Below are 221257 nucleotides of genomic sequence, written 5' to 3'. Positions count from 1 at the left end.
GGAATATGCAATATTCTGCAGGGATTTGTATCAACGACCGCGGCGGTGCTGCCATTTGTTAATCCGCAGCGCCAATGCTGTCAAGGACCGGGCTGCATATTTAATTTCCGCTATCAATAACTTTCCTATATGGAGCACACAGCCGCGTCCACCTCCCGCATGCGGCCCCATGGCGCAAATTTCGCGTCCCCATGCCTGGAGTGTGCAAATTTGAGGATTTGGAAAACCTAGGTGAGATTTGTCCGCGGCATGGTTCCTAGCATCGCCTTCATCCAAACCACATGGGGCGCGGCGGGGGCCGCGACGATCGACATGCTCCTTTCTCTGCTCTCTCTTTCCTGCCACCGCATCGGCCACGGAGCGCAGGCGCTCACCCAGTTGCTCCAGAACCTGCAGGTCAAGGAGGCCGCCGCGATGGGCCGTCGGCGGCTGGAACGCGGCCAGTCCCGCGACGCGAGCCCCGTAGAAGAAGGTGCCCTGCTCGGGCGGACCCTGCTGTTGATCGGGCAGGAAGAACTCGCAAGCGACGTCTTCCACCAGCAGCTCAAGGCCTACGACGCCGTCTCGCGCAGCATGGTGCGCTGGCATTCCGCACTGGACCAGGCATGGATGTTCCAGCACCTGCGCAAGCCCGCCCGGGCAGCCGCCTGCTGGGCCTTGGTGGCCAATGACCACGACGTTCCCGCCCCGCTGCGCGTGGAAGCCTGCTGCGGGCTCGCCCTGTCGCTGCAGGCCCAGGGGCAGCACGCCTCGGCACTGGTGGCGGCCCAGCGTGCGCAGTCGCTGTGCGAATCGGAGGAGGCAGCGGCCCCCCTCGCGCTCCACGCCGCAGCCATCCGGCTCGAAATCCTTTCTCGCGTGGAACTGCTGCACAGCGAAGAACTGTCGGACCATGCCTTCGCCGAGGCCGCCCAGGAGCTGGGCCGCGAACGCCTGGCCGGCGAGACCCTCGCCTCCGAACTGCGCACCCTGGAATCCACCCCCGGCACGCCCGCGCTGCTGCGCGCCCGCCTCGGATACCTGGCCGGCATGCATGGCGGCGATCCGTCAGGCCGCCAGGAAGCCGTTGCCGGCTTCGGGCGCTGGCTGCGCCAGCACGGCATCTCGGGCATCGACGCGGAAGCCCGGGTCGAGGGCTGCCTCGCCCTGCTGGCGGATCGCGCCATCCCTGCGGCCCGCGAAGCGATCATGCCGCTGGCCGGCGGCGAGCGCGAGATCGAACACCACCCACTGGCCTCGGACATCCAGTACTGCCTGTCGAAAATCCACATGAGCGAAGGCCGTCTCGGCGAGTCGCTGCGGCAGTACAAGCGCCATGTGGCGCAGGCCATGCGCGTGGTGCACCACGCGGCCCTGCAGCGGATGGACACGCCCGCCAGCAACGCCCCGCAGGACACCGTGGGCCTGCGCCTGCCTCCGCGCTACCGCGCCGCCTACCGCTACATCATCGAAAACCTGCACGACCCCAACCTCTCGGTGCGCGAGATCGCCGGCCGACTGGGCGTCACCGAGCGCGCGCTGCAGCTGGCGTTCCGCAACCATTTGGGCATGACCCCCGCGGAACTGATCCGGCGCGAACGCGTGCGGCGCATCGAGGGGGAGATGGAAGAGGCCAGCGCCACGGGCGGCCGCGTCCACATGCTGGACGTCGCCTCCCGCTGGGGCATCAGCAACCGCTCCACCCTGGCGAATGCTTTCAAGCTGTCGTCGATGCGGCACTGAGCGCCGCGCGCCCGGCCCGGGCGTGCCGGCGGGAAGAAGGCGCGCTCAGGCCGGCCTGCCGTCCGCCGCGTTGCCCGCCTTCTCGCCCGCGGCGACCATCCGGTCGAACTCGCGGTGCTCGTAGGCGATGTAGGCTTCCATCATGCTGCGGTAGATCGCCTCGATCACGTCGGGCTCCCCGCCCTCGGCCAGCGCGCGCTCGCGCACCCGCCGCACGATGAACTCGATGCGCCCTTCGTCGCGCACCTGGGATGCCTCGCGCTTGTTGCGCGCCGCCTGGGTCATGTAGCCGCCCCGCTCCACCAGCAGCGGCACGAGGATGTCGTCGAGCGCGTCGATGCGCTCGCGCACCTCCGCCATGCTGCTGCAACTGCGGGTCTTTTCGATGGCGCGGGTCATTCCAGTCCTTCTTCGACGAGTTCGGCCGCGCGCAGCAGGGCGCGGGCCTTGTGCTCCGTTTCCTTCCATTCCAGCTCGGGGACCGAGTCCGCCACCACGCCGGCCGCGGCCTGCACGTAGAGCGTGCCGTCCTTCACGATGCCGGTGCGGATGGCGATGGCCACGTCCATGTCGCCCGCGTAGCTGAGGTAGCCGCAGGCGCCGCCGTACAGTCCCCGCTTGGTGGGCTCGAGCCGGTCGATGAGCTCCATCGCATGCACCTTGGGCGCGCCGGTGAGCGTGCCGGCGGGGAAGGTCGCCTTGAGCACGTCCATGCTGGTCATGCCTTCGTTCAGCAGGCCTTCCACATTGCTCACGATGTGCATCACGTGGCTGTAGCGCTCCACGGCGAAGGCCTCCGTCACCTTCACCGTGCCGGTGCGGGCGATGCGCCCGATGTCGTTGCGCGCCAGGTCGATGAGCATCACGTGCTCGGCACGCTCCTTGGGGTCGTTCACCAGTTCGACCTCGGCCGCCTTGTCCTTCTCGGGCGTGGCGCCGCGCGGGCGCGTGCCGGCCAGAGGCCGGATGGTGATCTTCTGGCCCTCGTCGGTGCGCTCCTGGCGCACCAGGATCTCCGGGCTCGCCCCCACGACGTGGCAGTCGCCGAAGTGGTAGTAGTACATGTAGGGCGACGGGTTGAGCGAGCGTAGCGCGCGGTAGAGCGACAGGGGCGACTCCGTATAGCGCTTGTGGATGCGCTGGCCCACCTGCACCTGCATGAAGTCGCCCGCGGCGATGAGTTCCTTGGCCCGCTCCACGGCCGCCAGGTAGTCGGCCTTGGCGAAGTCGCGCTGCGGCGGGTGGCTCTCGGTCGGCTTGACCAGGGGGGCGGCCACCGAGTACTTGAGCTGGTCCTTCAGCTCGCGCAGGCGCTTCTTGCCGCGCGCATAGGCCTCGGGCTGCGCCGGGTCCGCATAGACGATCAGGTAGAGCTTGCCCGAGAGGTTGTCGATGACGGCCACTTCCTCGCACTGCAGCAGCAGGATGTCCGGCATGCCCAGCGTGTCGGGCGGACAGGTCGATTCCAGCTTCTTCTCGATGTAGCGCACCGCGTCGTAGCCGAAATACCCCGCCAGGCCACCGCAGAAGCGGGGCAGGCCGGGCCGCAGCGCCACCTTGAAGCGCTTCTGGTAGGCAGCGATGAAGTCCAGCGGATTGCCCTGGTCGGTTTCCACCACCTGCCCGTCGGTCACCACCTCGGTGCGCGCCTGGTCGCCGAAGCCGCTGGCGCGCAGCAGCGTGCGCGCCGGCAGGCCGATGAAGCTGTAGCGTCCGAAGCGCTCGCCACCCACCACGGATTCCAGCAGGAAGCTGTAGCGGCCGCCGTCGCGGGCATGGGCCAGCTTGAGGTAGAGGGACAGTGGGGTTTCCAGGTCCGCGAAAGCCTCCGCGATGAGCGGAATGCGGTTGTAGCCTTCGCCGGCCAGGCTTTTGAATTCGAGTTCGGTGATCACGGGAGATCGCTCCAGATCGGCCGGCCCGCCACGGGCGGTCGTTGCGCCCGCGGCCAGTGCCGCGCCAGGTTCATTGCGTTCGGCCCCGCAGGGGCCACGGAGGACACGCCGGGATCGCGGGGCCCGGGTGCGGTCAGCGGTTCGGTGCGGCAGGCTTGCGCCAGGGCCAGGCTCCCCGGCCGCTGCGACCTGTGATGACCACGTGGTGAATGAACATGGGCGCAAAGTGTAGCAAAGCGGCCTGCGCGAAAACCCTGTTGCGCAGCCCGCGGAAGGGCATCGAGAATAAAAAGAACGATCGTGCTTTTTTAGGAAGTCGCCATGACACTTCGGCAACGCAGCCTCGCCTGGGCGCTCGCCGGGCTCATCGCCTGCGGGGCCGTGCCCGCGGGCGCACAGACCGCCACCACCGTGGCCGGCGTGGCGTTCGAGCCGCGTGTCACGCTGGCGGACGTCCCGCTGGCACTCAACGGCGCGGGCGTGCGCTACAAGGCCGTCTTCAAGGTCTATGCCGCCGGCCTGTACCTGGAGCGCCATGCCGGCACGCTGCAGGACGTGGTGGCGCTGCCCGGCCCCAAGCGGCTGTCCATCACCATGCTGCGCGACATCGACTCGACGGAGCTGGGCAAGCTGTTCGCGCGCGGCATCGAGGACAACCTGGACAAGGCGGCGTTCTCCCGCCTCGCGCCGGGCGTGCTGCGCATGGGCGAGATCTTCGCCGCGCACCGCCGGCTGGCGGCAGGGGACCGCTTCACCGTGGACTGGCTGCCCGGCACGGGCACGGTCATCACCGTGAAAGGCGTCCCGCAGGGCGAGCCCTTCCGCGAGCCCGAATTCTTCGACGCGCTGATGGGCATCTGGCTCGGGCCGCAGCCCGCGGACTGGAAGCTCAAGGACGCCCTGCTGGGCAAGGCCGGCTGATCGCCGGCCCGCCGCGGCGCGGCATCAGCCCGCGCACAGCGCCTGCAGGCTGTCCACGTGCGCGTCCGCGTCCACCTCGCGGGCGGGTTGGCCGTGGTTGTAGCCATAGGTCACCAGCACCACCGGGCAGCCGGCGGCGCGGGCCGCGCGCGCATCGTTGACGGAATCCCCGATAGCCAGCGTCCGGGCAGGCGCCGTTCCCAGGGCTTCGCAGGCCTTGAGCAGCGGCAGCGGATCGGGTTTCTTGCGCTCGAACGCGTCCCCGCCGAAGACATGGTCGAAGAATCCGTCCAGCCCCTTGGTCCGCAGCAGGGGCATGGCGAAGGCTGCGGGCTTGTTGGTGACGCAGGCCAGCCGCAGCCCCGCGGCGCGCAGGGCCTGCAGCCCCTCGGCCACGCCCTCATAAACGCGGGAATGGCTGCCGTTGATCGCCAGGTAATGGCGCCCGTAGGCCTCCCATGCCTGCGGGTAGTGCGCCTCCACCGCCGCGGCGCGGCGCTGGGGCTCCATCGGCTGCAGCACGTGGTCCAGCACCGAGCGCAGCAGGTGCTCGGTGCCCTTGCCCACCATGCGCTCGATCTGCGCCGCGTCAATGCCCGGCAGGGACAGCTCGCCCAGCATGCGCCGCAGCGCCTCCGCGAAATCGCCCAGGGTGTCCACCATGGTGCCGTCCAGGTCCACGATTGCCGCATCGGCGCGCGCCACCAGCGCCGCCGGGGAACATTCCAGCATGCCCCATCCTCCAAAGTGCCGCCAAGCCCGCCGGGGCGGTGCGTGAAAAAGGTTCCTGCCGGCGATCAGCAGCCGGCGGAGCTGCCGGGAGTGTAGGCCGTGCGCCAACGGCCACAGCGATTGTCTGGTCCGTCCGACACGGCACGCGCACCGCAGCGGCTACTCTGGCTCGACCGTTTTCGCCCTACGGCGCGGAAACTGTGACCCCACGCCGTCCGTCCGCGGCCGGCACCACCGACACATGGAGGTTCTTGATATGCCGAATCGCTTTGCCATCGCACCCCGCATCCTGTCCGCAGCCTGTCTGATCGCGGCCTGCGCCGCCGCCCAGGCCGCCCCCGCGGACGCCGCCGGCGCCCGTGAGCGCTACCAGCAGGACCGCCAGGCCTGCATGAGCGGCGCCACCGCCCAGAGCCGCGACACCTGCCTGAAGGAAGCCGGCGCCGCGCTGCAGGCCGCCCGCTCCGGCCAACTAGACTCCCAGGACGCCGCCGCGAATGGCTACAGCCGCAACGCGCTCCAGCGCTGCGAAGTGTTCAAGACCCCCGTGGACCGCGACGCCTGCGTGGCGCGCGTGCGCTCCGGCACCCAGGATGGCTCCGTGGCCGGCGGCGGCATCCTGATGGAGGCCACCACCCAGGTGCCCGCGACCCTGCAACCCGGCGCAGGCGCCATGCCCCCGCCCCCGGGCGGCGCTGCCGGCGCCATGCCCCCTCCGGGCCGCCCCCACCCGCATGGCAAGCCCCATCCGCACCCGATGCCGGCTCCCATGCCCCAGCCGATGACGCAACCTGCGCCCCAGCCGATGCCGCAGCAATAATCGGTCGCACGCCGGGCCGGCCCTCGGCCCGGGTGCCCGCGCGCTTCAGCCCAGCTGGGCGCGCATCGCGTCGATCACGGCGCGGTAGTCGGGCTTGCCGAAGATCGCGCTGCCCGCGACGAACGTGTCGGCACCGGCATCCGCCACGCGGCGGATGTTGTCCACCTTCACGCCCCCATCCACCTCCAGGCGGATGTCCTTGCCGCAGGCATCGATGCGGCGGCGCAGGGCCTCGATCTTGCGCAGCGCCGAATCGATGAAGCTCTGCCCGCCGAAACCCGGGTTCACGCTCATCACGAGGATCAGGTCGATGTCGTCGATCACCCAGTCCAGCACGTCCAGCGGCGCCGCGGGGTTGAACACGAGGCCCGCCTTGATGCCCTTGGAAGTGATCGCCTGGATGCTGCGGTGCACGTGCGCGGAGGCGTCCGGATGGAAGCTGATGTAGTCCGCTCCCGCCTCCGCGAAGGCCGCGGCCAGGGCGTCCACGGGCTGAACCATCAGGTGCACGTCGATCGGCGCAGGCCGGCCGTCGGGCGTGACGGCATGGGGCTTGAGCGCCTGGCACACCATCGGGCCGAAAGTGAGGTTGGGCACGTAATGGTTGTCCATCACGTCGAAGTGCACCCAGTCGGCGCCGGAGGCGATGACGTTCTTCACTTCCTCGCCCAGGCGGGCGAAATCGGCGGACAGGATCGAGGGGGCGATGCGGAATTGGCGGGTCATGCCCGGATTGTCGCAGCAGGCGCGGCCTCCCGCTTCCCGCCGGCCTCCTGCACCGCACCACGGCCCCGCCGACGGAACGGCCGAGCCGCCCGGCCCCGGGAGCCCTAATAATCGCGTCCATGCCGAAGTACCAGTTCCGGGCCGAAGTCCAGCCCGAATACCTTCCCGACCAGTCCGCGCCCGAAGACGGCGTCTACAGCTTCGCCTATACGGTCACCGTGACCAACACCGGCGACGTGCCCGCGCAGCTCATCGCGCGGCACTGGACGATCAGCGACGCCCGGGGCCACACCGAGGAGGTCAAGGGCCTGGGCGTGGTCGGCCAGCAGCCGCTGCTGCGCCCGGGCGAGGCGTTCCAGTACACCAGCGGATGCCGGCTGCGCACGCCCAGCGGCAGCATGCACGGCAGCTACTTCTGCGTGGCGGAGGATGGTGAGCGCTTCGATTGCGCCATCCCCCTGTTCGTGCTGGAAGCCCTTTCCGGCGGCCCTGCCGGAAGCACGCCCCTGTCCGGCCGGGTGCTGCATTGAGCCGGCGGCCGCCCGCGCCGCAGCCCGGGACGCTGCTGGCCGACCTGGACCCGTCCGCCCCGCTGGCGCGGCGGCACCTCTGGCTCATCGAATGCCTGGCCTGGGTGCGCGGCGACTGCCGCTCCCCCGAGGAGGCCGTCGCCCGCCTGGCGCGCCTCGTGGAAGCCGCGGAAAGCGACGCCGGCGTGCGGGCCCGGCTGCAGGCCTGGTGGAGCGCACTGGTCGGGACGGTGGACATCACCACCCTGCTGGCCGATTTCGGGTTCGCGCCGCGCACCGCGCTCGCGAGCGAGGTGGCGGAGCGGCTGCGCTACAAGCTGCTGCCCGGCAGCCCGGAGACGATCGACGCCTCCGAGCTGTTCATGCTGGCGTTGCCCCACGAGTTCGATGCCCAGTGGCTGGCCCTGCTGGACGAGGCGCTGCTCGCGCGGCTGCTGGCCGTGCTGGCACCGGCCGGGGATGGTGGCGGCGCGACGCGCTGGCAGCATTCGCTGCTGGATGCCATCACCTATTGCGCAGGCCAGATCCTGTCCACCGGGTTCGCGCCCGAGCTGCGGCTGCGCATGAGCGACTCCGCCCGCGACGCGCAGCCGTTCCATGCATTGATCCGCGACGTGGAGAGCCTGCGGGTCGAGGTCCTGCACCAGTTGCGCACCACCGACCGGCTGGACGAGGCGGTGCTGCGCCTGCGCGAGCGCCTGGAAGCCTGCCGCGCCGCCGCGGCCACGGTGTATTCGCATTTCGAGGACAACGGCATTTCGGTGGGCCTGGTCTTCCGCCTGCGGCAACTGCGCGAACGCATCCTGCGGGTGCGCGACCTGCTCGATTGCCTGCTGTCGCCGGAGCCGGCCGCCAGTGCCGCACGCCTCATGGCGCGGCTCGTCACCGTGGGCCGGGAGCGGCGCAGCCTGCGCGCGCTGATCGCCTCCAACTCCTCGCTGCTCGCGGCCAAGGTGGCCGAGCGCAGCGCGGAGACCGGCGAGCACTACATCACCCGCACCGGCGCCGAATACCGCGCCATGGTGGCGAAGGCGGCCGGCGGCGGATTCGTCATGGCGTTCACCACGCTCATGAAGTTCGGCATCGTCGCGCTGGCCCTGTCGTCCTTCTGGAGCGGCTTCTGGGCCGGCATGAACTATGCGGTGAGCTTCGTGCTCGTCATGCTGCTGCACTGCACGGTCGCCACCAAGCAGCCGGCGATGACCGCGCCGGCCATGGCCGCGAAGCTCAAGGAACTGCAGACGACCGAGGCCGTGGAGTCCTTCGTGGACGAGGTCACCCACCTGGTGCGCTCGCAGGTGGCCGCCATCCTGGGCAACGTGCTGGTGGTCTTTCCCACCGTCGCGGGCCTGACGCTCGCCATCGCCTGGGCGACCGGCAGCCCGGCCATCGACCAGGCGCAAGCGCGGCACGTGCTGCAGTCGCTGCAGCTGGCGGGACCTTCGCTGCTGTACGCGGCCTTCACGGGGGTGCTGCTGTTCGCCTCCAGCATCATCGCGGGCTGGGCCGAGAACTGGTTCGTGCTGCACCGGCTCGATTCGGCCCTGCGCTACAACCCGCGCATCACCGGCCTGCTGGGCCGCGAGCGCGCCGTGCGCTGGGCGCGGTTCTGGCGCGAGAACCTCTCGGGCTTCGCGGCCAACGTCTCCCTGGGGTTCATGCTCGGGCTCGTGCCGGCGTTCTCCGCGTTCTTCGGCCTGGGCCTGGACGTGCGCCATGTCACGCTCTCGACCGGGCAGCTGGGTGCCGCGCTGACCTCACTGGGCACCGCCGCCCTGCACCAGCCTGCCTTCTGGTGGGCGGCCGCGACGCTGCCCTTCATCGGCGCGCTCAACGTAACGGTGAGCTTCTACCTCGCCTTCCGGCTCGCGCTGCGCGCCCACAACGTCACCCGCGTGGACCGCGCCCGGCTCACCGCCGCGCTGCGCGGGCGCCTGCGGCACGCCCCGCTGCAGTTCTTCGTGCCGCGGCGCATGGCGACACAGGCCTGAGAACGGGCCGCCCGGGGTACCCCTTTTCCGGGAGTGCCCGTCCTACAGCGCCCTCCCGGATCAGCAGGTACATTCGGTCGGCCCCGGCCGGGGGACGCGCGGCCTCCCCGCGCGGTTCGGGCGGGAATGCGAGGACTAGAACAAATGGATGAAATCATGGGCTTCTGGGCGCAATGGCTGCGCCCATCGGCCGGGCTCCCGACGGTGCAGTGGTCGCTGCTGCTGGCCGTCGCGGCGGTCTCCGGCTATCTCTTCCAGCGCCACATCGGCCTGCCCAAGGTGGTGGGCTACACGCTCGTCGGCACCATCGCCGGGCTGCTGGGCTTCAGCGGCGCCGTCTGGCCCCTGCAGGGCATCAGCCTGTTCCTGCTGGAGCTGGGCATCGCCATCGTGCTGTTCGAGGCCGGCGGGCGCATCCCGCTGCGGTGGTTCCGGCACAACCCGATGGTGCTCGTGCAGAGCATCATCGAATCGGCGCTGACCTATTTCGCGGTGTACTACGCCATGCTCTGGCTGGACGTGCCCCAGCGCGCCGCCGGGCCGCTGGCACTGGTGGCACTGGCGGCGTCGCCCGCCGTGCTCACGCGCGTGGTGGCGGACACCCGCGCGGCCGGCCCGGTGACGGACCGGGCCATCGTGCTGGCCACGCTCTCCACCCTCTACGCGCTCACCCTGGGCAGCGCCACCGCGGAGCTGATCAACCGGCCCGCCGCCCGCATCATGGACACCGTGTACCCGGTCATGGTGGTGCTGGGTGTCTCCGTGATCGTCGGCGCGGTGCTGGCCCTCGTCCTGCGCATGGCCCTGCGCTTCATGAGCCCGACGAGCGAGAACACCGCCTTCCTGCTGCTCACGCTGATCGCCGCCGGCACCGCCGTGGCCGCGCACATGGGCGGCTCCGCGCCGCTCGCCGCGCTGCTGGCGGGCATGCTGCTCAAGCAGCTCAACCCGCGCCCCTGGGCCTGGCCCCGACAGCTCGGCACCGCCGCCTCGCTGCTCACCATGCTGATGTTCGTGCTGGTGTCCACCGTCGCCGCGCAGGCCGACTGGAGCGGCCCCGTGGCCGGCCTGGTGCTGGCCCTCATCGTCGCGCGCCTCGTGGCCAAGGCCCTGGGCGTGGCCCTGGGCAACGTGGGCAGCGGCGCGAGCTGGCGCCAGGCCCTGTGGGTGGGCTGCGCGATGACGCCGATGTCGTCGATCGCGCTGCTGATCGCCTCGCAGTTCGTGGTGGCATCCGCCTCCACGGGGCAGCTCATCGCGCGCGTCGCCCTGCCCACCATCCTGCTCATGGAAGTGCTCGGCGCCGTGATCGCCACGGTGGCCATCTACCGCGCCGGAGAGAGTTCGAAACCCTGGGCGCCGCAGACACGCGCCGCCAATGCAGAGCGGGAGCAGCAGCCATGAGCCTCGAAGCCTTCCACCATTCCGAGCCGCTGACGCTCGGCGTCGAGCTCGAGCTGCAGCTCGTCAACACGCACAACTACGACCTCGCGCCCTACGCCGAGGACATGCTGCGCCTCATGGCGAAGCAGCCGCTGCCCGGCAGCGTGGTACCGGAGATGACCAACAGCATGATCGAGGTCTCGACGGGCATCTGCCATTCGGGCAGCGAAGTGCTGGGCCAGCTCTCGCAGATCCGCGACGCGCTGGTCAGGAGCGCCGACAAGCTCAACATCGCCGTGGCCGGCGGAGGCACGCACCCCTTCCAGCAGTGGCACGAGCGCCGCATCTACGACAAGCCGCGATTCCAGGAGCTGTCGCAGCTCTACGGCTACCTCTCCAAGCAGTTCACGATCTTCGGCCAGCACGTGCACATCGGCTGCCCCAGCGCCGACGAAGCGCTGCTCATGCTGCACCGCATGTCGCGCTACATCCCGCACTTCATCGCGATGTCGGCCTCCAGCCCCTACGTGCAGGGGCAGGACACGGCCTTCGATTCTGCCCGTCTCAATTCGGTGTTCGCGTTCCCGCTGTCGGGCCGCGCCCCCATGGTGCTGACCTGGAAGGACTTCGAGGCCTACTTCGACAAGATGACGCGCACCGGCGTGGTCAAGAGCATGAAGGACTTCTACTGGGACATCCGGCCCAAGCCCGAGTTCGGCACGATCGAGATCCGCGTGTTCGACACGCCGCTCACCATCGAACGCGCCGCCGCGCTGTCGGCCTTCGTGCAGTCTCTGGGGGCCTGGTTCCTGGCAGAGCAGCCCTTCACGCCCAGCGAGGACGACTACCTCGTCTATACCTACAACCGCTTCCAGGCGTGCCGCTTCGGCATGCAGGCGGTGTACGTCGATCCGGCCACCGGCGAACACATGCCGCTGCGCGACCACATCCTGCAGACCATCGACCACATCGCGCGCCACGCCACGGTCACCGGGGCTTCCGGCGCGCTGCACCTGCTGCGCAGCGAGGCCGCGGCCGGCCAGAACGACGCACGCTGGCTGCGCGACCGCCAGCGCGACGAACAGTTGCTGGGCGAGGTGAGCCGCCAGGCCGCGCTGCGGTTCCGGGGCGAGCCCGCCTGACGGGGCATCTGCCTGCGCGGCCCCCCGCGGGCCGTGGATTCGTCCGGGCGGATCATCAGGGGGGCATCCCGGCGAATCCCGGGGCGAGGGAGAAATCCACGCACTGCCGCACCAGCGCGTGCATCGTCCCGATGAGTGCCCGCGTGTCGCCCCGCTTCCACTGGAAAGCGTAGTGCAAGGGTGCCAGAGGGACGCGCGCGCGGGCCGTGCGCAGGCCCATGGCGGCCACCCATGGGCCGGGCAGGATACCCGTGCCCACACCCAGGCGAAGCATGCCCGCCACTGCGCCCCAGCTGTTGCAGGCGATGCGTCCATGCACCGAGGCGCCGTTGGCGAGCAGCCAGTCGTCCAGCAAACGGGTCGTGCCCGCACCCTCTGGCAACGTGACCAGCGGATGGGACTGCAAAAGGGCTGCAACATCGGTGGCGCCCCCCGATACCAGGGAAGACGCCACGCTCCACTGGAAATGCACGGCGCCCACGGGCTGGGACAGCAGTTCGCTGCGCGAGGAGCGGCCGGCGATCACGGCGAAGTCCAGGTCGCCCTCGGACAGGCGGCGCTCCAGCACGCCGCCGACATCCACGACGGGTTCAAGGTGCAATTGCGGGTGGGCCGCCCGCACCGCCGCCACGAAACCCGGCATCCAGGTCAGCGCAGAGAGATCCCCCACGCCGAAACGGCACGAGCCGGCGAGTGCCGCGCCGTCATCCTTCGCCTCGTGCAGCGCGGCCATCGCATTGAGCACGTCCAGCGCCCGGGGAAGCGTCCGCCGCCCCGCATCGGTCAGCACCGCGCGGTGGCCGCTACGGTCGAAGAGGGGATGTCCCAGCGCCGCCTCGAGCTCGGCAATGCGCTTGGACAGCGACGAGACGGACAGGTGGACACGTTCAGCCGCCGTGGCGAAGTTGGCGCAGGTCGCTGCCCACCAGAAGGCCTCGAGTTGCTTGACGGTGGGTGATGGCACGGCGATTTATTTCCAAAAAACGAACAAATACATTCTAAATAAGTCACTTTTATTCAACATGCCACCGCCGTAGATTCGCGCCATCACCGGCCCGCAAGCGCGTTTCACCATGGCATCCTACGCAGAGCCCTCCTCCTCCCCCAAGCTCCACGCCGCCTTGCGCGGCCTCCTGGCACTGCACGATTTCGAGGCGGCCGCGCGCCGGAGATTGCCGCGGCCCATCTTCGGCTACATCGCCGGCGCCGCCGAAGACAATGCCTCGCTGCGCGACAACCGCTCGGTCTTCGAGGAATACGCTTTCTCCACCCGCGTCCTGCGCGACGTTTCGCAGCGCTCCCAGGCGGTGGAACTGTTCGGGCAACGCTACAGCAGCCCTTTCGGCATCGCCCCCATGGGCATTGCCGCCCTGTCGTGCTACCGGGGCGACCTGGCGCTTGCCCGTGCCGCGCGCCAGGCCGGCATCGTGTCGATCATGAGCGGCACCTCGCTGGTCCGGATGGAAGAAGTCGCCCAGGAGAGTCCCGGCACCTGGTTCCAGGCATACATTCCCGGAGACCAGGCCCGCATCGACGCACTCGTGGACCGTGTTTCCAGGGCCGGGTTCGGCACGCTGGTGGTGACGGTGGACATCCCCGTTTCCGCCAACAGGGAGAACAACCTCCGCACCGGATTTTCCACACCGCTTCGCCCCGGCCTGCGCCTGGCGTGGGACGGCCTGGTACGCCCACGCTGGGTAGCGGGCACCTTCCTGCGGACCCTGCTGCGCCACGGCATGCCGCATTTCGAGAACTCCTTCGCGACCCGCGGCTCCCCCATCCTGTCATCCACCGTGCTGCGCGACTTCTCCGCGCGCGACCACCTCAGCTGGGCGCACATCGAGGCGATCCGCCAGCGCTGGAAAGGCCGGCTGGTCATCAAGGGGCTGCTCAGCGTGGAGGATGCGCTGCAAGCGCGGGGCATCGGCGCCGACGGCATCGTGCTGTCCAACCACGGCGGCCGCCAGCTCGATGGCGCCGCCTCGCCGATGCGTGTGCTCGAAGCCGTCGTGGCTGCCGTGGGACCCGGCTACCCGGTGCTCATCGACAGCGGCTTCCGCCGTGGATCCGACGTGTTGAAGGCCCTGGCCCTGGGTGCCCGCATGGTGCTGGTGGGGCGGCCCTTCAACTATGCCGCGGCGGTGGCAGGCGAGGCGGGCATCGCCCACGCGATCGGCCTGCTGCGCGATGAAGTCGATCGCAACCTGGCGATGCTGGGAGTCACGTCCTGCGCGGAACTCGGCCCCCGGCACATCGTTCGCCGCCGCCTCTGAGCGGAATGAGCGCCCCCGCTTCTCCATCGATGAAAGGACCTTTCCCATGCCCACCGATTTCCTGCGGCGCATAGCGCTCGCATCGCTGTGCTGCACGGCGCTCGCCGCCGGTGCCTCCGCGTCGGCCCAGGCCGCCTACCCAGCCAGGCCCATCCGGCTGATCGTTCCCTTCGCGCCCGGGGGGACGACCGACATCATCGCCCGCGTGGTCGCCGACCCGCTGGGGCGTGCACTGGGCCAGCCGGTGGTCGTGGACAACAAGAGCGGCGCAGGCGGCACCATCGGGGCGAGCGAAGCCGCACGCGCCAAGCCGGATGGCTACACGCTGAGCATCGCCACCGTTTCCACGATGGCCACCAATCCGGCCATCATGCCGAACCTTACGTACGACCCGTTGACGGACTTCGTGCCCATCACCAACATCGCCGCGACCCCGAACGTCATCGCGGTCCACCCCCGGTTCCCGCGGCACGACTATCGCGGCTTCGTCGATGAATTGAAGAAGCACCCCGGCCAGTACGCCTACGCCTCCACCGGCACGGGCAGCATCACCCACATGCTCATGGAGCTGTACAAGAGCATTGCGGGCGTGCAGATGACGCATATCCCCTACCGAGGCGCAGGGCCCGCGCTGAACGACGTGGTGGCAGGCCAGGTGAGCATGAACCTCGACAACCTGCCATCGTCCCTGCCGTTCATCAGGGAGGGAAGGCTGGTGCCCATCGTGGTGGCGGCGCCACGGCGCCTGTCCGTGCTGCCGGATGTTCCCACCTTCAGGGAAGTGGGGCTGGAGTCCGTGAACAGGATGGCCTACTACGGCATGGTCGCGCCCAGGGGCACCCCGCGCGACATCGTGGACACGGTCGGCACCGCCCTCCGGAAGGTGCTGGCGGACCCCGCGGTCAGGAAACGGATCGAGGACACCGGCTCGCTCGTGATTGCCGGCACGCCCGAGCAATTCGCGGAGCAGATCAGAAGCGAGCTCGGCATCTACAGAGACGTGGTGCGCACCCAGAAGCTGACGCTGGAATGAGGCGGCGCGGGCTTCAGGGCTGCCTGACCAGTTCCACCCGCCGGTTCTTCGCCTTGCCCTCGTCCGTCGCGTTGTCCGCCACCGGGTCCGCGGCGCCGAATCCGGCGGAAGACAGGCGGGACGCATCGATGCCCTGGGCTGCGACGGCGGCGGCGACGGCCTTGGCCCGCCCCTCCGACAACGTCTTGTTGTGGGCCGCGTCGCCCGTGTTGTCGGTGTAGCCGTTGACGGCGAGCTTCAGCGACGCATCCTGCCTGAGCAGTTGCACCACCTGTTCGATCTGCGGCTGCGAATCCGGCAGGATGTCGGTCTTGTCGGTGGCGAAGTTGACGTGCAGCGCCACCTTGCCGGTCTTGTCGATCTGCGCCTTCAGTTCGCTGGCGGGCAGCAGGCCGGCGGTGACCTGCAGGGGCTTGGTCTCGGCGATGAGCAGGCCGCCGCCGAACTCGTAGTTGCACAGGTGGATCCAGATGTCCCGGTCCGCGCGGTGGACGACGAAGACCTGCACCGTGTTGTTCCAGATGTCGCCCAGGCCGCTGTTGTAGCGCGTGACCATGTCGCGCGGCCACTCCTTCATCTTGTCCGTCACGGCTTTTGGCAGCTTGCCCTCGAAGATCTTCCGGCCGCCCAGCGAGGTGACGACGGACTCGATGTTGCGCGACAACTCCAGGTCCGAGAACGTCTTGCCCTGGGCGGCAGCGATGTGCGCGGACCAGACACGGCCCTCCACGGGCTGCAGGCGGTCGCCCGTCCAGAACGGCACCTGGTCGAAGTCGACGATGTCGGGCTTGGTTCCGGTGACGTAGCCGGTCGGCAGCGCGATGTAGGGAAAGGCCCCCAGGGGCGCGGTGGACACCGGCAGGCTGGCCGCGTCGAAGCCCTTGCCGGTGGCAGCCTCCGCGGGCTGTGAAGCGGGTGCGCTCGCGGCCGGCGCCGGCGGCGCGGCGGCGGCTGGCGGTGCTGCAGGCTCGCTGGCGGCCTTCTGCGGCGCCTCCTGCTTCTTGCAGGCGCCCAGGCCCATGGTGACCGCCAGAACCAGCGTCGCCGCTACTGCTTTTTGCACAGAGAACTCCTTGCAGGAAAAAGAGCGCAGCAGTTTAGTGCCGGGTCCGGCCGGCCGGCCGGGCTCCCCACCATGGTGGGGGATGCCCATTCAGCCGGCCCTGGACGGCCGGGGCAGCTCAGCCCGCGGATGCGGCAGGCGTTGCAGCGGCTTTCTCGCGCACGCGGGCGGCCTGCATTTCGGTGGCCAGCAACGTCCCCCGCACCGTGGTGGCCTTGGCACGCGCGTCCTTGAGGCAATACCGGGCGAACTGCAGGGCCGTGTCCTCGTGGGCATGGGCGGTACCGGTTTCGCACAGCAGGAACTGCTGCCGCAGGGACTGCATCACCAGCGATGCCCCCGGCGCGGAAGCCGCATTTCCGCCCAGGCTGGCCTGCAGCGATTTCCATTGCAGATATTGGGCTTCGTCGTCGGCACGGGCCTTGCGGAGTTCGGCGGCCAGATCGGCCTGCGTCATGGGAGGCGAACCCTCCCGTGCGGCGCCGTCCGCTCCGGCCAGCAAGTCTTCCAGTGCCTTCAGCGGCTCGCGCGCAGCCAGCTTGGACTGCAGGTAGCTCACCTGGAGATCGGCCACGGAGCGCATGAAATCCACCTGCGCCTGCCTCGACGCGGGGGTATCGAGCCATTGGGCGAGTGCCGTCGGGGTCAGGCGGTCCGTGCGGGCCGCATAGGCCTGCCGCGCCTGCTGGCGCGCTTCGCGGGGCTTGTGTCCGGTCAACAGGGACTTGCCGTAGGCCATTCCGCCACGCACCAGGGCCCGGGCCTCACGCGCCGTGGAATGCTTGCGCGAAGGGGTCGCGGGCGTGGCCTCGTCCGTGGACCGGCCCTTGTCCCGGTAGTGTTTCCGCAGGTCCGTGGCGGCATCCTGCAGGAAGCCCCCCAGCGCCCGTTCCCGGCCATCGGTGGCGGCATAGAGCGCGCTGCGCAGCAGGAATCCGGCCGGCTCGGCGGGTTCTGCAACGGAGGCGGTTTCGGACGCCTCGGATGCGAAGCTGGACCGCGCGGAGTGGAACTCCGATTCCCCATCGGCCTGCAGTTCCGGCCCTTGCACAGCGGCAGCCGCGCGCTCACCCGCAACAGGTGAGGCCTGCAGGAGGTCGACCATGGAGAGAAAGGCCCTGTCGATGCCCACGGCGTCTCCGCGTTCATAGTCCCGGTAGCGCTTGAGCTTGCCGTGCGTGAGGAAGAACTGGTGCGATCCCACGCCCATCGTGACGGCCCCCAGCAGCCCCGCGCCGATCAGCAGCGCGAGCCCCACGGGCCCCGCGGCGCTGGCGCCCGCGACCGCCGCGATCCCCACGCCCACCTTGGCGGCCGTGCTCGCCGTATAGGTCACCCCGCCCGCGACGAAACCCTTGTTCCAGTTGTTGAAGCCGTTCACGAAGCGCTTGCGCTGATCGAACTTGGTCTTCAGGAAGTCGTGATAGCGCTGTGCATCGGGGCCGAGGCGCTGGGCGTCCACGCCCGCGAGGAACTCGCTGACGCGCGAGAAATCGGCGCGGAACCGTTTCTTCTCGGCGCGCGACTGGTGCAGGAAGACAGCCCCCACCACCGACGCCATCACGCTCGCCGCCGGGCCCAGGACGTAGCCGCCTGCGATGGTGGCCGCCGAGGCCGCGCCCGCGGCTGCCGCACTGTGCGCGACCAGACCGCTGGCGCTGGCGCTGCCGGCGCCGATCGCCAGACCCGCGTGGACCGAGGTCTCGACCGCCGTCTTCGCGAAGATGAGGCTGGCCGATGCGAGCGTCGATGCGGCCACGCGGCCGTCGTGGCGGTTGAGATGCTGCTGGTAGGCCACGTCGTCGATCGCCTGGTCGATCGCCTGCGACTGCGCACGCCCGGCGGGATGCGCCGGGTCTTCGTCCAGCACGGAGTCCAGCACCTCGCGGCGCTGCTGCAGCGCCTCCTTGTGGTCGCGGAGCTCCTTGCGCTGCTCGGAGACTTCGCGCAACTCCCGGTAGCCGGCATGGATCGCCATGGCCGACAGTGGCAGCATCGCCCCGCCCAGACCGAGGGTGGACGCGAGATCGCTCACCCCGCCGGGCGTGCCCTCTTCGGCGAAGGCATGCATCGGACCATGGTGCTCGCCCGCACCGTGGACTTCGCCATGGTGGCCCGCTGACTCGGTGCCGGCGCCATGCTCCGCGGCAGGTTGATCGGGCCCATGGGCAGGAAGATGGCCTTCCACGCCGCCCTGGGAGGCGCTGTCACCGGGGCCTTCGGAGCCGCCCTCGGGCTTGCCTCCTTCCATCGCCAGTTCGCTGGCCTTTTCGGACATGCCGTGCAGCGGGTCGGTGAAATACTTGGCGGCAGCCACGAGGTTCGACCCCGCCTCCTCCGCATCGACGATCGCGAAGGAGGCCAGTTCGGGGTGGCCTTCAGGCGCGGGCACGTGCCCTGGAAGGCTGCGGGCCTGCCGCAGGGAGGCCAGGCCCAGCGGCCAGCCCGCTGAAGTGGTTTTCGCCGGTCTTCCCGGCACGGGAGCCCTGCGGGGGCCGGAACGATCGGTCCGGGGTCCGGACTGCGGGACAGCAAGCGTATTTACTCTCATGCGTTGAATGAAGAGCAGAAGGCACGGAGCATCCTGCGCCCGCCGCAAGAGCGTGCTCCCGGACAGGAACATCCGGACAGGAAACCGAAGCCCGCGCCGCCGGGCGGCTGCGCGTATGCTCGAGCCCATGGGTGAATTCGATCTGATCGCGCGCTATTTCCACCGCCCCGTGCGCCGCGCGGCCCTGGGCGTGGGCGACGACTGCGCGCTGCTTGCGCCGGCCGCAGGCATGCAGCTAGCGGTGTCCAGCGACATGCTGGTGGAGGGTCGGCATTTCTTCGCCGACGTCTATCCGGCGCACCTGGGCCACAAGGCCCTGGCGGTGAACCTGTCGGACCTCGCGGCCTGCGGCGCACGGCCGATGGCCTTCACGCTGGCGCTGGCGCTGCCCCGCGCCGACGAAGCCTGGCTGCAGGGCTTCTCGGAAGGCCTGCTGGCACTGGCCGACGAACATGGCTGCGAACTGGTGGGCGGGGACACCACGCAGGGCCCGCTCAACATCTGCATCACGGTGTTCGGCGAAGTGCCCGCGGGCCAGGCCCTGCTGCGCAGCGGCGCCCGGCCGGGCGACGACCTGTGGGTGAGCGGCCACCTGGGCGATGCACGCCTGGCACTGGATGCCCTGCTGGGCGAAATGCCCGTGCAGTTGCCGCCACAGGTACTGGCACAGGCACGCGAACGGCTGGAGCGCCCCACGCCGCGCGTGGCACTGGGTCAGGCATTGCGCGGCGTGGCCAGCAGCGCCATCGACGTGAGCGACGGACTCGTGGGCGACCTGGGCCACATCCTGAAGGCATCGGGCGTGGGCGCGCGCATCGACACCACGCTGGCCCCGCAGCTCATGGCGGCCTGCGACGGGCATGCCCCCGAACAGGTGCCCTACGGCTGGGAAAACCTGTTGCGCTGCGTGCTGGCCGGGGGTGACGACTACGAGCTGCTGTTCACCGCGCCCCCGGGCCGGCGCGCGCAGGTCGAGGCCGCGGCCCGCCAGGCAGGCACGCGCGCCACCTGCATCGGCGCCATCGAGGCCGGGCCCGGCCTGCGGCTGCTCGATGCGCAGGGCCGGCAAGTGGATGCGCAATACCTGGCCTTCGACCACTTCCGCTGAGCGCGTGCGGCGGAGGCGCTGCTAGCATTGCCCTCCCCAGTCCTACCGAGAGAGAAGGAGCGCGGATGTCCTCTGCATGCCCGGGCGCGGCCTATTCCATGCCTTCCACGCTTTGCGCGCGACCCGTCCCGCCGCCATGGCATGCCGGCGCGCGCCGCGCGGCTGCCGCCTGCCTGTGGCTTGCGGCCGCCGGCATGGCCAGCGCGCAGGAGCGCCCTGCCACGACGGCATCGCGCATCACGCAGGTGACGGTGGCGCCAGGCATCGCCACGATCGAGCGCAGTGCGCGCATCTCCGCGGGCGCGCGCAGTGCCACCTTCGCCTGCCTGCCCGCCAGTCTCGACCCGGACAGCCTGCAGATCAGCGCGGATGCCGGCGTGCGCGTGGGCGAATTCAAGGTCACTACCGAAGACCGCGACGTGGCGGCCGGCTGCGCGAGCCCGCTGGACGACCGCGTGCGGGCGCTCGAAGACCAGATCGCGGGCGTACAGGCCGAGATCGCGGCGCTGCGGCGCGCGGACCGGTACCTCGACCACCTGGCAGGCGGTAGCGGCAGCTCCGACGGTACCCCGCGGGACGGCCAGGGCAGCCCGCCGGCGGCCGCGGCCACCGCGGCGCCGGCCACTCCTGCCGCCCAGATTCCGGCCACGGCCGAGGCGCTGCGCAGGACGTCGGCCGAAACCCTCGTGCGCCTGCAGCCGCTGCAGCGCCGCCAGGAAGCGCTGGAGCGCGAACTGAAGCCGCTGCGCGCCGAACGCGACCGCTCGGCGGGCGGGCCGCGCGCCAGGGTGGTCTCCGTGGCCGTGAACCTCGCCACCGACCGGGATGCCGGCCTGCGCCTGTCCTACCAGGTGCGCGGGCCCGGCTGGCAGCCCGCCTACCGCGCGCGGCTGGACACCGCCACGGGCGCGGTGGTGCTCGAGCGGCTGGCCGTCGTCGCGCAGCGCAGCGGCGAGGACTGGAACGACGTGCGGCTCGCACTCACCACACAGGCCCCCGCGCGGGCCACCGCGGGACCGCGGCCGGGCACCTGGACGGTGGACGTGGCGGCACCGCCGGAGCAGCAGGCCCGGCTCGAACGCATGCCGCGGCCGCTGCCGGCCCCCGCACCCACCGCAGCGGTGGCGTCGGTCGATGCGGCGGAAGACCCCCTGCCCGACTTCAATGTCACGGCCCTGGCCGGCAGCTACGCGACGCGCTTCGAGGTGCCCCAGCGCCTGAGCGTGCCCGCGAGCGGGCAGCGCACCACGCTGCTGCTGGGCACGCACGACGCCGCGGCCCGCCTCGTCACGCGCACCGTGCCCGCGCAACGCGAAACCGCCTACCTGGTGGCGGAGATCGCGCAGCCTGCCGGCGCCTGGCCGGCCGGGACCGTCGGCCTGTACCGCGATGGCGCCTTCGTGGGCCAGGGCCGGCTGGACTTCGCCTCGGCCACGGATGCAGGCGGCCCCGGCGGGCGCACGGTGCCGCTGTGGTTCGGCCCGGACGACCTCGTGGTCGTGCAGGCCGAGACGCCCCGCACGACCACCGGCACAGCCGGCTTCACGGGCGCCACCGTGGAGCGCCGCACCCAGCTCGCTTACCGCATCGAGAACCGCCACACCACGCCGATCACGCTCCAGGTGATCGACACCGCGCCCGTGTCGCGCAACGCGAAGATCGAGGTCGAATCCCGCTACGCGCCGCCACCGCTCACCACGGCCTGGGAGGGCACGGCCGGTACCGTCGCATGGCAGCAGCCCCTGGCGCCCGGCGCCGAGGTGCGCTTCACGGCGGAGCACCTGGTGCGCCACGGCAAGGACGTGGAACTGAACGAGAACCGCCGATGAACGCATTGCCTCCCCTGCCCGCGGCCGGATCGGCCGCAGCCCCCCGCAGGGCCAGCGCCGCCTTCATGCGGTCCCACCCGGCTCACTGGATCGCCCTGGGCTTCGGCGCAGGCCTCTCGCCGCGCGCGCCCGGCACCGTCGGCACGGCCTGGGCGTGGCTGGCCTATCTGGTGCTGCAGCATTGGCTGTCCCCCCTGCAGATCGGCGGGCTCATCCTGGCCGGCACGCTCGTGGGCTGGTGGGCCTGCACCACCACCGCCCGCCACCTGGGCGTGGCCGACCCGGGGTGCGTGGTGTGGGACGAGATCGTGGCGTTCTGGTGCGTGCTCTGGCTGGCAATGCCCATGGGTTTCTGGGGCCAGTGCGCGGCGTTCGCGCTGTTCCGCTACTTCGATGCCGCCAAGCCCGGGCCCGTGGCCTGGGCGGACCAGCTGTTCAAGGGCTTCGGCTGGCGCGGCGGGTGGGGCATTCTCTTCGACGACTTCGTCGCGGCCTTCTGCGCGCTGTTCGCCATCGCGCTCTGGAGGGTGCTGTGGTGAGCGCCGACATCACCTTCCTCGCTCAGGCACTCACGGCCCGCGGCTGGATGATGGCCACGGCCGAAAGCTGCACCGGCGGCATGATCGCCGGGGCCTGCACCGACCTGGCCGGATCGAGCCAGTGGTTCGAGCGCGGCTTCGTCACCTACTCCAACGCCGCCAAGACCGAACTGCTCGGCGTTGCCGCCGCGCTCATCGACACGCACGGCGCCGTGAGCGAACCCGTGGCGCGCGCCATGGCAGAAGGCGCCGTGCGCCACTCCCGCACGCAGGCCGCGGTGTCCGTGACCGGCGTGGCCGGCCCTTCCGGCGGCAGCGCCGCCAAGCCCGTGGGCACCGTCTGGTTCGGCTGGCACGTGGGCGGCACGACGTACAGCGAAATGCGCCGCTTCCCCGGCGAACGGGCCGCCGTGCGCTCGGCCGCCCGCGACCATGCGATCGCGGGGCTCGCCAGGCTGCTGCGCTGACCCCCGTGGCCCGGGGTTCATCCGGCGCCTCTCCGCCCTCCTGCACGCATTCCCCATCGTCCTCTGGCGCACCGCCTGCGGCAGCGCCGGGGACGGGCACGCCTGCCCGCCATGTGCAAAGAATGCATGTCCATCTCGTCAGCAAATGATGAATGCGACTCATGTCTGTAGTCCGACGGCGCGAAATTCGTGAATTCCGAAAACTGATGAGCAAATATTTCAGATTGGTTCCAGACTCAACGCACAAAGACGACTACTTTTCCCGGAGGTACCCATGGCCGCCCGCGCCCGCTCCCTGACTGTCTCCCAGCGCCTGCTCATCGCTTTCGGCCTGGTGATCGCCATCTTCATCGCCGTGGCCACCAGCGCGCTCGTCACCAGCCGCAGCCTCGCGGAAGCGGAATCCTGGAACGAGCACACCTACCAGGTGCTCGACCGCTCCAACACCCTGCTCGGCAGCATGGTCAACATGGAAACCGGCGCCCGCGGCTTCCTGCTGAGCGGCGACGAGAAGTTCCTGGAACCATGGACCACCGGCACCCAGGAATTCACCAAGACGCTCCCCGACATCAAGGCCCTCACGGCCGACAACCCCGTCCAGCAGCGGCGCCTGGATGACATGAAGGCCCGGGAGACCGAATTCACCTCCGTGATGTCCGGGCTGATCCAGGCCCGCCGTGACGTCACGGCAGGCAGCAAGACCATGCGGGACTTCATCGCGCAGTTCGCGCAGGGCAAGGACAAGGCCGCCATGGACGGCTTCCGGGCGCTGCAGAAGGAACTGGACCAGACGGAATCCAGCCTGCTGGCCGAACGCAAGGCGGGGGTCGACCGGATGCGCGGCATCAATACCTTCGTGATCCTGGCCGGATCCGCGCTGGCCGTGGCACTGGCCATCGCACTGGGCATCTGGGTCACCCGCTCCATCACGCGCCAGCTCGGCGGCGAGCCCGACTATGCGACCGGCATCGTGCGGCAGATCGCGCAGGGCAACCTCGCGGTGGACGTGGAGGCCCGCTCCGGTGACCAGTCCAGCCTGCTGGCCGGCATGAAGGACATGCGCGACCAGCTGGCCCGCGTGGTCGGGCAGGTGCGGCAGAGCAGCGACTCCATCGCCACGGGCAGCACGCAGATCGCCACCGGCAACGCCGATCTGAGCCAGCGCACCGAGGAACAGGCCTCCAACCTGCAGCAGACGGCCGCCTCCATGGAGCAGCTGACGGCCACCGTGAAGAACAACGGCGACACCGCCCGGCAGGCCACGCAACTGGCGAACTCCGCCAGCGAGGTCGCCGAACGCGGCGGCACCGTGATGGGACAGGTCGTGAGCACCATGGGCGCCATCACCGACTCCAGCCGCCGGATCTCGGACATCATCGGCGTCATCGACAGCATCGCCTTCCAGACCAACATCCTGGCGCTCAATGCCGCGGTGGAGGCCGCCCGCGCAGGCGAGCAGGGCCGCGGCTTCGCGGTGGTGGCGAGCGAAGTGCGCAGCCTCGCGCAGCGCAGCGCCGATGCCGCCAAGGAGATCAAGGCACTCATCTCCACCAGCGTGGAGAAGGTGGAAGCCGGCAGCCAGCAGGTCGAGGAAGCCGGCCGGACCATGTCCGACATCGTCACCCAGGTCAAGCGCGTGAACGACCTGATCAGCGAAATCAGCGCCGCCACCCAGGAACAGGCCCAGGGCATCGGCCAGGTGAGCGACGCGGTGAGCCAGCTCGACCAGGTGACGCAGCAGAACGCCGCACTGGTCGAGGAAAGCGCCGCCGCCGCGGACAGCCTGCGGGCCCAGGCCGGCCGGCTCGTGGATGCGGTGAGCCAGTTCCGCCTGCACCACGACCAGGGCCTGCCAGCCCCGGCACCAACCCCGGTGGCCGCACCGCGCGCCGCCGCAACGCCGGCGGCAGCCAGCACACTGCCTGCCGCCAAACCGGCACCGGCCCGGGTGCCTGCCGCGCCGCGCGCTCCGGCCGTGGCGGCCCGCCGGCCCGTGCCTGCGTCCACGAAGCCCCCCGCGCCTTCGCTGGCCCTGGCGGGCAGCGCGAGCGAGGACGACTGGACGAGCTTCTGACGGTCAGGGCCCGCCCACGCGCTCCACGAGGCCGGCGCTGGCCTCGTTCATTCCCACCACCTCCACGGGGCAGCCGTGGTGCCGCAGCCGCATCACCACCTTGTCCAGCGCGGCCACGGCGGTCACGTCCCAGAAATGGGCGCGCGAGACGTCGATGCGCACCGGGCGGCCTTCGGCGGCCAGGATGTCGAAGGCATCGATGAACGCATCGGCCGAGGCGAAGAACACCTGGCCCGTCACATGCCAGGTGCGCAGGCCGGTGGCCCCGTCGTCCTCGGCGCGGACGTCGAGCAGGCGCGCCACCTTGAAGGCGAAGAACACGCCGCTCAGCGCCACGCCCACGGCCACCCCGGCCGCGAGGTTGTGGGTGGCGAGCGTCACCGCCACCGTGGCCAGCATCACGGCGCTGGAGGTGCGCGGATGGCGCACCAGGGTGCGCAGCGAGGCCCAGTCGAAGGTGGAGGCCGACACCATCACCATGATCGCCACCAGCGCGATCACCGGCACGCGCGAAACCCAGTCCTTGAGCGCCACCATCAGGATGAGCAGGAACACGCCCGCGAACAGCGTCGAGAGGCGGCCGCGGCCGCCGTACTTCACGTTGCCCACCGCCTGCCCGATCATTCCGCAGCCCGCGATGCCGCCGGTCAGGCTGGCCGCGATGTTCGCCAGCCCCAGCCCGGCGCATTCGCGGTTCTTGTCGCTGGGCGTGTCGGTCATCTCGTCCACCACCGCGGCCGTGAGCACGGATTCGAGCAGGCCCACGAAGGCGATGGCGAGCGCCGGCAGCGCGATGATGCGCAGCGTCTCCAGCGTGAACGGCACGCCGGGCAGCGCGAAGGCGGGCAAGGCGTCCGGAAGCCTGCCCAGATCGGCCACGGTGGGCAGCGGCAGGCCCACCGCGGAGGCCAGCGCCGTAAGCGCCACGACGCAGACCAGCGGCGACGGAATGGCGGTGAAGACGCGCCAGCCCAGCCACGCGCCCAGGCGCGGCAGGCCGTAGATGATGGCCAGGCCCAGCGCCAGCATGGCCCAGGTGGCCGGACCGGCGCCCCGCAGGTGCGGCAGCTGGGCCGAGAAGATCAGCACGGCCAGCGCGTTCACGAAACCCGTGCGCACCGAACTGGAAACGAAGCGCACCAGCATCCCCATGCGCAGCAGTCCGAAGGCCACCTGCACCGCACCGGCCAGCAGCCCCGCGGCGAACAGGTAGCCCACGCCATGGGACTGCACCAGCGGCGCGGCCACCAGCGCCACCGACCCGGCCGCCGCCGACACCATGGCCGGGCGCCCGCCCACGAATGCGATCACGATGCTGATGACGAACGAGGCGAACAGCCCCACGGACGGATCCACGCCCGCCACGAACGAAAACGCGATCACCTCGGGAATGAGAGCGAACGTGGCCACAGCGCCCGCCAGCAACTCACGCGGAATGCTGGGCGCCCACTCCGCGCGCAGGCGGGTCCTCAGCTTCCGCAGCACTTCTTGTATTTCTTGCCGCTGCCGCAACTGCACGGATCGTTGCGACCCGGCGTGTCCGCACGGCGCACCGATTCGACGCGCGGGCCCATGCTCTTCCAGAGCTGGCGCAGGTCATAGACCGCCCAGATCGCCTCTCCGAACACCTCCAGCCGGTCCTCGCTCACGCTGGGCGGGCCGTCCTCGGCATACATGTTGTGCTCGGGGCGTCCGGTGTCGTCCTCGGTCAGCGCGACGATGTGCTCGAGCGCGCCGTCCAGCCACTGCGCGGCCTCCTTGTCGCGCGGCGCGGCCCACTCCTCCGGCCAGTTCTCCACGGCGAACATGAAGCCCAGCGCCCAGACCTGCCCGAACGAAGGCACGTCCTGCCCGGCCATCTCCGCGCGCTCCTCCTCGGGCAGGCAGGCGATCGCGCCGCGCATGTCCATCACCTCGGGCTGGAAGGCACGGTCGTCCTCCAGCGACTCCACCGTATCCTCGAGCTGGCCTGCCACCTCGTTCCAGCGGCGCATCCACAACTCGACGAAGCGCGCCTGCTGCGCATCGTCCTGGAAGGCCGGAAGCCGCGGCAGCGCCTCCCCTTCGGCCACCATGTCCATCGGACCGCCGTCGTCCAGCAGCATGGGCAGGTACTCGGCCGGCGCAATGGCGCGGCGCGTGCAGACCAGCGCGGTGAGGAAGCCGTCGCAGAATTCCCACTGCGGGATTTCCTCGGCGCGCGAACGCAGGTCGTCGAGCAGCGCGTCCAGCTCATCGAGGTCGTCGTTGCTGAGCGCGGGAACGGCGCCGGAGGCATCGGCGGCGGGGGCGTGGGGATCGGTCATCGGGGGCTCCTGGCCGGCGCGCACGCGCGGGCAGGCCGTATTTTGAAGAAGATGGCGAAAAAGGCGGACAGCGGCGGGCCGGCCCATCGCTCTATGATGCCGCCGCGGCGGACAGGATTGCCCACCTTGCGCATTCCAAGGCGGCGAGTGTAGCCGCGCCCCTGACGCCCTCCGTTTCCCACTCTCCAGTCCATGCCCGCCTTTCCGCCAGATCCGGCGCCCCCGCCCTCTCCCGCCTGGCCGGCACACCACGCCGCGCCCACCGACTGGGACGCCTTCCTGCGCGAGCGGCTGCCCACCCAGGTGCATGCGGTGGAGAGCCACATCGCGGCCGACGGAACGCGGGTCTGGCTCAAGCGCGCGGCACCCGTGCGCGGGCCCGGCAGGCACCGCGCCATGGCCCTGCTCGCCGGCATGCTGGGCCTGCCCGTGCTGCGGCCCGTTCCCACGCCGGGCGGGGCCGAGGGCATCGCCACCGAGGTGCGGCGCCTGCGCGCCTTCTCGGCCCTCGGGCTGCGCGTGCCCGCGGTGCTGGCGTTCAGTGGCGAGGGCCTGCTCACGCTGGACCTGGGCCGCCCGGAGGTGGACACGCACTCCCTGGGCAACGAGATCGAACACCACCTCGCAGACGGGCCGGGAGCCGTGCTCGCGCTCTGGCGCCAGGGCCTCTCGGCGATCGCGCAGGTGCATGCGCGCGGCACCTGCCTGAGCCAGGCCTTCGCGCGCAATCTCGTGCGCTGCCCGGACGGCGTGGTGGGCTACCTGGACTTCGAGGATGACCCGGCCGCCACCCTGCCGCTGCCCGTCTGCCAGGTGCGCGACCTGCTGTGCTACGCCCACTCCACCGCGCTCTACCTGCGCGCATCGGACACGCTGGCCCCGGCGCGCGCCGAAGCCGCCGCATGGACGGCCGCCCATGGCCCGGAATTCCGGCAAACCATGGATCAGGCGCTGCGCCGCCTCGCCTGGCTGCGCCGGCTCCCCCAGGACCGCCGCTGGGGCCGCGACGTGCAGCGCATCCGCGCCGCCTACGACCTGCTCGCTCCATAGGCACCGCGATCGCGCGGTGGTGCGGCAGGTCGGGGGTGTTTCCGTAATGCCGCGTGGGCGGCGTCCGACAGGCCCCGGCGGAAGCCCCCGCATATCGTGCGGACAAGCGCTCCCGCCCCGTTCCGCCATCGCCCCGCATGCCGTCATCCGCCACAGCCGCCGCGCCGCTGCCCACCGCAGCCGAACCCGATCCGAAGGCCGCTGCCGGCGCACGGGCTCCGACCCTTTCCCTGGCCGCCTGGCGGCAATTCATGGCCGTCGCCAAGCCCTACTGGCTGGGCGACCGCAAGGTCGCGGCCTGGTCGCTGCTGGGCCTGCTGATCCTGCTCATGCTGCTGGAAACGCACCTGGCCGTGCGCCTCATCGACCGCACGGGGGAGATGACCTCCGCGCTGGCCGCACAGGACCGGGACCGCTTCTGGGACGCCGTACGCACCTGCCTCATCGTGCTGGCCTTCGCCGTGCCGGTCTATGCCTTCTACTACTACATGCGCGATGCATTCGCGAACCACTGGCGCCTCTGGCTGACCCACCGCTTCCTGGACGGCTACCTCGGGCGCCGCCGCTACTACGAGCTGAATGCGGAGGGCACGGTGGACAACCCGGACCAGCGCATCAGCGAGGACATCAACAGCTTCACCGGCCGCTCCACGCATTTCTTGCTGATCTTCATCGGCGCCATGATGCAGCTGGTGGCATTCAGCGCGGTGCTGTGGTCCATCTCGCAGGCGCTGGTCGCGTTCCTGGCGGTCTATGCGCTCGTGGGCACGGTGGTGGCGCTCTACGTGTTCGGAGCCCCGCTCATCCGGCTGAACTTCTGGCAGTTGCGGCGCGAGGCGGATTTCCGCTTCGGGCTCATGCGCCTGCGCGAGAACGCCGAATCCATCGCGTTCTACCGCGGCGAGGCCCAGGAGCGCGCCCAGCTGGATCGCAGCTTCCAGGCCGTATTCAACAACTATTCCCGCCTCATCAAGCGCCAGCGCTCGCTGAACCTGTTCCAGCGCGCCTTCAGCCAGCTCACCCTGGTCATCCCCAGCATCATCCTGGCCGATGCGGTGCTCTCGGGCGACATGGAAGTGGGTCGCGCCATCCAGGCCGGCGGCGCTTTCGCGGCAGTCCTGGCCTCGGTGTCGCTGATCGTGGACAACTTCGAAAGCCTGAGCCGCTTTGTCGCGGGCATCGGCCGCCTCGACACCCTGCGCCAGGCCCTGCTGGAAGCCCCCTCGGAACGCAGGCCCCCCGAACCCATGGAGCCGGAAGCCGCCGCCGCGGCACGCCGGCAACTCCGCGAACAACGTCGCGAGCAGCGCCGTGCACGCCGGCGGGGCGGCGCCCCGTCCCCCACCCCGGCAGCGGCCGCTCCGGTGGCCGCACTGTCCCCGGAGGCATGCGGCCAGATCGAGGCCCGGGAGGGCGAGCGCTTCGCCGTCGAAGGGCTGGACCTCTACACGCCCCGCTTCTCGCGCCTGCTGGTGCGCGATCTCTCACTGGACCTGAAGCCGGGCGACGCGCTGCTGATTACCGGCGCCAGCGGCTGCGGCAAAAGCTCGCTGCTGCGCGCCCTGGCCGGCCTGTGGCGCGACGGCCGGGGCGTGGTGCACCACCCGCCCATGGACAGCGTGTTCTTCCTGCCGCAGCGGCCCTACATGCAGCCGGGCACGCTGCGCAGCCAGATGATCTACCCCGCCCGCGACACCGATCTTGCGGACACGCAGCTGCTGGAAGTGCTCGACGCCGTGCACCTGCCCGACCTCGCCGGCCGCGTCGGAGGTCTGGACGCCGTGCGCGACTGGGAAAAGGAGCTGTCCATCGGCGAGCAACAGCGGCTGGCGTTCGCGCGGGTGCTGGTGCGACAGCCCCGCACCGTCATCCTCGACGAGGCCACCAGCGCGCTGGACAGCGCCAATGAGGCGGCCCTCTACGAGCGCGTGCGGGCCAGCGGTGCATCGGTCATCAGCATCGCGCACCGGCCGGCCGTGCTGGCCCACCATACCCATGTGCTGGCGCTCACGGGCGACGGCGGCTGGTCCCTGCACCCCGCGGAGGGCTTCCAGTTCGACGAGGGCTGAAACACGCCGGTGGCGCGCTCAGGCGGCTTCCGGCTGCGCGGCCTCCAGCACCAGGGCCGTGGCCACGTGCGCGCCCATGTTCAGGAGCCGCTTGCGCATGCAGAGCACGGCCTTGTCCTTCGACAGCAGGATGGCGCGGTGGGCTGCCGCGAGGTCGATGAACTTCTGGTCGTCCGCGTCCTTGCAGACATAGGCCACGCGCGGCGCGATCTCCACCAGGCGCGCCTGGGCATCGAACGCAGCGAGCACCTGCGCGGCGTCCACCCGGTAGAAGTCCATGCGCTCCACGATATGCGCGTAGGCCAGCACGCGCTCGAGTTCGTCGCGCATGACCTGCGTGGCGATCCACGCCAGCCGGCCCTGGGCCAGCAATTGCCGCAACGGCCCCGTGCGCGGGTCGGAAAAAATCAGCAGGTCCAGCGCCACGTTGGTGTCCACCACCACGCAGCGCACCGGTTCGCCGTCCTCGGCCTGCGCGGGCAGGCGCAGCTCAACCGGCATGGTCCCCGCCCGCATCCGTGGCGCCTCCGGGGCCGGCAGGCGCATCCGCCGGCGGCGCCGCGCCCTCCGCCCTCTGGCGCACTGCGCCCTGCACCATGTCGAACCGGAACAGCCGGCATTCGATCGGTCCGTTCCACATCGGCACGCGACGCGATTCCTTCAGGCGCATCTTGCCGGGCAGCTTCAGGTCGGGCGTGAGCATCCAGGCCTGCCAGCCTGCGTAATGCTTCTTCCAGTGCGCGGCGAGCTGCAGGAAGAAGTCCCCGCCGTCCTCCGTCTGCGCGGTCTCCCGGCCGGCGCGCTCGACCACGCCCATGCGTTCCCGCGCGCTGCGACCCGCCGTGCCGGCCGCGGCAATGCGCTCGCCATAGGGCGGGTTGAGCAGCATCACGCCGGGCCGGTCGCCCGGCGGCATGCGCTGCAGCGCATCCCCGCCGCGCAGTTGCACCGCCTGGGCGACGCCTGCGCGCTCGGCATTGCGCTGCGCGAAATCCACCATGCGGTGCGACACGTCGCTGCCGAACACCGGCACGGCGGCCGGCACGATGCCGCTTTCTGCCTCCTCGCGCAGCGCATGCCAGACGTGTGCCTGGAAGGGCAGCAGTTTCTCGAAAGCGAAGCGCCGGCGCAGGCCGGGGGGAATGCGGCAGGCCATCTGCGCGGCCTCGATGGCGATCGTGCCGCTGCCGCAGCAGGGGTCGTACAGCGGCATGGGTGCGTCGCCCAGCGGATCCCAGCCGCTGGCGGCGATCATGGCCGCGGCAAGCGTTTCCTTGAGCGGCGCATCCCCCTTGTCCTCCCGCCAGCCGCGCTTGAACAGCGGCTCGCCCGAGGTGTCGATATAGACCGTGGCCTGGTCCGTGGTGAGGTGCAGGTGGATGCGCACGTCCGGCCGCTGCGTGTCCACGTCGGGCCGCACGCCGCCGGCTTTCGCGCGGAAACGGTCGGCGACCGCGTCCTTCACGCGCAGCGCCGCGAAGTTCAGGCTCTGGAGCGGGCTGTGCTGGGCGGTGACGTCGATGCGGAAGCTCTGGCGCGGGGTGAACCAGATCTCCCAGGCGATCCCGGACGCGATGGCGTAGAGATCGTTCTCGGAGCGGTACATCCGCTCGGCCAGGTGCACCAGCACCCGCTGCGCGAGGCGGCTGTGGAGGTTCAGCCGCAGCGCTTCGCGCCACGACGCGCGGGCCATCACGCCGCCGCGCCCCGTGAGCAGGTCGTGGCCCGTCAGGCCGGTGATGCCATGGACCTCGTCGGCCAGGAAGCCTTCCACGCCGGCGGCGCAAGGCAGAAAGATTTGCAGTGAATTCATAACGCAGGCGAGAGGATACGCCTTGCGGCAAACGCAATCCCCTGCGTTTATTTTTCCACCGTGCAGAACGAATGTTTCATTCTGTTGATAAAGTTCAACAATAGACGATAACCAGGCGATCCCCCTCCCTACAGGCCTTCTTTCCGGAGTCCGTCGATGTTCCACAGCCTTCGTGCCCGCCTCATCGGGATCTGCATCGCCATCACCGCCCTGTCGCTCATCGCGCTGGCGCTGGCCACCTTCTTCGTCGTGCGGGGCAACACGCTTTCAGGACTGGACGAACGCATCGGCCAGCTCACGCGCCTGCATGCCAGCGAACTCGCCGAATGGGTCAGGGAAAAGCAGCGCATCACCTCCTCCCTGAAAACGGCCGTCGGCCAGGCCGAGCCGGTGCCCTTCCTGCTGGCCGCCAAGCAGGCCGGCGCGTTCGACGACACCTATTTCGTCTATGCCGACAAGCGCAACATCTTCGCGCACCCCATGCCGGAGGGCTATGACGGCACCGCGCGCCCCTGGTACAAGCAGGCCGTCCAGGCTGGCGGGCCGGCCCTCACGCCCGCCTACGTGGATGCGAGCACGGGCAAGCTCACCATCAGCTTCGTCGAGCCCGTCGGTCCCGCCGGGCAGCCCACTGCCGTCATCGGCACCGACATGCACCTGGACACCGTGACCCGCAAGGTCAACGCGATCCATCCCATGGAAAAGAGCTTCGCCTTCCTCCTGGACGGGCAGGGCAATATCCTGGCCCACGCCAGGGCCGAACTGGCCCTGAAGCCCGTCACGGCCATTTCCCCAGCCCTGGACGGGGCACAGCTCGCGCGGCTCGCGTCGGACGGCGGACGTGCCGACATCTCCATCGACGGTGCCCCCACCATGCTCTACGCCGCGAAGGTGGAAGGCACGCCGTGGATCCTGGCCATCGCCATCGACCGTGCCGAGGCCACCCGCCCCGTGCAGGAACTCCTCAACGTCGCCATCGCCATCACCGTGCTGTGCGTGCTCGCCGCCGTCGGCCTGCTCACCTACGCCGTCAGCCGCCAGCTGCGCCGCCTCGCCGTCGTGCGCGACGCCCTGGAGGACATCGCCTCCGGCGAGGGCGACCTCACCCGCCGCCTGGACACCCACGGCAGCGACGAGCTCACCCAGATCGCACGCGCCTTCAACCACTTCGTGGACAAGATCGCCGCCGTCCTCGTGCGCATCCGCGCATCGGCCGAATCCGTGCGCCTGGCCACCAGCGAGATCGCCAGCGGCAACCAGGACCTCTCCGGCCGCACCGAGCAGCAGGCCAGCTCCCTGGAGGAGACCGCCGCCGCCATGGAGCAGCTCACCGCCACCGTCCAGCAGAACGCCGAGAACGCACGCCAGGCCAAGCACCTGGCCGCCAACGCCTCGCAGATCGCCGCACACGGCGGCACCGTCGTCGGCCAGGTCGTGCAGACCATGGGCGGCATCGATGCCTCTTCGCGCAAGATCGTGGACATCATCGGCGTCATCGACTCCATCGCCTTCCAGACCAACATCCTCGCCCTCAACGCCGCCGTCGAGGCCGCCCGCGCCGGCGAGCAGGGCCGCGGCTTCGCCGTCGTCGCATCCGAGGTGCGCACCCTCGCCCAGCGATCGGCCACCGCCGCCAGGGAAATCAAGGCGCTCATCGACGACTCCGTCGCCCAGGTCAACGCCGGCAGCCGGCTCGTGCAGGACGCCGGCTCCACCATGCAGGAAGTGGTCGAAAGCGTGCAGCGCGTCACCGCCATCGTCACCGAGATCAGCAACGCCAGCCAGGAACAGAGCACCGGCATTGCCGAGATCGGCGGCGCCGTCAGCCAGATGGACCAGAGCACCCAGCAGAACGCCGCCCTCGTCGAGCAGGCCACCGCCGCCGCTCAGTCGCTGCAGCAGCAGGCCCACCAGCTCGCCGACGTCGTCGCCGGATTCAAGCTCGACGCCGGGGGCACCCATGCCACCGGCCATGCGCATCCACATCCCGCCTTGGGAGCCCCCAACCACCCGACTTGATACCCAGGACGTCCCCCGGTTTTCCCGCACGGCGCAGTCCCACGGCTGCGCCGTATCTTTTTCTTCCTTCCCCGGCACACACAGCGGCCCGGCCGCCTTCCCGTTTTCGAGAGATCCCCATGTTCCAGAGTCTGCAAGCCCGCCTTATCGGGATCTGCATCGCCATCACCACTGCGTCCCTCGTGGTGCTGGCCTTCGCCACCTTTCTTGTCGTGCGCGGCAACACGCTGGCAGGCATCGACGCCCAACTCGCCCAGCGCACGCGGCTGCACGCCGACGAGATCACCAGCTGGGTAAAGGAAAAGCAGCGCATCACCAGTTCCATCCGGATCGCGGCCACGCAGCCGGACCCGATCCCGTTCCTGCAGGCCGCGAAACAGGCCGGCGCAATGGACGATGCCTACCTGGTCCATGCGGACAAGCGGATCGCCTTCCTGCACCCGGTGCCCGACGGCTACGACGGCACGGCCCGCGGCTGGTACAAGCAGGCCATGCAGGCGGGCGGCCCCGTCGTGACGCCGGCCTACATCGGCGCCAGCTCCGGCAAGCTCCTCATCACCTTCGCCGAGCCCTGGGGTCCGGCCGGCCAGCTCTCCGGCGTCGTGGCGGCCGACATGCTGCTGGAGACCGTCGGCCGCATGGTGACCGCCATCCAGCCCACGGCCAAGAGCTTCGCCATGCTCGTCGATGACCAGGGCCGCCTGCTCGCCCAGGCGGATCCCCAGCTGGCCCTCAAGCCGGTCTCCGCGCTCGCCTCCGGCATCGACTTCGCGCTGCTGCAGCGGCTCGCGACGGACGGGGGCCATGCGGACGTGGCCGCCAAGGACGCGGACCAGATGCTCTACGCCGCGAAGGTGGAAGGCACGCCCTGGATCCTGGCCATCGCCATCGACCGCGCCGAGGCCACCCGCACCGTGCGCGAACTCCTCAACGTCGCCATCGCCATCACCGTACTGTGCGTGCTCGCCGCCGTCGGCCTGCTCACCTACGCCGTCAGCCGCCAGCTGCGCCGCCTCGCCGTCGTGCGCGACGCCCTGGAGGACATCGCCTCCGGCGAGGGCGACCTCACCCGCCGCCTCGACACCCACGGCAGCGACGAGCTCACCCAGATCGCACGCGCCTTCAACCACTTCGTGGACAAAATCGCCGCCGTCCTCGTGCGCATCCGCGCATCGGCCGAATCCGTGCGCCTGGCCACCAGCGAGATCGCCAGCGGCAACCAGGACCTCTCCGGCCGCACCGAGCAGCAGGCCAGCTCCCTGGAGGAGACCGCCGCCGCCATGGAACAGCTCACCGCCACCGTCCAGCAGAACGCCGAGAACGCACGCCAGGCCAAGCACCTGGCCGCCAACGCCTCGCAGATCGCCGCACACGGCGGCACCGTCGTCGGACAGGTCGTTCAGACCATGGGCGGCATCGATGCCTCCTCGCGCAAGATCGTGGACATCATCGGCGTCATCGACTCCATCGCCTTCCAGACCAACATCCTGGCGCTCAACGCCGCCGTCGAGGCCGCCCGCGCCGGCGAGCAGGGCCGCGGCTTCGCCGTCGTCGCCAGCGAGGTGCGCACCCTCGCCCAGCGATCGGCCACCGCCGCCAGGGAAATCAAGGCGCTCATCGACGACTCCGTCGCCCAGGTCAACGCCGGCAGCCGGCTCGTGCAGGACGCCGGCTCCACCATGCAGGAAGTGGTCGAGAGCGTGCAGCGCGTCACCGCCATCGTCACCGAGATCAGCAACGCCAGCCAGGAGCAGAGCACCGGCATCGCCGAGATCGGCGGCGCCGTCAGCCAGATGGACCAGAGCACCCAGCAGAACGCCGCCCTCGTCGAGCAGGCCACCGCCGCCGCGCAGTCGCTGCAGCAGCAGGCCCACCAGCTCGCCGACGCCGTCGCCGGATTCAAGCTCGACGCCCACGGCTCCAGCGCCCATTCGCCCCGCCACCCCGCGCTCGGTGCGCCTGAATAAGCGTCGGGAAACGCATTCGCGGCCGTGGCTGGCACGGCAGGCGCCGGGGCTGCGGCGATGATATGGGCATGGTGACATCCCCTTCCACTCCGTCCTCCCCCGCTGCGGCCAGCGCGCGCAGCGCGCCCCTGTCGCCCCGCACCTGGCTGGCCCTCGCTGGCTGGCTGCTGCTGTGCTTCGTCGCCGCGGGCATCGGCAGCGTGGCCTCGGTGCAGGCGCCGCAGTTCTATGCGCAGCTGGTGCAGCCGCTCTGGGCACCGCCGCCCGGCGTCTTCGGCCCCGTCTGGAGCGTGCTCTACACCCTCATGGGCATCGCCGCGTGGCTGGTCTGGCGCGAGCCCGCGGGCGCGGCACGGCGCCACGCGATCGCGCTGTTCTGCGCCCAGCTGGCGCTCAACGCGCTCTGGAGCTGGCTGTTCTTCCAGTGGCACCTGGGCGCCTGGGCCCTGGCGGACATCGCCCTGCTCGGCATCTGCGTGGCCGCCACCTTCGTGGCCTTCCTGCGCCTGCGGCCGCTGGCGGGCCTTCTGCTGTTGCCCTACCTGGCCTGGATCAGCTTCGCCGGAGCCCTCAACTACGTCCTCTGGCGCATGAATCCCGGCCTGCTCGGCTGATGCCGCCCCGCCCGGGGCGGCCGGCCTTCACAGCGCCTTGCGCAGGTTGGCCGGCGCGATCTTCAGCGCCTCGCGGTACTTGGCGACCGTGCGGCGCGCGCACTCGATGCCCTGCTCCTTGAGCATCTCCGCGATCTGGCTGTCCGACAGCGGCTTGGCCGGGCTCTCCGACGCGACGAACTGCTTGATCAGCGCGCGCACGGCCGTGCTCGACGCATTGCCGCCCGTCTCCGTGCCCAGCCCCGAGCCGAAGAAATACTTCAGCTCGTAGGTGCCCTGGGGAGTCGCCATGTACTTGGCCGTGGTCACCCGGCTGATCGTCGATTCGTGCAGTCCCAGCTCGTCGGCGATGTCGCGCAGCACGAGCGGCCGCATGGCCAGCTCGCCATGCACGAAGAAGTTCTTCTGCCGGTCCACGATGGCGCGCGACACGCGCAGGATGGTGTCGAACCGCTGCTGGATGTTCTTGATGAACCATCGCGCCTCCTGCAGCCGCTGCTGCAGCGCCTGGTGCCCCTCGCCACCGCGGTTGCCGCGCAGTGCCCCCGCATAGATGTCATGCACGCGCAGCCGCGGCATGACGTCCGGATTGAGCTGCACGGTGAACGCATGCGCGGCCCCTCGGCCACTGCTCTTCTTCACGATCACGTCGGGAACGATGATGTTGCGCTCGACCTGCGCAAAGGCCCGGCCTGGCCGGGGCTCCAGCCGCGCGATGAGCGCCATGGCCGCACGCGTGCATTCCTCGCTCGCACCGCAGCCCTGGGCGAGCCGGCGCACGTCGCGCCGTGCCAGCATCTCCAGCGGCTGCTGGCAGATGCGCAGTGCCGCCTGCAGCACTTCGGGCTCCGCGTCGCCGTCTTCCTGCAGGGCCCGCAACTGCAGCGCCATGCATTCGCTCAGGCCGCGCGCGCCCACGCCCACGGGCTCCAGGCTCTGCAACAGCCGCAGCGCCACCGTGAAGCGGTGCACCAGTTCCTCGACCTGTTCGGGGTCTTCCTCGCCTGCCAGCGACACGGCCAGCGACTCCAGCGATTCGTCCAGGTAACCGTCGTCGTTCAGCGATTCGATCAGGAAGCGCAGCGCCGCGCGGTCCACCTCCGACAGGCGCAGAGACAGCGCCTGCCGGTGCAGGTAATCGGTGAGCGACTCGTGCTCGCGCGCGAGTTCGGTCGCGTCCGTATCGTCTTCGTCCCCCATCTGGTTGCGGGTGCGGGCGGGCGCCTCGCCGCCCCACTCGCCGTCGTCGGGCGCCATCTCGACGGTGCCGTCGCCCTCCCAGTCCGGCGCATCGGGGGCTTCCGGTGTCTCGGTGCCTTCGGATGCGCCCTCGCCCGGCGACGAGGCCGCAACCTCCGCCGTACCGCTGGCCGGCGTGTACAAGGACTCTTCCGCACCGCGGTCGGCATCGCTCACCGGCGCATCCGCCTGCGGCAGGCCGAACTCCTCGCGCGGAGCCTCGTCCGGGTTGCGCTCCAGGAAGGGGTTCTCGTCGAGCATCTGCTCGACTTCCTGCGACAGCTCCAGCGTGGACAGCTGCAGCAGCCGGATCGACTGCTGCAGCTGCGGCGTCAGCGCCAGATGCTGCGAGATGCGCAGCGACAGTCCTGGCTTCATCACATGCGGAAGTGTTCGCCGAGGTACACGCGGCGCACTTCGGCGTTGTCCACGATCTCCGAGGGAGTGCCCTGCGCGAGCACCCGGCCATCGCTGATGATGAAGGCGTGGTCGCAGATGCCCAGCGTCTCGCGCACGTTGTGGTCGGTGATGAGCACGCCGATGCCGCGCGCCTTCAGGAAGCCGATGATGCGCTGGATCTCGATCACCGCGATCGGATCGATCCCCGCGAACGGCTCGTCCAGCAGGATGAACCGCGGCTGCGTGGCCAGCGCGCGCGCGATCTCCACGCGGCGGCGCTCACCGCCCGAGAGCGCGAGCGCGGGCGAGGCGCGCAGGTGGTCCACCCGCAGTTCCTGCAGGAGCGCGGTGAGGCGCTCCTCGATCTCCGCGCGCGAGAGCGGCCGGCCATCGTCGCCGCGTTGCAGCTCCAGCACGGCGCGCACGTTCTCTTCCACGGAAAGCTTGCGGAAGATCGAGGCCTCCTGCGGCAGGTACGACAGGCCCAGGCGGGAGCGCCGGTGGATCGGCATGTTCGCCACCGACTGCCCGTCGATGCGGATGTCGCCGCCGTCGCTGCGCACCAGGCCCACGATCATGTAGAACGACGTGGTCTTGCCAGCGCCGTTGGGGCCGAGCAGCCCGACGACCTCGCCCTTCTGCACGACCATGGAAACGTCCTTGACCACCTTGCGGGTGCCGTAGGACTTCTCGAGGTGCATCGCCTCCAGGCGGCTCGGCGCGTCTGCCGCCGGTGCCGCCGCGGCGTCCGGTTGGTGGGAAGCCGCCATGCTCACTTCGCCCCGTTGCCCAGTTCGTTGCTGCGGCGCAGCGCAGGGGCGGGCCCCGGCGCAGGGGCCGCCGCGGGTGCCGAAGCAGTCTCCTTGGGCGAGAGCACCGCGCGCACGCGTCCGCCCGGCGTGCCGGACGATGCGGCGCCCCCGGGCGCGGTCTTCTGGCCGTCCACGGTGAAGACGTCGGTGGTGTTGTTGTAGACGATCAGTGCGCCAGCCATCTCGTCGGTGAGGGTGGACTCCCGGTAGCGGCGCAGTTCCGCGCGCCGGATCAGGCGCACCAGGTCGGCCCGGCCGTCGTACTCGATCACCTCGCCCTCGCCCTCGACGAACTCGTCCGGGGCGCCGGGCGCAGTGTCGCGCTTCTGGCGGAAGAAGGCCCGCTTGCCGGGCTCGGCCGTCATGGTGCCGTACTGGAAGCCGTCGGGGTCCTGCCGCACGTCCAGCCGGGTGCCGCGCAGCACGATGGTGCCCTTGGTCACCACCACGCGCCCGGTGAACACGCTGGTCTGCTTGAGTTCATCGTGGCGCAGTGCGTCGGCCTCGATGTTCATCGGCTTGTTGCGATCGGCTTTTTCGGCCTGTGCGGGCCCCACGGCAAAGGCCATGGACGCCAGCAGGAGGAGGGTGGGGAGGAGTCTGGATCTCATAGAGGGCACGAATCTTGCAAAGATTGTAGTCCCCCGCTGCGGCAGCGCAGACGCCGGAAAGGAAAAGCCCGCCGGAGCGGGCTTCTTGCCGGGGCGGAGGGCAGCGCCCTGGACGGGATGTCAGCCCTTGCGGGCCAGGCCCGCCAGGTACTCCACCACCTGCAGCACGTTCTGCATGCTGCCGGCCATGGTGCCGTCGGTATAGAAGCGGCCGGCCACGCCCATGGAGGGCACGCCCTCGACGCCGTACGCATCCTGCAGCTGGGCAGCCTTGCGCAGCTGGTTGGACACGGTGAAGGAGTTGTAGACCTCCTTGAACTTGGCCACGTCCAGGCCCTGCTTGCCGATCCACTCGAAGATCTGGTCGTCCTTGGCGAGGGGCAGCTTTTCCACGTGCACGGCGCGGAACACCTTGGCGTGCACCTCGGGCAGCTTGCCCATGCCTTCCAGCGCGAAATACAGCTTCTGCTGCGCGGCGAAGCTCGAATTGAAGGCCACCGGAACGCGGCGGATCACGAGATCCTTGGGGGCGGACTTGATCCATGCCTCGAGCGTCGGCTCGAAGGCATTGCAGTGCGGGCAGCTGTACCAGAAGAACTCGATGACCTCGACCTTGCCGGCGGGCGCATCGGTGGGGGCCGGCTTGGCCAGGCGGGTGTAGTCCTTGCCCTCCTTGAACTGTTTCGCCTGCGCGAAGGCGGGCGTGGCCACCGGCAGCGCAACGGCGGAAGCGGCCACGGCGGTGGCGGCGGAGAGGGAGAACTCGCGGCGTTTCATGGAAAAAGGCACTCCTGGTTACAGTATCTGGAGGATTGGGAGCCGCGCCGGGCGGCAAAGTTCAGTGGCTCGTTCAATGCTGCACGCGCACCAGTGCGGACTCCACCCCGGCGCCGTCGAGCTTCTCCTTGAGCATCTCGGCATCGTCGCGCTTGGTGAACGGGCCCACGCGCACGCGGAACACCGTCCGGCCGTTCTGCTCGCGCTCGCTCACGCGGGCCTCCCAGCCCAGCATGGCCAGCTTGGCGCGCTGCGCATCGGCATCGCCCTGGGTGCGGAAGGCGCCGGCCTGCACGAAGTAGTCGAATGGCTCGGCGCCGGCGGCGGCACGTGCGCGCGCAAGGTCCCCCAGCGGATCGGCCGACGAGGCGCCGGCCACCGGCTTGCTCGCGGCGGCCCGCGGCGTGGACGCGGCCGCCACCGCGGCGGATGCCGCGGGCGTGCTGGCCGGTGCGGGCTCGACACCCGCGACGGCCGGCGTGCTGGCCGCCGGCGCGGCCGGCCGCGCCGGATTCTTGCCGTACAGCGGCGAATTCGGGTCCCAGTTCTTGTTGCGCTGGGATTCGAGGGCATCCTGGTCGGAGCTGCGCGCCCCACCCTTGTTGAGGAAGGGTACGGGCACCTTGGTCACGTACACCGCCACGGCGAGCGCCACGCCCAGGCCGACGACGATCCCCAGGATGAAGCCGACGGCCGAACCGCCGCGTTGCTGCTTCTTGGTCATATTTGGCTAGAGACTCACATTCTGGCTGGCGCCGACACGCCCAGCACGGCCAGGCCATTGTGCAATACCTGTGCCGTGGCGGCGACCAGCGCGAGGCGGGCACGTTTGACAGCCTCGTCGTCCACGAGGATGCGCTCGGCGTCGTAGTAGCTGTGGTAGCTGGCGGCCAGGTCGCGCAGGTAGAAGGTCACGTCATGCGGTGCCTCGCCCTCGGCGGCGGCCGCCAGCATCTCGGGGTACTTGGCCAGCTGCAGCATCAGGGCCTGGGCCTGCTGGCCTTCAAGAGGAGAAAGATCTGCGTTGCCGAGATCAAGCAATTCACATGCACTGGACAATGACGTATCCGTGACGTGCTCACCAACGTCATTCAGTGCATCCGGCGCAGATAGCTTTTCAAGCTGACCACCTGACACATCAGGCCTGTCACCACGGGCATGCGCCACTGCGGCCCGCAGCACCGACTGGATGCGCGCATGCGCGTACTGCACGTAATAGACCGGGTTGTCGTTGTTCTGCGCCACGGCCAAGTCGACATCGAAGGTGTACTCCGTGTCGGGCTTGCGCGAGAGCAGGAAGAAGCGCACCGCGTCCTTGCTGGTCCACTCGATCAGGTCGCGCAGCGTCACGTAGCTGCCGGCGCGCTTGCTGATCTTCACCTCTTCGCCACCCTTGACCACGCGCACCATGGTGTGCAGCACGTAGTCGGGGTAACCCTGCGGGATGCCCACGTCGGCCGCCTGCAGGCCGGCGCGCACGCGGGCGATGGTGCCGTGGTGGTCCGTGCCCTGGATGTTCACCACCTTCGCGAAGCCGCGCTCCCATTTGGAGATGTGGTAGGCCACGTCGGGCACGAAGTACGTGTACGTGCCGTCCTTCTTGCGCATCACGCGGTCCTTGTCGTCCCCGTAGTCGGTGGACCTGAGCCACAGCGCGCCGTCCTGCTCGTAGGTATGGCCCTTCTCGACCAGGCGTTTCACCGTGGCCTCGACGCGGCCCGAGGTGTAGAGGCTCGACTCCAGGTAGTACTGGTCGAAATGCAGATTGAACGCCCGCAGGTCCTTGTCCTGCTCGTTGCGCAGGTAGGCCACCGCGAACTGGCGGATGTTGTCGTAATCCTCGACGTCGCCGTTCGCGGTGAATGCACGGTCTTCGGCCTGCACGGTCTTCTTCGCCAGGAAGTCGTTGGCGATGTCCTGGATGTACTCGCCGTTGTAGAACGCCTTGGACGCCGGGTTCTCCGGATCGGTGGGCCAGCACTCGTCGCCGGGCTTGAAGCCCTTGGCGCGCAGCTGCGTGCTCTTGGCCAGCGTTTCGATCTGCACGCCGGCATCGTTGTAGTAATACTCGCGGTGCACGCTCCAGCCCTGGGTGGCGAAGAGGTTGCAGATCGCATCGCCCAGGGCCGCCTGGCGGCCGTGGCCCACGTGCAGCGGCCCCGTGGGATTGGCGGAGACGAACTCGACCAGCACGCGCTGGCCGTTGTCCTTCTGGTAGCCGAACCGGTCACCGGCGGCCAGCACCTCGCGCACGATCTCCTGCTTGGCGGCGGCCTTGAGGCGGATGTTCAGGAAGCCGGGGCCCGCGATCTCGATGGCATCGACCCAGCGTGCGAAGGCCGGCGTGGCCTCCAGCGCGGCCTTGAGCTGTTCGCCCAGCGCGCGCGGGTTGAGCTTGAGCGGCTTGGCCAGCTGCATGGCGGCGGTGCAGGCGAAATCGCCGTGCGCGGCCACCTTGGGCGATTCGAAAGCGGCGCGCCCGGCGGCGCCGGGCGAGAGTTTGTCCAGCTCGCCGGCCAGCGCCGCGAGCAATTCCTGTTTGACGGAGAGCATGCGCGGATTCTACGGGCCGGCCGTCATCCGCCCGGGCCCGGCCGGCGTTAAGCTGGACAGCCCCGGTCTCCGCCAGTGGCGGCCGGGGCGGACCACCCCCTCACATCATCCGCAGGAGCATTACATGAAGAAGCTGCTTTCGATGCTGGCCGCCACCGGCCTGGCCCTCTCCTTCGCGACGGCCCACGCCGCAGACACCGCGGCTCCGGCTGCATCCGCCTCTGCCCCTGCCGCCACCACTGCGGCCCCGGCTGCCTCCAAGCCGGCCAAGGCACCGACCGCGCAGCAGGGCAAGATGACCACCTGCAATGCCGAAGCCAAGGACAAGAAGGGCGACGAGCGCAAGGCCTTCATGAAGGAATGCCTCTCGGCCAAGAAGCCCGCCACCCAGCAGGACAAGATGAAGACCTGCAACGCCGACGCCAAGACCAAGGCGCTCAAGGGGGACGAGCGCAAGGCGTTCATGAAGGAATGCCTGAGCGGGAAGTGACATCCCCCTGAGGCGGCTGCGCCGCCTTTCCCCCTTCTCTCGCCGCGCTGCGCGCGGCGGGAAGGGGGACGATGCCGGTGGCCCGGCAAAGCCGGTTCCACGGCATCTGCTGGCCTGGCCTGCTCCGCGGCCTTCTGCTCCTTGGAGCATGAAAGCTGCCGGCGATGGCTGGACGCGCCCGGATGCCGGCATGGCATGCGGGCGCATCTTTTTACCGGGTGCCGACGCCCCGGGCCAGGAACACGGCCAGCAGCGGGATCAGGGCCAGCAAGTGGGCCTCGATCATGACGAGGCGGCGCGTGCTGCGGATGGCGGTTTCGTCGGGAAGGGCGCCGGTGGCGCGCAGGGTCTTGCGCCAGCGCAGGAAACGCATGGTAGGGGCGATGGAGAGCAGGCCGATCACCACGAACAGGGTCACCTTGGTGTGCAGCAGCGGCTGCGACCAGTACCACGCGGAGCCTTTCATGCCCCAGCCCACGCGGGCCAGTCCCGTCGCGAGGACGGCCAGGGCGGAGAGGCCGTAGATCAGGTCCACGCGCGCGAGGCGCTCCACGACGGCGGGATTCATCCACTCCTTGCGGCAAAGCGCAGCCTCGCTGGCGAGGAAGGTGGCCATCATCAGGATGGCCAGGAAATGGGCATAGGCCAGCAGGGCTTCGGTGGTCACGCGGCGATCCTTTGCATCGGAAGGGGTGGCGCATGGTAGCGCGCCCCGCCCTCTTCTTCCCGCCGCGTGGCGCTGCCGGCTATTTCTGCGCAGGCAGCGCGTAGGCGCGCACGCTGTCTCCGGGCTTGGTGCCCGTGGAGCCGTGCCCGCCGGCCACGACGACCACGTACTGCCGGCCGTCCTCCCCCGTATAGCTCATCGGCGTGGCCTGCCCGCCCGCGGGCAGGCGGTCCTGCCAGAGGGTGCGGCCATCGTTCAAGTCATAGGCGCGCACGTAGTTGTCCAGCGCGCCCGAGTAGAACGCCACTCCGCCACCGGTGAGCATCGGCCCGCCGATGCCCGGCACGCCCATGCGGAAGGGCAGCGGCAGCGGAGAGAGATCTCGCACCGTGCCGTTGCGGTGCTTCCATGCCACCTCGCCGGTGCGCAGGTCCACGCCGGCCACATAGCCCCAGGGCGGTGCCTGGCAGGGCAGGCCCACGGGCGACATGAACGGCTTCATCGAGGCGGCGAAGGGCGCGCCGAAGTTCTCGTTCAGCGCCGGCAGGCTGCCCTTGGGCGGCCCGCCGTCCTGCACGAGCAGGCTGGTGTCGTCCTTGCGCGGCACCAGCCTGGAGACGAACGCGAGGTAGGTCGGCGTGGTGAAGGCCACCTGCCGCTGCGGATCGACGGCGATGCCGCCCCAGTTGAAGACGCCGAAATTGCCCGGATAGATGATGCTGCCCTGCTCCGACGGCGGCGTGAAGCGGCCCTCGTAGCGCAGGCGGTGGAAGGCGATGCGGCAGGCGAGCTGGTCGAACATCGTTCCGCCCCACATGTCGCGCTCGGTGAGCGGCGGCGGGTCGAACGACAGGGCCGACTTCGGCTGCGTGGCCGCCGTACGGTCTCCCTGGGCAGCGCCCTGCGGCGCGGGATGCTCCGTCACCGGCAGGATCGGCGTGCCGGTACGCCGGTCGAGCACGAACAGTTCGCCCTGCTTGGTGGGCTGCACCAGCGCCGGCACGGTCTGGCCGCCCACCTGCAGGTCGATCAGCGTGGGCTGCGAGGGCACGTCGTAGTCCCACAGGTCATGGTGCACGGTCTGGAAGTGCCAGCGCACCTTGCCGCTGTCCAGGTCCAGCGCGACGACGGAGGAGGAGTACTTCTCCACCGCCGGGCTGCGGTTGCCGCCCCACTGGTCGGGCGGCTGGTTGCCCATGGGCACGTACACCATGCCGAGGGTCTCGTCCACGCTGGAGATCGACCAGCTGTTGGGGGAGTTGGGCGTGTACGTGCGGCCCGGCGGCAGGGGCGCCGTGTCGTCGGGGTTGCCGGAATCCCAGTTCCAGACCAGCGCCCCGGAGTCGATGTCGAACGCGCGGATCACGCCCGATTGCTCCTTCACCGAGGCGTTGTCCAGCACCGTGCCGCCCACGATCACGAGGCGCTGAGTGACCACCACGGGAGACGTCGAATAGTAGGCGCCAGGGCGCAGGTTGGGCATGCGCTGCCACAGGTCGATCTGCCCCGTGCCACCGCCGAAGTTGGTGCATACGGCTCCGCTTTCAGGGTTAAGCGCGATCACGCGGCCATCGGCCGTGGGCATGAAGAGCTTGGCGCGGCAGGCGGCGTCGGTGGGGCCTTTGCGGGCCGCGATGGGCGGCTGGCGCTGGTCCGCCGCCTGCGTGGCAGGTGCCGCCGGCTGCGTGGTGGTGGGCGAGGCATGGGAGGCGGGTTCGGTGCGCTCGCCGCCTGCTGCGGCGCCCGCGACGGCGTGGAGTGCCGCAGGCGACGCATCGGCAACGGGGTCGCGCGGCGGCTGGTACGACAGCCCCCGGCAGGTCAGGTGCTGCAGCGCCAGCTTGCCCTCGATCTGCGGGTCGTACCGCCAGAGCTGCTTGCCGGTGGTGGCGTCGAGCGCGATCACCGACTGGTGCGGCGTGCACAGGAACAGGCGGTTGCCGATCTTCAGCGGCGTGACCTCGTAGGTGGTCTCTTCCGGGTCGCCGTCCTTGCCGCGAACGTCGCCCGTGCGGAATTCCCAGGCCATCTTCAGCTGCGAGGCGTTGTCGGGCGTGATCTGCGCTAGCGGGGAGAAGCGCTGGCCATAGCCGGTGCGGCCATAGGCATGCCATTCGCCGTCGGGCAGCGTGGGCGCGGCCTGGGCCGGGGCGGGCACGGATTCGCCCGCCAGCTTGCCGCCCAGCTCATGCGGAGCGGTAAACCAGGACGCAGCCGCCAGCACGGCGGACAGCAGCAGCGCCAGCCCCAGCGCCATGCGCGGCATGCGCAGCGCGGAAGCCCGGGCCGCGGCATCGCCGGAAGCGCCCGGCTGGAGCGGTGCGGGCTCGCGCAACAGGGACCGGCGCATCCACGGCGTCGTGAGCCAGAGGCCGAGCACGAAAAGCACATCCAGCCGCGCGGCCAGCGGCCACCAGTCCACGCCCACCTCCCAGACCGCCCAGGCCGTGGAGCCCAGCAGCAGCACAGCATACACCCAGAGGGCCGCCGCGGATCGCCGCGCGAGCAGCACGCCCGAAGCCAGCAGCGCCAGTCCGGCGATGAGGTAATAGGGGCTGCCGCCGAGTGAAACGAGCCATCCGCCCGCACCTGCAACGAGAACGCCTGTGATGCCGACGAGAACGCCGGTAATGCGCGCGAGGCCTGCCATGGTGATTGTCCTTTGGTGTCCATGCCCCGGCCGGCCATCGGCGCAGCAATACAGCGGGATGGACAAAAGGAACGGCCTGGAGGGACGAATCTAGGCGGGCCGAGCGTGCATGCCCCGTCGGCGCGCGGCCTGCACGCCTGTGGGGCGTGGCCTACAACGGCGCGCTCACTGCAGGGTTCTAGGGCGCGCCGAACTCCTGCCGCACCCAGTCGTCGATCAGGCCCTTTTCATACCGCAGCGGGTCGGTCCCGCCGCGTGCCGCACGCTCCATGAACGCGGGGTCGCGCAGTTCGCGGCGCCCCGACTGCAGCACCGAACCGTCGGCAGCCAGCCGCTTGAACTCGAGCACGATGCGCGGGGGATAGATGTCCCGCACGATGCGCACCTGCCCGGCCTGGGGGCCGCGCCAGGGCTCGAATCCGCCGGCACGCTGCACATCGGTGATCCGCACTTCCAGCCGCTGGCCCTCGGGCAGCGCCGCGGCCGCGGTTTCCGACAGGTACAGGCAGAGCGCGTCCACCCAGGCACGGCGGGCGCGGTCGGCTTCGTGGACACCCCGGCGTGCATCGCTGAAGCCGGCAGGATCGTCATAGGTCACGCTGACGATGCCGGGCGGCGGCGGGCCCTTGGCTCGGGAAGGCGCCGGTGGACCATCGCGCCTGGCAGGCACGGCGGCGGCGTCCTGTGCGGGCGCCGGCGCACTGCCGGGCGTGCCCGCACAGCCGGCCAGCAGGCAGGCCAGCACCAGGGCGACCGGCGACCGGCCCGCAGCGGAGCGTCGCAAAAGATCGGGAGACGGGTCGGGGAATCGGTGCGTCATGGCGAAGGAGAGGTGGGGAGGATGGGAGCGGTGAGCGCATGCGCGGCGCGGCGCCAGAACGCCGGCTGCGCATAGTGGTGCTTGAGGTAGTCGATCCACAGCCGCACGCGCAGCGGCAGGTGGCGGGCATGCGGAAAAACCACGTAGATGCCGTTGGGCGGCGCGGCGAAATCCTCCAGCACGGCTACAAGCCGGCCGGCGGCGATCTCGGCTTCCACCTCCCAGGTGCTGCGCCACGCGATGCCCCAGCCCCCCAGGCACCAGTCGTGCAGCACCTGCCCGTCGGAACAGTCGAGGGGGCCGGTGGGCTTGACGTGCACCACATCGCCCGGCGCGCCGCCCGGGTCCGCAGCGGGCATGCGGAAGGCCCAGCCGCGTGTCTGCGACGCGTCGCTCGACAGCATCAGGCAGGCGTGCCGCGCGAGTTCGGACGGATGCTTCGGCGTGCCGTGCCGCTCCAGGTAGGCGGGCGTGGCCACGCAGAGCCTGCGGTTGTCGGCGATGCGCACGCTCACCAGCGAGGAATCGGGGAGGTCGCCCACGCGCACGGCACAGTCGAACCCCTCCCCGGCCAGGTCCACCACGCGGTCGCTGAGATTGAGGGAAATGCGCACGTCGGGATGCAGGTCGCGGAACAGCGGCACCAGCGGCGCCACATGGCGCCGCCCGAACCCCGCGGGCGCGGTGATGCGCAGGTGCCCCGTGGCCCGGGCCCCGCCGACCGACACGCTGGCCTCGGCCTCGGCCACATCGGCCAGAAGGCGCTGGCAATCCTCCAGAAAGGCGCTGCCCTCGTGCGTGAGGCTGATGCGCCGCGTGGTGCGCACCATGAGCTTCACGCCCAGGTGCTCTTCCAGGGCGTCCAGGCGCCGCCCCATGATGGCGGGCGCCACGCCCTCGGCGCGCGCCGCGGCGGTGAGGCTGCCGCGCGTCGCCACCGACACGAACGACTCGAAGGCCTTGAGCTTGTCCATGGGCTGCGATTATCGGCAGCCTGTAACCGGGGCCTATCCCCGGCGGGTCACCACGCACTGGCTGCTGCCTCATCGAACCGGCGGAACCCTCATAAATAAGAGGCCCACAGCTCTCAAAAATATAGCAAACCAATGGACACGGATGTTGCACGCCGCAGGGCTCCAGCCCGTCTGGTTGCCCCGCAGCGGATTCATGCAAAAAAGTCACGGGTTCTGCGATTCGAGGGTGGTTTATGCGGATAAAAAATTCAAATACAGTGGCTCCATCGGGGGAATGGCCCCCGCATACCTCCTTTGTTTCACCCGCCCCAGCCCACCACACCATGACCGACCGCACCACCGTCCACGGCCTGCAAGTGGCCACGCTCCTGCACCAATTCATCGAAGCACGCGTGCTGCCCGGCACGGGCGTCGATGCCGCCGCGTTCTGGTCCGGCTTCGATGCCATCGTGCGGGACCTGGCTCCGCGCAACATCGCCCTGCTGGCCGAGCGCGACCGCCTGCAGTCCGAACTGGACACCTGGCACAAGGCCCACCCCGGCCCGGTCACCGACATGGCGGGCTATCGCGCCTTCCTGGAGAAGATCGGCTACCTCGTGCCGCAACCCGCGAACGTGCAGGCCACCACCGCCAACGTGGACGACGAACTCGCCGTCCAGGCCGGCCCGCAGCTGGTGGTGCCCATCCTGAACGCACGCTACGCCCTCAACGCCGCCAACGCGCGCTGGGGCAGCCTGTACGACGCGCTCTACGGCACCGACGCCATCTCCGAAGAGGGCGGCGCCGAAAAGGGCAAGGGCTACAACCCGGTGCGCGGCGCCAAGGTGATCGCCTTCGCGCGTGAAGTGCTCGACCAGGCCGCGCCGCTGGCCAGCGGCTCCCACAAGGACGCCGCGGGCTACCGCGTGGAAGGCGGCCAGCTGGCCGTGCAGTTGCAGGGCGGCGCCACCACCGGCCTGCAGGATGCGGCCCAGTTCGTGGGCTACCAGGGCGATGCCGCAGCGCCCTCCTCGGTGCTGCTGCGCCACAACGGCCTGCACCTGGACATCCAGATCGACCGCAGCACGCCCATCGGCAAGACCGACCCGGCCGGCGTGAGCGACCTGGTGCTCGAAGCCGCGCTCTCCACCATCCTGGACCTGGAAGACTCCGTCGCCGCCGTCGATGCGGAAGACAAGGTGGCCGGCTACGCCAACTGGCTGGGCATCCTGCAGGGCACGCTGACCGAATCCTTCGCCAAGGGCGGCCAGACCGTCACCCGCGGCCTGAACGCCGACCGCATCTACACCGCGCCCGACGGCAGCGGCGAAGTGCGCCTGCACGGCCGCTCGCTCATGTTCCTGCGCAACGTGGGCCATCTGATGACCAACCCCGCCGTGCTGTGGACCGACGCGCAGGGCACGCAGCGCGAGATCCCCGAAGGCATCCTGGACGCCGTGGTCACCACCGCCATCGCGCTGCACGACCTGCAGGGCAAGGGCCAGAACGGCATCCGCAATTCGCGCAAGGGCAGCGTCTATATCGTGAAGCCCAAGATGCACGGCCCGGCCGAAGTGGCGTTCGCCAGCGAGCTCTTCGCCCGCGTGGAACGCCTGCTGGGCCTGCCGGAGAATACCGTCAAGCTGGGCATCATGGACGAAGAGCGCCGCACCAGCGTGAACCTGAAGGCCTGCATCGCCGCCGCATCGGCCCGCGTGGCCTTCATCAACACCGGCTTCCTGGACCGCACCGGCGACGAGATGCACACCGCCATGCAGGCCGGCCCCATGGTGCGCAAGGGCGACATGAAGGCCAGCGCCTGGATCCAGGCCTACGAGAAAAGCAACGTGCTGGTGGGCCTGTCCTGTGGCCTGCGCGGCAAGGCCCAGATCGGCAAGGGCATGTGGGCCATGCCCGACCTGATGAAGGCCATGCTGGAGCAGAAGATCGCCCACCCCAGGGCTGGCGCCAACACCGCCTGGGTGCCCAGCCCCACGGGCGCCACGCTGCACGCACTGCACTACCACCAGGTCAACGTGGCCGACGTGCAGAAGGAACTGGAAAAGACCAGTGCCGATGCCGAGCGCGACAACCTGCTCACCGGCCTGCTGACCATTCCCGTCGCCGCGAACCCGCAATGGACCGACGCCGAGAAACAGCAGGAACTGGACAACAATGCCCAGGGCATCCTCGGGTACGTGGTGCGCTGGATCGACCAGGGCGTGGGCTGCTCCAAGGTGCCCGACATCCACGACGTGGGCCTGATGGAAGACCGCGCCACGCTGCGCATCAGCAGCCAGCATATCGCCAACTGGCTGCTGCACGGCGTGGTGACCGAGGCCCAGGTGCGGGCCACCTTCGAGCGCATGGCCGCCGTGGTGGACCAGCAGAACGCGGGTGATCCGGCCTACCGGAAGATGGCCGGCCGCTTCGCCGAGTCCGCCGCCTACCAGGCCGCCTGCGACCTGGTGTTCAAGGGCGTGGAGCAGCCCAGCGGCTACACCGAGCCGCTGCTGCACGCCTGGCGCCTCAAGGTGAAGGCCGGCGCGGCGCGCTGATCCGCCTCCGCTCCGCCCCGAAGGCACCCGAGAGGGTGCCTTTTTTCATGGAGGCAAAGACCCTCCCCGGCCACCGGGCACCAGGAAGACACAGCACAACCCGAAATAAACATCAAGTTACAATCAGGGTTTACCCTGACACAACTCATGAAGTTCCAAGATTTATCCATTGGAAAACGTCTGGCGCTGGCCTTCGGCCTGCTGACGTTTTTCATCGTGGGCATGCTCGCCATCGGCACGTGGCGGCTGCAGTCCGTCGCGCAGGACACCGCCGCAATGATGAACCTGCCCCTGGCGAAGGAGCGCCTGATCTCGGACTGGTATCGCACCATCTACAGCAACGTGTCGCGCCATGCCCTGGTCGCACGCAGCAGCGACACCGCCCTGGCCGGCCGGTTCACGCAGGAGAACGCGGCGGCCTCCCGCCAATCGACGGAGCAGCAGCAGCAACTGGCCCAGCTCATCTCCGGCCCTGAAGAACAGGCGCTCTTCGACCAGGCCGGCGTGTTGCGCAAGCAGTTCGTGAACGCACGCGACGCGATCTACAAGGCCAAGGCTGAAGGTCGGTCGGACGATGCCCAGCGCATCCTGGACACCGAGTTCACCCCCTCCGGCAAAGGCTACCTGGACGCGCTGCAGGCCTTGCTGGACTTCCAGCGCAAGCAGATCAACGAAGCCGCCGCCTCGGTGCACAGAAACTACGAAGGCGGCCGCAACGCGCTGGTCCTGCTGGGCCTGCTGGCCACCGCGGCGGCCGTGGCGCTGGCGCTGGGCATCACGCGCAGCGTGACGCGCCCCCTGCACCGTGCCGTGTCGGTGGCGGAGGCCGTGGCCGGCGGCGACCTGACGGCGCGCTCCGCCAGCACGGCGCATGACGAGATGGGCCAGCTGCTGCGGGCCCTGGACGCCATGGCCACGCAACTGCGTGACACCGTCGGCCAGGTGCGCCGCGGCGCGGACGGCATCGCCCTCGCATCCAGCGAGATCGCCACCGGCAACCTGGACCTCTCCAGCCGCACCGAAGAGCAGGCCAGCGCGCTGCAGCAGACCGCCGCGTCGATGGAACAGATGACCGCCACGGTGCGGCAGAACGCGGACAACGCCGCGCAGGCCGACCAGCTGGCGCGCTCCGCGTCCGACATGGCGGTGCGCGGAGGCGAGGTGGTGGGCAACGTGGTGACGACGATGGGCGGCATCCACAGCGCCTCGCGCAAGATCGTGGACATCATCGGCGTCATCGACTCCATCGCCTTCCAGACCAACATCCTGGCGCTCAACGCCGCCGTCGAGGCCGCCCGCGCCGGCGAGCAGGGCCGCGGCTTCGCCGTCGTCGCCAGCGAGGTGCGCACGCTGGCGCAGCGCAGCGCCACCGCCGCCAAGGAAATCAAGGCGCTCATCGACGATTCCGTCACCCAGGTGGATGCGGGCAACCGGTTGGTGGAAGAAGCGGGTACGGTAATCCGCGACGTGGTGACCGGCGTGCGCCGCGTGACCGATATCGTGGCCGAGATCAGCGCCGCCAGCCAGGAACAGACCAGCGGACTGGAGCAGGTGAACCGGGCCGTCGCGCAAATGGACCAGGTCACCCAGCAGAACGCCGCGCTGGTGGAGGAAGCAGCCGCCGCCACGGGCTCGCTGGAGGCACAGGCTTCGCAACTGGTGCAGGCCGTGGCGGTGTTCCGCCTGGCCGACGCGGGAACGGCGCTGCCCCGCCTGGCGGCCTGAAAGCCCACCCGCGCCGGGCAGCGGGCGGATGCCCCACAACGGCCCTTGCCGTGCGATCGATGGCAATGGGCGCCTTTTCCCCCCGGGGCCTACACTGGCCGCATGCCCGACGCCGCCCTGCTTCCGGACCCTGGCCGCTGCCCCCTGTGCGGCCAGAGCAATCAATGCGCCATCGAGGCAGGCCAGCCGGCAGACAGTTGCTGGTGCATGGACACCCTGGTGAAGCCCGCAGCCCTGGCCGCAGTGCCGGAGGCAGCTCGCGGCATGGCCTGCCTCTGCCCTCGCTGCGCGGCCGGGGCAGGCACATCCCCGGACACCGCCGTGGCCATGCCGCCGATATGATCGAAGGCTGTTTTCTTCGCATTCAAAGGAATCTCCCCATGCCCACGTACCACATCGAAATGATGGAAGGCCGCACCGTCGAGCAGAAGAAGAAGCTCGTGGAGGAAATCACCCGCGTCTCCGTCGAGATCCTCGGCGGTTCGCCCGAATCCGTGGACATCCTCATCACCGACGTGAAGCGCGAGAACTGGGCCACGGGCGGCAAGCTCTGGTCCGAGAAACAGTGAGCATCCCCCTGAGCGGCTGCGCCGCGGGGCGGCCCTTGCGCAGCGTCTGCTGGCGCAGGCCGAGCCTCCCGCGCATCGGGGTGCTCCCGCCAGCCCCGCCCCGAGGCATCGCATGACGGGTTCGGCGGCGTTGCTGCGCGAGCGCTACGGCGAACGCTACCGGTGGCTGCTGCTGCTCTCGGTCATGGTCGGCACCATGGCGTCGATCATGTCCTCCACCATCGTGAACGTGGCGATCCCGGACATGAGCCACCATTTCACGCTCGGGCAGGCGCGCGCCCAGTGGGTCACCTCGGGCTTCATGGTGGCCACCACCGTGGCCATGCTCACCACACCCTGGCTGCTGGCGCGCTACGGCTACCGGGCCACCTACGTGGGGGCCATGGTCCTGCTGCTGGTCGGCGGCATCGGCGGCGGCGTGGCCGGCCAGTACGAGCTGGTGCTGCTGGCCCGCGTGCTGGAAGGCCTGGCGGCCGGCGTGGTGCAGCCCATCCCTGCCGTGATCATCCTGCATGCCTTCCAGCCGCACGAACAGGGCCGCGCCAGCGGCATCTTCGGCATGGGCGTGGTGCTGGCGCCTGCCATCGGCCCGAGCGTCGGCGGCCTGCTGGTGGACTGGTTCGGCTGGCGCTCCATCTTCTTCATGGTGGTGCCGTTCTGCATCGCCTCCCTCGCACTCGCCTACAAGTACGTGCCGGTCAGCAGCCCGGGCGGCGTGGCCGCGGACCGTGCCGGAGCCTCGCTCGACTGGGCCGGCCTGCTGCTCGGCGCGGCGGGCACGCTATGCCTGCTCAACGGGCTGGTATCGCTGCGCGACGGCCCCGCACTCATGTCGGCCGTGCTTCTCCTGGCCGCGCTCGCCGCCCTGGCCGCGTTCATTGCATGGGAGCGCCGCATGCTGTCAGGCCAGGGCAAGCCCCTGATGGACCTGCGGCTGTTCGAGGTGCGGCAGTTCGCCATGGGCAGCATCGTGGCGTTCATCTACGGCACCGCGCTTTTCGGGTCCACCTACCTGCTGCCAGTGTTCCTGCAGCTGGGCCTGCAGATGTCGGCATCGCACGTCGGCACGCTGATGCTGCCGGCGGGCATCGTGCTGGCGATCACCATTCCCCTGGTCGGGCGCATGGCCGACCGCCAGCCCACGCACCTGCTCGTGGGCATCGGACTGGCGCTGCTGGCACTGTCCTTCGGCCTGATGGCGTTCGCAGGCCTGCACACGGCCCTGTGGCTGCTGGTGGCCTTCGCGGTGCTGGGCCGCATCGGCCTGGGCTTCATACTGCCGTCCCTCAACCTGGGCGCGATGCGGCCGCTGCCCAAGCCGCTCATCGCGCAGGGCTCGAGCGCCATCAGCTTCGTGCGCATGCTCGGTGGCGCGGCCGGGGTGAGCCTGTGCGGCATCGTGCTCGAATGGCGCATCGCCGCGCACGGCGATTCGCTGCAGAATGCGGTCAGCAGCCCGGAACGCATCGCCGCCTTCGGGGAAACCTTCCTGCTGCTCACCGGGCTGTGCCTGCTGGCCCTGGTGGCCGCCTGGCAGCTGCGCCCGCCGCGCGAAGGCTGACCGCCCGCCGGGCAGCGCACGTCCCGCGTCGCGGGGCCCGGCTCCAGGCAGCCGCTCCTACGATATTTCTCTGCCCCTCCATCGACCATGTGCCAGCTGCTCGGAATGAATGCCAACACGCCCACCGACGTGACCTTCAGCTTCACGGGGTTCGCGCAGCGCGGCGGCAAAACGGGCGACCACTCCGACGGCTGGGGCATCGCCTTCTTCGAGGACAAGGGCCTGCGCCATTTCGTGGACCACGAAAGGGCCGTGGATTCGCCGATCGCGGAACTGATACGCCGCTATCCCATCCGCAGCCGCAACGTCATCGCGCACATCCGCAAGGCCACGCAGGGCAGCGTGACGCTGCAGAACTGCCATCCGTTCGTGCGCGAGCTCTGGGGCCGCTACTGGGTGTTCGCGCACAACGGCGACCTGAAGGACTTCCGTCCCCGCCTGCATTCGCACTTCCATCCCGTCGGCGCCACCGACAGCGAGCACGCGTTCTGCTGGATCATGCAGGAGCTCTCCAAATCCCATGCCGACGTGCCCAGCGTGCAGGAACTGACCCTCACCCTGCGTGAACTCGCGGCGCGCATCGCACCGCACGGCACCTTCAACTTCCTGCTGTCCAACGGGCAGGCCCTCTGGGCCCACGCGTCCACCCACCTCTGCTACATCGAGCGCCGGCATCCGTTCTCGCAGGCCTGCCTGTGCGACGAAGACCTGAGCGTGGACTTCTCGGCCCACACCACGCCGCACGACCGCGTGGCGGTGGTGGTGACGGCCCCCCTGACCAGCGACGAAGTCTGGACGCCGTTCCGCAGCGGCGAGCTCAAGGTGTTCGTGGACGGCGCCTGCCAGGCATTCTGAACGTCAACCCAGCGGTTTCCACACCGGCGGCTCGGGATCGGGGAAGCAGGGTGACGGGCTTCCCGGCCGCAGCATGGCCTCGCGCTGGCGACGCCGCTTGATCTCCCGGGGCTTGGCCGCGATGCGGCCCACAACGGCGTCGGAACAATGGCGATGGGACTTGGACATGGCGAACTCCGTCTTTTTCAGGATATGGCCCCATTGGCGCACCGGAGCCGGATGACCGCCCGTCGGACGCGGGCGCATCCGCCGACCCGACAAGGCCCATGGCCGTGCCAGCCAAACGCCCATGCTGCTGCAGAAGGGGGGCCACGGCGATGAAAGCCACGCCCCGGGAAGACTTGATGCAAGTCAAGACACCCTATCCGTGTAGGACAGGCACTGCGCCTTCGCTGACACGGCTTCGATCCCCAGGCCGGCGCGGCGGGACCGGCCTGGGCGATACAACGGTGCCATCCGATCCACACACCACAAGGAGCCAAGCCATGTCCACCGTCAAGACCACGCCCCCGCCGACCCGCGTCGACCCCTCCGCAGACGGCATCCCCGTGGAGCACCGTCCGGGCTACGGAGTGCCTTCGCAAGATCCGCGGCCTTCGGCACAGGTTCCCCTGACGCCCGAGGAGGCGGAGCGCGAGGCCGGTTCCGTTCTGGCCGGGGGAGGCGTCATGGCCGGTGCCGCAACGGGCGCTGCCGTGGGGGGCGCCATGGCCGGCCCGATCGGCGTGGTGGTCGGAGTGGCCGTGGGAGGCGTGGCCGGCGCCGTGGGTGGCGCTGCCGCCAGCAAGGCCGTTGCCACGGACCCGCACGACATTCCGCAGCCCGAAGGGGCGCAGCCTCGGTCCGGCGGCCAGCAGTGACCTGCGCCGAGACGCGCCCGTGCGCCCGGCAACGGCCGGCGCGGGAACGCCTTCCGGGCATGGCCCGGACGTTTCATGAAGAGGGGAAAAGGGAGCTGGAAATCTGGTGCGGCTGGCGGGGATCGAACCCACGACCCTTGGCTTCGGAGGCCAATACTCTATCCACTGAGCTACAGCCGCATGCGGGCCCTTGCAGCCCGGACGAGGATTATGGCACGGCGTTGCGGGACGCCTGGCAAATCTTCCAGGGGATGCCCGCGGACAGCGGGTCGAAGCTGGCCGACACATCGAACCCCAGGCCGCGCAGATAGGCATCCACCGCCGCGCGGCCGGTTTCCGCCAGGCCGAAAGCCGCGCCGCCCAGCAGCCAGACCTGCATCAGGCCATCGAAGAGCGCCTGCAGTCCCAACGCCGCCACCTCCGCCGAGGACGGCAGCTCCACGCCCTGGTCGCTCGCCGCCAGGGCCAGTTCGGCAGCGAACTGCCGGCGAAACTCCAGGCTGGCTTCGACGTGGCGGTCCCGCACGGCGGACAACTCGCCCACGTATTCCACGCGGAACATCGCGATCTCGAACACGCGGCGCACGGATTCGTCCTTTTCCAGGCTGCGCAGCACGAAATCGATCACCGCCCGCAGGCGCTGCAGCGGAGGCATGCGGCCATGGTCCGCGCACCCGCCGCTCGCACACTCCAGCGGCAGCGTCACGCGCTCCATCATGGCGTTGAACAGGTCCACCTTGTCCTTGAAATGCCAGTAGATGGCGCCGCGCGTGGCGCCCGCGGCCTGGGCGATGTCATTCAGGGATGCGTTCGAAACCCCCTTCTGATAGAAAACATGTTCTGCAGCATCCAACAGGCTGTTGCGGGTGGCGACCGCATCTTCCTTGGTACGTCGGGCCATGTGGGGAGTCTCCTTGATTCTGCACGGGCTGGCGGCGAATGGCGGGCATCTGGGCCCGCGCTTCGCGAAGCAGCATTCCACAATTATACATTCATGTTTGTATGTATAATTCCGCCGAAATTCAAGGGCCGCCGCATGGTTTTGACGTTGCTCAATGCCATGCGTAAGCCTTTTCCCCTGCGCCGATCCGGAAGGACTTCCATGTACCGCTTGAGTGTCGAACCTGCTGTCTCCGCCGCCCCGCTCCGCCGCACAGCGCGGTCGGGGCTTTTCTGTCTGGCCCTGCTCGCTGCCGCCGCCCTCGCGGCCTGCGGGAAGTCGGGCGACTCCGCCCAGCAGGGCCAGGGCGGCACGCCCCCGCCGCCGCAAGTGGGCGTGGTGACGGTCTCGCCGGGTGATGTGGGCCTGGTGACGGAGCTTCCGGGGCGCCTGGAAGCGTCTCGGGTGGCCCAGGTCCGCGCCCGTGCGGCCGGCATCCTGCAAAAGCGCCTGTTCACGGAAGGCAGTGACGTCAAGGCAGGCCAGCGCCTGTTCGCGATCGACGACGCGCCCTACCGCGCCTCGCTGGAAAGCGCCCAGGCGAGCGTCGCACAGGCCGAGGCCAATGTGGCCCAGGCCCGTGCGCTGGCCGAGCGCTACAAGCCGCTGGTGGCCGTGAATGCCGTGAGCCGGCAGGAATACGACAACGCGGTCGCATCCCAGAAGACGGCAGAGGCCAACCTGGCAGCCGCGCGTGCGTCCGTCACCACCGCCCGCATCAACCTGGGCTACGCGGCCGTGACGGCCCCCATCTCCGGCCGCATCGGCCGCGCGCTCGTCACCGAGGGCGCACTGGTGGGCCAGGGCGAGGCCACGCAGCTCGCGGTGATCCAGCAGATCGATCCGCTCTACGTGAACTTCACCCAGTCCGCATCGGACACGCTGAAGCTCAAGGCCGGCCTCGCGAGCGGCAAGTACAAGCAGGCATCCAAGGGCGCCGCCTCGGTGAGCGTGGTCATGGAAGACGGCAGCGTGCACCCGCAGACGGGCAAGCTGCTTTTCACCGACCTGTCGGTGGACCCCACCAGCGGCCAGGTCACCCTGCGCGCCGAAGTGCCCAATCCCGAACGCCAGCTGCTGCCCGGCCTGTACGTGCGCGTGCGCCTGGAGCAGGCCCAGGTGGACAACGGCGTGCTGCTGCCCCAGCAGGCCGTGACGCGCTCCGCCAAGGGCGATACCGTGATGGTTGTCGGCCCGGACAACCACCTGGCGCCGCGCCCCGTGAAGCTCGGCCCGGCCCAGGGCACCAGCTGGGTCGTGCTGGACGGCCTGAAGGCCGGCGAGAAGGTCATGGTGGACGGCTTCCAGAAGCTGCCCCGCGGCAAGCCGGGCGACCCGATCGTCGTGCAGCCGGTGCCGTGGCAGGCCGCCGGCGCCGCGCCCGCGGGCAGTGCATCGGCGCCCGCCGCCGGAGCCTCCGCAGCCCAGGCTGCCGCCTCCAGCGCCTCCGCCCCCGCGAAGCAGTAACCCCCAGAACACGGAGCGCGGCACATGGCCAAGTTCTTCATCGAACGGCCCATCTTTGCATGGGTCATCACAATTTTCATCATGGTGATGGGGGGTATCTCCATCGCCAAGCTGCCCATCGCGCAGTATCCGGCCGTGGCGCCACCGACCATCCAGGTGTCGGTGGCCTACCCCGGCGCCAACGCCCAGACGCTGGAGGACAGCGTGCTCGCCGTGATCGAGCGCGAGATGAACGGCGCCTCGGGCCTGGCCTACGTCGAGACGACCAGCCAGGCCAACGGCACGGGCACGATAGTGCTGAGTTTCGAGCCCGGCACCAACGCCGACCTGGCCCAGGTGGACGTGCAGAACCGCCTCTCGCGCGCCACGCCGCGGCTGCCCTCCGCGGTGACGCAGCAGGGCGTGCGCGTGGAGCAGTCGCGCTCGAACTTCCTGATGTTCGCCATGCTCACGACGGAGAACCCCGACGTGAGCATCGAGGCGCTGAACGACTATGCGGCGCGCAACGTCGTGCCTGAACTGCAGCGCGTGGCCGGCGTGGGCACGCTCACGCAGTTCGGCGCCGAGCGCGCCATGCGCATCTGGGTGGACCCGGCCAAGCTCAAGGGCTTCAACCTGTCGCTCGACCAGGTGAACGCCGCCATCCGCGCACAGAACGTGCAGGTGTCCGCCGGCAATCTGGGCGACCTGCCCGCCGAACAGGGCCAGCCGGTGTCGGCCACCATCGTGGTCAAGGGGCAGCTCAACAATGCCGAGCAGTTCGGCAACGTGGTGCTGCGCGCCAACACCGACGGCTCCACCGTGCGGCTGAAGGACGTGGCCCGCATCGAGCTCGGATCGCAGAGCTACAGCACCAGCGCACGCCTCAACGGCAAGCAGGCCGTGGGCCTGGGCGTGCAGCCCACGCCGTCGGCGAATGCCCTGGCGACCGCCAAGGCCGTGAAGGCCAAGCTCGAGGAACTCAAGAAGTTCTTCCCGCAGGGCGTGAGCTACGTGGTGCCCTATGACACCTCCAAGTTCGTCTCGGTGTCGATCGAGAAGGTGGTGCATACGCTGATCGAGGCCGTGGTGCTGGTGTTCATCGTGATGTTCCTGTTCCTGCAGAACTTCCGCTACACCATCATCCCGACCATCGTGGTGCCCGTGGCCCTGCTGGGCACATTCGGCGCACTGCTGGCGATGGGCTTCTCGATCAACGTGCTGACGATGTTCGGCATGGTGCTGGTGATCGGCATCGTGGTGGACGACGCCATCGTGGTGGTGGAGAACGTCGAGCGGATCATGGCCGAGGAAGGGCTGCCGCCGCTGCAGGCCACGCGCAAGGCCATGGGCCAGATCTCGGGCGCCGTGATCGGCGTGACCGTGGTGCTGATCTCGGTGTTCGTGCCGCTGGCGTTCTTCGCCGGCTCCACCGGCAACATCTACCGCCAGTTCGCGGCGACGATGGCCACCTCGATCGCGTTCTCCGCGTTCCTGGCGCTTTCGCTCACGCCGGCGCTGTGCGCCACGCTGCTCAAGCCGATCGATCCCGACCACCATGCCGAGAAGAAAGGCTTCTTCGGCTGGTTCAACCGGTCCTTCAAGAGCACGACGCACCGCTATGAAGGCTGGCTCGGCAAGCTGCTGCGCCGCAGCGGCCGCATGATGATCATCTACGCCGTGCTGCTGGGCGCCGTGGCGCTGGTGTACACGCGCCTGCCGACTTCGTTCCTGCCGAACGAGGACCAGGGCTACATCATCACCAACATCCAGCTGCCGGCCGGCGCGGCGCAGTCCCGCACCAGCGACGTGCTGCACCAGGTCGAGGACTTCATGCTCAAGCAGCCGGAGGTGGAGAACATCGTCACCGTGGCCGGCTTCTCCTTCTCCGGCCAGGGGCAGAACGCGGGCCTCGCCTTCGTGATCCTGAAGGACTGGAGCGAGCGCTCGGGCGCCGAGCACTCGGCGGCGGCGATTTCCGGCCGGGCCTTCATGGCGCTGTCGAGCATCCGGGATGCCTTCATCTTCGCGCTGAGCCCGCCCCCCATTCCCGAACTGGGCACCGGCACCGGCTTCAACTTCCGGCTGCAGGACCGCGCCGGCCAGGGCCACGATGCCCTGGTCGCCGCTCGCAACCAGATGCTGGGCATGGCCTCGCAGAGCAAGGTGCTCGCGGGCGTGCGCCCCGACGGCATGGAAGACGCTCCGCAAATGCAGATCGACATCGACCGCGACAAGGCGAACGCCCTGGGCGTGGGCTTCGACAGCATCAGCAGCGCGCTCTCCACGGCGCTGGGCTCGGCCTACATCAACGACTTCCCGAACCAGGGCCGCCTGCAGCGGGTGGTGGTGCAGGCCGACGCCGCGGCGCGGATGCGCCCGGAATCGGTGCTGGACCTGCCGGTGCTCAACGCCCAGGGCCAGACGGTGCCGATGTCGGCCTTCGCCTCGACCCGCTGGATCACGGGCGCCATGCAGACCGTGCGCTACAACGGCTATCCGGCGATGAAGATCGCGGGCGACGCCGGCCCCGGATTCACCACGGGTGACGCCATGGCCGAGATGGAGAAGCTCGCCGGGCGACTGCCTCCGGGCTTCGGCTTCGAGTGGACGGGCCAGTCCCGCGAGGAAAAGCTCGCGGGCTCGCAGGCCTCGGTGCTGTACGCGTTCTCGCTGCTGGCGGTGTTCCTCTGCCTGGCGGCGCTGTACGAGAGCTGGTCGATCCCGTTCTCGGTGATGCTGGTGGTTCCGCTGGGCGTGCTGGGCGTGCTGCTCGCGACGCTGCTGCGCGGCATGTCCAACGACGTGTACTTCCAGATCGGCCTGGTGACCATCATCGGGCTCTCGGCGAAGAACGCCATCCTGATCGTGGAGTTCGCCAAGGACCTGCAGGCCGAGGGCAAGAGCGTGCTGGAGGCGGCGCTGGAAGCCGCCCACCTGCGCTTCCGCCCCATCGTGATGACCTCGCTGGCCTTCACGCTGGGCGTGGTGCCGCTGTTCATCGCCTCGGGCGCGAGCTCGGCGAGCCAGCGCGCCATTGGCACCGGCGTGATCGGCGGGATGATCACCGGCACCGTGCTGGCCGTGGTCTTCGTGCCCGTGTTCTTCGTGCTGGTGCGCTCCTTCTTCAAGGGCAGCAAGCGCCAGCAGGAGCATGACGCGCACCAGGCACAGCTGCACCGGCATGCCACGGACGGGGAATAAGCCCTCTCAAGAACGGCAGGAGAAGAACACCATGCAAGCAACCTACCGCGCACGCCCCGGCATGCGCCCCCTCCTCTGCGCAGCCGCCGCTGCGGCGCTGCTCGCCGGCTGCAGCTTCATTCCCACCTACGAGCGCCCGGCGGCGCCGGTGCCCGCGGCCTATCCGGCCGCAGGCGCGGCGGCGCCGGCCGGCGCCCGGGCCGCTGCGGACATCGACTGGCGCGAGTACTTCGCCGATCCGCGGCTGCAGCGCCTGATCGCGCTGGCACTGGAGAACAACCGCGACCTGCGCGTGGCCGCGCTCAACATCGAGCAGGCCCGTGCTCAGTTCCAGATCCAGCGCGCAGGGCAGTTCCCCACGGTGAACGCCGCGGTGAACGCATCACGCCAGCCGAGCACCACGACCGGCCAGTACGTCAACAACTACCAGGTCGGTCTGGCAGTTTCTGCCTGGGAGATCGACTTCTTCGGCCGCATCGCCGCGCTCAAGGAACAGGCCCTGGCGCAGTACTTCGCGACCGAGGAGGCCCGCCGCGCCACCCAGATCAGCCTGGTGGCCTCCGTGGCGACCGGCTGGTTCAACCTGCTGGCCGACGAGGAACTGCTCGACATCTCGCGCCGCACGCTGCAGACGCGGGACGAGTCCGTGCAGCTCACGAAACTGCGGCTCGAGAACGGCGTGAGCTCCGAGCTCGACTACAGTCAGGCCCAGGGGCTGGCGCAGGCGGCACGCGCCACCTTCGCGCAGCAGCAGCGCCAGCGCCTGCAGGACGAGAACGCGCTCGCCCTGCTGCTGGGCCAGCCGCTGCCGCAGGAGATCGCCTCCACGCTCGATGCACGCACGCGCCTGGCCGACGCACCCGCCATGCCGTCGTTGCCCGCCGGCCTGCCGTCCGACCTGCTGGTACGCCGCCCCGACATCCGCCAGGCAGAGCAGCAGCTCGTGGCCGCCAATGCCAACATCGGCGCAGCCCGGGCCGCGTTCTTCCCGCGGATTTCGCTCACGGCGAGCGCCGGCACCGTCAGCAACGAGCTGTCGGGCCTGTTCAAGGGCGGCTCCTGGGCCTTCTCGCTGGCGCCGCAGCTGGCGCTGCCGATCTTCGACGGTGGCCGCAACCAGGCCACGCTGGACTCTGCTCGCGTAGGCCGCGACATCGCCGTGGCGCAGTACGAGAAATCGATCCAGACGGCTTTCCGCGAAGTGTCGGATGCGCTGGCGGGCCAGGCCACGCTGGGCGAGCAGTTCGCCGCGCAGCGTGCGCAGGCCACGGCCGATGCCAAGCGCTTCGAGTTGTCCGACCTGCGCTACCGCAACGGCGTGGCGAGCTACCTCGACCTGCTGGACGCGCAGCGCTCGCTGTTCACGTCGGAGCAACTGGTTGTACAGACGCGGCTCCTGCAGTTGCAGAACCAGGTCGCGCTGTACAAGGTGCTCGGCGGCGGCTGGACGGCCGCCCAGGAGGCCCCGGCCTCGGGTGGCGGCACGGCGGCGGCGCCGAACTCCTGAGAGACGGCCTTCCGTCGTTCCAAGGCGCCTTCGGGCGCCTTTTTCTTTGGGCATGCCGTCCGGTGGCGGGATAGCCCAACCCCTACGGACGTGCATGCACTGCATGCCGGAAGGCCGCTTGCAGCTTTCCAGCGCGCCGCTACCGTCCGTCTCCCGACCACACCAGAACAGCAGGGAGAAAGCCAGCCATGCGCATGCCACCGTCCATCCCGTCCGGCCACCCGCCTTCCGCCGCGCAGCGGCCGAGCCCCGGGCCGGCCATGCGCCGAAGAAGCCTTGTCGGCATGGCCTGCGCCCTCGCGGCCTGCGCCGCCACGGCGGGCCCGAGGCCCGGCCCGCAGGATGACGGCGTGTGGACCCGGCTTTCCAGCGAAGGTGCCCCGTCCGGGCGCAGCGCGCCGGTCACCGCGGCGCTCCGGGGTGCCATCTACCTCTTCGGCGGCGTGAAGGACGATTTCCGCGCCGGCACCAACGACTTCCTGAACGACCTGCACCGCTACGACGTGCATGCCAACCGCTGGGCACGCCTGGCGCCCGCGGGCGATGTTCCCTCTCCGCGCGCCTTCTCCGGCGGCGTGGCCATGCCGCAACGCGGCTGGATGGTGGTGTTCGGGGGCGCCCGCTACTCTGCGGACCTGTCGGACTTCACGCCACTGGGCGACGTCTGGGCCTACGACGCACGGGCCGGACGCTGGGAAGCACTGGCGGGCGTGGCCCCCGGCGATGCACCGGCACCCAGCCCGCGGGCGTGGCCCACGGTCTGGCGCGCGGGCGACCAGCTCTATGTGTTCGGCGGCGTGGAGGCCGGATTCCGCACGCTCAACGACCTGTGGCGTTTCGATGTCTCCACGCGCACCTGGACCCAGCTCTCGCCCCACGGCGCACCGGGATCGCCCCCGCCCCGCTATTCGGGCGCCGTGACCGGCGAGCCCTGGCGTGGGCAGGTCGCGCTCTACGGCGGCGAGGCCACCACCGGCCAGGGCGGATTCGTGTTCCTGCGGGACACCTGGACGCTCGACCTGCGGACCCTGGCCTGGCGGCAGGTCACGCCCGCGCCGGGGGAGGATGTCGATCCACCCCAGAACCATGGCGCGGATGCGCTGCTGGGCAACGGCCTGCTGCTCGCCGGCGGCGACCAGCCGGGGGGTACAACGGGCTGCGGCGCCCAGTTCAACCAGAACCCCACCAATGCGCTGTGGCGCCTGGACCTGAACACGGCCGCATGGCGGCGCCTCGCACCGCAGGGCGACACTTTCCCGCGCATCAAGCGCACCAGCGCGGCCACGGTGATGGGGGAGATGTACGTGTTCTCGGGTTTCGGCTTCGCGTGCGAGACCGGCAGCGGCGGCCAGGTGTGGAACACCGATGTGTGGCGCTACACGCCGCCGTACCGCTATTGGGGCCACTGAACGGGCTGCTTGACCCAGCGCAAGGGTGTTGCGGCTGGCCGTTTTCCCTAACGGCCGGCCCGGGAGGCGCTTCCTATAATCGTCCGCTGGTTCCGCCAGACATACCCACAGAGGTCCCCCTCATGAGCGACACCCCCCACGAAGAAGCGCATACCGGCCCGATCAAGAACCCCCGCCAACTGCTCTGGACGGTGTTCTTCTGCTTCGTGGTCCCCGTCTTCGCCATCATCGGCCTCGTGATCTACGTCACCTCGGGCAACAAGCCGGCACAGGGCTCGGGCAACCCGGAGCGCGCATTGGCCGAGCGCATCCAGAAGGTGGGCATGGTGGAGGTGCGCGACGCCAACCGCCCGCTGCGCAGTGGAGAGGAGGTCTTCAAGGGCCAGTGCGCGGCCTGCCATGCCACGGGCGCTGCCGGTGCACCCAAGTTCGGGGACGCCGCCGCCTGGGGCCCGCGCATCCAGACGGGGTTCGAGGCACTCGTGCATTCCGCGCTGGCCGGCAAGGGCGCCATGGCGCCCCAGGGTGGCGGGGACTTCAACGACACCGAGATCGCCCGCGGCGTGGCCTACATGGCGAACGCGGCCGGCGCCAAGTTCACCGAACCGGCAGCCCCTGCGGCCGGTGGCGCGTCCGCTCCCGCCGAGGCCCAGGCCGCGGCGGCGGGTGCATCGGGCGCCCCGGCACCGGCAGCACCGGCCATGGCCGCAGCGCAACAGGCCTCGGCGCCCCCCACGGCTGCAACCCCGGCGGCAGCTGCAGCACCCGCCGCCGCAGTGGCAGCCGGTGCGGGCGAAGCGCTCTACAAGCAGGCCTGCCAGGTGTGCCATGCGGCCGGCGTGGCCGGTGCACCCAAGTTCGGCGACAAGGCTGCCTGGGCCGAGCGCCTGAAGGACGGGATCGACGGCATGACGCGTATCGCCATCGCCGGCAAGGGCGCCATGCCTCCGCGCGGCGGCACCCAGGCATCGGACGCGGAAATCCGCGCCACCGTGGAATACATGGCCAACGCCGTCAAGTAACCGGCTCCAGGTTTCAGCCTGCAATGAAAGCCGGTCCGCGCGACCGGCTTTTTCATTTGGCGCTCCGCCTGAGGTCAGTCCCGCAGTTCCGAGGGATGCTGCACATAACCGTAGCGCAGGGGCAGCTCGTCCGCGCGCACGTCCGCGGGCGTCCAGAGCCCCTGCTCCACCGCACGGGCCGCCAGTTCCATGTCGAGCGTGTGCACGAGGCCGAGGATTCGGCCGTCGAACAGGTACAGCCGCCCGGACTCGTCGAGCAGGCACTCCTGCACGGCCGAGCGCAGGCCGGTGTGCGCCACGATGGAGAAGCCGGCCTCGCCACCGTCCTCCCCTGACCCTTCGATGCGCCACACCACGGGTGTGGCCTCCAGTTCCACATACACCCGCTGCGGTCCGTTCTGGAAAAACCAGCGGCCTCGGGCATCGGGCTCGTAATTGCGGTGGATGAAATCGATCAGCTTGTCATGCTGCAGCACGGCGCCGCGCGCCTGGGGGAAAGGGCCCTGCGCCTGCACGGCGTCGTCGCGCATGAACCAGCGCCCGCGCGCGTCCAGGCCCAGCCAGCCATAGCAATCGGGTACGTTGGGCCACTTGGCGATGGCCTGCCTGACGATGTCATCCATGGGCCGATCCTAGCCCGCCGCAGCCGCACCGGGCGTAGGCGCGGGTCCCGGCGGATGTGCGTCCGGAAGGCCTGCCTGCCGGGCCAGCCACCCGGCGACGGCTTCGGGCATGGCCCGGACATGGCCGGGAAGGCGCCCGAACGCGAAACCCACATGCCCGCCATGCGGCGGCTGCCAGAGCGTCACATGGGTGCCGGCCTGCCCGTGCCGGGGCAGGCTTTCCGCCGGAACGAAGGGGTCGTTGAGCGCATTCACCGCCAGCGCCGGAATGCGCACCGCGCCCAGCAGGGGCCGGGCGGATGCCCGGCGCCAATAGTCGTCCGCATCGCGAAAGCCGTGCAGGGGCGCGGTGAACAGGTCGTCGAAGGCATGCAGGTCGCGCACCGCGCGCAGGGCTTCGCGGTCGAAAAGGCCTGGGTGCTGGCGCCACTTGGCCAGGGCCTTCGGCACCATGGTGCGCAGGAACATGCGCGTATAGACGAGCCGGTTGAAGCCCCGTCCGATGGCCCGGCCGCCCGCGGCCAGGTCGAGCGGGGAGCAGATGGCCGCCACGGCGTCGGCGCTGCGCGCGGCCTCCAGCCCATGCTCGCCCGCCCAGCGCAGCAGCGCGTTGCCGCCCAGCGACACCCCGGCCACGAGCAGGGGCGCTCGGGGTCCATCCGGCCCGCCGCCGGGCCGCTGCCGCTGTGCCATGCGCCGCAGGATCCAGTCGATTTCCTCATGGTCGCCCGAGTGGTAGGCGCGCGGCGCGAGGTTGATCTCGCCGCTGCATCCCCGGAAATGCGGCACGGCATAGTCCCAGCCGCGGGCCCTCGCCGCGCCGGCGAACGCCTCGGCATAGTGGCTGCGCGACGAGCCCTCCAGCCCGTGGAAGAGCACCAGCAGCGGCCGGGCCGGCCCAGGGGCCGCGGCGGGCGTCTCCAGGAAGTCCACGTCCACGAAATCGCCGTCCGGTGCGGTCCAGCGCTCCCGGCGGTAGGCCGGCGCGCCGCCCTCGGCGCGGCGCGATGCCAGCGCGGGCCAGATGGTCTGCAGGTGGCCGCCGGGCAGCCACCGGGGCGCGACATAGTCCATGCCGGGCGCTCCGGACCGGTCAGTGCAGCACCGGCGGCACCGGGCCGGCCACGGCCTCGTGGACGGTGCCCGGGCTCGCGTGGTGGGCGACCAGCCGCCAGCCCTGCGGGGTCTTGTGATAGACATTGGTGGACTGCACCAGTGCCTCGCGCATGCTGCCTTCCATCCGCACCTCGACATGCTCGACCACGCTGTGTACGGCACTGGCCAGGGCCTGCACGCGGTGGACCTGCGCGGGCCGGGCGCGCAGCCCGCCGTGCTCGAACATGGCGGTGAAGGCGGCACGGATGGCGCCCGCGCCCAGCAGGCGGGGCCCGCCGGGGTTGACGCAGACGATGTCGTCCTCTTCCGCCCAGCAGGCCATGAGTCGGTCGATGTCGCCCGCCTGCAGCGCCTCGTAGAACGCGGCCTCGGTCTCGTCGGCGGAGCCGCCCACCAGGGCGGCGCGGTAGGGAGTGCGTGTGCTCATCGTGGAGTGTCCTGGCATCGGGGCCCCGGCGGGGCCGGATCGGGGAAGTGCGCCATTGTCGGAAATTCGGCGCCGCCGCGCATCCTGCCCGTCGGGCGGCCGCTCCGCCACATGCGCCGCCCGCTGACGCTGCAGGTCCGGCGGCTGCGGCAGAATGGCCCGGCGCCGGAGCGGCCAGGGCACGTCGCCCCCACGTTCGCAATCCCGCCCGGCGCCCGCACACCATGAAACGCCTCATCGCCACCCTCGCCGCCGCGCTGGCCCTCTCGGGCTGCGGCTACAACGACTTCCAGCGCCTGGACGAGCAGAGCAAGGCCGCCTGGAGCGAAGTGCTCAACCAGTACCAGCGCCGCGCCGACCTGGTGCCCAACATCGTCGCCACCGTGAAGGGCGAGGCCGCGTTCGAGCAGGACACGCTCACCAAGGTGGTGGAGGCGCGCGCCAGGGCGACCTCGATCCAGGTGACGCCCGAGACGCTGAACAACCCCGAGGCGTTCAACAAGTTCCAGCAGGCACAGGGCGAACTGTCGTCGGCGCTCTCGCGCCTGATGGTGGTGGCCGAACGCTATCCCCAGTTGCAGGCCAACCAGGCGTTCCGTGACCTGCGCGTGACGCTGGAGGGCACCGAGAACCGCATCACCGTGGCACGCAACCGCTACATCCAGACCGTGCAGGAGTACAACGTGCTCGCGCGCAGTTTCCCGACCAACCTGACGGCCAAGGTGTTCAGCTACGAGCCCAAGCCCAGCTTCACGGTGCAGAACGAGGCGCAGATCAGCACGCCGCCGACAGTGGACTTCTCCCGCCCTGCACCGGCCGCGCCAGCTGCGCCGGCTTCGCGCTGAGGTGGATCCGGCATGCCGGGCATCGCCGCACCGCTCCGCACCCTGCTGGCCCTGCTGTGCATCGCCCTCGGGCTGGCGTGCGCTCTGCCTGCGCGGGCGCTGCGCGCGGTGCCGCCGCTCTCGGCCCACCTGATCGACGAGACCGGCACGCTCGGCGCCGCGGAGCGCGAGCGGCTGGAAGCCCGCCTGACGGGTATCGAACAGCGCCAGGGCACGCAGATCGCGGTGTTCATGGTGGCCTCCACGGCGCCCGAGGACATCGCCGCATTCGCCAACCGCGTGGCCAACACGTGGAAGATCGGCCGCAAGGACGTGGGGGACGGCGTGCTCGTCGTGGTCGCGAAGGACGACCGCCGGATGCGTATCGAGGTGGCCAAGGCCCTGGAGGGGGCGATTCCCGACATCGCCGCCGCGCGCATCATCGACGGCGCCATGAAGCCGCGCTTCCGGGAGGGCGACTTCGCAGGCGGTATCGACGCCGCGCTCGGGCAGCTCAGCGCGCGCATCGCAGGAGAGAACCTGCCGGCGCCCACGGGCAATACCCAGGCAGCCCGCGCCGAACGCGGCGTGGACTGGAACGATTTCGCGATCTTCCTGTTCTTCGGGGTGATGGTCGGCGGCCCGATGGCCCGCGGGCTCTTCGGCAACCGGGCGGGAGGACTGCTCATGGGCGGCGCAGCGGGCCTCATCGCCTTCCTGTTCACGGCCAGCATGCTGCTGGCCGTCGGGGCGGGCGCCGTGGCGCTGCTCTATACATGGCTCTTCGGCGGACGCGGCGTGTCGGCAGGCCGCCGCGGCGGGTTGCGGGACGGGTTCTCCACGGGCCTGGGTACCGGCATCGGCATGGGCGGCTGGAGCGGTGGCTCGGGCGGAGGCAGCAGCAGCGACAGCGGCGGCTTCAGCTCGGGCGGCGGTGGCGACTTCGGCGGTGGCGGTGCGTCGGGCGACTGGTAGCCCTTTCGGACCCCGCCCCCCTCCCCATCCCCATCCACATCCACGACCGGATCTGCTCCATGCCCTCCACCTCCCGCCCCCCTGCACCGGCGCCCCTTCCGGGACTGCCTGCCCGGATCGCGCGTCTCCTGCGCCACCGCTGGGCAGAAGGCGGCCTGCACCGCGCGCTGCCGCCCGATCTGCTCGAACGCCTGGCGCGCCGCGTGGCCGCCAGCGAGGCACGGCACACGGGACAGATCCGCATTTGCGCGGAAGGCGGGCTGCCGGCGAGCTACCTGTGGCGCGGGGCATCCGCACGCGAGCGCGCCGTCACGCTCTTCGGCAAGCTGCGCGTGTGGGACACGGAGCACAACAACGGGGTGCTCATCTACCTGCTGCTGGCCGAGCATGCGATCGAGATCGTGGCCGACCGGGCCCTCGCGCGGACCGTTCCGCCCGCAGCTTGGCGCGAGATGGTTGCCCGCATGGGCGAAGCCTTCCGCTCCGGACGCTACGAGGACGGGCTCACGCAGGCCCTGGAGGAAGTGTCGGCGCTGCTGGCCGAGCATTTCCCGGCTGGCCCGGGGCCTCGGGGAGCCAACGAGCTGCCCGACATGCCGGTGCTGGGAGGCGCTGCGCCGCCGGACGGACATTAAAGTCTCCCCCTGCCCCGCCACCCCGTCGGTTCGCGAATCGACCATCTGCTGCGCATGGACGCAGGGCATGCCGGGCCGGCCGCGCGAGCATGGCGCCATCGCCCGTGCCAGCGCACGGCAGGACAACACGCTCCCATGCAGCCCCCCAGCCGACCCACAGGCCACGCGAGCCCGCGCGCGCGCAGCCCCCGCCACGATAGCGACAGCGATGTGTCACCGACGCGGCGCGTGAGAGCGCGCACCACGGAAGCCGGTTCCAGCCTGGCGGGACGACTGCCGGCCCGCCAGGCCGCTGCCGCCCCCTCGGCGGAAGCAGGCCCTTCCAGCCGGCCGCCCCGCGCCGCCGTGCCACCGCCACGCGCGCCGCACCCCATGCAGTCTTCCAGCAGTGCCGGCGCCAGCGCCAGCACACGGGCGGCCAGCGCCCGACAGGTCCCCGAATCCCTGCGCCAGGAACTTGCGGCATTGGGCATGCAGGGACCACCGAGCCGGGCGCAATTCGTTCCCCTGGTCATGGTGGCCGTGGTGCGGCCGGACCTCGAGCCACGCATCCACCAGGCGGCTGCAGCCCTTCTCGCCCACCAGGAAGGCACCGGTCACGAGGTCGGGGAAGCATTGCGCTCGCTCTGGCTTTTGCTCCAGCTGGGCAGCCCTGCCGCAGCCCGCGTGATCGAACGCATTCTGGTCCCGGGGGGCGCGCCCGAGGCCGGACGCACCTCGTCTTCGGACAACGAAGCCACCGGATCCGACGAAGACGACAGGGGCCTCGAAGGAGACCTGGCACAGCTGGGCGCGCCGCTGGGCAGCCAGCTCCAGGCCTGGCTGGGCGATGCGGCCCGCACCTCCACGATGGATCTCCATGCCTTCGACGAGGAGGAGGCCGCCCCGGCTTTTGCCCGGATGCTCGAACGCCTGCACCAGGAAGCCCTGCCCGAACTTTCTGCCACCGCACGGCGCGAAATGGAAAACCAGGTGAAGGTCGCATTCACGGCAATGGCCCGGGATGCCGAGTTGCGCAACGAGGCGTTCCTGATTGCGCAGACCGCTCTCGGCAGTTGCCAGGACAATGTTCTGGAGGGCTTCTCCAAGGTCATGCTGGCGGTGCGGAAACTCCAGTTGGTGATGGCCGCGCGCCGCGGCCTCCTGAATGAGGCGAGGCTCCACCAGTGGACCAGCCAGCAGTTCCGGCTGGCCCTGCTGGAAACCGCCGTGGGCCACCTCATCAGCAAGATGCTGCAGCGCACCGACATGCCCCCTTGGGAGAGGGACAAGTTGCGCAAGGACCCCATGGAGACGCTGGCCCATGCCAAGTCCGCGCTCCGGCAGGCCCTGGAACTCCCCAAGGACACCGTGCAGCACCTGACGAGTGCGGAAATGAGCGTGCTTGGTCCGGAACACCTCGAGGCCCTGAAATCCCGGGTGCAGCAGCAGGCAGCGGACCCGCAGGCCTACCGCGCATTCATCCTGCAGCACGACACCTGGCGTACCTGCATGCAAGTGCTGCACCCCGAAATATTCCAACCGCTGGAGGCGGCCCGGGACGCCGATCCGTTCCACGACCAGGACATCCCTGAAGACACCGAGAGTCCGGCCGCCTATGCCTACGCCGAGGCGGGCCGCCAGGTTTACGAACGCTGGCAGGCGTCGGTGCAGCGTGCGCTGGAAACTCTTGCCGACCATGCCCGGCCCGTCCCGCCGCAGCCCAGGCCCCAGGACCCGGGCCCATCGGCCGGCGGGGGCAACGCCTGACCACGGTCTTTTTTGCTGACAATCGCCCGGAATTCGCCCCATGAGCCCTCTGCGCCTATCCACCAGGACGCGATCACGTGAACCCAGCCCTCCAGCCGATGCGCAGGCACGGCAGGTCAGGCCGCGAACCGCAGGCACCGGAGGACGCCCGTCGGCATCCATACCCGTCGCTCCAGGGGCGGGGCCATCCGCACCGCCCCAGCGGCCCGCAGCGACGGTGCACGCCATGGCACCCCGCGCCCGCCTGCCGCTGCCGGACCTGAACGCCGCGCCTGAACCGCCAGTGCTGCTGCCGGACCTGAACGCCGAGCCCGAACCGCCAGTGCTGCTGCCGGACCTGAACGCCGAGCCGGAACCGCCAGTGTTGCTGCCGGACCTCAATGCCATGCCAGCATTGCCGGAGCCAGCCGATGCCGAGATGCCGCTGGTCCCCGATCTGCTCCTCCTTCCGTATGCCGATCCGGCCGAGTTCGGTATCCAGGGCGAGCCGGTGCCTGCCCACGTGTTCAGACTTCTGGACCAATTGAGACAGCATCCTGACCAGGCGCAGCGCGCCCTGAGCGTGGCGTTCGACCTGCTGGCGGACATCGGCCCGGATCCGGAACTGCGTGAAGGCCTGGAGCAGCGGCATGAACAGGAAGCGGAGCGCAACCCACGCCTGGCGGCGTTGATCTGGCAACTGATTCATCAAGTGAACAGGATGGAAGTCGAAGACGAAGAAGGGTCGGAAGGCGAGCCGGGGGAGGTGGATGCGGTGACAGCGCTGGCCCTCGATCTGGCAACCCAGCAACACCCGCTGGGGGTGGAAATGGCCCGCTGGACCCACGGTGGCGGAGAAGCCCTGCGGAACCTGGAGCTGGGGCGCTTCGATGACGAAACCCATGCTCCGGCTTTCGCCCGCCTCCTGGGGCGCCTGCGGGAGGCCAATGCACAAGGGGAGTCCTCCGCGGTGGCAGCACAGCGGGCCGGGCAGGTCACGTCCGTGATCAACGCGATCTGCGCGAGCTCCACATTGCGCGAGCAGGTCTTCCTGATCGCACAGACCGCCCTGGGCAGTTGCCACGACAACGTGCTGGAGGGTTTCTCCAAAGTCCTGTTGGCCGTGCGGGACCACCAGATGGTGGATGAGATCCGCGCAGGGCGGATGGGTGCCCCGCAGTTCCATCGCTGGGCCGGGCAGCAACTGCGCCTGGCGCTGCTGGAAAAGGAAGTCACCTGGTTCATCCACCGACATTTGCAGCGCCCGGACCTGGAAGACTCGCACCGCATGAACCTGGAGAGGGAGCCCCTGGAACACCTGTTGCGTGCCAAGCAGGCGCTAGGCCCCCGCCTCGACCTTCCGGAGGGCACGTTTTTCGACGTGGCCGGACGGTCCACCAGCCTGCTCACCCCCCGGGCCCTGATCGCCATGGAGCAGGCCGTGCTCCGGCAGGCCCGTGATCCCGCCGTGTATCGCGAATTCCTCATGGGTCACTCCACGTGGCGCGCCGGAATGCAGGCCCTGCATCCACGGGAGTTCCAGGAACACTTCCGCCTGCGCGATGCGGACCCCTTCTTCGACGCGGACATCCCCGAAGGCCTGGAGGAGCAAGCCGACTATGCCGCACGCGCCCGGCAGGTCGAAGCGCATTGGCGCAGGGCAGAGGACCGGCTGCTGCTCCAGTTGGCGGGACTCGCCCCCCCGGAGCCCCAGGCGGGCGCCAGCCCCTCGGGAGCCTGAGCCGCCGCAGGATGGGTCATGCCCGCAGCGATGCGCCGGTACCGGCCACCGGCACGGGCCATGTCCGTCCACCGCCCACGGCGAAGAACCGCCGGCCGGCCATCGGCGCCAGCACCTGCCCTCCCGTGAACTCGCCGAAGGCCGGCAGCAGCGTGGCTCCGGCATCGGAGCCTTCTGCCGCGTCCACCACGAAGCATGGCAGCCGGAGCGCATCGCGGCCCGGCCCGCGCAGCACCACGGCGGGATGCACATGGCCGGCGAGCACATGCAGCACTGCATGCCGCTGCGGATGGTGGCAGCATGCGAACGGTCCGAGCGGCCACGGCTCGTCCACGATCGCGATACCCAGCTTCGCAGGCGGATCGCCCGCATGGCTGTCGTGGTTGCCGCGCACCAGCACCACCTCCAGCGCCGCATGCGTCGCACGCCAGGCCGCGAGCGATGCCAGCACGGAGGGCGAGCGCGCCTCTGCCGCGTGCAGGAAGTCGCCCAGCACCACGAGCCGCTGCGCGCCCTGTTCGGCCACGAGCGCGGAAAGCCGTGCGAGGTTGTCGCGCGTGGTACCGGAAGGCACGGGCAGCCCGCGCGCGCGGAAGGTGTCGGCCTTGCCCAGGTGCACGTCGGCGACGAAGAGCGTCCGCCCGCCGGGCCACCAGAGGGCATGGCCGGCGAGCAGCCGGACTTCGGTACCGGCGAGGTGGAAGGTGGCGGATGCGCCTGTCAATTGAAGGGGTCCATGCACAGCGATGAGGGATGCGCCATTGTCCCGGACCGGCAACCCAGGTGCCGGCATGGGGGTTCACAGCCGCGGCAGGGGCCGTGACGGCTTGCGCTCGCGGCGACGGCTGCGTCCGCCCCCTGCCGCGCCGTTGCCCGCGTCCTCGGAGGAAGTGAGTGAAAAATCCAGCGTGCGGCGGACCGCCTCGGCGGCCTGCTGCATCGCGGTCCGGGCGGCAGGCGCCGCCCCGTCCTCGCCGCCCCCCTCCTTGCCGGTCGCCTTTTTCGCCGCGGCGCGCCGGCGCTGCGGCCGCGCGGGCGGGTCCGGAGGCACCACATCCTGCGCTGGCGGGCTGGCCGCAGCAGCGGACCCCGCGTCGGCGGCGGTGTCCAGCTGCGCCAGCATGCGCGCGATGCGATCGGCCAGGTCCTCGTTGGTGAGCTTTTCCCGGAAGCGCTCCACCATGAGTGGAAAGGCGAACGGGCTGGGCCGCGCCAGCGGCTGCACCACCAGGTCCTGTGCCTGAATGCGGCGCAGCGCCGCCAGCAGCTGCGCCACGTCCAGCTCCTGGCTCAGCACTTCCTCATCGGCCTGGCGCAGGAGCATGTTGCCCGCGTCATACTTGCGGAACACCTCGAAGAACAGCTGCGACGACGCCTGCAGCTGCCGCGCGCTGCGGCGCTCGCCGGGATGGCTCTGGAAGATCAGCCCCGCCACCCGCGCGATTTCGCGGAACCGGCGCCGGGCCATTTCGGTGGCATTGAGGCTGGCCAGCACCTCGTGCAGCAGCGCGTGGCGGGCCTCGTCCTGCGGGGCGCTGCCGGTTTCGATCACGCTGGCGCCGGACGAATCCTCGGCCTCGGCCTCGGCACGCGCTGCGTTCGCGGTATTGCGGATGGCCAGGGCTTCACCGGCCGGCAGCCGCAGCGGTTTGGCATCGCTCCCGCGCTCCGGCACGGGCGCGGCATGCACCCGCAGCAACTCCGGCAGCAATGCGGCCCAATCGCGCTCGGTCGCAGACAGCAACTCCAGCCCGTAGTCGTTCACGGCGATGGAAAACGTGCCGGCCTCGCCCTGGGCCGCGCGCCATGCGAACAGGCTGGCCAGGCCGATGTGCGCATGGCGGCCCGCGAACGGATAAAGGAACAGGTGCCAGCCCTCCCGGGTGCGCAGGGTTTCGGCGAGCAGCGTTCCGGGCGTCGGCAGCGCGGACCAGCGCTGCTGCACGTCCAGCAGCGGTCGGACGCAGCGCAACTCGGGCGACCCATAACGCCCCGCGGCCGCCTGCGCGAGTTGCTGCACCACGAAATCCGCGAGCACGGTGGACAGCGGCATGCGCGATCCGGCCCAGCGCGGCACCGTGGGCCGCCCGCGCGCGGCGCGGCGCACGTAGGCCGTCATGTCCTCGATCTTCACCATCTCCAGCACCTGCCCCGCGAACACGAAGCAATCGCCCGGTGACAGGCGCGAGAGAAAACTCTCCTCCATCGTGCCCAGCCGCGCGCCGTGCAGCACCTGCACGGCCATGCTGGCGTCGCTCACGATGGTGCCGATGTTCGAACGGTGGCGGCGCGCCAGGCGTGCGCTCGGCATGCGCCAGACGCCCTCTTCGTCTGGCGCCACGCGCTGGTAGTCCGGGTAGGCCGCGAGCGAGGGCCCTCCGCGGTGCACGAAATCCAGGCACCACTGCCAGACCGCGCGCGGCAGGTCGCGGTAGGCCACGGTGCGGCGCACTTCCGCGTACAGCGCCTCGGATTCGAAGCCGCCGCCCAGTGCGACGGTGACGAGGTGCTGCACCAGCACGTCCACCGGCCGGCGCGGGCTGGCGCGCATCTCCACCTCGCCGGCCTGCACCGCGGCGCGCGCGGCCGCGGCCTCCACCAGTTCCAGGCTGTGCGTGGGCACCAGCGTGATGCGCGAGGGTCGCCCCGGCGCATGGCCCGAGCGCCCGGCGCGCTGCAGCAGCCGCGCTATGCCCTTGGCCGAACCGATCTGCAGCACGCGCTCCACGGGCAGGAAGTCCACGCCCAGGTCCAGGCTGCTGGTGCACACCACGGCGCGCAGGCGTCCTTCCTTCAGGCCCGCCTCCACCCACTCCCGCACGCCGCGGTCCAGCGAGCCATGGTGGATCGCCAGTTCCCCCGCCCAGTCGGGCCGCGCGTCGAGGATGGCCTTGTACCAAAGCTCCGCCTGCGACCGCACGTTGACGAACACCAGCGTGGTCGACGTGGATTCCAGCTCGCGCACCACCGCCGGCAGCATGCGCAGCCCCAGGTGACCGGCCCAGGAAAACCGCTCCGGATGGTCGGGCAGCAGCGTATCGACGACGAGCCGCTTGTCCACCTGGCCCTGCACCAGCACGCCCTCTTCCGCCACCTCCGCACCCAGGGGCGCCAGCAGCGCATCCCGTGCCTCGGGCAGGTTGCCGAGCGTGGCCGACATGCCCCAGACACACACCCTGGGATTCCAGCCGGCCAACCGCGCCAGCGCCAGCTGCACCTGCACGCCACGCTTGTTGCCGAGCAGCTCGTGCCACTCATCGGCCACCACCAGGCGCACGGTGGACAACAACTCGCGCGCGTCCGCCCGCGCCAGCAGCAGCGAAAGGCTCTCCGGCGTGGTCACCAGCACGGTGGGCAGCCGGCGCGACTGCGCGCCGCGTTCGGCACTGCCCGTGTCGCCCGTGCGGGCCCCGCTGGTCCAGCGCGCGAGCGTGGGCTGCGTCGCCGCGAGTTCGTCGAGCGGGGTGCGCAGGGCCTTCAGCGTGTCGGCAGCGAGGGCCCGCATTGGCGTGAGCCAGAGCACGGTCAGCGGCTCCGGCGGCGGGGCCTTGCACCGTTTTCCGTCAGCGGGACTTCCTGCAGCGGCCTCCCCGGCGTCGGCCAGGTCGGCGGAGATGCCGCCTTCGTCCTTGCCCCGCACCTTGCCCGCGGTACCGAAGGCCTGGAGCGCGCCCAGCCACACCGCGTAGGTCTTGCCGGCGCCCGTGGTCGCGTGCAGCAGCCCGCTGCGGCCCTGGGCGAGCGCGCGCCAGACCTCGCGCTGGAAGGGAAAGGGCCGCCAGCCGCGCGTCGCGAGCCAGACCTCCGCCAGAGGGCGGGGACGCGGGGCGCGGGAAGAGGGACTGGGCATGGATGTGAAGGGTGTAGTCGGCGTCACCGCCGGGATCGGGTCGCTGTCAAGGGTCCGACCTGGGCAACAGGGCCTCCAGCGTCTCCAGGGAATCCGCCTCCTCCACCGGCTTGTCCTCGCGCCACCGCAGCATCCGCGGAAACCGCACCGCGATGCCGCTCTTGTGCCGCGCACTGCGCGCGATCCCCTCGAACCCGAGCTCGAACACCAGCGTCGGCTTCACGCTGCGCACGGGCCCGAAGGTCTCGAGCGTCGTGCGCCGGATGACCGCGTCCACGCGCGCCATCTCGGCATCGGTCAGGCCCGAGTACGCCTTTGCGAACGGCACGAGCGTGCGGCCGTCCGTGCCGGGCGGGCCGTCCCAGACCGCGAAGGTGTAATCGCTGTAGAGGCTCGCACGGCGCCCGTGCCCCCGCTGCGCATAGATCAGCACCGCATCGATGCTGAGCGGATCGATCTTCCACTTCCACCAGGTCCCCACGTCCTTGGTGCGGCCCACGCCGTACTGCGCACCGCGGGCCTTGAGCATCATCCCCTCCACGCCCAGCGAGCGGGCCTGCGCGCGCTGCGTGGCGAGGTCCTGCCAGCTCGCTCCGTGCAGCACCGGGCTGGCCACGAGCGACGGGTGCGCGGTGCGGGCGAGCAGCGCATCCAGGCGCGCGCGGCGTTCGTGCTGCGGCAGGGCGCGCAGATCCTGGCCGTCCTCTTCGAGCAGATCGTAGGCGAGCAGCACCACGGGCAACTCGCGCAGCAGCTTCGGTCCCAGCGTCTTGCGCCCGATGCGCTTCTGCAGATCCGCGAACGGCCGCACGTGGGCCGCGGTGTCGCCGTCGGCAGGCTGCCAGACGACGATCTCGCCATCCAGTACCGTGCCGTCCGGCAGGGCCTCCTCGCCCAGCCGCTGCAGCTCGGGGAACCGGTCGCTCACCAGTTCCTCGCCGCGCGACCAGACCCAGGTGGCACCTGCGCGCCGCACCAGCTGGGCGCGGATGCCGTCCCATTTCCACTCCACGATCCAGTCGCCGGGCGGGCCGAGCGTGGCGTCGAACTGCTCCACCGGCAGCGAGAAAGGGTGCGCGAGGAAGAACGGATACGGATGGCCGCTGGTCTCTGCGCTGCCGCCGCCTTCAGGGCCGTCGCCGCTGCCCTCCTCGGGTTGCGGCGCCACGAGGCGTTCGTAGTCCGCGGCCCCGGGCCGTGCGCCGATGTGGGTGTAGCCCATCAGGCGCTGGGCCACGCGCTTCGGGTCCAGGCCGCCCACGGCGGCCAGCGCCTGCGTGACCTGCAGCTTCGACACCCCCACGCGGAACGCGCCCGTGATGAGCTTGAAGTACACGAGCCGCTCTTCCGGCGCGAGCCGGGCCCACTGCGCACGCAGCACCGGCTCCAGTTCCTCGGGCGTGCGGCCCCGCAGCGGCAGCAGGTGCTGCTCCACCCATTCCGCCAAGCCGAGTTCATGGCGATCGGTGGGTGGGGGCAGCAGCAGCGCGATGGTTTCGGCAAGGTCGCCGACGGCCTCGTAGCTCTCGTCGAACAGCCATTCCGGCAGGCCGGCCGCCTCGCGCGCGAACTGCCGCAGCAGCTTGGTCGGCACGAGCTGGCGCGGTTTGCCGCCCGCGAGGAAATACACGGCCCAGGCCGCATCGGCAGGCGCGGCCGCGCGCAGGTACGACTGGAGCGCGGCCTGCTTGGCGAGGTTGGAGGTGCTCGCGTCCAGCGCGCGGTAGAGGGCCGCGAAATCCTTCATGCGCCATCCTCTTGCGGGGCGGGCGCCTCCTCTACCATCGGCGACGCATCGCCCCCCGGCTCGGCCACCAGCGGGGCCGGGTCGTCGCCCGCCGGGTGGGCTGCGGCTGCTGCATCCGCCGGCCCGGCATCGCCATCCTCGTCGCCGTATTCCGTCTGGAAGCCCTGCGCATCCAGGCCCTGCTCGGAGAGCCAGCGCACCAGCACCGCCACGCTGCCGTGCGTGACGAACACCCGCTCCGCACCCGTGGCACCGATCGCCGATTGCAGCCCCGGCCAGTCCGCATGGTCCGACATCACGAAGCCCCGGTCCACGCCGCGCCGCCGCCGCGTGCCGCGCAACTGCATCCAGCCGCTCGCGAACGCATCGGAATGGCGCGGGAACCGGCGCATCCAGGGCGTGCCCTGCGCGGACGGAGGCGCTACCACGAGCGCCGTCTGCAGCAGCTTCGCCGTCACCTCCGGATCGGTGACGCGCAGCGTGGGCGGCAGGGCCACGCCCGCTGCACGGTAGACGCGGTTCAGCGGCTCCACCGCGCCGTGCACCACGACCGGACCGATCGATGAATCGACGCCATGCAGGATGCGCTGCGCCTTGCCAAAGGCGTAGCACAGCATCACCGACGGTCGTCCTTCGGCCGCGTTGGCGCGCCACCAGGCGTTGATGTCGGAAAACAGCTCTTCCTGTGAAGGCCAGCGGTAGATCGGAAGGCCGAAGGTCGATTCCGTGATGAACGTGTCGCAGCGCACCGGCTCGAACGGCGGGCAGGTGCCGTCTGCCCCCGTCTTGTAATCGCCCGACGCCACCCAAACGCGCCCTCCGTGCTCCAGCCGCACCTGCGCGGAACCGAGCACGTGGCCGGCAGGATGCAGAGAAATCCGCACGCCGTGGTGTTCGATGGCCTGGCCGTAGGGCAGCGTCTGCAGCGTGATATCGGCGCCGAGCCGGGTGCGCAGGATCCCTTCGCTGTCGATGTGGGCCAGGTAGTGCGCGTGGCCCCAGCGGGCATGGTCGGAGTGGCCGTGCGTGATGACCGCCCGCTCCACGGGCTTCCAGGGATCGATATAGAAATCGCCCGGGGGACAGTAGAGCCCCTCGGGCCGCGCGATCACCAGGTCATCGGAAGCAGCCGCCATGCGGGAGCCCTTCCATGGAATGGAGGAAAGCGCCAACCCGCCGCCCCGCTGACCCCGCCGCCCAATGCGACGTACGTAGAAGGAAGAAAGCCCTGGTGTGCGCTTGCATGAGGAATGCTAGCGCCCGTCCCGCGGCCTCTCCCGTACAGCCCGCCGCATGCCGTTGTCGGAGCACGCCTACCCCACGGCCCGGTTTCCGGCAGCCGAAACGCGCGGGCCCTTGCCGTTCCGGCCCGGTTCATCAGAACCATGGCCCGGGGGGCCCGGAAAAAGAAAAAGCCGCCCTGCAGGGCGGCCTGGATGGGGAGTGCGAAAGGCCGTCACGGCCCCGCCGGATTCAACGCTTCTGGCGGAACTTGCGCAGCGCGGCGATCTGGGCGGCCATCACGGCCAGCTCGGACTGCGCGCGTGCGAAATCGACGTCGCTCTTGGCGTTCTTCAGCGCTTCCTCGGCGGCGGCCCGGGCGGCGTTGGCCTTCTCGTCGTCCAGGTCCCTGCCGCGGATGGCGGTGTCGGACAGCACGGTCACACGCTCGGGCTGCACCTCGAGGATGCCACCGGCCACGAAGACGAACTCTTCGCCGCCGTCGGCCGTCTCGATGCGCACCGATCCCGGCTTGATGCGGGTGATCAGCGGCGTGTGGCGCGGGTAGATGCCGAGCTCGCCGGCCTCGCCGGGCAGCGCGACGAAGCGCGCCTCACCCGAGAAGATGGACTCTTCGGCGCTGACCACATCGACGTGGATGGTGTTCATGGGTTTTCCTTCCAAAAGTCGGGGGAAAGCAAGGAATCGGCCGCATCGCTAGGCGGCGCGCGGAAATGTGCATCGAGCACATTGAGCACGCCAACGACGCGAGGTGGCCGATTACGCAGCTTTACGCGACCTTCTTGGCCTTTTCGAAGGCTTCGTCGATGGTCCCGACCATGTAGAACGCCTGCTCGGGCAGGTGGTCGCACTCGCCAGCCACGATCATCTTGAAGCCGCGGATGGTTTCCGCCAGCGGCACGTACTTGCCAGGCGAGCCCGTGAACACTTCGGCCACGTGGAACGGCTGCGACAGGAAGCGCTGGATCTTCCGGGCGCGCGCCACGGCCAGCTTGTCTTCGGGAGCCAGTTCGTCCATGCCCAGGATGGCGATGATGTCGCGCAGTTCCTTGTAGCGCTGCAGCGTGCCCTGCACGCCGCGGGCCACCTGGTAGTGCTCTTCACCGACCACTTGCGGGTCCAGCTGGCGGCTGGTGGAGTCCAGCGGATCCACGGCGGGGTAAATACCCAGCGAAGCGATGTCACGCGACAGCACCACGGTGGAGTCCAGGTGGGCGAAGGTCGTGGCGGGGGACGGGTCGGTCAAGTCATCGGCAGGCACGTACACGGCCTGGATGGAGGTGATCGAGCCGACCTTGGTGGAGGTGATGCGCTCCTGCAGGCGGCCCATTTCCTCGGCCAGCGTCGGCTGGTAGCCCACGGCGGAAGGCATGCGGCCCAGCAGTGCGGACACTTCGGTGCCGGCCAGCGTGTAGCGGTAGATGTTGTCCACGAAGAACAGCACGTCGCGGCCTTCGTCGCGGAACGACTCGGCGATCGTCAGGCCGGTCAGGGCCACGCGCAGGCGGTTGCCCGGGGGCTCGTTCATCTGGCCATAGACCATGGCGACCTTGGAGTCTTCGAGCTTCTCGAGGTTCACGACGCCGGAGTCGGCCATTTCGTGATAGAAGTCGTTGCCTTCACGGGTACGCTCGCCCACGCCAGCGAACACAGACAGGCCGCTGTGGGCCTTGGCGATGTTGTTGATGAGCTCCATCATGTTCACGGTCTTGCCCACGCCGGCGCCGCCGAACAGGCCCACCTTGCCGCCCTTGGCGAACGGGCACACCAGGTCGATCACCTTGATGCCGGTTTCCAGCAGCTCCTGCGACGGCGACAGTTCGTCGTACGCAGGGGCCTTGCGGTGGATGGAGGCCGTCAGCTCCTGGCTGACCGGGCCGCGCTCGTCGATGGGCGAACCCAGCACGTCCATGATGCGGCCCAGCGTCGCCTTGCCCACGGGCACGGTGATCGGGTTGCCGGTGTTGGACACCATCAGGCCGCGGCGCAGGCCGTCGGACGAACCCAGGGCGATGGTACGCACCACGCCGTCGCCGAGCTGCTGCTGCACTTCCAGCGTCAGCGGGGAGCCTTCGAGCTTCAGTGCGTCATACACCTTGGGCATCTGGTCGCGCGGGAACTCGACGTCCACCACGGCGCCGATACATTGAACGATCTTGCCCTGAACGCCTGCGTTCACTTGGGTGTTCTCTTGAGCCATTGCATTTGCTCCAAAAATTTAAACTGCCGCGGCACCCGCGACGATCTCCGAAAGTTCCTTCGTGATCGCGGCCTGGCGCGTCTTGTTGTAGACCAGCTTGAGTTCGCCGATGACGTTGCCCGCGTTGTCCGTGGCGGCCTTCATGGCCACCATGCGCGCCGACTGCTCGGACGCCATGTTCTCGGCCACGGCCTGGTAGATCAGGGACTCCACGTAACGCACGAGCAGGTCGTCGACGACGCTCTGGGCATCGGGCTCGTAGATGTAATCCCAGCCATGCTCGGTCTTCTCGGCCTGCATCTTCTCGGAAGAGAGCGGCAGCAGCTGCTCGACGACCGATTCCTGCTTCATGGTGTTGATGAACTTCGTGTACGCGAGGTACACGCCGTTGATCTTGCCTTCGGCATAGGCGTCGAGCAGCACCTTCACGGGGCCGATCAGCTTGTCCAGGTGGGGGGTGTCCCCCAGGCCGGTCGCATGCGACACCACCTGGGCGCCGACGCGGTTCAGGAAGCCCAGACCCTTGTTGCCGATCGCGACGGCCTGCGTGGACACGCCCTGCGACTGCAGTTCGCGCAGCTTGGCCGTCACGGCGCGCAGCACGTTGGTGTTCATGCCGCCGCACAGGCCCTTGTCCGTCGTCACCACGATGAAGCCGGCCGTCTTGGCGTCGTTCGACTTCATGAAGGGATGCACGTACTCGGGATTGGCCTGGCCGAGGTTCGCCGCGATGTTGCGGATCTTCTCGCTGTAAGGCCGTGCGGCACGCATGCGGTCCTGCGCCTTGCGCATCTTGGACGCGGCCACCATTTCCATGGCCTTGGTGATCTTCTTGGTGTTCTCCACCGATTTGATCTTGCCGCGTATTTCCTTGCCTGCTGCCATGATGGGTCCTCGTCCGGTTTAAGCGAACGACTTCTTGAAGGCCGTGATGGCTTGCGTCAGTTCGGCCTCGTCCTTGCCTTCCTTGTCGAAGGCACGGTTCTTCTCCAGGCGCTCCAGCAGGGCGCCGTGGCTGGTCTTGAGGAACTGGTGCAGGCCGGATTCGAAGGCGAGCACCTTCTTCACGTCCACGTCGTCCATGAAGCCCTTGTTCACCGCGAACAGCGTCGCACCCATCAGCGAGATGGGCAGGGGGCTGTACTGCGCCTGCTTGAGCAGTTCGGTCACGCGGGCACCGCGGTCGAGCTGCTTGCGGGTGGCTTCGTCCAGGTCGGAAGCGAACTGCGCGAACGCAGCCAGCTCACGGTACTGCGCCAGGTCGGTACGGATACCGCCGGACAGGCCCTTGATGATCTTGGTCTGGGCAGCACCACCCACGCGGGACACGGAGATACCGGCGTTGATGGCGGGGCGGATACCGGCGTTGAACAGGCTGGTTTCCAGGAAGATCTGGCCGTCCGTGATCGAGATCACGTTGGTCGGAACGAAGGCGGACACGTCGCCGGCCTGCGTTTCGATGATCGGCAGGGCCGTCAGCGAACCGGTCTTGCCCTTGACTTCACCCTTGGTGAAAGCTTCGACGTAGTCGGCATTCACGCGGGCTGCGCGCTCCAGCAGGCGGCTGTGGAGATAGAACACGTCGCCGGGGTAGGCTTCGCGGCCCGGCGGGCGGCGCAGCAGCAGCGAGACCTGGCGGTAGGCCACGGCCTGCTTGGACAGGTCGTCATAGACGATCAGGGCGTCTTCGCCGCGATCGCGGAAGTACTCGCCCATCGTGCAGCCGGAGTAGGCCGACACGTACTGCATGGCAGCCGACTCGGAAGCGGATGCCGCCACCACGATCGTGTATTCCATGGCGCCGGCCTGTTCCAGGGCGCGCACCACGTTCTTGATCGACGAAGCCTTCTGGCCGATCGCGACGTAGATACACGTCACGCCCTGGCCCTTCTGGGCGATGATGGCGTCGATGGCCACGGCGGTCTTGCCGGTCTGGCGGTCACCGATGATCAGCTCGCGCTGGCCACGGCCCACGGGCACCATGGCGTCGATGGACTTGATGCCGGTCTGCAGCGGCTGGTCCACGGACTGGCGCGCGATCACGCCGGGAGCGACCTTCTCGATCACGTCCGTCAGCTTGGCGTTGATCGGGCCCTTGCCGTCGATGGGCTGGCCCAGGGCGTTCACCACGCGGCCGACCAGTTCGGGGCCCACGGGCACTTCCAGGATGCGGCCCGTGCACTTCACGGTGTCGCCTTCGGAAATGTGCTCGTACTCGCCCAGAATCACGGCGCCGACGGAGTCGCGCTCGAGGTTCAGTGCCAGGCCGTAGGAAGGCTGGCCGTCCTGGGTGGCCGGGAATTCGAGCATTTCGCCCTGCATCACGTCCGACAGGCCATGGACGCGCACGATACCGTCGGTCACGGACACCACGGTGCCCTGGTTGCGGATGTCGCTGCTGGCTGCCAGACCTTCGATGCGGCTCTTGATCAGTTCAGAAATCTCTGCGGGATTGAGTTGCATGACTCTTTCCTTCTTTCTTGGGTTAGCCGAAACCTCGGGCGCTTACGCGACGAGGGCCGCTTTCATTTGTTCCAGACGGGCCTTGACGGAGGTGTCGAGCACCTCGTCGCCCACGGCCACGCGCACGCCGCCGATCAGCGACTCGTCGAGCTGCACGGTGAGGTTCAGCTTGCGGCCGAAGCGCTTCTCCAGCGAGGCACCGAGTTCCGCCAGCGCGGCGGCATCGATCGGGAACGCGCTGTGGACCACCGCGTCGGACGAGCCGCTCTGGCGGTTGACCAGGGCACGGAACTGCGCAGCCACCTCGGGCAGCGCTTCGAGGCGGCCGTTGTCGATGAGCACGCGCAGGAAGTTGCGGGCCGCATCGGAGAGCGGCGCGCGCACCACCCCGGCGATCAGGTCGAACAGCTGTCCGGGCTCGATCTTGGGGTTGTCGGCCAGCTGCCGCACCTGCGGGTCGGCAGCGATCGCCGCCAGTTCGTCCACCCAGGCGACGGTGCTGCCCAGGTCGGCGCCCGGCTGGGCTGCGCAGGCCTTGAACAGGGCTTCCGCGTAAGGGCGGGCAATGGTGGCGAGTTCAGCCATGGTTGCGTCCCTTACTTACAGCTCGGTCTTGAGCCGGTTCAGCAGATCGGCGTGGACGCCGGCATTGACCTCCTTGCGGAGAATCTGCTCGGCACCCTTGACGGCCAGCGCGGCCACCTGCTCGCGCAGGGCTTCGCGGGCCTGGATCGACTGCTGCTCGGCCTCGGCGCGGGCAGCGGCGACGATCTTGTTGCCTTCCTCGGCCGCACGGGCCTTGGCCTCTTCGATGATGGCCTGGGCACGGCGCTCGGCGTCCGCAAGACGCGATGCCGTCTCGTTGCGCGTCTGCGCGAGTTCCGTCTCGACGCGCTGGTTCACGGCGACGAGTTCGGACTTGGCGCGGTCGGCAGCAGCGAGGCCTTCGGCGATTTTCTGGGCTCGCTCATCCAGCGCCTTCGCGATCGGGGGCCACACGAACTTCATCGTGAACAGCACCAGGATCAGGAAGACGATGGCCTGAACGAACAGGGTCGCGTTGATACTCACGGCAACACCTTTCTAGTTGGGCGTTGGTCGGGAATCAGGCCAGGACGAAGGGGTTGGCGAAGGCGAACAGCAGGGCGATGGCAACGCCGATCAGGAAGGCGGCGTCGATCAGGCCGGCCAAGATGAACATCTTGGTCTGCAGTTCGTTGATCAGCTCGGGCTGGCGGGCGGAAGCTTCGAGGTACTTGCCACCCATCAGAGCGATACCGATCGATGCGCCGATGGCGCCCAGACCCACGATCAGACCACAAGCCAGAGCGACGAGACCGAGAATGTTTTCCATGATGACTCCTAGGATGAAAAGAAAGAAAGGTTGAGAAGGAAGGAAAGGGAAGGCTCAGTGAGCGTCATGCGCCTGGCCGAGGTAGATCAGCGCCAGCATCATGAAAATGAAGGCCTGCAGGGTGATCACCAGGATGTGGAAGATCGCCCAGATAGAGCCCGCAATGATGTGCCCCACGGGGAGCAACACACCGGAAAGCGACATGGCTGCCGCGCCGCCCATCAGGGCGATCAGCATGAACACCAACTCACCAGCGTACATGTTGCCGAACAGCCGCATGCCATGCGACACGGTCTTGGCAACGTATTCGATGATCTGCATCAGCAGATTGACCACGCCCAGGATCAGGGCGAAGACGGGATTCTTGCTCGTGCCGAACGGAGCGGTCACGAGTTCGTGCGCCCAGCCGCCGAGGCCCTTGATCTTCACGCTGTAGTACAGGCAGAGGATCAGCACGGCCGTGGACAGGCCCAGCGTGGTGGAGAGGTCGGCCGTGGGCACGACGCGCAGGTAGGCGTGGTGCGGATCATGGCCCGCGGCGCCGTAGATCTGGGCCCAGATGGCGGGCAGCAGGTCCACGGGCAGCATGTCCATCGCGTTCATGAGGAAGATCCACACGAACACGGTGAGGGCCAGGGGCGCGATGAACTTGCGGCTCTCGGCGTTGTGGATGTTGGCCTTGGCCTGGTTGTCCACCATCTCGACGAGGATCTCGACGGCGGCCTGGAAGCGGCCCGGCACGCCGGAAGTCGCCTTGCGGGCGCAGATCCAGAAGGTGAACAGGGCGATGGCGCCGAGCACCAGGCCCACGATGACGGAGTCGTAGTTCACCACGGAGAAATCGACGATGGACTTCTGCTTGATGTTCTGAAGATGCTGCAAGTGGTGAACGATGTATTCACTGGCAGTCGGGGCATGCGCTTCTGCGGCCATCGGACAACTCTTCTCTCAATCAATCGGTTTGCGGACACCGGACCGCACCATGAGCGCGATCCAGTACGTTTTCATCGTCACCACCATGCCGGCGAGCAGAGCCAGCCAGCTCAATCCCGGCACCAGCCGGGGCGCCGCCGCCAGCATGGCGACGGTCACAGCAATCTTGACCAGCTCCCATCCGAAGAAGCCCGCCAGGGCGCCCCCGGCGGAAGACCTCCTGCGCGCCATGCCCCGGGCGAAGAGCGCTGCGGGAAGGACCACCGCCAGCGCTCCATAACCCGTGGACCAGGCGACATGGGAGCGTCCGGTCACCATCCAGGCCACCAGGGCCGCAACGAGCCCCACCGCCGCCTGGCCCGCAACGATGCGCCAGATGGACATGGGTGGATGTCGTTGCCGCCATTCCTGCGCCTCGGCTGCAGAAAGGGGCTTGAAACCGGAATCCTCGACCTCAGTTCCAGTGTCCGTAGCGTCTGTTTTCATGGTTGGTCAACGCCTGCTGGACGCCCGGCATCCGGGCTGGAACTTCTTACAAAGCCCCTGATTATAAGTAAAAACCCGTTGCATCCTGCAATGCCTTGGGGCGCGCGTGCGACAACGGCGCGCAACGGTGCACCCGATGGGTGAACCAGGCCTCTTGCAGGCACCAGCATGGCGCATCGCCGCCCCGGTGCCTTTCCCTGATTCGCCGACAATCATCGCATGACACAGCCCCCCACCCCTTCCCCGGTGATCGGATCCGAGGGTGATCCGCGCAAGGAATCGCTCATCGAGTACCCCTCCCGCTTCCCCATCAAGGTCATGGGCCGCAAGGCCGACGGGTTCGTCCATGCGCTGACCGAGGTGGCCCGCCGCTTCGATCCCTCGTTCGACGCCTCCACCATCGAGTTGCGTGACAGCCGCGAGGGAAATTACCTGGGCGTGACCCTCACCGTGACGGCGACCAGCCGCGAACAACTCGACGACCTGTACCGCGCGCTTTCCTCGCACCCGATGGTGAAGGTGGTGCTCTGATCCAGGACACGGCGATGCAGGTGCGGATGCTCGGGCGGGTGGACTTGCGCCAAACCGTGGACGCCATGCAGGCCTTCACCGCGCAGCGCACCGGCGACACGCCCGATGCCCTCTGGGTGTGCGAGCACGCACCCCATTTCACCCAGGGCCTCGCGGGCCGTGACGACCACCTGCTGGCCCCGGGCGACATCCCCGTGGTCGCCACCAACCGCGGCGGGCAGGTCACCTTCCACGGCCCCGGGCAGGTGGTGGCCTATCCGCTCGTCGACCTGCGGCGCGCCGGCTACTACGTGAAGGAATACGTCCACCGCGTGGAAGAGGCCGCGATCCGCACACTCGCGCATTTCGGCATCACGGGCCACCGGGTGGCCGGCGCGCCGGGCATCTACGTGCGCCTGGCCGACCCGCGCAGCCATGCCCTGCTGCCCCAGCGCCCGCAGAAGGCCGATCCGTCGGCACCCGCGGCAGCCCCCGATTTTTCCGGCCTGGGCAAGATCGCCGCGCTCGGCATCAAGGTCTCGCGCCACTGCACCTACCACGGTGTCGCGCTCAACGTGGACATGGACCTGGAACCCTTCTCGCGCATCAACCCTTGCGGCTACGCAGGACTGCCGACCGTGGACCTTTCTACAATCGGCGTGCACACCACCTGGGACGAAGCGGCTTCCGTGCTGGCCAGCCAATTGGCCATCCGCCTCGCACCCTGACCTCAGCACCAGCCATGAGCACTCCCGAAGTCGTGCGCGAAGCGCAATCCACCGTCGCCTACAACCCGCTCGCCAAGCAGAAGGCTGCCGCGAAGCTTTCGCGCATCCCCATCAAGGTGGAACAGGGCGAGGTGCTGAAGAAACCCGAGTGGATCCGCGTCAAGGCAGGCTCGCCCACCACGCGCTTCTACGAAATCAAGGAGATCCTGCGCGAGCACAAGCTGCACACGGTGTGCGAGGAGGCCTCCTGCCCCAACATCGGCGAATGCTTCGGCAAGGGCACGGCCACGTTCATGATCATGGGCGACAAGTGCACGCGCCGCTGCCCGTTCTGCGACGTCGGCCACGGCCGGCCGGACCCGCTGGACAAGGACGAACCGCTGAACCTGGCGCGCACTATCGCCGCGCTCAAGCTGAAGTACGTGGTGATCACCAGCGTGGACCGCGACGACCTGCGGGACGGCGGCAGCGGCCACTTCGTGGAGTGCATCCAGAACATCCGCGCGCTCTCGCCCCAGACGCAGATCGAGATCCTGGTGCCCGACTTCCGCGGCCGTGACGACCGTGCGCTGGAGATCCTCAAGGCCGCGCCGCCCGATGTGATGAACCACAACCTGGAAACCGCGCCGCGCCTCTACAAGGAAGCGCGCCCGGGCTCCGACTACCAGTTCAGCCTGAACCTGCTCAAGAAGTTCAAGGCGCTGCACCCCGGCGTGCCGACCAAGAGCGGCATCATGGTGGGCCTGGGCGAGACCGACGAGGAGATCCTGCAGGTGATGCGCGACATGCGCGCGCACGACATCGACATGCTGACCATCGGCCAGTACCTCGCGCCCTCCAACAGCCACCTGCCGGTGCGCCGCTACGTGCACCCCGACACGTTCAGGATGTACGAAGAGGAAGCCTACAAGATGGGCTTCACCCACGCCGCCGTGGGCGCGATGGTGCGCTCGAGCTACCACGCGGACCAGCAGGCGCACGCGGCAGGCGTGTAGCCAGGCGCACCGGGAAATCTCGAGGGCCTGAAAAGCAAAAAGGCCCTCGAGATACCTCGAGAGCCTTTCAACGCGCCGCCGGCATCCCGGCACAGGCACGAGGCCTGCCGTCCATCACGGAGGCGGAGGCGCGTCGTAATGGGTAGAGCACGTGCCGCCGGCAGGCAGGATGGTGCCCACGACGCATTCAGCCGGGAATCCATTGTTGATGGAGAGCCGCGTGTAACCATTCTGCACAGTGATCTTCGTGATCTGTTGCGTCACGCCACTCGTGTTGGAAACGGTAAAGAGCCCCGCATCGACACCCACGATCCCTCCACCGGGCTGCGCCAATTGCACGCCAGAGGGGGCCGCGAAAGACTTCCCGATCCAGCCGCCGGCTCCACCCATGGAAAGGGCGAGCGCTCCTGCCAGCAGCATGCCCGCGATGGGACGGCCATTGCCGGCCTTGCGCAGGCTGCGGTAAATCATCAGCCCCAGTGCCAGGGAAAGCAGCGCGATACCCCATTGCGACAGGGTTGGCACGGGCGTGGCAGCAGGCGGGCCGTACGTAATGAGGATGGGCAGCACGTTGACCTGCTGGGCGAGAGCACTCTGGACAAGTGCGAAGCCGATGGACGAAATCGCACCAGCTCGGACCATGGACGCAATTTTCACGCAATCTCCTGAACATCAAAAAAACAGACAAATTTTACATAATTTATCAATTGACGTAACTTGGTAGGTAACTGGTATCGCGTACGGGGGGCCGTTCCATGCGCTGGCCGCATCCCTCGAGAGACGCTCCGGCTGTAAAGGCGAGGATGGTCATCCCGGCCTGCACAGCGCACGCATGTCATGCATGGGCACGCAATACTTTGTGCGGGGACGGCTCCACCGGCTGCAGAACGTCATGGGACACCCGGCCCAGCCGGCCGAATTCCGCCATCGGCAGGGCGGCCATGAGCCGGTGCATGCACTCGCCGATGTCGGCCTCGCGCAGATGCAGATAGACCGTGCACACCGGCCGCACGGCATCCACCGACAGGCGGTAGGTGCCCAGCAGCGGCCCCAGCGCGGCATGCAGGCGCTGGCGCACGCGCAGTGCGGGCTCCCGTGCCATTCGGACGGGCAGGACCACGCCGGGCACCGCGGGGCGCGCACGGCGGGCACTGGAACACGCGGCGCCGGCAGGGGCGCCCTCTTCGTCTGGAAATATCCGATGCAACAGCATGCTCTAGGGCTTCGTGCGGCGCGGAGCGCTTGTGCGAAGCAGGATGGAACAGGCCTTCAGTCTAGGAACGGGCGCATCAAAACGGCGTAAAAAGCACGGCGCGCCGCGTCAATCCGCTGCAAAGCGTCAGGCGGAAAGTCGGTAGCCCACCCCGGTCTCGGTGAGCAGGTGCCGCGGCTGCGCGGGATCGGCCTCGAGCTTCTGGCGCAGATGCCCCATGTAGATGCGCAGGTAGTGGCTCTGGTCGGAGCGAGCCGGGCCCCAGACCTCGCGCAGCAGCTGGCGCTGGGTGATCACGCGACCCGCGTTGGCCACCAGGACGGTGAGCATGCGGTACTCGGTGGGCGTGAGGTGCACCACGGTGCCCGCGCGCCGCACCAGTCGCGCGCCCCGGTCCACCTCGATGTCGCCGAAGCGGAACACGGGCTCGGCCGCCTCGGCCTGCAGGCCCTGCCCGGTGGCGGGCCGCGGCCGGCGCAGGTTGGCGCGCACGCGTGCGAGCAGCTCGCCCGTGCCGAAAGGCTTGGTGAGGTAATCGTCCGCGCCCGCGTCGAGGGCGGCGATCTTGTCGGACTCGTCGGTGCGCGCGGAGAGCACGATGATGGGCACGGCCGACCAGTTGCGCACGTCCCGCAGCAGGGTGAGCCCGTCGCCATCGGGCAGGCCCAGGTCGAGAACCAGCAGGTCGGGCTGGCGCGTGCCGGCGGCCGACAGCCCCTCGCGCAGGGTGGCGGCCTCGTGCACCTGCCAGCCCTCCTCTTCCAGCGCCCCGCGCACGAAACGGCGGATCTGGGGCTCGTCCTCGATCACGATCGCGGTGCGCAGGTGCAGGGTCATGGTGCAGGGTCGGGGGATGAGGGCTCGGACGGCTCCACGGGCTCCGGCAGGGCCGGGGGCTCGCGCCGGGGCAGCGTGACGGTGAATTCTGCCCCGGGGCCCGGCGACGCACCGGTAGCCGCGATGTCGCCGCCGTGCGCCAGCACCACGGCCTTGCAGATCGCGAGCCCGAGCCCCACGCCCGGCGTGGCGGACTCGGCCTGCCCGCGGGTGAATTTGTCGAACAGCGTGTGCTCGCGCCCCCGCACCGCCGCGGGCAGGCCGGGGCCGTGGTCGCGCACGCGCAGGCGCAGTGCGCCCGGCAGTGCGGCGGCACCGATCTCGATGGGCGCGGCGCCGTACTTGGCCGCGTTTTCCAGCAGGTTCACGAGCACGCGCTCGATGAGCACCGCATCGAACTCCACCAGCGGCAGATCGGGAGGCAGCGCCGTGCGCACCTCCAGCGCGCCCAGCGCGGGCCGCGCCGCGCGGATGGCCGACCCGACCACCTCCTCCACCGACTGCCAGTCGCGCCGCAGGTTCACGCTGCCGCCGGACAGGCCGCTTTCCAGCCGTGCCATGTCCAGCAGGTTGCTGACCAGGGCGTGCAGCTGGTGGGCCTGCTGCACGATGGCGCGCGACGCCGACTGCAGGCCCTCGCCGGGCTGCGACGGCAGGGACTCCGCCAGGGCGATGAGGGCGGTGAGCGGGGTGCGCACGTCGTGGGAAATGGCGCCCAGCAAGGCATTGCGCAGGCGTTCGGACTCCATGTCCAGCACGGCGCTCTGCGCCACCTCCACGTAATGGACCCGCTCCAGCGCGATCGCGACCTGACGCGCGAGGGTGTCGAGATGGCGTGCCTGCTCGGGTATCAGCAGCCAGCGCGGGCGGGCAGGCGCCAGGGCCAGCACGCCCCGCACGCGCATGGGCGCGGTGAGCGGCACGTAGCGCCAGCCCTGCGCGGCCAGCGTGCTGGTTCCCAGGCCCGCGCTCTGGCCGTGGCGCAGGGTCCAGTCGGCCACGCTCGGGTCGAACCCCTCGGGAGGCTTTGCGGGCAACATGAGGCGGTCGCCTTCGTCGAGGGGCAGCACCACGGCCTGCCCGCCGAAATGCTGCTGTACGGCGGCCGTGCCGATGTCCACGACCTGCGAGGCCTCCAGGGCGGCCGAAAGCTCGCGCGCGAGTTCGAACAACGAGCGCATGCGCTGCTCACGCCCTGCCGCGACCCCTGCAGAGAACCGCAGGCCCGCGGTCAGCTGGCCCACGAGCAATCCCACGCCGAGCATGACGATAAAGGTCACGAGGTACTGCACATCGCTCACGGCGAACGAGAACTGCGGCGACACGAAGACGAAATCGAAGGCTGCCACGTTGAGCAGCGCGGCCAGGGCGGCCGGCCCGCGACCGAAACGCATGGCCACGCCCACCACGCCGAGCAGGTAGAGCATGACGATGTTGGTCAGCTCCAGCACGCCAGACAACGGCAGCGCGAGCAGCGTCACGGCCACGCTCGCGGCGCCCGCGGCCCCGTAGCCGGGCCAGCGGGCGGACAACTGCTCGCCGTCCTCCTGCGCATCGCCCCCCTGCCGCCAGGATGCGGCCGGCAGGCGGCGGCTGCTGCCGGGTTCTCCCGCCTCCACGATGTCCAGCGCGGGCGCGGCCGTGCCGATGGCCTCCGCCGTGCCGGGCACCGGCCACCACCGCCACAGGCCGGACCGCCGGCGGGCGCGGCCCACCACCAGGGTGGCGCAATTGAGCTGCCGCGCATGCTCCGCGAGTGCGGGCACCACGGCACTGCCGGTGAGCACGGCGGTTTCCGCGCCCAGTACTTCGGCCAGTTGCAGCACGGCCAGGATGCGGTCGCGCTGCGGGGCTGGAAGCCGCTGCAGCCGCGGCGTCTCCACATAGGCGGCATGCCAGCGCACGTTCAGCTGGCCGGCCAGGCGGGCCGCCGTGCGCACGGTGTGGGCGGCATCCTCGTGCGGCCCCACGCAGGCCAGCAGCGCGCCGGAGGTGTTCCAGGCCGGCGGCACGCCGCGGCTGCCGCCGGACTGCTCCACGCGCCAACCGCGCACATCGTCCTCGACATGCTCGGCGGTGCGCCGCAGGGCGATTTCGCGCAGCGCGATCAGATTGCCCTTGCGGAAGAAATTCTGTGCCGCGCGCTCGGCCTGCTGCGGCAGGTACACCTTGCCCGCGGCCAGGCGCGCGGCCAGCTCGTCGGGCGTGGCATCGACGAGCACCACCTCGTCGGCCTCGTCGAGCACCGTATCGGGCACGGTCTCGTGCACGCGCACGCCCGTGATCGCCCCCACCGTGCCGTTGAGGCTCTCCAGGTGCTGCACGTTGAGCGCCGTCCAGACATCAATGCCCGCGGCCACGAGCTCCTGCACGTCCTGCCAGCGCTTGGCATGGCGCGAGCCCGGCGCGTTCGAGTGCGCCAGCTCGTCCACCAGCAACACGGCCGGCCGGCGCTGCAGCGCGGCGTCGAGGTCGAACTCGGTCCGCGTCCGCCCGCGGTGTTCCAGCACGCGCGCGGGCAGCACGGGCAGGCCGTCCAGCAGGGCCGCCGTTTCCGCGCGGCCATGCGTTTCCACGACGCCCACGAGCACGTCGCGCCCTTCCTGTCGCTCGCGCTGCGCGGCGCTCAGCATGGACCAGGTCTTGCCCACGCCCGCATTGGCGCCGAAATAGATGCGCAGCTTGCCGCGCTGTACCCGCTGTTCCTCGGCACGCATCTGTGCGATGAGGGCATCGGGATCGGGACGGGGATCGGTCATGCGTGGAGGGCGATGGAGGGCGCACAGCGGCGGTATGCCGCGGCACCGCAGTCTCCGGGATTCAGCGCGCCGCGTCGAGTGCCAGGTTGAGGGCCAGCACGTTCACGCCGGCCTCGCCCAGCCAGGGCAGGAGGGGCGACTCGGTGTGCGAGCGCACCAGGGCTTCCACGCGCTCCAGCGGCAGACCCCGCGCCCGGGCCACCCGGGGCGCTTGGTAGCGGGCCGCCGCCACGCTGATGTGCGGATCGAGCCCGCTGCCCGAAGCGGTGACCAAGTCCACCGGCACGGGCGCCGTATTGCCTGGGTCGGCGGCCCGCAGGGCGTCGATGCGGGCCTTGACCGCCTCGGCCAGGGCGGGGTTCGCCGGGCCGAGGTTCGATCCGCCCGACGCCCCCGCGTTGTAGGGCATGGGTGCGGTGGCCGAGGGACGACCCCAGAAATGCCCCGGCTGCGTGAAGTTCTGGCCGATCAACGCAGACCCGACGGCATGGTCGGCCTGGTCCCGGATGAGGCTGCCGGCCGCCTCGTGCGGGAAGGCGGACTGCGCCACGCCCGTCACCGCCAGCGGGTAGAAGACGCCGGTGACCAGGGACAGCAGGATGAAAAGCACCAGCGTGGGCCGCAGGAGCGGCCCGCGGGCCGGGACCTGGCCTTCGCCGGCCGGCGCGGCGGTCGATGCGGAGGCGTTCGCGGGGGATTGCAGGGAGGTATTCATAACGGTTCTCCGGAAGGATGCGTTCAGACGAGGCCGACGGCCACGAGCACCCAGTCGATGAGCTTGATCCCGATGAACGGCACGACGAGCCCGCCCAGGCCGTACACGGCGAGGTTGCGCCGCAGCAGCGCGGCAGCGCCCACGGGGCGGTAGCGCACGCCCTTGAGCGCGAGCGGAATCAGGAAGACGATGATCAGCGCGTTGAAGATCACCGCCGACAGGATGGCCGACGACGGGCTCGCCAGCCGCATCACGTTCAGCGCGCCGAGCTGCGGATAGGTGGAGACGAACATCGCCGGGATGATGGCGAAGTACTTGGCCACGTCGTTGGCGATCGAGAACGTGGTGAGCGAGCCGCGCGTCATCAGCAGCGCCTTGCCCGTCTCCACCACTTCCAGCAGCTTGGTGGGGTTGGAATCCAGGTCCACCATGTTGCCGGCCTCCTTGGCGGCCTGCGTGCCGCTGCCCATGGCCACGGCCACGTCGGCCTGGGCCAGCGCGGGCGCGTCGTTCGTGCCATCGCCGGTCATGGCGACGAGCCGGCCTTCGGACTGGTAGCGGCGGATGAGGGCGAGCTTGTCCTCGGGCGTGGCTTCGGCGAGGAAGTCGTCCACCCCGGCCTCGGCCGCGATGGCCGCGGCCGTCAGCCGGTTGTCGCCCGTGATCATCACCGTCTTGATGCCCATGCGCCGCAGCTCGGCGAACCGCGCCTGGATGCCGGCCTTGACGATGTCCTTGAGCTCCACCACGCCCAGCACGCGGCTGCCCTCCGCCACGGCCAGCGGCGTGCTGCCGCGGCGGGCCACATCGTCCGCGGCGCGGGCCACCTCCATCGGCATCGCGCCGCCCAGCGCCTCCACGTGCCGGGTCAGCGCCTGCACGGCGCCCTTGCGCAGCGCAACGGCGGCCGCGCCGTTGGTGGCGGGCAGGTCCACGCCGCTCATGCGGGTCTGCGCGGTGAAGGGCACCAGCACCAGGCCGGCGGCCGCGCCGGCTTCCGCTTCGATGCCCTCGCGGCGTGCCAGCTCAACGATGCTGCGGCCTTCGGGCGTCTCGTCGGCCAGCGAGGCCATGAGCGCGGCCCGGGCCAGGTGCGCGCGGGACACGCCCGGCGCCGGCATGAACGCGCTCGCCTGCCGGTTGCCGTGCGTGATCGTGCCGGTCTTGTCCAGCAGCAGCACGTCCACGTCGCCCGCGGCCTCCACGGCGCGGCCCGACGTGGCGATCACGTTCGCCTGCATCATGCGGCTCATGCCCGCCACGCCCACGGCCGACAGCAGGCCGCCGATGGTGGTGGGGATCAGGCACACCAGCAACGCGATCAGCGCGGTGAGCGACACCACGGTGCCCGCGCCCGAGGCCTGCACGCTGAAGAGCGAGAACGGCAGCAGCGTCACAGTCACCACGAGGAACACGATGGTGAGCGCCACCAGCAAGATGGTGAGCGCCACCTCGTTGGGCGTCTTCTGCCGCTTGGCGGCCTCCACCATGCCGATCATGCGGTCGAGGAACGATTCGCCCGGGTTCACCGTGATGCGCACCACCAGCCAGTCCGACAGCACGCGCGTGCCGCCGGTCACCGCGGAGAAGTCGCCGCCGGACTCACGCACCACCGGTGCCGACTCGCCCGTGATGGCGCTTTCGTCCACCGAGGCCATGCCCTCGATCACCTCGCCGTCGAGCGGGATCACGTCGCCGGCGTCCACCTGCACCACGTCCCCCTTGCGCAGGTTGGTGGCCTGCTCGGGCAGGAAGCGCGCGCCATGGCGCGGCTCGGAGAGCTTCTTGGCCCAGGTGTCCTTGCGCAGCCCGCGCAGCGATGCGGCCTGCGCCTTGCTGCGGCCTTCCGCCAGCGCCTCGGCAAAGTTGGCGAACAGCACGGTGAACCACAGCCACACGGCCACCGCAAGGATGAACGCCGGGCGCATGCCCATGTCCTGGGCAGTGGTCAGCGCCTGCAACCACAGCAGCGTCGTGAAGATGCTGCCGATGAAAACGATGAACATCACCGGATTGCGCCACTGAACGCGCGGGTCCAGCTTGGCGAACGCCTGCCACACGGCGGGGCGCACCAGCGCGGCATCGAACAGCGTGAGGTTCCGCGAGGGAGCCAGGTCCACGGCGGGTGCCGCGGCAGGGGATTGGGGGGTCGTCATGTCGTATCTCTCCTCGCGCTCACCGGGCCTGCAGCACCAGGTGTTCCACCACCGGGCCGAGCGCCAGCGAAGGCACGTAATTCAGCAGCCCCACGAGCAGCACCGTGAACACCAGCAGCGCCACGAACAGCGGGCCGTGCGTGGGCATGGTCCCGGGGCCGGGCGGCAGCCGCTTCTTGGCGGCCAGCGATCCGGCGATGGCCAGCACCGGCACGATCACGCCGAACCGGCCGAACCACATGGCCAGGGCCAGCAGCACGTTGTAGAACGGGGTGTTCGCGGACAGGCCGGCGAAGGCGCTGCCGTTGTTGTTGGCGGCCGAGGTGAGCGCATACAGCACCTCGGAGAAGCCGTGCGCTCCGGGATTCGCGATGCCGGCCTGCCCCCCGGCCGACAGCACGGCGACGGCGGTGCCCACCAGCACGAGGATCGGCGTCACGAGAATGGCGACGGAGGTCAGCTTCATCTCGCGCACCTCGATCTTCTTGCCCAGGTACTCCGGCGTGCGCCCGATCATCAGCCCCGCGATGAACACCGCGAGGATGGCGAACACCAGCATGCCGTAGAGGCCCGTGCCGACGCCGCCGAACACCACCTCCCCGAGCTGCATGAGCACCATCGGCACCATCCCGCCCAGCGGCGTGAAGGAGTCGTGCATGCCGTTCACGGCGCCGCACGAAGCCGCGGTGGTCACCGCCGCGAACAGCGCGGAGGCGGAAATGCCGAAGCGCACTTCCTTGCCCTCCATGTTGCCGCCGGCCTGCAGCGCGGACGCCACGGGGTCGGCCCCCAGCGCGGACAGCGCCGGGTTGCCCGCCTGCTCCGCCGCCGTCACCGCGAACGCGGCCACCACGAACATCAGTGTCATCGCGGCAAGGATGGCCACACCCTGGCGCCAGTCCCCCACCACCCGGCCGAACGCGAAGCACAGCGCCGCGGGTATCAGGAAGATCGCCAGCATCTGCGCGAAATTGGCGAGCGGCGTCGGGTTCTCATAAGGGTGTGCCGAGTTGGCGTTGAAGAACCCGCCACCGTTCGTGCCGAGCATCTTGATCGCCTCCTGCGAGGCCACTGGCCCCATGGGCAACGTCTGCGCACGGGTGCTGACCTCGCGGGTGAGCGGGTTGCCGGCCGCATCCTTCAAGGGCTGCCCCTGCGCATCGAGCTGCGGGTCCTGGTAGATGGTCGTCTCCACCGTGGCCACCTCCTGGTAGGGCGTGAAGTTCTGGATCACGCCCTGACCCACAAAGAAGATCGCCAGCACGAACGACAGCGGCACCAGCACCCAGGCCGTGATGCGCACGATGTCCGCCCAGAAGTTGCCCACATGCCCGGCGCCATCGCCACCGCGCGCGGCGAATCCCCGCGCCAGTGCGAAGGCCACGGCAATGCCGGTCGCTGCGGACAGGAAGTTCTGTACCGACAGCCCGAGCATCTGCACGAGGTAACCCATCGTGGACTCGCCCGCGTACCCCTGCCAGTTGGTGTTCGACACGAAGCTCACGGCCGTGTTGAAAGCGGAGTCGCCCGAGACGGCGGGCAGGCCCTGCGGATTCAGGGGCAGCAGCCCCTGCAGGCGCTGCAGCGCGTACACGGCGAGCACGCCCAGGGCATTGAAGGCCAGCAGCGCCAGCGCGTATTGGCGCCAGTGCATGCCCGCTTCCGGCCGCACGCCGGCCAGGCGATAGAGCGGCGCCTCCGCGCGGAGCATCCAGCCCGGCAGCCGGCCATCGCACACCGCGGCCAGGGCCCGGCCCAGCGGCCACGCCAGCAGGCCCAGCACGATCAGGAAAAGGGCCAGCAGGCCCCAGGCGGAGGCAGTCATCAGAACTCCTCCGCGCAGATCAGCGCGAACACCAGATAGGCGAACAGCAGCACCGCGACGATGCCGCCGAAACCGTAGAGCACGTCGATGCCGATCATCGCGCGTCTCCCCGCGGCCGGCCGTCGTGGCGGCCCAGAATCACCACGGCCTCGGCCATGGCCACCCACAACGCCGCGATCGCGGCAACCCACAGCACATCCATGTCATGCACTCCAGCAACCCTTGCGGGCGATGGAGGCATTCTGGAAAAGCACCCGTAAAAAGTGTGCACAGCTTGCGGCATGCCGCATAAACGCGGCGTAAAAACCGCGAGCAGGCCGAGGCACACCAGCCGGGCCGGAGTTTCAGCGGCACAGCGCCAGGCGCAGGCCGCGGACGGCCGTCAGCCGCCCAGGGCGTCGGCCGGGTTGTCCGCGTCGATCACCGTGCGGGCCCAGGGCGCCAGCTTGCGGGTATCCGAACGCAGCACCTCCTGCTTTACCGCCAGGATCTGCGCGGGATGCATGGAGAAGCTGCGCAGCCCCAGGCCCAGCAGCAGCCGCGTCATCGCCACGTCCCCTGCGGCTTCCCCGCAAAGGCACACGTTCTTGCCCTGCCGGTGGCCTTCCGCGATCACGTCCGCCACGAGCTGCAGCACTGCCGGATGCATGGGGTCGTACAGGTGGGCCACGCTCTCGTCGGCCCGGTCGATCGCCAGGGTGTACTGGATCAGGTCGTTGGTGCCGATCGACAGGAAATCGAAATACTGCAGGAAGCGCCGCACGATCAGCGCCGCCGCGGGCACCTCGATCATCGCCCCCAGCTGCACCGGCCCGTAAGGCACGCCACGCGCCTCCAGTTCCGCGCGCGCCATGTCCACCTGCGCCAGCGTCTGCCGGATCTCCCCGACATGGGCCAGCATCGGGAACAGCAGGTTCACCGGCCCGTGCGCGGCCGCGCGCAGCACCGCCCGCAGCTGCGTGCGGAACATCGACGGATCGGCCAGGCTCCAGCGGATGGCCCGCAGGCCCAGCGCCGGATTGAGGTGGCTGGCGGCTTCCTTCGCAGCCTTGGGATCCAGCGGCTTGTCCGCGCCCACGTCGATGGTGCGCAGGGTGACGGGCAGGCCCTGCATGCCCTCCACAGCGGCGCGGTAGGCCTGGTACTGCTCTTCCTCGCCCGGAAGGTGGCCGCCCCGGCCCATGAACATGAATTCGCTGCGGAACAGCCCCACGCCCGCAGCGCCCGCACGCACGGCCGCCTCTGCATCGGCGGGCTGCTCGATGTTCGCCAGAAGCTCGATGCGCTCGCCGTCGAGCGTCACGGCCGGCGTGTGCCGCAGGCGGGACAGCCGCTCGCGCTCCAGTTCGGTCTGGCGCTGGCGGAAGCCGTATTCGGCCAGGATGATCGGCGACGGATCGACGATCATGATCCCCGCGTCCCCGTCGATGATCACCCAGTCGTCCTGCCGCACCAGCTGGCTCGCGGCACGCGCGCCCACCACGGCGGGAATGTCCATGCTGCGCGCCACGATGGCCGTGTGCGAGGTCTTGCCGCCCACGTCGGTCACGAAGCCTGCGAACACGCTCTGCTTGAACTGCAGCATGTCGGCCGGCGAGAGATCGTGTGCCACCAACACCAGCGGCACGTCCACCATGTCGCCCGGCAGCAGGTCCTGCTGCAGGCCCAGCGCGGCGCTGCCGCGGCGCGGGCTGCAGGGCGGCGGCGCGACCGGGCTGGCGACGCCCTTCATGTGCCGCAGGATGCGCTCGACCACCTGCTCCAGGTCGGCCTTGCGCTCGCGCAGGTATTCGTCCTCCATCTCGTCGAACTGGCGCGCGATGATCTCCAGCTGCGTGGTCAGCGCCCACTCGGCGTTGTAGAGGCGGTCCGTGATCCAGTGCTTGACGCCGCTCACCAGCGCCTCGTCCTGCAGCAGCATCAGGTGCACATCCAGGAGCGCGGCGAGTTCGGGCGGGGCATCGGCAGGCATCTCGGCCTGCAGGCGCTGCAGTTCCTCGACCACGGCATTGCGCCCGTTGCGCACACGGACGATCTCCGAGCGCACCTGGTCGGGCTCGATGAAATAGTGCGCCACGTCCACGCGGCTCGAGGCCACCAGCACCGCGCGCCCGATGGCGATGCCCCGGGCGACCGCCAGGCCGTGGACGGCGAATGTCATCGGAGGTCTCCGGAACGGGTTGCTGAGGGGGCCATTCCCGGACTCACTCTCCCTCGCCGAACTTGCCGTCGATGAGCGCGCGCAACGCATCCATCGCTTCCTGCTCCTGCGGACCGTCGGTCTCGATCGAGACTTCGGTGCCGATGCCCGCGGCCAGCATCATCACGCCCATGATGCTCTTGGCATTCACGCGGCGCTCGCCCCGGGCCATCCACACCTCGCAGGGAAAGCTGCCCGCCAGCTTGGTGAGCTTGGCCGATGCCCGGGCATGCAGGCCCAGCTTATTGCTGATGGTGATATTCGTCTTGATCATGATGGGAGCGTCGGATCTGGTTCTGGGGTGCGGCGACAGCGACCTGCATCACCCCCTGGGTGCCGCCCGCGACCGCGCGGGCGACGAGCGCCTCGAGCGGCTCGTGGCGATAGCTCACCGCGCGCAGCAGCATCGGCAGGTTCACCCCGGTGACCAGCCGCGAGCGCTCACCATCCACGAGGCGCTGCGCCACGTTGCACGGCGTCGCGCCGAACACGTCCGTCAGCACGAGGATGGGGTCGTCCCCGCCCGCTCCGTCCAGCAGGATGCTTGCGGCTGCCAGCGTGTCCTCGGGAGGGGCATTCGGATGTACATCCAGCGCCAGGATGTCTTCGGCAGTGTCCGGAAACACGTGCAGGGCGCAGGCGCGCAGCGCATGGGCCAGCGGGGCATGGGCGATGAGGAGGATGCGCGTGCTCATGGGGAGGTCAGGTGAACCGCATTATCGCAATGCGAGCCCGGGGAAAAACGTGTCCGCCCCTGCAGCCCGCGGCTGGGGGCTGTAGATCACCGCGTGGTAGAGCCGCATCCGCGGCCCACCTTCGGAGGCTTCCGCCCGGGCAAACCAGGCGGCATCCATCGCCACCGCAGCCCCCTGTCCCGGCGCCGCACCCTGCGCCTGCAGGCGCACGGACTGCGGCAATGGCAGCGCACCAGGAGGCGTGAACGGGGCGCCGGGCCCTGCCGCGTCCGCCGGCGCGCCGATGCGCGCCAATGTCGCCGCACGCCACTGCGCGAGCACAGCCCCCGCTTCGGCCGCGCCGGCACCCGGCGGAAGCACCATGTGGGATAAGGCGAAGGTGGCGCCATCGGCATCGCACCCGGCCATGGACAAATCCACGGAGCGCCCCTGCAGCTCGACGGGCCGCACGGCACGTTCCGGCTTGCACGGAAGCAGCGCCGTCAGTCCGGCATCGTCCATCCGGACGGAACGCCAGTCCAGCGACGGACTGCAGCCCGCCAGCGACACGGCGCCGGCCAGCAGGATCCAGGGCATGCGGTTGCGCGACATGCGGGCATTATGGTCGGCCCATCCCGGTGGCCCCGCGCACGGCATGCGTCCCGGCGATTGATACGCATCAAGCCCGAACCTTTCTGCTGGCCGCTTGCTCCACCAGCGGCATGCGCCGGACCGCCTCGTCCGGCACAATGGCAGCCGTGCGCCGCGTTTCGCGCGCCGCGCGGCCTGAACGGACGGATGGAAGGACGGCATGATGGGCTTGAAGCATTGGATCGGCGCTGCCGCGGTCGCGGCCTTCGTGGGGGTGGGCGCCTTCGTCTTCCTGGGCGCGGGACGCTCCCAGGCCCCGGAATCCACCTTCGTGCTGCTTGACGGCAGCCGCCAGACCACCGCAGACCTCCGCGGGAAGGTCACCCTCGTGAATTTCTGGGCGACCAGCTGCACCACCTGCGTGGCCGAGATGCCGCAGATCGTGTCCACCTACGGCAAGTACCGCGACCGCGGCTTCGATACTCTGGCCGTGGCCATGAGCTATGACCCGCCGAGCTACGTGGTGAACTTCGCGCAGACCCGCCAGCTCCCCTTCAAGGTAGCCATCGACAACACCGGATCGGTGGCCAAGGCCTGGGGCGACGTACAGCTCACCCCCTCGACCTTCATCGTGAACAAGCGCGGCGAGATCGTGAAGAGCTACGTGGGGGCCCCAGACTTCGCGGAACTCCACCAGTTGATCGAACGGCTCCTGGCCGAAACCTGAACTGCGACGCCCGCCGTGCACCGGGGCCAGGACACCGTGCCCTGGCAGGGGGAACGTGATGCCCAGCGCGGCATGGGGCCCGGGCCGGCCGCAGGGTCGCCAGGGCATGCCGTTACACTGGTTCCCACTGCCACCCTTCCGACGCTTTCCGTGGACCAGCCCTCCATCGCGCTCCTCACGCCCTCCCAGCCCACCGAGATGGAGCCCGTGCGCGCCATCTTCCGGGAATACGGCGACAGCCTGGGTATCGACCTGGAGTTCCAGGGTTTCGATGCCGAACTGGCAGAGTTGCCCGGCGACTATGCCCCGCCGCGCGGGCAGATCCTCCTGGCCGAAGTGGGCGGCGCCATCGCGGGGTGCTGCGCCCTCCGGCCGCTGGACACCGCCGACTACCCGAACGCGGCCGAAATGAAGCGCCTGTACGTGCGCAAGGCCTTCCGCGGATTCGGCCTCGGACGGCAACTGGCGGAGGCCATGCTGGACGTGGCCCGGCAGGCGGGATACGCCTGCGTGCTCCTGGACACGCTGGACGGCATGGAGTCCGCGCGGGCCCTCTACGCCGACCTGGGTTTCGAGGAAATCCCGCCCTACTATCACAACCCCATCGCAGGATCGCACTACCTCAAGGTCGATATCGACTGAGAGTGCACGGCCCCGGGACAGGCCTGGATCGGTTCACACGGTCCAGAAGCGTTTGATTCTGTCAACGCGCCGCATCGCAGGCCGTACAAAGGGGTACGACACGATGCGGCAACCACGCCAGGAGGGTCTGCTAGCCGCGCTCAGCCGCGGGCCTGGGCCAGCAGCGTGTCCGCGTCGCTCACCTCGAACTTGCCGGGCGCCTCGATGTTCAGCGAAGCCACCTTGCCATCCTTGACCAGCATGGAATAGCGGTTGCTGCGCAGGCCCAGGCCCTTGCCGTTGAGGTCCAGCGTCAGGCCGGTGGCCTTCGCGAAGGCGGCATCGCCGTCGGCCAGCATGCGCACCTTGCCGTCGGTCTTCTGGTCACGCGCCCAGGCGCCCATGACGAAGGCATCGTTGACGCTCAGGCACCAGATCTCGTCCACGCCGGCCGCCTTGAAGGCCTCGGCCTGCTCGACGTAGCCCGGCACGTGCTTGGCGGAGCAGGTCGGCGTGAAAGCGCCCGGCACCGCGAACAGCGCGATCGTCTTGCCGGCCGAGGCCTTCGCGACGTCCACGGGGTTCGGGCCGATGCTGCAGCCTCCGCCCTCGACTTCAGAGTATTCCATCAGCGTCACGGCAGGCAGCGCTTCTCCGATCTTGATCATGCTTTCTTCTCCAGTTGGGTGGGATGGTGGATGGGATGGGTCAGCCGGTGCGCCACGAACGGGGGCACCGGCGCCGGAAATAAAAAAACGGCCCACGATTGTGGGCCGTTTTTGGAGGGCGTGTCGCCGGAAGAGTGGAGAGCCACTCAGACCAGGGCAGCCTTCTGGACCAGGCGGGTCGCAACCCAGTTCTTGGTCTTGGAGAGTGGGCGGCTTTCCGTGATCTCGATCGTGTCGCCCAGCTTGTACTCGCTGTTCTCGTCGTGCGCGTGGTACTTGCTCGACTTGATCACGATCTTGTCGTAGATCGGGTGCTTCACGCGGCGCTCGACGAGCACCGTCACGGTCTTCTCACGCTTGTCGCTGACCACCTTGCCAACCAAGGTGCGCTTGAGGGATTTTTTAGCTTCCGTCATGTCGGCTCCTTACTTGGCGGCTTGCTTTTCAGCAAGGATGGTCTTGGCGCGGGCGATGTCGCGGCGCGTGGTGCGCAGCGTGCCCGTGTTGCCCAGTTGTTGCGTGGCCTTCTGCATGCGCAGGCCGAAATGGGCCTTCTGCAGCGACTTGATCTCGGCCTCCAGGCCGGCGACGTCCTTCTGGCGCAGTTCAGCAGCTTTGGTCATATCAATTCTCCTGATCAAGCGCCGATTTGACGTGCGACGAACGTGGTGCGCAGCGGCAGCTTGGCGGCAGCCAGGCGGAACGCTTCACGTGCCAGCTCTTCAGGAACGCCAACGATTTCGAAGACGATCTTGCCGGGCTGGATCTCGGCCACGTAGTACTCGGGGTTGCCCTTGCCGTTACCCATCCGCACTTCTGCGGGCTTGGTGGAAATCGGCTTGTCGGGGAACACACGGATCCAGATGCGGCCGCCACGCTTCACGTGACGGGAGATCGCACGGCGTGCGGCCTCGATCTGGCGGGCCGTCAGGCGGCCACGGTCCGTGCACTTCAGGCCGAAGTCGCCGAACGCCACCGAGTTGCCCCGGGTGGCGACGCCGGTGTTACGGCCCTTCTGCTCTTTGCGGTATTTGCGACGAGCGGGTTGCAGCATCGTTATTCTCCTTTGCCGTCCGCTGCTGTAGCGGGCGCGTCAACCTTGCGAACGCGCTTAACGGCGGTTGCGTCGGTGCCACCGGCACCAGCGGGCTTGTCGCTGCCATCGGCCGGAGCGGCATTGCCACCCATGGGACGACGGGGACCACGGCCTGCACCGGCACGGTCGCCACCAGGGCGGCCATCACGGCGGGGGCCGCGGGGGCGGCGCTCTTCTTCCGGACGGGGCGTCTCGGCCACCGGCAGGTCGTTGCGGCCCAGCGTGTCGCCCTTGTAGACCCACACCTTCACGCCGATCACACCATAGGTGGTCTTGGCTTCGGAGGTGCCGTAGTCGATGTCGGCACGCAGGGTGTGCAGCGGCACACGGCCTTCACGGTACCACTCGGTACGGGCGATTTCGATGCCGTTCAGGCGGCCGGCGGACATGATCTTGATGCCCTGGGCGCCCAGGCGCATCGCGTTCTGCATCGCGCGCTTCATGGCGCGGCGGAACATGATGCGCTTTTCGAGCTGCTGGGTGATCGAGTCGGCGATCAGCTTGGCATCGATTTCGGGCTTGCGCACTTCCTCGATGTTCACTGCGACCGGCACGCCCAGGCGGGAGGCGAGTTCCTTCTTCAGGTTCTCGATGTCCTCGCCCTTCTTGCCGATCACCACGCCGGGGCGTGCCGAATAGATCGTGATGCGGGCGTTCTTGGCAGGACGCTCGATCAGGATGCGCGACACGGCGGCGTTCTTCAGCTTGGCCTTCAGGTATTCGCGCACCTTGATGTCTTCAGCCAGCATGCCGGCGAAGTCACGGTTGCTCGCGTACCAGCGGCTGGCCCAGTTGCGGCTCACGGCCAGGCGGAAGCCGGTAGGATGGATTTTCTGTCCCATATTCTTCCTTTGGCCTCAGTTGCCGACCGTCACGTACACGTGGCAGGTGGGCTTGCTGATGCGGTTGCCGCGGCCTTTGGCGCGGGCCGTGAAGCGCTTGAGCGTCGTGCCTTGTTCGACGTAGATGGTCTTGACCTTCAGTTCGTCGATATCGGCGCCGTCGTTGTGCTCGGCATTGGCGATGGCGGACTCCAGAACCTTCTTGACGATGCCGGCAGCTTTTTTCTGCGTGAACGTCAGGATGTTCAGGGCCTGGTCAACCTTCTTGCCGCGGATCAGGTCCGCAACCAGACGGCCCTTGTCCACCGACAGGCGGACGCCACGGAGGACAGCACGTGTTTCAGACATGTTCTGCTCCTTATTTCTTCTGGACCTTCTTGTCCGCGGGGTGACCCTTGAAGGTGCGCGTCAGGGCGAATTCGCCCAGCTTGTGGCCCACCATCTGGTCGGTGATATAGACCGGCACGTGCTGCTTGCCGTTGTGGACGGCAATGGTCAGGCCGATGAACTCGGGCAGGACCATGGAGCGGCGCGACCAGGTCTTGACTGGCTTCTTGTCCTTGGTGGCAACGGCCTTCTCGACCTTGGCCAGCAAGTGGTGGTCAACAAACGGACCCTTTTTGAGAGAACGAGTCATTTGTTATCCCTTACTTCTTGCGGCGCGACACGATCATGACCTGTGTGCGCTTGTTGTTGCGGGTGCGATAACCCTTGGTCAGATTGCCCCAAGGATCGACAGCATGGCGGCCTTCGCCGGTGCGGCCTTCGCCACCACCGTGCGGGTGATCCACCGGGTTCATGGCCACACCGCGGACGGTCGGGCGGATACCCATCCAGCGCTTCACACCGGCCTTGCCCAGTTGGCGCAGGCTGTGTTCTTCGTTGGCGACTTCACCGATGGTGGCGCGGCACTCGATGTGGATCTTGCGCACTTCGCCGGAGCGCATGCGCACCTGGGCGTACGTGCTTTCGCGGGCCAGCAGCGTAGCGGACGCACCGGCGGAACGGGCGATCTGGGCACCGGCACCGGGCTTGAGCTCGATGCAGTGGATCGTCGAACCCACGGGGATGTTGCGGATCGGCAGCGTGTTGCCCACGCGGATCGGGGCCTCGGAGCCGCTCACGATGGTGGCGCCGACTTCCAGATTGCGGGGAGCGATGATGTAGCGGCGCTCGCCGTCGGCGTAGCACACCAGGGCGATGTGGGCCGTACGGTTCGGGTCGTACTCGATGCGCTCGACCTTGGCCGGGATCGCATCCTTGTTGCGCTTGAAGTCCACCACGCGGTAGTGGTGCTTGTGGCCACCGCCCTTGTGGCGGGTGGTGATGTGACCGTTGTTGTTGCGGCCGGACTTCTGGTGCTGGGGTTCCAGCAGCGCAGCGAAAGCCTCGCCCTTGTACAGGTGGTCACGCGTCACCTTCACCACGGCACGTTGGCCGGGCGAGGTGGGTTTCATCTTGATGACTGCCATTTAAGCGGCCTCCCCGGACAGGTTCAGCTCTTGACCTTCCTTCAGCGTCACATAGGCCTTGCGCACGTTGTCGCGGCGGCCGATGGTCTTGCCAAAGCGCTTGGTCTTGCCTTTGGTGTTCACCACAGAAACGCCCTTGACCTCGACCTTGAACATCAATTCCACGGCGGCCTTGATTTCGGGCTTGGTTGCGTTCTGCAGCACCTTGAACGTCACAGCATTGGACTTCTCGGCAACCATGGTGGCCTTTTCGGACACGATGGGAGCGACCAGCACCTGCATCAGACGGCCTTCGTCAAACTTGGTCGTGCTCATGCGAACATCTCCTTGAGTTTGTCGATAGCGCCCTTGGTGACGAGCACTTTCTTGTAATGCACCAGCGACACCGGATCTGCATAACGCGGCTCGACGACGAACACGTTCTTCAGGTTGCGGGAAGCGAGGTACAGGTTTTCGTCCACTTCATCGGCGATCACCATCACCGATTGCAGGTTCATGGCCTTGAACTTGTCGGCCAGCACCTTGGTCTTGGGCGTTTCCACCTTCAGCGAGTCCACCACGGCCAGGCGGCCTTCGCGGGCCAGCTGCGACAGGATGGACGCCATACCGGCGCGGTACATCTTCTTGTTGATCTTCTGCGTGAAGTTTTCTTCAGGCAGGTTCGGGAAGATGCGACCGCCCCCACGCCACAGCGGCGAGGAGGTCATACCGGCACGTGCGTTGCCGGTGCCCTTTTGCTTGAAGGGCTTCTTGGTCGAGTGGCGAACCTGTTCGCGGTCCTTCTGCGCGCGGGTACCCTGGCGGGCGTTGGCGCGGTAGGCCACGACGATCTGGTGGATCAGGTCTTCGTTGTACTGGCGATCGAACACGGTTTCGGGCACGTCGATCTTGGACGCGGCCTGGCCTTGGTCATTCAGGAGTTCGAGCTGCATTAGTTCGCTCCTTGGGAAGCTTTGGCCTTGACGGCGGGACGCACGGTCACGAAGCCACCCTTCGAGCCCGGAATGGCGCCCTTGATCAGGAGAAGCTGGCGTGCCTCGTCGACGCGGATGACGTCGAGGTTCTGCGTGGTGGTGGTGGCGTCGCCGAGGTGGCCCGTCATGCGCTTGCCGGGGAACACGCGGCCGGGATCCTGCGCCATGCCGATGGAGCCGGGCACATTGTGCGAACGGCTGTTACCGTGCGATGCGCGTTGCGAGGCCATGTTGTGGCGCTTGATCGTGCCGGCGTAGCCCTTACCGATCGAGGTGCCTTGCACATCGACCTTCTGGCCCACCGAGAACACGTCCGCCACGGGCACTGCAGCGCCGGTGGCGTACTTGCCAGCGGTTTCTGCGGTCACGCGGAATTCACGGATGATTTCACCGGCTTCCACACCTGCCTTGGCAAGGTGGCCGGCTTCGGGCTTGGTCACGCGAGATGCCTTGCGCGAACCGAACGTGACCTGCAGGGCCACGTAGCCATCGTTCTCTTGGGTTTTGACCTGGGTCACGCGGTTGTTGGACACATCCACCACCGTGACGGGCACTGCGTCCCCGTCATCGGTGAACAGACGCATCATGCCCACCTTGCGGCCCAGCAACCCGAGGGAGTTGCTCAGACTCATTGGTTGTTCTCCAAAGCTTCCGCCGCCCCGACTTCAATTGGCCAGGACGTTTGCACGACGGGCGCAGGCCTCGACGGCTTGGCACCAATGTGCGCGAAAGAAGGTTGATAAAACTCCGCAGCCCTGCACCCCGCTTGAATTCGGAGCGCAAAAATGCGAAGCCTCAAAGTATAACGCGGACTGCCTTTGCAGGCAAGTCCGCGTTGGATGCACGGCACGCTCCAGCCGGAGCGCGCCGCGCGAATGGCAGCAGTAGGGATTACTGCAGCTTGATCTCGACGTCCACGCCAGCCGGCAGGTCGAGCTTCATCAGCGCGTCCACGGTCTTGTCGGTGGGATCGACGATATCCATCAGGCGCTGGTGCGTGCGGATTTCGAACTGGTCGCGCGACGTCTTGTTGACGTGGGGCGAACGCAGGATGTCGAAACGCTTCATGCGCGTCGGCAGGGGCACGGGGCCCTTGACGATGGCGCCGGTGCGCTTGGCGGTGTCAACGATCTCGGCGGCGGACTGGTCGATCAGCTTGTAATCGAAAGCCTTCAGGCGGATACGGATCTTTTGCTTGGACATGGCAGATTCCTTATTGCTCAAAATTTAAGCAATGATCTTGGCCACGACGCCGGCGCCGACCGTACGGCCGCCTTCGCGGATGGCGAAGCGCAGGCCTTCTTCCATGGCGATGGGGTTGATCAGCTTGACGGTGATCGACACGTTGTCGCCGGGCATGACCATTTCCTTGTCGGCCGGCAGCTCGATGGCGCCGGTCACATCGGTCGTGCGGAAGTAGAACTGCGGGCGGTAGTTGTTGAAGAAGGGCGTGTGGCGGCCGCCTTCGTCCTTCGACAGCACGTACACCTCAGCCGTGAAGTGGGTGTGCGGCTTGATGGAGCCGGGCTTGCACAGCACCTGGCCGCGCTCGACGTCTTCACGCTTCGTGCCGCGCAGCAGCAGGCCCACGTTGTCGCCGGCCTGGCCCTGGTCCAGCAGCTTGCGGAACATTTCCACGCCCGTGCAGGTGGTCTTCTGCGTGTCGCGGATACCCACGATTTCGATTTCTTCGCCGACCTTGATGATGCCGCGCTCGACACGACCCGTCACCACGGTACCGCGACCGGAGATGGAGAACACGTCTTCCACGGGCATCAGGAAGGCACCGTCCACGGCGCGCTCGGGCGTCGGGATGTAGGTGTCCAGGGCTTCAGCCAGCTTGTCGATGGCTTGCTCGCCCAGGGGGCCCTTGTCGCCTTCGAGGGCCAGCTTGGCCGAGCCGCGCACGATGGGGGTGTCGTCGCCGGGGAAGTCGTACTTGTCGAGGAGTTCGCGCACTTCCATTTCGACGAGCTCGAGCAGCTCTTCGTCATCCACCATGTCGCACTTGTTCAGGAACACGATGATGTAGGGCACGCCCACCTGGCGGGCCAGCAGGATGTGCTCGCGCGTCTGGGGCATCGGGCCGTCGGCGGCCGAGCACACCAGGATGGCGCCGTCCATCTGGGCGGCACCGGTGATCATGTTCTTGACGTAGTCGGCGTGGCCGGGGCAGTCCACGTGGGCGTAGTGGCGGTTGGCCGTCTCGTATTCCACGTGTGCAGTGTTGATGGTGATGCCGCGGGCCTTTTCTTCGGGCGCTGCGTCGATTTCGTCGTACTTCTTGGCTTCGCCGCCGAACTTGGCGGACAGCACCGTGGCGATCGCTGCCGTCAGCGTCGTCTTGCCATGGTCCACGTGGCCGATCGTGCCCACGTTCACGTGGGGCTTGGTACGTTCGAACTTACCTTTTGCCATTTCTCAACTCCAGAATAAAGAGCAATGCCCGTGTGTTGGTTTTACGTCTGCACCGCATTGCCGAATCCTTCGCCACGGGCAACGAAGGGCATGCGATCGCAGACAAAAAGATTTCCCAATGCCACCCCGACCGTCCTGGTCAAAAGGCCGCGGAGCAGGCCAAGCCAGCAGCACGCGCGGGACCGGCTTCGCCGGGCCGCTGCGTGCGCCCCCTCGAGGGGGAGGCGCCGCAGGCGACACAGGGGTGGGATTTATTTAGCGCGGGCGGCCATGATGGCTTCGGACACGTTGCGAGGAGCTTCGCTGTAGTGCTTGAACTCCATCGTGTACGTGGCACGGCCTTGCGTCGCGGAGCGCAGCGCGGTCGAGTAGCCGAACATTTCCGACAGGGGCACTTCGGCCTTGATGGCCTTGCCGCCGCCGACCATGTCGTCCATGCCCTGCACCATGCCGCGGCGGGACGAGAGGTCGCCCATCACGGTACCGGCGTAGTCTTCAGGCGTCTCCACTTCCACGGCCATCATGGGTTCCAGGATGACCGGACCGGCCTTCTTGCAACCTTCCTTGAAGCCGAAGATGGCAGCCATCTTGAACGCCAGTTCGTTCGAGTCCACGTCGTGGTACGAACCGAAGTGCAGCGTGACCTTCACGTCCACCACCGGATAGCCGGCCAGCACGCCCTGGGTCACGGCTTCGTTGATACCCTTTTCCACGGCCGGGATGAATTCACGAGGAACCACACCGCCCTTGATGGCGTCCACGAACTCGATGCCCTTGCCGGCTTCGTTCGGCTCGATCTTGAGCACGACGTGGCCGTACTGGCCCTTGCCGCCGGACTGGCGCACGAACTTGCCTTCGGCCTCTTCCACCGTCTTGCGGATGGTTTCACGGTAGGCCACCTGGGGCTTGCCCACGTTGGCTTCCACGCCGAACTCGCGCTTCATGCGGTCCACGATGATTTCGAGGTGGAGCTCGCCCATGCCCGAGATGATGGTCTGGCCGGATTCCTCGTCGGTCTTCACGCGGAAGGACGGATCCTCGGCGGCCAGGCGCTGCAGGGCGATGCCCATCTTCTCCTGGTCGGTCTTGGTCTTGGGCTCCACGGCCTGCGCGATCACGGGCTCGGGGAACACCATGCGCTCCAGCGTCACGATGGCTTCGGGATCGCACAGCGTTTCACCCGTGGTCACATCCTTCAGGCCCACGCAGGCAGCGATGTCGCCGGCGCGGATTTCTTCCACTTCCAGGCGTTCGTTCGCGTGCATCTGCACGATACGGCCGATGCGCTCCTTCTTGCCCTTGACGGGGTTGTAGACGCTGTCGCCCTTGGAGAGCACACCAGAATACACGCGCACGAAGGTCAGCTGGCCCACGAACGGGTCGGTCATCAGCTTGAATGCGAGGGCCGAGAACTTCTCGTTGTCGTCCGCCTTGCGGGTGGTCTCGGCTTCGTCTTCGTCCGTGCCGGCCACGGGAGGAATGTCCACGGGCGACGGCAGGTAGTCGATCACGGCGTCCAGCATGCGCTGCACACCCTTGTTCTTGAATGCCGTACCGCACAGCATGGGCTGGATCTCGGTGGCGATCGTGCGCGTGCGCAGGCCGAGCTTGATCTCGTCCTCGGAGAGGTCGCCCTCTTCCAGGTACTTGTTCATCAGCTCTTCGGACGCTTCGGCAGCGGCCTCGACCATCTTCTCGCGCCATTCCTTGGCGGATTCCACCAGGTCGGCCGGGATGTCTTCGTAGTTGAACTTCATGCCCTGGGACGCTTCGTCCCAGATGATGGCCTTCATCTTGAGCAGATCGACCACGCCGGTGAAGTTTTCCTCGGCGCCGATCGGGATCACCACGGGCACGGGGTTGGCCTTCAGGCGCAGGCGCATCTGGTCATAGACCTTGAAGAAGTTGGCGCCGGTACGGTCCATCTTGTTGACGAACGCGAGGCGGGGCACCTTGTACTTGTTGGCCTGGCGCCACACGGTTTCCGACTGGGGCTGCACGCCACCCACGGCGCAATAGACCATGCAGGCACCGTCCAGCACGCGCATGGAACGCTCCACCTCGATGGTGAAGTCCACGTGGCCGGGGGTGTCGATGATGTTGAAGCGGTGCTCGGGATAGGACATGTCCATGCCCTTCCAGAAGCAGGTCGTGGCGGCGGACGTGATCGTGATGCCGCGCTCCTGCTCCTGCTCCATCCAGTCCATGGTCGCAGCGCCGTCGTGCACTTCGCCGATCTTGTGGTTCACACCCGTGTAGAACAGGATACGTTCAGTCGTCGTGGTCTTGCCAGCGTCGATGTGGGCCGAGATACCGATATTGCGGTAGCGCTCGATGGGAGTCTTGCGTGCCATGATGGTCTTTCGTTAACAGCCAAAGAGCCCGCCCGCCGGTAGGGCGGATCGGGCTCCAGGCCTTCGAGATGAAGGGATGGGCTTAGAAGCGGAAGTGGCTGAACGCCTTGTTGGCTTCTGCCATGCGGTGCACTTCGTCACGGCGCTTCATCGCGCCGCCACGGCCTTCCGTGGCTTCCAGCAGCTCGTTGGCCAGGCGCTGGGCCATGGACTTCTCGCCGCGCTTGCGGGCGGCTTCCTTGAGCCAGCGCATCGACAGGGCCAGGCGGCGCACGGGGCGCACTTCGACCGGCACCTGGTAGTTGGCACCACCGACGCGGCGGGACTTCACTTCCACCATGGGCTTCACGTTGTTGATGGCAACGGTGAACGCTTCCAGGGGATCCTTGTCGGGGTGCTTCTTCTGGATGAGTTCCAGGGCGCCATAGATGATGCGCTCTGCAACTGCCTTCTTGCCGCCTTCCATGATCACGTTCATGAATTTGGACAGCTCGACATTGCCGAACTTCGGGTCCGGCAGGATTTCACGTTTGGGGACTTCGCGACGACGTGGCATTTCTCACCTCTATCTTTGCTTCAGTTGGCGCCTTCCCAGGCACCGCGAGAGCCATTCAGGACTCCCACTTACTCGACCCACGCAGAACACCTGCGTTCGGGGCCACTACGCTGCTTCACCGCGCCACGCGGGAACAGCACCGAAAATTCTTCGAAACGCAGGGCTTACTTGGCCTTGGGCTTCTTGGCACCGTACTTGGAACGGGCCTGCTTGCGGTCCTTGACGCCTTGCAGGTCAAGCGAGCCACGCACGATGTGGTAACGCACACCGGGCAGATCCTTCACACGGCCGCCGCGGACCAGCACCACGCTGTGTTCCTGCAGGTTGTGGCCTTCGCCGCCGATGTAGGAGATGACCTCGAAGCCGTTGGTCAGGCGCACCTTGGCGACCTTCCGCAGAGCGGAGTTCGGCTTCTTGGGCGTCGTGGTGTACACACGGGTGCACACTCCACGGCGCTGGGGAGAGTTTTGCATCGCGGGGCTCTTGGACTTGGTCGTTTCGACCTCGCGCCCCTGACGCACGAGCTGGTTGATGGTTGGCATGAATCGTCCCTAAACGTGAAAACTTCGCCCGGCGGATTCGAATCGAGCGAAGACGTGATTCCCTTCGGAAATTCCGAAAAGCCTTCTAATGTATCAGTTTGCCCCTGGCGAGGCAAGGACCGGCACCGCCAGCCTCCTGCCACGCGCAGCGCGCATCACTTGATCCAGAGCCGGATGGCATCCCAGGCACGCCCGAAGATGCCCGCCTGATCTACGGTTTCGAGCGCCACCAGGGGCACCTCGGCAATCTGCTGGTCGCCCAGCGAGACCTTGAGCGTGCCGATGGACTGCCCCTTGGTCAGGGGGGCGACCAGCGGGTCCTGGCGGACGATCTGGGTGGAAATCTTGCCGGCGGAGCCCGACGGCACCGTGACGACGATGGGATCGGGGCGCCCGATCTTGATGGTGTTCTGCGTGCCCTTCCAGAGCGCCGGGGTGGCAGCCGGCTGGCCGCCGTCGAACAGCTTGACGGCGTCGTAGGCGGTGTAGCCCCAGTTCAGCAGCTTCTGGCTCTCGTTGGCACGCGCGTTCTCGCTCGCGGTGCCCAGCACGATGGACAGCAGGCGGCGCTGGCCGACATTGGGAAAGTCACGCTTGGACGTGGCCACGAGGCAGTAGCCGGCCGCTGCGGTGTGCCCGGTCTTGAGGCCGTCCACCGTCGGGTCGCGGAACAGCAGCGAATTGCGGTTGGTGCCGTTGGAAGGCGGCGTGCCCGGATAGGCATAGTGCTTGGTGGAGTAATAGTGCATGTACTCCGGGAAGTCCTTCATGAGCCGCGTCGCGAGGATGCTCAGGTCGCGTGCCGTGGTCGTGTGGCCGGGCTCCGTGAGGCCTTCGGGGTTCTTGTAGGCCGTGTTCTTCATGCCCAGGGCCTTGGCCTGGTCGTTCATGAGCTTGACGAAGTTCTCGGCCGAGCCACCCACGCCCTCGGCCAGGGCCATGGAGGCATCGTTGCCCGACTGCACGATCATGCCCTTCAGGAGGTCATCCACCGGCACCTGCATCTTGGGGTCGATGAACATGCGCGAGCCCGGCATCTTCCACGCCAGGACGCTCACCGGCAGCTTCTGCTCCAGGGTGATCTTCCTGGAACTCAGCGCATCGAACACCAGGTAGCCGGTCATGAGCTTGGTCAGGGACGCCTGCTCCACGGGCGCATCGATGTCCTTGGCGGCCAGCACCTGCCCGGAGGTCACGTCCAGCAGCAGGTAGTTGCGCGCGGCGATCTCGGGCGGCTGGGGGGCCTGCACCTGCGCCCAGAGCGCAGCAGGCGCGAGGGCGGCGGCCATGGCGAAGGAGCGCAGCAGGGGCAGGAAGGACTTCATGGAGGCATGCATTCGGAACGGTCCGGGAAGAAAGGAAGCGGGAGAGAGGAAAGCAGGAAAAGCGGAAGGGTGGGTGGGGGCAGGCAGCCGGTGGCCCGCCCTCAGGCCTGGGAAGTCAGGTGCCGCATGACCAGGCTCTTGAGCAGCGGCAATTGTCCGTGAAAGAAATGCCCGCCGCCGGGCACGACTGTCACAGGGAGTGTCTGCGGGCGCGCCCAGTCCATCACGGAGGCCAGGGGCACGGTGTCGTCCTGCTCGCCATGGACGACCAGCGTGCGGCCATGGGCTTCGGCCGGCACGGGTGCCACGGTGAAGCGGCTGGCGGCCGTCCCCACGAGCACGGCGCGCTCGATGTCACGCGCGCCCCAGAGCCGCTCCAGGGCGTGGCTGGTCACGAAGGCGCCGAAGGAGAACCCCGCCAGCGCGATCGCACCGGCGGGCGCGGCCTGGTCGATGACCGCGAGCAAGTCGTCCAGCTCTCCGCGTCCTTCGTCGTGGGAGCCGGCGCTGCCGCCGACGCCCCGGAAATTGAAGCGCACGGCCGTCCACCCACAGGCGACGAAGGCCCGGGCGAGCGTCTGCACGACCTTGTTGTCCATGGTGCCGCCGAAGAGCGGATGGGGATGGGCGATCACGGCCACGCCGCGCGGGGCGCCGCCCCCGGCCGCGGCGGCAGGGTCGCGCAGCGCCTCGATGGCGCCGGCCGTGCCGGAGAAAGTCAGGCGTTCAGTCTGGGCGTTCACTTGTCTGCAGTATGAAATGGCCCCGTGCCGCCCCGAAAAAAGGCGGCCCGCGGCCCGGAATGCGGGAAGGCCGGGGTCTGAGCCCGGATCAGCGTCCGAGTTCCGGCGGGGTGAGCAGGCGCTCGACCACCTGGCCGTTCTTGAGGTGGGATTCGACAATCTCGTCGATATCACTGGTGTCCACGTAGGTGTACCAGGTGCCCTCGGGATAGACGACCGCGACGGGCCCGCCCGCGCAGCGGTCCAGGCAGCCCGCCTTGTTCACGCGCACCTGGCCGGGACCGGCGAGCTTTTCGGCCTTGACGCGCGCCTTGCAGTGGTCGAACGCCTCCTTCGCGCCGTGGTGGGCACAGCTGTCCTCACCGTTGATGCGGTCGTTGAGGCAGAAGAAAATGTGGCGGGCGTAGTAGCCGCGGGACGGGGAAGTGTCTTCGGTCATGCCCGGATTCTAGGAGGCGGGGGCCGCGCGCGCCTCTGGCGCCGGGCGGCTGGCGACCTGCAGCACCACGTACACCAGCGTCGCGTAGGGCCAGAGCCAGCCGAGCCACTGGCCCAGGCCATAGAAGCGGATGAAGCGCCCTTGCTCCCAGGCCAGGAGGGTTTCTGCGAAGTAGGCGCTGGTCGGCGCCTGGTTGAGCAGGTTCAGGTGCCAGACCAGCACGAGCAGCAGCAGCACCCCGGCGGCGCGGCGCGGCAGGGTCACGAGCAGCAGCGCCGCCACGAGGCCCGCGACGATGCCCACGCGCGTGGGCAGGCCCAGCCACTCCCAGGCGTGGGCCGGGCCGTAGCTGAGCGCGGCGGACAGCGCGGTCACCGCCACCCCGGCGGCGACCATGCCGCAGGCATAGGCCACCCGGCGCCCGACGTTCCGGATCACGCAGTAGCCCAGCAGGCAGGGAACGAGCAGCCCGAGCAGCACCGCGAGCAGTTCCGCCCCGGGCATCAGGGGCTCCAGCGGGGTGTCGCGCACCGGCAGCCATTCGAGGAAGGGGGTGTCGGCCAGCGTTTCGGCCAGCGCGGCTTCCAGGCGCTCCCACATCTGGCCGAGCCCGAACGGCACGGCCGCGGGGAACAGCAGAGCGGCAGGCCAGAGCGCGATCAGCACCAGGGCACCGCTCGCATCCTGCACGAACCAGCGCGCGCGAAACCGGCTCCAGCGGGCGATGGCCCCCAGCCGCTCCAGCAAGGCGGCCACGAGCGCCCCCAGCAGGGTGCCGGCCGTGTTGAGCAGCAGGTCCATGTTGGACGGCACCCGCCGCGGCAGGTAGATCTGCAGCAATTCCATGAGCATGGAAAGCATGCCGCCGGACAGCACGGCCACCACCACGGCCGCCCGGGGCCAGCCCGTGCGCAGCAGCGCCAGTGCCAGCAGGAAGCCCAGCGGCGCGTAGCCCGCGACATTGATGTTGACGTCGAACCAGGTCCAGTACGGCGGCGGAACCCGGGCCGTGAGGAATACCAGCGGGGAGATGCCCTGCTCGCGCCAGCCCTCGAAGGGAAACAGGCTCGCGAAGACGATGAGCGCGATGTAGGTCAGCGCGAGCGGCCAGGCGGAGGTCTTGTGCACGGCGGCGCGCGCCCGGTTCAGAACGGCTTGACGACCACCAGCACCACCGCCGCGACCAGCAGGAGCACCGGCACCTCGTTGAACCAGCGGTACCAGCGGTGCCCGTGGCTGTTGCGCCCCGCGGCGAACTTGCGCAGCAACACGCCGCAGGCATGGTGGTAGCCCACGGCCAGCACCACCACGGTGAGCTTGGCGTGCATCCAGCCGTTGCCCGGTCCGCGGCCGATGCCATACCCCAGGTAGAGCCACAGGCCCAGGGCCAGCGCGGGCACGGCCAGCATGGTGGTGAAGCGCAGCAGTTTGCGCGCCATGAGCAGCAGGCGCTCGCGCTCGGCGGAGGAGTCCGGCGGCACCATGGCGAGGTTCACGAAGATGCGGGGCAGGTAGAACAGGCCCGCGAACCAGCTGGCCACGAAGACGATATGGAAGGCTTTGACCCAGAGCATGGGCCGCAGTGTACGTGCCGCCGGGCGCCCATCCGGTGGCACGCCCTCCCGAAACGGGAGCACAATTTCGGGATGCATCTCTCCAGCCCCCCGCCCTTTCCCCAGCACCGCCCGCGCCGGCTGCGGCGCGACGCGTTCACCCGCAACCTGGTGCGCGAGCACCGGCTGTCCACGCACGACTTCATCTACCCGGTGTTCGTGCACGAAGGCACCAATCACCGCCAGGCCATTGCGTCGATGCCCGGCGTGGACCGTCTGAGCCTGGACCTGCTGTTGCCCGTGGCGGAAGACTGCGTTCGCCTGGGCATCCCGGTGCTGGCACTGTTTCCGTCCATCGAGCCGTCGCTGAAAACGCCGGATGGCAAGGAAGCACTCAACCCTGAGGGGCTGATCCCCCGGGTAGTGCGGGCCCTCAAGAAGGAGTTTCCCGATCTCGGCGTGCTCACCGACGTGGCGCTCGACCCCTATACCAGCCATGGACAGGACGGCGTGCTGGACGAGACCGGCTACATCATGAACGACGAGACGGTGGAAATCCTCGTCGGCCAGGTGCTCACGCATGCCGAGGCGGGAGTGGACATCGTGGCGCCCAGCGACATGATGGACGGCCGCATCGGCGCCATCCGCGAGGCGCTGGAGGCCCAGGGCCACATCCACACCCGCATCATGGCCTACAGCGCGAAATACGCGAGCGCCTTCTACGGCCCGTTCCGCGACGCCGTGGGCACGCGCGGGGCGCTCGGCAAGGCCGACAAGAACGTCTATCAGATGGACCCGGGCAACACCGACGAGGCGCTGCGCGAGGTGGCCCTGGACATCGCCGAGGGCGCGGACATGGTCATGGTCAAGCCCGGCATGCCCTACCTGGACGTCGTGCGCCGGGTGAAGGACGAGTTCCGCGTGCCGACCTTCGCCTACCAGGTGAGCGGCGAATACGCCATGCTGAAGGCCGCCGCGGCCAACGGCTGGCTCGACCACGATGCCGTGATGATGGAATCCCTGCTCGCCTTCAAGCGCGCCGGGGCGGACGGCATCCTGACGTATTTCGCCCGCGACGCCGCGCGCCTGCTTTCCCGGTAGGAGCACCATGGCACCCCATTCCGGATGCCGGGGGCACGCCCCGTGACGCTGGACGCCTCCGGCGCGATCCGCGTATTCCACATCGGCCCGCAGGGAGCGAAAGAGCTGGATGCCATCCCGCAGCGCGTGCCCGCCCAGGGCTTCGTGTGGATCGCCTGCACGCGCGCCGTCTTCGGCGAGCGGCTGCCGGCGCTGCAGGCGGCGCTGCAGTCCCTGGCGGGCCTGCAACTCGTCGATCTGCACGTGTCCGACCTGCTGAATGCCCAGTTGCCGTCGCACTACGATTACACGTCCCAGTACGACGTCATGGTGTTCCGGCGGCTGAGCGCCACCCAGTGCGACACGACGGAAGTGCCCAGCCTGACGGGGCTCGCGCCACCCCGGCGTGCCGGGCCTCCCGTGCTGCGCCGCATCGACACCAGCCCCGTGGGGTTCGCGGTCTTCGACCAGGTGCTGCTGTCGGTGCACCCGGGCGATTGCACCGTGCGCGACGCCTTCGCCGCCCGCCTGCTCACGGCGACACAGCCCGCGCCCGCCGCGGAGGACGGCGCGACCTCGGAGACGCAGGCCCGGGACATGCGCACCGGCCCCGCCCCGGGATCGCGCCTGCCGACCAGCCCGGCGGACCTGATGCTGCGCGTGGTGAACCTGATCGTGGACAACTACCTGGACCTGCGCCGCGAGCTTTCTCGCCAGTTGGACCACTGGCAGGCCGAACTGCTCAAGCCGCGCGGGCGATTCGCCAACTGGAGCGCGCTGCTGGATGCTCGGCTGACCCTGCATCAGCTCGACGAGATCTGCGAGGACCAGCGGGCCGCCGTGCAGGACTGGGTGGACACGCTCGAGACCTGGGCCCTGCCCGAGAACATCGCCGCACTGCGCGAACTGGAACTGCTCAAGGTGCGCAGCCGCGACGTGCTGGAGCACATCGAACGGGTGGTGCACCACGTGCGCCGGCTGGAGCAGAGCACCGAAACGGCGGTGCAGATGCATTTCAGCGTCCAGAGCAACCGCACGAACGACATCATGCGCACGCTCACCGCCCTCACCGCCGTGTTCCTGCCGCTCAACCTGATCGCCGGCATCTTCGGCATGAACTTCGAGTTCATTCCGCTGGTCCACAAGCAGGACGGCTTCTGGTGGGCCATGGCCACGATGACGGTGATCGCCATCGCCCTGGTGGCGCTGTTCTGGCGCAAGCGCTATCTCGCCCGCACCGGCCAGCATTGACCGTACCGCCCGCATGCCCTCGCCGACACCACGACCCATCCTGATCGCCAGGACCGGCGGCACCTTCCCGGCGCTGCGGGAGCGTTTGGGCGACTTCGAGGACTGGGTCCAGGCCGGGCTGGCCTGCACCGCAGCGCCCGTGCTCACCGTCGATGCGGAGCAGGGCGAAAGCATGCCCGACCCCGATGCCGTCTCCGGCGTGGTGGTGACCGGGTCACATGCGATGGTCACGGACCAGGCGCCCTGGAGCGAAACGCTGGGCGGCTGGCTGGCCCGCGCCGTGGCGGCGCAGACGCCCGTGCTGGGCATCTGCTATGGGCACCAATTGCTCGCGCACGCGCTGGGTGGCGAGGTGGCGGACCATCCCGGTGGGTGGGAAATCGGCACCGTGGAGGTCCACACGGCGCCCGACGCCGCGGGCGGCGACGCGCTTTTCGCCGGGCTGCCCGGCGCTTTCGGCGCCCAGGTGGTGCACCGGCAATCGGTGAGGCGGCTGCCAGCCGGCGCGGTGCGGCTCGCGGGCAATGCCTTCGAACCGCACCAGGCCTTCCGGGTCGGCCAGTGCGCGTGGGGGGTGCAATTCCATCCCGAATTCGTGCCGGACGCGATGCGCGGCTACATCGATGCGCTGTCGGCCGATGTGCGGCAGGCCGGCCGCGATCCGGAAGCCTTGCGCGGCCATGTCCGCGCGACACCCGAAGCCTGCGGGCTGCTGGAGCGGTTCGCCCGTTTCTGCCTGAGCAGTCGCCAGGCAGGCTGATCTTTACCGATTCCCTCCCGCAGCCGGCGAGAGGAAAAGTCTTCCCCGCTACCCGGACACACACAGGCCGATCAGACCGCATCGCAATCAAAGACTTGACATTATTTGACCAGTCAATTAATGTCGCGACATGCATTCAACCCGCGACGCCAAGCCCCACGTCAACCCCGAGCTGATCGAGCAGAGCATCGGCTACCAGATGCGCCGCATCGTCAACCTGATGGGCAGCGAGGTGGATCGCCGCGTGGAGCCCCTGGGGCTGACCGACGCGCAATGGCGGCCCCTGCTGCGCATCTTCCTGGCCTCAGGCCAGGAAAGCACGGTCGCAGCCCTGGCGCGCGTCTGCCAGCTGGATGCCGGCGGCATGACGCGGCTGCTGGACCGGCTGGAAGCCAAGGGCCTGTGCCGCCGCGAGCGCTCGCAGGAAGACCGCCGCGTGGTCAACCTCGCACTGACCGAAGAAGGCCACGCCGCCGCAGCCCAGTTGCCCGAAATGCTGCAGGACCTCCAGCGCACGGCCCTGCACGGCTTCAGCGATGCGGAAGCCGCCGCGCTGCGCCGCTACCTGGCCCGCATCTACGAGAACCTGGCCACGCGGCTCACGCCGCCGCCGGACGCCACCCAGTAAGCCGTCCCGCCCCTTTTCCCGAGAGCACGACACAACATGAAAAACCTCCTGGCTCCCTCCACCCCCGCGGCGACGATGCCGCACGTGCAACCGGCCGGAGACGCCGCAGGGCCTCGCTGGCAGGCGGTGGCGCTGTACGTCGGCACCCTGGCCTTCGCGCTGCTGGGGCTGACGGCCTGCGCGGACATGTCCGGCATCGCCCCCCAGGCCCGGATGCGCGACGCAGCCTCGCTGGGCCTTGCTGCACAGGCCCAGGGCACGGCGGATGCCGCACGGGCCTTCGCCGATCCGGCCGTGGCATCCGACTGGTGGCGCGGCTTCGGCGATGCGCAGCTGGATGCACTCATCGACCAGGCCCTGTCCCGGAGCCCCAACCTGAAGCTCGCCGAAGCGCGCATCGCCCGGGCACAGGCCTTCACGGAAGCCACGCGCGCTGCAGACCGCCCACAGGTCAATGGCAGCCTGGACGCCAACCGGCAGCGCTACAGCGCCAATTCCATCTATCCGCCTCCGCTGGGCGGCAGCACGGAAAACAGCGCCACGGGCCGCCTCACGGGCAGCTGGGAGCTGGACTTCTTCGGCAAGAACCGCGCGGCCATCGACGCCGCGGTGGGCAGCGCCAATGCAGCCATCGCCGACGCGCAGGCCGCGCGGGTGCTGTTGGCGTCCAACGTGGTGCGGCAGTACGTGGAACTCGCACGGGTGCAGGACCAGCTCGGCGTGGCACAGCGCACCCTGGAGCAACGCACCCAGACCCTGTCGCTGGTGCGCGACCGCGTGGCGGCCGGCCTGGACACGCGGCTGGAAGAGCGCCAGAGCGAAGGCAGCCTGCCCGAGGCGCGCCAGCAGATCGAGGCGCTGCGCGAGCAGGCGGCCATGGCGCGCAATGCGCTGGACGCACTGGTGGGGCAACCCGGAGCGGCGCAGGCCCTGGTGCCGCCGCCGCTGACGTCCCTGCATGCCATCGCCCTGCCCGCCGCGCTGCCCGCGGACCTGCTGGGCCGGCGTGCGGACATCGCCGCCGCGCGCTGGCGCGTGGAAGCCGCAACGCAGGACGTGGCCGTGGCGAAGGCGCAGTTCTATCCCAACGTGAGCCTCACGGCCTTCGTGGGCCTGGCCTCGCTGGGGCTGGACAACTTCGTCAAGGGCGGCAGCCGGGAATGGGGCGTGGGCCCGGCCATCCGGCTGCCGATCTTCGAGGCGGGCCGGCTGCGCGCCAACCTGCGCGGCAAGGCCGCCGACGTGGATGCCGCCGTCGAGAGCTACAACGCCACCCTGCTGGATGCGCTGCATGAAGCGGCCGACCAGATCGCCTCGGCACGCTCCATCGACCAGCAGGCGGCCGAGCAGCGCGAAGCGCAGGCCTCCGCCGAGAGCGCCTACGCCATCGCCCAGCAGCGCTACCGGGCCGGCCTGGGCAACTACCTGAACGTGCTCACCGCCGAGACCAGCGTGCTGCAGCAGCGCCGCCAGGCCGTGGATCTTGCGGCCCGCCGCCTGGACAACCAGGCCCGCCTGGCGCGCGCACTGGGGGGTGGCTATGCCGCGCAGGCCCCCATCCTGGCAGCGGGCACGCAGGCACCCGGCGCATCCGGCTCCGCGCACTGACCTTTCCGCTCCCTTTATCCGCCTCCTTTTTCCCTTGCCGCGCGGACGATGGCCGTCCCGCGGGGAGACATCACCATGAACGCACCCCAGAACGCTTCCGCCCCCTCCAACGCCCCGGCAAACGCACAGGACGCCAAGGCCCGCCGCCGCAAGACCCTCGTGGCCCTCGCCGCCGTGGTCGTCGTGGCCGGCGCGGGGTGGGGCCTGTACGACTGGCTCGTCCTGAGCCACTACGAGAGCACCGACAACGCCTACGTACAGGGCAACGTCATCCAGATCACGCCGCAGACGGGCGGCACGGTCATGTCCATCATGGCCGACGACACCGACTTCGTGAAGGCCGGCGCACCGCTGGTGCAGCTGGACCCGGCCGATGCCCGCGTGGCGCTGGCGCAGGCCGAGGCGGGCCTGGCCCAGGCCGTGCGGCAGGCGCGCACCGTGTACGTGAACAACGGCTCGCTGAACGCGCAGATCACGCTGCGCCAGGCCGAGGTCACCAAGGCAAGGTCGGACGTGGCACGCGCCCAGGAAGACCTGAAGCGCCGGCAGTCCCTCTCGGGCAACGGCGCCGTCTCCAAGGAGGAGCTGCAGCACGCGCAAAACCAGGTGGACGCGGCCCGTTCGGCCCTGGCCGCCGCGCAGGCCGGCGTCGAAGCCGCACGTGAACAGCTGACCAGCAACCAGTCGCTCACCCAGGGCGTGCCGGTGCAGGAAAACCCCAACGTGCTCGCCGCTGCAGCGAAGGTGCGCGAAGCCTATCTTGCCGAGCGCCGCACGGCCCTGCCCGCTCCGGTGGACGGCTATGTCGCCAAGCGCACGGTGCAGCTCGGCCAGCGCGTGGCGCCCGGCGCTCCGCTCATGACCATCGTGCCGCTCAGCCACGTCTGGGTGGACGCGAACTTCAAGGAAAACCAGCTGCGCAACCTGCGCCTGGGCCAGTCCGCCACGCTCACGGCGGACCTCTACGGCAGCAAGGTGGAATACACGGGCAAGGTCGTCGGGCTGGGCGTGGGCACGGGCGCGGCGTTCGCACTGCTGCCCGCGCAGAACGCCACCGGCAACTGGATCAAGGTGGTGCAGCGCGTGCCCGTGCGCATCGCCCTGGACGCCGAGCAGCTCAAGGACCATCCGCTGCGCGTGGGCCTGTCCATGGACGTTACGGTCAACACCCAGGACCGCGCAGGCGCACTGCTGGCGGATGCGCCGCGTGCCGAGGCAGTGGCGCAGACGGCCGTGTATGCCGGCCTCGACAAGGGTGCCGACGAAGAAGTGGCCCGCATCATCGCAGCCAATGCAGGACCGGCCGCCCGCGCCACCGGCCGGACGCAGGCCCACTGACCGCGGCGGCGCCCTCCCCTTTCGGAGCCTCCATGTCCTCTCCTTCCCACACTCCGCCCCTGGCGCCGCCGCCGCTCGAAGGCAGCGCGCGCATGTGGGGCACGCTGGCCCTCTCGGCGGCCACGTTCATGAACGTGCTGGACACGTCGATCGCCAACGTGTCGCTGCCCGCCATCGCGGGCGACCTGGGCGTGAGCCCCACGCAGGGAACCTGGGTCATCACCAGCTTCGCGGTGGCCAACGCCATCGCGGTGCCGCTCACCGGCTGGCTGTCGCAGCGCTTCGGGCAGGTGCGCCTGTTCGTGGCCAGCGTGACGCTCTTCGTCATCGCATCGCTGCTGTGCGGGCTGGCGCCCAACATGGCCACGCTCATCGCCTTCCGCGCGCTGCAGGGCTTCGTGGCCGGGCCGATGATCCCGCTGTCGCAGTCGCTGCTGCTCTCCAGCTACCCCAAGGCGCTGGCCGGGCTGGCCATGGCGATGTGGTCGATGACCACGCTCATCGCGCCGGTCATGGGGCCGCTGCTGGGCGGCTGGATCACGGACAACATGACCTGGCCGTGGATCTTCTACATCAACGTGCCGGTGGGCATCGTGGCGGTGCTCGTGACCTGGGGCATCTTCCACAAGCGCGAGTCCGAGCGGCGCGCGCTGCCGATCGACTCCGTCGGCCTGGCCCTGCTCGTCATCTGGGTGGCGGCGATGCAGGTGATGCTGGACATCGGCAAGGAGCATGACTGGTTCGCCTCGCCCTGGGTGGTGGCCTGCTGTGTGGTGGCCGTGGTGGGCTTCATCACCTTCATGGTCTGGGAGCGCGGCGAGGAGCATCCGGTGGTGGACCTGTCGCTCTTCAAGATCCGCAACTTCTGGGCCGGCGCGCTGGCTACCTCGGTGGGCTACGGCCTGTTCTTCGGCAACGTGGTGCTGCTGCCGCTCTGGCTGCAGCAGTACATGGGCTACACGGCCACGCAGGCGGGCATGGTGATGGCACCCGTGGGCCTGCTGGCGCTGGTGCTGTCGCCGGTGGTGGGCAAGAACATCGCCAAGGTGGACCCGCGCCGCTTCGCGACCTTCGCCTTCCTGGTGTTCGCGCTGGTGCTGTGGATGCGCTCGCGGTTCAACACGCAGGCGGACCTGGCGACCATCATGGTGCCCACCATCATCCAGGGCATCGCCATGGCGTTCTTCTTCATCCCGCTGGTGACGCTCACGCTGTCGGAGATCGCTCCGGCGCGCATCCCTTCGGCCTCGGGGCTGTCGAACTTCATGCGGATCACGGCCGGCGCGATCGGCACCTCGGTCTCGACCACGCTGTGGGAGCGGCGCGCCACGCTGCACCATGCGCAGCTCACCGAAGGACTGCAGCAGGGCGGCGTGGCCGTCACGCAGACACTGCAGGGGTTGCAGGCAGGCGGTCTGACGGCAGAGCAGGCGCTCGCGCAGGTCGAGCGGCTGGTGAACCAGCAGGCCTTCATGCTGGCGGCCAACGACATCTTCTATGCGTCGGCCGTGCTGTTCCTGCTGCTGATCCCGCTGGTCTGGCTGGCCCACCCGGTGCGCGCCAGTGCGGGCAGCGCCGATGCGGCGGCCGGGGCGCACTGACTGGGAAACACCCCCCTGAGCGGCTGCGCTGCTCGGTGCTGCCTCCAGAGGCGGCTGCCCTTCGTGCACGTCCAAGCCTGCGCAGGCAGGCTTGGAACCGCAGAACTCAGCCCCCGCTCTCGCCATGCTGCGCATGGCGGGCAGGGCGGAGTGAGGACCGCGGCTCCATGCCCGCCTGCGCGGGCATGGACGGGACGAACGCCCCTCGGCTCTGGCGAGGTGCTGGACGCCTGTGGCCTGGCAAAGCCAGTTCCACGGCGCCTGCTGGCTTGGCCTGCTCCGCGGCCTTCGGATGGGTAACGCTTCGTCGGTTTCAAAGGCCGGAGGGCGGGCCTCTAGAGCTTTTTCCGGCGGCAGCTCAGCCCAGGTGCTTCGCGAAGAACGCCAGCGTGCGTTCGCGCGCCAGGTCTGCCGAGGGCGCGTCGTAGGAGCCGCGCTGGTCGCAGTTGAAGCCGTGGTCGGCCTCGTAGATGTAGGCTTCCACCTCCGGATGCGCCTTGCGGAAGGCCTCCACGCCTTCCAGCGGGATGTAGTGGTCGCGCTTGCCGAAGTGTGCGATCACCGGGCAGCGCGGGGTGCGGGCCACTTCCTGGTCGCCCGTGATGCCGCCACCGTAATAGACGGCCGCGGCCGACAGGCCACGGAGTGCGCACGCTGCCCGCCAGGACAGCAGGCCGCCCCAGCAGTAGCCCACGATACCGACCTTGCCGCCGCTCTGCTGCGCCGCGTGGTCGATGGCGGCCTGGATGTCGGGCAGCACGCCCGCGCCGGGCAGCGCCTCCACCTGCTGCTTCAGGCCGAAACCTTCCTTCATGTCATCGTCGGTGTAGCCCAGCTCCACGCCGGGCTTCACGCGCGCGAAGGTGGCAGGCGCCACCGCGAGGTAGCCCGCGGCCGCATAGCGGTCGGCCACGGAGCGGATGTGCGAATTGACGCCGAAGATCTCCTGCAGGACCACCACGGCGCCGCGCGCACGGCCTTCGGGCTGCGCCACCCAGGCCGGCACCTTGAAACCATCGGCCGAGGCCAGATCCACGAAACTGCCCATGTTTGTCACTCCTTCGATATTGGACGGGTTGAACGCCCCCCGGGGGAGGGGCGGCGGAATCGATCGCAGCGGCATGCCCGCGCCGGGCACGGCAGTGCTGTAATCGCGCCACGGCATTCTTGCAGGAGACGCACCCATGGACAAAAAAGTGGTTTTGGTGACGGGAGGCAGCCGGGGCATCGGCGCCGCCACCGCCCGGCTGGCCGCGCGGCGCGGCTGGGCCGTGGCGGTGAACTATGCGCGCGACGCCGCCGCGGCCGGGCGCGTGGTCGATGCCATCCGGGCGGAAGGCGGCGAAGCCGTGGCCATCCAGGCGGACGTGGCCGACGAATCGCAGGTCGTGGCGCTGTTCGAGGCGGTGGACAGGCAGTGGGGCCGGCTGTCGGCCCTGGTGAACAATGCCGGCGTGGTGGACGTGCCTGCACGCGTGTCCGAGATGAGCGGCGAGCGGCTGCGGCGCATGTTCGACATCAATGTCCTGGGCAGCTTTTACTGCGCGCGCGAGGCCGTGCGGCGCATGGGCCTGCAGCGCGGCGGCCAGGGCGGCAGCATCGTCAATGTTTCCAGCGCCGCCGCCCGGCTGGGTGCCGCCCACCAGTACGTGGACTATGCGGCAGCCAAGGGCGCCATCGACGTGCTCACGGTGGGCCTCGCGCGCGAAGTGGCGGCGGAAGGCATCCGCGTGAACGCGGTGCGGCCCGGGCTGATCGATACCGAGATCCACGCGAGCGGCGGATTGCCCGACCGCGTGCGCGACCTCGCCCATCAGGTGCCCATGGGCCGGGGAGGCACGCCGGAAGAGGTGGCCGAATCCATCGTCTGGCTGCTGTCGGACGCCGCGAGCTACACCACCATGAGCCTGCTGGACGTCTCCGGCGGCCGCTGAACCGGACACCGACATCCCATGGACCTCAAGCCCCTCATCACCCTGCTGGCCATCGTGAACCCGCTGGCCATCGTGCCCTTCTTCATTCACTACACCGACGGGTTCTCGCCGCGGCAGCGGCAGCGCACCATCCAGGTGGCGGCCTTCAGCGCGTTCTGCGTCATCGCGGCCTGCGCGCTGCTGGGCCTGCAGATCCTGGAGTTCTTCAACATCTCGCTGCAGAGCTTCCAGGTGGGCGGCGGCATGCTGCTGCTCATCAGCGCGATGAACATGCTCAATGCCCAGCCCGCGGAAGCGAAACCGCACACGCACGAGCTGGAGGAAGGCGCCGAGAAGGCCGCCCAGGGCGACAGCATCGCCGTGGTGCCGCTCACGATCCCGCTGCTCACCGGGCCGGCGAGCATGTCCACGGTAGTGATCTACGCCGACCGGGCACAGACCTTCTGGCAGCACCTGGCACTGGTGGGCTACGGCGTGGTCATCGCCCTGGCCACGGCGGTGTGCTTCGCGCTCGCCGACCCGATCGCGCGCGTGCTGGGCAAGACGGGCATCAACGTGATGACGCGGCTCATGGGCCTGATTCTGGCGGCTCTGGCGGTCGAGGTGATGGCCGACGGGCTGGGCAAGCTCTTCCCCGTGCTGGTGGCGCGCTGACCATGGCGGCCCGCCTGCTGCTCGTGGAGGACGACCCGGCCATCGCGCGCACCGTGGCCTACGCCCTGGAACGCGACGGCCTGGCCGTGAGCCACAGCCTGCTGCTGGGCGATGCCCGCGGCCTGCTGCGCGCCCACCGCTTCGACCTGCTGGTGCTGGACGTGGGCCTGCCGGACGGCAGCGGCCTCGATCTGCTGCGCGAACTGCGGCAACAGGGCAGCGTCCTGCCCGTGCTCATGCTCAGCGCCCACGGGGAGGAGATCGACCGCGTGCTGGGACTGGAGCTCGGCGCCGACGACTACCTGCCCAAGCCCTTCAGCCCGCGCGAACTGGCCGCGCGGGCCAGGGCCCTGCTGCGCCGCGCCGCCGTGCCCGCGGCGGCATCGCCCCCCGCGGCGGCCGGCCCCTTCCATGACGACGCCGCCGGCCAGCGCATGCACCTGCACGGGCGCCCGCTGGCGCTCACGCGCCGGGAATACCGCCTGCTGTCCCAGCTGCTCGCGGGTGCGGGCCGCATCCACACGCGCGATGCCCTGCTGGCAGGTGCCTGGGGCGGCGACAGCGAGAGCACCGACCGCACCGTGGACACGCACATCAAGACCCTGCGCGCCAAGCTGCGCGAGGCCGACCCGTCGCGCGAGTACATCCACACCCACCGGGGCATGGGCTATTCACTAGAGGTATGAAGCTCCCCGTGATGCGCGTCGCGCCACCCCCCTTCCGCTGGCAAGGAAATTGACCCATGCGCCTCGGATTGCGGCTGCTTTTCGCGTTCTTCCTCATCAACGGCATCGCGGCGTTCTTCGTGCTGCGGGTGTTCACGGCCGAGATCAAGCCCAGCGTGAGGGAGGTGATGGAGGACATGATGGTGGATACCGCCAACCTGCTGGCGGAGCTGGCGAGCGACGATCTCGCGAGCGGGCGCCTGGCGGCGGGCGCGCAGGGCGCATCCGGCGCGCCGGAGAGCGATTTCGCGCGCCACGTGCGGCGCTACGCGAGCCGGCCGGTCGATGCCTCCATCTGGGGGCTGTCCAAGCAGACGCTGGATTTCCGCATCTACGTGACGGATGCCCGCGGGCGCGTGGTCTTCGATACCGAGCGGCGCGCCGTGGGCGACGACTATTCGCAGTGGCGCGACGTGGCCCGCACGCTGCGCGGTGAGTACGGCGCCCGCGCCACGCGCGACGTGCAGACCGACGACACCAGCGGCGTGATGTATGTGGCCGCGCCGATCTGGATCGATGGCGCCCCTGGCAGCGAACGGCGGATCGGCGGCGTGCTCACCGTCGCCAAGCCGACGCGCACGGTGCAGCGATTCATCGACCGCGCCGAACGCAAGGTGCTGCAGGGCGGATTGCTGCTGCTCGCGCTCTCCGCGGCCGTGGGTGTGGCCGTCACGGTGTGGACCGTGTGGCATGTGCGCCGCCTGCGCGACTATGCCCTCAGCGTGCAGGCACCGGGCGACGGGGGCGGGCCACCGCCCGCCGTGCCGCGGGTGCCCGGTGAACTCGGCGATCTCGCGCGCGCCATGGACCACATGCGCGAACGCCTCGCAGGCCGCGACTACATCGAAGGCTACGTTCGTGCCCTGACCCACGAACTCAAGAGCCCCGTGGCCGCCATCCGCGGCGCGGGAGAGCTGCTGCAGGACGATCTGCCCGGGGATGACCGCCGGCAGTTCGCGGCCCAGGTGGTGGACCAGAGCGAGCGCCTGCAGCGCCTCATCGACCGGCTGCTGGAGCTGAGCAAGCTGGAGCAGCGCCAGCACGCCGAGGCCGGCGCCGCACCGGTGCCACTGCGCGATTGCGCCGAGGCGGCCCTGCACCAGTGCGAGGCGCGGGCCTCCCAACGCAGGGTGCGCCTGCAGCTGGAAGGGGACGGAGGAAGCGGCCCATGGGAGGCAGAACTCATCACCCTGGCCCTGGGCAACCTCATCGACAACGCCATCGACTTCTCGCCCGAAGGCGGCACCGTGCGCGTGGTGCTGGACGGCGCCACGGCCTCCGTGCAGGACGAAGGACCGGGCGTGCCGGGCTATGCCCTGCCCCGGCTGGGCGAGCGCTTCTTCACCACCGCGCGACCCGACGGCACGCGCAGCGGCTCGGGCCTGGGGCTGGCGATCGTGAAACGGGTCATGGCGCTGCACGGGGGGCGGCTCGACATGGCCAGCACCGCCCGCGGGCTGCGGGCGACACTGGTACTGCCCGGCTGACGATCATCCCCGGGGGGCACAGGCCTGCGGCTCGCACCGAGCCAGGTCGGGCGGGCGGCGGGGCACGCCACTTCACGCTCGCCTCACACACCTCATTTCCCGCTCACACCCGGAGCCGAGACTGCCCCTCCATCACCACTCGCCGGAGGAGCACCTCTTGAAACACCCCTTTCTCACTAAAGCCGTGGCGCTCGTCGCGGTCACCCTGCTGCTGCTCTTCGGGCTCGGCATGATCGAAGACATCGTGCGCGACCGGCAGCACTACCGCAGCGAAGCCACCCGCAGCGTGGCCCAGAGCCTGGCCGGTCCGCAGACGCTGCTGGGGCCGATGCTTCACAGCGCCTGCGTGGAAACCTGGGATACCGTGACCGGCAAGGGGGAGGAGCGCCGCACGACCGAGCAGCGGCGCGAATTCCTGCTCACGGCCATGCCCGAATCGCTGCAGGTGCGGTCGGGCGCCGCGATGCAACAGCTCTCGCGCGGCCTGCACCAGGTCAACGCCTATACCCTCCAGGCCCATGTCACCGCGCGCTGGGCCACGCTCGCGGACCTGCGGCCGCACGCCACCGTGGAGGGATCGCGCATGCAGTGCGGTGCCCCCATCCTCATGCTGGCCGTGGGCGATGCACGCGGCATACGCGCCGCACGGGTGGAGGTGGACGGGCAACCGCTGGCGCTCAAGCCCGGCACCTTCCACCCCACCTATACGCGCGGCCTGCACACGCCGCTGCCGGAAGCGCTCCGCGGGCGCGGCGAGCCCCTGGTCGCCTCCGTGGATCTCGAGCTGGTGGGTACCGAGCAGCTTTCGGTGGTACCCCTGGGCGGCACGACCGACGTGCAGCTGCAGAGCAGCTGGCCCCATCCGTCGTTCGGTGGCCGCTTCCTGCCGTCGGAGCGCGCGCTCGGCGACGATGGATTCACGGCACGCTGGCACCTCTCCGCGCTGGCCACCACCGCTCAGCAGGATATTGCCGCCAACCGGCGGCTGTGCGACCTGACAGGCGATCCTGCGCCCTACCAGCCACCGGGAACGGCCGAGGCGGGCTGCGCCGATGTGTTCGGCGTCTCCTTCATCGAGCCCGTCAATCCGTATTCACTCTCCGACCGCGCCACGAAATACGGCGTGCTGTTCATCGCGCTCACCTTCGTGGCCGTGGGCCTGTTCGAGTTGCTGCAGCGGCTGCGGGTGCATCCGGTGCAGTACCTGCTGGCAGGCAGCGCCCTGTGCAGCTTCTTCCTGCTGCTGGTGAGCCTGTCCGAGCATCTACCCTTCGGCACGGCCTACGCGGCGGCGGCCGGCGCCTGCGTATTGCTGCTGACCTACTATGCCTGCCACATGCTGCGCAGCGTGCGGCGCGGCCTGCCGTTCGGCGCGGGCATCGCCCTGCTCTACGGCCTGCTCTATCTGCTGCTGCAGCTGGAGCAGACGGCGCTGGTGGTGGGGTCTCTGGCGCTGTTCGCGGTACTGGCGTTCGTGATGGTGGCCACGCGCAAGATGGACTGGTATGCGCTGTCTGCCGCGGGCCGGGGCGCGTCTTCAGCAGGCCGGGCGGAGATCACGCCATGACCCAGGCCAGACCGTATTCCGGCTCGCCCAGCAGCACGGACTGGTCCGGCTTCCTGTCGGCGCAGGGCACTGCGCAGGCATCGGCAGTTCCGGCGCTGCTGCGTCCGGCGGAGGCCGCCCGGCTCGCGCGCTACCGGGACCAGTTGCTGGCGGCCTGGGATGCGAGGGACCGGGACGCGCTGCATATCGCCAAGCAGGCCGTGCTGCGAACCGCGTGTGCCTCCCGGGGAGCGACTCCCGCCTTCATGCGAGCGATAAGGCAACTCGCCTGGCGCATGGCCGCCCTGCGGCTGGCAAGGTCGCGCACGGAGTGACCGGCCAGGACAGCAGGCTTTCCGTGGGAACACGCCGGGGCGTCAAGCCGCGATCGCGGCGGCCGGGGCTTCGGCCTCGACCAGTTCGCTGGAGCAGGCCCCTCCGCAGCCCTGGATGGGAGTCTCGGGCAGAGCATCCGGCGCATGTACCTGGCCGCTGACGGGGTCGTAGCCCACGCGGCGCAGGTGCAAGGCCAGCGCGGCATCCATGGTCTGGGTGTGCTGGGGGAACCATACCGCCAGCTCTCCAGCCATGTGGCGCAGCACGGCAGGCTCGCCTGCCTCGGCGCGTGCCGTGCCCTCGCCCATCACCTGCAGCACCACTTTGTGCTGCAGGCTGTGGCAGTTGCCCGAGGCGAAGCGGGTGGCGGCCATCCAGGCGTCTTCGCGTGCGAAGTGCCCGGTGGTGTGGGCCACGAGCGCACGCCACGCGGGCAGCAGCGCCTCGTCGTCCGCCTGTTCGACGGCGGCCAGCAACGCGACGAATTCCTCGTGCGTTTCATCCATCAGGGGCAGGTCCAGCGCGAGACCCTCCGACCATTGCAGTGCGGCCATGCATCTCTCCAATCCTTGGCTTGCGGTGAGCGATGCAGCTTAGGCGCAGCCCCGGCCGGGAGATTTGATGCAGGTCAGCCTTCGGGCCGCCGGGCAGGCATGGCCTCCCCCGGCATGGACACAAAAAAAGGCCGAAGCCCCCGTCAGGAGACCTCGGCCCACAGAGGGCCATGGCGTGGCGTGCCATGGCTCCCACCAGTACGCTTACTGGTTGTACATGCGCTTGGCGTCGGCAACGCACTTGTCCTTGGCGTCGCCGCTCATGGTGTCGCAACGCTCCTTGGCGGCCTTGTAGTCGGCTTCACGCTTTTCATGGGCGGCGTCCTTCTTGGCCTCAGCCACCTGTGCGCCCTTCTCGGCAGCGGTGTCGGCGGGCTTGGTCTCGGCACGGGCCACCTTGGCGTCCTCCTTGGCCTTCACGTGGGCGGCCTTGGCATCCTTCTGGCAGACGTTCTTGGCATCGCCCTTCAGGTCGTCGCACTTTTCCTTGGCCACGTCGTAGGCGGCGTCGGCACGGGCTTCGGCGACCTTGTAGGTGTTCTTGTCGCTGGGCTTGTACTGGGCTTCCAGCTCGGCCTTGGCGATCTTCTCATTGCCCTTGGCTTCCTTCTGGCAGACATCCTTGGCGTTGCCGGTCAGGCCGTCGCACTTGGCCTTGGCGGCCTTGTAGTCGGCGGAGATGCGGTCATTGGCTGCCTTGTGTTCTTCCTTGGTCATGGCCATGCCGGAAGTGGCGAGCAGACCGGCGACGGCCAGGGCGAGCAGATTGCGTGCGTGCTTCATTGTTTTCTCCTCAAGTCAGTGAAGGGGATGGTTTCAGAAAATGCGGTGAGAGAGCAGGAGTCCGAACGGATCACTTGTCGAAACGGAAATCGGGGTGGCGGTCCTGCCAGGCCTTGAGCTCCTTCTCGGCGGCATCGCGGGCGAGACCCTGGCGCTCCTGCAGCTTGCCCAGGAACTGGTCGCGCTTGCCGGCGACCACGTCGAGATCGTCATCGGTCAGCTTGCCCCACTGCTCCTTGATCTTTCCGGTGAATTGCTTCCAGTTGCCCTTGATGGTGTCTTCGTTCATGGACGTGTCCTCTCTTCTGGGTGTCTCGCTCCGCCATCCACTCCGGTACGGGGTGGAACCCTTGCGGGATGCGATGGAGGCACTGTAAAAGTCGGCCCGGCACGGTCGCGTAGGCACGGGGGGTGAGGCCGCGTCAGCCCAGGACTACTGGCAGCGTGAGCACCCAGCCATAAAAAAAGGGCATGCAAGCACGCCCTTGGGGATGGAGAGGGGCGCCTGGAGCGGCGCGCCCGGTCAATGGGCCAGGTGCAGGCCGCACTCGCGGTTGTCTTCGCCCTTGGTCGGATCCACGTAATCGAAATTGTTGGGCAGGCCGTGCGCCTGGCAGTATTCGTACAGGTCCTTGGAACTCCAGTGGAGCAGCGGAGCGACCTTGACGAGGCCGTCGGGGTTGAGGCTCACCGGATCCATCTGCGCCCGCACGGCCGTGTCGGTGGCGCGCAGGGCCGTGAACCAGACCTTGGGGGCGGTCTCGCGCAGGGCCCGCGCGAAGGGCTCGAGCTTGACCTCCTGCGTGAACGCGGCGTGGCGGGGGTCATCCAGTGCGGGCGTGGGACCGTCCACCGCTTCGCGGTGGGCTCGCGAGCGCAGCGGCAGGTAGATGCGCAGGTTGAGCCGGAGTTGGCGCGTCACCTCGTCGGCAAACCGGTAGGTGGCTTCGGTGTTGTAGCCGTTGTCCATCCACACGACCGGGATGTCCGGCCTGGCACGCGTGCACATGTGCAGGATCACGGCCTCGAACGGGCGGAAGTTGGTGGTGACGATGGCGGGCTGGCCCAGGCCGATGGCCCAGTCCACGAGGCCCTGCGCGTTGTGGCCGAGTTCGGCGTTGATCCTGTCGAGGTCGATGGTGCTGCTCATGGGAATGCGTGGCTCCGTTGCCGCGCCGGCTGGACAAAAAAGCGCCGGCGGCAGGGCTGGCATTGTGCCGCGCGTGCGGGCCGCCGTCCCGGCGGCGGGTCACGGCCACGCTGGTGGCAGGGATGCTGGGCGTGGAATCCTGGTTATCAATGTTAATAATTCGTATTAACTTTTCTATAATCACGGCCGCCATGACATCCATCGCTGCCGATTCCCGCGCTATCCCCGGTGCCGCCCCCCTGCTGGCGGCACTCGTGCAGCACTATGAGGAACTGGTCGGTGCGCTGCGGCAGCGCTTCGGCGAAGACTGCTTTCCCCGCGAAATCCTGAACGAGGTCTGCGTGCGGCTGCTGGAGCGGCCCGTGCCGCAGCATGTGGAGAATCCGGTGGCGTTCCTGCGCGCGGTGTCGCGCGACCTGGCGATCGACCGGCACCGCGCCCGCGCGCGCCGGCCCGAGACGGTCCTGGAGCCGGAGCTGCTGGAGACACACGCGTCGCCCGCCGCGCCCGCGCGGCTGTCGCCGCCCGAGCTGGCCTGCGCGGCCCAGCAGTGCCGGCGTGCCCTGCTGTCGGCCATCGCGGACCTGCCCGAGGCCTGCCGCGATGTGTTCGTGATGGCCAAGCTGTACGGGCTGCCCCAGGACGAGGTAGCGCAACGCCTGGGCATCTCGCGCAGCATGGTGGCACGGCACCTGGCTCGGGCATTGCGCGGCGTGCAGCCGGTCCTGCAGGCCACCTGCGCCGGCAGTACGCCGGACGGGGACCCACGCCACCGCCATGGACATTGATCCGGCCCGCACGGCGCCCCCGCCCGCGCGCCGCTCCGCACGCTCGCCCCACCTTCCCTTCGACGAGGCGCTGGCCCCCTTCGCCGACGCGCTGCGCCAGCACCTGCCCACGCCCGAGGAGATCGAACGCGCTGCGGCCGCCCGCAAACGGCGCCGCGCGGCCCGGGCGACGGCGGGCACGGCGGCGGTGGCCCTGCTGGCCGCCGGGCTCTGGTGGGCCGACCCGGCATGGCACCGCGACACCCTGGTCACCGCCCAGGGAGAGCGCCGCAACGTGCGCCTGCCGGACGGCAGCGAGGTACGGCTGCACAGCCAGTCCCGCGTGGAGGTGGCGATGCACCTGCGCTCGCGCAGGCTGGCCCTCTCCACGGGCGAGGCGTCGTTCGATGTGGCGCATGCGCCATGGCACCGCTGGCTGCCGTGGCTGCAGCGGCCCTTCGCCGTGCAGGCCGGCGCGGTACGCGTGCTCGACATCGGCACCGTGTTCCAGATCCGCCGCCGCGGTGCGCCGTTCACCCCCGGTGGACCGGGGCGCACGGATATCGCCGTGCTGCAGGGCCTTGTCAGCGTGCATCCGCTGCATGGGACAGCTCCCGCGGTACGGCTGGCGGCCGGGGACCTGCTGCGCGTGCCGGACGATGCAGCGGCCACAGGCGCCTCGGCAGTGCTGCCGGCCCCGGAGCGCCCGGGCCCTGCGGCGATGGCCGCAGCCACGGCCTGGCGCGAGGGACGGCTGCTGCTGGAGGCGACGCCGCTGGCCGACGCCGTGGCGGAGATGCAGCGCCAGCATGCCGCGCCCATCGTGATCGCGGACGAGCAGGCCGCGGGCCGGCGGATTTCCGGCGTGTTCGACCTGGACCGCATCGACCAGCTCATCGACCTGCTGCCGCGGCTCGCGCCCGTGGCGGTACACCGGCAGCCCGACGGCAGCGTGGTGATCCGGTCCCGCGCGGGAGCGCACTCCGCTTCCTGACGGCCAGCCCTCGGGACAGCAGCCCACGAGCGCCTGGCAATTTTTTGTGGGGAGAGGTGTACAAACCCGCGCGCCCGTTCGGCTTGCAGGCAAGCCGGAGCCCTTTTCCGGCCATTCCTTCACTGTCTTCCGCCAGGAGTTTCCGTTCCATGCCGACCCCGTTCCGCGCTCCGCGCCCCCTGCACATCCTGCGCCAGCCCCGATCCTTCGCCCTCCGGGGCGCGGCCCTGGCCGCGGCGCTGTGCATCGCCGCAGCCGCCCATGCCCAGCCCCTGACCATCGACCTGCCCGCGCAGCCGCTGGCGCAATCGCTATCCGCACTTGCCCGCCAGAGCGGCGCGCAGATCGTGTTCGCCACCGAGCTGGCGCAGGGGCTGCGTGCGCCCGCGCTGCGTGGCACGCTGGAGGTGCGCGAGGCGCTGGACCGCCTCGTGGCCGGTTCGGGTCTCGTCGTGCGCGCGCAGGATGGGCGCACCTTCACCATCGAACGCCCTCAGGAAGCACCGGGCCAGGCCGCCGGTGGCGCGCCCGCGCTGGGCGAGGTGCGCGTGCAGGCCGCGCGTGGCGAGGACACGGCCTACTACGCGCCTTCGTCCGCCAGCGGCACCAAGACCGAGGCGGCCCTGCGCGACGTGCCGCAGACCATCGACGTGGTGCCCCAGCAGGTGATCCGCGACCAGGGCGCCACCTCGATCCAGGACACGCTGCGCAATGTGGCGGGCGTAGGCCTGTCCACGGGCGACGGGCAGCGCGACCAGGTGAGCATCCGCGGATTCACCAGCATCGGCGATCAGTTCGTGGACGGCTTCCGCGATGATGCGCTCTACTTCCGCGACCTCTCCAACATCGAACGCGTGGAAGTGGTGAAGGGGCCGGCCGCCGTGCTCTATGGCCGCGGCTCCTCGGGCGGCCTGGTGAACCGCGTCACGAAGAAGCCGGGCACGAATGTGTCCGATGCGGCCGTGAGCGTGGGTAGCTGGGCGGACAAGCGTGCCGAGTTCGATGTGGGCCGCGCGCCCGCGGGCAGCGACTGGTCCTGGCGGGTGACGGGTGCGGCCGAGGACGCCAACAGCTACCGCAGCCAGCAGTTCCTGGAGCGCCAGGCGATCGCCCCGTCGGTGCTGTGGAAGCCCGATGGCGCCTCCTCGCTGATGCTGCAGGCGGATTACCTGCGGGACAAACGCGTGACCGACTTCGGCATTCCGGCATACCGGGGCCGCCCGGTGGCCGTGGACCCCGGCACCTACTACGGCTCGGCCAATGCACGCGATGCGGACACGTCGGAATCCAAGGTGGGCTCCTTCACGGCCACCTTCGAGCACCGCTTCTCCGACACCCTGCGCGTGCGCAATGCCCTGCGCTACTACCACTACGAGCTGGACCGCCAGAACACGCTGCCCTCCGGCGGCGTGAACGAGGCCGCCGGTACCGTGGCGCTCACGCGCTCGGGCATCGACCGTTTCGAGCATGGCGTGTTCAACCAGACCGAGCTGATCCAGAAACTGCGCACCGGCAGCGTGGAGCACGAGGTGCTGTACGGCGTGGAACTGGGCCAGCAGAACAAGGACGCGCTCACGCTGTCGGGCGGCACGCTCGGCACCGTGAACCTGTGGAACCCGGTGCTGCCCGTGGCGCCCCTCAATGGCGGCGGTGCCCTGACGGGCAGCACGCTGAACCGCTACCTGACGCGTGCCGCCTACGTGCAGGACCAGGTCACGTTCACGCCGGAGTGGAAGCTGCTGGCAGGCCTGCGCTACGACCGGTTCGGCCAGGAGACCGACAACCGCCTGCCGGGCCAGGCGGACTTCGAGCGCACGGACACCACCTGGAGCCCACGCCTGGGCCTGGTCTGGCAGCCCGATGCCGTGCAGTCGTACTACGCGTCGGTGAGCCGTTCATACCAGCCGTCGGCCGAGATGTTCGCGCTGTCGGCATCGAATGCGTCCGTGAAGCCCGAGCGCACTACCAACTACGAAGTGGGCACGAAGTGGGAGCTGCTGGGCGGCCGCGCCACCGCCACGGCCTCGCTCTTCCAGCTGGAGCGCACCGACATCAAGACCGCCGACCCGGCGCAGCCCACGGTGCTGATCCCCATCGGCACGCAGCGCACGCGCGGGCTGGAGCTGTCGCTCTCGGGAGAACTGCGCCCCGGCACGCAGGCGACCTTCAGCTACGCGTTCCTGGATACGCGCGTCACGCGCTCCACGGCCACGGACGCGGGCCAGCTGGTGGAGGGCAAGCGCGCCACCCTCACCCCGCGCAATGCCTTCTCGGCCTGGATCACCCAGCAGCTCGGCGAGGCCTGGAGCGTGGGCGGCGGCGTGAACTACGTGGGCGACCGGTTCGCCAACCCGGGCAACACGGTGACGCTGCCGTCGTACGTGGTGGTGGACGCCATGGCGCAGTACCGCATCGGCCGCGCGACCACGCTGCAGCTGAACCTGCGTAACCTGTTCGACCGCAACTACATCGTGTCGGCCCATGGATCGAACGCGAACCTGAACCTGCCGGGAGCGCCGCGCAATGCGACGCTGACGCTGCGGCACAGTTTCTGAGGCAAAGGACGCGGAAGGCGGGGGCGGGCGAGACATACGTCACCAGATGGTCATGAAACCTGGTTACAAATCGCCGGCCTCCGGGCGCCGTCGCGCGCCATGGGGGCACGCCCCTATAGCGCCCTACAACATCCGCGTCCCATGCACACTTCCACGCTCCGCGCACGCCGGCCCGTGCGCCATTCCCTGGCGGCCTCCTCCTTGCTGCTTCTTCTCCTGAGCGCCTGCGGCGGCTCCGGCGGCTCGTCCGACGCCTTCGAGAAGGGCCGCTGGACCACCGGCGACCTGCACACGCACACGGTGCAATCCGACGACTCGCGTACCACGCAGACCCTGGACTTCCTGCTCGGCAAGGCCTTCACGAGCTACGGCCTGGACTGGATGGCCGTGACCAACCACCTGCGCTCGTCCAAGTACGACAACGCGGCCAACCTGCTGCCCGCGCCCAGGGCCTTCGCCTACGGCATGGAAAGCTACGAGATGCCGCGCATCCAGGCGCTGCAGGACGCCGGCAACTACAAGGGCAAGCTGATCTATTCGGCCTTCGAGTGGGACATGCCCACTCACGACCACATCGGCGTCGGCATCTTCGAAGGAGCCAGCGGCAACTGGAAGACCTCCGCCAGCGCGGCCAAGGAATTCCAATACCTCTTCACCACCGGCGCCGAGTCGCTGTTCGACCCGGCCGACGTGGCCCGCTGGAAGGCCCGGTACCCGCAGCGCTACAACCAGACCGGCGACGACGCGATCAAGGCCATCGCGTGGCTGAAGGAAAAGTATCCCGACAACAGCTACGCGCTGATCAACCACCCCTCGCGCAACCCCAACAAGTACACCATCGCCGACTTCCGCCAGATGAACGACCTGGCGCCCAGGATCGTGTTCGCCATCGAAGGCATGGTGGGCAACCAGCTCGAACCCGACCGCGGCGGCTACACCTCGGCCTACATCGACGCCAACAAACCCAACCGCACCTACGGCGGCACCGACTACATCGTGGCGCAGCTGGGCGGCGTGTGGGACGCGCTGCTGGGCGAAGGCCGCCGCATCTGGAACATCGCCGACTCCGACTCGCACTTCGAGATCGACTCCAACAACAACAGCAGCGGCTACTACCCCGGCGAATACGCCAAGACCTACGTCTGGCAGAGCGCCAAGGCGGAAGGCCACATCGACGGGCTGATCGACAGCCTGCGCGCGGGCCGCAGCTTCGGCGTGTTCGGCGACCTGATCAACGCCCTGGACTTCAACGTGTCCGGCGCGGCCGGCCGGGCCACCATGGGCCAGGAGATCCAGGCTGCCGCCGGTGAACGCGTGACGGTGCGCATCCGCTTCAAGAGCCCGCCGGTCAACAACTACCAGCGCCCGGTGGCGAGCGGCAATCCGGGCAACATGACGCCCAGGGTGGACCATGTGGATCTCATCGTGGGCGACGTGGGTGCGAAGGCACAGCCCGGCACCGACGCCTACCGGCAGGCCACCAACCCGAGCACCCGCGTGCTGCGCCGCTTCACCGCCGCGGACTGGACCACCGACGAGGAAGGCTACAACGTGGTGGAGTTCCCGATGACCGTCACGAAGAACCAGTACCTGCGCCTGCGCGGGACCAACCTCGGCGAGAACGTGGCCGGCCTCACGTCCGGGGGTGAGCCGCTGGCGGACCAGCCGGTCACCACGACCGATCCTGCCACCCGCCACGACCAGATCAACGACCGCAACTACGGCAACCTCTGGTTCTATTCGAACCCGGTCTTCGTGTCGCTGCGCTAGTGGCATTGCGGCGCCATCGCGTCGCCTTCCTGCTTCACCAAACCCATTTCCACCGCGCTTGTCCAGCGCGCGGTGGAAATGTTCTGCATTGCAGAACACGCGGTGCAACGGCCATCCGCACACCTCCCGATGCAGGCACATTGGCATCCGTCCAGGGCACGCACCGCCCGGAGGAAGGCCGCGCCGGCCTTCCATGCACATGCACATGGGGAGGAAAGACCGGATGTCGCTTGCCTACTGGTTCCGGGAGGGACCTGCGGAGCCCATCGAGAATGGGCGGATTCAGTATGGACCGGGGAAGGGGTTGCCCAAGCTGGTGTTCGAAGGGCTGGATGACTCGCGGAAATTGGTGCAAAAGATCGCGACCATCGATCCCATCCGCAAAAAGATCATCCTCATCCAACCTGGAGACAAAGCTCTGTATCTATCGGGGTTGAGAGAACGAGGCGTCGAGGGATATCTTTATCTTTTCGCCCACGCGACCGCGCACCGCCTGCAGGGAGTCACGAACATTGAGGAAATCGCCCGGACCATCCGTACCAGCGGCATATGGCACAGGCAACCCATTTTGATAGACGCATGCAATGCAGGAGCAGTTCCTGACGGCGTTGCAAGTGCATTGGCCAGAAGCTTGCTCACCCACGTCACCGCGCCCACCACAACCACCTGGAACCAAGCGTTCGGAGGCCCCGCCATTGGCCAAGGCGCCTTCGAGAAGCTACCTGGCGTGCTCGAACGCCTGGCTGTCCCCAACCTTCTGCGCCCGGGACAATGGCGAACCTGGGGCCCGGATGGCGAACCCATCGCTACCACCCGTACGTCACCACGCGATGCCGGCGGCCCCGTCACTGGCCGGTCGGCCCGAGAGATGCTGAGGAAACAATGATGCTTCGATGGTGGAGACGCCTTGGATACGGCGCCAAATGGCTCGTGCTCATCTCAATACTGCTGGGTATCTACACCGTCTGGTGGTGGGCCGACAGTGCACGGTGTGGCCAGCAGGACGAGTACTCGTATCACGGCATCTGCCTGATGCAGATAAAAGAGCGGGCCGAGCGGGGGGATAACGCTGCGCAGTGGGCCTATGGAAGTTATCTCGAAACAGAAAGCCAGGAATCGGAAGCTCGCATCTGGCAATTGCGTGCAATGCACGGTGCCCGGGAAGGCCTGGATCTGCGTGGGGAAATGCTTGGCTATTGCGACCGGATTCCTGGCTTCGACGCACGCACAGTGGAAGGGATCATGCTGCGCATCGCGCAGAGCAGCCCCGATGCACATCTACGCCTTCTCCAACTTTATATATACCCTGGCTGCGGCGCTTTCAATCTCGAGAAGGCCAGTGCACAGATTCCGTTGTTGACCCAGTGTGCACACCTGACTCTGGTGGATTATCTGAACCGTGCCGAAAGTGCCCACCACCGCGTGTTACAGCCCACTCGCGAAGCTATCCGTTCGAACATGGCCATTTGCGAACGCGAACTGGCCAGCCCCCCCCCGCCGGGCAGCACCGTGCGCGAATTCATGCCGGTGCGGAGGGCAAGCCTGGATGCATTGGCACATGCACTGGCAACGCTGGGCGAATAAATGCCAATGCCGGAAGGCTCTTCGATACATCGGCATCAAAGGAGCCGCGTCAATACTGGCATGGCAATGCTTTTGCTACTGATCGGCATCTACACCGCCTGGTGGTGGATCGACAGCGCGCGCAGCTGCGAAACGCAGGATGAATACAACCTTCGCGGCATCTGCCTCATGCGGATACAGGAGCGTGCCGAAAAGGGCGACAACGCCGCTCAATAGAGCTACGCCAATATGGCGCTCTGCAACAAGGAACTGGCAGAGCAACCCCCCTCCAGACACGACGGTGCAGGAATTCCTTCCAGTTCGCAGGCAGGACGTCGAAGCGCTGCTGCGCCGCATCGCGGCGCTGGCGCAATGACTTAGCGCCCCATCTGCGCCCCCACTGCGCCACCTCCTGCGACGCCTGAGCGGCCCCTCGGCCATGGCGAGCGTGCCGCCGCGCGGGTGTTGGCCGTGGGGGCGGGGCTCCGCTGGATGATGAAGACGCGACGGCGCAAGCCGAGCCGGTCGCGCAGGGCCCGCTGCACGAGCCCACGAGGCCCTGCGCGTCGTGGCCGGGTTCGGCGTTGATCCGGTCGAGGTCGATGCTGCCCATGGGAGCGCGTGGGCTCCGTTCCCGCGCTGCGGCTCTATTTTTCGTGTATCGATGGACTGGTACGCAGGCTGACTGGGCGATGCGCCTTCTGTCCCCCAAGATTTTCCATTTGCTGCGGAAAACATCGTGGAATATCGTATCAATCGTCAGGCACGCGCCACGGGCTCATCCTCCCGTGGAACCAATGATCTCGAGCAGAACGCGGCGCCTGCCGTCCCGGCGGGTCGCCATGCCGGGCACATCCAAGTCCCGGGGCTGGATGGATTGCCACGCAGAAGAGTGACGGGTGACGATCCTGCGCCTCCCCTTGACCGAGAGGCACTGCCCGCCAGGCATTCGGCGTCGATAGACCGCCCCGCCAGGCCGGCCCAAGGGCACCGGCCTCACAGGGCCATGTTCTTGATCATCAAACACCTGTCGTTCCTGTCCACCCACAGCACCCCAGGCGACGCCCAGGCCGCATCGGGAGTCTCCGGAAATGGCGTTGTCTTCTCACGCTCGAAGAAGGCGTTGGGAGGCAGCGACGTCGGAATGATCGGGAAGATCGATGGCGAGGAGCATCTTGTCAAGACAGGAATCTCGCGAAGCTTGTTGGGCCAGGCGGTTGCACTTTGTGCGAAAGGGCAAATTGCCGAAGCGAACAAGCGCCTGGGGTACATCGTCAGTGCCTGGGACAGGCTTGTGGAGGGTGGCACCGCGAAAGGGGCCCTGGAACGGGAGCTGACAGATGCCTTCCATGGCTTTCTCCAAAGCGGGAAAGGAAGAAAACTGGCGGAGAAAGCGAAGGTGGACGAGCTGGACATCAACGATGTCAGCGACATTCATGCGAGCCTCGTCCGCGCAGATCCAACGTTGAGAAATCCCCTCGGCATACCGGTCATTTTCGATGCCATCAACGTGGCGGCCGCACAGGACATGGTCAATGCCTTGCAGGGTACCTATCTCGCAAAGCACCATATCCCGGACTCGTCCCTGCTGACCGTGGAGAACAATGTATTGATCGCTTCGCGGCTCGTTTCGGACGCCACGCCGCTCGATGTCTTCCTGACCCAGCCTTTTCTTCCGGATGGCGTTTCGCTCGCGGACGCAAAACGTGCTGCGTCGCTCATCAAGGCAGCCGCTGCCGGAAACCGGGCAGGACCGGATGAGGTCGCACGGGCGCAGGCACTGGTCGCACGGATCAACGATCCCGCCAATCTCCACTCGGGCCGGCGGGCACTGAGCGAGACATTGCAACAGCAAGGGCTGGACGGACTGTTCATGTCGCTGCTGACCCGGTTAACCCTGGGGGAATCGTCCGATCTGGGGCCGGACAACATGCTGGTTGTCCCTGGCGCAGACGGCCGGCACCAGGTCGTGAACATCGATGTCACGGGGTTCCGCTACGACCGGGAGAAAGACGCCACGTCAAGTTCGCAGGATCCGGTGCGGCATGGCTGGGGAAAGGTCATCGAGAACCCCGGGCTGGCGCTGAACGTGCTGCTCGACCGGAGTGTGCTGAACAGCCGTTATGCGAAAGGTCTCGATCCGGTGCACGAGGCCGTCGTCGATTGCATGCGCGAAGCACTGCACCAGAACGCCACGCCCGAAGCGGCGGCGGTGAAGCGCTGGTATGCCGCACTCGACGTTGGCAGATCCACCGCATCGCTTCTTTCGTTGCGCCAAGGTTTGGGGCATCTTTCAGGATGCAGCTGGATGCCGGACGCCGACCTGGTGGACCGGGTGTTGGCTCGCAATGCCTCGTTCATCGACAACATCGTCCAGAAATCCAGGACGTGACCCGCCTACCGCCCCATCTGCTCCACCCACTGCGCCACCTCCTGCGACGCCTGGGCGGCCGCCTCGGCCATGGCGAGCGTGCCGCCGCGCGCGTCGGCAGTGGGGGCCGGGCGCTGGATGACGAATACGCGCTGGGCGACGAGCTTCTCGCCGGCCTGGGTGGAGTCGGCGAGCGAGGCACGCAGCCGCAGCACGCCGGTGCTGGCCTTGGGCGCCTGGAAGACCTGGCTGAACTCCTCGATCTCGACGCGCAGCACCGCGGGCGGTTTGCCGGTATCGACGAGCTGCGATGCGCCTTCGTCGCCCATGAGCACGGGGCGGCGCAGGCCGAGCTGGTCGCGCAGGGCCTGCTGCACGAGCTGCGCGGGCGGCTGGCTCCAGCGTGCCTGGCCGTAGGGGCGCAAGTGGCGCGGATCGTCGTAGGCCAGGCGGTACAGCACGGCGGTGCTGCCCTCGACCGGCCCCGCGACGGCCACCTCCGGCAGCGCGATGGGCGGTAGCGGCGCACCGCGCTCTGCAGGCGCTTGCGCCAGCGGGCCGGGACCGAAGTCGTACACGTCGGCCCGGGGCGGTGGCGCGGGCAGGGCGGAGCAACCCGCCATGAGCGCTGCGGCCGCAAGGGCGACGGCCCAGAGGCCGCGGGCCCGGGGAGTGACTGCGTGGTGTGCCATGTCGTTCCTCGTCATGTCCATGGATGCGGTGGAAGGTGCTGCAGTGCGTGCATGCAGGTGCCCGGGTGGACGACCTGCGCCTTAGGGAGCCGCGGTGGCAGGCGCCTCGAATCCGGGCTCGCCGGGGCCGCCCGCCGAACGGCCGGGCCCGTAGATGAGCGATTGCGGGTTGTCGCTGAAGCCGCTGGCCGCCCGGCCCAGACGGCGCGCAGCGCGCGAAGTCTCGTCGGCGGCGTGGTTCAGGCGCGGGAGCGTCACGCGGCCGAAGCGGTCCGCGGCCTGCGAGAGCGATTGCGAGCTGTCGGCGATCTGGTCCAGCGGCCCGCCTTCGGCGCTGAGCTTGCGCACGGCGGCCTTGACCTCGTTGGCTGCGTCACCGGCGTTGTTTCCCGCCTGCCGCAGCGCCTTGAGCGTCTCGCGTGCATCGCTCGCCACGCCCGGCACCGAGGCCAGCGCGGGGTCGAGACGCTGCTCCACGGTGGCATCGAGCCGCTTCATGAGCGCATTGGCGCTGCCTGCGGCCTGGCCGAGGTTCTCCAGCGCCAGGGAGAAGCGCTTCTGGTTCTCGTCGCCCAGCAGGTCGTTGATGCGATCGGTCGCCTGCTGCACCTGCGCGAGGATGGCGGGGCCCTGCTCCGCGAGCTGGCTGAAGGGGGAACTCTTGAGGGGCAGCCGCGGCAGGCCGCTCGCCCCGCGGGGAAGCGCCGGCTGCGGTCCGTTGCCGTCATCGAGCAGCACGTGGGCCAGCCCGGTGACGCCCTGGTAGCCCAGGACCGCGAAGGTGGCCGGGGTGACGGGCGCCTGGTCATTGACGGCGATCCGGATGAGCACATTGCCCGGCACGTCGGGATCGAAGCCGATGCGCGTGACCTTGCCCACGGCGACCCCCTTGTAGCGCACGGCGGCCTGGGGCTGCAGGCCGCCCACGCTCTCGCGGGTGGACAGCTCGTAGAGCTGGTAGCTCGCCCGGTCACGCGTGAGCCACAGGCCCAGCCCCGCCAGCAGCGCCGCCACGACGACCACGAAAATGCCCGCGGCCAGGGCATGGGACTTGTTTTCCATCAGGCCTCCTGTCCCGGGGCGGCGGCAGGCGGCACCGACGGCGCGGGCGCCATCGCGCGGCGGCCGCGCTCCCCGAGGAAAAAGTGTTGAATGAACGGATGCTCGAAGCGGGTCACCTCCTGCGGCGTGCCGCTGGTGATGACCCGCTTTTCCGCGAGGACCGCGACACGCGTGCTGAGCGCGAAGAGCGTGTCCAGGTCGTGCGTGACCATCACCACGGTGAGGCCCAGCGCGGCATGCAGCTCGCGCAGCAGTTCGCAGAATTCGTCGGAGCTGTTCGGGTCGAGGCCCGCGGTGGGCTCGTCGAGCAGCAGCAGCGGCGGATCCATGATGAGCGCGCGCGCCAGTGCCACGCGCTTGATCATGCCGCCGGAGAGGTCGGACGGGCTGCGCGTGGCGTGTTCGGGCTTCAGGCCCACCATGCGCAGCTTGACCATGGCGGCATCGCAGATCAGCTCCTTGGGCAGGGTGCCCTGCTCGCGCAGCGCGAAGGCGACGTTGTCCAGCACGCTGAACGCCGAGAACAGGGCGCCGTGCTGGAACAGCATGCCCACGCGGCTCGCGGCGCCCGCCCGGCCCATTTCGGAGGCCGGCCGGCCCAGTACGGTGACGCTGCCTTTGGCCGGACGGGTGAGGCCCAGCATCTGCCGCAGCAGCACGGTCTTGCCGGTGCCCGAGCCGCCCACGAGCGCGAGGATCTCGCCGCGGCGCACCGTGAGGTCGAGGTTCTCGTGCACCGCGAAGGCTTCGTCGCCTTTGCCGAACACGGTGGACAGCCCCTGGATCTCGACCACGGGCGGCGCGTCCTTCGGCGGCGGCTCGGGGGCGGCTGCGGGACCCGTGGCGATGGCGTCTGCTTCTGCTTCGCTCGTCATGCGCTCAGATCCCCAGGTTCTTGAACGCGATCGCGAAGAGCGCGTCCACGATGATGACCATGGTGATGGCGTTCACCACCGAAGCCGTGGTGCCCTCGCCCAGGCTCTGGGTGTTGGGCTTCACGCGCAGGCCCCAGTGGCAGCCGATGAGGGCGATGCCGACGCCGAACACCACCGACTTGCCCATGGCGAGCACGAGATTGGAGAAGCCCACCGCATTGGGCAGCGCCTGCACGAAATAGGCAGGCGAGACATTCATGGCGATGTCGGCCGCGAGCATGCCGCCCGCCAGGGCGCACAGCGTGGTCCAGACGGCGATCAGCGGCATGGCGATGGCGAGGGCCACCGCGCGCGGCATCACCAGCCGGAAGCCGTGCGGTATGCCCATGACGCGCATCGCATCCAGTTCTTCGGTGACCCGCATGACGCCGATCTGCGCCGTGATGGCCGAGCCGGAGCGGCCCGCCACGAGGATGGCCGCCAGCATCGGGCCCAGCTCCCGGATCAGCGAGATGCCCAGGATGTTGACGATGAAGGACTCGGCCCCGAACTGCCGCAGCTGCAGGCTCATGAGGTAGGCCAGCACCACGCCGATCAGGAAGCCCACGATGGCCGTGATGGGCAGGGCCGTGGCACCCATTCGGTAGAGGTGGCCCGAGATGTCGCGCCAGGGCGCGCGGCGCGGTGCGCGCACCACCCGGACCAGGTCGATCATCAGCTGGCCCACCAGCTCCAGCAGGTGCCGGCCGTGGCCGAGGGCGCTGAGCACTTTCACGCCGAGCCGATCGACCTCCTCGGCCAGGCGCCAGGGCGATTCGGGTGGCCGGCGGGTGACGGTGTATTCGGCCACGCGCTCGAGCATGTCGCGCTGCGCGCCGTCCACCGAGAGGCGTTCGGGCCACTCCCGTCCCCAATGGTTCCAGAGCAGCTGCGCGCCCACGTGGTCGAGCCATTCGACGCCGCGCAGGTCCCACCCCAGGCCGGCCGCGGGCGGCGTTTTCGCCAGCTGCGCCGACAGGGCCTTCCAGGCCGGCCGCGTGCCCAGTTCCGCAGCGCCCCAGCGGCCGAGCAGCGCCGCGACCGGCCCTTCGGGGGTGTCCGTGCGTGTGATGCGTGGCTGGCTGTCGCTCATGGAGGGGAAACGGGGCCGGATCGGGGCGGAAGGGGCTGGCAGGATGCGGTGGCGTTGAAAGGGCGGAGAAAAAACGCCGCGAAAAACGGCAACCGGATGTTAGCGGAGCGCGGCGCGCCGCACGCGTCAGCGCAGAGCCCGTCCGTATGGCGGAGCGCGGCGGTTGAAATTTCTTCAAAACCGGCATGCGACCAACAGGGATGGCGCAGCAATGCTATCGAACCAGGAGCAGCAGGTGTTTCCCTATCGACAGCACGGCACCGCTGCGCACAATGGCCGGGCCCATTGCCGCACCGCGGCGTCCCCGCCCTCCCTTCCATGAGCGACACCACTTTCGACACCATCGTCATCGGCGGCGGCACGGCCGGCGCCCTGCTGTGCAACCGGCTGAGCGCCGACCCGCGGCACCGCGTGCTGCTCGTGGAGGCAGGCCGCAAGGACGACTACCACTGGATCCACATTCCCGTGGGCTACCTCTACTGCATCGGCAACCCGCGCACCGACTGGCTCTACCAGACCGAACCGGACGAGGGCCTGAACGGCCGCAGCCTGCGCTACCCGCGCGGCAAGACCCTGGGCGGCTGCAGCAGCATCAACGGCATGATCTACATGCGCGGGCAGGCACGGGACTACGAGCAGTGGGCGGAGATCACCGGTGACGACGCCTGGCGCTGGGAATCCGTGCTGCCGGCCTTCCGCCGCCACGAGGACCACTGGCGCCTGGACCGCCCCGACACGGCGAGCGAGGCGTTCCGGCGGTTGCATGGCAGCAAGAGCATCGGGGGCGGCGGCGAATGGCGGGTGGAGCGCCAGCGCCTGCGCTGGGACGTGCTGGACGCCTTCGCCCTCGCGGCGCAGCAGGCCGGCATCCCGGCGACCGACGATTTCAATGGCGGCAGCAACGAGGGCGTGGGGTATTTCGAGGTCAACCAGAAGAACGGCTGGCGCTGGAACACCGCCAAGGCCTTCCTGCGGCCCACCTGCTATGGCCGCCCCAATTTCGAGATGTGGACCGGCGCGCAGGCCGCCCGGCTGCTGCTGGAGACCCTGCCGGACGGCACCAGCCGCTGCACGGGCGTGGAGGTGTGGAACGGCAGCGAGATGGTGACCGCGCATGCCGCCCGCGACGTGGTCCTGAGCGCGGGCGCCGTCAATTCGCCGCAACTGCTGCAGCTCTCGGGCATCGGCCCGGGAGAGTTGCTGCAGTCGCATGGCATCCCCGTGGCGCACGACCTGCCGGGGGTGGGCGGCAATCTGCAGGACCACCTGCAGATCCGTGCGGTTTTCAAGGTGAACGGCGTGCCCACGCTCAACACGCTGGCGGGCAACCTGTGGGGCCGCGCGCGCATCGGGCTCGAGTACGCCCTGAAACGCACCGGCCCGATGAGCATGGCGCCTTCGCAACTGGGGGCCTTCACCCGCAGCGCACCGGAGCAGCCGCACCCCAATATCCAGTACCACGTGCAGCCCCTGTCGCTCGATGCGTTCGGCGAGCCGCTGCACACGTTCCCGGCGTTCACCGCCAGCGTGTGCAACCTCAATCCCACGAGCCGCGGCACGGTGCGCATCCGCAGCCCCCGCTTCCAGGACGCGCCCGCCATCGCGCCGCGCTACCTGAGCACGCCGGAGGACCGGCAGGTGGCCGCCGATTCGCTGCGCGTCACGCGCCGCATCGTGGCGCAACCGGCACTGGCGCCCTACCGGCCCGAGGAGTGGAAGCCGGGCCCGCAATACCAGACCGACGAGGAACTCGCGCGCCTGGCCGGAGACATCGCCACCACCATCTTCCATCCCGTGGGCACCACGCGCATGGGCGCCGACGGAGACCCCGCCGCCGTGCTTGACGCGCGGCTGCGCGTGCGAGACGGCCGGGGCGGCACGATCGCGGGCCTGCGGGTGGTGGATGCGGGCGCCATGCCCACGATCACGAGCGGGAACACCAATTCGCCCACCCTGATGATCGCGGAAAAGGCGGCCGAATGGCTGCGCGCCGAAGCCCGGACCGGTGGCTGACACGCAGCCGGCCACGGGCCGGTGCACCATCGCGGCCTCCGGCAGGCCACCTTCGCGCACCGCCATCGCGCATGGACGATCTGCGGGAAACCCCCAATGCACCAGCGGGGTGCGGGAGTTACATTGCAGTTACCCGATGGCGCGCACGCCGCGCCACGAGGGGGCCGAGGAGACAAACTCGAACTCGAAAACATATTCCAAGCATCCCCTACAAGATGCCCTGTTTCCACAAGCGCCGGTGATCCCGGCGCTTTTTTTTGCCCGCCAGCTATTGAAACGATAGCGGGTGAGACAATCCGGGGATGGAATGGATCATTGTTTCGCTGGCTTCGCTGCTGGCCGGTTTCGTGGACGCCATCGTGGGCGGCGGCGGGCTCATCCTGGTGCCCGCCCTGTTCGCCACCTTCCCCAACGCGCCGCCGGCCACCCTGCTGGGCACCAACAAGAGCGGCTCGATCTGGGGCACCGCCATCGCCACCTGGCAGTACAGCCGCCGCGTGCAGATACGCTGGCAATCGCTGCTGCCGGCCGCTGCAGCGGGCTTCGCGGGAGGGTTCGCCGGGGCGTGGACGGTCACCGTGGTGCCGGTGGACTTCCTGCGCCGGATCCTGCCCTTCATCCTGCTCGCCGTGCTGCTCTACACCCTGGCGCGCAAGGATCTCGGCAAGCACCATGCGCCGCGCTTCGAGGGTGCCGCCGAGACCCGCGTGGCCTGCCTGATCGGTCTCGCGATCGGGTTCTACGACGGCTTCTTCGGCCCGGGCACGGGCAGTTTCTTCGTGTTCCTGTTCGTGCGGCTGCTGGGCTACGACTTCCTGAATGCCTCGGCCTCGGCCAAGCTGCTCAACCTCGCGACCAACGTCGCCGCGCTGATCCTGTTCACGGCCAAGGGCCAGGTGTGGTGGCACTTCGCGCTGCCGCTGGCGGTGGCCAATGTGGTGGGCAGCGTGCTGGGCACGCACATGGCGATGAAGCACGGCACGGGGTTCGTGCGCGGCATCTTCATTCTCGTCGTGGGGGCGCTGATCCTGAAGACCGGCTATGACGGATTCATGAGGTGACATCGCCTGCAGGGCGGGACAGGCGTTCCGCCGCGCGCACGATCTCGTCGATGAAGACCTTCACGGCCGGGTGGTCGCGCTCGCCGCGCCGGAAGGCGACGGAGATCTCCCGGGCGACGGCCGGGCGCAGGGGCACGGCGCGGGTGCCGGGCAAGGGGCGCAGCAGGCGCAGTCCGGGCACCACGGTCACGGCGCAGCCGGCGCCCACCATGGCGGACACCACCTCGAAGCCGAGGGCGCGCACGTCCATGCGCGGCTCGAAGCCTTCCGCGAGGCAGAGGTTGCGCACGAACTCGCCGAAGCTGCTGGAGGCGGCGTCCATGGCCCAGGGCTCGTCCCGCAGGTCCGCCACGCCCAGCCACGGACGGGCCGCCAGGGGATGGGTGCCAGGCAGCAGGACGTGCAGCGAATCCCGGGCCAGCGCCACGAAGCCGTATCCGTCCTGCCGCCGGTCCCGGCGCAGCGCGAGGTGGTCGATGAGCGCGATGTCGGCGCGCCAGGAGCCGAGCGCTGCCAGGCCGTCCGCCGGCTCCATTTCCTCCACGGCCAGGCGCAGGCGCGGATAGGCAGCCCGCAGCGCCTGGATCGTCTCCGGCAGCAGCGCCGAGGCGATCGACGGGAACGCCGCCACGCGCAACTCGCCCGCCAGTTCGCGGCGCAGCAGCGCCAGCTCGGACTTCGCCTCGTCCAGCACCGCCATCAGGCGCTCCGCGTGGCGCACCAGCGCTTCGCCGCCGGGCGTGAGGCGCACGCCGCGTCCCTGGCGCTCGGTCAGCGCGATGCCTGCCTCCGCCTCCAGCTGCGCGATCTGCTGCGAAACGGCCGAGGGCGTGAGGGCCAGCGCCTCGGCAGCCGCGGCCATCGTGCCGCAGCGGGCCAGTTCGCGCAGGGCGCGCAGGCGGTTCATGTCCATGGGGTCCCGGCTTTCGCAAATCGACAGAATCGCTAATGTATTCCCTCACGAAAGATCAGTGGACCTGGAGAAACTTGTTGCCTACGCTGTGCGCCCATCCGCAGCATTGCACTCCGCTCCCATGGCCATCAGCGTCTTCGACCTCTTCAAGATCGGCATCGGGCCGTCCAGCTCCCACACGGTGGGGCCCATGCGTGCCGCCCGCCTGTTCACCCACGCCCTGGAACACCAGGGCCTGATGGCCGCCACCGGGCGCGTGGAGGCGGAGCTGTACGGCTCGCTGGGCGCCACGGGCAAGGGCCACGGCAGCGATACCGCCGTGCTGCTGGGCCTCGCGGGGCACGAGCCCGACACGGTCGATGTGGACCGCATCGGCGGCTACGTGGCGGATATCCGCGCTGGCGGGCGCCTGCCGCTCGCAGGCCACCACCCGATCGCCTTCGACGAACGGCGCGACCTGCGCTTCTACGCCCTCAAGACCCTGCCCTTCCATGCCAACGGGCTGCGCTTCGCGGCGCACGCCGCCTCCGGGGAGCTGCTGCACGAGGCCACCTACTACTCCGTGGGCGGCGGCTTCGTGGTGAGCGAGGCGGTGGCAGCGGACGGATCGCGGCACAAGGTGGTGGCGCCCGACCCGTCGGTGCTGCCGCTGCCCTTCGGCGACGCGGCCGACCTGCTGCGCCTCACGGCCACGCACGGCCTGGACATCGCCGGCGTGATGCGCGCCAACGAGCGGCACTGGCGCACCGATGCGGAGATCGACGCCGGCCTGCTCGCCATCTGGCGCACCATGCAGGCCTGCGTCGAGCGCGGCTGCCGCACCGAGGGCCTGCTGCCCGGAGGGTTCAAGGTGAAGCGACGCGCAGCCGCACTCGTGCAGCGGCTGGGAACGTTCGATCCGCGCCCGGAAGACCCGCTTCGGGTGCTCGACTGGGTGAACCTCTGGGCGCTGGCCGTCAACGAGGAAAACGCCGCCGGCGGCCGCGTGGTCACCGCCCCGACCAACGGCGCCGCCGGCATCGTGCCGGCCGTGCTGCACTACTACGTGCACACGGCGCCCGGTGCCAGCGATCGCGGCGTGGTGGACTTCCTGCTCACGGCCGGGGCGATCGGCATCCTCTACAAGCAGAACGCGTCCATCAGCGGGGCGGAAGTCGGCTGCCAGGGCGAGGTGGGCGTGGCGTGCTCGATGGCGGCGGGTGCGCTGTGCGCGGCGCTGGGCGGCACGCCGGCCCAGGCGGAGAACGCGGCGGAGATCGGCATGGAGCACCACCTGGGGCTGACCTGCGACCCGGTCGGCGGGCTGGTGCAGATCCCGTGCATCGAGCGCAACGCCATCGCCTCGGTCAAGGCGATCAACGCGGCGCGCATGGCGCTGCATGGCGACGGTACGCACTTCGTGAGCCTGGACCAGGTCATCAAGACCATGCGCGAGACCGGCGCCGACATGCTCACCAAGTACAAGGAGACGGCCCGGGGCGGCCTGGCGGTGAACATCGTGGAGTGCTGAGCGCCAGGGCAGGTCCGCTTCTTGCTCAGCCGTGTAGCCGCTCCATGCGGCACCGGACCATCCGCATTTTCGAGGGGGCATGGGGCCATGCCCCGTCTTTATAATGTGTCCACTCCGTGACGCCCGACCCCGGGCGGCGGGTCCACCATGTCCGGCTTCGCCACACGCCAAGCCGGATTTTTTGTACCCTGTCCCACCCCACCAGGAACCGCAGATGAAGATTCTCAAGACGATGGCCACCGCCGCCGTGGCGCTATGCGCAGCCTTCTCGGCACAGGCCCGCCCGATCGACGCCATCCAGAAGGACGGCAAGATCATCATCGCCACGGAGGGGCAGTTTGCGCCCTTCAACTATTTCAAGGGCACGGAGCTCACGGGCTTCGAGGTCGAGGTCGCCAACCTGGTGGCCAAGAAGATGAATCTGAAGGTGGAATGGAAGACGCTGGGCTTCGACGCCCTGCTGACCGGCCTCGCGCAGGACCGCTGGGACGTCGCCATCGCCTCGCACGGCGTGACGGAAGAGCGCTCCAAGGCCGTCACCTTTGCCACGCCCCACTACTGCTCCGGCGGCATGGTGATTTCCATGGACCCGGCCATCCGCGCGGGCAAGGACCTCGCCGGCAAGGTGGTGGCCGTGCAGACCGGCACGAGCTACCTGGAGAACGTGAAGAAGGTGCCCGGCGTGAAGGACGTGAAGAACTTCCCGACCGACGTGGATGCCCGCAGCGCTCTCACCTCCAAGCGCGTGGACGCCTGGGTGACCGACAAGTTCGTCGCCAAGGAAGTCGCCGCCAAGAACCCCAAGGCCGGCCTGAAGCTCGGCGACATGCTCTTCATCGAGAAGATTGCCCCGGCCGTGGCCAAGGGCAACACCGGCCTGGCCGATGCCTGGAACAAGGCCTTCGCCGAGATCCTGGCCGACGGCAGCTATGCCGCCGTGTCGAAGAAGTACTTCAACGAAGACGTCCGCTGCGCCCCCTGATCCCTGACCGCCGGCCGGCGCCCTGAAACGGGTGCACGGCCGGCCTTCCGGACGCTTTCTCCATGCTCACCGCTCTTTGGCCCCGGCACTGGAGCCGCCAGCAGCGCAGCAATGCGACGCTGGTCTCGGCCCTGGTGCTGATGGTGCTGGCCCTGGCCCTGCTCGGCCAGGCCCTCTCCTTCCTCCCCGACCCCATCGGCCCCAACGCGCAGGCCTTCGCCGACGGCGCGCGCACCACGCTCTGGCTCACGCTCGTGAGCGGGTTCTGCGGCCTCGTTCTCGGCACCGGCGCAGCCCTGGCCCGCACCGCGCGCTGGACGCCGCTGCGCTGGGTGTCCCGCTTCTACATCTGGGTGATCCGCGGCACGCCGCTGCTGGTGCAGATCCTGTTCGTGTATTTCGCGCTGCCGGTGCTGGTGCCGGGGCTCAACCTGCCCGACTTCGCCGCCGCCGTGGTGGCGCTGGGCCTGAACGTGGGCGCCTACAACTCCGAAGCCATCCGCGCAGGCCTGCTGGCCGTGCCGCGCGGACAGACCGAGGCGGCACGCGCCCTGGGGCTGTCGCGCACGCATGTCTTCTTCGACGTGGTGTTCCCCCAGGCCTTCAAGATTTCGCTGCCGCCGCTGGTGAGCAATTTCGTTGCGCTGCTCAAGGACTCTTCGCTCGCCTACGCGATCGGCGTGGTGGAGCTGACCAACGTGGGCAACCGCATCCAGTCGGCCACGTTCCAGCCGATCGCCACGCTCTCCACGGTGGCCATCACCTACCTGCTGCTGACCACGCTGGTGACCCAGGTCTCGAACGCCATCGAGCACCGCTTCGACGTGGAGGGCCGCGCCCAATGAACCGGCCGCACACCACCATCGCCACGCCCTACATCGTGGCGGAGAACGTCTGCAAGGCGTTCGGCACGCACCAGGTGCTCAAGGATGTCTCCACCGTGTTCAACACGGGCGAGGTCACCGTGATCATCGGCGCCTCCGGCTCGGGCAAGTCCACGCTGCTGCGCGCCATCAACCGGCTGGAGCCGCACGACAGCGGCCGCATCACCATCGGCGGCGTGGAAGTCACCGACGACCAGCGCGTCCTGCAGCAACAGCGCAGCGAGGTCGGCATGGTGTTCCAGCAGTTCAACCTGTTCGGCCACATGAGCGTGCTCGACAACGTGACGCTCGCGCCGCGCCGCATCCACCGCACGCCGCGCACCGAGGCGAACGAACAGGCCCTGCAGCTGCTGCGGCGCGTGGGCCTGCGCGAGCATGCCCACAAGTACCCCTGGCAGCTCTCGGGCGGCCAGCAGCAGCGCGTGGCCATCGCCCGCGCGCTGGCCATGCGGCCCAAGGTGATGTTGTTCGACGAGCCCACCTCCGCCCTGGACCCGGAAATGGTGCAGGAAGTGCTGGACGTGATGCGCGAACTCGCGCGCGGCGGCATGACCATGATCGTGGTCACCCATGAAATGGGCTTCGCCCGCGAAGTGGCCGACCGCGTGATGTTCTTCGACCAGGGCCGCATCGCGCACGATGCGCCGCCGGCCGAGTTCTTCGCCAACCCGGCCAACGACCGCATCCGCGCCTTCCTGGGACGCATGGGCAGCTGACCGCCTTGCGCTCCGAACGCCAGGGCCTGCTGGCCCTCCTTCTCGTCACCATGGTCTGGGGAACGACCTTCCCCGCGATGAAGATGCTGTCCGCGCACCTGGACGCGCTGCAGATCATCTGGATGCGCTTCGCCATCGCGCTGGCCGTGCTCAGCCCGATGTGGCGCGGCATGCGCCGCGCCGAGTTCGGCTGGGGGCTGCTGCTGGGCGCCCTCCTGTTCCTGGCGTTCTGGCTGCAGATCGAGGGGCTGTCGCGCACCAGCAGCAACCGCAACGCCTTCGTCACCGGCCTGAACGTGCTGGTCGTGCCGCTGCTGGCCATGGCCGTGCTGGGCCGGCGCTACGGGTGGGCCCTGTGGGCCGCCTGCGGCATGGCACTGGCGGGCATGGGCCTGATGTTCCACGAGAACGAACCCTGGAACCTGGGCGATACCCTGACCCTGGCCAGCACGGTGTTCTACGCCATCTACATCCTCGCGCTGGAGGAATGCGCGCGCCGCACGGCCGCGACGCCGCTGCGGGCCACGCGCATGGCGGCCATGCAGGCGCTGGTGATGTTCGGCGCCGCCACCGTGCTGGTGGGCGTGCGCCATGGCGGCTATGCCACGTCGGTGGCGCAGGTCGCGCAATTGCCGGGCGATGCGTGGGCCGCGGTGGCCTACCTGGGGGTGGTGGCCAGCGTGCTGGTGGTCACGCTGCAGGCGTGGGGCCAGCAGCGCGTGGATGCCATGCGCAGCGCCATCGTCTTCGGCCTGGAACCGGTGTTCGCGGCGCTCACGGCCTGGGCGCTGATCGGCGAACGCCTGGGCTGGACCGGCGTGTGCGGGGCGGCCCTCATCGTCGGCGCGCTGATCGCCAGCCAGTTGCAGCCGCCGCGCGCGCCGCAGGCCGCCGGCTGACAGGCCGCGATCGCCTTTCCGTCAGGGCGCGGGAGCCGTGACCTGCACGTCGGCCGCGCGGCGCGGCGTGCCCATGGGCGCGCCGGCCTGGCCCTTGGCGACCGCCGCCAGGTCCTGCTCGTTGGGGTAGTCGCCCTGCAGCCAGTAGTCGAACACCCGGCGCACGATGGGCGCGGCGGCCGCGGCCCCGAAGCCCGCGTTCTCCACGATCACCGCGACGGCGATGCGCGGGCTCTCGGCCGGCGCGAAGGCGGCGAACAGGGAATGGTCACGCTGGTGCTCTTCCAGCAGTTTGGCGTTGTATTTCACGTTCTGCCCGAGGCTCACGGCCTGGGCGGTGCCGGTCTTGCCGGCCGCGGTGTAGGGAGCCCCGGCGAACACGCGCGTGCCCGTGCCGGCCTTGATCACCGCCGTGAGCCCGTTGCGCACGATCTCGAGGTTCTTCGGCGAGTAGCCCAGGTTCTCGCCCGGTGGCTGCTGCACTTCCGTGACCGCGCCGGTGACCGTGTCGCGCACGGCCTTCACGAGGTGCGGGCGGTAGCGGATGCCGCCGTTGGCGAGCGTCGCCTCGGCCGAGGCCAGCTGCAGCATGGTGAAGCTGTTGTAGCCCTGCCCGATGCCGAGCGACACGGTCTCGCCGGAGTACCAGCGCTTCATCTCCGGGCGCTTGTAGGTATTGCGCTTCCACTCGGTGCTGGGCAGCACGCCGCGCACCTCGCCATTGAGGTCGATGCCCGTGATCTGGCCGAAGCCCAGCGGCTTCATGAAGTCGTGGATGGTGTCCACGCCCATGTCCACGGCCAGCGAGTAGAAGTAGGTATTGCTGGAGAACTGGATGGCGCGCACCATGTCCACCCCGCCCAGGCCGCCTTCATGGCTGCGGAACGTGTGGCCGCCGTAGGTATAGAAACCCGGGTCGTTGTACACCTGCGTGGGCGAGCGCTTGTTCAGCTGCAGCGCGCCGAGCGCCATGAAGGGCTTGTAGGTGGAGCCGGGCGGATAGGTGCCGCGCAGCGCGCGGTTGAGCAGCGGCTTGTCGATGGACTCGTTGAGCGCCTGCCAGTTCTCCGAATCGATGCCTTCCACGAACAGGTTCGGATCGAAGGTGGGCTTCGATACCAGGGCGAGCACTTCGCCGTTGCGCGGATCGATCGCCACCAGCGCGCCGCGGCGGTCGCCGAACATGTCCTCCACCAGCTTCTGCAGCTTGATGTCGAGCGACAGCATCACGGTGTTGCCCGGCGTGGCCGGATGGCTCGCGAGGCGCCGCACCGCGTGGCCGCCGGCCGAGGTCTCCATGCGCTCCACGCCGGTCTGGCCGTGCAGCGTGGTCTCCTGGCTCTGCTCGATGCCGAGCTTGCCGATGTGGTCGGTGCCGCGGTAGTTGGCTGCGTCCTCGGAATCCTCGATGCGCTCCTTCTCGCGCTGGTTGATGCGGCCGATGTAGCCGATGGCGTGGCTGCCGACGTCGCCCAGCGGGTAGTTGCGGAAGAGCCGGGCCTTGATGTCCACGCCCGGGAAGCGGTAGCGCTGCGCGGTGAAGCGCGCGACCTCCTGGTCCGACAGGCGCGTGCGGATCGGCAGCGACTCGAAGCTGCGCGACTCCTCCATGAGCCGCTTGAACCGGCGCCGGTCGCGGGCGTGGATCTCCACGACCTTGGCGAGTTCGTCGATCGTGTCCTCCAGGCCATCGACCTTCGAGGGCGTGATCTCCAGGGTATAGGCCGAGTAGTTGGTGGCCAGCACCACGCCGTTGCGGTCCTGGATGAGCCCCCGGTTGGGCACGATGGGAACGACCGCGGTGCGGTTGCTCTCGGCCTGGTCGGCGAGGTCTTCGTGGCGCACCACCTGCAGCACGAGCAGGCGCGCCACGATCAGGCACATGGCAAGCAGCACCACGAGGCCCACGACGAAGACGCGCAGGCGGAACCGCGAGAGATCGGCCTCGGTGTTGCGCAACTCGGTCATGTCGGAAGGGCGGAGGAAAACAGAAGGCGCCTTACAGCGGCCGGTTCTCGTCGCGGTCGGGCGGGCGGCGCTGCGGCGCGAGCAGCACCCAGCTGGCGAGCGGCCACAGCAGGGCCTCGAGCACCGGGGCGATCAGCCCCGGCAGACCGGGCAGGATGCCGCCCGAGACCATGCGCACCAGCAGCTCGATCGCATGCGCGGCCAGGAACAGGGGCAGCACCTGCAGCGCCTGCGAGAACGGGCTGAACCACAGCAGGCGCCGGTGCAGGTAGATCGCGCCGAACATCATGGCGCAATAGGCCAGCGCATGCTGCCCCAGCAGCGCGGTCTGGTAGACGTCCATGCACAGGCCCATGGCGAAGGCGACGGCCATGCCCACGCGCTGGGGCTGGTGCACGCCCCAGAAGACCAGCAGCACCATGACGAGGTCGGGCGTCCACACCACGCGCCCGAGCGGCAGCATGTTGAACGCCAGCGCCACCAGCAGGCTGGCCGCGATGAAGGCGGGGCGCACGGGCAGCAGCAGCTGCTCGCCGCGGGGCATGATCATCGGCGGCCTCCCTTGCGGGCCGGCGCGGGCTCGGCGGCGGGAGGCCGCTCGGGCAGGCCGGTATCGAGCGGCTGCAGCACCATGACGTGGCGGGCGCCCTGCGCCTGCGCCAGGGGCGCGCAGTAGATGCGGGCGAAGGCGGAATCGGCCCGGCGCTCCACGCGCACGATGCGGGCCACGGGCAGGCCCGGCGGATAGAGGCCGTCCACCCCGCTGGTAGTGAGCAGGTCACCCTCCTGCACATCGGCATTGCTGGGCATGAAGCGCAGCTCCATCCCGCCGCCGTGCGCGATGACGGGGTCGCCGTAGGCCACGCCACGCGCGCCCGTGCGCAGGTTCATGACCGGAATGGCCTGGTCGCGGTCGATGAGCAGGGTGACCTCGCTCAGCAGCGGATGCACCCGGGTCACCTGGCCGAGCATGCCCGATTCGTCCATGACCGGGGAGCCGAGCACGATGCCGGCCATCTGGCCCTGGTCGATCATCACCCGGCGGGTATAAGGGTCTGCGGCGTCGTAGATCACCTGCGCGGCCTTCGCGGGCGTCTGCAGCCGGTCGCGCAACTGCAGCAGCTTGCGCAGGCGCTCGTTCTCCTGCAGGAGCTGCTCGGCCTGGTTGGCCCGCTGGGCCATGGCCACCATGTTGCGCCGCGCGGTATCGACCTCGGCCTGGGCGGATTCCATGGTGCGCAGGTAGGCCATGCCGCCGCCCACGAACTCCACGGGCTGCAGCATCACCCACTGCACCGGGTAGAGTGCCACGGCGATGGCCTTGCGCAGCGGCTCGGTGACATGGAAGCGGGCGTCCGCCACCATGAGAAAGAGCGCCAGCGCGCCGCACAGCGCAAAGCGGGCGCGCGGCGACGGGCCCTGCTTGAAGAAAGACGGCGCGGTCCGTTCGAGGGTACCGATGGGCATGGCGGTAGGGAACAGCCGCAGGGAATGTCAGGAGGAACGGTGCCGCGCGAGCACGGACGCAGTAGAGAACGCGGCGCCATCGGGGCGCAGGCACGGCGGCCGGCCTGCCCGGCCGGCGGACCCGCAACCTCCGCCCCGCGGCATGGTCATGTCACTCGCTCGTGAAGATGCTGCCCTGGCGGTCCATGCGCTCGAGCGCGATGCCGCAGCCGCGGACCACGCAGGTCAGGGGGTCTTCTGCCACGAGCACGGGCAGGCCCGTCTCCTCGGCGAGCAGCCGGTCGAGGTCGCGCAGCAGCGCGCCGCCGCCCGTGAGCATCATGCCGCGCTCGGCGATGTCGGCACCCAGCTCGGGCGGGGTCTGCTCCAGGGCGTTCTTGACGGAGGAAACGATCTGGTTGAGCGGATCGGTGAGCGCCTCCAGCACTTCGTTGCTGGAGATGGTGAAGCTGCGCGGCACGCCCTCGGAGAGGTTGCGGCCCTTGACCTCCATCTCGCGCACCTCGGAGCCGGGGAAGGCCGAACCGATGCTCTTCTTGATGGACTCGGCCGTGGGCTCGCCGATCAGCATGCCGTAGTTGCGGCGGATGTAGCTGATGATGGCCTCGTCGAACTTGTCGCCGCCCACGCGGACGCTGCCCTTGTACACCATGCCGCCCAGGGAGATCACGCCGACTTCCGTCGTGCCGCCGCCGATGTCCACGACCATGGAGCCCGAGGCCTCGGAGACCGGCAGGCCGGCGCCGATGCCGGCGGCCATGGGTTCCTCGATGAGGTAGACGGCGGTGGCGCCCGCGGCCTCGGCCGCATCCTTGATGGCACGGCGCTCGACCTGGGTGGAGCCGCAGGGCACGCAGATGATGATGCGCGGGCTCGGCGTGAGCAGCGTGCGCGGGTGCACCATCTTGATGAACTGCTTGATCATCTGCTCGGTGATCACGAAGTCGGCGATCACGCCATCCTTCATCGGGCGGATGGCCTCGATGTTGCCGGGCACCTTGCCGAGCATGGCCTTGGCCTCGTGGCCGACCGCCTGGATGACTTTCTTGCCGTGGGGGCCGCCTTCGTGGCGGATGGCAACGACGGAGGGTTCGTCGAGCACGATGCCCTTGTCGCGGGCGAAGATCAGCGTGTTGGCTGTGCCAAGATCAATGGCAAGGTCGGTGGAGAAGTACCGACGGAAAGCTCCGAACATTCAGGAATTCCTCTCGGGCACGGCATGCGCGTCGGCCTGCCGTCGCCGGGTGTTTACAGGGTGTTTGTGGGCTTTTTTCGCACAATGACCGGCGGTGGGGAGGGTATTGCGGCAAAGCCGGGATAATACCGCATCCCCTGTGAATAACTCCCGCCCGGCCCTACGCCAGCGCAGCTTTACATCCCGTTTCCGGACCTGTTTTCCCTATGGCACTGACACCCCAGGACATTGGCCGCATCGCCAACCTGGCGCGGCTCGATCTGAGCCCCGCCGAAAGTGAGCGCATGCTCACCCAGCTCAACGGCTTCTTCGGCATCGTCGAGAAGATGCGGGCTGTGGATACCGCCGGCCTGGAACCCCTCTCCCACCCCGTGGCGGCCATCCAGGACATCGCCCTGCGCCTGCGGGAAGACACCGCGAGCGAGCCAGACCAGCGCGAGGCCAACCAGCGCAGCGCGCCCGCCGTGGAGCGGGGCCTGTTCCTGGTACCCAAGGTGATCGAATAACAAGAATAAGCATACGTAATCCATGAGCGAACCCTCCTCTCCCCTCCACACCCTGGGCGTGGCCGAACTGGCCGCGGCGTTGCGCGGCAAGCAGGTCTCTGCCGTCGAGACCGCCCGGCATTTCCTCGCCCGCGTCCAGCAGCACACCGGCCTCGGCGCCTTCGTGAGCATCAACGAGGAAGCCACCCTGGCCCAGGCCCGCGCGCAGGACGCGGCCATCGCCGCCGGCACGGCCGGCCCGCTGGCGGGCGTGCCCATCGCCCACAAGGACATCTTCGTCACGCGCGACTTCCCCAGCACGGCCGGCTCGAAGATGCTGGCCGGCTACCAGTCGCCCTTCGACGCCACGGTGGTCACGCGGCTGGCCGACGCCGGTGCCGTGACCCTGGGCAAGCTCAACTGCGATGAATTCGCCATGGGCTCGGCCAACGAGAACTCGGCCGTCGCTCCCCTGGGCGCCGATGCGCCCGCCCCGGTGCGCAACCCCTGGGCCACCGGCCGCGTGCCGGGCGGCTCCTCCGGCGGCAGCGCCGTGGCCGTGGCCGCACGCCTCGCCCCGGCCGTGACGGGCACCGACACGGGCGGCTCCATCCGCCAGCCGGCCTCGTTCTGCGGCATCACCGGCATCAAGCCCACCTACGGCCGCGCCAGCCGCTACGGCATGATCGCCTTCGCCTCCAGCCTGGACCAGGCCGGCCCGATGGCCCGCTCGGCCGAGGACTGCGCGCTGCTGCTCTCGGCGATCTGCGGCCCCGACCCGGACCGCGACTCCACCAGCCTGGACGTGCCGGCCGAGGACTTCACCGCGAAGCTGGGCGACAGCATCGACGGCCTGCGCATCGGCATCCCGGCCGAATTCTTCGGCGAGGGCCTGGCGCCCGACGTGCGCGCCGCGGTCGATGGCGCGCTCAAGGAATACGAGAAGCTCGGCGCGAAGCTGGTGCCGATCACGCTGCCGCGCACCGAGCTGTCCATCCCGGTGTACTACATCATCGCGCCGGCCGAGGCCTCGTCGAACCTGAGCCGCTTCGACGGCGTGAAGTTCGGCCACCGCGCCAGGGACTACACCGACCTGGTGGACATGTACAAGAAGACGCGCGCCGAAGGCTTCGGCGACGAGGTCAAGCGCCGCATCATGATCGGCACCTACGTGCTATCGCACGGCTACTACGACGCCTACTACCTGCAGGCGCAGAAGATCCGCCGCATGATCGCGGATGACTTCCAGAACGCCTTCAAGGAGTGCGACCTGATCGCCGGCCCGGTGGCGCCCACGGTGGCCTGGAAGCTCGGCGAGCACGGCAACGACCCGCTGGCCGACTACCTGGCCGACATCTTCACGCTGCCCGCCTCGCTCGCCGGCCTGCCCGGCATGAGCGTGCCCGCCGGTTTCGGCGAGGGCGGCATGCCCGTGGGCCTGCAGCTCATCGGCAACTACTTCCAGGAAGGCCGGCTGCTGAACGCCGCGCACCGCCTGCAGCAGGCGACCGATTTCCACCTCCGCACGCCCACGGCATTTTCGGCATGAGCTATACGGATGCGCAACTCCTTGACCTGCTCGCAGCGCCGGAGTCTCAGGTTCTGGAGCGCAAGGAATCCTTCGACAAGGATAAGGTGTGCAAGACCGTCTGCGCGTTCGCCAATGACTTGGCACGCAACCGCCAGCCCGGCGTGCTGTTCATCGGAGTCCGCGACGATGGCACCGTCGTCGGCGTCCAGGCCGATGACCGGTTGCGCTTGAGCATCGACCAGATCACCTCCGATGCCCGCATCCAGCCGTTGCCCAGCGTGACGGTACGGGTCCTTTCGGTGAATGGCCTCTCGGTGGTCGCCATCGTGGTGCATCCGTCGGCACTGCCCCCTGTCCGCTTCGACGGCAGGGCGTGGGTACGGATGTCCGCCAGCAACCGGCAGGCCCATCGTGAAGACGAGCGTGTGCTCGATGAAGTGCGCAGGACCAATGCCGGCCGGCCTTTCGACAGCGAAGCGATTCCAAGCGCCTCCGTGGATGATCTGGACTTGCGCTATTTCAAGGAAACCTACCTTCCCTCAGCGCTTGCACCGGACGTACTGGCCGCCAACGGCCGCTCCACGGAAGAGCAATTGGCCACCACGCGCATGGCCCTGGGCATTGCGCCCTGCCTTCCCACTGTCACTGGATTGCTGACCCTGGGCCTGTCGCCGCAGGACTTCCTGGCCGGGGCGTATGTGCAGTTCATCCGATACGCGGGCACAGAACAGGGCTCCGACATCGAAGACCAGGAAAAGATCACCGGTACGCTGGAAACGATGATTCTGGAGACGGAACGGCGTCTGAAAGCCCACATCCGGACGTCCTTGCGCATCCTCGGAGTGGACCGGGAAGTCGCCGCGCCGGACTATCCACTGGCAGCGCTGCAGCAGCTCTTCCGCAACGCAGTACTGCACCGTACCTACGAGGGCACCAATGCGCCGGTCCGGGTGTACTGGTTCGACGACCGCATTGAGATATGGAATCCGGGCGGCCCCTACGGCATCGTGACGCCCGAGAATTTCGGCGAGCCGTACATTACCGACTACCGCAATCCGTCGATTGCCGAGGCCCTGGCACATCTCGATTTTGTGCAACGGTTCGGCTTCGGCATCCAGAGCGCCCGCAAAGTGCTGCAGGACAACAGCAACCCACCGCCGGAATTCCGCGTGGAGCAGGGCTTCGTACTGGTCACCGTCCGGAAGAGGCCGACGGCATGACGTCCGTGCCCACTTTGACGTTCTTCAACAACAAGGGCGGCGTCGGCAAGACCACACTGGTCTATCACCTGTCCTGGATGTTCGCGGAACTGGGCGTGCGGACTCTGGTGGTGGACTGCGACCACCAAGCGAATTTGACCGCGGCCTTCGTCGACGAAGCAGCGCTTTCGGACCTGTGGAATCCCGCCAGAGCTGGCCATTGCGTAAGCACCATCTACGACGCCGTGAGACCACTCGCGCGCGCGGAAGATTTCTCCCCCCCAAAGACCATCGCCATCGATCCAAAACTGCAATTGATCGCCGGAGACATGGGCTTGTCCGCCTTCGAGGACCAGCTCTCGGAGCAGTGGACCCAGGCGCTGTTGGGCAACGAAGATGCACGCGAGCATGCCATGCTCGTGCTCAGTGCATTCTGGCGCATGGCGCAGGCCAAGGCGAGTGAGATGAATGCCGATTTAGTGATGTTCGACGTAGCCCCCAACCAGGGAGCCATCAACCAATCCGTGTTGATCGGCACGGACCATGTCGTCGTACCGCTGGCAGCCGATTGGCTCTCGCTGCAGGGCTTGCGAAATCTGGGGCCCGCGCTGCTGCGGTGGCGCATGGGCTGGAAAGACCGCACACTGCGCATTGGCGATGCGCTGGGACCGCTTCCCAGCGGAGAGATTCGGCCCGCCGGATACATCGTGGTGCAACAGCAGAAAACGCTATCGCGTCCGGTGCAAGCCTACGAGTCGTTGCTCGACCGGATTCCTGGTGATTACAGGCAATATCTGCTGCAGGAGAAGGACGGCGGCACGCTCCCGGACATCAAAAGCGACCCCTACTGCCTTGCACTGCTACGCCCTTACCATGGCCTGATGATGCTCTCGCAGGAGGCGCGCAAGCCCGTCTTCAAACTCCGTTCGGCAGACGGTGCCATCGGCAGCCACGCTGCCGCCGTGACCCGCGCCTACCAAGACTTCCACACCCTCGCCTTGAAAATTCTTTCCCGTATCGGCATCACGCCTGCGTGAAGCACCTTATGCCAGCCAAGTCATCACTTCTCATCCACGGCTACGAAGTCGTCATCGGCTTCGAGACCCACACCCAGCTCGCCACGCAATCGAAGATCTTCAGCCGCGCGCCCACGGCCTTCGGTGCCGAGCCCAATACCCAGGCCTGCGCGGTGGACCTGGCCCTGCCCGGCACGCTGCCCGTGATGAACCGCGAGGCCGTGGCCTGCGCCATCCGCCTGGGCCTGGCGCTGGGCTCCAGGGTCGCGCCCGAGAGCATCTTCGCGCGCAAGAACTACTTCTACCCCGACCTGCCCAAGGGTTACCAGATCAGCCAGTTCGAGATCCCGGTGGTGCAGGGCGGCGAGGTGTCGTTCTATCTCGGTGACGAGAAGAAGACCGTGCGCCTGGTGCGCGCCCACCTGGAGGAAGACGCTGGCAAGTCGCTGCACGAGGACTTCATCGGCCAGTCGGGCATCGACCTGAACCGCGCCGGCACGCCGCTGCTGGAGATCGTGACCGAGCCCGACATCCGCAGCAGCGAGGAGGCCGTGGCCTACGCCCGCGAACTGCACAAGATCGTCACCTGGATCGGCATCTGCGACGGCAACATGCAGGAAGGCTCGTTCCGCTGCGACGCCAACGTTTCCGTGCGCAAGCCCGGCCAGCCGCTGGGCACGCGCCGCGAAATCAAGAACCTGAACAGCTTCAAGTTCATGCAGCAGGCGATCGACTACGAGATCCGCTGGCAGATCGAGCAGATCGAGGACGGCCACGCGATCCAGCAGGCGACCGTGCTGTTCGACCCGGACACGGGCGAGACCCGCGCCATGCGCACCAAGGAAGACGCGGCCGACTACCGCTACTTCCCCGACCCGGACCTGCCGCCGCTGCGGATTTCGGAGCAGTGGGTGCAGGAAGAGCGCGCGCGCATGCCCGAACTGCCGCGCACCATGGCCGCGCGCTTCGTGGCCGACTACGGCCTGCCGGAATACGACGCGACCACGCTCACGCAGTCCAAGGCCATGGCGGCCTACTTCGAGGAGGCGGCGAAGGCCAGCGGGCAACCGAAGCTCGCCAGCAACTGGATCATGGGCGAGGTGTCGCGCCGCGTGAACGCGGGAGAGACCGACATCGCCGCCGCGCCGGTCACGGCCGCGCTGCTGGCGAAGCTGATCGCACGCATCGCCGACGGCACCATCTCCAACGCTGCCGCCCGGCAGGTGTTCGATGCGCTCTGGACCGGCGAAGGCACTGACGTGGACGCGGTCATCGAAGCCAAGGGCCTCAAGCAGATGAACGACTCCGGCGCGCTGGAAAAGATCATCGACGAGGTGATCGCCGCCAACCCCGACAACGTGGCCCAGTTCAAGGCCGGCAAGGACAAGGCGTTCAACGCACTGGTAGGCCAGGCCATGAAGGCTTCCAAGGGCAAGGCGAACCCGCAGCAGGTCAACGAGATGCTGCGCGCGCGGCTCGCGGCCGCCTGACGCGGAAACACGCCACGGCCGGGCCGCCCCGCCCGGTCAGCGCGAAGCCGGCATCGCGGGCATGCCCTGCTGTGCGGCCCAGAGTTGGCGCAGCTGGGCCAGCTCCGCATCGAAGCGCTGGTGCACCCGGCGCTTTTCGTCTTCCTGCGAGGCGATGAAACGCTGCTGCTGGGCGAGCGACTCCTCCTGTTCGGCGATCTGGCGGCGCAATGCCATGGGGGCCTTGGACGGATCGCGGCGGTAGAACTCCATCTCGGCGTCGAGCGCCTTGCGCTGGCGCCGCAGTTCGGCCACCCGGGCCTCGGCCACGGCCGTCACCTCGTTCACTTGCGCAATGGCCGCCGCGCGTTCGGCATCGTGCGCGGCCTTGTCCGGATAGCGGGCGACCAGTACCCGCTCGCGGCGCCGCTCCTCGGCGGCGCGCGCCCGCTCGTCGGCCTCCTTGCGGCGCTGGGCCTCCACCGCGGCGCGCTCCTGGTCGGACAGGATGGGGCCCACGCGCGTGCGCTCCGTGCCGGACGGCCCCAGCACGCGCTGCTCCCGGTCGGAGCACTCGGGGATGGGGCGGTCCGCGGTGAGGCGGCGGCCCTTGGCATCCACGCAGGTGTAGATGCCACCGGGCCCCGGCTGCTGCTGCGCCTGGGCCGCGGCACCGCACAGGAAGGCCAGCGCCGCCCCGGCACCCGCGCGCCAGAGGCTCAGTTGCTTCACCGGAAGGGCTTCCATGCTGTGCAGGTGTCCGTGCTCTCCCGCCGCACCGGAAAGGGCCGGCGCGGCGTGCGAAGAAAGGTCAGGCGCGGTTCAGACGCCGTAGCGCTGGCGGTAGGCCAGCACGCGCTCGTGGTGGGCGCCCATGTCGGAGCCCCCGCGGTCCTGCAGATATTGCAATAAATCGGCCAGCTTGGCGATGGTGCACACCTGCATGCCCAATTGGCCACGCACGTACTGCACGGCGCTGTGGTCCACGTCCTGACCGTTCTCGGTGGCCTTTTCCTGGCGATCGAGGGCAATGGCCATCGCATGGGGAACGGCCCCGGCGGCCCGGATGAGCGCGATGGATTCGCGCGCGGCGGTGCCGGCGGACATCACGTCGTCCACGATCAGTACGCGGCCCCGCAGCGGCGCGCCGACCAGCGTGCCGCCTTCGCCGTGGTCCTTCGCCTCCTTGCGGTTGTAGGCGAAGGGGACATTGCGGCCGTGGCGTGCCAGCTCCACCGCCACCGTGGCGGCCAGCGGGATGCCCTTGTAGGCGGGCCCGAAGACCATGTCGAATTCGATGCCGCTGGCCAAAAGGGCTTTTGCATAGAATTCCGCGAGCCGGCCCATCTTGGCGCCATCGTCGAAAAGCCCGGCATTGAAGAAGTACGGGCTCATGCGGCCCGCCTTGGTCTTGAATTCGCCGAACCTGAGCACGCCCGCCTCCACGGCGAAGTGCACGAATTCCTGGGCGAGGCGGTCCGCCGACGCGCCCCCTCCTGCCATTTCCTCTCCCGCCTGCCGCTGCGCGCCGTCTGCCACCATGGATGCTTCCCTTTTCAAATTGACCAGCCTGAACCTCAACGGCATCCGCTCCGCCGCCTCGAAAGGCGTGGAGGCCTGGATCGCCGAGACGCGGCCGGATTGTATTTGCGTGCAGGAGATCAAGGCCCAGTCCGCCGACATGGAAGGCCGTTTCGAGACCCTGGCCGGCCTCAAGGGGCATTTCCACTACGCGACCAAGAAGGGCTACTCGGGCGTGGGCATCTATACCCGCCACGAGCCGACCGACGTGCGCGTGGGCTACGGCTCGTCCGAGTTCGACGCCGAAGGCCGCTACGTGGAGGCGCGCTTCGACACGCCCGCGCGCAAGCTCTCGATCATCAGCGCGTATTTTCCGAGCGGCTCGTCGGGCCCCGAGCGCCAGCTGGCCAAGTTCCGCTTCCTGGCGGAATTCCACGTGCACCTGATGCGCGTGAAGGAAGAGCGCGAATTCATCCTCTGCGGCGACGTCAACATCGCCCACCAGCAGATCGACCTGAAGAACTGGCGCAGCAACCAGAAGAACAGCGGCTTCCTGCCCGAAGAGCGCGAGTGGATGACAAAGTTGTTGCACCAAACCGACCCGGGCGGCGGCCTCGTGGACGTGTACCGCCTGCTGCAGCCCGACACCACCGAGACGGCCTACACCTGGTGGAGCAACCGCGGACAGGCCTATGCGAACAACGTGGGGTGGCGGCTGGACTACCACCTCGCCACGCCGGCCATCGCGGCGCTGGCGCGCACCGAGTCCATCTACAAGCAGCAGAAGTTCTCGGACCACGCGCCGATCACCGTGGGCTACGACCTGGCGATCTGAGCCCAGGTTCCAGGCGCCCGGCGGATCAATCCCAGGCCGGCGCCAGCCCTTCCGGATCCACCAGCCGGCCGCCGCGGTCCAGCGCGGCGATGCGCCGCATGTGGGCATCCTCCAGCCGCAGCTGCGTGGCGCGCAGGTTCGAGGCCAGGTGCTCGCGGCGCGTGGACGAAGGAATGACGGCAAAACCCGACTGCATCGCCCAGGCCAGCGCGACCTGGGCCGGCGTGGCATCACATTCCTGCGCGATCGCCTGGATTTCCGCATCCTGCAGCATCTGTCCGTAGCCCAGCGTCATGTAGGAGGTGGTGTGGATGCCCTGGCTGCGCGCGAAATCCACCACCGCCCGGTTCTGCAGGTAGGGGTGCAGTTCGATCTGGTTCGTGGCGATCATGTCCGACCCCACGGCGGCCACGGCCTCGCGCAGGAGCGGCACCGTGAAGTTCGACACGCCGATGCGCCGCGCGAGCCCGCGGGAGCGCGCTTCGGCCAGCGCCTCCAGGCTTTCGGCCAGCGGCACGGCGCCGCCGGGCGAGGGCCAGTGGATCAGCGCCAGATCGACGTAGTCGGTGCGCAACTTCCGCAGGCTCTCCTCCAGGCTGGGAATGAGCCGGTCGCCGGCGAGGTGGTCGGTCCAGACCTTGGTGGTGAGGTAGAGATCGCCCCGGGCCACGCCGCTGGCGGCAACCGCCTGGCCCACCTCGGCCTCGTTGCCGTAGATCTGCGCGGTGTCCACATGGCGGTAGCCGAGGTCGAGGGCATTCGCCACCGAATCGATGGCGGCCTGGCCCTGGAGCCGGAACGTGCCCAGGCCGAACGGCGGCACGGGCGGCTGGGTGGAAAGAGAAGCGGATGCCTGCATGGAAAACTCCTTGTCGATGAATGAATGAATGGATGGATGGGCCGGTCCCCACGCCTCAGTGGCCCGCCGCAGCCGGACGGCCGCCGCGCATCGCGGCCCCGCCGCGGGCATCGAGCACACCGCTGGCCTGGGTGAGCGCCAGTGCGCCCAGCACCACGACCGCACCGATCCAGGGCGTGTGCATGAGGCCCAGGTGCGTCACGATCAGCCCCCCGGCCCACGCCGCGCCGGCAATGCCGAGGTTGAACGCGGCGATGTTCAGGCCCGAGGCCACGTCCACGGCCTGCGGCGCGACGCGTTCGGCCTGCCGCACCACGTACAGCTGCAGGCCCGGCACGTTGCCGAAGGCCACTGCCCCCCAGAGCAGCACGGTGGCCACGGCCAGCCAGGGGTGCGGCGCGGTGAACTGCAGGAGCAGCAGCACGGCGGCCAACAGCGCGAAGATGATGCGCAGCGCGGGGATCGGCCCCAGACGGTCGGCCAGCCGGCCGCCCCAGAGGTTGCCCGCGGCCACCGAGACACCGTACACCAGCATCACCCAGCCCACCGCGCTTTCGCTGAAGCCCGACACGCCGGTGAGGATGGGCGCGAGGAAGGTGAACGGAATGAAGGTGCCGCCGTAGCCGATGGCCGTCTTGGCATACACCAGCAGCAGCCGCGGTTCGGCCAGCACGCGGGCCTGCTGCAGGAGCGAGGCCGGCGGCACATGCGCGATGCGCCGCGGCACGAAGAGCGCGCTGCCCGCGAAGGCCAGCATGCCGAGCCCCGCCACGGCGAGGAAGGTCTCGCGCCAGCCGAAGTGCTGGCCGATGAAGGTGCCCAGCGGCACGCCGGTGACCAGCGCCACCGTGAGCCCCGCGAACAGCGTGGCGATGGCGCTGGCCGCCTTCTCGCGCGGCACCAGGCCGGTGGCGATGGTCGAGCCGATCGAGAAGAACACGCCGTGCGCGAGGCCCGTGAGCACGCGCGCGGCCACCAGCGTGCCGTAGCCCGGGGCCTGCCAGGCCAGCAGGTTGCCGGCGGTGAACAGCGCCATGAGCGCCAGCAGCAGGGCCTTGCGCGGCAGCCGGCCGGTGAGCGCGGTGAGCACCGGCGCGCCGACGGCCACGCCCAGCGCGTACAGGCTGACGAGCAGGCCGGCCGAGGGCAGGCCGATGCCGAGGTCCGCCGCCACGGTGGGCAGCAGGCCGACGATGACGAATTCCGTCGTGCCGATGGCGAACGCACCGAGCGTCAGCGCGAACAGGGCAATGGGCATGGGATGCACTCCTTGTTATCACAGGTCGATGCCAGGAGTGTGGGCGCTTCACCTTTGCGGAAAAAGCCCGTTATCGGCAGAATATATTTGCCTCAAAGTCAACAATCCAAAACCACCCACCCCACCGGACCGCCATGAAAACCACCCTCGAAGAACTGCAGGCCTTCGCCGCCGTGGTGGACGGCGGCTCGGTCACCGCCGCCGCCGCGCAGCTGGACCAGACGGCGTCGGGCGTCAGCCGGGCGCTGGCACGGCTGGAGAAGAAGCTCGACACGACGCTGCTGCGCCGCACCACGCGCCGCATCGAGCTCACGGAAGAAGGCCAGGCATTCCTGGTGCGGGCCCGCGCCATCCTCGCGGCCCTGGACGAGGCGGAAGAGCACATGGCCGCACGCAGGAGGCAGCCTGCAGGGCGCCTGCGCGTGAACGCGGCCACGCCGTTCATGCTGCACGTGGTGGCGCCGCTGGTGCCGGCCTTCCGCAGCGCCTATCCGCAGATCGCCCTGGAACTGGACACCGACGAACGCAACATCGATCTGCTGGAGCGGCGCACGGACGTCGCCATCCGCATCGGCGCCCTGCGCGACTCCACGCTGCATGCCCGCCCGCTGGGCTCCAGCCGCCTGCGCGTGCTCGCCAGCCCTGCCTACGTGGCAACGCACGGCCGGCCGAAGTCGGCAGCGGCCCTGGCGCAGCACACCCTGCTGGGGTTCACGCAGCCCGAGGCGCTCAACCTCTGGCCGCTGCGAGGGCCTCACGGCGACGCATGGCCCGCCACGCCGGACATCGCAGCCTCTAGCGGCGAAACCCTGCGCCAGCTCGCGCTGGAGGGCGCCGGCATCGTCTGCCTGTCGGACTTCATGACCGCGCGGGACCGCGAGCGTGGCGACCTCGTGCAGTTGCTGGCCCGGGACACGGCAGACGTGCGGCAGCCCATCAGCGCGGTGTACTACCGCAACACGCAGCTCGCGTCGCGCATCGCCTGCTTCCTGGATTTCCTGGCCGCGCGGCTGGCCGGCCCCGGACATTGAGACGCCCCCTGTAGGACCGCACCGGGTCCTGCGCGCAGGCTTGCGCGAGCGCAAGGCCGCACGGCCCTGAGGCGCTTCAATGGCGCCATGCGCACCAGGAACATTCCCTTCCTCCGCCCCGGGATGTACGTACGCTCCCGCAACGGAAACATCCGCATGCTGGTGACCTGCGACAACGGCGATGGCTCCGTCATCTGCTTCTGGTTCTGCGAGGAGCGCGACCGGCTGGTCTGGCAGCGGTTCGCGTGCGGCGACCTGTGCCCGGACCTGCGGCCCGGCACCCGGCCGTCCGCGGGCAAGAACGTCCCGCGACGCGGCAACCACTTCAGGCCTGCCAGCGCGTGAGGGGCCGTGCCCGGCCGTACGCTCTGTTGCAGACTGCCTCTTACGCGTGCACCCGCCGGTGCTTAGACTGGGCCATGTTCCTCGACTACAACCCCGACGACCTCGATGTCCGGATTTCGGAACTGCTGGTGGCCACCAGCGACTCCGCCGACCCGGAACTGCCGTCCGCCGTTCCGGCCGTCCTTCGCCTGCTGCGCACGCGGCTGGACATGGACGTGGCCTTCGTCTCGCAGATCGCGGACGGGCGCCGCACGATCCAGGCCGTGGACCATGCGCCAGGCTTCGATCCCCTTCCGGAAGGCACGTCCGACCCGGTCGAGGAAACCTGGTGCCAGCACGTCATCGAGGGCCGGTTGCCGGAACGCGTGGAGAACGCGGCCGCCTACGTCAAGGCAGGAAAGGCCCCGGATCCGGGGTATCCCGTGGGCACGCTGCTGAGCACGCCGGTGCGCCTGCCGGGCGGCGGGGTCTATGGCACGCTGTGCTGCTTCAGCCGGGGCATCCACCCGGAGGCCGACATCGGCCGACTGCGGTACACGGCCGACCTGCTGGCATCGCGGCTGGAACCCGGGCCCGGAAAGCCGGCCTCCGCCCGCTGAGCGGGCAGTCCGGCGGCGCCGTCGCCACCACAGGGCCTACAAGTGGAAATCGCCCCGGGCCTCCGGCTGGTACAGCACCTTCCGCACCCGGATGCGGCGCGTACGGTCCGCGATCCGCCAGCGGAAGGCGTCGCCCTCCCGGTAGCCCAGGATCGCGGTGCCCAGGCCCGAACAGACGGAATGCCTGCCCGCGGCCTCGTCCGCATCCTGCGGATAGACCAGCGCCACCTCCACCGTTTCGCCGTCCACCTCCAGCAGGGCCCTGGAATTCATCGTGACGACGTCCTCCGCCACCTGCCGCGGATCGACGACGGTGGCCCGCTCGATCTCGTGCTCCAGCTCGAAAATCTCCGGATCCTGGTGGAACGCGACGAGCTCCCTGAGCCGGGCCTCGTCGATCTCGGTGACGTGGATGGAAGGGATGCCCGCTGCGGGGCTTTCGCGCAGGAGCCTGAGGTAGCGATCCGCACCCATGGCCAGGGACGTCACCGAAGGCCCGTCGCTGTGCAGCGCGAATCCGCTGCGCAGGAAAGCGTTCAGCGACCGCGCGTTGTCCGGATGGACTTTGGCGATGAGCCTCTCGGCCCGCATGTCGAAAAAGGCGAGCTTCATGCCTTCCCGGATCGCGCTGGCCCCGAGCCGGCGCCCCCAGTTGGCGCGGTCGCCGATGGCCAGGACCATCTCGCAGTCCGGGCCGTCCTTGACGAGCCGGACGAAGCCCACGGGCACGTCGTGCCGGTCGCAGGCCATGAAGAACCGGCCGCCCTGGTTGAACAGATGCGTGAGCACCGGCAGCTGGACGCGGCCGACCACCTGCCCGATGGACCGGGAGACATCGCGCGCATCGCTCAGGTAGCGGGTCACGCCCTCGTCTTCCAGCCAGTCCATCAGCAGGAGCGCGTGGGCCCGGGTGATTTCCGGGCACAGGGAAATGAAAGGCTTGTTCATCTTCACCCCATCGGGTTGCGAGTATGAAAGCCTTCCATGGCCAGGGCCATGGCGGTTCTTTCGAAAAAAGGATCTGCCTGGCCCGGGTTACCTGATCCGGTCGCGAGAAATGTCCATCACCATCCTGGTAGCCAGATACAGCCGGGGCACGATGGTGCCGATCTGCACGTATTCGGCATTGTTGGAATGGGCGCCGTAGCCCGACAGTCCCATGCCCTCGACAACGGCGCCCCTGGTCTTCAGTCCGGCAAAGGCTGCGTCGGTGCCGCCACCGGTGGCCCTTTCGGCGACTTGCAGCGGCAAACCCAGCTCCTGGTAGATAGTCTTGCCATAGCCGGCTACCCGTCGCGAGGCATCGGTCGCTTCCAATGGCGGGCGGCGCACCTCGAATTTCACGGTGACCGTGGAGGCCGGCAGCAGTTTCGTCTGCACCCTGGCCTGCAGCGATTTCTCCAGCCCGTCGAAGTCCGACACCCTCAGCGCGCGGGCATCGGCCTGCGCGGTGGCCTGGGCGGGGATCACATTCCGGTTGGTACCGGCCTGGGCGACGGTCCAATTGAGCTTCAGCCCGTCTTCGGTCTTCGACAGGTCCTTGAGTTGCAGCAGTTGGTGCGACAGCTCATAGAGCGCGTTGACACCGTCCTCGGGCCTTGCGCCCGCATGCGACGCCTTGCCCTGCACCGTGAGGTAGGCGGCACCGATGCCGCTGGTGGCCAGTCGCAGCGTGCCGTCCGTGCCGCCGCCTTCGAAGGAGAACACCGCATCCTGGTCCGCTGCGAGTTGCGTGATGGTGTTGCGCCAGCCGGGCGAACTGATCTCCTCGTCACCGTTGACCAGCACCGTCAGGGTGCCATAGTCCTTGAACCCGAGCTTGTGCAGCAACGCTACCGTGTGGATGATCAGCGCGACGCCCTGCTTGTCGTCGGAGATGCCCAGGCCGTAAGCCTTGTCGCCTTCGATCCGGAACGGCTGGTCCTTGAGCATGCCCTTGAGATAGACCGTATCCATGTGGGCGATCAGCATGATCTTCCTGCTGCCGGTTCCCCGATATACCGCCTTCACCGCAGGGCCCACCTTTTCGGGCGTATCGTCCAGGCGGTGAATGTCGGAGGGCTGCAGCACCTCCACCGTGCCGCCAAAGGCCTTGAGCTGGCCGGCAATCAGCCCGGCGATCTGATTCAGCCCCTCGATGTCCTTGCTGCCCGACTCGATCTGGACCAGATCGCGGAGAGTGTCAAGCACGGCCGGCTGCTCCTTCCGGGCGAGGTCGTGCACTTCGGCCACAGGCTCTGCATGCGCGGCTGCAACGGCGAAACCCAGGGACAGTGCGACAACGATGGGGCGAAGTGCGGAGGTCGAAGTTTGAGAGTTGTGGCGCATGGGTCTGTAGGGGACTTCGGTGGTGTAGGAAGTGGGCAATTATGGATGGGGCCTTTCGGCGACACGCTCCCGCAACGGCATCGCCGGGGTGCTGCCGCGTCCCGGGGTTGTTCGAGCTGCACAGGGCCGGCAACAATGGCGCTTTTCAGCGCGCCCCTTCCAGCCCCATGCTCCACTACCACACCCACCCCGTCACCGCCTTCCAGCAGAACTGCTCGCTCGTCTGGTGCGATGGCGCGCAAGCGGCCGCCGTGATCGACCCCGGAGGCGACCTCGACCAGGTGCTCGCGGAGGTGGAGCGCCGCGGCCTGCGGCTGGAGCAGATCTGGCTCACGCATGCCCACATCGACCATGCCGGCGGCGCGGGCGAACTGTCCGAACGGCTGTCCCTGCCGATCACCGGCCCGCATCCGGGGGACCAGTTCTGGATCGACGGGCTGCCGCAGCAGAGCGCGATGTTCGGCTTCCCGCCCGCGCGGCCCTTCACGCCCACGCACTGGCTGCACGACGGCGACACGGTGCAGATCGGCAACGAGACGCTGCACGTGCGGCACTGCCCCGGCCACACGCCCGGCCACGTGGTGTTCCATGCGCCGCAGATCCAGCGCTGCTTCGTGGGCGACGTGCTCTTCGCCGGCAGCATCGGCCGCACGGACTTCCCCCAGGGCAACCACCAGGACCTGATCGACAGCATCGTGCAGCGCCTGTGGCCCATGGGTGACGAGACGGTGTTCATTCCCGGACACGGGCCGGAGAGCACCTTCGGACGCGAGCGGCGCAGCAATCCCTACGTGGGCGGCACCTGAACGGCCCTCCCGCGGCGGGACACGGCGAAGGCCACGGCCGCGCATCCACCCGGCCTTGATGCCGGTCAACGCCCCGAAGGCGGCATGCAGGCATCCTTTCCGGCAGGCCTGATGGCACCGCGCGATCGGCAGTTTCCGATCCATGGCGGGCCACGGCCGCACCGTGAAAGCCAAGCCTCCGCCATGACGACGACACCCGTCCCCTCGCCCTCTCCTGTCGCTCCGATCACCTCGCAGCCCGAGCCCGATTCCCGCCGCAAGCTCGGCTACCTGCTGCTCGCCCTGGGCCTGTATGCCCTGGTGCTGGCCCTGCCGGCCCCGGCCGGGCTCTCGCCCTCGGGCCAGGTCGCCCTGGGGTTGCTGGTGCTCGTGGTCACGCTGTGGATCAGCGAATGCGTCTCGCCCGCCAACAGCGCGGTGCTGCTCACCGGCATGGCGGTGGTGGGGCTGATGGGCAAGCCGCTCACGCCGGGCGCCAAGCCCATGGGCTCGGCCGATGCGCTCACCGTGATGCTGGGCGGTTTCTCGTCCACGGCCGTGCTGCTGGTGGCCGCCGCGCTGTTCCTCGCCGTGGCGCTCAAACACACGGGACTGGACCGCCGCGTGGCCCTGCTGGTGATGAGCCGGGTGGGCATTTCGCCGGCACGGCTCACGCTGGGCGCGATGCTGGTGGGCTTCGTGCTGGCGCTGTTCATTCCGTCCGCCACGGCGCGCGTGGGCGCGGTGATACCGATCATGGTCGGCATCACCGCGGCGCTCGGCCTGCCCGTGGGCAGCAGCCTGGGTGCCACGCTGATGATCGTGACGGCGCAGGCCTGCTCGATCTTCAACATCGCGGTGAAGACGGGCGCGGCGCAGAACCTCATCAGCCTGAATTTCATGCAGGGTGCCTTCGGGCACGGCGTGACCTGGGGGCAGTGGTTCCTGGCCGCCCTGCCCTTCACCATCGGCATGTCCGTGGTGCTGTTCTTCGTGTCGCTGTGGCTGCTGCGCCCGCAGGTGCCCGACGCCGAAGGCGCCGCGGGCAACCTGCGCCAGCAACTTCGGGCCGTGGGGCCCGTCAGCGCCCCGGAAAAGCGCCTGATCGCCGTGGCGCTGCTGCTGCTCGTGCTCTGGTCCACGGAAGGCACGCTGCACCCGTTCGATACGACCACCACCACGCAGCTCGGCATCGCCCTGCTGCTCATGCCGCGCATCGGCGTGATGCACTGGGCGCAGGCCGAGAAACTCGTGCCCTGGGGCACGGTGGTGCTGTTCGCGGCCTCGATCTCGCTCGGCACGCTGCTGCAGCGCACCGGTGCGGCCGGCTGGCTGGCCCAGCAGACGCTGGGGCAGCTGGGGCTCGCGGCCCTGCCGGTGGTATCGGTGATCGGCGCGCTGGCGGTGTTCAGCATCGTGCTGCACCTGGGCTTCGCCTCCGCCACGGGCCTGGCCAGCACGCTGATCCCGATCTTCATCGCCTTCGTGCAGACGCTGCCGGTCTCGAAGGAGACGGCATTCGGCATCGTGCTCGTGCAGAGCTTCGTGGTGTCGTTCGGCTTCATCCTGCCGACGAACGCCCCGCAGAACATGCTGTGCTACGGCACGGGAGCCTTCGGCACGATGCAGTTCGCCAAGGTGGGGCTGGTGGTGACGCTGGCAGGCCTGGCACTCATCCTGCTGCTGTCGGCCACGCTGTGGCCGTGGATGGGCGTGCTCTGACGCTGCGCAGGTGGCGCGGGCTCAGCCGCGCCGCGCGGCCTGGTAGAGGCCCTGCACGCGCGGCACGTTCTGCTCCAGTTCGCGGATGCGGTCCGGCCCGCTCGGGTGGGTGGACAGGAACGCGAGCCCGCCCTGGCTGCCGGTGGCCTCGCCCATCTTGCGCCAGAGCGTGACGGCGGACTCGGGGTTGTAGCCGCCACGGGCGGCCATTTCCAGGCCGACGAGGTCGGCCTCCGTCTCGTCGCTGCGGCTGAACTTGAGCGAGATCAGCTGCGTGCCGATGTTCGCGGCCGCGTTGCCCAGGTCGCCCAGGCCCAGCAATTGCGCGCCGAGGGACAGGCCCATGCTCGTGGCCTGCGTCTTGGCCAGGCGGGCGCGGGCGTGCTCGCGCAGCGCATGGGCCATCTCGTGGCCCATGACCATGGCGGCCTCGTCGTCGGAGAGCTTGAGCTGGTCCAGGATGCCGGTGTAGAAGGCGATCTTGCCGCCCGGCATGCAGAAGGCATTGATCTGCTTGCTGCCGATCAGGTTGACCTCCCACTTCCACTGCCGCGCGCGGTCGTTCCACTGGGCAGAGAAGGGGATCAGGCGCTGGCCGATGCCGCGCAGGCGCACCAGCTGGGGATGGGTGTCGCCGGCCAGGGCGCGCTGGGCCTTGGCCTTGGCGAGCATCTGGTCGTACTGCTGGTCGGCGGCGGCCTCCAGTTGCTCGGCAGGCACGAGGCGCCGCATCTGCGAGGCGGAGCCCACGTCCACCTGGGCCAGCACCGGAGCAGCGGCCGCCGCGCCAGCCGCCAGCAGGAAGCCCCGCCGCGCATTCCAGGGCCCGGTGCGCAGGGCGGTGCAGAAGCGGCAGCCGGTGTCGGAATGCGGCATGGCCGCTGCAGACCCATCGACGGCCGGAAAAGGGGAAGTCGGGTGATCGTTCGGCATGATGGGGGTGAGTCTAGTGCGCCATGCCGCAGCGCGGCTGTAGGCCGCCCGCGCAAATGTCCATGCAGCCGAAGCGGCGCCCCTTCACCCCGCTGCGGACCCCTTGCGGCCACGGATCTCCGACCAGACCACGATCAGCAGGCCGCCGAGCACGCCCGCCAGCCCCCACACGGCCATGGCGGATGGCGACTCCCCCACCACCGCCACTGCCAGGGCGAACGCGGTGACCGGTTCGGCCAGCGCAAGGGTGACGCCGGTCGCGCCGCTGATGTGCCGCAGCGCGTGCGTGAACAGCAGGTACGCCAGCCCGGTGGCCACCAGGCCCAGGTACAGCACCACCCCCCAGGCGCGCGCCGAGACCGCGAGCGGCCCGGCAATGGCGAACGCGGCCGGCAGGGACAGCAACGCGGCCGAGCCGAACACCGCCAGGTTGACCGCCCCCGGAGCGGCGCGGGCCACCAGCCGCTGGTTGATGAGCGCATAGGCGGCGTACGACAGGCCCGCCAGCAGGCACAGCACGATGCCGCCGGGCGGTGCCTGCACGCTGGTGCGGCCGTCCAGCGCCATGGCGGCCCCGCCCGCCACGCCGAGCAGCGTGCCCGCCCACCACACGGCCGCGGGCCAGCGGCGCTGCACCACGGTCTGCAGCAGACCGGCCCAGATCGGCCCGCTGCCGATGGCGATCGCCGTGCCCAGCGCCACGCCGCTGGCCTTCACCCCGGCGAAGAAGCTCAGGTTGTAGGCGGCCACGCAGACCCCGCCGGCCAGGACGCCGCGCCAGGGCAGCGCGCCGAGGCCGCGTGCGCCGCCCTGCCACCGCAGCAGCGCCGCGAAGAAGGCACCGGCGATCAGCAGCCGCAGCGCCCCCACCCACACCGGAGCCAGGCCGGAAGGCGCGAGGCTCTGTGCCGTGCCCGTCGTGCCCCAGAGCACGGCGGCGAGCAGCACCATGCCGATGCCCAGCGGCGCGCGGGCGGCGGACGGTGCCGGCAGCCGGGAGGTGGCGGACGGTGGCGTCGTGGAAGAGGTCGCGGGCTTCGGGGAGGACATGGCTGCAAGCGTGCCACGCGGCGCAGCCACCGGATGTCGCGCAACGCTCGAAGTGAGCACTGCGCCCTGCGTCAGTCCCTGCCCGCATCCCCCCGCAGCGCGCGGGCACCGGTGCCGCGCTCCCGGCGCAGCGCGCTCGCCAGGGCCGTGCCCGTGGCGTAGCCGCAGGCCAGGGCCGCATCGTCGAGCCGCTGTCCGCGCGCGATGCGCTGCGCGGCGGCATCCAGGCGCAGGCCGCGCAGCCAGGCCTGGGGCGTCGCACCCGTGAGTTCCAGCCAGCGCGCATGGAAGCGCTGCGGGCTCAGGTGGCACAGGGCCGCCATGCGGGACGTGGGCCAGGGCTCGTGCAGGGCGGCCTCCACGGCCTGCTGCAGCCGCTCCAGCGGCAGCGCCCTGCGGGCCAGCACGCGAGGCGCACGGCCCAGCAGGGCTTCCAGGTGGGCGGCCACCTGCCCCCCCTGCGCGACGGGCGCGCTCCACACGCCGGGCAGCGAGGGCAGGCTGGGTGCACTGCCGGCCCCGCCTCCGATGGCACGGGCCAGGCCGTCGCGCGCCTGGGCCGGCACGGCGAAGCGGCGCAGCCGGTCCATGCCCGGTTGCGCCGCCGCATCGACCACGCAGAAGCGGGCCCCGGGCGAGGCCAGGTAGCCGTGCCGCGCGCCGGCGGGTATCAGGATGCCGCAGGAGGCGTCCACGAACGCCGCGCGGCCGTCCACCTCGAGTTCCATGCGCCCCTGCAGCCCGACCAGCACCTGCGCATGGTCGTGCGCATGCGCGGCGTGCTCCCCGCCGTAGTGGCGCAGGGTGCAGGAAAGGAAGGCGGGGGTTCCCGGCAGCATGGCCCGGATGGTACGCCCGGCGGCCCGCCCCGATAATGCCGCCACGCCCGGCCGCCCCCGCCCCGGGGGGCGGCCACGCACTTGCCCATGACCTCCACGCAGCCCTCCGAGCCTCCATCGTCCGCGCCCTCCGTGCCCGCACCGCCCCGCCGTTCCTGGAGGGCCGCCCGGAAGGTCTATGCCGAACCCGCCAGCCTGCGCATGCTCGCCCTGGGTTTCTCCGCCGGCCTGCCGCTGCTGCTGGTGCTGGGCACGCTGTCGTTCTGGCTGCGCGAGGCGGGCGTGGACCGCACCACCATCGGCTACCTGAGCTGGGTGGGCCTGGCCTACGCCTTCAAATGGGTCTGGGCGCCGCTGGTGGACCGCATGCCGCTGCCGTTGCTCACGCGTGCACTGGGCCGGCGCCGCAGCTGGCTGCTGTTCTCGCAGGCGCTGGTGATGGCGGGCCTGGCGGGCATGGCCTTCAACGATCCGCGCGCGGCCCTGGCGCCCATGGTGTGGTGCGCGCTGGCGGTGGCCTTCGGCTCGGCGACGCAGGACATCGCGCTCGACGCCTTCCGCATCGAGTCGGCCGATGCCGACCGGCAGGCCGCGCTGGCCGCCACCTACCAGACGGGCTACCGGCTGGCGATGATCTGGGCCGGCGCCGGCGTGCTGTGGGTGGCCGCACGCGCCGAGGTGCCCGGCCTCACGGGCTACCAGCACGGCGCCTGGCGCACTGCCTACCTGGTGATGGCCGCCTCGATGCTGGTGGGCGTGCTCACGGTGCTGCTCTCGCGCGAGCCCGCGCCGCGCCCGCTGCCGCCCGCACGCAATGCGGCCGAATGGCTGCGCGGCGCGCTGATCGATCCGTTCGCCGATTTCATCGCACGCTACCGCTGGCAGGCCGCGCTGATCCTGGCGCTGATCGCCGTGTACCGCATCAGCGACGTGGTGATGGGCATCATGGCCAATCCGTTCTATGTGGACATGGGCTACACCAAGGACGAGGTGGCCGCGGTCACCAAAGTGTTCGGCGTGATCATGACGCTGGCCGGCGCGTTCCTCGGCGGCGCGCTGTCGATGCGCGTGGGCGTGATGCGCGTGCTGATGCTCGGCGCCCTGCTGAGCGCGGCCAGCAACCTGCTGTTCGCCTGGCTGGGCCTGCAGGGGCACGACGTGGCCCTGCTGGTGCTGGTGGTCTCGGCCGACAACCTGGCAGGGGGCATTGCCTCGGCCGCGTTCATCGCCTACCTTTCGGCCCTCACGAATGTGCAATATTCGGCCACGCAGTACGCGCTGTTCAGCTCCATGATGCTGTTGCTGCCCAAATGGCTCGCGGGGTTCTCGGGGCGCTTCGTGGATGCCTTCGGCTATCCCGAGTTCTTCGCGGCCACGGCACTGCTGGGCCTGCCCGTGCTGCTGCTGGTGGCGCTGGCCGCGCGGGTGCAGCAGCGCCCGCCGGGCTGAGCGCCGCCGGTTTACCGAAACTTTACGGCCACTTCAACGCCCCGAGATGCACCGGGGAGAGCATGACATCCCGCCCCTGCGGAAGGAGACGAGAGACGCCATGAGTACCGCCCAGCTGTTGATGATCGAAGACGACTTCCGCCTCGCGCAGATGGTCATCGAATACCTCGGCCAGTCGGGCCTGGAAGTCACGCACATGGCCGACGGCCAGAGCGGCATGGCGCGGCTGCAGGGCAGCGATGCCGGCCCGCTGCCCGACCTCGTGATCCTGGACCTGATGCTGCCCGACATGGACGGCCTGGACGTGTGCCGCCGCATCCGCTCGCTGCCCGGCGCCGCGGCCCAGGTGCCGGTCCTGATGCTCACCGCCAAGGGCGACCCGATGGACCGCATCATCGGGCTGGAGCTCGGCGCCGACGACTACCTGCCCAAGCCCTTCGAGCCGCGCGAGCTGCTGGCCCGCATCCGCGCCATCCTGCGACGCCGCGAGACCGGGCCCGCGGCGCCCTCGCAGGCCCTGCGCTTCGGCTCGCTGGAGATCGACCGCGACGCACGCTCCGTCACGGTGGGCGGCCAGCCGGCCGACCTCACCTCCTACCAGTTCGACCTGCTCGTGGCGCTCGCGGAGCGCGCCGGCCGCGTGCTCACGCGCGACCAGATCATGGAGGCCGTGCGCGGCCGCGAGCTGGAAGCCTTCGACCGCTCCATCGACGTGCACATGGGCCGCATCCGCGCCGCCATCGAATCCGACCCCAAGAACCCCCGGCGCATCCTGACCGTGCGCGGCGTGGGGTACGTGTTCGCCAAGCAACAAGACTGACGGCACGCAAGCCATCCCCCATGTCGAATCCGTTTTCCCGCCGCCTCTACCTGCGCATCTGGCTCGCCGTGGTCGGCGGGATGGCGGTGCTCACGCTGGCGGTGGGCTGGGCGTGGCGCATCGCGTCGGAGCAGAACGCGCTGTCGCAGCCGGCGCCGCCGCCCCGCGAAGTGGTGCTGCTGGATGCCTCGGGCCAGACGATTCTGCGCGGACTGGCGATCCGCGTGCCGCCTCCGGCAGGCGCGCCCCCAGGCAAGCTGGAGTTCAGCGTGGAAGGCGAAGACGGCCAACTGCCGCACACGCTGCAGTTCTCGCCGCGCGTCCATCCTCCGGGTGGCGAACGCGACAGGCGTGGCGGACCCGAAGCCGCGTTCTGGACGCGCCCTCCCTTCGGTTTTCTCTGGATGCTGGGCATCGTGGGCATCGCGGTGGCCGTGGGGGTGTTCCCCATCATCCGCCGCCTGCTCAAGCGGCTGGAGAACCTGCAGCGCGGCGTGCAGCGCTTCGGCGAGGGCGACCTGTCGACGCGCGTGCCCGAACATGGCCAGGACGAGGTGGCCGACCTCGCCCGCCAGTTCAACGCCGCGGCCGCGCGCGTCGAAACCCTGGTGAAGTCGCACAAGTCGCTGCTGGCCAATGCGTCGCACGAGTTGCGCTCGCCCCTCACGCGCATCCGCATGGGGCTGGAGCTGATGCAGGGCAGCACGCCCTCGCCGGCGTTCCGCTCCGAGATCCTGCGCAACATCGCCGAGCTGGATCAACTGGTGGACGAGATCCTGCTCGCCAGCCGCCTCGACGCACGCGAGGCCGACATGGGCACCGTGGAAACGGTGGACCTGATGGGCCTGGCCGCCGAGGAGTGCGTGCGCGTGGACGCCGAACTGCAGGCGGCCGACGGCACGGCCGCCGATGCGCTGGAAGTGCGCGGCATCGCCAAGCTGCTGCGCCGCGCGCTGCGCAACCTGCTGGAGAACGCGCGGCGCTACAGCCAGGGCGACATCACCGTCACGCTGCGCAGCACGGCGACGCAGGTGGAGGTGAGCGTGTGCGACCAGGGCCCCGGCGTCCCTCCGGCACAGCGCGAACGCATCTTCGAGCCCTTCTACCGCCTGCCCGGCGCCAGCGAACGCTCGGGCGGCGTCGGCCTGGGCCTGTCCCTGGTGCGCTCCATCGCGGAGCGGCACGACGGCAGCGTGTACTGCACAGACCGGCCCGACGGCGCGGAAGGTGCCTGCTTCGTGCTGCGGCTGCCACGCGCCGGCTGACCGACACGCGCCCGCGCCGCGCGGCGCATCAGGCCCCCTCCGGCTGCGGCGGCCAGCGCCATGCCATCGCACCCAGCACCGCTGCTCCCAGGCCCAGCGCACCGGCCGCCATCGCCAGGCCGTGCGCGAACCCCTGCTGCGGCGTGGCCGCATGGTGCAGGGCCCATGCCACCAGCGGCGGCCCGGCGATCTGGCCCAGGCCGTAGGCCACCGTCAGCAGGCCCGCGAAGCTGTCGCCCGCCGCGGGCCAGATGCGCCGCGCCTCCTGCAGCGCATAGAACGTGATGGCGGTGAAGGGCAGCCCCAGCAGCAGGCTGCCCAGGGCGAAACCCGGCACCCCCGGCCATGCGAGGCCCAGGCCGATGGAGAAGGCCTGCAGCACATAGCAACCCGCCAGCAGCCGGCGCCGGTCCCAGGCCGCCGGGGTGCGTGTGGACAGGGCCGCGCCCAACGCCACGCCCGCGCCGAACACCGGCCAGAACAGGTCGGGCCAGGGCGATCCGGCCGGCAGCACCCCGCGCGCGATCACCGGCAGGAACGTGGCGGTGACGATATAGCCCAGCCCCGCCAGGCCGTAGGCCAGCGTGAGCAGCGCACGGGCGGGCGGGCCACCCCGGGCCGCAGGGGCGGCGGTTGGCGCCGACGCGGGCCCCGGCGCGCCGGCCGCTGGCTGCGCCGCCCCGCGCACCACCGGCCAGACCAGCGCGCACAGCAACGCGCAAAGCAACCCGAAGACGGCCCAGCCCGCAGCCGCCCGCCAGTGCGCCGACACCATGGCGCTGGCCGACAGCCCCGTCAGCGCGATCCCCAGCCCCGGCCCGCAGAAGATCAGCCCGCCCAGCGCCGGCTGCCCCAGCGCCACCAGCCGCGCCATGCACCAGGACGACACGTTGAGGAACACCACCGCGCTGGCCACGCCCGCGGCCGCGCGCAGCAGCGGCCATGTGCCGGGCAGGGGCAGCGCCATGCCGCAGGTCAGCAGCACGGTGACCGCCAGCCCCCAGCGCGTGAGCCGGGCTCCCTGCCATGACCGGGCCGTGCCCGGCGCCAGCCACGGCAGGGCCATGCAGACCAGGGCGCCCACCAGATAGCCCACGTAGTTGACCGTGGCCAGCCAGCTGCCGCCCGCCAGGGTCAGCACGCCATCGCCCAGCATCATGGGCAGCAGCGGGGTGAAGGCGAAGCGGCCGATGCCCATGGCGGCGCCCAGCGCGGCCATGCCGGCCAGGGCGACGGCCAGGGGACGCTCCCACAGGGCGGGAGCCATGCGGTCAGGATCGGATGGAGCGGGATCGGGTGCCATGCGGCTTCCTCTTGTTTATTCTCTTTTTCAGATTACCATTCAAACAATCCATCTCTCAACAAGAATTTCATGGACCTGTCCGCCCTGGAAATCTTCCGTGCCGTCGCGGCCGAAGGCAGCGTCACCCGTGCGGCCGAGCGGCTGGGCCGGGTGCAGTCGAACGTGACCACCCGCGTACAGCAGCTGGAGGAACAGCTGGGCGCCACCCTGTTCCTGCGGGAAGGGCGGCGCATGGCCCTGACACCGGCCGGCACCTCGCTGGTGGCCTATGCCGACCGCCTGCTGGCGCTGGCCGAAGAGGCCCGCCAGGCCCTGCACCCCGGCACGCCCGTGGGCCGGCTGCGCCTGGGCGCCATGGAGAGCACCGCCGCCGCGCGCCTGCCCGCCCCCCTGGCCCGCCTGCACGCCCGATGGCCCGGCCTGCAGTTGGAGCTGCGCACGGGCGCGTCGCGCGACCTGGTGGACCAGGTGCTGGCGCACGCCAGCGACTGCGCCCTGGTCGCCTGGCCGCCGCCGGGGGTGGACCCGGAGGCGCCGGTGGATTGCACGCCCGTCTTCACCGAATCCCTGGTCGTTGCCCTGCCGGCCGGCCATCCGCCCGTGGCGCGCCCCGGCGACCTGCAGGTGGACACCCTCGCCGCCTTCGGCCCGGGCTGCACCTACCGCCGCATGGGCGAGGACTGGATGCGCGCGCAGAGGCACGGCGCAGCGCCCCAGGTGCTGGAGCTGGCCTCCTACCACGCCATCCTGGCCTGCGTGGCCGCCGGGCGCTGCGCCGGCGTGGTTCCGCAGTCGGTCATCGACCTGATGCGCGAGCCGCCCGCGCTGCGCTGGGTGCCGCTGCCCGACCGGGAGACGGTGCTGGTGCGCCGGCGCGGCTGGCACACGCCGGCCCTGGATGCGCTGCTGGACGCGCTGCGCGGTGCCCCGGCCAGTACATCGCCGGACGCCTGAACCGGCCATTCCCTGTTCCCCATCCACCGGAGACCCGCCATGCCGACGCCCGTCCTTTCCCCCCGCCGCCCCCCGCTGTTCGAGCGCCTGGGCATCGCCCTGCCCATCGTGCAGGGCCCCATGACCGGCGCCGACACACCCGCCCTGGCCGCCGCCGTGTCCGAAGCCGGCGGGCTGGGCACGCTGGGCTGCGGCATGCGCTCGCCCGCCGCCATGGCCGAAGCCGCCGCCGAAGTGCGCCGCCGCACGGCCCGCCCCTTCGGCATGAACCTCTTCGTGCAGGACACGCCCTCGCCCGACGCCGCCACGGTGCGCGAGGCGCTGGACCGGCTGGCGCCGCTGTACGCCGAATTCGGCCTGGAGCCCGCCGTTCCCGCGCAGTGGTGCGAAGATTTCGCGGCGCAGTTCGAAGCCCTGGTCGAGGCCCGCCCGGCCGTCGCCAGCTTCACCTTCGGCATCCTCGACGCGCACCAGGTGGAGCGGCTGCAGGCCGCGGGCTGCGTCGTCATCGGCACCGCCACCACCGTGGCGGAGGCCCGTGCCTGGGCCGACGTGGGTACCGATGCGGTCTGCGCCAGCGGGCTCGAGGCCGGCGGCCACCGCGGCACCTTCCTGGCCGACTTCGAATCCAGCCAGGTCAGCACGCTGGCCCTGGTGCCCCAGTGCGTGGACGCGCTGCGCATCCCGGTCATCGCGGCCGGCGCCGTCATGGACGGCCGCGCCATCGCCGCCGCGCAGACCCTGGGCGCCGAAGGCGTACAGATGGGCACGGCCTTCCTGTCCTGCCCCGAGTCGGCCATCGCCCCGGCCTACCGGGCGGCGCTGGCCCGGGCGGGCGAGACCAGCACCCGCCTCACCCGCGTGTTCTCGGGCCGTCCGGCCCGCGGCATCGTCAACGCCACCATGGAGCGGCTCGCCCCCTGGGAAGGCAGCGTGCCGGCCTACCCGGTGCAGAACGCGCTGATGGGCCCGGTGCGCAAGGCCGCCGCCGCCCAGGGCTGCGCCGATGCGGTGGCGCTGTGGGCCGGCCAGGGCGTGGCGGCGGTACGGCCGATGCCGGCGGGCGAACTGGTGGCGCTGCTCGCCAGGGAATGGCGGGCCGCGGTGGGCGGGGTCAGCGCGGGCTCGCCGGCGTGACGGCGGGGCCGGCCTCCGCCATGAGGTGCCGCGCGGCGATGCTGTCCGGCAGGTAGAGGCCCCGCGCCAGATAGTCGTCCAGCCGCCGGCGGTCGGGCGCGCGCAGCTTGATGAGGGGCGGCAGCGCTCCCGCAGGCCGCGAGAACAGCAGCCGCAGCTTGAGTTGCGTGCGCCGCCAGCGCCCGAGCATGTGGTAGTAGAACGGGCCGTCTTCCGCGCGGGCCAGCGCCAGCCGGTAGCCGCCGCGCGCGCGCAGGATGAACTGCAGCGCCAGGTGCATGCTGAGGTAGTCCGGCGCATCGATGTACTGCCGCACCTCCTCGTACACGCCCAGGGATTGCAGGTGGGCGATGTATTCGTGCCCCGTGCGGTGGATCACCTGGGTCGTGAACTCCTGCTGCAGGTCGGCGATGAAGCGGCTGCCCGGGGGCGCCGCCATGAACCAGTTCTCCACCACCGGGTAGGCCGCGTCGCGGGTATGGCGCCCGAGGTAGAAGCCGACGAAGTCGGCCGGGATGCGCTCCTGCTGCGCCAGCACCCAGTCCAGCGGCGCCGTGAGGATCGTGCTGGCATCCACCCAGATGCCGCCATGCAGCCGCAGCAGTTCCAGGCGGATCCAGTCGGCGCGCTTCGCGGGCGATACGCCGTCGAGCACCGCCGGGATGTCCGGCAGCCATGCCCCGACAGAGGCATCGTCCAGCAGGCGGATCTCGTAGCCCGGGCTGTTGCGCCGCCAGTTGGCGAAGCAGCGCTGGATCAGCAGCGGCGGAGTGGCCCCTTTCCAGTAGGCCCAGATGACGCGCGGAATGGGACGCCGGCCCTTCCCGGCTTCCCCGTCCTCGTCCGCCGGCATGCCCGGGGCGGGCGCGATGGCGTGCAGCGCGAATGGCGGCGGGGGGCAGGCCTCGAGACGGCGCGGCCACAGCCCGTAGAACCAGCGCAGGCCGCGCGCCAGCCAGAGTTCGCCATGCGTCTTGAGCGTGGGACGGGGAAGTGCAGGCAGGTTCATCGTGGGCGGAGCGCGTGGGCGCGCAGGAATTTCAGGCGCCGCAGCCACCAGCCGCGCTGCAGATAGGCACGCGCCAGGGCATCGGCCGGCAGCGGCGACACGGCGGCGAAGTCGGCGCGGATGCGTTCGGCGGCGGCATCCAGCGCCGCCGGGTCGGCTCCGGGCTGGCCCGCGGCGCGAGCCACCACGCGCATGGCACCCGTGAGATTGCGCGCGCTCTGGTGGGCCAGGGCGAAGCGCAGCGCCGCGTCCCCGGCTTCGGGCCGGCCGCGCAGCGCTTCGCTGAAAGCCAGCAGCGCGGCGGACTGGTCCAGGGCCTTGGGCAGCGTCATGGTGGCCAGGATGCTGCCCCCGCGCTGGCGGTAGGCCACCCAGGGCCGGGGCGCATGCCAGTAGCTGCGGGCGCCCAGCAGCGCCAACGGCATGGTGGCCATGTCCTCGAAATACCGGCCGGCCGGAAAGCGCACCGCATCCGGCCAGAGGCCGCGGCGCGTGATCTTGGACCAGGCATGCAACTGCCCGGTGGACAGCAGCCCGGCCAGCAGTTCCGGCCCGCCAGGGCGCAGCGTGGCATGCGGGCCGTCGAAGCTGCCCCGGTGGCCTTCGCCGCGCAGGCGGTGCTTCAGGCGCGGGCGCTCGCGCCACACGGCGAAGTCGCACAGCACGGCATCGGGCGCGTGCAGGCGCACCACCTCGCGCAGCCCCTCGACGGCGCCGGGCAGGAGCTTGTCGTCGGAATCGAGAAACCACAGATAGTCGCCCCGCGCCGCGCCGATCATCGTGTTGCGCGCGGCGCTCAGGCCCGCATTGCGCTCGTGGCGCATCAGCCGCAGGCGGCCGGGCCAGCGGGCATCCAGCGCGGCCATGATCTCTGCCGAGCCATCGGTGGAGCAGTCGTCCAGCAGCAGCACTTCGACACCCGCATCGGCCGGCGCCTGGGCCAGCACGGATTCGACGCATTCGGCCAGGTATTCGCGCACGTTGAAGACGGGCACCAGCACGCTGAGCCAGGGCGCGGCCCCCGTGCGGGCCGCCATCGGGGATGCCGGGAGCGTCATGGTGCAGCGGGCGCCTCGCGCAGCAGGCCTTCCAGCAGGGCTTCGTAGCGCGCCGTCATGGTGGGCAGGCCGTAGTGCGCCACGGCGTCTTCGCGCGCGGCGGCGGCCATGCGGGCGGCGGCATCGGCATCGGTCAGCAGCAGCGCGAGCGCATCGGCCAGCGAGGCGGCATCGCCCGGCTCGGCCAGCAGGCCCGTGCGGCCGGGAGCGATCACTTCCTGCACACCCACGACGCGGCTGCCCACCACCGCGCAGCCGGCGGCCATGCCTTCGATGAGCGACAGCGGCATGCCTTCGTAATGCGTGGAGAGCACGCAGATCCGCTGGCCCATCAGCAGCCCCGGCACGTCGGCGCAGTGGCCGATGAACTGCACCTGGGGCAGCAGATGCAGTTCGCGCGCCAGCCGCTCGGCCGCCTGTCGGGCGCCGGCTTTTCCGCCACCAGCCAGCCGCACGGGCGGAGTGAGGCCGCGATCGCGCAGCAGCGCCACGGCGCGCAGCAGCGTGGCATGGTCCTTCTGGCGGGCGAAGCGGGCGGCCATGACGATGCCGGGCTCGCGCGCGGCGAAGGGATGGGCGGCGGCCTGGGCGAAAGGCTCCAGTCGCACGCCGTTGGGAATGGCATGGATGCGGTCGGCCGGAAAGCCCCGCTCCAGCAGGGTACTGCGCACGCCTTCCGAAACGCCGACGATGGCCGCCGTGCGCCGTGCCAGCCAGCGCGCCTGCGCCAGCCGCCAGGCGGTGTAGCGCTCGCGGGAGTTGTGCTCCACGTGCACCAGCCGGGGCACGCCCGCGAGCAGGCCGGCATAGCGGCCCCAGAGGTGCTCGCTGAAACCGTGCGCGACCAGGATGTCCGGCCGCCAGCGCCGGCAGAGCGCCGCCAGCTGCCATACGGTGGCCGCATGCGCCCAGCCGGGCACCAGTTCCACCGCCAGGCCCTCGGCCCGCAGCGCCGCCACGCGCCCGGGCGTGGTCGTGCGGCGCTTGGAGCGCAGCGCCAGCAGGGCCTCGAAGCGGCCGGAGCCCGCATGCGCGCGCACCAGATCGGCGGCCACCTGCGTGGCGCCGGAAAAGCCGCCGGTCACGAAATGCAGCACGCGCGGCCGCCGCGCGGACGGCATGCCCGCGGCCGGGGAGGCGTGGGGCGTGCGCACGCTCATGGCACGGGTTTCATGCCCTGGCGACCACCGCCGGCACACGCATGCCCAGCAAGGCCGCCCAGATCACCATGTTCATGAAGATGTAGAACATGATGCCGCTGTTGTGCGCGAAAAACACCTGCGTGAGCCCGAAGCCCGCATAGAGCAGCGGGATGCACACACCCGACAGCCGCAGCGCCAGCACCTGTGCACGCACCGGCTCGGGCTCGGACGCCACCGCGGCCATGCGGCGGCGGCTGGGCCAGAACAGCGCGAGCGGCACGCCGTAGAAGCACAGCAGGAGGACCACGCCCCCGATGCCGGTCTTGACGAAGACGTCCAGCGGCTCATTGTGGACATAGATGTACTCCAGGATCGAAGGCTCGTACTGCTTCGCGGCCACCCGCGCGGCTTTCTCCTGCATGTAGCCGGCCATGCCCCAGCCGGTCCAGGGCCGCTCCATGCCCACGTTCCAGGCGAAGCGCCAGTGCTCCAGTCGCTGGCCGACGGAGTTGTCGGCTTCGCCATGGGTGTCGTACTGCGTCACCTCTTCCTGCATCCGCTCCCAGCGCTTTTCCATCACGCCCCAATTCATGGCCGTGAGCACGGCCAGCGCAGTGACCAGCACGGCGGTGATCGCGGTGATCCGTCCCGGATGCAGGCGATGCAGCAGCCACAGGCCCACGGGCAGCGCCAGCAGCAGGGCCAGCCAGCCTCCGCGGGACTGCGACAGCACCGAGCCATTGAGGGCGCCGAGCGCGGCCACGACCGCCAGCCATGCGACCACGCGCGGAAGCTGGCGCCACAGGACGATCAGTTGCAGGGCCAGCATCGAACCCAGCAGCAACGCCAGGTTGCCCCACTGGATGGCGTTCGTGCGGCCGGTCGGGAATCCGGAAGCCCGCAGCGCGCCCTGCACATGCACCTGCCACAACGCCACCAGGCCCGCGCCGATGCAGCCCACGAGCAGCCCCCAGAACAGCGGGCGCGGCCGGGGCGGCTGCGAGGCGATGAACAGCCCGCAGACGGCGCCCAGCATGAACTTGATGGGGCGGTCCCACTGGCCCATGGTTTCGCGCGGATCAGACATCACGCACCACAGCAGCCCCATCGCGAAGGTCACCGCGACGAGGGCCAGGGTCCCCCGGTCGGGACGCACGCGCACCCAGCGGGGGAGCGTGGCCAGGGCCCCGAGCAGGAGCAGCACGGCCCCGTAGGAATAGCCGGAAGGCAGCGTCAGCGCCAGGGCCGGCACCAGGAACGCGGCGAGCGTCGTGAGGCGACGCGGCCAGGGGCCGGGCCCCAGCAAGGAGGAAAAGGCAGCGAGAGTCATCGGAAGGGCAAGGCGTGCTTCGCGGGCACAGGTACGGAAAAGGCGGCACGCATGGCGCAGGCCGCAGGATATTTATTCGGATGGTCTCTCCGCGGCGGATCGTAACGCAGCGCCGCGGTGCCAGAATGCCGACCGTCGCGCATCCGCGCAGTCCGGCCGCCACGGTATTCCATGACGCTTCGCATTTCTGCCCCCGCCCTGCGCGCGGCCTATCGCCTCGTGGCCTGCCTGCGCCCCCGCGGCAACGCACGCTATCCGGGCCAGCCGCAGGCCGTGCTGTTCGACGGCCAGCCCGGCGCCGCGCCCGCCGCTGCCGGCCAGCCGATCCCGCCACGCCTGTGGACATACTGGGATACCGAAACCGCCGATCCGCTGGTGGACCAGTGCATCGCCAACTGGCGCATCCACTGCCCGGACTTCGAGGTGCAGGTGGTCAACCGCCGCAACATCGGCGATTTCGTCGCGGCCGGCGACCTGCCGCCGGGCTTCGCCCAGCTGCATCCGACCAAGCAGTCGGACTGGGTGCGCCTCTACCTGGTGCGCCACCATGGCGGCTACTGGCTCGACGCCACCATACTGCTCACGCGGCCGCTGCACTGGATGGACGCGCTGCGGCAGTCGCGCGGCGCGGAATTCGTAGGCTTCTACCTGGGCGGGTACACGCATGACGAACGCTTTCCGGTGATCGAGAGCTGGGCCTTCGGCGCCCCCGCGCACGCGCCCTTCGTGACCGCCTGGCAGCAGGAGTTCCACCACGCGCTGGTCACCGCCGGCACCGACGCCTACCTGGCGCAGGTGCGCGGGCAGGACGATGCAGCCGCACGGCTGCAGGGCATCGCGGACCCGGCCTATCTGCTGATCCACGTGGCGGCCCAGCAGGTGCTGCGGCGGGGCAACGCCTTCCGGCTCGCACTCTTCAAGGCGGAAGACACGGCCTTCTTCTACCAGCAGGCCCTGCGCTGGAAGTGGTACCTGCTGTATCCGCGTCTGTGCCTGGTGCCGGCCGAGCCAGCGCCGGCGCCGCTCATCAAGCTGCGCGGCGGCGAGCGCCGGCATTTCTCGGAGCTGTTCGCCCGGCACGGCGGGCCGGCGGACGGCAGCATCTGGCAACAGGCCTGCGGCGCCGCGCCAGCGCGCGCCGGAGACGGCCCGGCAGCGTAGGGCCACGCACATCGGGGCCGCGCCAGGGCGGCCGCGGCTCAGTGGCCCGCGCGAACGGTTTCACCCGCCTTCAGGCGGTACACCGTGCCGCAGTAGGGGCACTTGGCCTCGCCCGTATGGGCCACGTCCAGGTACACCTTCGGGTGGGTGTTCCAGACCTTCATGTCGGCCTTGGGGCTCGGGCAGAAGACGCCGCCCTGCGGGTTCAGGTCCTTGGCGAGCAGTTCGATGATGGCTTGCGTCATGGTGGGGGTCGCGCTGTGCGGACAGGAGAGACAAAAAGGGGTCAGACCAGCGTGAGCCAGTGGGCGTATTTCGGATTGCGGCCGTTCACGATGTCGAAGAACGCGCCCTGGATCTTCTCGGTCACGGGGCCGCGGCTGCCCGCGCCGATGGCGATGCGGTCGAGTTCTCGGATGGGCGTGACCTCGGCGGCCGTGCCGGTGAAAAAAGCCTCGTCGGCAATGTACACCTCGTCGCGCGTGATGCGCTTCTGCACGAGTTCGATGCCGAGATCCTTGCAGATGTGCAGGATGGTGTTGCGCGTGATGCCGTTGAGCGCACCGGCCGACAGGTCGGGCGTATAGACCACGCCGTTCTTGATCACGAAGATGTTCTCGCCCGCGCCCTCGGACACGAAGCCGGCGGAATCGAGCAGCAGGGCCTCGTCGTAGCCATCTTCCGTGGCCTCCATGTTGGCCAGGATGGAGTTGGTGTAGTTGCTCACCGCCTTGGCCTGCGTCATCGTGATGTTGACGTGGTGGCGCGTGTAGCTGCTGGTCTTCACGCGGATGCCGCGCTGCATGCCTTCCTCGCCGAGGTAGGCGCCCCAGGCCCAGGCCGCGACCATCAGGTGGATCTGGTTGCCCTTGGGCGACACGCCCAGCTTCTGCGAGCCGATCCAGGTGAGCGGCCGCAGGTAGCAGGAGGCGAGCCGGTTCTCGCGCACCACGGCGCGCTGTGCCTCGTTCACCTCGTCCTGCGTGAAGGGGATCTGCATGCGCAGGATCTTGGCGCTGTTGAAGAGCCGCTCGGTGTGCTCCTGCAGGCGGAAGATCGCCGTGCCTTGCGGCGTCTGGTAGGCCCGCACGCCCTCGAACGCGCCGCAGCCGTAGTGCAGCGTGTGGGTCAGCACGTGGATCTTGGCGTCGCGCCAATCCACCATCTGGCCGTCCATCCAGATCTTGCCGTCACGGTCGGCCATCGAGGGAACTACGGGGCTCATGGGATTCCTTTTTCGGGGGCTTGCTGCCGCAAAACCGGCGATTTTACGGCGCGGACGGCCCCGCGGCAGGCGGCAGCGCATCGGAAGCGCCATCTGCCGCACCGCCGGCCCCGGCATCCGCCTGCGCCGCCGGCCGCACGAGCTCCCAGGCGGCGAGCCGGCCGCCGCGGAACTCGCAGGTCACGTGCGACTGCGTTCCGTCCGTCCAGCGGTAGCGCTCGGGCTCTTCGCCCTCGAGCGACAGCAGCTCGCCCAGCGAGCGCGTCATGGCCACCACGTGCATCAGGTTCACCCCTTCACGCAGGCGGGCGTTCAGCATCACGGCGCTGCCCACGTAGCCGATGGGCCGGTCGGCGGCCTTGCGCATGATGTTCATGAGCCGCGTGAAATGCAGCAGCGCCCACATGAGCAGCCCGCCGCCGACGGCGAAAACGCCCTGCCAGCCGTAGGAGCGGTAGGCCGCGATGACGAGCAGGGCGATGAGGACGGGAATGAAGAAGCGGCGCAGCAGGTTCATGCGCCGATTGTCGTCGGCCCGAGCAAGCCCCTCGCTGTGGATGGTGCTTACGCGGAAGGCACCGGAGGCGACCCAGGGGGGATCAAGTCAGGCCTCTGACGACTTCCATGGCCTCCTCCACCCGTTCCACTGCATGGATGGTCAGGCCCTCGATGGGCTTCCTGGGCGCGTTGGCCTTGGGCACCACGGCCACGGTGAAGCCCAGCTTGGCGGCCTCCTTCAGCCGTTCCTGGCCGCGCGGCGCAGGCCGCACCTCGCCCGCCAGCCCCACTTCGCCGAACGCGAGGAAGCCCTTGGGCAGGGCCTTCCCGCGCAGGCTGCTGGTGATGGCCAGCATCACCGCCAGGTCGGCCGCCGGCTCGCTGATGCGCACGCCGCCCACGGCATTCACGAACACGTCCTGGTCCATGCAGGCCACGCCCGCATGGCGGTGCAGCACGGCCAGCAGCATGGCGAGGCGGTCGCGGTCCAGGCCCACCGACAGGCGCCGCGGGCTGGGCCCGCCCTCGTCCACCAGGGCCTGGATCTCCACCAGCATGGGCCGCGTGCCCTCCAGCGTGACCAGCACGCAGCTGCCGGGCACCGGCTCGCTGTGCTGGCTCAGGAAGATGGCGCTGGGGTTGGTCACGCCCTTCAGCCCCTTTTCGGTCATGGCGAACACGCCGATTTCGTTCACCGCGCCGAAGCGGTTCTTGATGGCGCGCACCAGCCGGAACTGGCTGTGGGTGTCGCCCTCGAAGTACAGCACCGTGTCCACCATGTGCTCCAGCACGCGCGGACCGGCCAGCGCCCCTTCCTTGGTCACGTGGCCCACGAGGATGATGGACACGCCCGTGGTCTTGGCCGCCCGCGTGAGGTGCGCCGCGCACTCGCGCACCTGGGCCACCGACCCCGGTGCACTGGTGAGTTGGTCGGAATAGACCGTCTGGATCGAGTCGATCACGGCCACGGCGGGCTGCGTCGCCTCGACGGTGGCGAGGATCTTCTCCAGCTGGATTTCCGCCAGCACGTTCACCTGGCTGTGGTCCAGCCCCAGCCGGCGCGAGCGCAGTGCCACCTGCGCGCCGCTTTCCTCGCCCGTCACGTAGAGCGTGGGCAGGCCCAGGCGCTGCAGCGCGTCCAGCGCCTGCAGCAGCAGGGTGGACTTGCCGATGCCCGGATCCCCCCCGATGAGGACCACGCCGCCCTCGACCACCCCGCCGCCCAGCACCCGGTCGAGCTCCTCGATGCCGCTGGCGGTGCGCGCCACATCGGCGGCCTCGATGGCCGACAGGGGCGTCACCGCCTGCGACTGCGCCAGGCCCGCATGCTGCGGCGTGCTGTAGCGGTTCTTGCCCGGTCCGGACTCGGCGACGGATTCCACCAGCGTGTTCCAGGCCCCGCAGGCGGGGCACTTGCCGAGCCAGCGCGGGCTGGTGCCCCCGCATTCGGTACAGGTGAAAACGGTCTTGTCTTTGGCCATGGCAGAGGGAGCCCGCAGGATGCGGGCCGGGGAAAAGGAAGGTGCAGAGAGAGAGGAGCGAGACCCGGTGGTCAGCACGCCGCCAGGCATGCAGATGGGGCCGGCGATGCCGATTTTCAGGGGGCGCGCAGCGGGGGCCCGTACAGGAAAGCGGGGCAACCGTAAGCAAATGCGTCGTCAACCCTATCCTACTCCGCGCGGACGGCGGCCTCCCTAGGATGGGCCTCCCGGTGGCATGGCGCCGCCTTGTTCCTTCAACGGAGAACGAATCTATGACCAAGAACACCGCACTTTCCGCATCGCGCCGCTGGCTGGTGGCCGCCCCGATCGCGCTGGCATCGGTGCTGGCCCTGTCCGCCTGCGACCGCAACAAGGAAAGCAACGTGAACAACACGCCGGCCAGCACCCCGGCCCCTGCCACCGCGCCGGCGCCGACGACCACGCCGCCCGCCTCCGATGCGGGCACGTCGGGCTCCGGAAGCAGCTCCGGCGGCGCGGTCTTCGGAGGAACGGCCCCTGGCGCGGCGTCCTCCACCCCCTCCGGCGGTGCCGTCTTCGGCGGCACGGCGACCACGCCTCCCGCCTCCGCGGCATCCGGCGCCGCCAGCGCCGCAAACTGACGCCTCCCCATCCGCTGCGGGGCACGCGCCTCCCACCCGCAGCACAATAGCCTTCCCGGGCCCGGCGCATGGCTTTTCGTGCGCCGGGCCATTACGCGCCCACGGCGGCGCGATCCCGAGGAGGCAGGAGACGATGCAGGTTGCGATCTATGGTGCCGGCGCCATCGGCGGCTGGCTGGGCATGGCGCTGTCGCGCGGCGGTGCCGACGTGTCTTTCGTGGCGCGGGGCCCCACACTGGATGCCCTGCGCACCCACGGCCTGCGCTGCATCCGGCCGGACGGCACCTGCGAGGCCGCGTCCGTCGCGGCGCATGACGATCCGGCCGCGCTCGGTGCGCAGAACGTGGTGGTCCTGGCCGTCAAGGCCCCCGCACTGTCCGATGTGGCCGCGCGCATCGCGCCGCTGCTGGGCCCCGCTACCACCGTGCTCACGGCCATGAACGGCGTTCCGTGGTGGTTCCTGGAAGGATGCTCCGGCCCGGCGCATGGGCGGGAGCTGGCTTCCGTGGACCCGGGCGGATCGCTGGCACGCGCCATTCCCACCGAACGGGTGGTCGGCGGCGTGGTGCATGCCAGTTGCTCGCTCGATGGGCCCGGCATCGTGCGGCAGCATTTCGGCAACCGGCTCATCCTGGGCGAGGCCGGCGGCGGCATCACCCCGCGCCTGGAGGCGCTCTCGGCGCTCATCGCCCGCGGCGGCATCGAGGTGGAACAGTCCCCGCGCATCCAGCAGGACATCTGGTTCAAGCTGTGGGGCAACATGACGATCAACCCCATCAGCGCCCTGACCGGCGCCACCACCGACCGCATCCTGGAAGACGACCTCGTGCGCGGCTTCGTCTCCGCCGTGATGCTGGAGGCCAAGGCCATCGGCGATCGCCTGGGCCTGCACATCGACCAGCAGCCCGAGGACCGGCACGCGGTGACGCGCAAGCTCGGCGCCTTCAAGACCTCCATGCTGCAGGACGTGGAGGCCGGCAAGCCGCTGGAGATCGACGCCCTGGTGGGCGCGGTACATGAACTGGGCCGTGCCACCGGCGTGCCCACGCCCCACACCGATGCGCTGCTGGGCCTCGTGCGCCTGTTCGCATCCAACCGCCTCTCCATCCGCAACGAAACCCGACCATGACCCCTGCCCTCACCCTCTACTACACCCCCGGCACCTGCGCGCAGGCGGTCCGCATCGCCTTGCATGAAGCCGGCGCGGAGCACCGCCTGGTGCGCCTCGATTTCCCGGCCGGCGAGCAGCGCAGCCCGGAATACCTCGCGGTCAACCCCAAGGGCCGCGTGCCCGCGCTGGTCACCGAAGAGGGCACGCTGACCGAGACACCCGCCCTGCTCGCCTATGTGGCGCAGCGCTTTCCGCAGGCGCGCCTCGCGCCCACCGATGCCTACGGCTTCGCGCGCATGCAGGAGTTCCACAGCTACCTGGCCTCCACCGTGCATGTCGCCCATGCGCACCGCCCCCGCGCGATCCGCTGGGCCGACGAGCCCGAGGCCATCGCCGCGATGCAGCGCAAGGTGCCGCAGAACATGACCGAGTGCTTCGAGATGATCGAGCACCACACCCTCGGCGACGGTCCCTGGGTGATGGGCGACCAGTACACGGTGGCCGACGGCTACCTGTTCACCGTCGCCGGCTGGCTGGCCAGCGACGGCGTGGACATCGCGCGCTTTCCCAAGGTCCACGCTCACTCTCAGCGCGTGGCGGCGCGCCCGGCGGTGCAGCAGGCATTGGCCTGAAAGAAATGACACCCCCCTGAGCGGCTGCGCCGCTCCACGCGGCCGCCAGAGGCGGCTGCCCTTCGTGCACGTCCAAGCCTGCGCAGGCAGGCTCGGAGCCGCGGCACTCAGCCCCCGCTCTCGCCGTACTGCGTACGGCGGGCAGGGGGACGACGTCAGTGGCCCGGCAAAGCCGGTTCCACGGCGTCTGCTGGCATGGCCTGCTCCGCGGCCATCGGAGGGGTGGCGCCGTGCCGGCTTCCATGGAACGCGGTGGCACGAGGTGCACACGGGGGATGCGCCACGTCGTGCGCATCACCGCAGCGCGGCCTCGTCGCTCCACGCGAAGCGCACGCGCGGCTCGATCTGCGCGATCTCCGCGCGCAGCAGCGATGCGAGGCGGGCGGCCTCGCGCTGCGTGAGGCGCGCGACGGTGGTGGACAGGCTCACGGCCGCGAAGGCGCAGCCGCCCGGGTCGCGCACGGCATGGCCCACGGCGGCGGTGTTGGTGTTCAGGCAGCCGCCGCTGCGGGCATAGCCCAGGGCGCGCGTCTGCGCGATGAGGATGCGCAGCGACGGCACGTCGAGCCCGCCGTAGCGCCCGAGCACTCCGGCATGGGCGGCGAGCGACGCCTCCACACGGATATCGTCCTGCGCGGCGAGCAGGGCCAGGCCCGCGGCGCCCACGCCCAGCGGGCGCCGGCCGCCCACGGTGACGGACAGGGGCGGATCGAGCCGCTGCGCATGGGTGTGGTCATGGCAGACGGCCTCGATGCCGCTGCGCACGAACAGGTAGGCGGCGTAGCCCGTGGCCTCCGCCAGGCGGCGCAGGGAGGCCGCGAAAAGCGGCGCCACGTCGTGCCGCGCACGTGCTGCCAGCCCCACCTCGTAGGCCAGCCGGCCCAGCACGTAACCGCGCCCGTCGGGCAGCAGCGTCACGAGGCGCGCCTGCGCTAGATCGCGCAGCAGGCGGTGCACGGTCGGATGGGGAATGCCCGACTGGCGGGCGATGTCCGACAGCGAGAGTCCTCCCGCGTCGTAGCGCGAGAGCTGGTCGAGGATGCGCAGGACGCGGTCGAGCACCACGGTGGTCATGGCGCCAGCATACCCGGCTGGGAATGGAATCCCGCGGCTTCTTGTCCACACCGTGGACAAACCGCTGGCGCGGCCGGGAAGGCTGGCAACAATCGCGGCAACCACCACCAGGAGACAGCATGCGTTCCATCCCGTCCGATTCCCCTGCCATGCCGCGCCGCGCGGCGATGGGTGCCGCCGCGGCCCTGCTGCTGGGCGCCGCCTGCGCCCCCCTGGCCGCGCAGGAGGCATTCCCCTCCCGCCCCATCCGCTTCATCGTGCCCTACGCGGCAGGCGGCACCACGGACCTCGTGGCACGCACGGTGGGCGCGCGCATGGCGCAGACGCTGGGCCAGCCCGTCGTCATCGACAACCGCGGCGGCGCGGGCGGCAACATCGGCATGGATGCGGTCGCCAAGGCCGCGCCCGACGGCTACACCGTGGGCATGGGTGCGATCTCGACCAACGCGCTGAACCCGCACATCTACAAGAAGATGCCCTTCGACCCGCGCAAGGACTTCACTCCCGTGGGCCTGCTGGGCCAATCGACCATCGTGCTGGAAGCCGGCCCCGCGCTGCCCGTGAAGAACGTGGCCGAACTGATCGACTACGCACGCAAGCACCCCGGCCTGCCGTTCTCCACCGCGGGCGCGGGCACGTCCATGCACCTGGCCGGCGTGCTGTTCGGGCAACTGAGCAAGACCGAATGGACGCACGTGCCCTACAAGGGCAGCGCCCCGCTCATCACCGACCTGATCGCAGGCCAGGTGCCCGTGGCGTTCGACAACCTGCCCGCATCGCTGCCGCACATCCAGGCCGGCAAGCTGCGGGCGCTGGCCGTGGCCGGATCGCAGCGCTCGCCGGCCCTGCCCGACGTGCCCACCCTGGCCGAGGCGGGCCTCGCCGGCTATGCGGTGGAGCCGTGGTTCGGGGTCTATGGCCCCGCCGGCATGCCGGCCCCGGTGGTGCAGCGCCTGGACAAGGCCCTGCAGGAAGCACTGGCCGACCCCGCCGTGAAAGACCGCCTGCAGGCCGCCGGCTTCACGCCCCGCGGCTCCTCCGCGGCCGAACTGGGAGCGCTGACGCTGCGCGAGTACGACCGCCTGGGCCAGGTGGCCCGCAAGGCCGGGATGACCGTGGACTGAGACACAGCCATGCCACAGCACACCGACGCCACCCACGCCCCATCCCTGCGCAGCTGGGTCGAATCTGCCAACGCCGCGGGCTGCGACTTTCCCATCCAGAACCTGCCCTTCGGCCGCTTCCGCGCGCAGGACGGCGGCGCCCGCATCGGCGTGGCCATCGGCGACCGGATCCTGGACCTGCAGGCCGCGGGCCTCGTGGCCGGCGACGACATGAACGCGCTGATGGCCGCAGGGCCGCAGGCACGCCGGGCCCTGCGGGCGCGCCTTTCGCAGGGCCTCGCCGCCGGCAGCCCGCAGCAGGCCGCCTGGAAGGGCGCGCTGCTGCCCCAGGCGGGCACCGGGATGCTCGTGCCCTGCCGCATCGGCGACTACACCGACTTCTACACGAGCGTGCACCACGCCACCAACGTGGGCCGCCAGTTCCGTCCCGACAACCCGCTGCTGCCCAACTACCAGTGGGTGCCCATCGGCTACCACGGCCGCGCCTCCTCCATCGGCGTGAGCGGCGCAGCAGTGCGGCGCCCCCGCGGCCAGCTCAAGGCCCCCGATGCCGCGGCGCCCGTGCTCGCGCCCAGCCGGCGGCTGGACTACGAACTGGAACTGGGATGGTTCATCGGTGCGGGCAACGCACAGGGAGAGCCCGTCGGCATCGGCGAGGCCGAGGACCACCTGTTCGGCGTCGCGCTCTTCAACGACTGGAGCGCGCGCGACATCCAGGGCTGGGAGTACCAGCCTCTGGGCCCGTTCCTCTCGAAGAATTTCGCGAGCACGCTCTCGCCCTGGGTGGTGACGCTGGAGGCCCTGGCTCCGTTCCGCGCGCCCTTCACGCGGCCGCAGGAGGATCCACAGCCCCTGCCCTACCTGGACTCACCCGCCCACCGCGCCTCGGGTGCCTTCGACATCACGCTGGAAGTGCTGTTGCAGACGGAGCGCATGCGCGCGCAGGGCCTGCCGCCAGTGCGGCTGTCACGCACCGGCACCGCGCGCGCTGCCTACTGGACGCCCGCGCAGCTGGTGGCGCACCACACGGTGAACGGCTGCAACCTGCAGAGCGGCGACCTGCTCGGCTCGGGCACGCTGTCCGGCCCCGGGCCGCAGGAGGCCGGCTCGCTGCTGGAACTGGCCGCGGCCGGTCGCCAGCCCGTGCGCCTGCCCACGGGCGAGGAGCGCAGCTTCCTGGAGGACGGCGACACGGTCACGCTGCGCGGCTGGTGCGAGCGCGAGGGCGCGGTGCGCATCGGCCTGGGTGAGGCCAGCGGGACGGTCACCGGCTGACGGTCAGTTAGCCACCTTCAGCACGCGCCAGTCGATGCGGTTGTCGGCACGGTGCGGCAGCTCCACCTTCTGCGTGGCGGCCCAGGGGATGATCTGGTTGTAGAGCGGGATGTGCGAGATGAGCTCGTGGTCCTTCAGCAGCGCCTGCTCGATGAGGCCGTTGCGCGTGGCCGGGTCCGTCTCCTTCTTGATGCGCTCGATCAGCGCGTCCTGCTGCGGATCGGAAAAGCGGCCCAGGTTGAAGTTGCCGTCGCCGCCCGCGCCGGGCGAGCGGACCAGCGACTGCAGCGAATAGAACGCATCGAAGGTCGGCACGCCCCAGCCCAGCAGGTAGATGCTGGCCTCGTTGCGCTGGATCATCGGGAAGTACGTGGAAAACGGCTGGGTGCGCAGCTTGGCGCGCACGCCCACCTTGGCCCATTGCGCCGTGATCGCCTGGCAGAGCTGCTCGTCGTTCGTGTAGCGTCCCGCGCTGCACGCGAAATCGACCTCGAAGCCCTGCGGATAGCCCGCCTCGGCCAGCAGCTTCTGCGCGGCGGCGGCGTCGTAGGGCCAGCGCACGTCGGCCTTCTGCGTCCAGCCGTTCACCTGCCGCGCGATCAGCGCGCCGGTGGGCTGCGCGAGGCCGCGCAGCGTCACGCGCTGGATGGCCTGGATGTCGATCGCCTGGTAGAGCGCGCGGCGCACGCGCACGTCCTTGAGCGGGTTCCTGCCCTTCACGTTCGATCCGGGCAGTTCCTCGCGGAACTGGTCCAGCCCCAGGAACAGCGTGCGGTTCTCCGGGCCTTCCAGCACCTTGAAGCCCGGCGTCTGGCGCACGCGGGCGATGTCCTGCGGGCTGGGATCGAGCACGAAGTCCACCTCGCCCGACAGCAGCGCCGCGGTACGGGTCGCATCGGACTTGATCGGGGTATAGACCACATCGGTCACGTTGCCGGCGAATTTTCCCTTGCCCCACCAGTAGGGGTTGGCCGCGAGCACGGTGCGCTGGTCGGGCGACCACGACTTGAGCACGAACGGACCCGTGCCCAGCGCGTTGCGGTGCGTATAGGGCTCGTCGCTGGTCTTGATGTCCTTGGGGGTGGTCGCGTTGTTCTTCTCGGCCCAGGGCTTGCTCAGGATGCGCAGTTCGGTGAGCTGGTTCACCAGCACCGGGTTGGGCACGTCCGAGAAGATGTCGATGGTCTGCGCGTCCACCACCTGCACGCGGTCGATGCCCTGGGCATAGACCGCATAGTTCGACGTCCTGGCCTTCGCGCGCTCCAGCGAGAACTTCACGTCCTCGGCCGTGAGCGGCGAGCCGTCGCTGAACTTCACGCCCTGGCGCAGCGTGACGCGCAGCTGCGTCGGGCTCACCTGCTTCCAGGCGGTGGCCAGCTGCGGCTCGGGCTTGAAGGTCTTGCTGTTGTATTCGACCAGCGTCTCGTACACCGCCGAATGCAGCACATTGTTCGGGCCCACGTTGTGCGCATGCACGTCCCAGGTGGTCACGTCGGCCGACCGGGCGAAGCGGAAGGTGGCGGCCTGCGCGGCCAGGGGCAGGGCTGCCGTGAGCGAGGCCGCGAACGCGGCCGCCAGGAGGGTGCGGGAAAATCGCATGGTGGTGTCTTCTTCTCGAATGGGGCTGCTCCGCAGCGAGGGTGCCACTATGCCAAGCCGGCCGTACCCGCAGAACGACTTTGTGGTTGTATCGATATGCGGGGCCGCGTGCGCAGCCCGCGCCCATCCCGCAACGCAGGTTCAGCGGTGGCCGCCCTGGAGCATGCGCACCGCCTGCGGCAGCGACCGCGCCTCGGGCAGTAAGCGGTCGAGCGCGGCCCCTAGCACCACGGCGCACAGCAGCGCGCCCAGCAGGGGCTTCCAGGTGAGGCGCACGGCGGCCGCGAGCCAGCCCGCGCGCTCCACGCCCATGGCAGCGCGCGCCGTGGCATAGGAGAACGCCAGCTCCACCGCCACGGCCAGCAGCACGTCGAAGCCGAAGTACAGCAGCGCGAGCGCCCCCGCCCCGAACAGCACGGCCGCGCCGATGAGGAAGATCGCCACCACGGGCACGACCACCACCGCGCCCTCGTCGGCCTCGGCGGCGGCGCCCAGGGCGTTGCCCGCCATGTCGCCCAGGGCGTCGCCGAAATGGCCATCCGCCCCGGCCCCCGCGAAATCGCCGCCGCCGGACTGCGGCAGCGTGGGCGATCGCCCGCCGGCACTGCGCACGGCCCGTGCGGCCAGGTCGCCGGCGTCGTACAGGGCGTCGGCCACGTCGAGCACATCCACGCCGCTGGAGGCATCCACATCCTCCTCGCTCCGGTTCCGCGCGCTCCGGGCAGGCAACCGCACGAGCCGCGCAGCCCAGAGCCGCAGCACCAGCAGGTAGGCGACATAGCCCGCCCCGAGCGTGGCCAGGTAACGCACGGCGAGCGACTCCACGCCCAGCACCATCTGCGTGTGCGAAACCGCCCACATGAAGGCCATCATGAAGGCACCGATGCACCAGCCGTGCACTCGCAACTGGTAGCGGCTGAGCAGCGAAGCCTCCAGCGTGCGCCCGGGCGTGCGCACGCGGCGCCAGTTCGATCCCCCGGCGCGCTGGCCGGGCCGCGTACGCCCGGCGGGCATCAGTCCACCACCACCGGCACCCGCGGCGCCAGGGCGCACATCAGCTCGTAGCCCACGGTGCCGGCCGGCTGTGCCACATCGTCGATGCATAGCACGGCCCCGCAGGACGCCCGGCCCCAGAGCGTGGCCTCGCTGCCCACGCCCGCCTCCACGCCGGCCTCGTGCAGCGGAGAGAGATCCACGGTGATCATGTCCATGCTCACCCGGCCCACGGTGCGGGTGCGCACGCCGTTCACCAGCACCGGCGTGCCCGTGGGGGCATGGCGCGGATAGCCGTCGGCATAGCCGCAGGCCACCACGCCGATGGCGAGCGGCCGGTCCGCCGTGAAGGACGACCCGTAGCCCACCGTATCCCCTGCCTGCAGCTGCTGGGTGCCGATGATGCGCGCCGACAGCGTCATGGTGGGCGCGAGGCCCCAGTGCGCAGCCGTGTGTTCGGGGTGGTCGGCGGCGCTGCCATAGAGCACGATGCCCGCACGCACCCAGTCGCCGCGCACCCGCGCGTCGCCACCGGCATGCCGCAGGGTGGCGGCGCTGTTGCTGACCGTGCGCTCGCCCGGCAGGTCCTGCGTGGCGGTGCAGAAGGCTTCGATCTGGTGGGCGATGCCGCGCGGCCCGTCGGCGTCGCTGAAGTGGGTCATGAACGAGATTTCGTCCACCTGCGGCAGCGCATTCAGGCGTGCCCAGGCCGCCCGGTAGCGCGCCGGCGGGAAGCCCAGGCGGTTCATGCCCGAATTCATCTTGAGGAAGACCCGGTGCGGCGCATGCGTCTTGTGCGCGGAAAGCCAGTCGATCTGCTCGTCGCAATGCACCACGTGCCAGAGCGACAGGCGCGAGCACAGTTCCAGGTCGCGCGGCTCGAACACCCCCTCCAGCAGCAGGATGGGTCCCCGCCATCCCAGCTGGCGCACCCGCTCGGCCTCGCCCAGGTCCAGCAGCGCGAAGCCGTCCGCCCCGCGCAGCCCTTCGAACGCGCGCTCGATGCCGTGGCCGTAGGCATTGGCCTTGACCACGGCCCACACGCGGGCGTCAGGCGTGGCGGCACGGGCGCGTGCCAGGTTTTGCTGCAGTGCAGCAGTGTGGATCGTGGCTCGTATGGGGCGCGGCATGGAGGCTGGACGGCAGGCGGAAAGGGGGGAATTCTGGCATCGGAGCGTACAGGGCGCGTGATATAACCGCCAGTCACTTGCAGCCGGGTCCGAGATTTAACAGGGCATCAGTTCCGCTGATGCACCCCACAGCCATTCGATGAAGCGCGGTTTCTACACCATCATGTCGGCGCAGTTCTGCAGCTCGCTGGCCGACAACGCACTCTTCGTGGCGGCCGTCGAACTGCTGCGCACCAACGGCTCCCCGGAATGGCAGCGGGCCGCGCTGGTGCCCATGTTCGCCCTGTTCTACGTGGTGCTGGCCCCCTTCGTGGGCGCCTTCGCGGACGCGATGCCCAAGGGCAAGGTCATGTTCGTGAGCAACGCGATCAAGGTCGTCGGCTGCCTCATGATGCTGTTCGGCTCCCATCCGCTCATCGCCTATGCGGTGGTGGGCCTGGGTGCCGCGGCCTACTCCCCCGCCAAGTACGGCATCCTCACCGAGCTGCTGCCGGCCTCGCAGCTGGTCAAGGCCAATGGCTGGATCGAGGGCCTCACGATCGCCTCCATCATCCTGGGCGTGCTGCTGGGCGGCCAGCTGGTGGGCCCCAACATCTCCGGATGGCTGCTGTCGGTGGACATCCCGTTCGTGGACACCGGCGTGGACACCGCGGCCGAGGCGGCCATCGCCACGCTCATCACCGTCTATCTCGCCGCCGCCTGGTTCAACACCCGCATTCCGCACACCGGTGTCGAAATGCGCCCCATGCCGCGCAACCCGCTGGCGCTGCTCCCCGATTTCTGGGCCTGCAACAACCGCCTCTGGCGCGACAAGCTCGGGCAGATCTCCCTGGCCACCACCACCCTCTTCTGGGGCGCCGGCGGCAACCTGAAGTTCATCGTGCTGGCCTGGGCGGCCGCCGCGCTGGCCTACAACACCACCCAGGCGTCGGCGCTCACGGGCGTGGTGGCCATCGGCACCGCGGTGGGGGCCGTGGTGGCCTCCATGCGCATGCGGCTGGACATGGCCACCAAGGTCATCCCGCTGGGCATCGCCATGGGCGTGCTGCTGATCCTGATGGTGTTCATCAAGAGCATCTGGATCGCCATTCCCTTCCTGATCCTCCTTGGCGGCCTGGGCGGCTACCTGGTCGTGCCCATGAACGCGCTGCTGCAGCACCGCGGCCACAACCTCATGGGCGCCGGCCGGTCCATCGCCGTGCAGAACTTCAACGAACAGGCGGCCATCCTGGGGCTGGGCGCGTTCTACAGCCTCTCGCTCAAGATGGGGCTGTCGGTGTTCGGCGCGATCACGGCCTTCGGGCTCGTGGTGGCGGGCGTGATGTGGATGATCCGGCGCTGGCACATCCACAATTGCACCCGCCATCACGACGAGGTGGAGCACCTGCTGCACCTCGCGCGGCACGACCACCACCACTGAAGACCGGCCCCCGCGGGCCGCATCCGGCGCAGGTGCGCGGAACACCCGCCTCCAGGCACCCGCCGCCATTTCGGCCCGGATATTCCATGACCACCCCGCTGCCCATCCTCGCCCTGCTGTTCAATGCCTTCGTCTGGGGGCTGGCATGGTGGCCCTTCCGGCTGATGCACGCAGCCGGCCTCCACCCGCTCTGGGCCACGGCAGTGATGTATTGCGGCGTGCTGGTCGCGCTGCTGGCGCTGCGCCCGGGCCTCTGGGCGCAGCTGTGCGCGCATCCGCAGCTATGGCTGCTCGCCCTCAGCTCGGGATTGAACAACGTGGCCTTCAACTGGGCGGTCACCGTGGGCGACGTGGTGCGCGTGATCCTGCTGTTCTACCTGATGCCCGCCTGGGCGGTGCTGCTGGCCTGGAAGGTGCTCGGCGAGCGCCCCACGGCCGGGGCGATCGCGCGGCTGGCGCTGGCCTTCGCAGGCGTGGTGCTGGTGATCTGGCCCAGGGACGCGTCCGCGCAGGCACTGCTGCACGGGCTGTCGATGGCCGACGGCCTCGCCCTGCTGGGCGGCTTCATGTTCGCGCTCACCAACGTCACGCTGCGGCGCCTGCATGCAGTTCCGGGGCAGGCCCGCATGTTCTCGATGTTCGGCGGCTGCATGCTGATGGCGCTCGCGGTGGGCACGATCGGCCTGCACGCGGGCGTGGTGGAGCCCTTCCCCGCGCCCAACGCCACCTGGATCGCCACGGCAGCGCTGCTCGCGGGCGTGCTGCTGCTGGGCAACTGGGCGCTGCAGTTCGGCGCATCCCGGCTGGCGGCAGGCACGACGGCGATCGTGATGCTCTCGGAAGTGGTGTTCGCCAGCGTGTCGTCGGTGCTGCTGTCGGCGGCCGCGCTGCAGCCGCGCACGCTGCTGGGCGGCGGCATGATCGTGCTGGCCGCGCTGCTGGCTTCGCTGCAGCGGCGCTGAAGCCGCAGGCGGGTGCGCAGCCTCCCGCGGTCCTTGCGACAATGCGCGTGAGGCCCCCGTCGCGGGCCCTTTCTTCACCGGGAGACGCCGAGATGACCTCCGCCTATGACTTCGATGCCCTGCAGATGGACGGCCAGACGGTGCCGCTGCGCCAGTACGCGGGACGCGTGCTCCTCATCGTAAACACCGCCAGCGCCTGCGGCTTCACGCCGCAGTTCGCGGGCCTGCAGGAACTGCACCAGCGTTACGCGGACCGCGGGCTTGCCGTGCTGGGCTTTCCGTGCAACCAGTTCGGCCGGCAGGATCCGGGATCGAACGGCGAGATCGCCGCGTTCTGCCAGCGCAACTACGGCGTGGATTTCCCGATGATGGCCAAGATCGACGTGAACGGATCGGAGGCGCCGCCGCTCTACCGCTGGCTGACCGCGGAGGCGCCGGGCCTGCTAGGCACCAAGGCCATCAAGTGGAACTTCACCAAGTTCCTGGTCGGCCGGGACGGCCAGGTAATCCGCCGCTATGCCCCCACCGACAAGCCCGCATCGCTCGCCGCGGACATCGAGGCGGCGCTCGCCAGCCCCGCGCCCTGAGCCCCCCGGTCAGTCGGACAGCTCGCGCTGGGGCCGCCCGGTGATCTCGAAACGCCGGGAGAACCCCAGCGGCCTGGAGACCCCGCGCGCCTCCGGCATCAGGGGCACGCGCAGGCGGGGCCGCGGCAGCACCCTCAGCCGCCAGTCCGTGCCGCCGATGAACCGGAACCGCACCGTGTCCGTTCCCTCCACGCCCAGCAGCAGGAAACTGCCGGTGGAATACATGCCGCCGAGGGTGGCGGAGTCCAGCAGTTCCAGGCTGGGGCTGAAGAGGTGAATGCCGAGGAATTCCTCGTCCGGCACGTCGTCGGTGGTGAACAGCAGATAGCCGCTGTCGCAGCGGAACGCGGCCTCCAGTAGCGCGGCCTCCACGGTGCGGCCGGTGCGCTGGCCGGCCAGCACGATGTCGCTCAGTGGCTTGTGCCGCGCGTCGGCCTCCCGCAGGAGATGGAGGGACAGTTCTTCGGGAGCGAGGACATCCATGGACCGGGCGCCTCACCAGAGCATGTCCACACCGAAGGCGGCCAGTGCGCCCCCCACGAAGGCACCGACCGCCACGCAGACCGGCGCCCCCGGACCGCAGGCCAGGCCCGCGAGCGCGCCGCCGGCCATGCCGCCGCCGATGCCCGCGCCGGTCACGGCCACCTCGCGGCCGGTCGCCGCGACCTTGTCCTGCGCCGTCGCCACGTTGTACACCGACAGCGCCAGCGACAGCACGATGAGCCCCCGCCCCGCGCGCGACAGCCCCCGCATGGTCTGGGTGACGCGCGGATTGGATTTGCCAGCCGACTTCACGATCTCCGCATAGACGCCGTTCTGCTGCGCCGCCGTGAGCCGGTCGAACTGCGCGCCCGGCCCATGCAGCTGCTGCACCTTGCGCGCGATGAGTTCGTTGAGCGTCTTGCCTTCGGCCTTGAGCTGCTGTGCCATGGCCCGCCCGAAGGGAGTGCTGCGCCCGCGGATCACTTCCATGATCACGTTGCGCGTGTCCTGCGCCTGCTGCGCGGCCTGCGCCCAGGTGATGCGCCCCGACAGGGCCTGGGTGCGCAGTTCATTGGCCATGGCGTCGATCTGGCGGGTATAGGCGAGCCGGGCATTGCCGTCGATGGTCATGTGCGCGCCGGCATTGCCCATCTCCACCTTGAGCATCCAGACGGCTGTCTCGAACGCTGAGCGGTCCTTGACGGAATTGTCGTTGTCGGTGGTCATGTCTCCTCCTGCCCGTTCTGACGCGCCCGGCTCCCGAAAAATGGTGCCCTGGGGCTGGTGCCAACCGTACCAGCGCAGGCCGCGAAGGTTGCGCAACGACCCGTCACAAAGGTCATTTTTGGTATCCATTGATACCAGAAGCCTACCCAGGAGGGGTAGGCAGGAAGCGCGTTTTACGCTTTAGTAAATACTTCGCATTCACGCCACCATGCACAGGAGGGACAACCCATGCAGAACACCACCATCGCCCGCCCACTCCGGCGTGCTCGCCCGGCACGCCTTGCTCTGGCGTGCGCGCTTGCCCTGGCCGCTTCCGCGGCAGGCGTCGCACCGGCCTGGGCGCAAACCACCGCGGCGGCGGGCGCGGAGCCCGAGCCCGGCATGTGGGCCTTCGACGGCGAGCAGAATGGCAAGCCGGGACGCGGCCTGCAGATCGACACCCAGGAAGGCCAGGGCATGGTCGTCTCCTACGTGGGCTACCGGTCCAATGGATCCTCCCTCTTCCTGCAGGCGAGCGGCCTGCGTCCGGCGGGCAGCACCGCGTTCACCGGCACGCTGCAGGAGTTCCGCAACGGCCCCGTGATCGGCGGATCCACCGGCAACGGAGAGCCGGCTGCCAGCCTGGGCACCGTCCAGCTCAGCTTCGACACTCCCACGTCCGGTACCGTGACGCTGCCCGGCGACGTGCCGCGGCGCATCTCGCGGCTGACGTACCAGACCTTGTGGAACGAACCATTCCGGAGAGATTTCATCCTGGCGGCCTTCGCACAGCCCCAGCCCATCAACGTCCAGAACTACGATATGCAACTCGCCCAGGGTACGTTCCGCCTGCGCCAGCAGACCACGTCGGACGGCAGCCTGTGCACATATTCGGGCCCGTACCAGCCCCGCGGCGCGGGGGTGGAGTCCGAGGGCACCAGGGTCTGCACCGATGCGAACGGTACGCAGCGCAGCAGCACCTTTCGTGCGGAGCGCTTCTCCATAGACAGTTACGGGATCTTCACCGGCACGCTGCGTTCCGGCGACAGCACGACCTACCTGATGGGCCCTTGCAGAGCGGGAGCCGTCTTCCTCGACAGCCCCCTGACCTGCGCCACCGTCCGGCGCAGCTATGCCGTGGTTCAGCCGGGAATGTGGAGCTTCGACGACGAATTGGACGGACGGCCCGGCCGCAGCCTGCAGATCGATGCGCAGGATGGCAGCCGGACGATGTTCGTCTCGTACCTCGGGTACCGCCCCGATGGCTCGTCGATGTTCCTGCAGGGTGTCACGCCGGACCGCGCCGCGGCTACCCGTTACTCCGTCATCCTGAAGGAATACCGCAACGGCCCGGCGATCGGCGGACCCGCGTCATCCGGCGAAGAGGCCTCGACGGTGGGCGAAGCGCAGCTGGATTTCGACAGCCCCACCACGGGCACGATCAAACTGCCCTTCGAGTCCACGCCGCGCCGTATTTCCCGCTATCGCTACGAAGACCACACCGAACGCTTCAACAGGGCCTTCGCCGCCTACGTGTATCCGTTCGGGAACTACGAAGGCATGCGGACCCTGCTCGATATCGCCGCACGCAGCGATGTCTTCCAGATGAAGGCAACGCCCACGACCGGCAACTATTGCGAATACAAGGGCACCTACCGCCTGGCCGGCAACGGACTGGCCTCGGAAGGCACCCGCACCTGCTTCAGCGACGGCGGCACCACTACCACCGACACCCCCTACCGCATCACCGACCTGACCGTGGACCGCAACGGGCTGCTGCGCGGAAGGATCGAGGAAGCCGAGGGCACGCGGCTGGTCACCGGCCGGTGAGACGCCCGGACGACCATCGACCAGCCACTCTGAGACCGCCATCATGAAAATTGCCATTCCATCCATCCGCAGCGCCCTGGTGCCTGCGCTTCTCGCGGCCCTGGCCGCCACCGGAGCCGCGCCGGCCTTCGCGCAAGGCACCGCATCGGCAGAGCCCGAGCCCGGCATGTGGGCCTTCGATGGCGAACTCACCGGCCAGCCCGGCCGCAGTTTGCAGATCGACACCCAGCTGGGCCGCGGCATGGTCGTCTCCTACCTGGGCTACCGCGCCGACGGCTCGGCGCTCTTCCTGCAGGCGAGCGGCTACCGCGCGCAGGACGACAACAACTTCACGGGCGAGTTGCGCGAGTTCCGCAACGGCCCGGTGATCGGCGGGGGAGCCGCCAACGGCGAGGTGGCGGGCAGCGTCGGCACGCTGCGCCTGGCTTTCGACACGCCCACCTCCGGCACCGTGACGCTGCCGGGCGAGGCGCCGCGGCGCATCTCCCGCTTCACGTATGGCAACCAGCAACTGTCCCGCGATTTCGACCGGCAGATCGAGATCGGGCTGTATTCCCAGGCGAGCCGGTCACCCCGGACGGCAACGTACCGGATGCGGCTGTCCGACAGCAACCTCCGGCTGGAACAGCTCAGCAGCAGCGACGGCAGCCTCTGTGCCTATTCAGGCCCCTACCAGGTGCAGGGCGGGAGCCTGGCCTCGCAAGGCACGAAGGTCTGCACGGATGCCTCCGGCGCGCAGCAGCAGGGCACCTACAAGATCGAACAACTCCGGTTCGACAGCCAGGGCTTTCTCTCCGGAAAGATGGAGATCGACGGCGCCAGCGTCATCGCGGCAGGCGCCTGCTGGATGACTGGCGCGGTCCACCCCGGCACGCCCGCGCCCTGCTCGACGCACTTCTACGGCGGCTTCTCACTGCAGACGGGAATGTGGAGCTTCGACGACGAACTGAACGGACGGCCGGGGCGCAGCCTGCAGATCGAGAACCTGCCCGGCAGCGGGGCGCTGATCGTGTCGTACCTCGGATACCGCGCCGACGGCTCCTCCCTGTTCCTGCAGGGCTCCGCTCCGGTGGACATGGTGCAGGTACGCAACTACGAGATCCCCCTCAAGGAGTTCCGCAACGGCCCCGTGATCGGAGGGGCCGTCACTCCCGGGCAGGAGGCCGCGAGCGTGGGGACCGCGCAACTGGTGCTGAACAGCCCCACCACGGGCACCATCACGCTGCCTGGCGACACGCCGCGGCGCATCTCGCGCTACCGCTATGAAGATCACACCGCGCGCTTTGACAAGGCCTTCGCGGGCCAGGGCTACCGCTCCCCCTACCCTGCCAGCGATTCGATCGCCATCGACCTCGTCGCACGCAACGGCGTGTTTCGCATGGACACCATTGCCATGGGGACCTACAAGAACTGCCAGTACCGGGGTACCTACGACCTCGCTGGCAATGGACTGGCGACGTCCGGTTCACTGAACTGCCAGGCCTCCGAAGGCGGAACGAACACCGAATACCGCAGCGGATATTTCACGGTGGACGCCAATGGCATGCTGCGCGGCTCCCTGCTCCATTCAGCCAACGTGCCGTACCTCATCACGGCAGGGTGCATGGGCAGCAACAGCCGCCTCTGCACCCGCGACGAGCTGCAGCAGCCCCGCTGAAAAGCCGCAGCGCGAATGCTGGCCGGGCGGCTCAGGCCTCGGCCGGCGGGGGCTCCGGAGCTTCCGGGGCCGCTGGTGCGGGTGCAGCCACGGGCGCTGCACGCATCTGGCGCGCACGCTGCAGCAGCCGCTCGGCCGCCCGCGGCTGCAGGCCGTACATGTCGGCGAACTGTTCCACCGTGCTGCCGCTGGCCTCGAAGGCGCGCAGCAGGGCCTCGGCCTTGGCGTCGCGCTCGGCGACTTCGGCGAAGGCTTCGTCCAGCACGGCATTGGCGCGCTCGTCGCGGCCACGCACCAGCGCGTCGTAGGCTTCGCGCGTGAGGCCCGATGCTTCGTACGCCTGGGCGATGCGGCGGCGCAGCTTGGCGGTGAGGTCCTCGCCGTCGCGCGGCTTCTTGCGGCGAAAGACCTCCAGCAGCGCGTGGTGCACGTGCTCGGGCGCCATGGCCTCAACGGCCTGGCCCTGCAGGTCGTGCCGCGGGCGGCCCTCGGCCACCACCTGCAGGTAGCGGGTGGAGCGGGTATGGATGCCCAGCGCGGCCTTCAGGTCGTCCTTCTCGAAGGCGCCGGGGTGGGCGTCCTGCAGGTCCTGGAAGATGCCGCGCTTGAGCGGCAGGAACTGCGCGCCGAAGAGGTGCGGATAGAACCCTGCCAGTTGCTCCAGCACGGGATGGGTGCGGCGCGGGCCCTGGGCCTGCGGCGCGGCAGGGCCTGGCGCGGCGGCGGGATCGCCCGCGGAGCGGTTGCGGGCGCCTCCGCGGCCCCGGCCTCCACGGCGGCCGGCGCGGGGGGCGCGGCCTTCGCTGCCGGCCTCGGCAGCATCGCCGGTGGCGGCCGGCGCGGCATTGTCCATTGCGTCTTCGCGGCCTGCCGCGGCCTGCGCGTCGCCCGCTGCGGCGGGGACGGGGTTCTGGGTTGCTTCTGCGGTCGCGTTGTCGGTCATGGCAATCAAGGATGCGGTCTGGTCAGGGCGTGCGGCCCGGCTGCGCGGCATGGCCACGCGGCGTAAAACCCGCCATCATGCCAGTTTGCCGCGCCCGGCCCCTGCGCGGCGCTAGACGGCGCCCGGCCGCAGGGCCTCGTCGAGCACCTCCACCCAGTGCCGCACGGGCACCTGGGTGCCGCTCTGCAGGTGCGTGATGCAGCCGATATTGGCCGAGAGGATGGCCGCGGGCGGCTCCTCCGCGCAGGCCTCGTCCAGCGCGCCGAGCTTGCGGTCGCGCAACTGGCCGGCGATCTCCGGCTGCAGCAGCGAGTAGGTGCCGGCGGAACCGCAGCACAGGTGCGACTCCGTGCGCGCCACGCGCAGGCGGAAGCCCAGGCGGGCCAGGTGGGCCTCCACCCCGCCGCGCAGTTTCTGGCCGTGCTGCAGCGTGCAGGGTGGGTGGTAGGCGAGCAGCGCGCGCGGGGGATCGATCCGCCCCTGCAGCCGCTCGGCGAGCGCGGGCAGCATGTCCGGCAGCAGCTCGGACAGGTCCCGCGCCAGCGCGCTGACGCGCTCCGCCCGCGCGGCGTAGGCCGGGTCGTGGCGCAGCAGGTGGCCGTACTCCTTGACCGTTGCGCCGCAGCCCGAGGCATTGAGCACGATCGCCTCCACGCCGCCCGCCTCCACGTGCGGCCACCAGGCATCGATGTTGGCGCGCATCTGCGCGAGGCCGCCGTCCTGGTCGTTGAGGTGGAACTTCACCGCGCCACAGCAGCCCTCGCCGGCGGCGATCACGGTCTGGATGCCCGCGGCGTCCAGCACGCGCGCCGTGGCGCGGTTCACATTGGGCAGCATCGCCGGCTGCACGCAGCCCGCGAGCATGAGCACCTTGCGCGCGTGCTCGCGCACCGGCCAGGCGCCGGCCTCCTGGGGGCGCGGCACCTTGGCGCGCAGCGTGGCAGGCAGCAGCCCGCGCACGGCCTGGCCGGCCTTCAGGGCCGGCTTGAAGAGCGGCGAAGGCAGGCCCTCCTTCAATGCCCAGCGGCGCGCGCGCTCGGGCAGCGGCCGCGGCACCTTGTCCTCGACGATGCGCCGGCCGATATCCACCAGGCGCCCGTACTGCACGCCGCTCGGGCAGGTCGTCTCGCAGTTGCGGCAGGTCAGGCAGCGGTCCAGGTGCAGTTGCGTCTTGCGCGTGGGTGTCTCCCCTTCCAGCACCTGCTTGATGAGGTAGATGCGCCCGCGCGGCCCGTCCAGCTCGTCGCCGAGCAACTGGTAGGTCGGGCACGTGGCGGTGCAGAAGCCGCAGTGCACGCACTTGCGCAGGATGCCCTCGGCCTCGCGGCCTTCGGGCGTGTCCTGGAATTCGGGGGCGAGTCGGGTTTGCATGGTGATCGTTGTCGTGGGAAGGTCGTGGTGTCGGCCCGCAGGGCGCTCAAGGGCGATGGCGGCGCGCGCGCCACAGCGCGGCCAGGTGCCCGAAATCCGAGGCGAGCGGCGGCAGCGCGAGCCCCAGCAGCACCGCCGCCAGCGGCACCACCCAGACGAAGCCCACGTGCTTGAAGCCGGCCGCGCCCACGATGCCGCCGGCCGTGAACATGCCCAGCAGGCTCGCGAACAGCACCAGCCGGGCGCGGTTGGAATGCACGTGCGCTTCCGGCGGCGTGCCGCGCCGGTTCCAGTAGAGCATCTTGCCCATCTCGATGCCCAGGTCGGTGGCCACGCCCGTCATGTGCGTGGTGCGGATCTGGGCGGAAGACATCTTGGTCACCACCGCGTTCTGCAGCCCCATGAGGAAGGCCAGCAGCAGCACCGTGAGCGGCACCGAGAACGGGGTGGGCCAGCCCAGGGTGATCGCGCCCATGAGCCCGAACAGCAGCATCAGCACGGCCTCCAGGAGCAGCGGCAGCGCGAACCCGCTGCGCAGCCGGTGGTGGCGCGCCCAGTTCACCATGATCGCGGTGGTGCCCGCTCCCGACATGAACGCCCATAGCGTGCCCACGGCGGCCAGCACCAGGGCCATGTTGCCCAGCACGAGGTTGTCGGCCACGGTGGACAGGAACCCCGTCATGTGCGAGGTGTAGCTGTGCACGACGAGGAAGCCGCCCGCGTTCACCGCACCCGCGTTGAACGCCAGCAGCAGCCCCAGCAGCCGGTTGGTGGACGGCGTGCGGTGCCGCCCCATGAGGTGCCTCAGGAGGCGCATGCCCTCGCCTACCCCGCCACCCGCCGTCCGGGATTGAAGATGCCCTCGGGATCGAAGGCCGCACGCAGCCGGTCATGGATGCGCTGCAGGGCCGCGTCCGCGGGCTGCGCCGGCGCGGCACCGGCCGCCGGCTCGGGAGATTCCGCCGGGGCGCGGAACAGCGTGGCAGCACCGCCGACGGCACGCGCGGCCTCCTGCAGCGCAGGCCCCAGGGCTGGCGGCGCCTGCACCCAGCGCAGCCCGCCGTGCCATTCGACCAGCGGGCCGGATGCACCGGCAGGCAGCGCCAGGGCCGGGGCCGACTGCGGCACCGACAGGCGCC

Annotated in this window: 211 protein-coding genes and 1 tRNA gene (1 of these 212 running past the window's edge); 97 read left to right on the top strand and 115 right to left on the bottom strand. The window is 69.4% G+C overall.

The genetic code is table 11. The features are described 5' to 3' along the window. The first annotated feature begins 312 nt into the window (after positions 1 to 312). Complete coding sequence (locus ACAV_RS02480) at positions 313 to 1722, top strand: helix-turn-helix transcriptional regulator (RefSeq protein WP_225977224.1); 1410 nt, start codon at positions 313 to 315, stop codon at positions 1720 to 1722. 45 nt (positions 1723 to 1767) lie between these two features. Here the strand turns inward: ACAV_RS02480 and ACAV_RS02475 are convergent, their stop codons facing one another. Further along, the gene (locus ACAV_RS02475; RefSeq protein WP_013593000.1) at positions 1768 to 2121 is read right to left on the bottom strand and encodes a chorismate mutase; all 354 of its coding nucleotides are present in this window, start codon (positions 2119 to 2121) and stop codon (positions 1768 to 1770) included. Beyond that, complete coding sequence (trpE, locus tag ACAV_RS02470; RefSeq protein ID WP_013592999.1) at positions 2118 to 3617, bottom strand: anthranilate synthase component I; 1500 nt, start codon at positions 3615 to 3617, stop codon at positions 2118 to 2120. The genes ACAV_RS02475 and trpE overlap by 4 nt, the downstream gene beginning before the upstream one ends. Before the next feature lie 321 nt (positions 3618 to 3938). Here trpE and ACAV_RS02465 point away from each other — a divergent pair, with 321 nt between their 5' ends. After that, complete coding sequence (locus ACAV_RS02465) at positions 3939 to 4538, top strand: chalcone isomerase family protein (RefSeq protein ID WP_013592998.1); 600 nt, start codon at positions 3939 to 3941, stop codon at positions 4536 to 4538. A gap of 24 nt (positions 4539 to 4562) precedes the next feature. Here the strand turns inward: ACAV_RS02465 and gph are convergent, their stop codons facing one another. Further along, a complete protein-coding gene (gene gph / locus ACAV_RS02460) occupies positions 4563 to 5270 on the bottom strand; it encodes a phosphoglycolate phosphatase (protein ID WP_013592997.1) in 708 nt (235 codons plus the stop codon). A 256-nt stretch (positions 5271 to 5526) separates the two neighbouring features. On the opposite strand from gph, the gene ACAV_RS02455 reads away from it, so the two are divergent. Further along, positions 5527 to 6090, top strand: coding sequence for a hypothetical protein (locus ACAV_RS02455; RefSeq protein ID WP_013592996.1), 564 nt, complete (start codon positions 5527 to 5529; stop codon positions 6088 to 6090). A gap of 45 nt (positions 6091 to 6135) precedes the next feature. On the opposite strand, the gene rpe is transcribed toward ACAV_RS02455, so the two are convergent. Beyond that, on the bottom strand, positions 6136 to 6816 hold the full coding sequence (rpe, locus tag ACAV_RS02450; RefSeq protein WP_011793621.1) for a ribulose-phosphate 3-epimerase: 681 nt from the start codon (positions 6814 to 6816) through the stop codon (positions 6136 to 6138). A 119-nt stretch (positions 6817 to 6935) separates the two neighbouring features. Between rpe and apaG the strand changes: the two genes are divergently transcribed. From apaG to ACAV_RS02430, 4 genes are all read left to right on the top strand, one after another. Next, a complete protein-coding gene (apaG, locus tag ACAV_RS02445; RefSeq protein WP_011793620.1) occupies positions 6936 to 7346 on the top strand; it encodes a Co2+/Mg2+ efflux protein ApaG in 411 nt (136 codons plus the stop codon). Continuing rightward, the gene (locus ACAV_RS02440) at positions 7343 to 9337 is read left to right on the top strand and encodes a site-specific recombinase (RefSeq protein ID WP_013592995.1); all 1995 of its coding nucleotides are present in this window, start codon (positions 7343 to 7345) and stop codon (positions 9335 to 9337) included. Before apaG ends, ACAV_RS02440 begins: the two co-directional genes overlap by 4 nt. Positions 9338 to 9481: 144 nt before the next feature. Further along, positions 9482 to 10741: a cation:proton antiporter gene (locus tag ACAV_RS02435; protein ID WP_013592994.1), complete on the top strand. Its 1260-nt coding sequence runs from the start codon at positions 9482 to 9484 to the stop codon at positions 10739 to 10741. Next, positions 10738 to 11862 carry a YbdK family carboxylate-amine ligase gene (locus ACAV_RS02430; RefSeq protein ID WP_013592993.1) on the top strand — a complete coding sequence of 375 codons (1125 nt, stop codon included), beginning with the start codon at positions 10738 to 10740 and terminating at the stop codon, positions 11860 to 11862. The genes ACAV_RS02435 and ACAV_RS02430 overlap by 4 nt, the downstream gene beginning before the upstream one ends. A 55-nt stretch (positions 11863 to 11917) precedes the next feature. Here the strand turns inward: ACAV_RS02430 and ACAV_RS02425 are convergent, their stop codons facing one another. Further along, positions 11918 to 12826, bottom strand: a complete 909-nt coding sequence (locus tag ACAV_RS02425) for a LysR family transcriptional regulator (RefSeq protein WP_013592992.1) — start codon at positions 12824 to 12826, stop codon at positions 11918 to 11920. Positions 12827 to 12935: 109 nt separating this feature from the next. Here ACAV_RS02425 and ACAV_RS02420 point away from each other — a divergent pair, with 109 nt between their 5' ends. Both ACAV_RS02420 and ACAV_RS02415 read left to right on the top strand, forming a co-directional pair. After that, positions 12936 to 14135 (top strand): alpha-hydroxy acid oxidase, encoded by a 1200-nt coding sequence (locus tag ACAV_RS02420; protein WP_013592991.1) that lies wholly within the window; start codon positions 12936 to 12938, stop codon positions 14133 to 14135. A 46-nt stretch (positions 14136 to 14181) separates the two neighbouring features. Then, entirely contained in the window at positions 14182 to 15168 is a 987-nt protein-coding gene (locus ACAV_RS02415) for a tripartite tricarboxylate transporter substrate binding protein BugE (protein ID WP_013592990.1), read from the top strand. Positions 15169 to 15181: 13 nt separating this feature from the next. On the opposite strand, the gene ACAV_RS02410 is transcribed toward ACAV_RS02415, so the two are convergent. Further along, positions 15182 to 16231 carry an OmpA family protein gene (locus ACAV_RS02410; RefSeq protein WP_244875517.1) on the bottom strand — a complete coding sequence of 350 codons (1050 nt, stop codon included), beginning with the start codon at positions 16229 to 16231 and terminating at the stop codon, positions 15182 to 15184. Between the two features lie 118 nt (positions 16232 to 16349). Further along, on the bottom strand, positions 16350 to 18710 hold the full coding sequence (locus ACAV_RS02405; protein WP_013592988.1) for a hypothetical protein: 2361 nt from the start codon (positions 18708 to 18710) through the stop codon (positions 16350 to 16352). A 199-nt stretch (positions 18711 to 18909) separates the two neighbouring features. On the opposite strand from ACAV_RS02405, the gene thiL reads away from it, so the two are divergent. The 5 genes from thiL to ACAV_RS02380 all read left to right on the top strand — a co-directional run bounded on the left by thiL (position 18910) and on the right by ACAV_RS02380 (position 24799). Then, the gene (gene thiL / locus ACAV_RS02400) at positions 18910 to 19890 is read left to right on the top strand and encodes a thiamine-phosphate kinase (protein WP_041828522.1); all 981 of its coding nucleotides are present in this window, start codon (positions 18910 to 18912) and stop codon (positions 19888 to 19890) included. Positions 19891 to 19955: 65 nt separating this feature from the next. Continuing rightward, complete coding sequence (locus tag ACAV_RS02395) at positions 19956 to 21719, top strand: DUF4139 domain-containing protein (RefSeq protein WP_013592986.1); 1764 nt, start codon at positions 19956 to 19958, stop codon at positions 21717 to 21719. Then, the gene (locus tag ACAV_RS02390; RefSeq protein WP_013592985.1) at positions 21716 to 22258 is read left to right on the top strand and encodes a phosphatidylglycerophosphatase A family protein; all 543 of its coding nucleotides are present in this window, start codon (positions 21716 to 21718) and stop codon (positions 22256 to 22258) included. Before ACAV_RS02395 ends, ACAV_RS02390 begins: the two co-directional genes overlap by 4 nt. Next, positions 22252 to 22725: a CinA family protein gene (locus tag ACAV_RS02385; RefSeq protein WP_013592984.1), complete on the top strand. Its 474-nt coding sequence runs from the start codon at positions 22252 to 22254 to the stop codon at positions 22723 to 22725. Before ACAV_RS02390 ends, ACAV_RS02385 begins: the two co-directional genes overlap by 7 nt. Before the next feature lie 274 nt (positions 22726 to 22999). Continuing rightward, on the top strand, positions 23000 to 24799 hold the full coding sequence (locus tag ACAV_RS02380; protein ID WP_013592983.1) for a methyl-accepting chemotaxis protein: 1800 nt from the start codon (positions 23000 to 23002) through the stop codon (positions 24797 to 24799). Positions 24800 to 24802: 3 nt separating this feature from the next. Here the strand turns inward: ACAV_RS02380 and ACAV_RS02375 are convergent, their stop codons facing one another. Continuing rightward, the gene (locus ACAV_RS02375) at positions 24803 to 26317 is read right to left on the bottom strand and encodes a SulP family inorganic anion transporter (protein WP_013592982.1); all 1515 of its coding nucleotides are present in this window, start codon (positions 26315 to 26317) and stop codon (positions 24803 to 24805) included. Next, on the bottom strand, positions 26269 to 27105 hold the full coding sequence (locus ACAV_RS02370; RefSeq protein ID WP_013592981.1) for a YecA/YgfB family protein: 837 nt from the start codon (positions 27103 to 27105) through the stop codon (positions 26269 to 26271). Before ACAV_RS02370 ends, ACAV_RS02375 begins: the two co-directional genes overlap by 49 nt. Before the next feature lie 192 nt (positions 27106 to 27297). On the opposite strand from ACAV_RS02370, the gene ACAV_RS02365 reads away from it, so the two are divergent. Continuing rightward, positions 27298 to 28155, top strand: coding sequence for a BUD32 family EKC/KEOPS complex subunit (locus tag ACAV_RS02365; RefSeq protein ID WP_013592980.1), 858 nt, complete (start codon positions 27298 to 27300; stop codon positions 28153 to 28155). Positions 28156 to 28292: 137 nt separating this feature from the next. Next, complete coding sequence (locus tag ACAV_RS02360; protein ID WP_081463101.1) at positions 28293 to 30224, top strand: ABC transporter ATP-binding protein/permease; 1932 nt, start codon at positions 28293 to 28295, stop codon at positions 30222 to 30224. A gap of 18 nt (positions 30225 to 30242) precedes the next feature. Here the strand turns inward: ACAV_RS02360 and ACAV_RS02355 are convergent, their stop codons facing one another. After that, positions 30243 to 30725 carry a putative toxin-antitoxin system toxin component, PIN family gene (locus ACAV_RS02355; protein ID WP_041828923.1) on the bottom strand — a complete coding sequence of 161 codons (483 nt, stop codon included), beginning with the start codon at positions 30723 to 30725 and terminating at the stop codon, positions 30243 to 30245. After that, complete coding sequence (locus ACAV_RS02350) at positions 30715 to 32037, bottom strand: THUMP domain-containing class I SAM-dependent RNA methyltransferase (protein WP_013592977.1); 1323 nt, start codon at positions 32035 to 32037, stop codon at positions 30715 to 30717. The genes ACAV_RS02355 and ACAV_RS02350 overlap by 11 nt, the downstream gene beginning before the upstream one ends. A gap of 156 nt (positions 32038 to 32193) precedes the next feature. On the opposite strand from ACAV_RS02350, the gene ACAV_RS02345 reads away from it, so the two are divergent. From ACAV_RS02345 to ACAV_RS02335, 3 genes are all read left to right on the top strand, one after another. Then, positions 32194 to 34056 carry a methyl-accepting chemotaxis protein gene (locus ACAV_RS02345; RefSeq protein WP_013592976.1) on the top strand — a complete coding sequence of 621 codons (1863 nt, stop codon included), beginning with the start codon at positions 32194 to 32196 and terminating at the stop codon, positions 34054 to 34056. Positions 34057 to 34175: 119 nt separating this feature from the next. Further along, a complete protein-coding gene (locus tag ACAV_RS02340) occupies positions 34176 to 36023 on the top strand; it encodes a methyl-accepting chemotaxis protein (protein WP_013592975.1) in 1848 nt (615 codons plus the stop codon). 68 nt (positions 36024 to 36091) lie between these two features. Next, complete coding sequence (locus ACAV_RS02335; RefSeq protein WP_081463152.1) at positions 36092 to 36637, top strand: TspO/MBR family protein; 546 nt, start codon at positions 36092 to 36094, stop codon at positions 36635 to 36637. 27 nt (positions 36638 to 36664) lie between these two features. On the opposite strand, the gene ACAV_RS02330 is transcribed toward ACAV_RS02335, so the two are convergent. From ACAV_RS02330 to argS, 6 genes are all read right to left on the bottom strand, one after another. Then, positions 36665 to 38254, bottom strand: coding sequence for an RNA polymerase factor sigma-54 (locus ACAV_RS02330; protein ID WP_013592973.1), 1590 nt, complete (start codon positions 38252 to 38254; stop codon positions 36665 to 36667). Next, positions 38254 to 39045 (bottom strand): LPS export ABC transporter ATP-binding protein, encoded by a 792-nt coding sequence (gene lptB, locus ACAV_RS02325; RefSeq protein WP_013592972.1) that lies wholly within the window; start codon positions 39043 to 39045, stop codon positions 38254 to 38256. Before lptB ends, ACAV_RS02330 begins: the two co-directional genes overlap by 1 nt. 2 nt (positions 39046 to 39047) lie before the next feature. Beyond that, positions 39048 to 39698 carry a lipopolysaccharide transport periplasmic protein LptA gene (gene lptA / locus ACAV_RS02320; RefSeq protein WP_013592971.1) on the bottom strand — a complete coding sequence of 217 codons (651 nt, stop codon included), beginning with the start codon at positions 39696 to 39698 and terminating at the stop codon, positions 39048 to 39050. 120 nt (positions 39699 to 39818) lie between these two features. Next, positions 39819 to 40475 carry a thiol:disulfide interchange protein DsbA/DsbL gene (locus tag ACAV_RS02315; RefSeq protein WP_013592970.1) on the bottom strand — a complete coding sequence of 219 codons (657 nt, stop codon included), beginning with the start codon at positions 40473 to 40475 and terminating at the stop codon, positions 39819 to 39821. Between the two features lie 73 nt (positions 40476 to 40548). After that, a complete protein-coding gene (locus ACAV_RS02310) occupies positions 40549 to 41199 on the bottom strand; it encodes an SPOR domain-containing protein (RefSeq protein WP_013592969.1) in 651 nt (216 codons plus the stop codon). Positions 41200 to 41213: 14 nt separating this feature from the next. Continuing rightward, positions 41214 to 43028, bottom strand: coding sequence for an arginine--tRNA ligase (gene argS, locus ACAV_RS02305; RefSeq protein ID WP_013592968.1), 1815 nt, complete (start codon positions 43026 to 43028; stop codon positions 41214 to 41216). Positions 43029 to 43152: 124 nt separating this feature from the next. Here argS and ACAV_RS02300 point away from each other — a divergent pair, with 124 nt between their 5' ends. After that, on the top strand, positions 43153 to 43518 hold the full coding sequence (locus ACAV_RS02300; RefSeq protein ID WP_013592967.1) for a PsiF family protein: 366 nt from the start codon (positions 43153 to 43155) through the stop codon (positions 43516 to 43518). A gap of 211 nt (positions 43519 to 43729) precedes the next feature. Here ACAV_RS02300 and ACAV_RS02295 read toward each other — a convergent pair whose 3' ends face one another. The 4 genes from ACAV_RS02295 to ACAV_RS02280 form a co-directional block, all read right to left on the bottom strand. After that, positions 43730 to 44185: a DUF2214 family protein gene (locus ACAV_RS02295; protein WP_013592966.1), complete on the bottom strand. Its 456-nt coding sequence runs from the start codon at positions 44183 to 44185 to the stop codon at positions 43730 to 43732. Positions 44186 to 44264: 79 nt separating this feature from the next. Then, entirely contained in the window at positions 44265 to 46835 is a 2571-nt protein-coding gene (locus tag ACAV_RS02290; protein ID WP_013592965.1) for a glucose/quinate/shikimate family membrane-bound PQQ-dependent dehydrogenase, read from the bottom strand. Between the two features lie 178 nt (positions 46836 to 47013). Beyond that, positions 47014 to 47655, bottom strand: a complete 642-nt coding sequence (locus tag ACAV_RS02285; protein WP_013592964.1) for a DUF3016 domain-containing protein — start codon at positions 47653 to 47655, stop codon at positions 47014 to 47016. Beyond that, positions 47652 to 48629, bottom strand: a complete 978-nt coding sequence (locus ACAV_RS02280; RefSeq protein WP_013592963.1) for a LysR family transcriptional regulator — start codon at positions 48627 to 48629, stop codon at positions 47652 to 47654. The genes ACAV_RS02285 and ACAV_RS02280 overlap by 4 nt, the downstream gene beginning before the upstream one ends. A gap of 323 nt (positions 48630 to 48952) precedes the next feature. Between ACAV_RS02280 and ACAV_RS02275 the strand changes: the two genes are divergently transcribed. From ACAV_RS02275 to ACAV_RS02255, 6 genes are all read left to right on the top strand, one after another. Next, complete coding sequence (locus ACAV_RS02275; protein WP_013592962.1) at positions 48953 to 51166, top strand: malate synthase G; 2214 nt, start codon at positions 48953 to 48955, stop codon at positions 51164 to 51166. Positions 51167 to 51313: 147 nt separating this feature from the next. Further along, entirely contained in the window at positions 51314 to 52891 is a 1578-nt protein-coding gene (locus ACAV_RS02270; RefSeq protein WP_013592961.1) for a methyl-accepting chemotaxis protein, read from the top strand. 102 nt (positions 52892 to 52993) lie between these two features. After that, positions 52994 to 53233, top strand: a complete 240-nt coding sequence (locus ACAV_RS23960; RefSeq protein ID WP_013592960.1) for a cysteine-rich CWC family protein — start codon at positions 52994 to 52996, stop codon at positions 53231 to 53233. After that, positions 53230 to 53460: a 4-oxalocrotonate tautomerase gene (locus ACAV_RS02265; RefSeq protein WP_081463100.1), complete on the top strand. Its 231-nt coding sequence runs from the start codon at positions 53230 to 53232 to the stop codon at positions 53458 to 53460. The genes ACAV_RS23960 and ACAV_RS02265 overlap by 4 nt, the downstream gene beginning before the upstream one ends. 112 nt (positions 53461 to 53572) lie before the next feature. Further along, entirely contained in the window at positions 53573 to 55021 is a 1449-nt protein-coding gene (locus ACAV_RS02260) for a DHA2 family efflux MFS transporter permease subunit (RefSeq protein WP_013592958.1), read from the top strand. An 87-nt stretch (positions 55022 to 55108) separates the two neighbouring features. Further along, the gene (locus tag ACAV_RS02255) at positions 55109 to 55876 is read left to right on the top strand and encodes a class II glutamine amidotransferase (RefSeq protein WP_013592957.1); all 768 of its coding nucleotides are present in this window, start codon (positions 55109 to 55111) and stop codon (positions 55874 to 55876) included. 3 nt (positions 55877 to 55879) lie between these two features. Here ACAV_RS02255 and ACAV_RS24870 read toward each other — a convergent pair whose 3' ends face one another. Beyond that, the gene (locus ACAV_RS24870; RefSeq protein ID WP_013592956.1) at positions 55880 to 56044 is read right to left on the bottom strand and encodes a hypothetical protein; all 165 of its coding nucleotides are present in this window, start codon (positions 56042 to 56044) and stop codon (positions 55880 to 55882) included. Between the two features lie 317 nt (positions 56045 to 56361). Between ACAV_RS24870 and ACAV_RS02250 the strand changes: the two genes are divergently transcribed. Further along, positions 56362 to 56736, top strand: coding sequence for a hypothetical protein (locus ACAV_RS02250; RefSeq protein ID WP_013592955.1), 375 nt, complete (start codon positions 56362 to 56364; stop codon positions 56734 to 56736). Positions 56737 to 56840: 104 nt separating this feature from the next. Here the strand turns inward: ACAV_RS02250 and ACAV_RS02245 are convergent. After that, positions 56841 to 56916: transfer RNA gene (locus ACAV_RS02245), tRNA-Arg, on the bottom strand. Positions 56917 to 56944: 28 nt separating this feature from the next. Next, complete coding sequence (locus ACAV_RS02240) at positions 56945 to 57637, bottom strand: TetR family transcriptional regulator (protein WP_013592954.1); 693 nt, start codon at positions 57635 to 57637, stop codon at positions 56945 to 56947. 201 nt (positions 57638 to 57838) lie between these two features. Here ACAV_RS02240 and ACAV_RS02235 point away from each other — a divergent pair, with 201 nt between their 5' ends. The 5 genes from ACAV_RS02235 to ACAV_RS02215 all read left to right on the top strand — a co-directional run bounded on the left by ACAV_RS02235 (position 57839) and on the right by ACAV_RS02215 (position 66264). After that, positions 57839 to 59143, top strand: a complete 1305-nt coding sequence (locus tag ACAV_RS02235) for an efflux RND transporter periplasmic adaptor subunit (RefSeq protein ID WP_013592953.1) — start codon at positions 57839 to 57841, stop codon at positions 59141 to 59143. Between the two features lie 24 nt (positions 59144 to 59167). Further along, entirely contained in the window at positions 59168 to 62326 is a 3159-nt protein-coding gene (locus ACAV_RS02230) for an efflux RND transporter permease subunit (protein WP_013592952.1), read from the top strand. A gap of 31 nt (positions 62327 to 62357) precedes the next feature. Further along, complete coding sequence (locus ACAV_RS02225; protein ID WP_013592951.1) at positions 62358 to 63833, top strand: efflux transporter outer membrane subunit; 1476 nt, start codon at positions 62358 to 62360, stop codon at positions 63831 to 63833. A gap of 284 nt (positions 63834 to 64117) precedes the next feature. Next, a complete protein-coding gene (locus ACAV_RS02220) occupies positions 64118 to 65242 on the top strand; it encodes a Kelch repeat-containing protein (protein ID WP_110087935.1) in 1125 nt (374 codons plus the stop codon). Positions 65243 to 65364: 122 nt separating this feature from the next. Then, entirely contained in the window at positions 65365 to 66264 is a 900-nt protein-coding gene (locus tag ACAV_RS02215; RefSeq protein ID WP_013592949.1) for a c-type cytochrome, read from the top strand. A gap of 74 nt (positions 66265 to 66338) precedes the next feature. Here ACAV_RS02215 and ACAV_RS02210 read toward each other — a convergent pair whose 3' ends face one another. From ACAV_RS02210 to ACAV_RS02200, 3 genes are read right to left on the bottom strand one after another with little or no spacing between them, the layout of a single operon-like run. Next, positions 66339 to 66887 (bottom strand): DUF2946 family protein, encoded by a 549-nt coding sequence (locus ACAV_RS02210; protein WP_013592948.1) that lies wholly within the window; start codon positions 66885 to 66887, stop codon positions 66339 to 66341. Positions 66888 to 66896: 9 nt separating this feature from the next. Further along, a complete protein-coding gene (locus tag ACAV_RS02205) occupies positions 66897 to 67961 on the bottom strand; it encodes a YheT family hydrolase (protein ID WP_013592947.1) in 1065 nt (354 codons plus the stop codon). A gap of 19 nt (positions 67962 to 67980) precedes the next feature. Next, entirely contained in the window at positions 67981 to 68430 is a 450-nt protein-coding gene (locus ACAV_RS02200) for a YybH family protein (protein WP_013592946.1), read from the bottom strand. A gap of 224 nt (positions 68431 to 68654) precedes the next feature. Here ACAV_RS02200 and ACAV_RS02195 point away from each other — a divergent pair, with 224 nt between their 5' ends. From ACAV_RS02195 to ACAV_RS02175, 5 genes are all read left to right on the top strand, one after another. Continuing rightward, positions 68655 to 69275, top strand: a complete 621-nt coding sequence (locus ACAV_RS02195) for a LemA family protein (protein ID WP_013592945.1) — start codon at positions 68655 to 68657, stop codon at positions 69273 to 69275. A 12-nt stretch (positions 69276 to 69287) separates the two neighbouring features. Continuing rightward, positions 69288 to 70229, top strand: coding sequence for a TPM domain-containing protein (locus ACAV_RS02190; RefSeq protein ID WP_013592944.1), 942 nt, complete (start codon positions 69288 to 69290; stop codon positions 70227 to 70229). Between the two features lie 59 nt (positions 70230 to 70288). Beyond that, positions 70289 to 70864 (top strand): TPM domain-containing protein, encoded by a 576-nt coding sequence (locus ACAV_RS02185; RefSeq protein WP_013592943.1) that lies wholly within the window; start codon positions 70289 to 70291, stop codon positions 70862 to 70864. A gap of 372 nt (positions 70865 to 71236) precedes the next feature. Next, positions 71237 to 72613, top strand: a complete 1377-nt coding sequence (locus ACAV_RS02180; protein ID WP_013592942.1) for an NEL-type E3 ubiquitin ligase domain-containing protein — start codon at positions 71237 to 71239, stop codon at positions 72611 to 72613. Positions 72614 to 72839: 226 nt separating this feature from the next. Continuing rightward, positions 72840 to 74333: an NEL-type E3 ubiquitin ligase domain-containing protein gene (locus ACAV_RS02175; RefSeq protein ID WP_013592941.1), complete on the top strand. Its 1494-nt coding sequence runs from the start codon at positions 72840 to 72842 to the stop codon at positions 74331 to 74333. Between the two features lie 16 nt (positions 74334 to 74349). On the opposite strand, the gene pdeM is transcribed toward ACAV_RS02175, so the two are convergent. From pdeM to ACAV_RS02110, 13 genes are all read right to left on the bottom strand, one after another. Further along, positions 74350 to 75126, bottom strand: coding sequence for a ligase-associated DNA damage response endonuclease PdeM (pdeM, locus tag ACAV_RS02170; protein WP_013592940.1), 777 nt, complete (start codon positions 75124 to 75126; stop codon positions 74350 to 74352). A gap of 6 nt (positions 75127 to 75132) precedes the next feature. Continuing rightward, a complete protein-coding gene (locus ACAV_RS02165) occupies positions 75133 to 78183 on the bottom strand; it encodes a ligase-associated DNA damage response DEXH box helicase (protein WP_013592939.1) in 3051 nt (1016 codons plus the stop codon). A gap of 46 nt (positions 78184 to 78229) precedes the next feature. Next, positions 78230 to 79930 (bottom strand): ATP-dependent DNA ligase, encoded by a 1701-nt coding sequence (locus ACAV_RS02160; RefSeq protein ID WP_013592938.1) that lies wholly within the window; start codon positions 79928 to 79930, stop codon positions 78230 to 78232. Beyond that, positions 79927 to 81066 (bottom strand): ligase-associated DNA damage response exonuclease, encoded by a 1140-nt coding sequence (locus ACAV_RS02155; RefSeq protein WP_013592937.1) that lies wholly within the window; start codon positions 81064 to 81066, stop codon positions 79927 to 79929. Before ACAV_RS02155 ends, ACAV_RS02160 begins: the two co-directional genes overlap by 4 nt. A gap of 337 nt (positions 81067 to 81403) precedes the next feature. After that, on the bottom strand, positions 81404 to 81820 hold the full coding sequence (locus ACAV_RS02150; RefSeq protein WP_013592936.1) for a F0F1 ATP synthase subunit epsilon: 417 nt from the start codon (positions 81818 to 81820) through the stop codon (positions 81404 to 81406). 121 nt (positions 81821 to 81941) lie between these two features. Then, entirely contained in the window at positions 81942 to 83372 is a 1431-nt protein-coding gene (gene atpD, locus ACAV_RS02145) for a F0F1 ATP synthase subunit beta (RefSeq protein WP_011793556.1), read from the bottom strand. 18 nt (positions 83373 to 83390) lie between these two features. Next, on the bottom strand, positions 83391 to 84257 hold the full coding sequence (atpG, locus tag ACAV_RS02140; protein ID WP_013592935.1) for a F0F1 ATP synthase subunit gamma: 867 nt from the start codon (positions 84255 to 84257) through the stop codon (positions 83391 to 83393). Between the two features lie 18 nt (positions 84258 to 84275). Then, positions 84276 to 85835 carry a F0F1 ATP synthase subunit alpha gene (atpA, locus tag ACAV_RS02135; RefSeq protein WP_013592934.1) on the bottom strand — a complete coding sequence of 520 codons (1560 nt, stop codon included), beginning with the start codon at positions 85833 to 85835 and terminating at the stop codon, positions 84276 to 84278. 42 nt (positions 85836 to 85877) lie between these two features. Further along, positions 85878 to 86420 (bottom strand): F0F1 ATP synthase subunit delta, encoded by a 543-nt coding sequence (locus ACAV_RS02130; RefSeq protein WP_013592933.1) that lies wholly within the window; start codon positions 86418 to 86420, stop codon positions 85878 to 85880. Between the two features lie 15 nt (positions 86421 to 86435). Then, positions 86436 to 86906, bottom strand: a complete 471-nt coding sequence (locus tag ACAV_RS02125) for a F0F1 ATP synthase subunit B (RefSeq protein ID WP_013592932.1) — start codon at positions 86904 to 86906, stop codon at positions 86436 to 86438. Between the two features lie 34 nt (positions 86907 to 86940). Continuing rightward, positions 86941 to 87189: a F0F1 ATP synthase subunit C gene (atpE, locus tag ACAV_RS02120; protein ID WP_011793551.1), complete on the bottom strand. Its 249-nt coding sequence runs from the start codon at positions 87187 to 87189 to the stop codon at positions 86941 to 86943. 54 nt (positions 87190 to 87243) lie between these two features. Then, positions 87244 to 88122, bottom strand: coding sequence for a F0F1 ATP synthase subunit A (gene atpB / locus ACAV_RS02115; protein ID WP_013592931.1), 879 nt, complete (start codon positions 88120 to 88122; stop codon positions 87244 to 87246). A 15-nt stretch (positions 88123 to 88137) separates the two neighbouring features. Next, complete coding sequence (locus ACAV_RS02110) at positions 88138 to 88608, bottom strand: ATP synthase subunit I (protein WP_013592930.1); 471 nt, start codon at positions 88606 to 88608, stop codon at positions 88138 to 88140. A gap of 219 nt (positions 88609 to 88827) precedes the next feature. Between ACAV_RS02110 and ACAV_RS02105 the strand changes: the two genes are divergently transcribed. From ACAV_RS02105 to lipA, 3 genes are read left to right on the top strand one after another with little or no spacing between them, the layout of a single operon-like run. After that, positions 88828 to 89139 carry a YbeD family protein gene (locus tag ACAV_RS02105; protein WP_011793548.1) on the top strand — a complete coding sequence of 104 codons (312 nt, stop codon included), beginning with the start codon at positions 88828 to 88830 and terminating at the stop codon, positions 89137 to 89139. A gap of 14 nt (positions 89140 to 89153) precedes the next feature. Next, positions 89154 to 89846 carry a lipoyl(octanoyl) transferase LipB gene (gene lipB, locus ACAV_RS02100; protein WP_013592929.1) on the top strand — a complete coding sequence of 231 codons (693 nt, stop codon included), beginning with the start codon at positions 89154 to 89156 and terminating at the stop codon, positions 89844 to 89846. A 14-nt stretch (positions 89847 to 89860) separates the two neighbouring features. Next, positions 89861 to 90841, top strand: a complete 981-nt coding sequence (gene lipA / locus ACAV_RS02095; protein WP_013592928.1) for a lipoyl synthase — start codon at positions 89861 to 89863, stop codon at positions 90839 to 90841. Between the two features lie 114 nt (positions 90842 to 90955). Here lipA and ACAV_RS02090 read toward each other — a convergent pair whose 3' ends face one another. The 12 genes from ACAV_RS02090 to ACAV_RS02035 all read right to left on the bottom strand — a co-directional run bounded on the left by ACAV_RS02090 (position 90956) and on the right by ACAV_RS02035 (position 103832). After that, complete coding sequence (locus ACAV_RS02090; protein ID WP_013592927.1) at positions 90956 to 91498, bottom strand: midcut-by-XrtH protein; 543 nt, start codon at positions 91496 to 91498, stop codon at positions 90956 to 90958. A gap of 178 nt (positions 91499 to 91676) precedes the next feature. Next, positions 91677 to 91943, bottom strand: coding sequence for a hypothetical protein (locus ACAV_RS02085; RefSeq protein WP_157768708.1), 267 nt, complete (start codon positions 91941 to 91943; stop codon positions 91677 to 91679). Positions 91944 to 92180: 237 nt separating this feature from the next. Then, positions 92181 to 92891, bottom strand: coding sequence for a two-component system response regulator KdpE (gene kdpE / locus ACAV_RS02080; RefSeq protein ID WP_013592925.1), 711 nt, complete (start codon positions 92889 to 92891; stop codon positions 92181 to 92183). Then, a complete protein-coding gene (locus ACAV_RS02075; RefSeq protein WP_013592924.1) occupies positions 92888 to 95650 on the bottom strand; it encodes a DUF4118 domain-containing protein in 2763 nt (920 codons plus the stop codon). Before ACAV_RS02075 ends, kdpE begins: the two co-directional genes overlap by 4 nt. A 61-nt stretch (positions 95651 to 95711) precedes the next feature. Next, complete coding sequence (kdpC, locus tag ACAV_RS02070) at positions 95712 to 96365, bottom strand: potassium-transporting ATPase subunit KdpC (RefSeq protein ID WP_013592923.1); 654 nt, start codon at positions 96363 to 96365, stop codon at positions 95712 to 95714. Between the two features lie 23 nt (positions 96366 to 96388). Further along, positions 96389 to 98521 (bottom strand): potassium-transporting ATPase subunit KdpB, encoded by a 2133-nt coding sequence (gene kdpB, locus ACAV_RS02065; protein WP_013592922.1) that lies wholly within the window; start codon positions 98519 to 98521, stop codon positions 96389 to 96391. A gap of 19 nt (positions 98522 to 98540) precedes the next feature. Next, positions 98541 to 100346 carry a potassium-transporting ATPase subunit KdpA gene (kdpA, locus tag ACAV_RS02060; RefSeq protein WP_013592921.1) on the bottom strand — a complete coding sequence of 602 codons (1806 nt, stop codon included), beginning with the start codon at positions 100344 to 100346 and terminating at the stop codon, positions 98541 to 98543. Further along, entirely contained in the window at positions 100346 to 100444 is a 99-nt protein-coding gene (gene kdpF, locus ACAV_RS02055) for a K(+)-transporting ATPase subunit F (RefSeq protein WP_013592920.1), read from the bottom strand. The genes kdpA and kdpF overlap by 1 nt, the downstream gene beginning before the upstream one ends. A 284-nt stretch (positions 100445 to 100728) precedes the next feature. Beyond that, entirely contained in the window at positions 100729 to 102507 is a 1779-nt protein-coding gene (gene ptsP / locus ACAV_RS02050) for a phosphoenolpyruvate--protein phosphotransferase (protein ID WP_013592918.1), read from the bottom strand. A gap of 43 nt (positions 102508 to 102550) precedes the next feature. Continuing rightward, complete coding sequence (locus ACAV_RS02045; RefSeq protein ID WP_011793537.1) at positions 102551 to 102820, bottom strand: HPr family phosphocarrier protein; 270 nt, start codon at positions 102818 to 102820, stop codon at positions 102551 to 102553. After that, on the bottom strand, positions 102789 to 103241 hold the full coding sequence (locus tag ACAV_RS02040; RefSeq protein WP_013592917.1) for a PTS sugar transporter subunit IIA: 453 nt from the start codon (positions 103239 to 103241) through the stop codon (positions 102789 to 102791). The genes ACAV_RS02045 and ACAV_RS02040 overlap by 32 nt, the downstream gene beginning before the upstream one ends. Positions 103242 to 103262: 21 nt before the next feature. Then, positions 103263 to 103832: a hypothetical protein gene (locus ACAV_RS02035; RefSeq protein ID WP_013592916.1), complete on the bottom strand. Its 570-nt coding sequence runs from the start codon at positions 103830 to 103832 to the stop codon at positions 103263 to 103265. Between the two features lie 202 nt (positions 103833 to 104034). On the opposite strand from ACAV_RS02035, the gene ACAV_RS02030 reads away from it, so the two are divergent. Beyond that, entirely contained in the window at positions 104035 to 104538 is a 504-nt protein-coding gene (locus ACAV_RS02030) for a peroxiredoxin family protein (protein WP_013592915.1), read from the top strand. A 150-nt stretch (positions 104539 to 104688) separates the two neighbouring features. Beyond that, on the top strand, positions 104689 to 105180 hold the full coding sequence (locus tag ACAV_RS02025; protein ID WP_013592914.1) for a GNAT family N-acetyltransferase: 492 nt from the start codon (positions 104689 to 104691) through the stop codon (positions 105178 to 105180). Positions 105181 to 105320: 140 nt separating this feature from the next. Here ACAV_RS02025 and ACAV_RS02020 read toward each other — a convergent pair whose 3' ends face one another. From ACAV_RS02020 to ACAV_RS01920, 21 genes are all read right to left on the bottom strand, one after another. Then, positions 105321 to 105827, bottom strand: a complete 507-nt coding sequence (locus tag ACAV_RS02020; protein WP_011793532.1) for a peroxiredoxin — start codon at positions 105825 to 105827, stop codon at positions 105321 to 105323. 146 nt (positions 105828 to 105973) lie between these two features. Then, entirely contained in the window at positions 105974 to 106243 is a 270-nt protein-coding gene (rpsQ, locus tag ACAV_RS02015) for a 30S ribosomal protein S17 (RefSeq protein ID WP_011793531.1), read from the bottom strand. 9 nt (positions 106244 to 106252) lie between these two features. Continuing rightward, positions 106253 to 106450 carry a 50S ribosomal protein L29 gene (rpmC, locus tag ACAV_RS02010; RefSeq protein ID WP_011793530.1) on the bottom strand — a complete coding sequence of 66 codons (198 nt, stop codon included), beginning with the start codon at positions 106448 to 106450 and terminating at the stop codon, positions 106253 to 106255. 14 nt (positions 106451 to 106464) lie between these two features. After that, positions 106465 to 106881 carry a 50S ribosomal protein L16 gene (rplP, locus tag ACAV_RS02005; protein WP_013592913.1) on the bottom strand — a complete coding sequence of 139 codons (417 nt, stop codon included), beginning with the start codon at positions 106879 to 106881 and terminating at the stop codon, positions 106465 to 106467. A gap of 2 nt (positions 106882 to 106883) precedes the next feature. After that, the gene (gene rpsC, locus ACAV_RS02000; protein WP_013592912.1) at positions 106884 to 107765 is read right to left on the bottom strand and encodes a 30S ribosomal protein S3; all 882 of its coding nucleotides are present in this window, start codon (positions 107763 to 107765) and stop codon (positions 106884 to 106886) included. A 15-nt stretch (positions 107766 to 107780) separates the two neighbouring features. After that, the gene (gene rplV / locus ACAV_RS01995) at positions 107781 to 108113 is read right to left on the bottom strand and encodes a 50S ribosomal protein L22 (RefSeq protein ID WP_005796970.1); all 333 of its coding nucleotides are present in this window, start codon (positions 108111 to 108113) and stop codon (positions 107781 to 107783) included. Between the two features lie 10 nt (positions 108114 to 108123). Continuing rightward, positions 108124 to 108402, bottom strand: coding sequence for a 30S ribosomal protein S19 (gene rpsS, locus ACAV_RS01990; RefSeq protein WP_011793526.1), 279 nt, complete (start codon positions 108400 to 108402; stop codon positions 108124 to 108126). Positions 108403 to 108412: 10 nt separating this feature from the next. Next, positions 108413 to 109237, bottom strand: coding sequence for a 50S ribosomal protein L2 (gene rplB / locus ACAV_RS01985; RefSeq protein WP_013592911.1), 825 nt, complete (start codon positions 109235 to 109237; stop codon positions 108413 to 108415). Further along, complete coding sequence (gene rplW / locus ACAV_RS01980; RefSeq protein WP_011793524.1) at positions 109238 to 109552, bottom strand: 50S ribosomal protein L23; 315 nt, start codon at positions 109550 to 109552, stop codon at positions 109238 to 109240. Next, a complete protein-coding gene (rplD, locus tag ACAV_RS01975) occupies positions 109549 to 110169 on the bottom strand; it encodes a 50S ribosomal protein L4 (RefSeq protein WP_013592910.1) in 621 nt (206 codons plus the stop codon). Before rplD ends, rplW begins: the two co-directional genes overlap by 4 nt. Further along, positions 110169 to 110843: a 50S ribosomal protein L3 gene (rplC, locus tag ACAV_RS01970; RefSeq protein WP_011793522.1), complete on the bottom strand. Its 675-nt coding sequence runs from the start codon at positions 110841 to 110843 to the stop codon at positions 110169 to 110171. The genes rplD and rplC overlap by 1 nt, the downstream gene beginning before the upstream one ends. 259 nt (positions 110844 to 111102) lie before the next feature. Next, entirely contained in the window at positions 111103 to 111414 is a 312-nt protein-coding gene (rpsJ, locus tag ACAV_RS01965; protein WP_003059431.1) for a 30S ribosomal protein S10, read from the bottom strand. A gap of 24 nt (positions 111415 to 111438) precedes the next feature. Continuing rightward, a complete protein-coding gene (gene tuf, locus ACAV_RS01960) occupies positions 111439 to 112629 on the bottom strand; it encodes an elongation factor Tu (RefSeq protein WP_011793521.1) in 1191 nt (396 codons plus the stop codon). A gap of 251 nt (positions 112630 to 112880) precedes the next feature. Further along, positions 112881 to 114983 (bottom strand): elongation factor G, encoded by a 2103-nt coding sequence (fusA, locus tag ACAV_RS01955; protein ID WP_013592909.1) that lies wholly within the window; start codon positions 114981 to 114983, stop codon positions 112881 to 112883. 82 nt (positions 114984 to 115065) lie between these two features. Beyond that, positions 115066 to 115539 (bottom strand): 30S ribosomal protein S7, encoded by a 474-nt coding sequence (gene rpsG / locus ACAV_RS01950; RefSeq protein ID WP_011793519.1) that lies wholly within the window; start codon positions 115537 to 115539, stop codon positions 115066 to 115068. A 164-nt stretch (positions 115540 to 115703) separates the two neighbouring features. Continuing rightward, on the bottom strand, positions 115704 to 116081 hold the full coding sequence (gene rpsL / locus ACAV_RS01945) for a 30S ribosomal protein S12 (RefSeq protein WP_011793518.1): 378 nt from the start codon (positions 116079 to 116081) through the stop codon (positions 115704 to 115706). A 155-nt stretch (positions 116082 to 116236) separates the two neighbouring features. Next, positions 116237 to 117406 carry a D-alanyl-D-alanine carboxypeptidase family protein gene (locus ACAV_RS01940; RefSeq protein ID WP_041828920.1) on the bottom strand — a complete coding sequence of 390 codons (1170 nt, stop codon included), beginning with the start codon at positions 117404 to 117406 and terminating at the stop codon, positions 116237 to 116239. Between the two features lie 101 nt (positions 117407 to 117507). Further along, positions 117508 to 118149, bottom strand: a complete 642-nt coding sequence (locus ACAV_RS01935; RefSeq protein ID WP_013592907.1) for an alpha/beta hydrolase — start codon at positions 118147 to 118149, stop codon at positions 117508 to 117510. A gap of 88 nt (positions 118150 to 118237) precedes the next feature. Then, positions 118238 to 118588, bottom strand: a complete 351-nt coding sequence (locus ACAV_RS01930; protein WP_013592906.1) for a (2Fe-2S) ferredoxin domain-containing protein — start codon at positions 118586 to 118588, stop codon at positions 118238 to 118240. Positions 118589 to 118597: 9 nt separating this feature from the next. Beyond that, positions 118598 to 119716, bottom strand: coding sequence for a VanZ family protein (locus ACAV_RS01925; protein ID WP_013592905.1), 1119 nt, complete (start codon positions 119714 to 119716; stop codon positions 118598 to 118600). 17 nt (positions 119717 to 119733) lie between these two features. Next, the gene (locus tag ACAV_RS01920; protein ID WP_013592904.1) at positions 119734 to 120162 is read right to left on the bottom strand and encodes a CopD family protein; all 429 of its coding nucleotides are present in this window, start codon (positions 120160 to 120162) and stop codon (positions 119734 to 119736) included. 72 nt (positions 120163 to 120234) lie between these two features. Between ACAV_RS01920 and hemB the strand changes: the two genes are divergently transcribed. From hemB to ACAV_RS01885, 7 genes are all read left to right on the top strand, one after another. Next, positions 120235 to 121242: a porphobilinogen synthase gene (gene hemB, locus ACAV_RS01915; RefSeq protein ID WP_013592903.1), complete on the top strand. Its 1008-nt coding sequence runs from the start codon at positions 120235 to 120237 to the stop codon at positions 121240 to 121242. A gap of 24 nt (positions 121243 to 121266) precedes the next feature. After that, positions 121267 to 122472, top strand: coding sequence for a magnesium transporter CorA family protein (locus ACAV_RS01910; protein ID WP_013592902.1), 1206 nt, complete (start codon positions 121267 to 121269; stop codon positions 122470 to 122472). 13 nt (positions 122473 to 122485) lie between these two features. Continuing rightward, positions 122486 to 123232, top strand: a complete 747-nt coding sequence (locus tag ACAV_RS01905; RefSeq protein ID WP_013592901.1) for a glutamine amidotransferase — start codon at positions 122486 to 122488, stop codon at positions 123230 to 123232. Positions 123233 to 123362: 130 nt separating this feature from the next. Then, positions 123363 to 123860: a MarR family winged helix-turn-helix transcriptional regulator gene (locus ACAV_RS01900; protein ID WP_013592900.1), complete on the top strand. Its 498-nt coding sequence runs from the start codon at positions 123363 to 123365 to the stop codon at positions 123858 to 123860. A gap of 36 nt (positions 123861 to 123896) precedes the next feature. Then, positions 123897 to 125468 (top strand): efflux transporter outer membrane subunit, encoded by a 1572-nt coding sequence (locus ACAV_RS01895; protein ID WP_013592899.1) that lies wholly within the window; start codon positions 123897 to 123899, stop codon positions 125466 to 125468. Positions 125469 to 125543: 75 nt separating this feature from the next. Further along, the gene (locus ACAV_RS01890; RefSeq protein ID WP_049791214.1) at positions 125544 to 126806 is read left to right on the top strand and encodes an HlyD family secretion protein; all 1263 of its coding nucleotides are present in this window, start codon (positions 125544 to 125546) and stop codon (positions 126804 to 126806) included. Positions 126807 to 126838: 32 nt separating this feature from the next. After that, positions 126839 to 128407 carry a DHA2 family efflux MFS transporter permease subunit gene (locus tag ACAV_RS01885; protein WP_013592897.1) on the top strand — a complete coding sequence of 523 codons (1569 nt, stop codon included), beginning with the start codon at positions 126839 to 126841 and terminating at the stop codon, positions 128405 to 128407. Positions 128408 to 128765: 358 nt separating this feature from the next. Here ACAV_RS01885 and ACAV_RS01880 read toward each other — a convergent pair whose 3' ends face one another. Continuing rightward, on the bottom strand, positions 128766 to 129455 hold the full coding sequence (locus tag ACAV_RS01880; protein ID WP_013592896.1) for a dienelactone hydrolase family protein: 690 nt from the start codon (positions 129453 to 129455) through the stop codon (positions 128766 to 128768). Between the two features lie 136 nt (positions 129456 to 129591). Here ACAV_RS01880 and ACAV_RS01875 point away from each other — a divergent pair, with 136 nt between their 5' ends. The 6 genes from ACAV_RS01875 (at position 129592) to ACAV_RS01850 (ending at position 135088) form a co-directional block, all read left to right on the top strand. After that, entirely contained in the window at positions 129592 to 130341 is a 750-nt protein-coding gene (locus ACAV_RS01875; protein WP_013592895.1) for an SDR family oxidoreductase, read from the top strand. Between the two features lie 18 nt (positions 130342 to 130359). After that, entirely contained in the window at positions 130360 to 130995 is a 636-nt protein-coding gene (locus ACAV_RS01870) for a MarC family protein (RefSeq protein WP_013592894.1), read from the top strand. A gap of 2 nt (positions 130996 to 130997) precedes the next feature. After that, the gene (locus ACAV_RS01865) at positions 130998 to 131681 is read left to right on the top strand and encodes a response regulator (protein WP_013592893.1); all 684 of its coding nucleotides are present in this window, start codon (positions 130998 to 131000) and stop codon (positions 131679 to 131681) included. 56 nt (positions 131682 to 131737) lie between these two features. Beyond that, positions 131738 to 133207, top strand: a complete 1470-nt coding sequence (creC, locus tag ACAV_RS01860) for a two-component system sensor histidine kinase CreC (protein WP_013592892.1) — start codon at positions 131738 to 131740, stop codon at positions 133205 to 133207. A 157-nt stretch (positions 133208 to 133364) separates the two neighbouring features. Next, complete coding sequence (creD, locus tag ACAV_RS01855) at positions 133365 to 134774, top strand: cell envelope integrity protein CreD (RefSeq protein ID WP_013592891.1); 1410 nt, start codon at positions 133365 to 133367, stop codon at positions 134772 to 134774. Next, positions 134771 to 135088 (top strand): hypothetical protein, encoded by a 318-nt coding sequence (locus ACAV_RS01850; protein WP_013592890.1) that lies wholly within the window; start codon positions 134771 to 134773, stop codon positions 135086 to 135088. The genes creD and ACAV_RS01850 overlap by 4 nt, the downstream gene beginning before the upstream one ends. A 42-nt stretch (positions 135089 to 135130) precedes the next feature. Here ACAV_RS01850 and ACAV_RS01845 read toward each other — a convergent pair whose 3' ends face one another. The 4 genes from ACAV_RS01845 to ACAV_RS01830 form a co-directional block, all read right to left on the bottom strand. Further along, positions 135131 to 135643, bottom strand: a complete 513-nt coding sequence (locus ACAV_RS01845; protein WP_013592889.1) for a hemerythrin domain-containing protein — start codon at positions 135641 to 135643, stop codon at positions 135131 to 135133. A gap of 204 nt (positions 135644 to 135847) precedes the next feature. Continuing rightward, the gene (locus ACAV_RS01840) at positions 135848 to 136426 is read right to left on the bottom strand and encodes a hypothetical protein (protein ID WP_013592888.1); all 579 of its coding nucleotides are present in this window, start codon (positions 136424 to 136426) and stop codon (positions 135848 to 135850) included. Positions 136427 to 136496: 70 nt separating this feature from the next. Beyond that, positions 136497 to 136715: a CsbD family protein gene (locus ACAV_RS01835; RefSeq protein ID WP_013592887.1), complete on the bottom strand. Its 219-nt coding sequence runs from the start codon at positions 136713 to 136715 to the stop codon at positions 136497 to 136499. Positions 136716 to 136949: 234 nt separating this feature from the next. Next, entirely contained in the window at positions 136950 to 137576 is a 627-nt protein-coding gene (locus tag ACAV_RS01830) for a phosphoadenosine phosphosulfate reductase domain-containing protein (RefSeq protein WP_013592886.1), read from the bottom strand. A 191-nt stretch (positions 137577 to 137767) separates the two neighbouring features. Between ACAV_RS01830 and ACAV_RS01825 the strand changes: the two genes are divergently transcribed. The 8 genes from ACAV_RS01825 (at position 137768) to ACAV_RS01800 (ending at position 147617) form a co-directional block, all read left to right on the top strand. Continuing rightward, positions 137768 to 138364 carry an RNA polymerase sigma factor gene (locus tag ACAV_RS01825; RefSeq protein ID WP_013592885.1) on the top strand — a complete coding sequence of 199 codons (597 nt, stop codon included), beginning with the start codon at positions 137768 to 137770 and terminating at the stop codon, positions 138362 to 138364. Beyond that, entirely contained in the window at positions 138354 to 139337 is a 984-nt protein-coding gene (locus ACAV_RS01820; RefSeq protein ID WP_013592884.1) for a FecR family protein, read from the top strand. Before ACAV_RS01825 ends, ACAV_RS01820 begins: the two co-directional genes overlap by 11 nt. Before the next feature lie 149 nt (positions 139338 to 139486). After that, a complete protein-coding gene (locus ACAV_RS01815; protein WP_013592883.1) occupies positions 139487 to 141892 on the top strand; it encodes a TonB-dependent siderophore receptor in 2406 nt (801 codons plus the stop codon). 141 nt (positions 141893 to 142033) lie between these two features. Beyond that, positions 142034 to 143662, top strand: a complete 1629-nt coding sequence (locus ACAV_RS01810; protein WP_013592882.1) for a CehA/McbA family metallohydrolase domain-containing protein — start codon at positions 142034 to 142036, stop codon at positions 143660 to 143662. Between the two features lie 223 nt (positions 143663 to 143885). Continuing rightward, positions 143886 to 144548, top strand: coding sequence for a DUF8616 domain-containing protein (locus tag ACAV_RS23950; RefSeq protein ID WP_013592881.1), 663 nt, complete (start codon positions 143886 to 143888; stop codon positions 144546 to 144548). Beyond that, positions 144548 to 145246, top strand: a complete 699-nt coding sequence (locus tag ACAV_RS01805) for a hypothetical protein (protein ID WP_157768816.1) — start codon at positions 144548 to 144550, stop codon at positions 145244 to 145246. Before ACAV_RS23950 ends, ACAV_RS01805 begins: the two co-directional genes overlap by 1 nt. Before the next feature lie 60 nt (positions 145247 to 145306). Next, on the top strand, positions 145307 to 145462 hold the full coding sequence (locus ACAV_RS24425) for a hypothetical protein (protein ID WP_013592879.1): 156 nt from the start codon (positions 145307 to 145309) through the stop codon (positions 145460 to 145462). A 769-nt stretch (positions 145463 to 146231) separates the two neighbouring features. Continuing rightward, positions 146232 to 147617 (top strand): hypothetical protein, encoded by a 1386-nt coding sequence (locus tag ACAV_RS01800; protein ID WP_013592878.1) that lies wholly within the window; start codon positions 146232 to 146234, stop codon positions 147615 to 147617. A 5-nt stretch (positions 147618 to 147622) separates the two neighbouring features. Here ACAV_RS01800 and ACAV_RS01795 read toward each other — a convergent pair whose 3' ends face one another. The 4 genes from ACAV_RS01795 to ACAV_RS01780 all read right to left on the bottom strand — a co-directional run bounded on the left by ACAV_RS01795 (position 147623) and on the right by ACAV_RS01780 (position 151357). After that, a complete protein-coding gene (locus tag ACAV_RS01795) occupies positions 147623 to 148288 on the bottom strand; it encodes an ABC-type transport auxiliary lipoprotein family protein (protein WP_013592877.1) in 666 nt (221 codons plus the stop codon). Between the two features lie 81 nt (positions 148289 to 148369). Next, positions 148370 to 149350, bottom strand: coding sequence for an MlaD family protein (locus tag ACAV_RS01790; RefSeq protein WP_013592876.1), 981 nt, complete (start codon positions 149348 to 149350; stop codon positions 148370 to 148372). Next, positions 149350 to 150225, bottom strand: coding sequence for an ABC transporter ATP-binding protein (locus ACAV_RS01785; protein ID WP_013592875.1), 876 nt, complete (start codon positions 150223 to 150225; stop codon positions 149350 to 149352). The genes ACAV_RS01790 and ACAV_RS01785 overlap by 1 nt, the downstream gene beginning before the upstream one ends. Before the next feature lie 4 nt (positions 150226 to 150229). Further along, positions 150230 to 151357 carry an MlaE family ABC transporter permease gene (locus ACAV_RS01780; RefSeq protein ID WP_013592874.1) on the bottom strand — a complete coding sequence of 376 codons (1128 nt, stop codon included), beginning with the start codon at positions 151355 to 151357 and terminating at the stop codon, positions 150230 to 150232. Positions 151358 to 151675: 318 nt separating this feature from the next. On the opposite strand from ACAV_RS01780, the gene ACAV_RS01775 reads away from it, so the two are divergent. Both ACAV_RS01775 and ACAV_RS01770 read left to right on the top strand, forming a co-directional pair. Beyond that, positions 151676 to 153370, top strand: coding sequence for a GMC family oxidoreductase (locus ACAV_RS01775; protein ID WP_013592873.1), 1695 nt, complete (start codon positions 151676 to 151678; stop codon positions 153368 to 153370). Positions 153371 to 153672: 302 nt separating this feature from the next. Further along, the gene (locus ACAV_RS01770; RefSeq protein ID WP_013592872.1) at positions 153673 to 154431 is read left to right on the top strand and encodes a sulfite exporter TauE/SafE family protein; all 759 of its coding nucleotides are present in this window, start codon (positions 153673 to 153675) and stop codon (positions 154429 to 154431) included. Here the strand turns inward: ACAV_RS01770 and ACAV_RS01765 are convergent. Further along, positions 154421 to 155344, bottom strand: coding sequence for a LysR family transcriptional regulator (locus tag ACAV_RS01765; RefSeq protein ID WP_041828508.1), 924 nt, complete (start codon positions 155342 to 155344; stop codon positions 154421 to 154423). The two genes, ACAV_RS01770 and ACAV_RS01765, sit on opposite strands and share 11 nt — an antisense overlap. 121 nt (positions 155345 to 155465) lie before the next feature. Between ACAV_RS01765 and ACAV_RS01760 the strand changes: the two genes are divergently transcribed. The 5 genes from ACAV_RS01760 (at position 155466) to ACAV_RS01740 (ending at position 160335) form a co-directional block, all read left to right on the top strand. Continuing rightward, positions 155466 to 156854, top strand: a complete 1389-nt coding sequence (locus tag ACAV_RS01760; protein ID WP_013592870.1) for an L-serine ammonia-lyase — start codon at positions 155466 to 155468, stop codon at positions 156852 to 156854. Positions 156855 to 157068: 214 nt separating this feature from the next. Next, on the top strand, positions 157069 to 157836 hold the full coding sequence (locus ACAV_RS01755; protein ID WP_013592869.1) for an ABC transporter substrate-binding protein: 768 nt from the start codon (positions 157069 to 157071) through the stop codon (positions 157834 to 157836). Positions 157837 to 157898: 62 nt separating this feature from the next. Continuing rightward, positions 157899 to 158681 carry an amino acid ABC transporter permease gene (locus tag ACAV_RS01750; protein ID WP_013592868.1) on the top strand — a complete coding sequence of 261 codons (783 nt, stop codon included), beginning with the start codon at positions 157899 to 157901 and terminating at the stop codon, positions 158679 to 158681. Next, the gene (locus tag ACAV_RS01745) at positions 158678 to 159436 is read left to right on the top strand and encodes an amino acid ABC transporter ATP-binding protein (RefSeq protein WP_013592867.1); all 759 of its coding nucleotides are present in this window, start codon (positions 158678 to 158680) and stop codon (positions 159434 to 159436) included. Before ACAV_RS01750 ends, ACAV_RS01745 begins: the two co-directional genes overlap by 4 nt. Positions 159437 to 159441: 5 nt before the next feature. After that, on the top strand, positions 159442 to 160335 hold the full coding sequence (locus ACAV_RS01740) for a DMT family transporter (protein WP_013592866.1): 894 nt from the start codon (positions 159442 to 159444) through the stop codon (positions 160333 to 160335). 21 nt (positions 160336 to 160356) lie between these two features. On the opposite strand, the gene mrdA is transcribed toward ACAV_RS01740, so the two are convergent. The 4 genes from mrdA to ACAV_RS01720 form a co-directional block, all read right to left on the bottom strand. Beyond that, positions 160357 to 162303 carry a penicillin-binding protein 2 gene (gene mrdA / locus ACAV_RS01735; protein WP_013592865.1) on the bottom strand — a complete coding sequence of 649 codons (1947 nt, stop codon included), beginning with the start codon at positions 162301 to 162303 and terminating at the stop codon, positions 160357 to 160359. A 31-nt stretch (positions 162304 to 162334) separates the two neighbouring features. After that, on the bottom strand, positions 162335 to 162853 hold the full coding sequence (gene mreD, locus ACAV_RS01730) for a rod shape-determining protein MreD (RefSeq protein WP_013592864.1): 519 nt from the start codon (positions 162851 to 162853) through the stop codon (positions 162335 to 162337). Then, positions 162850 to 163770: a rod shape-determining protein MreC gene (gene mreC, locus ACAV_RS01725; RefSeq protein WP_013592863.1), complete on the bottom strand. Its 921-nt coding sequence runs from the start codon at positions 163768 to 163770 to the stop codon at positions 162850 to 162852. Before mreC ends, mreD begins: the two co-directional genes overlap by 4 nt. A gap of 151 nt (positions 163771 to 163921) precedes the next feature. Continuing rightward, the gene (locus ACAV_RS01720) at positions 163922 to 164965 is read right to left on the bottom strand and encodes a rod shape-determining protein (protein ID WP_013592862.1); all 1044 of its coding nucleotides are present in this window, start codon (positions 164963 to 164965) and stop codon (positions 163922 to 163924) included. Between the two features lie 206 nt (positions 164966 to 165171). Here ACAV_RS01720 and gatC point away from each other — a divergent pair, with 206 nt between their 5' ends. The 5 genes from gatC to gatB are packed head-to-tail and all read left to right on the top strand — an operon-like array spanning position 165172 to position 170686. Continuing rightward, a complete protein-coding gene (gatC, locus tag ACAV_RS01715; protein WP_013592861.1) occupies positions 165172 to 165471 on the top strand; it encodes an Asp-tRNA(Asn)/Glu-tRNA(Gln) amidotransferase subunit GatC in 300 nt (99 codons plus the stop codon). A 22-nt stretch (positions 165472 to 165493) separates the two neighbouring features. Continuing rightward, positions 165494 to 166999 (top strand): Asp-tRNA(Asn)/Glu-tRNA(Gln) amidotransferase subunit GatA, encoded by a 1506-nt coding sequence (gene gatA / locus ACAV_RS01710; RefSeq protein ID WP_013592860.1) that lies wholly within the window; start codon positions 165494 to 165496, stop codon positions 166997 to 166999. Beyond that, entirely contained in the window at positions 166996 to 168201 is a 1206-nt protein-coding gene (locus ACAV_RS01705; RefSeq protein WP_013592859.1) for an RNA-binding domain-containing protein, read from the top strand. The genes gatA and ACAV_RS01705 overlap by 4 nt, the downstream gene beginning before the upstream one ends. Next, positions 168198 to 169217 carry a ParA family protein gene (locus ACAV_RS01700; protein ID WP_013592858.1) on the top strand — a complete coding sequence of 340 codons (1020 nt, stop codon included), beginning with the start codon at positions 168198 to 168200 and terminating at the stop codon, positions 169215 to 169217. The genes ACAV_RS01705 and ACAV_RS01700 overlap by 4 nt, the downstream gene beginning before the upstream one ends. A gap of 8 nt (positions 169218 to 169225) precedes the next feature. Beyond that, entirely contained in the window at positions 169226 to 170686 is a 1461-nt protein-coding gene (gene gatB / locus ACAV_RS01695; protein WP_013592857.1) for an Asp-tRNA(Asn)/Glu-tRNA(Gln) amidotransferase subunit GatB, read from the top strand. 36 nt (positions 170687 to 170722) lie between these two features. Here gatB and ACAV_RS01690 read toward each other — a convergent pair whose 3' ends face one another. Further along, entirely contained in the window at positions 170723 to 171412 is a 690-nt protein-coding gene (locus ACAV_RS01690) for a hypothetical protein (protein WP_013592856.1), read from the bottom strand. 75 nt (positions 171413 to 171487) lie between these two features. Continuing rightward, complete coding sequence (pyrE, locus tag ACAV_RS01685) at positions 171488 to 172207, bottom strand: orotate phosphoribosyltransferase (RefSeq protein WP_414692081.1); 720 nt, start codon at positions 172205 to 172207, stop codon at positions 171488 to 171490. Here pyrE and ACAV_RS01680 point away from each other — a divergent pair. Further along, positions 172206 to 173021, top strand: coding sequence for an exodeoxyribonuclease III (locus ACAV_RS01680; protein ID WP_013592854.1), 816 nt, complete (start codon positions 172206 to 172208; stop codon positions 173019 to 173021). The two genes, pyrE and ACAV_RS01680, sit on opposite strands and share 2 nt — an antisense overlap. Positions 173022 to 173046: 25 nt before the next feature. Here ACAV_RS01680 and dkgB read toward each other — a convergent pair whose 3' ends face one another. Both dkgB and ACAV_RS01670 read right to left on the bottom strand, forming a co-directional pair. Beyond that, positions 173047 to 173880, bottom strand: a complete 834-nt coding sequence (dkgB, locus tag ACAV_RS01675) for a 2,5-didehydrogluconate reductase DkgB (RefSeq protein ID WP_013592853.1) — start codon at positions 173878 to 173880, stop codon at positions 173047 to 173049. Between the two features lie 55 nt (positions 173881 to 173935). Beyond that, on the bottom strand, positions 173936 to 175138 hold the full coding sequence (locus tag ACAV_RS01670) for an MFS transporter (protein ID WP_013592852.1): 1203 nt from the start codon (positions 175136 to 175138) through the stop codon (positions 173936 to 173938). Between the two features lie 134 nt (positions 175139 to 175272). On the opposite strand from ACAV_RS01670, the gene ACAV_RS01665 reads away from it, so the two are divergent. The 3 genes from ACAV_RS01665 to ACAV_RS01655 all read left to right on the top strand — a co-directional run bounded on the left by ACAV_RS01665 (position 175273) and on the right by ACAV_RS01655 (position 177113). Further along, the gene (locus tag ACAV_RS01665) at positions 175273 to 176169 is read left to right on the top strand and encodes a LysR substrate-binding domain-containing protein (protein ID WP_013592851.1); all 897 of its coding nucleotides are present in this window, start codon (positions 175273 to 175275) and stop codon (positions 176167 to 176169) included. Between the two features lie 123 nt (positions 176170 to 176292). Then, entirely contained in the window at positions 176293 to 176514 is a 222-nt protein-coding gene (locus ACAV_RS01660) for a hypothetical protein (RefSeq protein ID WP_225977214.1), read from the top strand. Positions 176515 to 176588: 74 nt separating this feature from the next. Further along, entirely contained in the window at positions 176589 to 177113 is a 525-nt protein-coding gene (locus tag ACAV_RS01655; protein ID WP_013592849.1) for a GAF domain-containing protein, read from the top strand. 36 nt (positions 177114 to 177149) lie between these two features. On the opposite strand, the gene ACAV_RS01650 is transcribed toward ACAV_RS01655, so the two are convergent. Together ACAV_RS01650 and ACAV_RS01645 are read right to left on the bottom strand one after the other, a co-directional pair. Continuing rightward, a complete protein-coding gene (locus ACAV_RS01650) occupies positions 177150 to 178061 on the bottom strand; it encodes a bifunctional GNAT family N-acetyltransferase/nucleoside diphosphate kinase regulator (RefSeq protein ID WP_013592848.1) in 912 nt (303 codons plus the stop codon). An 87-nt stretch (positions 178062 to 178148) separates the two neighbouring features. Continuing rightward, positions 178149 to 179441, bottom strand: coding sequence for a M20/M25/M40 family metallo-hydrolase (locus ACAV_RS01645; RefSeq protein WP_013592847.1), 1293 nt, complete (start codon positions 179439 to 179441; stop codon positions 178149 to 178151). 167 nt (positions 179442 to 179608) lie between these two features. Between ACAV_RS01645 and ACAV_RS01640 the strand changes: the two genes are divergently transcribed. Then, positions 179609 to 180247 carry an MBL fold metallo-hydrolase gene (locus ACAV_RS01640; protein WP_013592846.1) on the top strand — a complete coding sequence of 213 codons (639 nt, stop codon included), beginning with the start codon at positions 179609 to 179611 and terminating at the stop codon, positions 180245 to 180247. A gap of 183 nt (positions 180248 to 180430) precedes the next feature. Beyond that, a complete protein-coding gene (locus ACAV_RS01635) occupies positions 180431 to 181948 on the top strand; it encodes an SLC13 family permease (protein WP_013592845.1) in 1518 nt (505 codons plus the stop codon). A gap of 21 nt (positions 181949 to 181969) precedes the next feature. On the opposite strand, the gene ACAV_RS01630 is transcribed toward ACAV_RS01635, so the two are convergent. From ACAV_RS01630 to ACAV_RS01620, 3 genes are all read right to left on the bottom strand, one after another. Further along, positions 181970 to 182824, bottom strand: a complete 855-nt coding sequence (locus ACAV_RS01630) for a M48 family metallopeptidase (RefSeq protein ID WP_013592844.1) — start codon at positions 182822 to 182824, stop codon at positions 181970 to 181972. A gap of 141 nt (positions 182825 to 182965) precedes the next feature. Next, positions 182966 to 183931, bottom strand: coding sequence for a DMT family transporter (locus tag ACAV_RS01625; RefSeq protein WP_013592843.1), 966 nt, complete (start codon positions 183929 to 183931; stop codon positions 182966 to 182968). 71 nt (positions 183932 to 184002) lie between these two features. Continuing rightward, positions 184003 to 184770 (bottom strand): helix-turn-helix domain-containing protein, encoded by a 768-nt coding sequence (locus tag ACAV_RS01620; protein WP_013592842.1) that lies wholly within the window; start codon positions 184768 to 184770, stop codon positions 184003 to 184005. Positions 184771 to 184857: 87 nt separating this feature from the next. Here ACAV_RS01620 and ACAV_RS01615 point away from each other — a divergent pair, with 87 nt between their 5' ends. The 3 genes from ACAV_RS01615 to ACAV_RS01605 all read left to right on the top strand — a co-directional run bounded on the left by ACAV_RS01615 (position 184858) and on the right by ACAV_RS01605 (position 188304). Beyond that, positions 184858 to 186219, top strand: a complete 1362-nt coding sequence (locus ACAV_RS01615) for an AmpG family muropeptide MFS transporter (RefSeq protein ID WP_013592841.1) — start codon at positions 184858 to 184860, stop codon at positions 186217 to 186219. 100 nt (positions 186220 to 186319) lie between these two features. Beyond that, the gene (locus tag ACAV_RS01610; protein WP_041828505.1) at positions 186320 to 187039 is read left to right on the top strand and encodes a response regulator; all 720 of its coding nucleotides are present in this window, start codon (positions 186320 to 186322) and stop codon (positions 187037 to 187039) included. A 20-nt stretch (positions 187040 to 187059) separates the two neighbouring features. Further along, positions 187060 to 188304, top strand: coding sequence for a HAMP domain-containing sensor histidine kinase (locus ACAV_RS01605; RefSeq protein WP_013592839.1), 1245 nt, complete (start codon positions 187060 to 187062; stop codon positions 188302 to 188304). A gap of 28 nt (positions 188305 to 188332) precedes the next feature. Here the strand turns inward: ACAV_RS01605 and ACAV_RS01600 are convergent, their stop codons facing one another. Then, positions 188333 to 189607, bottom strand: a complete 1275-nt coding sequence (locus tag ACAV_RS01600) for a YbfB/YjiJ family MFS transporter (protein ID WP_013592838.1) — start codon at positions 189605 to 189607, stop codon at positions 188333 to 188335. Between the two features lie 69 nt (positions 189608 to 189676). Here ACAV_RS01600 and ACAV_RS01595 point away from each other — a divergent pair, with 69 nt between their 5' ends. Together ACAV_RS01595 and ACAV_RS01590 are read left to right on the top strand one after the other, a co-directional pair. Next, complete coding sequence (locus tag ACAV_RS01595) at positions 189677 to 190561, top strand: LysR family transcriptional regulator (RefSeq protein WP_013592837.1); 885 nt, start codon at positions 189677 to 189679, stop codon at positions 190559 to 190561. A 39-nt stretch (positions 190562 to 190600) separates the two neighbouring features. Further along, the gene (locus ACAV_RS01590) at positions 190601 to 191698 is read left to right on the top strand and encodes an NAD(P)H-dependent flavin oxidoreductase (RefSeq protein WP_013592836.1); all 1098 of its coding nucleotides are present in this window, start codon (positions 190601 to 190603) and stop codon (positions 191696 to 191698) included. Here the strand turns inward: ACAV_RS01590 and ACAV_RS01585 are convergent. The 4 genes from ACAV_RS01585 to ACAV_RS01570 are packed head-to-tail and all read right to left on the bottom strand — an operon-like array spanning position 191676 to position 196237. After that, entirely contained in the window at positions 191676 to 192707 is a 1032-nt protein-coding gene (locus ACAV_RS01585; protein ID WP_013592835.1) for a glycosyltransferase family 32 protein, read from the bottom strand. The two genes, ACAV_RS01590 and ACAV_RS01585, sit on opposite strands and share 23 nt — an antisense overlap. Further along, positions 192704 to 193765 carry a glycosyltransferase family 2 protein gene (locus ACAV_RS01580; RefSeq protein WP_013592834.1) on the bottom strand — a complete coding sequence of 354 codons (1062 nt, stop codon included), beginning with the start codon at positions 193763 to 193765 and terminating at the stop codon, positions 192704 to 192706. The genes ACAV_RS01585 and ACAV_RS01580 overlap by 4 nt, the downstream gene beginning before the upstream one ends. Continuing rightward, positions 193762 to 194925 carry a glycosyltransferase gene (locus ACAV_RS01575; RefSeq protein WP_013592833.1) on the bottom strand — a complete coding sequence of 388 codons (1164 nt, stop codon included), beginning with the start codon at positions 194923 to 194925 and terminating at the stop codon, positions 193762 to 193764. Before ACAV_RS01575 ends, ACAV_RS01580 begins: the two co-directional genes overlap by 4 nt. 10 nt (positions 194926 to 194935) lie before the next feature. Continuing rightward, complete coding sequence (locus tag ACAV_RS01570; protein ID WP_013592832.1) at positions 194936 to 196237, bottom strand: O-antigen ligase family protein; 1302 nt, start codon at positions 196235 to 196237, stop codon at positions 194936 to 194938. A 171-nt stretch (positions 196238 to 196408) separates the two neighbouring features. On the opposite strand from ACAV_RS01570, the gene ACAV_RS01565 reads away from it, so the two are divergent. Then, on the top strand, positions 196409 to 197398 hold the full coding sequence (locus tag ACAV_RS01565; protein WP_013592831.1) for a glycosyltransferase family 32 protein: 990 nt from the start codon (positions 196409 to 196411) through the stop codon (positions 197396 to 197398). A 38-nt stretch (positions 197399 to 197436) separates the two neighbouring features. Here the strand turns inward: ACAV_RS01565 and ACAV_RS01560 are convergent, their stop codons facing one another. The 4 genes from ACAV_RS01560 to radA form a co-directional block, all read right to left on the bottom strand. Beyond that, positions 197437 to 197643 carry a zinc-finger domain-containing protein gene (locus ACAV_RS01560; protein WP_013592830.1) on the bottom strand — a complete coding sequence of 69 codons (207 nt, stop codon included), beginning with the start codon at positions 197641 to 197643 and terminating at the stop codon, positions 197437 to 197439. 41 nt (positions 197644 to 197684) lie between these two features. After that, positions 197685 to 198623, bottom strand: a complete 939-nt coding sequence (locus tag ACAV_RS01555) for a branched-chain amino acid transaminase (RefSeq protein WP_013592829.1) — start codon at positions 198621 to 198623, stop codon at positions 197685 to 197687. A gap of 43 nt (positions 198624 to 198666) precedes the next feature. Beyond that, positions 198667 to 199140: a hypothetical protein gene (locus tag ACAV_RS01550; RefSeq protein WP_013592828.1), complete on the bottom strand. Its 474-nt coding sequence runs from the start codon at positions 199138 to 199140 to the stop codon at positions 198667 to 198669. Between the two features lie 82 nt (positions 199141 to 199222). Beyond that, positions 199223 to 200602, bottom strand: a complete 1380-nt coding sequence (radA, locus tag ACAV_RS01545; protein ID WP_013592827.1) for a DNA repair protein RadA — start codon at positions 200600 to 200602, stop codon at positions 199223 to 199225. Between the two features lie 272 nt (positions 200603 to 200874). On the opposite strand from radA, the gene ACAV_RS01540 reads away from it, so the two are divergent. From ACAV_RS01540 to ACAV_RS01530, 3 genes are all read left to right on the top strand, one after another. After that, positions 200875 to 201222 (top strand): hypothetical protein, encoded by a 348-nt coding sequence (locus tag ACAV_RS01540; RefSeq protein WP_013592826.1) that lies wholly within the window; start codon positions 200875 to 200877, stop codon positions 201220 to 201222. A 133-nt stretch (positions 201223 to 201355) separates the two neighbouring features. After that, the gene (locus tag ACAV_RS01535) at positions 201356 to 202351 is read left to right on the top strand and encodes a 2-dehydropantoate 2-reductase (RefSeq protein WP_013592825.1); all 996 of its coding nucleotides are present in this window, start codon (positions 201356 to 201358) and stop codon (positions 202349 to 202351) included. Next, the gene (locus ACAV_RS01530; RefSeq protein ID WP_013592824.1) at positions 202348 to 202965 is read left to right on the top strand and encodes a glutathione S-transferase family protein; all 618 of its coding nucleotides are present in this window, start codon (positions 202348 to 202350) and stop codon (positions 202963 to 202965) included. The genes ACAV_RS01535 and ACAV_RS01530 overlap by 4 nt, the downstream gene beginning before the upstream one ends. Positions 202966 to 203259: 294 nt before the next feature. Here ACAV_RS01530 and ACAV_RS01525 read toward each other — a convergent pair whose 3' ends face one another. Then, positions 203260 to 204039, bottom strand: coding sequence for an IclR family transcriptional regulator (locus tag ACAV_RS01525; RefSeq protein ID WP_013592823.1), 780 nt, complete (start codon positions 204037 to 204039; stop codon positions 203260 to 203262). A 119-nt stretch (positions 204040 to 204158) separates the two neighbouring features. On the opposite strand from ACAV_RS01525, the gene ACAV_RS01520 reads away from it, so the two are divergent. Both ACAV_RS01520 and fahA read left to right on the top strand, forming a co-directional pair. Then, positions 204159 to 205163, top strand: a complete 1005-nt coding sequence (locus ACAV_RS01520; RefSeq protein WP_013592822.1) for a Bug family tripartite tricarboxylate transporter substrate binding protein — start codon at positions 204159 to 204161, stop codon at positions 205161 to 205163. Between the two features lie 9 nt (positions 205164 to 205172). Beyond that, positions 205173 to 206438: a fumarylacetoacetase gene (fahA, locus tag ACAV_RS01515; protein WP_013592821.1), complete on the top strand. Its 1266-nt coding sequence runs from the start codon at positions 205173 to 205175 to the stop codon at positions 206436 to 206438. Positions 206439 to 206441: 3 nt separating this feature from the next. On the opposite strand, the gene ACAV_RS01510 is transcribed toward fahA, so the two are convergent. The 3 genes from ACAV_RS01510 to alr form a co-directional block, all read right to left on the bottom strand. Beyond that, positions 206442 to 208037 (bottom strand): ABC transporter substrate-binding protein, encoded by a 1596-nt coding sequence (locus tag ACAV_RS01510; protein ID WP_013592820.1) that lies wholly within the window; start codon positions 208035 to 208037, stop codon positions 206442 to 206444. 141 nt (positions 208038 to 208178) lie between these two features. Then, complete coding sequence (locus tag ACAV_RS01505) at positions 208179 to 209051, bottom strand: hypothetical protein (RefSeq protein WP_013592819.1); 873 nt, start codon at positions 209049 to 209051, stop codon at positions 208179 to 208181. Next, a complete protein-coding gene (alr, locus tag ACAV_RS01500; protein WP_013592818.1) occupies positions 209051 to 210160 on the bottom strand; it encodes an alanine racemase in 1110 nt (369 codons plus the stop codon). The genes ACAV_RS01505 and alr overlap by 1 nt, the downstream gene beginning before the upstream one ends. A gap of 139 nt (positions 210161 to 210299) precedes the next feature. Between alr and lplT the strand changes: the two genes are divergently transcribed. From lplT to ACAV_RS01485, 3 genes are all read left to right on the top strand, one after another. Further along, on the top strand, positions 210300 to 211580 hold the full coding sequence (gene lplT, locus ACAV_RS01495) for a lysophospholipid transporter LplT (RefSeq protein ID WP_013592817.1): 1281 nt from the start codon (positions 210300 to 210302) through the stop codon (positions 211578 to 211580). Between the two features lie 86 nt (positions 211581 to 211666). After that, the gene (locus ACAV_RS01490) at positions 211667 to 212542 is read left to right on the top strand and encodes a DMT family transporter (protein ID WP_013592816.1); all 876 of its coding nucleotides are present in this window, start codon (positions 211667 to 211669) and stop codon (positions 212540 to 212542) included. A gap of 92 nt (positions 212543 to 212634) precedes the next feature. Further along, positions 212635 to 213129 carry a glutathione peroxidase gene (locus tag ACAV_RS01485; protein WP_013592815.1) on the top strand — a complete coding sequence of 165 codons (495 nt, stop codon included), beginning with the start codon at positions 212635 to 212637 and terminating at the stop codon, positions 213127 to 213129. A 9-nt stretch (positions 213130 to 213138) separates the two neighbouring features. Here ACAV_RS01485 and ACAV_RS01480 read toward each other — a convergent pair whose 3' ends face one another. Together ACAV_RS01480 and ACAV_RS01475 are read right to left on the bottom strand one after the other, a co-directional pair. Then, entirely contained in the window at positions 213139 to 213612 is a 474-nt protein-coding gene (locus tag ACAV_RS01480) for a hypothetical protein (RefSeq protein WP_013592814.1), read from the bottom strand. A 12-nt stretch (positions 213613 to 213624) separates the two neighbouring features. Next, positions 213625 to 214338 carry a hypothetical protein gene (locus ACAV_RS01475; protein ID WP_013592813.1) on the bottom strand — a complete coding sequence of 238 codons (714 nt, stop codon included), beginning with the start codon at positions 214336 to 214338 and terminating at the stop codon, positions 213625 to 213627. A gap of 228 nt (positions 214339 to 214566) precedes the next feature. On the opposite strand from ACAV_RS01475, the gene ACAV_RS01470 reads away from it, so the two are divergent. Continuing rightward, the gene (locus ACAV_RS01470) at positions 214567 to 216147 is read left to right on the top strand and encodes a hypothetical protein (protein WP_013592812.1); all 1581 of its coding nucleotides are present in this window, start codon (positions 214567 to 214569) and stop codon (positions 216145 to 216147) included. Positions 216148 to 216190: 43 nt separating this feature from the next. Next, positions 216191 to 217804: a hypothetical protein gene (locus ACAV_RS01465; protein WP_013592811.1), complete on the top strand. Its 1614-nt coding sequence runs from the start codon at positions 216191 to 216193 to the stop codon at positions 217802 to 217804. Positions 217805 to 217835: 31 nt separating this feature from the next. On the opposite strand, the gene ACAV_RS01460 is transcribed toward ACAV_RS01465, so the two are convergent. The 4 genes from ACAV_RS01460 to glcE form a co-directional block, all read right to left on the bottom strand. Beyond that, the gene (locus tag ACAV_RS01460) at positions 217836 to 218747 is read right to left on the bottom strand and encodes a ProQ/FINO family protein (RefSeq protein ID WP_013592810.1); all 912 of its coding nucleotides are present in this window, start codon (positions 218745 to 218747) and stop codon (positions 217836 to 217838) included. A 111-nt stretch (positions 218748 to 218858) separates the two neighbouring features. Continuing rightward, a complete protein-coding gene (gene glcF, locus ACAV_RS01455) occupies positions 218859 to 220118 on the bottom strand; it encodes a glycolate oxidase subunit GlcF (protein ID WP_013592809.1) in 1260 nt (419 codons plus the stop codon). A 46-nt stretch (positions 220119 to 220164) separates the two neighbouring features. Further along, entirely contained in the window at positions 220165 to 220935 is a 771-nt protein-coding gene (locus ACAV_RS01450; RefSeq protein ID WP_026432453.1) for a YoaK family protein, read from the bottom strand. Positions 220936 to 220943: 8 nt separating this feature from the next. Then, positions 220944 to 221257, bottom strand: partial view of a glycolate oxidase subunit GlcE gene (gene glcE / locus ACAV_RS01445; protein WP_041828914.1) — the final stretch only. Its footprint extends 811 nt past the window's final position; 314 of the gene's 1125 nt are visible here — the last part of the coding sequence; its start codon lies off the right edge, out of view; its stop codon occupies positions 220944 to 220946.

This window comes from Paracidovorax avenae ATCC 19860 (assembly GCF_000176855.2).
Lineage (GTDB): Bacteria > Pseudomonadota > Gammaproteobacteria > Burkholderiales > Burkholderiaceae_C > Paracidovorax > Paracidovorax avenae.
This window is presented reverse-complemented; position numbering and strand designations above follow the sequence as displayed.

What these genes read in the sequence shown, in the direction of transcription:
- ACAV_RS02480 (WP_225977224.1), top strand. Translation starts at nt 313, where the DNA reads ATGCTCCTTTCTCTGCTCTCTCTTTCCTGCCACCGCATCGGCCACGGA.
- ACAV_RS02475 (WP_013593000.1), bottom strand. Translation starts at nt 2,121, where the DNA reads ATGACCCGCGCCATCGAAAAGACCCGCAGTTGCAGCAGCATGGCGGAG.
- ACAV_RS02465 (WP_013592998.1), top strand. Translation starts at nt 3,939, where the DNA reads ATGACACTTCGGCAACGCAGCCTCGCCTGGGCGCTCGCCGGGCTCATC.
- gph (WP_013592997.1), bottom strand. Translation starts at nt 5,270, where the DNA reads ATGCTGGAATGTTCCCCGGCGGCGCTGGTGGCGCGCGCCGATGCGGCA.
- ACAV_RS02455 (WP_013592996.1), top strand. Translation starts at nt 5,527, where the DNA reads ATGCCGAATCGCTTTGCCATCGCACCCCGCATCCTGTCCGCAGCCTGT.
- rpe (WP_011793621.1), bottom strand. Translation starts at nt 6,816, where the DNA reads ATGACCCGCCAATTCCGCATCGCCCCCTCGATCCTGTCCGCCGATTTC.
- apaG (WP_011793620.1), top strand. Translation starts at nt 6,936, where the DNA reads ATGCCGAAGTACCAGTTCCGGGCCGAAGTCCAGCCCGAATACCTTCCC.
- ACAV_RS02435 (WP_013592994.1), top strand. Translation starts at nt 9,482, where the DNA reads ATGGATGAAATCATGGGCTTCTGGGCGCAATGGCTGCGCCCATCGGCC.
- ACAV_RS02430 (WP_013592993.1), top strand. Translation starts at nt 10,738, where the DNA reads ATGAGCCTCGAAGCCTTCCACCATTCCGAGCCGCTGACGCTCGGCGTC.
- ACAV_RS02420 (WP_013592991.1), top strand. Translation starts at nt 12,936, where the DNA reads ATGGCATCCTACGCAGAGCCCTCCTCCTCCCCCAAGCTCCACGCCGCC.
- ACAV_RS02415 (WP_013592990.1), top strand. Translation starts at nt 14,182, where the DNA reads ATGCCCACCGATTTCCTGCGGCGCATAGCGCTCGCATCGCTGTGCTGC.
- thiL (WP_041828522.1), top strand. Translation starts at nt 18,910, where the DNA reads ATGGGTGAATTCGATCTGATCGCGCGCTATTTCCACCGCCCCGTGCGC.
- ACAV_RS02395 (WP_013592986.1), top strand. Translation starts at nt 19,956, where the DNA reads ATGTCCTCTGCATGCCCGGGCGCGGCCTATTCCATGCCTTCCACGCTT.
- ACAV_RS02390 (WP_013592985.1), top strand. Translation starts at nt 21,716, where the DNA reads ATGAACGCATTGCCTCCCCTGCCCGCGGCCGGATCGGCCGCAGCCCCC.
- ACAV_RS02380 (WP_013592983.1), top strand. Translation starts at nt 23,000, where the DNA reads ATGGCCGCCCGCGCCCGCTCCCTGACTGTCTCCCAGCGCCTGCTCATC.
- ACAV_RS02370 (WP_013592981.1), bottom strand. Translation starts at nt 27,105, where the DNA reads ATGACCGATCCCCACGCCCCCGCCGCCGATGCCTCCGGCGCCGTTCCC.
- ACAV_RS02365 (WP_013592980.1), top strand. Translation starts at nt 27,298, where the DNA reads ATGCCCGCCTTTCCGCCAGATCCGGCGCCCCCGCCCTCTCCCGCCTGG.
- ACAV_RS02360 (WP_081463101.1), top strand. Translation starts at nt 28,293, where the DNA reads ATGCCGTCATCCGCCACAGCCGCCGCGCCGCTGCCCACCGCAGCCGAA.
- ACAV_RS02355 (WP_041828923.1), bottom strand. Translation starts at nt 30,725, where the DNA reads ATGCCGGTTGAGCTGCGCCTGCCCGCGCAGGCCGAGGACGGCGAACCG.
- ACAV_RS02350 (WP_013592977.1), bottom strand. Translation starts at nt 32,037, where the DNA reads ATGAATTCACTGCAAATCTTTCTGCCTTGCGCCGCCGGCGTGGAAGGC.
- ACAV_RS02345 (WP_013592976.1), top strand. Translation starts at nt 32,194, where the DNA reads ATGTTCCACAGCCTTCGTGCCCGCCTCATCGGGATCTGCATCGCCATC.
- ACAV_RS02340 (WP_013592975.1), top strand. Translation starts at nt 34,176, where the DNA reads ATGTTCCAGAGTCTGCAAGCCCGCCTTATCGGGATCTGCATCGCCATC.
- ACAV_RS02335 (WP_081463152.1), top strand. Translation starts at nt 36,092, where the DNA reads ATGGTGACATCCCCTTCCACTCCGTCCTCCCCCGCTGCGGCCAGCGCG.
- ACAV_RS02330 (WP_013592973.1), bottom strand. Translation starts at nt 38,254, where the DNA reads ATGAAGCCAGGACTGTCGCTGCGCATCTCGCAGCATCTGGCGCTGACG.
- lptB (WP_013592972.1), bottom strand. Translation starts at nt 39,045, where the DNA reads ATGGCGGCTTCCCACCAACCGGACGCCGCGGCGGCACCGGCGGCAGAC.
- lptA (WP_013592971.1), bottom strand. Translation starts at nt 39,698, where the DNA reads ATGAGATCCAGACTCCTCCCCACCCTCCTCCTGCTGGCGTCCATGGCC.
- ACAV_RS02315 (WP_013592970.1), bottom strand. Translation starts at nt 40,475, where the DNA reads ATGAAACGCCGCGAGTTCTCCCTCTCCGCCGCCACCGCCGTGGCCGCT.
- ACAV_RS02310 (WP_013592969.1), bottom strand. Translation starts at nt 41,199, where the DNA reads ATGACCAAGAAGCAGCAACGCGGCGGTTCGGCCGTCGGCTTCATCCTG.
- argS (WP_013592968.1), bottom strand. Translation starts at nt 43,028, where the DNA reads ATGCTCTCCGTCAAACAGGAATTGCTCGCGGCGCTGGCCGGCGAGCTG.
- ACAV_RS02300 (WP_013592967.1), top strand. Translation starts at nt 43,153, where the DNA reads ATGAAGAAGCTGCTTTCGATGCTGGCCGCCACCGGCCTGGCCCTCTCC.
- ACAV_RS02290 (WP_013592965.1), bottom strand. Translation starts at nt 46,835, where the DNA reads ATGGCAGGCCTCGCGCGCATTACCGGCGTTCTCGTCGGCATCACAGGC.
- ACAV_RS02285 (WP_013592964.1), bottom strand. Translation starts at nt 47,655, where the DNA reads ATGACGCACCGATTCCCCGACCCGTCTCCCGATCTTTTGCGACGCTCC.
- ACAV_RS02280 (WP_013592963.1), bottom strand. Translation starts at nt 48,629, where the DNA reads ATGGACAAGCTCAAGGCCTTCGAGTCGTTCGTGTCGGTGGCGACGCGC.
- ACAV_RS02275 (WP_013592962.1), top strand. Translation starts at nt 48,953, where the DNA reads ATGACCGACCGCACCACCGTCCACGGCCTGCAAGTGGCCACGCTCCTG.
- ACAV_RS02270 (WP_013592961.1), top strand. Translation starts at nt 51,314, where the DNA reads ATGAAGTTCCAAGATTTATCCATTGGAAAACGTCTGGCGCTGGCCTTC.
- ACAV_RS23960 (WP_013592960.1), top strand. Translation starts at nt 52,994, where the DNA reads ATGCCCGACGCCGCCCTGCTTCCGGACCCTGGCCGCTGCCCCCTGTGC.
- ACAV_RS02265 (WP_081463100.1), top strand. Translation starts at nt 53,230, where the DNA reads ATGATCGAAGGCTGTTTTCTTCGCATTCAAAGGAATCTCCCCATGCCC.
- ACAV_RS02260 (WP_013592958.1), top strand. Translation starts at nt 53,573, where the DNA reads ATGACGGGTTCGGCGGCGTTGCTGCGCGAGCGCTACGGCGAACGCTAC.
- ACAV_RS02255 (WP_013592957.1), top strand. Translation starts at nt 55,109, where the DNA reads ATGTGCCAGCTGCTCGGAATGAATGCCAACACGCCCACCGACGTGACC.
- ACAV_RS24870 (WP_013592956.1), bottom strand. Translation starts at nt 56,044, where the DNA reads ATGTCCAAGTCCCATCGCCATTGTTCCGACGCCGTTGTGGGCCGCATC.
- ACAV_RS02250 (WP_013592955.1), top strand. Translation starts at nt 56,362, where the DNA reads ATGTCCACCGTCAAGACCACGCCCCCGCCGACCCGCGTCGACCCCTCC.
- ACAV_RS02240 (WP_013592954.1), bottom strand. Translation starts at nt 57,637, where the DNA reads ATGGCCCGACGTACCAAGGAAGATGCGGTCGCCACCCGCAACAGCCTG.
- ACAV_RS02235 (WP_013592953.1), top strand. Translation starts at nt 57,839, where the DNA reads ATGTACCGCTTGAGTGTCGAACCTGCTGTCTCCGCCGCCCCGCTCCGC.
- ACAV_RS02230 (WP_013592952.1), top strand. Translation starts at nt 59,168, where the DNA reads ATGGCCAAGTTCTTCATCGAACGGCCCATCTTTGCATGGGTCATCACA.
- ACAV_RS02225 (WP_013592951.1), top strand. Translation starts at nt 62,358, where the DNA reads ATGCAAGCAACCTACCGCGCACGCCCCGGCATGCGCCCCCTCCTCTGC.
- ACAV_RS02220 (WP_110087935.1), top strand. Translation starts at nt 64,118, where the DNA reads ATGGCCTGCGCCCTCGCGGCCTGCGCCGCCACGGCGGGCCCGAGGCCC.
- ACAV_RS02215 (WP_013592949.1), top strand. Translation starts at nt 65,365, where the DNA reads ATGAGCGACACCCCCCACGAAGAAGCGCATACCGGCCCGATCAAGAAC.
- ACAV_RS02210 (WP_013592948.1), bottom strand. Translation starts at nt 66,887, where the DNA reads ATGGATGACATCGTCAGGCAGGCCATCGCCAAGTGGCCCAACGTACCC.
- ACAV_RS02205 (WP_013592947.1), bottom strand. Translation starts at nt 67,961, where the DNA reads ATGGACTATGTCGCGCCCCGGTGGCTGCCCGGCGGCCACCTGCAGACC.
- ACAV_RS02200 (WP_013592946.1), bottom strand. Translation starts at nt 68,430, where the DNA reads ATGAGCACACGCACTCCCTACCGCGCCGCCCTGGTGGGCGGCTCCGCC.
- ACAV_RS02195 (WP_013592945.1), top strand. Translation starts at nt 68,655, where the DNA reads ATGAAACGCCTCATCGCCACCCTCGCCGCCGCGCTGGCCCTCTCGGGC.
- ACAV_RS02190 (WP_013592944.1), top strand. Translation starts at nt 69,288, where the DNA reads ATGCCGGGCATCGCCGCACCGCTCCGCACCCTGCTGGCCCTGCTGTGC.
- ACAV_RS02185 (WP_013592943.1), top strand. Translation starts at nt 70,289, where the DNA reads ATGCCCTCCACCTCCCGCCCCCCTGCACCGGCGCCCCTTCCGGGACTG.
- ACAV_RS02180 (WP_013592942.1), top strand. Translation starts at nt 71,237, where the DNA reads ATGCAGTCTTCCAGCAGTGCCGGCGCCAGCGCCAGCACACGGGCGGCC.
- ACAV_RS02175 (WP_013592941.1), top strand. Translation starts at nt 72,840, where the DNA reads ATGGCACCCCGCGCCCGCCTGCCGCTGCCGGACCTGAACGCCGCGCCT.
- pdeM (WP_013592940.1), bottom strand. Translation starts at nt 75,126, where the DNA reads ATGCCGGCACCTGGGTTGCCGGTCCGGGACAATGGCGCATCCCTCATC.
- ACAV_RS02165 (WP_013592939.1), bottom strand. Translation starts at nt 78,183, where the DNA reads ATGCCCAGTCCCTCTTCCCGCGCCCCGCGTCCCCGCCCTCTGGCGGAG.
- ACAV_RS02160 (WP_013592938.1), bottom strand. Translation starts at nt 79,930, where the DNA reads ATGAAGGATTTCGCGGCCCTCTACCGCGCGCTGGACGCGAGCACCTCC.
- ACAV_RS02155 (WP_013592937.1), bottom strand. Translation starts at nt 81,066, where the DNA reads ATGGCGGCTGCTTCCGATGACCTGGTGATCGCGCGGCCCGAGGGGCTC.
- ACAV_RS02150 (WP_013592936.1), bottom strand. Translation starts at nt 81,820, where the DNA reads ATGAACACCATCCACGTCGATGTGGTCAGCGCCGAAGAGTCCATCTTC.
- atpD (WP_011793556.1), bottom strand. Translation starts at nt 83,372, where the DNA reads ATGGCTCAAGAGAACACCCAAGTGAACGCAGGCGTTCAGGGCAAGATC.
- atpG (WP_013592935.1), bottom strand. Translation starts at nt 84,257, where the DNA reads ATGGCAGCAGGCAAGGAAATACGCGGCAAGATCAAATCGGTGGAGAAC.
- atpA (WP_013592934.1), bottom strand. Translation starts at nt 85,835, where the DNA reads ATGCAACTCAATCCCGCAGAGATTTCTGAACTGATCAAGAGCCGCATC.
- ACAV_RS02130 (WP_013592933.1), bottom strand. Translation starts at nt 86,420, where the DNA reads ATGGCTGAACTCGCCACCATTGCCCGCCCTTACGCGGAAGCCCTGTTC.
- atpE (WP_011793551.1), bottom strand. Translation starts at nt 87,189, where the DNA reads ATGGAAAACATTCTCGGTCTCGTCGCTCTGGCTTGTGGTCTGATCGTG.
- atpB (WP_013592931.1), bottom strand. Translation starts at nt 88,122, where the DNA reads ATGGCCGCAGAAGCGCATGCCCCGACTGCCAGTGAATACATCGTTCAC.
- ACAV_RS02110 (WP_013592930.1), bottom strand. Translation starts at nt 88,608, where the DNA reads ATGAAAACAGACGCTACGGACACTGGAACTGAGGTCGAGGATTCCGGT.
- ACAV_RS02105 (WP_011793548.1), top strand. Translation starts at nt 88,828, where the DNA reads ATGACACAGCCCCCCACCCCTTCCCCGGTGATCGGATCCGAGGGTGAT.
- lipB (WP_013592929.1), top strand. Translation starts at nt 89,154, where the DNA reads ATGCAGGTGCGGATGCTCGGGCGGGTGGACTTGCGCCAAACCGTGGAC.
- lipA (WP_013592928.1), top strand. Translation starts at nt 89,861, where the DNA reads ATGAGCACTCCCGAAGTCGTGCGCGAAGCGCAATCCACCGTCGCCTAC.
- ACAV_RS02085 (WP_157768708.1), bottom strand. Translation starts at nt 91,943, where the DNA reads ATGGCACGGGAGCCCGCACTGCGCGTGCGCCAGCGCCTGCATGCCGCG.
- kdpE (WP_013592925.1), bottom strand. Translation starts at nt 92,891, where the DNA reads ATGACCCTGCACCTGCGCACCGCGATCGTGATCGAGGACGAGCCCCAG.
- ACAV_RS02075 (WP_013592924.1), bottom strand. Translation starts at nt 95,650, where the DNA reads ATGACCGATCCCCGTCCCGATCCCGATGCCCTCATCGCACAGATGCGT.
- kdpC (WP_013592923.1), bottom strand. Translation starts at nt 96,365, where the DNA reads ATGAATACCTCCCTGCAATCCCCCGCGAACGCCTCCGCATCGACCGCC.
- kdpB (WP_013592922.1), bottom strand. Translation starts at nt 98,521, where the DNA reads ATGACGACCCCCCAATCCCCTGCCGCGGCACCCGCCGTGGACCTGGCT.
- kdpA (WP_013592921.1), bottom strand. Translation starts at nt 100,346, where the DNA reads ATGACTGCCTCCGCCTGGGGCCTGCTGGCCCTTTTCCTGATCGTGCTG.
- kdpF (WP_013592920.1), bottom strand. Translation starts at nt 100,444, where the DNA reads ATGATCGGCATCGACGTGCTCTACGGTTTCGGCGGCATCGTCGCGGTG.
- ptsP (WP_013592918.1), bottom strand. Translation starts at nt 102,507, where the DNA reads ATGACATTCGCCGTCCACGGCCTGGCGGTCGCCCGGGGCATCGCCATC.
- ACAV_RS02045 (WP_011793537.1), bottom strand. Translation starts at nt 102,820, where the DNA reads ATGATCAAGACGAATATCACCATCAGCAATAAGCTGGGCCTGCATGCC.
- ACAV_RS02040 (WP_013592917.1), bottom strand. Translation starts at nt 103,241, where the DNA reads ATGAGCACGCGCATCCTCCTCATCGCCCATGCCCCGCTGGCCCATGCG.
- ACAV_RS02035 (WP_013592916.1), bottom strand. Translation starts at nt 103,832, where the DNA reads ATGTCGCGCAACCGCATGCCCTGGATCCTGCTGGCCGGCGCCGTGTCG.
- ACAV_RS02030 (WP_013592915.1), top strand. Translation starts at nt 104,035, where the DNA reads ATGGGCTTGAAGCATTGGATCGGCGCTGCCGCGGTCGCGGCCTTCGTG.
- ACAV_RS02020 (WP_011793532.1), bottom strand. Translation starts at nt 105,827, where the DNA reads ATGATCAAGATCGGAGAAGCGCTGCCTGCCGTGACGCTGATGGAATAC.
- rpsQ (WP_011793531.1), bottom strand. Translation starts at nt 106,243, where the DNA reads ATGACGGAAGCTAAAAAATCCCTCAAGCGCACCTTGGTTGGCAAGGTG.
- rpmC (WP_011793530.1), bottom strand. Translation starts at nt 106,450, where the DNA reads ATGACCAAAGCTGCTGAACTGCGCCAGAAGGACGTCGCCGGCCTGGAG.
- rplP (WP_013592913.1), bottom strand. Translation starts at nt 106,881, where the DNA reads ATGCTGCAACCCGCTCGTCGCAAATACCGCAAAGAGCAGAAGGGCCGT.
- rpsC (WP_013592912.1), bottom strand. Translation starts at nt 107,765, where the DNA reads ATGGGACAGAAAATCCATCCTACCGGCTTCCGCCTGGCCGTGAGCCGC.
- rplV (WP_005796970.1), bottom strand. Translation starts at nt 108,113, where the DNA reads ATGTCTGAAACACGTGCTGTCCTCCGTGGCGTCCGCCTGTCGGTGGAC.
- rpsS (WP_011793526.1), bottom strand. Translation starts at nt 108,402, where the DNA reads ATGACTCGTTCTCTCAAAAAGGGTCCGTTTGTTGACCACCACTTGCTG.
- rplB (WP_013592911.1), bottom strand. Translation starts at nt 109,237, where the DNA reads ATGGCAGTCATCAAGATGAAACCCACCTCGCCCGGCCAACGTGCCGTG.
- rplW (WP_011793524.1), bottom strand. Translation starts at nt 109,552, where the DNA reads ATGAGCACGACCAAGTTTGACGAAGGCCGTCTGATGCAGGTGCTGGTC.
- rplD (WP_013592910.1), bottom strand. Translation starts at nt 110,169, where the DNA reads ATGCAGCTCGAACTCCTGAATGACCAAGGCCAGGCCGCGTCCAAGATC.
- rplC (WP_011793522.1), bottom strand. Translation starts at nt 110,843, where the DNA reads ATGAGTCTGAGCAACTCCCTCGGGTTGCTGGGCCGCAAGGTGGGCATG.
- rpsJ (WP_003059431.1), bottom strand. Translation starts at nt 111,414, where the DNA reads ATGTCCAAGCAAAAGATCCGTATCCGCCTGAAGGCTTTCGATTACAAG.
- tuf (WP_011793521.1), bottom strand. Translation starts at nt 112,629, where the DNA reads ATGGCAAAAGGTAAGTTCGAACGTACCAAGCCCCACGTGAACGTGGGC.
- fusA (WP_013592909.1), bottom strand. Translation starts at nt 114,983, where the DNA reads ATGGCACGCAAGACTCCCATCGAGCGCTACCGCAATATCGGTATCTCG.
- rpsG (WP_011793519.1), bottom strand. Translation starts at nt 115,539, where the DNA reads ATGCCACGTCGTCGCGAAGTCCCCAAACGTGAAATCCTGCCGGACCCG.
- rpsL (WP_011793518.1), bottom strand. Translation starts at nt 116,081, where the DNA reads ATGCCAACCATCAACCAGCTCGTGCGTCAGGGGCGCGAGGTCGAAACG.
- ACAV_RS01940 (WP_041828920.1), bottom strand. Translation starts at nt 117,406, where the DNA reads ATGAAGTCCTTCCTGCCCCTGCTGCGCTCCTTCGCCATGGCCGCCGCC.
- ACAV_RS01930 (WP_013592906.1), bottom strand. Translation starts at nt 118,588, where the DNA reads ATGACCGAAGACACTTCCCCGTCCCGCGGCTACTACGCCCGCCACATT.
- ACAV_RS01920 (WP_013592904.1), bottom strand. Translation starts at nt 120,162, where the DNA reads ATGCTCTGGGTCAAAGCCTTCCATATCGTCTTCGTGGCCAGCTGGTTC.
- hemB (WP_013592903.1), top strand. Translation starts at nt 120,235, where the DNA reads ATGCATCTCTCCAGCCCCCCGCCCTTTCCCCAGCACCGCCCGCGCCGG.
- ACAV_RS01910 (WP_013592902.1), top strand. Translation starts at nt 121,267, where the DNA reads ATGCCGGGGGCACGCCCCGTGACGCTGGACGCCTCCGGCGCGATCCGC.
- ACAV_RS01905 (WP_013592901.1), top strand. Translation starts at nt 122,486, where the DNA reads ATGCCCTCGCCGACACCACGACCCATCCTGATCGCCAGGACCGGCGGC.
- ACAV_RS01900 (WP_013592900.1), top strand. Translation starts at nt 123,363, where the DNA reads ATGCATTCAACCCGCGACGCCAAGCCCCACGTCAACCCCGAGCTGATC.
- ACAV_RS01895 (WP_013592899.1), top strand. Translation starts at nt 123,897, where the DNA reads ATGAAAAACCTCCTGGCTCCCTCCACCCCCGCGGCGACGATGCCGCAC.
- ACAV_RS01890 (WP_049791214.1), top strand. Translation starts at nt 125,544, where the DNA reads ATGAACGCACCCCAGAACGCTTCCGCCCCCTCCAACGCCCCGGCAAAC.
- ACAV_RS01885 (WP_013592897.1), top strand. Translation starts at nt 126,839, where the DNA reads ATGTCCTCTCCTTCCCACACTCCGCCCCTGGCGCCGCCGCCGCTCGAA.
- ACAV_RS01880 (WP_013592896.1), bottom strand. Translation starts at nt 129,455, where the DNA reads ATGGGCAGTTTCGTGGATCTGGCCTCGGCCGATGGTTTCAAGGTGCCG.
- ACAV_RS01875 (WP_013592895.1), top strand. Translation starts at nt 129,592, where the DNA reads ATGGACAAAAAAGTGGTTTTGGTGACGGGAGGCAGCCGGGGCATCGGC.
- ACAV_RS01870 (WP_013592894.1), top strand. Translation starts at nt 130,360, where the DNA reads ATGGACCTCAAGCCCCTCATCACCCTGCTGGCCATCGTGAACCCGCTG.
- ACAV_RS01865 (WP_013592893.1), top strand. Translation starts at nt 130,998, where the DNA reads ATGGCGGCCCGCCTGCTGCTCGTGGAGGACGACCCGGCCATCGCGCGC.
- creC (WP_013592892.1), top strand. Translation starts at nt 131,738, where the DNA reads ATGCGCCTCGGATTGCGGCTGCTTTTCGCGTTCTTCCTCATCAACGGC.
- ACAV_RS01850 (WP_013592890.1), top strand. Translation starts at nt 134,771, where the DNA reads ATGACCCAGGCCAGACCGTATTCCGGCTCGCCCAGCAGCACGGACTGG.
- ACAV_RS01845 (WP_013592889.1), bottom strand. Translation starts at nt 135,643, where the DNA reads ATGGCCGCACTGCAATGGTCGGAGGGTCTCGCGCTGGACCTGCCCCTG.
- ACAV_RS01840 (WP_013592888.1), bottom strand. Translation starts at nt 136,426, where the DNA reads ATGAAGCACGCACGCAATCTGCTCGCCCTGGCCGTCGCCGGTCTGCTC.
- ACAV_RS01835 (WP_013592887.1), bottom strand. Translation starts at nt 136,715, where the DNA reads ATGAACGAAGACACCATCAAGGGCAACTGGAAGCAATTCACCGGAAAG.
- ACAV_RS01830 (WP_013592886.1), bottom strand. Translation starts at nt 137,576, where the DNA reads ATGAGCAGCACCATCGACCTCGACAGGATCAACGCCGAACTCGGCCAC.
- ACAV_RS01825 (WP_013592885.1), top strand. Translation starts at nt 137,768, where the DNA reads ATGACATCCATCGCTGCCGATTCCCGCGCTATCCCCGGTGCCGCCCCC.
- ACAV_RS01820 (WP_013592884.1), top strand. Translation starts at nt 138,354, where the DNA reads ATGGACATTGATCCGGCCCGCACGGCGCCCCCGCCCGCGCGCCGCTCC.
- ACAV_RS01815 (WP_013592883.1), top strand. Translation starts at nt 139,487, where the DNA reads ATGCCGACCCCGTTCCGCGCTCCGCGCCCCCTGCACATCCTGCGCCAG.
- ACAV_RS01810 (WP_013592882.1), top strand. Translation starts at nt 142,034, where the DNA reads ATGCACACTTCCACGCTCCGCGCACGCCGGCCCGTGCGCCATTCCCTG.
- ACAV_RS23950 (WP_013592881.1), top strand. Translation starts at nt 143,886, where the DNA reads ATGTCGCTTGCCTACTGGTTCCGGGAGGGACCTGCGGAGCCCATCGAG.
- ACAV_RS01805 (WP_157768816.1), top strand. Translation starts at nt 144,548, where the DNA reads ATGCTTCGATGGTGGAGACGCCTTGGATACGGCGCCAAATGGCTCGTG.
- ACAV_RS24425 (WP_013592879.1), top strand. Translation starts at nt 145,307, where the DNA reads ATGGCAATGCTTTTGCTACTGATCGGCATCTACACCGCCTGGTGGTGG.
- ACAV_RS01800 (WP_013592878.1), top strand. Translation starts at nt 146,232, where the DNA reads ATGTTCTTGATCATCAAACACCTGTCGTTCCTGTCCACCCACAGCACC.
- ACAV_RS01795 (WP_013592877.1), bottom strand. Translation starts at nt 148,288, where the DNA reads ATGGCACACCACGCAGTCACTCCCCGGGCCCGCGGCCTCTGGGCCGTC.
- ACAV_RS01790 (WP_013592876.1), bottom strand. Translation starts at nt 149,350, where the DNA reads ATGGAAAACAAGTCCCATGCCCTGGCCGCGGGCATTTTCGTGGTCGTC.
- ACAV_RS01785 (WP_013592875.1), bottom strand. Translation starts at nt 150,225, where the DNA reads ATGACGAGCGAAGCAGAAGCAGACGCCATCGCCACGGGTCCCGCAGCC.
- ACAV_RS01780 (WP_013592874.1), bottom strand. Translation starts at nt 151,357, where the DNA reads ATGAGCGACAGCCAGCCACGCATCACACGCACGGACACCCCCGAAGGG.
- ACAV_RS01775 (WP_013592873.1), top strand. Translation starts at nt 151,676, where the DNA reads ATGAGCGACACCACTTTCGACACCATCGTCATCGGCGGCGGCACGGCC.
- ACAV_RS01770 (WP_013592872.1), top strand. Translation starts at nt 153,673, where the DNA reads ATGGAATGGATCATTGTTTCGCTGGCTTCGCTGCTGGCCGGTTTCGTG.
- ACAV_RS01765 (WP_041828508.1), bottom strand. Translation starts at nt 155,344, where the DNA reads ATGGACATGAACCGCCTGCGCGCCCTGCGCGAACTGGCCCGCTGCGGC.
- ACAV_RS01760 (WP_013592870.1), top strand. Translation starts at nt 155,466, where the DNA reads ATGGCCATCAGCGTCTTCGACCTCTTCAAGATCGGCATCGGGCCGTCC.
- ACAV_RS01755 (WP_013592869.1), top strand. Translation starts at nt 157,069, where the DNA reads ATGAAGATTCTCAAGACGATGGCCACCGCCGCCGTGGCGCTATGCGCA.
- ACAV_RS01750 (WP_013592868.1), top strand. Translation starts at nt 157,899, where the DNA reads ATGCTCACCGCTCTTTGGCCCCGGCACTGGAGCCGCCAGCAGCGCAGC.
- ACAV_RS01745 (WP_013592867.1), top strand. Translation starts at nt 158,678, where the DNA reads ATGAACCGGCCGCACACCACCATCGCCACGCCCTACATCGTGGCGGAG.
- mrdA (WP_013592865.1), bottom strand. Translation starts at nt 162,303, where the DNA reads ATGACCGAGTTGCGCAACACCGAGGCCGATCTCTCGCGGTTCCGCCTG.
- mreD (WP_013592864.1), bottom strand. Translation starts at nt 162,853, where the DNA reads ATGATCATGCCCCGCGGCGAGCAGCTGCTGCTGCCCGTGCGCCCCGCC.
- mreC (WP_013592863.1), bottom strand. Translation starts at nt 163,770, where the DNA reads ATGCCCATCGGTACCCTCGAACGGACCGCGCCGTCTTTCTTCAAGCAG.
- ACAV_RS01720 (WP_013592862.1), bottom strand. Translation starts at nt 164,965, where the DNA reads ATGTTCGGAGCTTTCCGTCGGTACTTCTCCACCGACCTTGCCATTGAT.
- gatC (WP_013592861.1), top strand. Translation starts at nt 165,172, where the DNA reads ATGGCACTGACACCCCAGGACATTGGCCGCATCGCCAACCTGGCGCGG.
- gatA (WP_013592860.1), top strand. Translation starts at nt 165,494, where the DNA reads ATGAGCGAACCCTCCTCTCCCCTCCACACCCTGGGCGTGGCCGAACTG.
- ACAV_RS01705 (WP_013592859.1), top strand. Translation starts at nt 166,996, where the DNA reads ATGAGCTATACGGATGCGCAACTCCTTGACCTGCTCGCAGCGCCGGAG.
- ACAV_RS01700 (WP_013592858.1), top strand. Translation starts at nt 168,198, where the DNA reads ATGACGTCCGTGCCCACTTTGACGTTCTTCAACAACAAGGGCGGCGTC.
- gatB (WP_013592857.1), top strand. Translation starts at nt 169,226, where the DNA reads ATGCCAGCCAAGTCATCACTTCTCATCCACGGCTACGAAGTCGTCATC.
- ACAV_RS01690 (WP_013592856.1), bottom strand. Translation starts at nt 171,412, where the DNA reads ATGGAAGCCCTTCCGGTGAAGCAACTGAGCCTCTGGCGCGCGGGTGCC.
- ACAV_RS01680 (WP_013592854.1), top strand. Translation starts at nt 172,206, where the DNA reads ATGGATGCTTCCCTTTTCAAATTGACCAGCCTGAACCTCAACGGCATC.
- pyrE (WP_414692081.1), bottom strand. Translation starts at nt 172,207, where the DNA reads ATGGTGGCAGACGGCGCGCAGCGGCAGGCGGGAGAGGAAATGGCAGGA.
- dkgB (WP_013592853.1), bottom strand. Translation starts at nt 173,880, where the DNA reads ATGCAGGCATCCGCTTCTCTTTCCACCCAGCCGCCCGTGCCGCCGTTC.
- ACAV_RS01670 (WP_013592852.1), bottom strand. Translation starts at nt 175,138, where the DNA reads ATGCCCATTGCCCTGTTCGCGCTGACGCTCGGTGCGTTCGCCATCGGC.
- ACAV_RS01665 (WP_013592851.1), top strand. Translation starts at nt 175,273, where the DNA reads ATGAAAACCACCCTCGAAGAACTGCAGGCCTTCGCCGCCGTGGTGGAC.
- ACAV_RS01660 (WP_225977214.1), top strand. Translation starts at nt 176,293, where the DNA reads ATGTACGTACGCTCCCGCAACGGAAACATCCGCATGCTGGTGACCTGC.
- ACAV_RS01655 (WP_013592849.1), top strand. Translation starts at nt 176,589, where the DNA reads ATGTTCCTCGACTACAACCCCGACGACCTCGATGTCCGGATTTCGGAA.
- ACAV_RS01650 (WP_013592848.1), bottom strand. Translation starts at nt 178,061, where the DNA reads ATGAACAAGCCTTTCATTTCCCTGTGCCCGGAAATCACCCGGGCCCAC.
- ACAV_RS01645 (WP_013592847.1), bottom strand. Translation starts at nt 179,441, where the DNA reads ATGCGCCACAACTCTCAAACTTCGACCTCCGCACTTCGCCCCATCGTT.
- ACAV_RS01640 (WP_013592846.1), top strand. Translation starts at nt 179,609, where the DNA reads ATGCTCCACTACCACACCCACCCCGTCACCGCCTTCCAGCAGAACTGC.
- ACAV_RS01635 (WP_013592845.1), top strand. Translation starts at nt 180,431, where the DNA reads ATGACGACGACACCCGTCCCCTCGCCCTCTCCTGTCGCTCCGATCACC.
- ACAV_RS01630 (WP_013592844.1), bottom strand. Translation starts at nt 182,824, where the DNA reads ATGCCGCATTCCGACACCGGCTGCCGCTTCTGCACCGCCCTGCGCACC.
- ACAV_RS01625 (WP_013592843.1), bottom strand. Translation starts at nt 183,931, where the DNA reads ATGTCCTCCCCGAAGCCCGCGACCTCTTCCACGACGCCACCGTCCGCC.
- ACAV_RS01620 (WP_013592842.1), bottom strand. Translation starts at nt 184,770, where the DNA reads ATGCTGCCGGGAACCCCCGCCTTCCTTTCCTGCACCCTGCGCCACTAC.
- ACAV_RS01615 (WP_013592841.1), top strand. Translation starts at nt 184,858, where the DNA reads ATGACCTCCACGCAGCCCTCCGAGCCTCCATCGTCCGCGCCCTCCGTG.
- ACAV_RS01610 (WP_041828505.1), top strand. Translation starts at nt 186,320, where the DNA reads ATGAGTACCGCCCAGCTGTTGATGATCGAAGACGACTTCCGCCTCGCG.
- ACAV_RS01605 (WP_013592839.1), top strand. Translation starts at nt 187,060, where the DNA reads ATGTCGAATCCGTTTTCCCGCCGCCTCTACCTGCGCATCTGGCTCGCC.
- ACAV_RS01600 (WP_013592838.1), bottom strand. Translation starts at nt 189,607, where the DNA reads ATGGCACCCGATCCCGCTCCATCCGATCCTGACCGCATGGCTCCCGCC.
- ACAV_RS01595 (WP_013592837.1), top strand. Translation starts at nt 189,677, where the DNA reads ATGGACCTGTCCGCCCTGGAAATCTTCCGTGCCGTCGCGGCCGAAGGC.
- ACAV_RS01590 (WP_013592836.1), top strand. Translation starts at nt 190,601, where the DNA reads ATGCCGACGCCCGTCCTTTCCCCCCGCCGCCCCCCGCTGTTCGAGCGC.
- ACAV_RS01585 (WP_013592835.1), bottom strand. Translation starts at nt 192,707, where the DNA reads ATGAACCTGCCTGCACTTCCCCGTCCCACGCTCAAGACGCATGGCGAA.
- ACAV_RS01580 (WP_013592834.1), bottom strand. Translation starts at nt 193,765, where the DNA reads ATGACGCTCCCGGCATCCCCGATGGCGGCCCGCACGGGGGCCGCGCCC.
- ACAV_RS01575 (WP_013592833.1), bottom strand. Translation starts at nt 194,925, where the DNA reads ATGAGCGTGCGCACGCCCCACGCCTCCCCGGCCGCGGGCATGCCGTCC.
- ACAV_RS01570 (WP_013592832.1), bottom strand. Translation starts at nt 196,237, where the DNA reads ATGACTCTCGCTGCCTTTTCCTCCTTGCTGGGGCCCGGCCCCTGGCCG.
- ACAV_RS01565 (WP_013592831.1), top strand. Translation starts at nt 196,409, where the DNA reads ATGACGCTTCGCATTTCTGCCCCCGCCCTGCGCGCGGCCTATCGCCTC.
- ACAV_RS01560 (WP_013592830.1), bottom strand. Translation starts at nt 197,643, where the DNA reads ATGACGCAAGCCATCATCGAACTGCTCGCCAAGGACCTGAACCCGCAG.
- ACAV_RS01555 (WP_013592829.1), bottom strand. Translation starts at nt 198,623, where the DNA reads ATGAGCCCCGTAGTTCCCTCGATGGCCGACCGTGACGGCAAGATCTGG.
- ACAV_RS01550 (WP_013592828.1), bottom strand. Translation starts at nt 199,140, where the DNA reads ATGAACCTGCTGCGCCGCTTCTTCATTCCCGTCCTCATCGCCCTGCTC.
- radA (WP_013592827.1), bottom strand. Translation starts at nt 200,602, where the DNA reads ATGGCCAAAGACAAGACCGTTTTCACCTGTACCGAATGCGGGGGCACC.
- ACAV_RS01540 (WP_013592826.1), top strand. Translation starts at nt 200,875, where the DNA reads ATGACCAAGAACACCGCACTTTCCGCATCGCGCCGCTGGCTGGTGGCC.
- ACAV_RS01535 (WP_013592825.1), top strand. Translation starts at nt 201,356, where the DNA reads ATGCAGGTTGCGATCTATGGTGCCGGCGCCATCGGCGGCTGGCTGGGC.
- ACAV_RS01530 (WP_013592824.1), top strand. Translation starts at nt 202,348, where the DNA reads ATGACCCCTGCCCTCACCCTCTACTACACCCCCGGCACCTGCGCGCAG.
- ACAV_RS01525 (WP_013592823.1), bottom strand. Translation starts at nt 204,039, where the DNA reads ATGACCACCGTGGTGCTCGACCGCGTCCTGCGCATCCTCGACCAGCTC.
- ACAV_RS01520 (WP_013592822.1), top strand. Translation starts at nt 204,159, where the DNA reads ATGCGTTCCATCCCGTCCGATTCCCCTGCCATGCCGCGCCGCGCGGCG.
- fahA (WP_013592821.1), top strand. Translation starts at nt 205,173, where the DNA reads ATGCCACAGCACACCGACGCCACCCACGCCCCATCCCTGCGCAGCTGG.
- ACAV_RS01510 (WP_013592820.1), bottom strand. Translation starts at nt 208,037, where the DNA reads ATGCGATTTTCCCGCACCCTCCTGGCGGCCGCGTTCGCGGCCTCGCTC.
- ACAV_RS01505 (WP_013592819.1), bottom strand. Translation starts at nt 209,051, where the DNA reads ATGCCCGCCGGGCGTACGCGGCCCGGCCAGCGCGCCGGGGGATCGAAC.
- alr (WP_013592818.1), bottom strand. Translation starts at nt 210,160, where the DNA reads ATGCCGCGCCCCATACGAGCCACGATCCACACTGCTGCACTGCAGCAA.
- lplT (WP_013592817.1), top strand. Translation starts at nt 210,300, where the DNA reads ATGAAGCGCGGTTTCTACACCATCATGTCGGCGCAGTTCTGCAGCTCG.
- ACAV_RS01490 (WP_013592816.1), top strand. Translation starts at nt 211,667, where the DNA reads ATGACCACCCCGCTGCCCATCCTCGCCCTGCTGTTCAATGCCTTCGTC.
- ACAV_RS01485 (WP_013592815.1), top strand. Translation starts at nt 212,635, where the DNA reads ATGACCTCCGCCTATGACTTCGATGCCCTGCAGATGGACGGCCAGACG.
- ACAV_RS01480 (WP_013592814.1), bottom strand. Translation starts at nt 213,612, where the DNA reads ATGGATGTCCTCGCTCCCGAAGAACTGTCCCTCCATCTCCTGCGGGAG.
- ACAV_RS01475 (WP_013592813.1), bottom strand. Translation starts at nt 214,338, where the DNA reads ATGACCACCGACAACGACAATTCCGTCAAGGACCGCTCAGCGTTCGAG.
- ACAV_RS01470 (WP_013592812.1), top strand. Translation starts at nt 214,567, where the DNA reads ATGCAGAACACCACCATCGCCCGCCCACTCCGGCGTGCTCGCCCGGCA.
- ACAV_RS01465 (WP_013592811.1), top strand. Translation starts at nt 216,191, where the DNA reads ATGAAAATTGCCATTCCATCCATCCGCAGCGCCCTGGTGCCTGCGCTT.
- ACAV_RS01460 (WP_013592810.1), bottom strand. Translation starts at nt 218,747, where the DNA reads ATGACCGACAACGCGACCGCAGAAGCAACCCAGAACCCCGTCCCCGCC.
- glcF (WP_013592809.1), bottom strand. Translation starts at nt 220,118, where the DNA reads ATGCAAACCCGACTCGCCCCCGAATTCCAGGACACGCCCGAAGGCCGC.
- ACAV_RS01450 (WP_026432453.1), bottom strand. Translation starts at nt 220,935, where the DNA reads ATGCGCCTCCTGAGGCACCTCATGGGGCGGCACCGCACGCCGTCCACC.